This window comes from uncultured Alteromonas sp., from assembly GCF_963976965.1.
GTDB lineage: Bacteria > Pseudomonadota > Gammaproteobacteria > Enterobacterales > Alteromonadaceae > Alteromonas > Alteromonas naphthalenivorans.
Genome location: NZ_CAXBMP010000008.1, coordinates 1 through 162,073 on the forward strand (window position 1 = coordinate 1; position 162,073 = coordinate 162,073).

Consider the following 162,073-nt stretch of genomic DNA (forward strand, 5'->3'; position numbering starts at 1 on the left):
GGCTACCCATGTACTGCTGAGTGAAATATATGCAGCAAAGATCAACAGGCCCTAGCTACAGTAAAATTGTTTTTAGGAGACTTAGTTTTAATTCGTGTACTTTTTCCACGCAACATATGACGTAGTTCACTACGGGTGTTACTGGAATTTGCGGTTGTCAGCGCTTTGTTTGGAGACGTAAAAACCATGCCGCCGTTTTCGTCCACATAAAAAAAGTCAGGATGGGAAAAATCTTGGATGTCTTTTACTGACACACTATCTGGCTTCCCATCATTATTCTCATCAGTCGGTAGCGTAATATTCCACTCACTTAAATCAAATTTATCAGCGGGAACGTCATCTGCGATAGCACCAACACTAAATATTGAAAGTATGAGCAACATAGCCGCATTACTGCACTTTCCTCGTTGAATGATAACTTTCATAAAAAACCTTTTAAATTATATGTTAAGCGTACTTCTTATGCGGTACTTGCTTGATACGAATCTCTTCCATAACAACAAACGGCTTTACCAATAAACCATCAAGGATGCATTTAAAAGCAGAGATAAAATACCAAAAAACATTACCAACGAAGAATTAATGTAATACCAATTTAACATTCAAACAATTTAATTACAAAATACTTTCATTTCATTCATTAGGTTGTGGAGAACAATTGCCTAGTATGGGCTAGTGAAACGTAAAGGAAGGTTTAAAAGCTAAAAAAGTGTGGGTGTCCATTAGTGGTGAGAATATTGATGAGACTCATGGGTGAAACTCTTTTTGAACCTTGCATTTGTGACTGTCTGCTAAATAGAGGGTCTGCTAGATAGACGCTTGTTCATATTTAATAGGCTAAAGAAGTAGGTTCGTCTAGCCTTCAAATACGTGGGTGTCTATAAATTGCTATACAGAACTATGGGTGTCCAAATTCAAAGAACAGGTACAATTATTAAAGAATTATTGAAACCAGCGAGTTTCCTGAGGCTCGCAAGCCAGCCTACAAACTACTTATTGATTTTTGTGAGGATATTGGAACGCTTAAATCCAGTGCTCAAATAACTGAACACTATCTAGCTGAAGAATTATTGGGAAAGCAAATTGTGGTTATAGTTAACTTTCCGCCCAAACAAATAGGCCCATTTATGTCAGAATGCTTGGTGACAGGTTTCTATCGTGAAGATGGTGTGGTGTTAGTCAGCCCCGACAAACCTGTGCCTAATGGCGCAAAACTGGGCTGACTATTTAACCCGTGGCTACATCGCTCTGCGTCCTTTCTCAAAACGAGCAATCAAGACGAGCTATCAACACTAGCCTCATAAAGCAGGCTTAAGCATCCGCCTTAGCCAAATGCGCAACTTCATTGCGCCATGCTTTTTCATAGGCCGAGCGAGACAACACCCGTTCAGCATATGACTTTACATTGCCGAACTTTAGGTCTAGCTCACTGCCTTTTGCCCATGACAACACTTGGGCTGTCACGATGTCGGCCATTGTGAACAAACTGCCGCACACATACTCTTTGTCATTAAGAAGTAGCGAGAACGCTGTTAACGCTCGATCAAATTCCCACGCTGCTGTGTTTTGCATCTGGGGAATACGATGCTGCTCAGGTAAAGCAAAGGTATGCTTTGCTTTACTCCATAAGGGCTGCTCTAGTTCGCTAACGGCAAATATCATCATTTGCTCATACAACCCACGTTCAAATGTACCTGATGCAGGAATAAACTCTTCCATTGCATGCTTTTCTGCTAAGAAGGTCACTATGGCACCTGACTCAGAAAGGGCACCTTGTTCAGTGACTAATACAGGAATTTTAGTGGCCGGATTAAGTGTTTTAAATGCTGAGTTTAAGTGTTCACCGGCTTTTAAATTCACCACCTTGTACTCGTAAGGTAAGCCAATTTCTTCTAAAGCCCATGCCACCCTTACCGACCGCGTTTTCGGGTATCCATAAAGTGTATACATTGCGTGCTCCGCGTTTAAAATACTTCAATTTAACAGCATAAAGCCATATTGAAGCCAAAACGCGGTGCAAACAGCTTATGCGTCTTGGCGTCGTAAAAAGACTAATTCAGTGGCTGTACTTTGTGACTCGCTATAAACATAACCTTCACTGTCGAAAGCTTGTAACCCTTCAACATCACTTACTTCGTTTTCAATAATATATCTTGCCATTAATCCACGAGCTTTTTTGGCAAAAAAGCTGATAATTTTATATTGATCGTTTTTATAGTCTTTAAAGACAGGTGTAATCACCATACCTTCAAGTTCTTTTTTCTTAACGGCCTTAAAGTATTCATTAGAAGCAAGGTTCACCAAAACGTTATCACCCTGCGCATGCATGGCGTCGTTTAAAACCTGAGTAATACGACTCCCCCAAAACGCATACAAGTCTTTACCTTCCGGGTTAGCAAGCTTGGTACCCATTTCTAAACGGTATGCTTGCATTAAATCTAATGGGCGTAACAAACCGTAAAGGCCTGACAAAATTCGCAAGTGGTCTTGGGCATAGCTAACGGCTTTATTGCTTAGTGTATTAGCGTCTAGCCCTGTGTATACATCACCATTGAATGCGTACATGGCTTGTCGCGCATTATCAGCAGTGAAAGGGGTAGAGAATTCAGCAAATCGATTAGCATTAAGTGTGGCTAACTTGTCACTAATTTTCATTAACGAAGAAAGGTCGGCTGGCGAAAGGGTACGGCACACTTCCATCAAACGCTCTGTGTCTTGAAGCATGGTAGGCTGCGTGAAATCATCCACCTCAATGGGGGTTTCAAAATCTAGGTTTTTCGCTGGGGATACTACAACTAACATCTTCGACTCCTTATCTTTTTCAGGCTTTATTATACCACTGTGAAAAAGTTGAGGTTGAATTTAGCATTAAAAACCCATAAATCAACGTAACAGAGAAATCCGATTAGCCAGTATTTCCCGTGTCTGCGCTATAAATTGTCACACGGGTTTGGTATAACTATACCCAAATACGCAAACGTTTGAACCTATCAAACAATTACGCCCTACATACGCAAAAGCGAACCGCTTTACACGACTTGCCTTTCCGGCAATTCGTCCGAGTTTTTTAATTTAAGATTAGAGAGAATTATGAGCAACCAGCTAGCTTCGTTACGTGAGATCACCACGGTCGTTGCCGACACCGGCGATATCGACGCAATTAAAAAATACCAGCCAGTAGACGCAACAACAAACCCATCTTTGTTGTTAAAAGCCGCCAGCTTGCCTCAGTATGCCAGCCTAATCGACGACTCAGTAGCGTGGGCTAAACTACAATCATCTGATAGCGATCAACAGCTTATCGATGCATCCGACAAACTTGCTGTGGCTATTGGTAAAGAGATTTCAGACTCTATCCCAGGTCGTATTTCTACGGAAGTAGATGCCCGTTTGTCTTTCGACAAAAATGCCACCGTAGAAAAAGCCGAGCGTCTTGTTCAACTTTATCAAGATGCTGGTATCGATAAATCACGTATTCTAATTAAAATGGCATCAACGTGGGAAGGCATTCAGGCTGCCGAAATACTTGAGAAAAAAGGTATTCAGTGCAACCTAACCTTATTATTTAGCTTTGCCCAAGCGCGCGCTTGTGCTGAAGCTGGCGCATATCTTATTTCACCGTTTGTAGGCCGTATTCTAGATTGGTACAAAAAATCGACTGGTAAAACTGAATATGCTGCTGATGAAGATCCAGGTGTGGTGTCGGTTACCAGTATTTACAACTACTACAAAGAACACGGTTACAACACGGTAGTCATGGGCGCAAGCTTCCGCAACATTGGTGAAATCCAATCATTAGCGGGCTGCGATCGCCTAACTATAAGCCCTGCTTTATTAGAAGAGCTTGCCAATGAACCGGGCGAACTTACTGTTAAGCTTAAAGATAATGGCGCGACTAAAACCCCTGGCGATCGTTTGACCGAGTCTGAATTCCGCTGGGAAATGAACCAAGATGCCATGGCAACTGAAAAGCTTTCTGAAGGTATCCGCAACTTCGCAGCAGACCAAGACAAGCTCGAAGTGATGCTTCGTGAAAAGTTAAGTGCATAAACCACAGGGAATTAGTAAATGAGTACACTAACATCATTGCCACAATGGCAAGCACTTAATCAAATTGCAGCTTCAATGAAAGATGCACACATGCGTGATTGGTTTAAGGCTGATCCTAAGCGTGCTGAAAAAATGCAGTTAGAAGCGTGCGGCATTTTTCTTGATTACTCTAAGAACCGCGTAAACGAACACGCGTTAGGTGCACTTTTCGATTTAGCCCGTGCATGTAAGTTAGATGACGCCCGCGACGCCATGTTTAACGGTGAGCAAATCAACAGCACTGAAGGTCGTGCGGTTCTTCATACCGCGTTACGTAACTTCTCTGATTCACCTGTAATGGTTGATGGCGAAGACGTCATGCCCGAAGTACGTGCCACCCTTGATAAAATTCGCGACTTCACTGCATTAGTTCACAGTGGCGAACATAAAGGCTACACAGGCAAATCTGTGAAGCATATTGTTGCGATTGGTATTGGCGGTTCTTTCCTTGGCCCTAAAATTATGACCGAAGCCCTAAAACCTCATACGGTTGAGACGGTTAAGGTTCATTTTGTGGCTAACGTTGACGGCTGCCATATTCATGATGTGTTAACTAAACTCGATCATGAAGAAACCCTTGTCGTGATGTCTTCTAAGTCATTCACTACGCAAGAAACATTGCAAAACACACTTTCTGCCAAGGCTTGGTTTTTAAAATCTGGCGGCACGCAAGAAGATATCGCGAAGCACTTTGTTGCCGTGTCTTCAAATGTAAAAGCGGCCACTGAGTTCGGAATAGCAGAAGATAATATTTTCCCTATGTGGGATTGGGTTGGTGGCCGTTATTCTTTGTGGTCAGCAATTGGGTTACCTATTTCTTTAGCGTTAGGTTTTGAAAACTTTAAAGGTTTACTTGAAGGCGCGTTCGACATGGACACGCACTTTAAAACAGCCCCGTTAGAACAAAACCTACCTGTATTACTTGGACTATTAGGCGTGTGGTATCGTAATTTCTTCGATGCACAGTCTCAAGTACTTCTTCCTTATTACCACTACCTTCGCGGCTTACCTGCTTATGTACAGCAGCTTGATATGGAAAGTAATGGTAAACAAGTCACTCAAGGCGGCGAAGCCGTAGATTACGCCACAGGGCCTATTATTTGGGGTAGTGAAGGTACTAACGGCCAGCACAGCTTCCATCAGCTTATTCACCAAGGCTCTGGGGTTATTCCAGCTGACTTTATGTTGCCGTTGAATGTACCTAACCAAGATGACACACATCATTCGATGTTAGCATCTAACTGCTTTGGCCAAGCGCAAGCGCTTATGCAAGGCAAAACCTTTGATGAGTGTTATGCCGACCTAGAAGGCAAAGGCTTAGACGAAGCGGAACGTACTCGTTTGGCGGCCCACAAGACGATGCCGGGTAACAAGCCTAGTAACACCTTAATGTTTGATAGCCTTACGCCTAAGACACTTGGCGCACTAGTTGCAATGTATGAGCATAAGGTATTCGTTCAGGGTGTTATCTGGAACCTTAACTCATTCGACCAATGGGGCGTAGAGTTAGGAAAAGTACTGGGCAACCAAGTACTAGCAGGCATTCAGGGAAATGCAGAAGAAGAAAGTTTTGACGCATCTACCCAACAATTGATTGCCCGTTTCAGAGCAGCGAATGCACCAAAATAAGGAAGTCCGAGTGATGTAATCACTCAAATTTGGTGCAAATAATAACTGAACGGCCGGCTTACCCCCGGCCGTTTTTATTGGCAGAAAATAAGAACGTACAAGCTAACTTGCTGCTAAGTATGTAACCTGCTAACTGTTTTGCTAAACACACTGACGATATCTACCTGTGTCATCATACTGTCACAATTTGTTAATAAAAAGTAAATTTACTTGTTTTATTTTAATTGTGGCTGTGATACAAAATTATACAGAGGGAATAAATACCAAACTCTGTATTGTTGTAGTGGTAATAAAAAGGAGAATCCCAGTGGACAAATCAGACTTATTTGCCATGTTAGATATTGAAGCAAGCCCAGCGAAAACAAAAAGTAAAAAACGCAAGTGGAGAGAGATTGAAGCGCTTCAAGATCGCTTCAAACTGGAAAAGGAGCTCTCTGAACTCGATTGTGGTTTCGAATACGAGTTAGAAACACTGGAAAGATAATATAAAGGCCGCCTGTTAATAACAGGCGGCCTTTTTACTTTCTGGCTTCTTACTTTCAAAGCGGCATTCAAAGTTGCGAAAGAACGACGCCTAACGTTTGCCTTTTGTTAACCGCGATCCTTTCAATAGGCTACAACTGCCAGAAACTATACCTGCCAAAGAATGGGTGAAAGTCCTTTGCTTGCTAGGTAGGCATTGGTGTCGCTAAAGTGGTGACAGCCAAAGAAGCCTCGGTAGGCTGATAACGGTGACGGATGTGGCGCATGTAGCACACAGTGCTTAGTGCGTTTGATATGCTTGCCTTTCTTTTGTGCATGACTGCCCCACAATAAAAACACCACGTTTTCTGCGTGCGTGTTAATTGCCTCTATTAGCGCATCAGTATAAGTTTCCCATCCCCACTTGGCATGACTATTCGCCTTGCCCTGCTCTACCGTTAACACGGTATTAAGCAGCAGTACACCTTGTTCGGCCCAAGAGGTAAGCGTGCCGTGGTTCGGAATGGAAAAGTCGGTAATATCATTGGCTAATTCTTTATAAATATTAACCAGCGAGGGAGGTGTTTTAATGTTTGGCAATACCGAGAAGCATAAGCCATGAGCTTGATGTGGGCCGTGATAAGGATCTTGCCCCAATATCACCACCTTTACTTTTTCTAGCGGTGTCATCGTCAGGGCGTTAAATACATCTTCTGAAGGCGGGTAAATGACTTTACCCGCTTCACGTTCAGATTCTACTTTTTGCATTAGGGCTTTGAAGTAAGGCTTATCTTCTTCACTGCCCAATGCTTGTGCCCATGTGGTCACGCTTTTAGTAAATCCAACATGTGCTGTTTAAGCGCATCGTAAGATGCAGGCAAATCAACAGCAAGGCTGTCTTCACCGGCTACATCAGCTAACGGCTTAGGCAAGCTAATAGGCGTGCCCAGCACGTTTTCTACCGTTTCGCGGAATTTCGCAGGATGCGCAGTACCTAAGAATAGGCCAATTTCGCCGTCTTCTAAATCGTGGCTAACTGCACGGTAAGCAATAGCGGCGTGAGGCTCACTGGTATAGCCTAATTGCGCTAATTGGCGCATAGCTAGCTGAGTGTACTCTTCATCTACCATTTCGCCTTTTAAGCAGCCTTTATCAACATAGCCCTGCTCGATTAAGGCTTCAATGCGCGGCCAGTTGTTAGGTTGGCTAACATCCATCGCGTTCGACATAGTAGCGACAGTCTTCTTCGGCGCCCACTCGCCAGTTTTTAAATAGCGTGGCACAGTATCATTAGCGTTAGTGGCAGCGATAAAGCGTTTAATTGGCAAGCCCATTGATTTTGCAATCATACCGGCGGTTAAGTTACCAAAGTTTCCACTTGGTACAGAGATAACTAGTTGATCACGCTTATCTTTAGGTAATTGGCTTACCGCTTCAAAGTAATAACATACTTGGGCTAGCAAGCGACTGATATTAATCGAGTTAGCCGAGTTAAGGTGTAAACCTTCACGGATGTCTGGGTCGTCGAATGATGCTTTTACTAAGGACTGACATTCATCAAAATCAGATTCAACAGCTACTGTATGGATATTGCCACCAAGAGTGGTGAACAGCTTTTCTTGCAGGGCGCTAATTTTGCCTTTAGGGAAAAGAATGACCACATTGATATTTTCAATACCGTGAAACGCATGCGCTACCGCAGCACCTGTATCACCAGAAGTGGCGGTAAGAATAGTGACTGGTTTACCTTCACTAATTCTTGATAAGGTTTGCGCCATGAAGCGACCACCAAAATCTTTAAACGCCAATGTCGGTCCGTGGAAAAGCTCCAAGGTATAAATATTGTCGCTTACCTGCTCTACCGGCGCGCCAAAAGCAAATGCGGTATTCACAATATCTTCTAGTTCGCCATTGTTAAGCTCATCACCAATAATGGCACGCAGTACTGCTATGCTGCGCTCCGCGAACGGCATTTCAAGCAGTTCGTCAATGTTGTCTAGTTTCGGGATATGAGTAGGGAAATACAAACCTTGTTGTTTACCCAACCCTCTTTTAACTGCTTCAGAGAATGAGGCAGTGTCCTGTGCGTCTTTTAAATTAACCAATTCCACGTTTTAATACCTTTTATCGTTGTGCCGTAACATCTAGCTGCTGTATCACTTCATTAAGCGATAGGGCCAACCGTGGTTCCCTGCTCAGGGATTTGGCACACATGGCTAAAGCCATCTTCATTTTGAATATAGTGTTCGTCTAAATAGGCAACGATACGCTGCGCTTTTTCTTTACTGTCACATACGGCGAATACGGTTGGGCCGGAACCCGAAATACCAAAGGCTAACGCGCCTTCTTGTTCGCTGAAGGCTCTTGCTTCATCGAAACCCGGCAGTAACTGTTTACGATACGGTTCTGCAATTACATCTTTCATTACCGAGGCAGCAAGATCATTTTCACCTGCATGCAAGGCGTGTACAAACACCCCTAACTGGCGACCAAAAGTGAGCGCCGTGGCCATATCAACCTGCTTGGGTAATATGTCACGGGCGGCCGCCGTAGATACGCTAATGCCAGAATAACAAATAGCATAATACCAGTCTTTCACTAAAGGCAGCGATAAGGTTACAGGAGATGTTGCCCCAGTCATCAATGTCATGCCGCCAACATAACATGGCGCCACGTTGTCGTAGTGAATGCTACCGCTGATTTGCCCTTCTAGTTCACCCATCATGGTCAATAAAGTGTCTTCATCGAAGGGATAATCATAAAAAGCGTTTAATGCGACAAAAGCGGCAACAATAGAACTTGCGCTCGACCCCAAACCGCTGCCTATTGGCAAGTTTTTCGATAAAATCATCGCCACTGGTGAAGTCGCTTTCCCGACTTTCTCCATTTGCGCACAAAAGTAGTGATAGCATTGAGTCACAATATTGCTGTCTGCGTCGCTAGGCAATTTGTGTGCGAAAGGGCCAACCGTGGTTAACGAAAAGGTATCTGCACTTTCAATATCGACTTCGTCGCCCAAGCGCGAACCATCGACAGGGGCAAGTGCGGCGCCTAATACATCAAACCCTAAACTTACATTGCCAATAGATGCTGGCGCATATGCTCGTAATGCTTTCATAATACTTTTCTTTAATTACTCTTTAAACTTCAGTGGCTCTTTAACGTTAAAAAAGCCAATTAGTGTGCCATTTGCTTCCAAGGCATAGTACGTAATATATCAGCAAATACCCCCGCAGCCGTTACTGTACCACCTGCCCCATAGCCTCGAATAACATAAGGAATAGGCTGGTAATAATCACTGTTAATGGCCAACGCGTTCTCGCCGTCTTTCACTTGCGATAATGGGTTAGACGCAGGCACTGCTTGAATCGTTACCTTACACTTGTCGCCTTCAATGCTACCTATATAACGAAGTACTTTTCCTTCGGCTTTTGCAGCATCTACACGCTTAGCAAATTCAGCATCAAGTTCAGGCAACTGTGTCATGAATTCTTCAATGGAACAGTCTTCAGCAAAACCAGCAGGTAATACCGATTCTATTTCAATATCAGAAAGCTCAAGCTTTAAGTCTGCTTCACGGGCCATAATAAGAAGCTTACGGGCAACGTCCATTCCGCTTAAGTCATCACGAGGATCTGGCTCGGTATAGCCATTATCTTTCGCTGTACTTGTCGCTTGAGATAGCGACATTCCTTCTTCCAACTTGCCAAATACGTAAGACAAACTGCCTGATAATATGCCTTCAAAACGGTGTAATACATCACCTGCACTGAATAGTTTTTGAAGGTTGTCGATTACCGGTAATCCTGCGCCTACCGTAGTTTCGTATAGATACTGACGATTCGTAGATAATGCTGTTTTCTTCAACTTACGGTAGTAGTCTAGTGAACTGGTATTGGCTTTCTTATTCGGTGTCACTACGTGAAAGCCATTTTCCATCATGTCTACATATTGCTGAGCAATAGCATCGTGGCTAGTGCAATCCACAATGACCGGGTTTACCAAGCTGTTCTCGTCCACAAACTGTTGTAAACGTTCAACGGAAAGCCCTTCACTGGCCGCATCTAATGCTGGCTTCCAGTCTTGGCTTAAATCTATGCCTTGACTGTTAAGTAACAACTTACGGCTATTCGCAATACCGTATACCCGCAGCTGTACATTACGATTAAGTAAAGCTGGCTGTTGTTTTGCTATTTGGCTTAAAAGCTCAGTACCCACGTTACCGCACCCTACCAAAAACACATCAATGGTATGGCGGTCTGAGAAAAAATTCTGGTGAATAACCTTAACCGCTTTTTTCGCCCGCTTGTTTTCGATAACTGTTGAAATAGAACGCTCTGATGAGCCTTGTGCTATCGCCACGTTATTAACGCGGGCTTGCGCCAACGAGTTAAAGAAGCGTGCCGCCAAGCCTTTCGCATGACGCATACCGTCACCCACTAAGGTAACAATCGCTAAGTCATGGCGCACTTCGATAGGGTCTAACAATTGGTTTTGCAACTCTAGCGCAAAGGCATCTTCTAACAAGCTTAACGCGCGATCAGCATCTTTACTTTGAATACAGAAGCTTATTGAGTATTCAGAAGAAGACTGAGTGATTAGGCTTATTGAAATATTCGCATTCGACATCACCTCAAAAACACGGCTTGCCATGCCAACCATGCCTTTAAGACCAGGGCCTGCCACGTTGAACATAGTGACATTATCAAGTTGAGAGATACCTTTAACCGAGGTCCACTTTTCGCTGGCTTCATTACTAATTAACGTACCAGGCGCCGCTGGGTTCAGCGTATTACGAATCAAACATGGAATATGATGCTGGGCAATGGGGCCGATAGTTTTCGGGTGAAGTACTTTTGCACCAAAGTACGAAAGCTCCATGGCTTCTTGATAAGTAAGCTTATCAAGCAATACCGCCCCTTCAACTTGATTCGGATCGGCATTGTAAACACCGTCTACGTCAGTCCAAATTTCACAACAACTCGCATCAATACAAGCTGCTAAGATAGCCGCTGAGTAGTCAGAACCATTGCGACCAAGCGTAACTTTTTCACCGGCTTCGTTAGCCGCAACAAACCCAGGCATGACCAGTAACTCACTACCATCGATAGGCACATCGGTAAAGCGCGCTTTACTTAACGAAACATCAGCAATGCTGTCTAGGTACTCACCTTCTGCAAGAATGTAAGTCACCGGGTCGATAATACGATTTTTCACGCCTTTAGCGCTTAAGATACCGCTAAATAACGTTACCGAGATGTACTCGCCAATACTTAAAATACCTGCGGCAATATTGTCAGGTGCAACACCTAATAGTTTAATACCATCGAGGTGTTGATTAAGTACACGCAGTTGCGCAAGAATGAAGTCGGTAACATCCGCGTGTGCGAAGCCGCTGAGCTCTTCGTTTAGTGCATCAGCAATACCGGTCACGGTAGACGTTAATTTTTCAAATAGAGGGTGGAAATCTTCGCCAGCGGCTGCCTGCTCACATAAAAGTGACAATGCATTCGTTACCCCTTTAGGGGCAGAAAGTACCACTGCAGCGCCATCGGTTTGGTGGGTGGCCGTGCTAATGTCGTTCACGCGCAAGTAGCGCGGTGCGTCGGCAAGTGATGAGCCCCCAAACTTTAAGACTTTCATGTGCTGCTCCTATATCGGTTACGCCAGGTTACTGCTTTAAATCGGTTACGATGACGTGAGTAAAAAAAAGCCCGCTCTCTGTGAGGGCGGGCTTTCGTTGTCTTATGCTTACTTGCACTAGCCAGCGACCGCCCGTTTTAAGGTGGTAATCATAATGCTGGTGGTGCCAATAAGAAGAATCGTTTTCATAGGGTCAATTTGCCGTATAGACGTCTATCTGTCAACCGCAGTTTTCACCATACTGTATTGCAAAAAGTGAAACACAAAGTATTTCACGTTTCGATTTAAGCGATAATCAATCAAGCAATGCTAGATTCGGGTAGTAAGAACTATTCATCATCAACTAATTTCGCAGATAAAAAATCAACTAACAAGCGTATTTTTGGCACTAAATGCCTGTTCGATGGAAACAATGCCCATACCGCTTCTCGCTTGTCTCGATATGATGATAGTACTTCTATTAACTTGCCTGCCGCTAACGACTCACGTACATAAAATCCTGGCAGCTGTACTAAACCCAGTCCGGCCAATGCAGCATGATGTAAGGCATTACCACTATTATACTTCACTCTTCCCTTCACACGCACGGTTTGCACTTGCCCTTCATGATTAAACCGCCAAAGGGGCTGAGATCCTACTAAGCACTGGTGTTCGCTGAGCATGTCGGTACGCTTCGGTGCAGGGAAGGCATTTAAATATTCAGGGCTGGCGCATACATATAGCTGTCGAGTAGCCAGCTTTTTGGCCACCAACGTAGAATCTTCTAAATTACCTATGCGTATGGCAAGGTCATAACCTTCATCAATAATATCCATGGTGTCGTTAGTAAAACGACACTCTACTTCTATACCTTCGTATTTTTTTAAAAACTGATTAATAAGCGGGGCGATAAAAGCTTCGCCAAAAGCGACCGGAACCGTGAGTTTAATCAGCCCTTGGGGTACTTTTTGAAGTTGGCTAATATTGAGCTCAGCCTCTTCTAACGCTTTTAGTGCTGGTTGGCATTGTTCAAAATAAATATGTCCTGCTTGAGTGAGTGACACACTTCGGGTGGTACGGTTGAATAACTTCACTCCCAAACGCTTTTCCACATTGGCGACTTTTCTACTTATTTGCGCGCCCGACGTATTTAATTTAGCAGCAGCCGCAGTAAAGCTGCCTGTACTCGCTACTGCACAAAATTCTACAATACCTTCCCATGTCATCGTTTATACCTTTACAGATTCTCGTTTTTTAGCATGGCGCTATGGGGATAAACACTCACTAGAAGACGCCAGTTAACTTACAATTAAACACCAACACATTATTACACTCAAGTAATAATGAATTACCAAATCTGTATTTATAAAGTCACGCCTCAGGTCTATAATCTATTTCATAACGTAAGAAATTAAAGGTAACGACATCGTGTTGTTTACTTACACTTATTTAGGAGCATGCCATGACATTAGCATTGAAAGATGGTCAGACACATATTAAGTCCAAAGCAGCCGTTGCATGGGCCGCTGGTGAACCGTTAAAGATGGAAGAGATTGATGTTGAATTTCCAAAAAAAGGCGAAGTACTAGTACGTATTGTTGCCAGCGGCGTGTGTCATACCGATGCATTTACGCTTTCAGGTGATGATCCAGAAGGTGTGTTTCCTTCAGTACTTGGCCACGAAGGTGGCGGTATTGTAGAAATGGTAGGTGAAGGGGTGACGTCTGTTGAAGTAGGCGACCATGTTATTCCTTTATACACAGCGGAATGCGGTGAATGTAAATTCTGTACGTCTGGCAAAACAAACTTATGCCAAGCGGTTCGTGAAACTCAAGGAAAAGGCTTAATGCCTGATGGCACCAGCCGCTTTTCGAAAGATGGTGAGCCAATTTACCATTACATGGGTTGCTCTACTTTTTCTGAATACACCGTATTGCCAGAAATTTCACTGGCTAAAGTGAACAAATCAGCGCCGCTTGAAGAAGTCTGCTTGTTAGGCTGTGGCGTTACCACGGGTATGGGCGCTGTGCTTAATACTGCTAAGGTAAAAGAAGGCGATACCGTTGCTATATTTGGCTTAGGCGGCATTGGGCTTTCAGCTATTATTGGTGCACGTATGGCGGGCGCTAGTCGTATTATTGGTATTGATATTAACGAAAGTAAATTCGACCTTGCTACGCAACTTGGTGCTACAGACCTTGTTAACCCTAAAAATTTCGACAAACCTATTCAGGAAGTGATAGTTGAAATGACCGACGGCGGCGTAGATTACTCTTTTGAGTGTATCGGTAACGTGAATGTAATGCGTTCAGCACTCGAGTGCTGCCACAAAGGTTGGGGCGAATCAGTTATTATTGGTGTAGCGGGTGCTGGCCAGGAAATATCTACTCGTCCATTCCAGTTAGTAACTGGCAGAGTATGGCGTGGTTCTGCTTTTGGCGGTGTGAAAGGTCGCTCTGAACTACCGGGTATTGTTGAACGCTACCTAGAGGGTGAATTTGGCTTACAAGAATTCATTACACACACAATGGGGCTTGATGGCATCAATGATGCGTTCGATTTAATGCATAAAGGCGAAAGTATTCGTTCTGTTGTGCACATGGATAAATAGCGCTTAGCTTCTAACAAACTGTGTTTAAGTGTTAAAAGGCCCGCATTAGCTAATGCAGGCCTTTTTATGTTTATAACCACCCTAACTCTAGCGCTTTTAGCACGGCTCGTGTTCTATCTCTCACGCCCATTTTCGCCATAATGGCAGACACTTGATTCTTAACCGTACCGGTTGATTTAAACATAGCTTCAGATATTTCTTTATTACTGTAGCCAGCGGCCACTAAACGTAAGATCTCAATTTCCTTTGGGCTCAAGGTTTCTGGTTGTTCAAATGACTCGAAACTAACCTCTAACCCGTGCAACCCTTTTAGTACTTTTTCGGTAACACTGGGCTGAATAAGGGTTTCCCCATTAACGACGGATTTAATTGCGTCAATTAAGGTTTCAAGTGAGACATCTTTAAGCAAATACCCTTTCGCCCCCGACTGCATCGCTTGAGTAACCAGTTCATGATCGTCAAATGTGGTTAACATAATAACGGGGGTATCAATGTTATGTTTTCGCATTGCACGCAAAGCATCAATACCCGTCATCTCGGGCATTCGGATATCCATCAATACAATATCTGCACTATTAGCATTAAGTGCATCAATAACATAAGCACCGTCATCACACTCGGCCACGACTTCTACACTATCATCCAATGCCAACAAGGAGCGTATCCCTTGTCGCACTAACATTTGATCTTCAACTAATACAACACGAATACTCATACTGGCTCCGGCAACAACACATGCGTAAAAAACCCATGTTTATTAAAACTAAATTTCACCGAACCACCTGACTCTTCAATTCGCTCCGACATCCCCGTCAACCCATTACCTAACTGAATTGTTTTTGCCGTAGGCACTTGCTCATCTTGCAGCGTTAATGAATACCCTTTTTCGCTTTTATCTAAGGTGACTTGTAATTGCGCAGACTGCGTATGCTTAATGGTATTGGTTAAGCTTTCTTGTACGCAGCGAAGTAAGATATCTGCTGTCGTGACATCTTCAATGCTGACATTATCGGCAATAGATAATTGAAGGCTTGGACGCGGTAAGTCTTTAAATAATGCCCTTACCGCTTGCTGCCAATCTAATGGGGCGTTTTCGCGAATATCAGAAACCGCTTCTCGCACATCTGATAGAAGCAACTTTGCTAAGCTGTGACACTGGTCTACGTGGGTCTTTACTTCATCTTCCCCAGCACCTTTGGCTTTATGTGAAGCCACCTGCAAGTGGATGGTAAGCGCGGTTAAGTGGTGCCCTAATACATCGTGTATATTTCTGGCAATGCGCAGCCTTTCGTCTTGTCGACCGGCTTGGTGAATGAGTTGCTGGGCACTGGTTAACTGTCGATTTAGTGCTTCAGATTTCTCTCTGGCGGACTTTTCTTTAATAGCTACATTCGACATCATCATGGCAAATAAATTAAATGTCCAAAACAGTGCGGCCGTTAGCCATGCGTAGGGATCTTGCCAATAGAAGGTGTGAATCACCCCTAAAGGTAAAGCCGCTAATACTGAAACAGCCAAACATTTTCTCCACCCTAAGTAATAAGGTAGCAATGCCGACCATACCACTAAGTATATAGCGAGATAACTGTAAGGCAGTAAAAGCAAACTCCCTACTGCCAATAAGTACATTACAATTAATAGCGGAATACGCCAAGAAGGAAGCGACGTGTCCCGCCTAGTTACCACACTAAAGCACAGCGCTAGCCCAACTGCTGCGGCAACAATCAACCACGGTCTGTGGGATGAGACACCATATTGACTAAATGCGTAGTAAAGCGCAGAGCTACTCACAAACAGCCATGTTACTAAGGCGCTTGCTCGCTCTATATTCATAAAACTGAGTATTTTCATAAACCTATTATTAACTTAAGCTACGAAAAATACATAGGCCAAAAGTCACTTTTTATCTTGTGACCTTCGGCACTAATACTAAACAGAAGATATCGGCAAACTGGCTACATCAAATATTTAAGGTGTAAGTCATGCAAAACATTCACAGCGCTATCGTTCTATTTCACATTATTTGTGGTGCAATTTCACTGCTACTTTTTTGGGGGCCATGTTTTACCAAAAAAGGCGGAAAACAACATAAAAAGGTAGGTAATGTTTACCTAGCCACAATGACGCTGACATCAGTCAGTGGTGTAGTTAGCTCATCATTAGTACTGCTTGCTCCCCTTCTCATCTTTCCGACGATGCCGGCGCATTTTGAATCTGTGGAGTACTTTCTTGCTTACCTTCAAGGCCAGTATATTTTCTTGCTCATGCTAAGCCTGCTGGTTTGGAATAATGTCAGGCACGCTAAAAGAGTCTTAGAGGTAAAAGTTAACCGAGGCGAGCTTCGGAAGGTTAAATATTTATGGTTACCTACTGCACTATTTGTTGTAGCCAGTATCGCGTTGTATCAGGGCATAAAATACAACATTACGCTGACTCAAATTTTTGCGCCTATCGCACTATTTAACAGCGTTGGCATTGTGCGATATGCATTCAAAAAAGACATTGCTAAAGGAGCATGGGTGATTCAACACATCGGGCATATTATTGGCTCAGGCATTGGAGCCTACACAGCATTTTTCGCTTTCGGTGGCCGCAACCTATTTCAAAGCCTACCCTTGCTTCAGATAGGAAGTTGGGTATTGCCAAGTTTGATCGGTGTCCCTTTTACTATATGGCTAAGCAGAAAGTATTTGAATATGTTTAACCCAAATCTAAAAGCCGCAAAGTAACCACGCAATTGTATTTATTTGTTATTTAGCGCAGTCTACACTTTATAAATAAGTGCTACTTGGTAATCATAATTGCTATGAAATATAAAATTGTAACTCTCTTTTCTTTGTCTATTGTTCTATCTACAACAGTGGTCGCTATGGGCCAAACAGTGGCAGTTGATACAACCACTGTCTCTACTACCAATTCAGCGCAAAGTGCAGCGCAAAATACAGCAACAGTAGCTGCGCCCCAGGCAGAGGTAACCCTAGAATCACTCACCAATTACCAAGTTAATAACGAACACATGGTGAGCTCAGGTTTGCCTTCTGCTGCGCATTTTCAATTATTGAAAGACGAGGGGATAAGTAGGGTTATAGATCTCATTCCCGGCGAGCGAGGGCAAGAACAGCTAATGGTTGAAGCACTATCGCTTAACTATCACAACATTCAAGTTGAATGGGAACACCCCACCCTTGCCAATTTCAAAGAGTATACGGGCTATATGGCTCAAGCAAATTCAGCCGATGATAAGGTGCTTACTCATTGTAAATTGAATTGGCGAGGTGCCGTATTTACCTATTTGTACCGCATTACCGCATTAGGTGAATCAGAGCTATCGGCTAAACAAGACTTACTGGCAATTTGGCAACCGAATCAAACCTGGTTTCAATTTATTAATACCGTGATAGATGACTTTAACCAAACCCACAATGCTCAACTCGTTACCTCTGTAACGCCTCAGATAGAGCCTCTTGAACAATAATTTCTAATTACATCTTGGTAGCGACATCACCACGAGCATAGTAAGAATTCATTTGAGTTTGACATATACGAAAATTCATATATGATTCCAACATATATGATTTAGCGTATTTGAGATAAATGATGACTGCAGCAACTTCTACTTCATGCGTTTCGCTTTCACCTCTTTCATTGTTTAAATGTTTAGCGGAAGAAACTCGGCTAAAAACACTGCTTATGCTTTGTGTTAAAGACGAACTTTGTGTGTGTGATTTAACTGACGCGCTCAATCTTAGCCAACCCAAAATATCCCGTCATCTGGCCGATTTACGTAAATGCGGGCTAGTGGTTGACGACCGACGTGGTAAATGGGTTTATTACCGCCTCAACCCAGCGCTTCCTGCCTGGGCCAAAGAAGTGATTCATTTATCTGCCACAAACAACGCTGACTATATTAGCGATGCCCTAAACAACCTTAAATGTGACGCGGGCTGTTAAACGCCCTTCTTACTTTTTTCAAATATGTGACGTAAACCATCAGGATTTTTGTAATGAAAATATTGTATATCTGCACGCACAACCGTTGCCGTAGCATCCTTTGCGAAGCCATTACTAATGCTTCAAGCAATTCATCTTTAGAATCGCGCAGTGCGGGAAGCCAGCCTGTGGGTGAAGTACATCCGTTGTCAGTAAAGTACCTTGCCGAGCGTGGCTATAGTACCGATGGGCTTAAAAGCCAGTCTTGGGACGACTTTGAAGACTACCAGCCTGACATTGTCATTACCGTGTGCGACTCAGCAGCGGGTGAAGCTTGCCCTGTGTATTTTGGTAATTCTCTTAAGTTGCACTGGGGTCTTGAAGATCCTTCGAAATTAGAAGGTAGTGAAGAAGACAAAGCCCAAGCGTTCTACAACACCATCGATATTATTGAAAGCCGCGTTGCCGTATTAAGTGATATTGCATCTCGTAACCTTGCTATCGAAGACGTTAAAAAGGCGCTTCAGGAAAAAGGGGCTCAGTAATGTCAGAAAAAACATCACCTTCTGATAACTTAGTGACAAGCGTTGCGCCTGCACCTACAGCAGACGACTTCGCAAAAACGTATTCTGAACACAAACCGCGCATATTGTTACTTTACGGCTCGTTAAGAGAGCGCTCTTACAGCCGTTTAGTCATTGAAGAAAGCGCACGCCTGCTTGAGTACTATGGTTGTGAAGCTAAGATTTTTGATCCTAGAGGGTTGCCACAACCAGACACGGAAGATGACACCCATCCAAAAGTAAAAGAGCTTCGCGAGCTAATGATGTGGTCTGAAGGGCAAATTTGGTGCTCGCCTGAACGTCACGGCAGTATGACAGGCATTATTAAAAGTATTATCGACTGGGTACCATTAAGCATTGGCGCGGTGCGCCCAACTCAAGGGAAAACCTTAGCCGTAATGCAAGTCAGTGGTGGCTCTCAATCATTCAACGCAGTGAATCAAATGCGTGTGCTTGGTCGCTGGATGCGCATGCTGACCATTCCTAACCAGTCTTCGGTGGCAAAAGCCTTTTTAGAATTTGAAGACGATGGCCGCATGAAGCCTTCTTCTTACTACAACCGCATCGTGGATGTGGTTGAAGAACTGGTGAAATTTACACTGCTGACCCGCGACAACAAAGATCATCTTGTTAATCGCTATTCTGAGCGCGTTGAAAGCGCAGAGGAATTAAGTAAACGGGTCAACCAAAAAACGATTTAAGCAATATTGTGTAGAACAGATTGTAAGTTTTAAAGACATCAACGTCATTAAGGACACTGTCTCATGGGATTTTTCGAACGATACTTATCCGTATGGGTAGGACTTTGTATTATTGCAGGTGTAACCGTCGGCAGTCTTTTTCCAGACTTCTTTGCGCTAGTAGCTAGCCTTGAATATGCTCACGTAAATTTGGTAATTGCTGTACTAATTTGGCTCATGATTTACCCAATGATGATTCAAATTGATTTTTCATCCATAAAAGATGTGGGTAAAAAGCCCAAAGGGCTGGTACTTACCTTAGTCGTGAACTGGTTGATAAAGCCTTTCACAATGGCGCTACTTGGCTGGTTATTCTTCAAAGGCATTTTTGCCGATTGGGTAGACCCACAAACGGCCACTGAATATATCGCGGGTATGATTTTACTAGGTGTAGCACCGTGTACTGCCATGGTATTTGTATGGAGCCACTTAACAAAAGGCGATGCAAACTACACCTTAGTTCAAGTCTCTATTAACGACTTGATAATGATTATCTTATTTGCCCCTATCACGGCTATGTTATTGGGTGTTACCGATATCACAGTACCCTGGAATACCTTGATCCTATCTGTAGTGCTATATGTGGTATTGCCGCTCATCGCTGGTGTTATCACACGTAAGAAGATGGAGAAAAAAGGCGAGCAAGCGGTTACGGCAATTATTGAACGCTTTAAGCCATTTTCGGTACTTGGGCTGTTAATTACCATTGTATTGCTGTTTGGCTTTCAAGCAGAAACAATATTAGCCCAGCCTCAAGACATCGTGCTTATCGCGATACCGCTTCTTATTCAAACCTACGGTATTTTTGCGATAGCGTATTTTGCAGCGAAAAAAATGAAGCTACCTCACAATGTTGCGGCGCCTGCTTGCATGATTGGTACGTCTAACTTTTTCGAATTAGCCGTTGCGGTAGCCATATCCTTATTTGGCTTACATAGCGGTGCTGCCCTAGCAACCGTTGTTGGTGTGCTGGTTGAAGTACCAGTTATGTTATCGCTGGTATGGTTCGCGAATAGAACCCGTCATTGGTTTGACTAGCATGAGCATTCATTAGCGCTACAAGATTTAACACAAAACTAAATGCAAAAAGGAGCTCATATGAGCTCCTTTTTTGGTATTTATAAGTGCATGAACACCCAATATCATTACCCGTGAAGATGTTTATTTAACACGCCATGGTTTCTGGCAGAATAAATCCGTAGCGCTTCAAGGTAGTTTCTAATGGCAGTCGTTTTAGCGGCTTTTCAATAAATGCCAGCGCGCCGAGTTCCATCACGCGGTTTTGCATCACCGGCTGAATATCACCTGAAATGACCACTACAAACACTTCTATTTTTCGGCGCTTTATTTCTTCAAGCACGCCTACCCCGTCGAGTATCGGCATGGTTAAATCTAGCAGCACTAAATCAATGCGATGATGCCCCATTATCTCAAGCGCATCCACACCATTAGATGCTTCATAAATTTCACTTGCTAATCCATCGGGCAAGTTACGGCGCGCCATCTTTCTTGCTAGCGCCGAATCATCACAAATCAGAATGTTAAAGCTCATGGTCAACTCTTAGTCATCTACAAGTACGTATATCGCCACAAGGAACTCAAAGCAATGCGTCTATTGTCGAAAACATGGATGAAGAAAGTAGGGATAAGACTATATTAAACGAAAGTATAAAAAAACACTTTTAGGTCAATTTTCCAGTAGCTTATCGTAAATATTTGTTACTTTAGAAGGTATATGCAGCCAAATATAAATACAAAGCACATTGCACTGCATTGAATATCACTTATTGTTTAAGGTTAAATTATGCTGGATGTAACCCTTTCTAAAAAAGTTGCTTATCAAATTCTTTCTCATTTTGATAAGAGCTATCGCTGGTTTACGCGAATTACTAGAGGTGCCCAATCGCGGTTTGAGCAAGGCCAATGGAAAGAAATTCAGCTCGCTTCAAAAGAGCGTATTACCATCTATGAACAAAGCCTTTCAGATGCCGTTGCCGATGTTTACCATTTAACCGAAGTTCATAAAAAAAATGACGAGTTTTGGCAAGACCTCAAGAAGGTTTTCGCACGACAACTTGAAGGCCACCCGCAATTTGAGCTAGCCGAAACCTTTTATAATTCTGTGATTGGACGTTTATTCAAACACCGCAAAATCGACAACAGCATGATGTTTGTATTGCCAAGTCGCTGCTTTTTACCCGGCCAAGACCGAGATAAAGTCATTCACAGCTTCGATACCACCACCACGGTACGCGAGATGTACGTGTCTATTTTCAAAATCTATCGCTACGGCATCCCTTTTGAAGATTACGAACGTGACATGCAAAACCTTGAAGAAGCACTTAGAAAGCGATTAACCACACAGCAATTGGCCAGTGTTCATACTGTGGAACTGCTAAAACCCACGTTTTTTAGAGGAAAATCGGCGTATCTTATTGGCAGAATATGCATGCCAGAAGAAACCCTCCCTTTTGTAATCTCTTTACAACGCAGTGATGAACACACCCTGTTTGTAGACGCATTACTCACGGACAGAAGTGATTTAAGCGTTATTTTCGGTTTTGCCAGAAGCTACTTCATGGCAGACACCCAAAACCCAGCAGAAGTGGCGGCGTTCCTTCAAGAACTATTACCCAACAAAAAACACTTTGAGCTTTACATGGCGCTAGGTCATTACAAGCACGGGAAAACAGTGTTTTATCGTAATTTTCTCGATCATATGGATACCACCGACGATCACTTTGAGGCCGCGCCAGGCATTAGAGGATTGGTGATGATGGTGTTTCACCTGCCCTCTTACGGGGTAGTGTTTAAAATTATCAAAGATGAGTTTGCCGAAAGTAAGAAGATCACCCGAGAGCATGTTAAAGACTGTTATCGGTTAGTAAAAATGTCAGATCGTGTGGGACGAATGGCAGACACCCATGAATACGTTAACTTTCGCTTTCCCTTGTCTCGTATCGACCCTCTTTTAATCGAAGAACTTAAAGAAACCTGCGCTTCTAGTCTCGAATTTACCGATGACGAACTGGTCATTAAGCATTTATACATAGAACGTAAGATGACTCCGCTTAATTTGTATCTTCAACAAGAAGAAGATGAGGACAAAGTACGCAGCGCATTAAACGAGTTAGGGCTTTGTATTAAACAAATAGCCATGGCGAATATTTTCCCTGGCGACATGCTGCATAAAAATTTCGGTATAACCCGACATGGCAGAGTTATCTTTTACGACTATGATGAAATATGTTTAATGAACGAACGTCATTTTAGGGCGCTACCCAAATCAGATGACCCTTATGCGATGGACATGTTGTCGGTTGGTCCCAGCGATGTCTTCCCTGAGCAGTTTGAACATTTTATTGTTGGAAAACGGAAACTTAAGGATATTTTGAAGTCGTTGCATGGCGACCTAATGACCCCAGAATACTGGCACGAAGTTCAGGTGAAATGTGCTCGTGGGGACATTCAACATTTTACGCCATATAACGCTAATGTCCGTTTTAATAGGGGTGCTGATAGCAACCCAAAGTGATCGCAACACGATAGATTGTATGTATAAACACTGATATTTAACTCCATTAATTAGAAGTACCAAAATCATGAATGTGCTACTTGTTGAAGATGATCCCAAGGTTGCCGCTCACATTGAAAAAGGATTTATTGGTGAAGGGCACAGCTGCGTTGCGGCGCGTGATGGCGAAAAAGGCTTAGCTGAAGCTTTGTCCGATGATGTAGATGTTATTGTACTAGATGTAATGCTTCCCTTGTTAGACGGCTTTACCATCTTAGAACGTTTACGAAAAGATAACGTGCTTACCCCTGTGCTACTGCTTAGTGCGAAAAGCCAAGTAGAAGATAAAGTCCGGGGTTTACGTTCAGGCGCCAACGATTATTTAACCAAACCTTTTGCGTTTGAAGAACTACTCGCCCGTGTTGAAGGGTTAGCAGGAAGAGAACGTGAAAGCGGTGATAAAACACTTATCAAAGTGGGCGACCTCACGCTTGATCTTGTTAACAGGAAAGTACAACGCGGTGATACCGAAATAGACTTACAATCAAAAGAGTTCCAGTTACTAGAGTGCTTATTACGCCATCAAGGAAAGGTCGTTACTCGTAGCATGCTATTGGAGCAAGTTTGGAATTATCACTTCGACCCGCAAACCAATGTTATCGACGTGCATATCAGCCGTTTGCGTCAAAAAGTAGACAAAGCATTTAACGTCCCTCTTATTGAAACGGTAAGAGGCACGGGTTATAGAATTGCGGATCCGGTTGTGTGTTAGCAATAGGCAATTTCACCCGAAGCTCTAGTTTTCGAGTTGGGGTATTACTTACCTCGTTAGCGCTTGTTGCTATTTTATTTATCGTTTACTTCTGGCGTCTTGCCAGTAGTGACGTATTTATTCGTGAGGCAAGCGCTGCGGTTGATGCTGAAACTTATGCGTTTACGCTATTGCATGAGCAAGTGGGTATTGATGCGGTTATTAGTAACATTCAAGCGAGAACCACACCAAGCCTTTCGTCAGATTCGAACCTAACCGACACCTCCCACGCCTTAACGCCATCTCGTTTAATTGTGGTTCTTCGCGACAGCGAAAACCAGATAGTAGCAGGCAATTATCCAATGTGGCCTATTGCCATGGGTGAAAGTGTTGACGCTGGTACTCCCTTCACAAGCATTATTAAATTGCCCGTACTGAGCGGCGAAAAAGAGAGTATCGCGCAAGACAGCACCCGCTATTCCTTTTCTGAATCAACCAACAGCATTCTTTTCGAGGAAGTAAACCTAGAAGGTTATTCTTTGTTTGTTGGCCGGAATATCGATGATTTATACAGTGCACAGTGGTTAGGAAAAACGTTTGGTTGGATAATTATTGCCTTGCTATGCGTATTGGGTGCCATAAGCTTTGCGGTCGCACTTTACGTAGTTAAGCGTATTAACCGCATGGCACAAACTGCTGATTACATTATTCGTACTGGTAATTTAGAAGAACGCTTGGAAATAGACAGCAACTGGGATGATTTAAGTCGACTGGCTGTTGTGTTCAATCATATGCTCGATACCATTGAAAGTGCGGTGAACAATATAAAGTCGGTAAGCGACAGTATTGCCCATGACTTGCGTACACCGTTGGCACGCTTACGCAATAATTTAGAACATATTGGTGATGAGAAACTACGCCACGAAACTACCTACGAAGCTGACAAACTCTTAAATATGTTCAACAGTCTTTTGCGAATTAGCAAACTAGAAACGGTTCACAAAAAAGAAGGGTTTTGTGAAACCGAGCTAAGTGAAATGATTATTGATGTAGAGGATTTATATCAGCCATTGGCCGAAGACCGTGATATTAACCTAATTAGTCAGCTGTCAAAAGTTCAGTTCTACGGCGATCCAAACTTACTGTTTCAAGCAGTAGCGAATGTGCTAGATAACGCCATAAAATACACGCCTGATGGCGGAACCGTTACGCTACAACTTACCGCCACGTCTTCCCATGTGATTATCAGCGTGAATGATAATGGGAAGGGAGTTGATGAACATGAACTTGATAGTTTAGAACGTCGTTTCTTCCAAGCTGATAAAAGCAGAACCTGTGAAGGGAACGGGTTGGGGTTATCGCTTGTTTCGGCAATTATTAAACTGCACAAAGGTAAACTCTGGTTCGTGCACGACCCGCTTATGCAAGGTCACGGGTTGGGCGTAGTATTCACCTTCCCCCGTTAATGCTTTGATGTTAATGCTTTGATAAACTGTTAAATCGACACTAGCTTTGTTTCTGCATAAAAATAGTCACCTCAGCCATTACCACGCCAAATTTTCTAATGTATGAGCGGTTCATCATGGCGCTATCGTCAAATGCCCAAAACCAATCATCGAAGGTAACTGCATAGGTTGTATCATCAACCGGTAAGTCCATATTGTAATGAAAGTTAAATGCGTTGCCGTATGAAGTGCCTGTTGCAGGGCCATCAATATCGCCCGCGTTGCCCACGTAGGTGCCATCGGCCTGTTTAACAATTTTCCACGTACGAGTTTTTGGCCCTTCACCTACCCCGTAGGTGAATGTTTCATCTAGCGTTAATGTACCGCCCTCGTTTTTACCTTCAATATCTACCACAAAGCGCTGAACCACTTCGCCAGAACGATTTTGTACTATGCCCCAAGCCCGAACGTTGCCAGCAAAAAATTCCTCAATATTAAACGTGGGTGAAACTTGTTTGTAAGTATTGCCATCTACCGATGTAGAACATCCGGCTACAAGAGTAAGGCAAGATAAAAGCCCGACTAATACCGTGCGCTGTATAAATTTCATAATGACCTCGATTTTGGTTTATATGGCTGCCTGCTTAGCGACTTATTTTTTTAATAAATATTTCGCCAAATGAATGCCGTTCACTGCGCTTGCTGTGCGCTTTTTGTTTATATAGGTTGATGCTTTAAGCTGATATTTTTAGCTAATATTTTTGTTTATAGTCTTTATTCTTGAGCTTATTTGATAAGCTTTTTAACGCGCTTAGAATCGCTGCCCATAATTAATAAAGAATGGGCTTATTACTTTTGTAACAAGGCCTTGCGTAATTTGGGTTCAGAGGTTTTTTCTGACAGCCAAATGTCGAAAAAAGACTGCGTGAAGTTTGTATCTTCAATAGTGCCAGCTAGCTCACCATTGATATAAAACTCACTGGCTTGGTCTGAGGTAGCCACACCGGTAATCACGTCACCGTCTTCAACATCGGGGAAAAGCGCCGCCATTTTGTCTCGCCATTCACTTAACATTGCTTCGTCGCTAATACCTTGCTTACGCATTTCATCTACTGAACGCTGTGCTATCTTTTTACCGTCTAGACTTCTTTGATAATCAAGCTTTAATGCAAAAGGAGCGTCAGACTGCCACTGTCCCTTCGGCGCATAGAGCGTAGCGTCGTACACGTCCCAAAACATATACGTAAACATTGCATTACCCACAACTTGCGCCTCGGGCACTTGTTTGGTGACATAATCAGGCACACTTTGCGCCAGCACATTTTTCGACAAAACCACAAGTGATATTCCCAATACGATGACGAGCTTTAAAGTGGAATAACGACGTTGAAACATATACATGTACCTTCTTTATCTATCTTCTAGTTATACTGTTGGAATTGCCACATTGATCATTTGAATAGCTTGTTTTGAATTTTGAAAGTTTTGCTGATGCCCTATGTTTACCCTCGCCGCTAGAGCCCTTTGCGCCAGACTGGGAGGGGGCTGAACATGTATCAATGTTTGTTAAGCGGGACGATAAAATACATCCCATCATTTCAGGCAACAAATGGCGTAAATTAAAGTACGCGTTTGCTCTTTTGCCGCACCAAGAAATGGCTTTAAATTCGCAGGCGGGTTTACGCTCGGATTTGAAAACCCAGCTACCTTCCTCAGTAGTCAGTTTTGGCGGTGGGTTTTCCAATCATCTGCATGCTTTAGGTTATTTATGTCATCAGCTAAATGTGCCTTTTCACGCTATTATTCGCGGCGACTACACAAAACACCCCAGCCCAATGATTCAGGATTTAGTGAAATGGGGCGCTCAAGTTCACTACGTAAATAAAAAAACCTATCAGCAAAGGGATGAGCCTACTTATTTAGCAAGCCTACGAACTCAGTTTCCCGATGCGTTGATTATTCCTGAAGGTGGCAGCCAAATGGCGGCGCTAAAAGGCGTGCAAGAAGTCGTAAACGAAATAGATATCCCTTTCGACCGTATTATTGCTCCTGTTGCCAGTGGCGCGACCTTGGCAGGGTTAACCTCTGCATTATCACCCCACCAACACGCTATTGGCATTGGCGTATTAAAAGGAGAAGGATACCTAGAAGGACTCGTAGAAAAGTTTATTGAGCCGGGGCGGGCACTTAATCTTGCTCATACTTCTACACCCACTCATGCATCAGCCCTTAGCGCTCGCTCAAAAAGCCACTTCAGCATCAATCATGATTTTCATTGTGGTGGATATGGGAAAATACCCCCGTACTTGAAGACATTCTGTGAAAACTTCAATCGAACAATGCCGTTTGAAATTGAAGGGGTTTACTCTGGAAAGGTGTTTTGGGCACTTAAGCACTTGCTAGCCACTTTGGCTTCAACCAATGCCTCGACCAATGTAGGTGAAAAAAGGACAATTGAAAAAGGACAGACACTTATCATCGTTCACACTGGCGGAATTCAGGGTGCCAGAAAAAATAAAACCCCTTGATCTTATAGACCCACACATTCGTTTAACCTAATATCAAGGCTGTGGAAGGTGTATATCTAAAAGCACAGCCTGGTTGTATCTAGCTTCGCGTTACTCATAGCTACCGCTCAAACGCAATAACTGTTAGGAGATGCACCATGATAAAAGGAACAAGTAGCTTACCACCCCCTTTAAACATACTGGTTTCTAGGGCGCTCAAGTTATGCGAACTGGTACTTTCTACCAGTTCCGTTTTCTATCCCTTCGCGGCTATTTATGAAAATGGCAAAGTCGGTTGTTTGTTTAGCGAAGAAACCCATTATCGTATCGACGAAAGTCAGCTTATAGAGTGTTTGCAGTGGCGAATCATCGACACTACCACAGACTCTGAAAGTTACAGTATTCTCGTTTACGCCGCGACGGTTGAAACGCAAAAACACACTCGTTTAGATGCTATCGCCATCAGCGCTGCGTGCCCCAATGACGAGGAAAAACTTTTACTCTATCCTTATTATCGTGTGGGCGACAAAATTGTGGTTTCCCCTCCCATCAATACAATGCCAGAATAGGCGTTATCGCGTATAAATTGCGCTTATTCGTTTTCCTTGTGATTACGATGACTATTTTTTGTCGAACCTATGCTGTCTTTGCTTGCCAATTTGGTATCGTCTGCTAGCATTCAGCCCAAAATTCATTAGCTTATTTAGGGATTAATTATTATGTCTCGCGTTTTAATTATTGGTGCTGGCGGCGTTGCCTCAGTAACCGTAAAAAAGTGTGCACGTTTACCTCAACACTTTGACGAAATTTTTCTTGCCAGCCGCACTGTGTCTAAGTGTGAAGCCTTGCAACATGAAGTGGGTGCAGACCGCGTTAAAGGCGTATTCGCTCTTGATGCTGATAACGCCAAAGAAGTAGAAGCGCTTATTAACGATGTTAAACCTGACCTAGTAATTAACCTTGCGCTACCGTATCAAGACTTGCCTATTATGGATGCTTGTTTAGCAACCAATACTGATTACCTTGATACCGCAAACTACGAACCAAAAGACGAAGCAAAATTCGAATACTCTTGGCAGTGGGCTTACCAGCAGAAATTTAAAGACGCTGGCATTATGGCGTTGTTAGGCAGTGGTTTCGATCCAGGTGTAACCAACGTGTACACCGCTTACGCTGCTAAGCACTATTTCGACGAAATTCACTATTTGGATATTGTTGATTGTAATGGTGGTGATCACGGTCAAGCATTTGCTACCAACTTCAACCCTGAAATCAATATTCGCGAAATTACTCAACGTGGTCGTTTCTGGGAAAATGGCGAGTGGAAAGAAACCGATCCACTCAGCGTGCGTGAAGATTTGGATTACCAAAATATTGGTGTGCGCGCGTCATACTTGATGTTCCATGAAGAATTGGAATCTTTGGTTAAGCACTTCCCTACTCTAAAACGTGCGCGTTTTTGGATGACATTTGGTGATGAATACCTAACACACCTTCGCGTATTAGAAGGCGTTGGCATGACCAGCATTGAACCGATTGAATTCCAAGGCCAAAAAGTGGTGCCTTTAGAGTTCTTAAAGGCAGTTCTGCCCAACCCAGGTTCGCTGGCTGAAGGTTATACCGGCATGACCTGCATTGGTACTTACATTACCGGTATAAAAGATGGCAAAGAAAAAACCATTTTCATCTACAACAACTGTGAACATGCCAAGTGTAACGATGAAGTTGGTGCACAAGCGGTGTCTTACACCACAGGTGTTCCGGCCATGATTGGTGCAGCGCTAATGCTAAATGGCACTTGGAAAGAAAACGGTGTTTGGAACATGGAACAATTCGATCCAGATCCATTCATGGATATGCTTAACGAGCATGGCCTTCCATGGCATGTACTTGAGTGTGATAGCAGCCCATTCACTAAGTAATAGAACACTGTAACTGGAGCAAATAAAGGTTGGCAGACTTAACGCAACGAACAGATATCCCTTCTCCTTGCTATGTGCTGGAAGAGGAAAAACTCATCCGAAACCTTGAGTTGATGAAGCGTGTACAAGACGAGTCAGGCGTTAGAATTATTCTGGCTTTAAAAGGGTTTTCAATGTGGTCGAGCTTCGACATCATTAAACCTTATTTACATGGCGCAACCGCAAGTTCGGTATGGGAAGCCAAATTAGCCGCTGAAATGGGTAAAGAAGTCCATGCCTATTCTCCTGCGTATAAAAAGGCGGATATAGAAGAGCTGGCTACGCTGGTGAATCACTTGTCGTTTAATAGTCTGTCACAATGGCAAACTCACAAAGATGCGCTTGCGGGCGTGTCTCTGGGTTTGCGTATTAATCCAGAGCATCAAGAAGCAGATACCCCGCTTTACGACCCCGCAGCGCCGGGGTCGCGATTGGGGCTTCGAGTAAGTGAGCTCGAAGGGGTAGGTTTATCGGGCATTGACGGTTTCCATTGTCATAACTTGTGTGAGTGTGACTCATTTGCTACCGAACGTACGCTTAAAGCAATAGAGGCACGCTTTGGCGATTACCTAGGTCAGTTAAAGTGGTTAAACTTAGGTGGCGGTCACTTGATGACTAGCGAAGGTTACGATGTTGACCACCTGATTAAAACCCTTAGCGATTTTAAACAGCGCTACCCGCATTTAGACGTTATCTTAGAGCCGGGCTCTGCCGTCGCGTGGCAAACAGGGCCGCTAATTGCTGAGGTCGTGGATGTAGTAAACAATGATGGTGATATTGCCATTTTAGATATTTCAGCCACGGCGCACATGCCTGATGTACTTGAAATGCCTTATCGGCCGACGATTTTAAATGCAGCGTTACCTGGCGAGAAAGCCTACGACTATCGCTTAGGTGGAAATTCCTGTTTAGCCGGTGATGTTATTGATACTTACTCGTTTGATGCGCCATTAAAAGCCGGCGATCGGGTTCAGTTTGAAGACATGATGCATTACACCATGGTGAAAACATCATTCTTCAACGGCGTTGAACACCCCGCCATTGGTATTTTGCGTAAAAACGGTGAGTTCGAAATTGTTCGCCAATTTTCTTACGAAGACTTTAAAGGCCGCTTGTCGTAAGCAGTAGATAGCGCCTTTTAACTAAAAAATAAATGCCCGCTGCGTTAACGCCAGCGGGCATTTCTATTTATGACGTTTGAATACAGCGTAGTGGATAAAAACCTATTTTATAAAATGCCTGTACCGTTAAGATTCTGGCTTTTATCAACCGTGCCTTCCGCGATAACCGTATCATCAAGATAAATAGCAAATGGCGTACCTTCAGGGCCAGTAAGATTATACCGAAACCCATGCATTTCATCGGCTAAGGCTAACTTCACCTGCGTATTAGGGTGAATTAAATCGTACTCGCCGGAATCGCCGGATTTACCAAAAATATCGACAACCCATTTACCCTCTGGCATCTCAATTTTCAAAACTTGCTGACTCATAACTATCCTCCAACCTTACACTTAACGTGATAAGCGATAGTGCAAAATGCGCTAAGCCTATTGTGTGTTAACTATATTGTTTAGATAGGTACCCTTAACCCATAGGTCTGAGATCAATCAGCGTCTTTCGCACCTTTTGCGTCTAGCCCAGCTTGGTACAAGGCATTCTTTTTCAAGTCATAATGCTCAGCCACCACTGCTGCGGCTTTCTTTAATGGCATGTGGTCACATAACGTGGTTAAAAGCGACATGGCTTCAGCCGATATTTCAGATAAATTCACTTGAGCTGGCGACACCATCACCACGAACTCACCTTTTTGGTGGGCTGCGTCTGCTTCTAAATAATCAATAACATCACCCGGCGTACCACTCACATAGGTTTCAAAGGTTTTGCTAAGCTCTTTGGCGACCACTATGTGTCTGTCTCCTAGCACACGGGCAATGTCTTTCACTGTGGCTAAAATACGGCGCGGTGCTTCATAAAATACGCTCGTGCAAGTACGCGCTTTTAGTTCGGCAAGTTGGTTGTCTTTAGCTTGTGTTTTTACCGGTAAAAAGCCTTCAAAAATAAATCGGTCTGTTGGCAGCCCAGAAGCACTTAACGCGGTAATAGCGGCACATGGGCCTGGCAATGCGATAACAGGAATACCTTCTTCTCGGCAGCGCCTAACAAATACAAAACCAGGATCGCTAATTAATGGCGTGCCCGCATCGCTGATTAACGCCACAGATTCGCCGTCTTTTAAGCGCTGTACCAGCATCGCGGTACGTTTATCTTCATTGTGATCATGCAGCGATAAGGTACGTGTAGAAATACTGAAGTGCTGTAACAACCGAGAGCTGTGTCGTGTATCTTCCGCAGCAATCCAGTTAACCTGTTTTAATACCTCGATAGCGCGGGCGCTAATATCATCAAGGTTGCCGATAGGTGTAGGAACGATATACAAGGTGGCGAAATTGGTCATATAAACAATAAAAATAACGAATAATAAAGAAAGTGTACCACGCCATTGGGCTAGTTTACGTCGGCAAACGTAGATTTTCATCGTGGTTAGGATAAACTTGCCGCTACTTGCCGTTAAACGAAGTGAAAGGAAACAGACTGTGGGTCACATTGGACATTTTACAAAGCGCATTACCTTTGCAATGGCGACAGCCACCAGCGTGCTATATTTAGCAGGCTGCGGGAGCACACCTGAACCCACCTCGGCACCTAAGATTATCAATACTGAGCCGGTAGAAGCGCCAGTAAAGCAACATATCACGCCAGAACACAAGCTGGTAGAAGCCAAAAAAGTATGGCTTCAAACCCGAGATAAAGTAAAACGAGATACCTTACTACTAGATGCAGTGGGTCTTTATCTCGCGCAAGACGATACTATTTTAGCGCAGCAAATCTTGTTTGAAATGAAACAAGACGGTGTAGCTACCTCGTTGCAAGATAGCTACGCCATACATGTTGCAATGGCATATCAGAACGACCCTTCTTCATCGCCAGCACAACTTACTGCCATGCTGGAAGATGTGAATACTAGCCCTGCCCTTGTTGCCAAACTGGCGGCGCTGGAAGCAGACCTTTATGCCAAGCAAGGTTTGTGGGCTAAGGCGGCCAATAGCGTTTTGTCTACTGAACTAGAAGACGAACAAAAAGTCGCTAAAGTTTGGGCATTATTAAACCAAATACCTGCTGATGAACTCACCCAAAGTGAAAATCAGTACCCTAAATTGCAACCCTTCTTTGCTCTTCGTCAGTTAACCGTTGAAAGTGCACGAAACCCGCAGCAGTTGAATCAGTCCATTGCCCAATATCAACAGGTTTATGCAGGCCATATGTTGGCACAGCATTTACCCAAAGAGGTTGCCTTAGCGCAGGCACTAACTGCCCCTCAAATTCGTGAACTTGTTGTTCTATTGCCGTTAAGCGGAAGGCTTGCGGCTACTGGTGAGGCGGTGAAAGATGGCATTATGGCGGGTTATTACCAACAGCTCCAACAAAGCAGCAACCCAAATAGTATGCCTGACATTCGGTTTGTTGATACCACCAACGCCGATACACAAACCCTGGTCGCCGCCATTGGCGATGCTAAATTTATAGTCGGCCCGCTACTAAAAGAAACCGTTGAGCAATTAATACCCGCGTTACCGCCTGGCGTGAACATGTTGGCGTTGAACCGCCCGGATGAAATGCCGACAATTTCAGATAGCTCAGCCTCAGTAATCTCAGCGTCAGTAAACTCAGAGCCTTTAAACCCAGAAGGCGTTAACGCTGAATCTGAGATGCCTACCACCACAGCACCAGCGGTTAATTATTTCGCCCTTGCGCCGGAAGATGAAGCCAATCAGCTTGCAGAGTTTATTTATAGCAAAGGCTTTAGAGCCCCAATTGTTATTGCAGCGCAAAGTAACTTGTACCAGCGTATGAACGATGCGTTTAAAAATCGTTGGAACACGCTGCACGAACAAGAAGCCCAAGCCCGCAAGGCTAACATCACTTCAGTAACGTTCAATGATAGTGAGTCACTAAGAGAAGGCATCACGCAGGCTTTAGATGTAGCCCAAAGTAATCAGCGTATTAACCAAATTGAATATATGACGAACGAAGAAGTTTACAACATGCCCCGCAGCAGGCGAGACATTGATGCCATTGTTGCATTCGCGTCGCCGCAAGATACCGAACTTCTTAACCCCATAATAGAAGCGAGCTTAAACCCGTACGATGGAAAACAAGTGCCTGTTTATGCGACCTCTCGTTCAATGGACTACAACAGTGGCAAGAACCAGTGGCGTGATTTACAAAACGTTCGCTTTATCGACATGCCATGGATGATGCCAGACCATAAATGGCAGCAACTTGCTCAGCAAACCAACCAAACTTGGCCCGATCGCAGTACGTTGCAAAATAGACTGTTCGCGTTCGGTGTAGACGCTTACGAATTACTCCCCCAATTAGGGATGCTAACGACCTTGTCGTACATAACATTCGACGGGTTAACCGGCACACTTACGCTGAATGAAAACAGTGAAGTAGAACGAAACTTACCTCAAGCCGTTATTCGTAACGAGCGCGTGCAAATGCTAATGGAGTAAACTACATTGTCCGTATTGCAAGGGAATGCAGCAGAAAACAAGGCCGTTACTTATTTAGAGGAACAAGGGCTTACATTACGTTGTCGTAATTACCGAACCAAACGTGGTGAACTTGATATTGTTATGCAAGATGGTGACACCATTGTTTGTGTAGAAGTGAAGTTTCGCAAAAAGTCACAGTACGGTCAGGCCGCTGAATTTGTCACAATGAAGAAACTTCAACGAATTCAGGCTGCGTTTGCGTTCTATTTGTTAGATAATAACTTTAATCCCGCGTCTACCCCATTACGCATAGACGTTATCGCCATTGACGGAAGCGACCTTCAGTGGCTTAAAAATATTGGATAAAAAGCGCGTAGCGGTTAGGTGTGCTGGTGATTAGGTGTAGGTAGTACTTAGGCTGTAGTAAACCCTCCGCCGCATGGATGCGGCAGCGGAGCTCCCATGGATGGGTTCACAGCGTGTTTACGGAAGCCTAAATACTGCCTGCGCCGAATTCTCAAGCCAACCTCCTACAGCCTGATGTGCACTCATTGTTGAGATTGCTTGATATCCTGAAATGCAGAGAAAAGAAGTATGATTGAACAAATTAAAGCGAACTTTACTGAAAGTATTCAAACCAAAATTGCTGCATCTGAAATTTTGCCTGAATCAATTGAAAAAGCAGCCATGATGATGGTTGAAGCGCTAATTCGCGGTAATAAGATTTTAAGCTGCGGTAACGGTGGTTCGGCAGGTGATGCTCAGCACTTTTCTTCTGAAATGCTTAACCGCTATGAACGCGATCGCCCTAGCCTTCCAGCTATTGCGTTAAGCACTGATACTTCTACTATTACTTCCATTGCTAACGACTATAGCTACGATGAAATTTTTGCCAAACAAGTTCGTGCGTTAGGTCAGTCTGGCGATATTTTGCTTGCTATATCAACCAGTGGTAACTCACGAAATGTCATTGCCGCCATGGAAGCAGCCTTGTCTCGTGATATGACCATTGTAGCCTTAACCGGTAAAGACGGTGGTGAAATGGCAGGCTTCTTAAGCGAGCACGATGTTGAAGTGCGTGTGCCTTCTAACCGCACTGCCCGCATTCAGGAAGTTCACTTGTTGGTGATTCACAATTTATGTGAATGCATTGATGACAGCTTATTCCCGGCCGACCTTGGAGACGAATAACGTTTACCCATTTATGAAACGAGTTAAGACGTTAACTATTACTCTTGTATCACTTCTTTTTGTAATGCAATTACAGGGCTGCGTGGTGGCGGTTGGCGCCGCGGGTGCGATGGCTGCGAAAGTGGCGAACGACAGACGCACCGTTGGTACTCAACTTGATGACCAAAACGCAGGTCGCGCTGTGGCTTATCAATGGTCAAAGAGTGAAGCGCTAAAAGAGCAAACCAATCTACAAGTCGATATGTATAACGGCATTGCTTTACTTACTGGCCAAGCTCCCACGCAAGCGTTAATTGATGAAGCGGTTAGACGGGCTCAGGAAGTCGATTACCTCAAGAAAATTCACAATCAAATTCGCATTGGTGAACCTATTGGGGCGGGTACTCAAGCTAATGACATATGGCTTGCATCAAAAGTACGCACCAAGATAGTGGCCGATGAACGCGTGCCAGCCTTACAGGTTAGTGTGGTAGTGCAAGATTCTGAAGTGTTCTTAATGGGCCGATTAACCAATGCAGAAGCTAATGCAGCTGTAGATATTGCAAGGAACATAACGGGCGTAGCCCGCGTAGTGCGCGCATTTGAGATCATTTAGTCGCGATACCGCAACGGCCCTACTTGTTGCTGGGGCCTTGTTTATGGAAATTCTGGATGCCACGGTGATCACCACCGCGCTTCCCGTTATTGCCGCTGATTTCGGCGTGCCAGCAACTCAGCTTTCTATTGGCGTTTCTGCCTACCTTGTTGCCGTTACCTTTTTTATTCCGCTAAGTGGTTATGTGGCCGACAAATTTGGTGCCCGTAATGTCTTCATGGCCGCCATTATCATTTTTGTGGTGGCATCAATATTATGTGGAATTAGCACTAACCTAACTAGCTTTACCTTGTCTCGTATTATGCAGGGCATTGGCGGCGCGCTTATGGTGCCCGTAGGACGTTTAGTGGTGCTGCGAGACTTACCAAAAGAAAAGCTAGTTAAAACCGTGGCTATTATCACGTGGCCGGCGTTAAGTGCCCCTATTCTTGGCCCTGTATTAGGGGGTTGGATTGCCACCCACTTGAGCTGGCAATGGATATTCTTTATGAACGTGCCATTAGGCATATTCGCGCTTATTGCTTCCGCCTATTTGCTTGAGAACTTCACCGCGAATGTGGGTAAGTTTGATGTAGTAGGTTTTCTGCTAACCGGTATTGGCTTTGCCTCTTTTATGGCCGGTATAGAACTATTTGCTGGTCACAACACCTCTACCCTATTGGGCAGCGTGGTGACCGTGTTTGGACTGTTATTATTGATAGCTGCGGTGTTTCATATTCGCCGTGCTAAAAAACCTCTGTTTTCTTTTGAAGCCATGCAGTATCGCACCTTTCGATTGTCAATGTACGGCGGCTCGGTAGTACGTATAGCGTTAGGCAGTGCGCCATTTTTGGTGCCGCTTATGCTGCAATTGGGAATGGGTTACTCGCCGGTGGAAGCAGGTACATTATTGCTATGGCTGTTTGTGGGTAATATTGCCATTAAACCCGCGACTACCTGGATAATGAACACCTTTGGCTTTAAGCGTGTGCTTATTGCAAATGGCATTATGATCTCACTGGGTTTTGTGGCGCTATCGCTAATTACTCAACAAAGTTCATCGGTTGTGATTGCGGTTATTTTGTTTGTTAGCGGTGTGAATAGGTCGATGCATTTAACCTTATTAAACACCATCGCCTTTGCGGATGTGCCAAAAGACAAAATGCGCGATGCCAATACACTGGGTGCAATACTCATGCAAATGAACCGTGGCATGGGGATCACCATTTCTGCGCTTATGCTGGCCGTAGCTTCACTGATGGTGGGTAATCCAAATAGCGATCCGTCGCTTATCAACTTCAAAATTGCTATGGCGATGATGGCAGTAGTTGCGCTGCTTAGTATTACCGACAGCCTAATGTTATCAAAAACTGATGGCGACTCAGTTTTGAAAAAGCGACTTAAAAAGCAGGTGAGTTGAGGTAGCACGGGCAAGTGCTACTGCTCAGAGGAAGCGAATGACTGTGCTTATTTAGGGTTTATCGCGGATTTAAACTGACACTTCAACAACCTAACTTAACTATATCTGACAGTCCGTTGTGTACGTAGGGCGGCCGTTGGCTTATTGAAACTTTCACAGTACCGTTGTTGCGTTCTGCACGCATTAAAGTTTTTCAACGCAAATTAATACACAGACTAGCCATGGCCTCTGAGAGCATTCGTGAGTGCAGATTCTGAAGGAGCTATAAATAAGGCGGTCTTACCGTGCGTTGAAGAGAGAAAGAGCCCTTCGTTTGAAAGCATTTTTAGATACTTCCGAGCAGTATTTTCAGCAATGTTATAACTGTTGGCGGTTTCTTTCACTGTAAACGCTCTTCCAGGTTCCTTAACAGCTTTCTTGATCAAGTCAATTTGGACAAAGTTAAGCCTCTTACCCCACTTTGTTTGCTCCAGCAGAGCTGTAATTTTCTGAAAATCACTTACTTTATTTTCAAGGTAACTTTTCAAATCATTAAACGCTTGAATGATTATGTCTAGTTGATAATAAATAAAGTACGTAAGATCGTTGTGTCCTCTTTCTGTATATAAAAAAGACTCTCCGTAATCTCTTGGGTTTTCTCTCAATAGTTTTGATATTGAAACATACTTGAAAAGTTTATAATCACTCTTTAGCATAAACCAATAAAACAGTGCTCTCGCAGTTCTACCATTTCCATCTCTGAAAGCGTGTTCATATCCTATAAAAAAATGCAGTATGATTGCTTTTAATATTGGATGCATAAAACTTGAACCGCTTTCAGACGTGTGATCAATATTTGCAAATGCGCACAAAGATCTTAGTCTATCTTCAATTAACTTAAAATCGGGAGGGCGATGGGCAATATTTCCGTCGCCATCTTCAATGTAAATATCGTTGGCTTCCCTAAAACTACCTGGTACTACGTTGTTTTCCGATGTCTTAAACGTGGCGAAATAATGAAACTCTAGAATCAAGTCGATAGTTAATGGTTCTCCAGCTTTTCGTTCTGCATGTTTGAGAAGTAAAAAGTTATTAAGAATCATTCTTTCATCTTCATCTATTGGTTCCCGTTCTTCCTCAAGCATTTTTTTAGCCACCTCCCGAGTGGTAGAGGCCCCCTCCAGTTGCGCACTTGTAATCGCTTCTTCCATAATTAGTGAGGAAACAAGAAACCTATTCTGGAGGCTATCACTAGCAGCTGATTCTTCAATACTTCCAACGTTACCACCAGCTAATTTATCAAGATGATACAATTTCGATTCCATACTTGCTGGAATATTATATGTAAATGAAATTCCTCCTGGATCTTGAAGGCCTGTATGTTTCAAATTGAGACCACGTTTGAATAAAACAGTTTTCCATGCCAACTCAACGTCATCACCTTTATCCACGCGCCACTTAAATTGTGACCAATGTAGATAACGGCCTTGTTCATCAGTATCAGAATACTTAGTTATGTATGGGTGAATTGCACTAAACTCTGAATCAAAATTAAAGCTGGGTGCCTTTTCTATTCTCAATTTAGCCATTGTGGAGTTCTGGTTGTTGACGAAATATAAACATAACACAGTAGAAGTGAAACGCAAATTTAAAATTTTGCGTTTCATGTCTATAATGCAATTTGTAAAGTAATATAAGCATAAGAAATATATAAGAAATACGTGGAATCAGGTGCTTGACTAAGAGTTCTAACTAGTACGTGTTTTTCCTACATCACAGCACTGCTAACGTAAGCCGTGAATAAGTTACCCATCAGATTATGTTGTAACTAGCTAACAAGTTACTTTGATTCTTTAAGCCTCGAAAAGTGTGGCCTCCACTGGATTCGCTAATGCTGACCAGTTTTCGATGCATTGAATGTCCGTCCCTTGTCTATTTGAGCCTGACAGGAAGGATGATGGGCGGCAAAGTACGTTTAACTGCCGCTGAGTCGTGCAACAACAAACGACAGAAATGAGCGATCTGCGGAGTCTCGGCAAACCAGAACATGGTAATAATTTTGTTCGAAAAGTGACTTAGTGGGGCTTGCTGGGTATATTTAAAAACATGAATTTTAGAAGAATTAATGCAATCAAAAAATGGAACTTGGATTGAAGACATTTAATATATGCCTACTGTTACTCATACCGCTAATGGCCAGTGGTGTAGAAACGAACGTCGAGACGACTATTGAAAAAACAGTTCAGAATGAATGGATTTTGACATATAGAACAGATGCTCAAATAGATATGTTGGCGTTCAAAAGCTCCCCAGATAAATCTCGAACTTTTAGATGGCGTCCACTGGATGATAATTTTGTTGTTACCGTTTTAGATAATAAGGAAATAATCAGGAAAAGCGATTCAACCAAATTTACAAAAGTTAGTCTGTACTTGACTCCAACCTATATTGCGTTACCAAAAGACTATGCGCCTTTTTCGCCATTTTCTGATGGAAGTATGCTTATTCATTCAGGGCGATTTTTTGCTTGTCCGAATACTTGTACTGGTTATCAGAACAGTTGGGAAATAACTCTTATATCTAACAATACCGATTTAATAATTGTTGATGGTAAGAGCTTTAAAGGAAAGTCTTCTTGGGTAGACAAGGATGAAGGACAAAAGGTTTATGTTGGCTCAGCAGTGCCAATTGAAAACGAAGATATTTTCGCTTTAATTGACAATGAACTGCCTTCGATCCTTTTCAAAGCTCTTCAACGACAAATACCTGAAATGATGGTCTATTTTTCTGAAAAATTGGGCAAGCTGAAGTTCAAACCAACACTATTCGCCTCTTACAGTGACGATAATAGTGGTTCTTATGGAAATCAAGGAGGAACACTTCCCAATCAAGTATTCATGCACTGGTATGGAAAGAAAGCTATTGCAGATTTAAACGAGTTTCAAGTTAGTTGGTTTTTTGCACACGAAATCGCACATGTTTTTCAAGGAGAGGCAAAAAATATTTCGGCCATCGAACAGCAATGGATTCATGAAGGTGGCGCAGAATATATGGCTTACGAATTGCTAAATAGTTTGGGCAGCAAATATCGTAATTACGCAAAAGAAAAATTTAGTACGGATACAAAAAATTGCCTTAAAAACACAAGCGAACAATCTTTTGGAGCGCTAATTCAGCAAAAAAAATATGATGCTTTGTATGAATGCGGTTTGGTCTTCTGGAAAATTATTGCAACTGACGAATTAGCCCTAGAAAATAAAGTTAGTATTTTTGATATATGGACTAATTTCAACCATCAAGTAGATGATGGAAATCCAGCAAATTTTAATACTTTCATTAACACTTTAAAGCCATTTGTCACAGAAAACACATACAACACTATTCAGGGGTTCTTAGAATACAGAACTACTGAAAATAAACATCCAAACAAAGAATAATTGTTCATTGCAGAGCATCGTCGAACGACCGTTAATGGCACATAACGGAATTAAAAGCAGAGAGTGATGAATGTCCGCTCCTTGTCTGAAGCGGATTTGCGCAAAAATTATGTCTAATCTCCGAAGTTCGCTCATAACCGTCCATCAGCTGCCGTTATGAGCTATCCATTAAAGCACTAAGCTCAAACCTCAGCCTCTACACATCACGCGTTAACTTTTTTTAAATACAGCTCAACGCCTATGTTTGCTGCATCAACCGCACCAGCTACATAGCCTGGAAATTGCACCGACCATTCGCTGCCAATACCGACTAAATTTTGATACCACGGGCCATTTTGCGCGGTTATGTAAGGTGCTGGTGCATGTGTATTCGCAGCATGTGTATCTAAATGTGTTGCTGTGAGTGGGTCTTGTGCCCAGTCTTTAATAATATCGGCTTTGGGAGTGGCGGCTTGTGCGCCAAAAAGCCTGACTAATTGCGCTCTGCAGTGTGTGATAAAATCTTCATTACTAATGCGTTTTCGATCATCAGCGGGTATGCCAATAAAGCCAAATAATGCGGCTTGGCCTAGTGGATTTGATGCATCGTGTATTTCTGCCATTGGCCCAACACTGCTGCGGGCGCTGCCCGAGAGCGTTTGCTTACGCCAAAATGGCGTATCGTACACTGCAATATACTTAGCGTGGGGTGCCATCCAGGTTGCGGTATTTTGCCACTGCGGTACTAAATCGCTTGGCAATGCGGGGGTAAATGTTATTTGGCTTGCGGCTAAGCGTGGTGGTAGCGCAAGCATTACGTGCTCAACGTTTACTTTATTATCGGTTGTGTTTGAGGTGCTAAAGTTAACTTCAATATTACCGTGTTGGTGGGTAATTGTTTTAACCAAAGCGCCGGTCACTATGTGTTTGTTGCTAAGCTTTGCATGTAAGGCATTAATAAGTGTGCCCATGCCACCTTTTAACCGCATAGACGTAGGCGCATGCGTATAACCGGGCATTGCTGTGGGCGGTTGTGTATGTGAGCGCTCTACTAGCGTATTGCCTTGCTCGTACTGGGCAAATGTTTCTAGGTTTAGGGTTTTAATAATGGCATTTAATTGCGGCTGAAACTCTGGCCAAAACCACGTTGGGCCAAGATCAAAGCTATTTGTTGTCGCTTGCGACAGGCTTGTAAAGTCCATAATACGGCCACCTAATTGGTCTCTGGCTTCAAGCAATATGTAATCGGTAATGCCGCATTGCTCTAACTGGTAAGCTGCATACACGCCGCTTAGCCCACCGCCTATAATCGCAATTTTTGTACGCATTATTTAGCCTCCACAGCCTATGTTTTTAAAATTACCTACTTTTAGGTAAATTGTAGCGCTGTTATTTCCCGCAGATATTAACGCTTTACTCGTGCTTGGCAGCCTTAGCCAGCTTCCTTTTGAATATTCTACCTCGTTGTGTATTACGCTGCCGCCCAGTACAAATAGCTCTAAGGCATTATGTGCTTTTAGGTTATCAAATAGGGGCTGTTGCGGGGTTAACTTTACCAGTTTAGTTACTTCGTTATCATCTTGATAAAGCGGGCATATTAGGCGGTTATTTTGGGTTATCCACGTAGCCGGATCGTGTGTATTTATGCGCACAGAGGTGGCTTCTGTTACGCACATTTGCCACAGTTTTACAAAAATGGTTGCGCCACTTTTACTTTTAGGTGCATGTGAAGACCCTGGCGGGTTTCGTAAATAAAAGCCTTGTGGGTAGTCGCCCGACTCATCTGAAAAAGTGCCCGAAAGTACCAATATTTCTTCACCACCTGGGTGAGCATGGCTTGGAAAAGTAGACTCAGGCGCGTAGCGTACTACGCTAGTTGCTCTGGCTTTTTCAGCGCCTATTCTGTCGAGCATTACCCGCTCAACACCCGCCTGAGGCGATGTTTGCCAACTATATTGACTTGGCAGCATTAAAGCGTTTTTTGAAAAATCTGAATTGACTCGCATATATCTAACCTAAATCAAATAAGAGCAATAATGTATGTTATTGCTCTATGATACCAATCCGCACTAATACTTAATCATTTTGCGGGGCTTAGCGTTTCGCTACCTGCGTTAAAAAATTCTCATTTAGAACAACTTAATAGCGAATTTTTTGCCTAACTATCAACACGTTTTTCCAACCTCAAAATAGATCACTTAATTAAGCGAATTGGTATAAATTTACGCTTATTAAGCGTTTTGTAATTGTGCGTGAGCGTCAAGTACTCGTGCACTGTAAGTTAGCGCAGCACCTGCATTTAAGGCTACAGCAACGCCTAACGCTTCAGATATTTCACCAATTGTTGCGCCGTGCTCAACCGCTTTTTTAGTGTGCATCGCAATACACCCATCACAACGTGTTGTTACTGCAACAGCGAGCGCTAATTAGCTCATGTAATTTAGGCGTTAAGTGGCCTGTCTTTTCGCCAGCGCCATCCATTGTCATTAATCCGCGTAGGGTATCTGGGCTTTGCTTAGCAAACGCACCTACAGTGTTCATTACTTCGGTGCGGTACGCGTTCCAATCTTGTGACATTTTTTTACTTTCCTATCTTAAATTTTTACTAAGCTACGCAGTAAATGCGTACTTCTGGTTCATTAGTAAGTAGTGGCGCGAGCGCGGTAACCACATCTGCATTAAATAAATCGCTTTCTAAGTACTCATGAGCGTGCTCAATAGTTTCAAAGCCGTGAAGTACCTGTACATCTTCATCACGCGCTAATAACTCTTTTGAAACTGCGCCTCTTACAGTGTCTAAAAATGGGGCTTTGTAGGTATTAAAAACCTCTGCTGCTGCTTTTCTATTACCGTGGTCAACATTTAGTGTAATTTGTAAATAAACCATATTTGTTCTCCAGTGATTAAATTTAGCTACGGGCAGCTTTAGCCCATTAGCGCTTACGATATTTAGTTACGACCTGCCATTACGCCGCCGTCAACATCCCATACGGCACCTGTGACCCAAGCAGCTTTGTCGCTGAGTAAAAACGCAATGGTATTGGCGACATCTTCGCTGGTACCTACACGGCCAATTGGGTGGAAACTGTTAAAGCCTTGTAGGGCATCGTTTACTTGTGCTTTAGGAATAAAACCTTCGTAAATTGGCGTTTGTACAACCGCTGGCGATACTGCATTGACGCGAATGTTGTGCACGGCTAATTCCATTGCTAAATGTTGAGTTAGCGCATGTAAGCCTGCTTTAGCCATTGAATACGCTGACGATGGTGTAGCGGCAATAGCTTGCTTACCCCACATAGAACCCACATTAACAATGGCGCCTGCGCGTTTTGCTGTAACTAAATTAGCGGCTACTTTTTGAGTAATAAAAAATAGCGCGCGGTTAATTTGCATGTACTGATCGTAATCAGCTGCTTCGTGCTCTAAAAATGGTTTAGGGAAAAACACACCGGCCGCATTTACCAGTAAATCGACGTCTGCGTGGTCTTGTGAAAGTGTGTTAATTAAGTTTTGCACGCCTTCGTCGCTGGTTAAATCAGCGGTTAACACCTCAACAGTGCCTAAAGCTGATAACTGCTCTTTTGCTGCTTGGGCTTTTTCTTTTCGGTGGCCAACAATAACAGCGTGGCCGCCTTGCTCTAAAATTAATCGAGCCGTGTCAAAACCCATTCCGCTAGTACCACCAATAACGAGTAACTTTTTACCTGAAAATTGCTTAGTCATGTTTATTGCTCCAAGCGCCACTAAGCGCTGTATTTGTTATATAAATAAAAAGTATTGGGTTGCCTAATAGCAAGTAACTTGCTGGTTGGCTTGGGCGGTATTTTTTACTTATTTACTTGCTTTAACAAACGAGATAATCTGAATCATCAGTAAAGAAAAAGTTTATCGTATGAAATCACCTATACACCTCAATGCATTAAAAGCGTTTGAAGCAAGCGCAAGGCACCAAAGTTTTTCAGCGGCAGCTGAAGAGCTAAATGTAACGCCTGCAGCCGTTGGGCAGCTGGTAAAAACATTAGAAGAGTGGCTCGACACGCCGCTATTTCATAGAATGAGCTCAGGTAAAACACGGCTAGTAACCACCGAAACCGCGCAAAGTGCCCTGCCATTAATACGCGAAGGCTTTGATAAACTAGCCCAAGGGCTAGAGATTTTAAAAGACAACACCATAAGTGGCGCGTTAACAGTGGCAGTAAGCCCCGCATTTGCCGCCAAGTGGTTATTGCCTAGGTTGCATTTTTTTCAAGAAATATGTTCGCAAACCAGTGTGAATTTAAATACTAATTTAAAGCCTGTTGATTTTACTGAGCAGCGCATAGATATAGGCATACGCTTTGGTACAGGCACTTGGCAAGGCTTGAGCGCAGAAAAACTAATGGATGAAGAGGTATACCCGGTATGCTCACCTAAGTTTTTAGAAGACTCAAACCGCTTAAACACCATAGATAAATTATTGAACGAAACCCTAATACACGATCAATCAATGGACGACCATATGGGGTTTCCGTCTTGGTCGGCGTGGTTAAAAAAAGCCGGAGTAACAGGCCCTTTAACCACTAAAAGCATTCAAATAAATAACTCAGCGGCTGTATTGCAATCAGCTATTGATGGTCACGGCGTGGCGTTAGCACGCAGTGTTATGGCTAAAGATGATCTAGCCGCAGGGCGATTGGTCAGGTTATTCCCTGATATTTATTTTGAATCGCCTTTGGCGTATTACGTTATTTACCGCCTCGAATGTGCTGAACTGCCAAGAATACACGCATTTAAAGAATGGCTGTTTAAAGAGGTAGAAAACCCGCGGGCTAAAAGAGATTAAAGCTCAGGAGTACTTTGATAAAATACAGCAGTAAAGAAAATATTCACCATGGTAAAAGATAATCTCTGTGGTTAAGTACGTTCATTCCCCGTAAGCTTTCGCTCCAAGTTAGCCACTTTAATGACTAAAGTGGCGTTTAATTAGGAGTAAACATTATGTCACAAGTAAGAGTAACGCCACGGCAAGATGGCGAGCAAGCCCCAGCCGAACTTCTAGCCGAAATGCAAGGTCGTCGTCCAAACGGTGAACGAATAGGCCGTGATCTCCATGATGTAGCTGGTCATGCATTAAGCAGCATTTCGTTGAAGGCTCAAGTGGCCGATAAATTACTGTCTAAAGGCCGCACCGCTGAAGCTCAAGCAGAAGTAAAAGCATTGGCGCAGCTGTCTCAGCAACTACTCAGTGAGATTAGGCAAACGGTAAGTGGCATTAAACACCTTTCCTTTAGCCAGGAAATCGCTAAAAATATGGCTAAGTTGTCGGAGCAGGGTTTTCATGAAGTGAGCGATGTAGACGAAAGCAGCTTCACTCACCTTACTCCCCTTCAAGAAACTCAATTGTCGTTAATAGTAAAAGAAGCGACTACGAATATTCTTCGTCATAGTAAGGGCAACCAAGCAACGCTTACCCTTCAATGTACCAACGATATGTTGACTCTCGTTATAACTGATAATGGTAACAGCCACTGCCAAACTGAGGGCAACGGCGTTCAAGGCATTCGCGAGCGAGCTGAACTCATTAATGCAACGGTTGAGTTTCAGTGGGGCTCCCCAACCGTGCTAACACTTCAATTACCGCTACTTTCTAAACCCGATAATAACGCACAGAGCACACATTGAAATATGACTAATTCTATATCGAGCAACCGGCAATGAATCGAATTTTAGTGGTAGAAGACCAATCTTTGGTGCGTGATGCTATCGCCACCTTATTGTCTTTAGAAGACGACTTTGAAATAAGTGGGAAGTGCGCTAATGGACAAGAAGCGCTAGATTGGCTTGGCGCAAACGAAGCCCCCGATATTATTCTTACCGACATTGAGATGCCCTTAGTCTCGGGGCTAGATTTAGCAGAAAAGCTTGCAGCTTTATCTATAGACAGCAAAGTGGTGGTAATGACCACATTCTCCAAACCTGGCTACATAAAGCGAGCGCTGGCACTGGGCGCTAAAGGGTTTGTTTTAAAAGAGGCTGACAGTGAGTACCTTGTTAACTCATTACATAAAATTGTAAAAGGCGAAAGAGTTATTAGCCCCGAACTTGCTTTAATGGCACTGAATGATAACAACCCGCTTTCGGCAAAAGAAAGCAAAGCACTGAAACTCGCCGCTGACGGATTAAAAACCCATGATATTGCGCAGAAGCTGTTTTTGTCAGAAGGTACCGTGCGTAATTATTTGTCTGAAGCCATCGCAAAACTTGATGCAACAAACCGTGTAGATGCCGCCAGAATCGCAAAACAAAAAGGCTGGTTATAAACCAGCCTTTGTTATATCCGCTACCCCTATTTCAGATGTAGCGTTTGTCTTTTTAACTTACTCAATTCGTTAATTAAAACTCAGTTGAGAAACGTACGCCAAACTCACTCGCGTCATTACTTAATACTTGGATAATATAATCCCCAGTATTTAAGCGAGCGTTGTCATAACGCTCATCAAAGATATTACGGCCATATAAAGCAACCGTATAACCTTCATCTGCTGGCGTATAGGCAACATCGAAATTAACCAATTCACGGCTATCAATGTTCGTCATACGAGTAGGCTCTGAACTAGGCTCGCCGTACATTTCTGCGCGGTATGAATAGTCGATACGTGCGCGAATTTTATCACCGCCTTCAAGGTCGAAGGTGTATGACGGGCCAATTGCGAAAGTTAAATCAGGCGTTAATGGCGCAACAGGGTTAAATCCGTCTTGCTCATCAACTTCAACATCCATGTAACCAATGCTGGTTAGCATACTGAAGTTGCCTACGTTCAAGGTCGTATCTAGCTCGATACCACGTGACGTTTGCTCAACCACTAAGTTAGCCGTATCAAAACCACCTTCACTAACTTGGCTTACTTGGTACGGTAAGTCTTCAAACTCAGTGTTAAATACTGCAATGCTCACGTCAAAGTATTCATTTACACGACCTTTAAGGCCCACTTCGTAGTTCACCGCTGTAATGTTGTCAGAGGCTTCAAAACAGTTGCTTGCATTAACTGCTGCTACTGCGCCGTCTAAATCATCGAAGCCACCCGCGCCAAAGAACTCGCCAATTAGGCAGTATGGACGAGCAGGATATTGACCTGACTGATAACCGTTTTGAATGGTGGCATAACCTGTCATGCCATTTTCAAAGGTATAGTTGGTCGCCAATTCCCACGTTACTTCGTCCCACTCATTTGAGTCATAAATGGTGCCAAGCGCATCGAATACATTTGCAGACGCGTCTTTTTCATCTTCAGTGTAACGAATACCACCAGATACACTAAGCTCGTCAGTTAAGTCATGACGAAGGTTTAGGTATACCGCTTTACTTGTGGTTTCTTGGTCAAGTTGAAGGGTGTTGCCACCGCCATCAAAACTTGAATCACTACCTTGACGGTTGCTACCTTCTTCATTGAAGTAATAAAGGCCAGCAACAAAGTCAGTGTACTCATTGATGTAACCATTCAATTGAACTTCAATTGACGTTTGGTCTGCTTCACCACGCTCTGGGTATTGGTCTAACGAGTAGATAGTACCATCATCATCCAGACCCGCTTTGTACTTAGATGTACGGCGGCTAGCAACGACTTTAGCGGTGTAATCGTCACTAATATCCCATTCGGTAGTCAGTGACACACCACGGGCTTCATTAGATACGCCAGTGACTTCTGGTGTGCCTGTAGCGTTATCGTAAATATCATAACCTTCTGGGGTTACATCGCTATTTCTAAGCTCAAGACCTAGGCTGTTTGTACCAGCATAAAAACGCCCATCTGGCATTTCATCAATAAGCACTGTGTAAGGGCGTAAACCACCGTCACCATTATTGGCATCAGCGGTTAGTACCATACGGAAATCATCAGACGGCTCATATTTTACCGAGATACGACCAGAAATATCTTCTGTTTCGCCCACATCATATTCTGCATTAGGTACGTTAATGAACTCGCCCAAACCATCACGGGTGTTGTAAGCAAGGTTCATGTTGAATGCTAGGGTGTCAGATAATGCATGGTTCACGAACAAGTCAGTCTTAACACGACCGCGAGTACCGAACTCTGCATTTACTTTAGTCACATCGCCTTGATCTGGCTCTTTGGTAATGATGTTAATGGCACCACCAATAGAGTTACGACCGTATAGCGTACCTTGAGGACCACGAAGTACCTCGATACGCTCGATGTTATTCAAGCTCCAGTTTTGACCCACTTGGCGGCCTAAATAAACGCCATCAACATAGACGCTTACACCAGGATCAGTAGTGATAAGATGGTCTTGAAGACCAATACCACGAATAAAAGGGTTTACAGAAGAAGTGTGACCCGCTGAAAAGCCCGTTACGTTTAAGTTTGGAACAAACTTACCAACATCCGTTAAGTCAGTAATGCCTTGTTCAGCTAACATATCACCGTCAAATGCACTAATTGCAATTGGTACTTCATAGATAACTTGAGGACGCTTGGTTGCTGTAACGGTAATCGCTTCATACATTTGTTCTTCAGTGGCTTCAGCCTCTTGAGCAAATGCAGAATGAGAAATAGCAGGTACAGTTAACGCTACTGCCAAAGCGACAGGCGAAAGCCTACTAACTAGTGTCTTAGACACGTCAGTATTGGTGATCATGTGTAACCCCTTTGCGAGAGTGTTTAGTGTCAAAAAATTTATTGTTTTTAGGCTGCTTCAAGTTCTCTATGGAACTTTAAAACCAATAGACTCACAAAATAGAGGGCGTTACGACGAGTAACATTTAGCTGATTTATGGATATCCTGATGAAAGTGGCGTGTATCCCTACTGGTTTTAGTGTCACTTTCTCTACCCTACCAGCCCCCATCTACCCACGACTGGAGTATTGGCTTGAAGACTGGAGAAATATCATACTGACTTCCTTTTAACTTGCATAGCGAAATATTGCACTTTTATTAAAATGAGACTTTAAAATTAGACTAATTGGTTAGGCCGAAAACAGTGCTAACCCCCTCATTCCAATTGACATATTATTATTTATAATCATTACGTTAGCATAGGTTACTTATTAAGCATAAAACCGATTCCCTTTAACTATTCACTAGACCATTTAGACAATATTTTCCCACACCTTTACAACCTTCAGACAAAAAGCACCGCAGGTTGTAGCCGCCCCACTACCCCAATTCGCCTTCTTTATACTTTGCCTCTTGTCGCTAGCCTTTAAGATTAACCTCTTGCATTAGCAGCAAATTGTTACCTTTTTAGATTTTGCTCAACCTTTCAATTTATAAAAACCAACGCCACTTTGTCGACAATAACTACTAAGAAAGTTTGACCAAGCAGCCTAAACCCCCTATATTGTCGACATAACATTTATTTTGTGGTGCATAGCTTGTCGGTACAGATAACCCTAGAAAAGCCTGTAACTAATGCAGATAGAACCTTCTTTCAATTGCGTAAAGACATTGTAGAAGGCGTTATTCCTGCAGGCTCTAAACTCAGTGAAACTGATTTGTCGACAAAATACGAAGTCAGCCGTGCGGTTATTCGCGAAGGTATTAATCGACTTGCCGCCTGCCACCTAGTTGAGCGGAAAGCGAATATTGGGGCCAAAGTAGTATCGCTAACCCCTGAAGGGCTAATTCAGCTTTACCAAGTAAGAGAAGCCTTAGAAGGCATGGCCGCACGCCTTGCTGCAAGACACATGAGCGACGAAGAAGTCGCCTCACTGCAAGGCTTATTAGATTCTCACTTCAATAAAGTGAAAGACGCCCAGTTGTATTACCAAGAAGCCGGCGACGTGGACTTCCACTACCGCATCGTGACTGGCAGTAAAAACAGCCACCTCATTAGCGTGTTAATAGACGGGCTCTATCATCTTGTACGCATGTATCGCGTTCAACTAGGCATGGCTGGCCCAAGGGTTACTACAGCCTTTGACGAACACAGACACATTGTGAACGCGATTGCGAATCGCGATGAAGAGCTAGCCGAGATGCTAATGCGCCGCCATATTCTTTATTCAAAGAACAATATTGAAAACAAACTTAGCGCCACACCAACCTAATTTAAAACCAGAGAGTGTTACTTATGAGTGCAGGAAAGAAATTCAGACAAGCACTGGCCGACAATAAGCCACTGCAAATATTAGGCACCATTAATGCCTATACCGCCATGATGGCAAAATCTATCGGTCACAAAGCGATATACCTCTCAGGCGGTGGCGTTGCGAATGCTTCATACGGGCTCCCCGATTTGGGCATGACATCACTAAACGACGTTATTGTGGATGTACAACGCATCACGTCAGCCTGTGACTTACCCTTATTGGTAGACATAGACACAGGCTGGGGCGGCGCATTTAATATTGCAAAAACCATTCGCGATATGGAAAAAGCGGGCGCAGCGGCTGTACACATGGAAGATCAAGTTGCGCAAAAGCGCTGCGGTCATCGCCCTAACAAAGAAATTGTGAGCACAGAAGAAATGGTCGATCGCATTAAAGCCGCGGTAGATGCCAGAACCGACCCAGACTTTTTCATTATGGCGCGAACCGATTCTTTCGCTCAAGAAGGGTTAGAAAAAGCCATTCAACGCGCTAAGGCTTATGTTGCGGCCGGTGCCGATGGCATATTTGCAGAAGCAGTAAAAACTGAAGAACACTACCGCGCATTTTCAGAAGCGTTAGACGTCCCTATTCTTGCCAACATTACCGAATTCGGACAAACCGAACTTTGGAACAAAGAACAACTTGGCGAATGGGGCGCTGCGATGGTGCTTTACCCACTAAGTGCATTCCGCGCCATGAACAAAGCTGCCGAGAACGTTTACCAATCAATACTTGATAATGGCGATCAAAAAGCCGTTGTCGACACCATGCAAACCCGCATGGAGTTATACGATTACCTTGGCTATCACGACTACGAGCAAAAACTCGACGAACTGTTCGCCAAAGGCAAAGGCTAACGGCTGAGGTGAATCGAGGCCGTTTTACCTGCGAGGTCGCTTTGGCTGAGGAGGCAGGGATACGGCGCTGCCACGCCGGTTGCCTTTGCAGTAAATATGCGCGGTCCTGCTGAGGTCGGTGATGTAGAGGTAGAGAGTGCGAGCGCTGCCCCTCTGAGGCATGGATGCCGAAGCGGAACCCCCATGGATGGGTTTACGGCGTGGCAGAGCCGCACTTTGTACCTCTGCAGCAAAGCGACTTCACTTAGGCCGCTGATGTAGAGGTAGAGAGTGTGAGCGCTGCCCCTCTGAGGCATGGATGCCGAGGCGGAGCCCCCATGGATGGGTTTACGGCGTGGCAGCGCCGCACTCTGTACCTCTGCAGCAAAGCGGCCTCAAGCAAATTGCGGCGATTAATTATACTAAACAAACTTTTGTACCTTACATACACACGACCGGAGACAACAAGATGGCTAAACAATTAAGTGGCGCGGGATTACGCGGCCAAGTTGCAGGAAAAACAGCACTGTCTACTGTAGGCGTATCAGGTTCTGGCCTGACATACCGTGGTTACGATGTAAAAGATTTAGCAGCCAGTTGCCAGTTTGAAGAAGTGGCTTATCTTATTTTAAAAGGTAAATTGCCTACCCAGTCCGAGTTAGATGAATACAAAGCCTTACTTCGTAGTATGCGCGGATTACCTCAGGCCCTTAAAGATGTATTAGAGCGTATTCCAAAAGACGCACATCCTATGGACGTACTTCGTACAGGTTGTTCTATGTTGGGTAACCTTGAAATGGAGAACGACTTCAGCGAACAGCAGCACGCAACCGATCGCATGCTAGCTTGTTTCCCAAGCATTATTTGCTATTGGTATCGCTTTACTCACGATGGCGTTCGTATTGATGTAGAAACCGATGACGATTCAATCGGTGGTCATTTCTTGCATATGCTGCACGGCGAAAAACCTCGCAAGTTGCATGAACAAGTCATGCACGTTTCACTTATTTTGTATGCAGAGCACGAATTCAATGCCTCTACCTTTACCGCTCGCGTATGTGCTTCAACCTTGTCAGATATGCATTCATGTGTGACCGGCGCTATTGGCTCACTTCGCGGTCCATTGCATGGCGGTGCGAATGAAGCAGCCATGGAAATGATTGAAGGCTTTACCTCGGCAGACGACGCTGAAGAAAAAATGATGGCCATGCTTGCCCGTAAAGACAAAATCATGGGCTTTGGCCATGCCATTTATTCTGAATCTGACCCACGTAACGAAATCATCAAAGGCTGGTCTGAAAAGCTCGCGGCCGATGTGGGTGACGAGGTGCTTTACCCCGTATCTGTGCGCTGTGAAGAAGTGATGTGGCGCGAGAAAAAGCTATTCTGTAACGCTGATTTCTTCCACGCTTCCGCTTATAACTTTATGGGAATTCCCACCAAGTTGTTTACCCCTATCTTCGTGATGTCTCGCCTAACGGGCTGGGCAGCACACGTGATGGAACAACGCGCTGACAACCGTATTATTCGCCCATCAGCTGAATATACTGGTGAAGATATTCGTGACGTACCTCCTATGTCTGCACGTAGTTAACGACTAAGGCTTAAAATCATGAGTAATATGAATTACGAATACCGTAAACCTTTGCCTGGCGCAGGTATCGATTTCTTTGATACCCGCGAGGCAGTGGAAGCCATTGAACCTGGTGCCTACGATAAACTTCCCTACACTTCACGAGTGTTTGCCGAAAACTTAGTGCGCCGTTGTAACCCTGACGCGTTAACCGATTCACTTAAGCAGTTTATTTATCGCAAGAACGACTTAGATTTTCCGTGGTTTCCAGCCCGCGTGGTATGCCACGATATTTTGGGGCAAACCGCGTTGGTTGACTTGGCTGGCTTACGGGATGCCATTGCGGCGAAAGGCGGCGATCCGGCGAAAGTAAACCCCGTTGTGCCTACCCAGTTAATTGTCGATCATTCATTAGCCGTTGAACATGCGGGTTTTGAACCCGACGCGTTTGAAAAAAACCGCGCTATTGAAGATAGACGTAACGACGACCGATTCCATTTTATCGACTGGACTAAGTTAGCGTTTAAAAACGTGGATGTGATACCGCCGGGTAATGGCATTATGCACCAAATCAACTTAGAGCGTATGTCGCCAGTTATTCAGTCTCGCGACGGCGTTGCCTTTCCTGATACCTTGGTTGGCACCGACAGCCATACCCCTCATGTTGATGCACTAGGCGTTATTGCTATTGGTGTAGGCGGCCTTGAAGCAGAAAGCGTTATGCTGGGGCGCGCCTCTTACATGCGCCTACCTGATATTGTAGGTGTTGAGCTTACGGGTAAGCCACAGCCCAATATTACTGCTACCGATATTGTATTGGCACTTACTGAGTTTTTGCGTAAAGCGCGTGTGGTGTCTTCTTATTTGGAATTTTATGGCGAAGGTACTACGCACCTCACCCTTGGCGATCGCGCTACTATTTCAAACATGACGCCCGAATACGGCGCCACCGCGGCGATGTTCTACATCGACCAGCAAACCATCGATTATTTGCGCTTAACTGGCCGTGAAGAAAAGCAAATTGCCTTAGTTGAACAATACGCGAAACACACAGGTTTATGGGCAGATTCATTAGCGAGTGCCGAATACGAGCGTGTTCTCACTTTTGATTTATCCTCTGTTGGCCGCAACATGGCTGGCCCATCTAATCCACATGCTCGTTTAGCCACCAGCGATTTGGCTCAGCGCGGCGTTGCTAGCGCATGGGAACAAGAAGAAGGCAAAATGCCTGATGGTGCGGTAATTATCGCTGCCATTACTAGTTGTACTAATACGTCTAATCCGCGCAATGTAATTGCAGCAGGCTTAATTGCCCGCAATGCAAACCAGCGTGGCTTAACCCGTAAACCTTGGGTGAAAAGTTCGTTAGCGCCAGGTTCTAAAGCGGTAAAACTGTATTTAGAAGAAGCCGATTTGATGGGCGAACTGGAACAGTTGGGCTTTGGTGTAGTGGCCTTTGCCTGCACCACCTGTAACGGAATGAGCGGCGCGCTAGACCCTAAAATTCAGCAAGAAATTATAGATCGTGACTTATACGCCACGGCAGTGCTTTCTGGTAATCGTAATTTCGATGGCCGTATTCACCCGTATGCGAAACAAGCCTTTTTGGCCTCACCGCCATTAGTGGTGGCCTACGCCATTGCCGGTACGGTACGTTTCGATATTGAAAAAGACGTACTAGGGATTGATAACGACGGTAACCCCGTCACGCTTAAAGATATTTGGCCAAGCGACGAAGAGATTGATGCCATTGTCGCGAAAAGCGTGAAACCAGAGCATTTTCGTAAAGTGTACGAGCCCATGTTCGATTTAAAAGTGAATACTGGCAGCGACATTAGCCCGCTGTATGATTGGCGTGAAATGAGTACCTATATTCGCCGCCCTCCTTATTGGGAAGGTGCGATGGATGCTGAGCGCACCATGACAGGTATGCGACCGCTGGCTATATTGGGCGATAACATTACCACTGATCATTTATCGCCATCGAACGCGATTATGGCTACCAGTGCAGCTGGTGAGTATTTGGCGAAAATGGGGTTACCGGAAGAAGACTTTAACTCTTATGCCACCCATAGGGGCGACCATTTAACGGCGCTTCGCGCTACTTTGGCGAACCCGAAAGTGTTCAACGAAATGGTGCTTGAAAACGGCGAAGTGAAACAAGGCTCGCTTGCTCGCATTGAGCCAGAAGGCAAAGTGGTGCGCATGTGGGAAGCCATTGAAGCCTACATGCAGCGCAGACAGCCACTGATTATTGTAGCAGGTGCCGACTATGGTCAGGGCTCTTCACGAGACTGGGCTGCCAAAGGTGTTCGTTTAGCTGGGGTAGAAGTCATTGTCGCAGAGGGCTTCGAGCGTATTCACCGTACCAACTTACTTGGCATGGGTGTATTACCCCTGGAGTTTAAACCGGGTACAACACGCAAAACCCTTGAACTTGATGGCACTGAAACCTACGACGTTAAAGGTGAACCTGCACCGAGTGCTACGCTAACCTTAGTGGTTAATCGAGCCAACGGTGAAACCCTAGATGTGCCCGTAACCTGTCGCTTAGATACCGCAGAAGAGGTGTCGATTTACAGCGCAGGCGGTGTGCTTCAACGCTTTGCCAAAGACTTCTTAGAAGCTGAAGAGGTTGAAAGCTAGCGCCTTCATCTTAGCGCATTGACGTTTGGCACTGAGCCACTTCACTTCATAAACACGCCGTGAACCCATCCATGGGGGCTCTGCCGCAGCATCCTTGCTGCGGAAGGTTTATGAAGCGAAGTAGCTCAATACCTTAGTGTGTAACTACGTTAAGCCAAAACTTGTAATACAACTGTGGAAAGTGATTTTTAAGCGCTGCTTTCGCTGAGTGACTGGTTGCCTTGCTGTTGTAAGCTCCCAACTTGCATCCATGCGTATTGAGGGCCCTGAGCCCAAATTACGTTCCCCTAACATCCTCCAACAATGTTTAACTAGGTGTTAGACGCTGGAGGTTGTTCGGAATTTAAAAAAGGAATAAACATGACGAAGTATGCCCCTCAAATTCGTGTACCAGCTACCTACATGCGCGGTGGTACCAGTAAAGGTGTGTTCTTTAACGTATCTGATTTACCCGAAGCGGCGCAGCAGCCTGGGCCGGCGCGAGATGCGCTTTTATTGCGTGTGATTGGCAGCCCAGACCCTTACGGTAAACAAACCGATGGCATGGGTGGCGCTACGTCGAGCACTAGCAAAACCGTGCTTATTAGTAAGAGCGAGCGCGATGATTACGATGTTGACTACTTATTTGGTCAAGTTTCTATCGACAAGCCTTTTGTAGATTGGAGCGGCAACTGCGGTAACTTAACGGCCGCAGTGGGCGCATTTGCAATAAATAATGGGTTGGTCGATGCCAGTAAAATTCCAGATAACGGCATTGCTGTTGTCAATATTTGGCAAGCTAACATCAATAAAGCCATTATTGCCAAGGTGCCTATTACTAATGGTGAAGTGCAAGAAACCGGTGATTTTGAATTAGACGGGGTGACGTTTCCTGCCGCTGAAGTTGAGGTTGCGTTTGTTGACCCTGCCGATGGCGAAGGCGCTATATTTCCTACCGGTCGTTTAGTCGATACGCTTGAAGTACCTGATGTAGGCTCTTTCAGTGCCACCATGATTAACGCAGGCATTCCAACTATTTTCATCAACGCTGAAGATATTGGCTACACGGGTACAGAACTGCAAGATGACATTAATAACGATGATGCCGCCCTTGCCAAATTTGAAGCTATTCGTGCTTATGGCGCGGTGAAAATGGGGCTAATTAGTGATATTGGCGAAGCGGCCTCTCGCCAGCACACGCCCAAAGTCGCTATGGTAGCGCCACCTGCAGGCTATAAGGCCTCTAGTGGTAAAGATATTTTGGGAAATGATATTGATGTACTGGTTCGCGCTATGTCTATGGGTAAGCTGCATCACGCTATGATGGGCACAGCCGCTGTGGCCATAGCTGCAGCTGCGGCTATTCCGGGTACATTAGTGAACCTTGCTGCTGGTGGCAGTGAACGTGAAGCAGTTGTTTTTGGACACCCCTCAGGCACCTTGCGTGTAGGCGCAAAAGCAAGCTTTGAAAACGACAAATGGAATATTGAACAAGCCGTCATGAGTAGAAGCGCCCGCATATTGATGGAAGGCTGGGTTCGCGTTCCGCAAGAACAAAGCTAACCAACAGTATAAAATTTAACCCTTTGAGAAATGCCAGCTTTTCTTCCCTTATCGCTAAGGTAGACTTCCGTATAATATTGCGCTCTTAGGGGCGCTTTTTTTATGTTTATTCGTTATTCTTTTCGTCTGATTACTTAGAGTCCACGTTGTCATGAATAAAGTATTGGTGGTAGAAGACAGCCTAACCGTTCGTAAAATTTTAAGTAAACTATTAGAAGACAACCCGTACTTAACGCCAATCCTTTGTAAGGATTTCGCTGAAGCAACGCAAGAACTTAAAAAAGGACACGACTTTCTTGCCGCTATTGTAGATTTAAATTTACCTGATGCTCCCAACGGTGAGAGCGTAGATTTAAGTTTATCGTATTCAATTCCCACTTTGGTGTTAACAGGCAATTTTGATGAGTTTACCCGAGCACAACTTCTCGATTTAGGTGTACTTGATTATATAACCAAAGAATCTCGCTATTCCTACAATCAGGTCATCAAGCTCATTGACCGCTTGAGAAAAAACCTCACCACTAAAGTACTCGTTGTTGAAGACTCTGTTACTAGTCGAAACTATATTTGCAGCCTGCTTAAAAAATTCCAATTCCAAATATATGAGGCAAGTGATGGCCTAGAGGCGCTCAATTTGCTTGCTGAGCATCAAGATATCCGTATGGTAATTTCCGATCACCGCATGCCTAATATGGATGGATACGAACTCATTAAAGCAATTAGACACGAACGTCGAATGCAAGATTTAATCTTTATAGGGCTTTCAGGTACCAATGATGGCGTACTTTCCTCTAAGTTCATCAAAAGTGGCGCTAACGACTTCCTTTCTAAACCTTTCTATCATGAAGAGTTCTTCTGCCGAGTGATGCAAAATTTAGAAGCTCAGGAAATGATTCAGACCATCAGGCAATCAGCCAATATCGATCCCCTGACTCAAGTTTACAATCGCCGCTACCTTATAGAACAAGGAGAAGAAATATTAGCCGAGGACACGTCTACCTCTGCGGTAACCGTATGTATGATTGATATCGATAACTTTAAATCGGTGAATGACAATCAAGGTCACAAGGCAGGTGATATGTTGCTTCAGGAGTTTGCCACTTTGTTAAAAGAACATTTTAGTGAAGACTTGGTGGTTCGCTACGGCGGTGAAGAGTTTACAGTAATATCTACCCGAGCTTTAAAGGAGCATCTTGGGAACGTTTCGCAATTTATTAACCTTGTCCGAAGCTCACGTTTCACGCAACACGAATTAAACATAACGTGCAGCATTGGTATTTGCGCAGAAAAACACACTGACCTTGAAACGCAAATTGACATTGCTGACAAACGGCTTTATCAAGCTAAGCGTACTGGAAAAGATAGAATAATTGCTAGTGACAGCTAACGCTAAACAATTGCATCATACGTGCCCAAATTAGTCGCTTCGATTGCTTTAACGTAATCACAAAAATAAAACAAGCTGTGGTCATATTCTGGAGGTACCACGCTTGTTATCGATAAATTGTTACATCCAAGATTTTCTTTTCGATTCAACTTCAAATAGCACGTTATTAGCTAACTCATTCGCAAAACCTTCAGGTAAAAACGGCACTGAAATAGCCCCAGATGCTAATACAAACTGCACCGTGGCAAGCTTTCGCCTTTTCATGAACACACTTTGCTTTACCACTACCTGCTGAACTTTGTAGGGTTCGAAGCATAAGTAATCCACACCTATGCGCCCTCGCCTTACATAAATGTATTTACCGTCGCTAACCACACCCCAACGCCACCATCTAAGCACAATAACACTTAGCAGTATTGCGCTAACAAAAGTGACCCCTGCAGTAATATCTAAATGTTCTATATAGATGCCGAATCCAGCACCCACCATAAAAGGAATAGAAAGCCCTGCTATCACCCAGTGTAAAATGTAACGCTTGCTTATAGACTGGTAGTCGCTACGGCGAATTTTACTCTGCGGCATGACTTCTTGGCTTAACTCATCCGCTTCGTCTTCAGTCACAGAAGGTACAATAAGTCGGTTTGGCGACATAAGCTCATTGGTCGAGTGCCCAATTGATGCGTTTTGCTCGAAGTACAGGTTCACGCGCTTAAGAATTCTGTCTAACCAATCTTGCTTCGCAGAGATAACTTGAATGCGGGATGCCCGCATACTCACTTCTTGTTTATTCAATAAACCACTTCTGCGGATATATCTGTCGTTGTGGCGCGACAATGTATAATCGTAAAAGGTAAACAGAGCCCCGCCAATACTAATCACTGCGACCAAGGCCATAGCCATCATTAGCATCACAAACGCGTACAAGCCAAACTGCCACCACGCTATGGTCTGCTCGCCAACAAGCTGATTTAGCTGCAAGCCCTTTTCAGCCAGCCATTCTGATAGGTAGCCAAACGCATTGTCATAAAAGGGTGCTGCTGCACCTAATAAAATCCATACTCGGTTGTTGGTAATTCCGTGGATCACGATATCGGTTATAGAGCGCCTATTCAGTATGGTTTCGCCATCCTCGTTGGTTTCTAAATAGCGCTTGCTTTGGTCACTGTTGACCGCAGTATTAGCAACAGCATTGCTATCATTTACATAAGAGCTTGCGTGGCGCCCAGTCTCTTGATGCCCAGTTTGTTGATGCCCAGTCTCTTGATGTTCTTCCTCGCTATGTCGAGCGTCTAGGGGGCGAGAGTCTTGATGCTCGGCTAGTACTTGCTTTCTTAAGGCATGAGCATAGGCCAAAGGAACGGCGACAATTTTAGCCTCTTCTCCTGCACTTCCAGCGGTATCAAGTATCACAAGTGCGAAGCCGAACGGTCGATAGTAGAAAGGTAATTCAATTTTTACATTCTGAATACGCCAAAATGGCAAGTTGGTGTAACTTCGAGAAAACACACCACTGTGAATTTCAACATGCTGGTTGTTTACTCTAAAGCGGTACATGAAGAAACTGACGACACCGCTTGAAAAGAAAATAATGAAGATCGCAGCAATGCCTAAAAAGGTATTGGGCGATTGAATGTTATCGGTAATATTGGCCGTTACTGCAATGGCCGGTACGGCGTAAATGGCGCCTTGTGCCATGTTTTTAATGCTGCGAAGGGTAAAATAAGCAATGGCAATGGGGGAAAGCCTACGCCAGCCTTCGCCGGTATCAACCTTAACGGCTTTCCCTTGTGCGCTGCTTTCGGAGGGCTTCGCCGATTCTACTTCGGGGGAAGCCATTATTTTGCACTCACATCTTTATGATCAAGTATGAACTGCCTTAACCGCTCGGCCACCTCCACCTCTATACCTGGAATTTCAAACGTGTGGGTAGCACCACCAGCCGAAAAAACCTGCAAAGAAGCTAAACCAGCTAGGCGCGCAATCGGCCCACGTTTTAATTCAACATGTTGAACGCGAAGTATGGGCTGGCAAGATAACGACCTAAATACCAAGCCTGATTGCAAGCTTAAGTCTTGTTCACGCAGGGCATATTTAATAAGCGGATCGGCAAAAAAATGATAGGTCGTCCATAAACATCCCAGCACACAAATGCCCACAACAATATAAGGAAAGGCGGCGACCAAGGGCTCTGGTAGCGCGAAAAATGACTGATACCGTAGCGCACTAGCCACCATGATAAGCACAAACGCTATGCCAAAAGCCAATGAAATATTAATCACGCGGTAACGCGGAGAAATCGCTTCTAAATTAAGTTGGTGAAGTTGAGGCTTGTCTGATGCAGACGTGTTTTCATTAGCTGTTATAGCGTCTAGCTGAGCGTTGCTAAACGTCTCGTTATCAGTACTCATTGTCATTACGTCTACCCCTTGTAAACTCGCGAAATCAACTTTCAAATAAAAACGGGGCCTAATCAGCCCCGTAATTTGATAAACGAATTAATCGTCTACTCGCTGCTGATTAAGCCAATCCTGCAAGGCTTTCATGTCGTACTGTACCGCCATCTGCAATTCTTCAACCCAATCATGAACGTTTTGCCACCACGTTGGGTGATCGCCTTGTTGAATTTGATTTGCAATACGCTGAACACGAGCAAGCCCTACAGAACCCGCCGCACCTTTAATTTTATGCGCTTGCGAGCAGACTTCAGATTTCTCATCAGCGCTTAGGCTCAACTGCAAAATTTCCATGTATTCAGGCATTTTCTCCTGGAACACTTTCACACTTGCTCGCACCATATCATCGCCTATTGTATCCACTAACATCTGGAGCAAGTCCATATCTAAAATGTTACTTAATATTTTGCTTGGCTCTGGTGGGCGTTCTACCTGACCTTCAACTTCTAATGGTGCAGGCGGCGCATGGAATAATTCGTTGAACACCTCAATCACGCGAGATTTCTTAATGGGCTTGGCAATAATATCGTCCATGCCATTTTGCAAATATTCTTCCCGCTTTTTAATCACGTTCGCAGTAAGTGCCACAATAGGCGTTTGCATTACTAAGTCTTCTTCATGCAGCGTACTGGCCACGTCGAAGCCCGTCATATCTGGCAACTGAATATCTAACAGTATTAAGTCGTATTGGTTCGCGCGGGCTTTATCAATCGCTTCTTGCCCCGTCATGGCCACATCCACCTTTTGCCCCATTTTTTCAAGCAAGGCTTTGGCAACCATCACATTAAGTTCAATATCTTCTACCAGTAGAATGTTCAAGTCAGTAACCTGAAGCTGCGCCACTTGCATAGGCTTTTTCGATATTTCTACCGGAAGCTCTATTTCAAAGCGCGTGCCTTTACCTACCACACTGGTAACCTTGATATTACCCTTCATTAAATCGACCATTTGCTTACAAATAGCCAAACCAATACCGGTGCCTGTTGCAGACTGGTGATCGGGGTGATCAACCTGATAGTACATAGCGAAGATTTTTTCTATCTCTTCTTCAGGTATGCCTACCCCAGTATCTTCAATAACAAAAGTCACGAACGCGACGTCATTTTCTGGTTTAGTGGCTTCAATGGATAAGCTCACATGGCCTTTTTGGGTAAACTTCACTGCGTTAAACAGGATATTCCACAAAATTTGGCGCAGGCGCGTGCCATCGACTTCAACTAATCTCGGAAGAGGCTCTTTAATCGTAGTCTTAAGCTCTAGCTGTTTATCACCCGCTAATAGTCGAATAATACTGCTTAGCTCTTCGGTGAAGTCGCGAAGCGATACAGTCTTTAAACTAAGCTCAACTTTATCTCTATCCAGCTTATCCAAATCGATAATATCGTTAAAGATATTGCCAAGCGTGATAGCACTGGCATAAATAGTACTTACCCAGCTAAATTGCTCTTCGTTTAATTCGGTATCGCGCAGCATTCTACTTAAGCCAACAATACCGTTTAACGGCGTACGTAGTTCGTGGCTAATCGTAGCGATAAAGCGCGTTTTGTCGGTACTGGCTTTCGCTGCTGCATTTTCTGCTTGTTTACGTTCAGTCATGTCTCGACCAAATGATAGCAAGCCTAAACGGTTACCTTCTTTATCGAAGAATGGAACTCGCTTCATTTCGAAGTAGCGACGGCGGCCATCGGCAAAGCGTAGCCATAACTCTTCGGTAATACTGGCGTTAGTTTCTAGTACTTCGTGATCACTGGCGACGATTTGTCGCGCCAAGTCTTCTTCATAAACATCGGTAGGGGTTAAACCAAGCAGTTCCTGCTCTGTTTTACCCGTCATGAGTTCTGCTATACGGTTACAGCCCGCAAAGCGCCCTTCTTCATTACGGTAGTAAATAAGATCTGGCGAGGCATCGATAATCGAGCGCAGCAAGGTAGATAAGCGGCGGGCTTGCGCTTCTTGTTCAGATTTATCCTGAATTTCACGCTCTAAGTCTTTAAATAAGGCTTCACGCTCTTCTTGCGCTAATTTACGCTGCTCAATTTCGTGATTTAATTGGCGGATATTTGTTTGCAGCTCACGGTTAAGAAAAACATCTTCTTCTCGCAAGCGCTCTAGTTGGCTTACCACTTCTTTAAGATTGGTACGTGAATTTTCTAACTGCTTTATAAGTTCGCTAAAAAAGTACAGTACCCAAGGTGCCGAAAGCATGGTGAGTATAACCGCGCTGATAAAGTCATCAGGCTGTACTGCACTGCCCATGCTTACGCGAATTACGTAAGAGCCGCCAAGCGTAAATACCAGCGAAAATACAACGAACAGAATACTTAACTTAAGCGTACCGAAGCGCTGTACAAACTGCGCAAAACGAATAGCCCAAGAATCGTTTGGTGAATCTGAATGCATGAACGACTTATTTTTAGGATTATATTCAGCATATCCTATCAGGCTTTATGCATTACGGAAATGCTGACAGACACCGTATCTACTGAACAATAGAATGTTGTTTATAGGAATTGATTCACCATGGTGTAATTTTTGTACAACTGCAAATGATTCTGGTAGGCTGGATATAAAGAATGAACAACTACATAAAAATACAGAAAACATGCCTTTGACTAGATATTAAATCCTTCAATGTGAATTTTTATTCACTTTTAGCGATTCCAAGTCACTTACTTGAATTTCATTGCCTACCAATAGAACGATATATCGGGTTATAACATTTTTGTTACAAAGATGAATTTAAAAGTTTAACATCATGAAAGTATTGATAATTTTAAACTATATGCTAAATCTTTGCTATACCCTTAATTTTAGCGTTTGATTTTACATATCAATATAGGTATTTTGTACGCCCCGCAAAGCAATAATGCATAAAAATGCGGAACACGACTGGAATCCTCTAATAATAAATAACGACAAGAAAAGGCGCATAGAGCGGTAATAGTGCCAGCTCGACAAAAGACGTCTGAACAATGTTGTGATACGCAATACCTAGGCGCATCTACACGCAACGCACACCTTGCCCCAGTCAAAGGTTGAAGGAGTTAAGAGATGAGTTTATACAACCCCAACGATTCCCGGGATAACTGTGGATTTGGCTTAATCGCCCATACCCACGGAGAAGCTAGCCATACGCTAGTAGAAACTGCTATTCACGGTTTAGACCGTATGCAGCATCGAGGCGGTATTGCCGCTGACGGGAAAACCGGAGACGGCTGTGGTTTATTACTACAGAAACCGGATGCGTTCTTCCATACTATCGCCGCAGAAAATGGCTGGAAACTCAGCAAAAAATACGGCGTTGGCATGATCTTTCTAAGCCAGGACCAGGCCCTTGCGCAAACTGCGCGTGAGGTGTTGAATGAAGAACTTGAAAAAGAAACCCTTAGTGTTGTTGGCTGGCGCGAAGTGCCTGTCGATCGCTCTGTATTGGGTGAACTTGCTCTTACCGGCGTGCCACAAATAGAACAAGTATTTGTGAATGCACCAGCAGGTTGGCGCAAGCGCGATCTTGAACGCCGCCTTTATATGGTGCGTCGACGCGCTGAAAAGCGTCTTGAAAGCGATCCAGATTTTTATGTTGCCTGCCTATCAGGTTTGGTCACTATTTATAAAGGCTTGGTAATGCCGAAAGACTTACCCGCCTTCTATTTAGATTTAGCCGACGAACGTCTGCAAAGTGCTATTTGTGTATTCCACCAGCGCTTTTCAACCAATACGCTTCCACGTTGGCCATTGGCTCAACCGTTCCGCTTCTTGGCCCATAATGGTGAAATTAATACCATTAAAGGTAACCGAGATTGGGCAATGGCACGTGCCTCTAAATTTGCTACGCCGCTTATCCCTGATTTGAAAGAAGCAGCCCCTTTTGTTAATACCGAAGGTTCTGATTCATCGTCACTTGATAACATGCTTGAGCTATTCTTAGCCGGTGGGATGGATTTGTTCCGTGCCATGCGTTTATTAGTGCCACCTGCTTATCAAAATAACAAAACCATGGATGACGACCTACGTGCATTTTACGAGTTTAACTCGATGCATATGGAACCATGGGATGGCCCTGCCGGTATCGTATTAACGAACGGCCGCCACGTGGCATGTAACCTAGACCGAAATGGTCTTCGCCCTGCCCGCTACGTTATCACCAAAAATGGCTTCATTACCCTTGCCTCAGAAGTGGGCATTTGGGATTACGAAGAAGCTGACGTTATTGAAAAAGGCCGCGTAGGCCCAGGTGAAATGCTAGCGGTTGATACCTACACAGGTAAAATCTGGCGTTCCACTGAAATTGATGAAGAATTAAAAGCGCGCCATCCTTATAAAGAGTGGCTCGATAAGCATATTCGTCATTTAACGCCTATTGAAGAGCTAGATGCTTCACTGATTGGAAAGCGCGTTTTTGATGACGACACCATTTCGGTATTCCATAAGCAGTTCAGCTATAGCTATGAAGAAATTCAGCAAGTTATTAAAGTACTTGCGAAAGACGGTCAAGAAGCCGTTGGCTCTATGGGTGATGATACGCCAATGGCGGTTATGTCTTCACGCCAGCGTACCGTTTACGATTACTTCCGTCAGCAGTTTGCACAGGTAACTAACCCGCCTATCGATCCATTACGTGAAAACCACGTAATGTCGCTAGCCACCTGTATTGGCCGCGAGCAAAACGTATTCAGCGAAACCTCAGGTTATGCAGACCGCGTATTGTTTAACTCGCCAATACTGATGTATACCGATTTAAAACAGCTACGTGAATTTAATCCTGATAACTACTATTCAGAAGTGGTTGAACTTCAGTATCAACCGCAAGAGGGCTTGAAGAAAGCCATCGAGCGTATTTGTAACGAAGTAGAACACTTAGTTAAACAAAAGCGTGCGGCGTTCGTGATTTTATCCGATCGCAATATCAGACAAAACCGCTTACCTATTCCAGCTGCTATGGCCGTTGGTGCAGTACAGCGCCGTTTAGTTGATAAATCACTACGATGCGACGCGAACGTAGTAATAGAAACCGCCAGTGCCCGTGACCCACATCACTTTGCCGTACTCATTGGTTTAGGTGCTACAGCGGTTTATCCGTTCTTAGCCTACGAAACCATTGAACAGCTTTGTGAGAAAGGCGAATTAGACATTTCACCTATGCAAGCCACGTTGAACTACCGTAAAGGTATCAACAAGGGCTTGTACAAGATAATGTCGAAAATGGGTATCAGTACCGTGGCGAGCTACCGTAGCTCGAAGCTATTCGAAGCTATCGGTATTAACGATGCGGTAATGGAATTGTGCTTCAGAGGCGTTACCTCGCGCTTACAGGGAGCCGATTTTGACGACTTCCAACAAGATACGGTTAATCTAAACCGCGTTGCTTGGTTAAAACGTAAGCCTGTTGATCACGGTGGTTTGCTTAAGTATGTACACGGCGGCGAATACCATGCGTATAACCCAGATGTAGTCAGCACTCTGCAAAAAGCAGTAATGTCCGGCGAATACAGCGATTACCAGCAGTATGCGAAACTGGTTAACGAGCGCTCTCCTGCGCACATTCGTGACCTGCTAGCGCTCGACCCACAAAGCGAGCCAGTGGATATAAGCGAAGTTGAAGACGCACAGAACTTATTCCCGCGTTTTGATACGGCAGCAATGTCTATAGGCGCGTTAAGTCCTGAAGCGCATGAAGCGTTAGCGATTGCCATGAACCGTTTAGGCGGGCAGTCGAATTCAGGTGAAGGTGGTGAACATCCATCACGCTTTGGTACTGAAAAGAACTCGAAAATTAAGCAGGTTGCTTCTGGTCGCTTTGGGGTAACACCGCATTACTTAGTAAATGCGAATGTTATTCAAATTAAAGTGGCACAGGGCGCGAAGCCTGGTGAAGGTGGTCAGTTACCTGGCGACAAAGTGAATAAGTACATTGCACAGTTACGTTTCTCAGTGCCTGGTGTAACCCTTATTTCGCCTCCACCGCACCACGATATATATTCAATTGAAGATTTAGCCCAGCTTATTTTCGATTTGAAACAGGTGAACCCAACTGCACTTATTTCAGTGAAGTTAGTGTCTGAACCTGGTGTAGGAACTATTGCTACCGGTGTAGCAAAAGCCTATGCAGATCTTATTACGGTATCAGGCTACGATGGCGGTACAGGCGCAAGCCCACTTACGTCGGTTAAATATGCTGGAAGCCCGTTCGAATTAGGTTTATCTGAAACACAGCAAGCGCTCATTGAAAACGGCCTTCGCCATAAAGTACGCGTTCAAACTGACGGCGGCCTTAAAACAGGTTTAGACGTAGTGAAAGCGGGTATTTTAGGTGCTGAAAGCTTCGGTTTTGGTACTGGTCCCATGGTGGCGTTAGGGTGTAAATACTTACGTATTTGTCACTTGAACAACTGTGCAACCGGTGTAGCAACACAAGATCAAAAGCTTCGTGACGACCACTTCATTGGTTTGCCAGACATGGTTATGAACTACTTTAAGTTTATTGCCCAAGAAGTACGTGAAATTATGGCAGCCCTTGGCGTGACCAAGTTTGACGACCTTGTTGGCCGTACTGAGCTATTAAAAGTGATAGACGGTGTGACTGCGAAGCAAAACCGCCTTGATTTAACGCCATTGTTGGTAAGACCGAAAGCAGGTGAACATACCCGTTTATTCTGTTCACAAACCACCAATGAACCCGTTGATAAAGGTGTGCTAAACGCACAAATGCTTAAAGACGCGCAACAAGCGGTTGTTGACGGCGAGTCTCTTGAATTGAAATACCCTGTTCGCAACACCGACCGTTCGGTAGGTGCTTTGTTATCGGGTGAAATTGCTAAGCACCATGGTAACCACGACTTTGAAGATACACCGATTAAAGTGAATCTTACCGGTACTGCCGGCCAAAGTTTTGGCGTATGGAATGCTGGCGGTTTACACATGCACCTTGAAGGTGACGCAAACGATTACGTAGGTAAAGGAATGACTGGCGGTAAGCTTGTTATTCATCCACCAAGAAACATGACTTACAATGCGCATGAAAGTGCCATTATGGGTAATACCTGCTTATACGGTGCAACTGGCGGTAAATTATTTGCTGCAGGCCGTGCCGGTGAGCGTTTTGGTGTACGTAACTCAGGTGCTATTGCGGTAGTTGAAGGTATTGGTGACAACGGTTGTGAATACATGACTGGTGGTATCGTTGCTGTACTTGGCCCTGTAGGCGTGAACTTCGGTGCCGGTATGACAGGTGGTTTTGCGTACCTTATGGACGACAACGACGACCTAGATAACCGTGTAAACCAAGACCTTATTGAGATTATGCCTGTTGACGGTAAAGCGATTTTAGTAGAGCACTTACGTGGTCTTATTAATCAGCATTACGAAGAAACCGGCAGCGACCATTCGTTAGGCTTGCTAACCGATTTCGCGGCAACGCTGAAACGCTTTAAGCTTATTAAGCCGAAGACCAGTGATGTGAAAAACCTATTAGGTCACATCAGTCGTTCAAGCGCAGAATTGCGCATCCAGGCTCAGTAGGAGGAGAAAAGTTTATGGCAAAGAACGTATACCAGTTTGTCGATGTTGAACGTATCGATCCGCCGAAAAAACCGATCATGGTGCGTAAACACGAGTTCGCTGAAATTTATCAGCCGTTAAGTCAGTCACAAACCGAAGGCCAAGCAGATCGCTGCTTGGACTGCGGTAACCCGTATTGTGAATGGAAGTGCCCGGTACACAACTACATTCCTCAATGGTTAGACCTTGCCAATGAAGGTCGTATTATTGAGGCGGCTGAGTTGTCGCACAAAACCAATAGTTTGCCAGAAGTATGTGGCCGCGTTTGTCCTCAAGACAGACTGTGCGAAGGTGCATGTACCCTAAATGACGACTTCGGCGCGGTAACCATTGGTAGTATTGAAAAATACATTACCGATACCGCGTTTAAAATGGGCTGGCGCCCAGATATGTCTGACGTAGTTTGGACAGATAAGAAAGTCGCTATTGTAGGTGCAGGCCCAGCAGGCCTAGCGTGTGCCGATATTCTTGTGCGTAACGGTGTTAAGCCCGTAGTATTCGACAAGTACGAAGAAATTGGTGGCTTGCTAACCTTCGGTATTCCATCGTTTAAGCTTGAAAAAGATGTAATTAAGCTTCGACGCGAAATCTTTACCGACATGGGTGTTGAGTTTGTACTTAACACTGAAATTGGTAAAGACATTGAAATGCAAAAACTGTTAGATGATTACGACGCCGTGTTCTTAGGCATGGGTACGTATAAATCGATGCAAGGCGGCTTTGAAAATGAACATGTACACGGTGTTCACGATGCTCTGCCCTTCCTTATCTCAAATACAAACCGCGTGATGGGTCTTGAAAAAGACGAAACCGACTTTGTTGATATGAAAGGCAAACGCGTAGTGGTTCTTGGTGGTGGTGATACCACCATGGACTGTGTACGTACGTCTATTCGTCAAGAAGCCGACCGCGTTATTTGTGCTTATCGTCGTGACGAAGAAAGCATGCCTGGTTCTCGCCGAGAAGTAGTTAACGCAAAAGAAGAAGGGGTTGAATTTATGTTCAACATTCAACCTTTAGACATTGCTGTTGATAGCGAAGGAAATGCTTGCGGTGTTAAATTCGTAAAAACCGAGATGGGTCCACCAGATATTAACGGGCGTCGTCGCCCAGTTGAAATTGAAGGTTCTGAGCACGTAGTTGAAGCTGATGCAATTATTATCGCGTTTGGTTTCCAACCTAGTCCTGCCCCTTGGTTTGCTGAGTTCGGCATTATGCTAGATGAAAAAGGCCGCGTACGCGCTCCTGCTGCTGGTAAGTTTGCTTTCCAAACATCGCACCCTAAAATCTTTGCGGGCGGTGATATGGTACGTGGTAGTGACCTTGTGGTTACCGCTATCGACGAAGGCAGAAAAGCCGCTGACGGTATCATGGATTACATTGGCGTTTAATAACCACGTGTAAAACAGCACGTTAACCGTACCTCGTTGTATGTAATCTATTTAAAAGCTCGCTTAGGCGAGCTTTTTTGTGGCCAGTATATCTAAAGCTGTAAAGAAATCCGCTCAGGGAACCTTCTTCTACAACATACTTTGTAACAACCTTCCGCTAGCTTTCTACAAGCACCCATGTACAATATATTTAACATTGAGTTAAATTTAACGTACACAAAGTAAAATTTAACCACCATTACTAGGGCATGGAGAAAGATAATGATTTCGTTCAGAGAGAAAAGTTTGTGGGTGTCTTTTTTAGTATCTGCGGTGATCGCCTCTATTTATGGAGATAGCGTATATACACTTATGTTTTTGCAACCAAATACTAGCCTAGATGTCACCACCGCCCTCATCATGCGAATTACTATTGCCTTCATTATCTTAGAGGTAGCGTTACATGTTGCGTTAGCCATGAGCCAGCAAGAAGATGCCAATACCCCTGAAGATGAACGAGAGCGTTATCATCGACTTACCGCGAATAATGCGGGTTATTGGGTACTGTCAGTAGGTATTGTGAGCTGCGTGATACAACAAATGATCAACAGTAACATCGATTTTGACGCGCAAAATAGCTACACCAATTATGCTCTTGCGCCTATTGAGCTAAAGTTAGTCCTTATTTTTTGGTTATCGGAGGTAACCCGCTTTGGTACTGAGATTTACTATTGCCGGAAAGAAAGTTAATGGCTGAACATTATTCAATAACTAACAATATAAGAACCTTGCGCTTTCTTGTCGATGAAATGACGCAGCAGGAACTCGCGTCAAAAGTGGGTGTTACACGCCAAACCATTATGGCGATTGAGAAAGGAAAATACTCACCATCTCTTGAAGTGGCGTTCAAAATTGCCTTGGTATTTGATAAGCCATTTAATGAGGTGTTTCAGTATTCGAAAGTGAAGGAGTGATGGGATTGAGAACCCGGTTCTCAAATTATTTTCACCTTATACCCATCACGTTATGAACATACCTTGTGCAACTATTTACCTATTGCTCTTATATAGTTAGCCCATTATTATCGATACAAAGAGTGATTAATGGTTAACAAGAATAATGACAAGTGGTTTACGTAAAAGCATTAATATAGTTTTACTTAGCGGGCTAGCAATGGCGAGCCACGCGTTTGCCGATACGGTGTCCACCGACAGTTCATTAGATGAACCTGTTGTTCGGTCTTGCCCTGCCTCCTTTTTTGACGTCTCGCTAATGGCTAATGCTCGCCAGTGTCAGCAATTCGACGATAGCTTGCCTGCGAGTTTGGTCTATTTTACTAAGCACGCGCCTAAAGAGGTTATCGCCTTCTATCAAAATGCCTATCCGCAATTTGTCAGAAAACCTGCGGTCAACCAACGCACCATGCTTGCAGCAACAGATGATTCGGTTCGTATTGTGGTCTCCCCGGATAATGTGGGCACGCAAGTTGATGTACTCATCATTAGTAAGCCATAACCTTCCATAAATTTTATTTCCGACTAGTTACTCTCCTCGTTCAATGTGGCACTGCCTTTGCAATTTCAGTAAAGAACCACAGTGGTGTCAAAAAAAGCGTCATTTAAATGACGCGCATTACACGTTGATATGCGAGGAATATGATGGAACTGGCAATTATTTTAATGATGTTACTTATCGTGGTGGCATTAGGCGCCATAAAATTATCAGATGGTGGCGTAGCGTTTCCTTTTCGCCGAAAGCCACAGCTTTTCACTCCTGTAGAACACTCTTTTTTAAACCTTATTGAACAAGCAATGGGGCGAGAGTTTCGTATCATTTGCCGTGTACGCTTAAGCGACATAGTGTCAGTAAGGCAATCGGCCAACAAGAAAACGGCCAGCCAAGCTATTTCTAGAGCCTCTTCGCGCCAACTTGATTTTATCTTGGTCGACAAACAGGACATGAGCCCCATATTAGCTATCGACCTTGTGCATAACCAAGGGAAAGAGGGTTACAAAACTCAGCGTGATTGGTTTGTTTCTGGCGCATTAGATGCTGCCGGTGTTCCTCATGCGCGAATTAAGGTTAAGTCGGGTTATACTGTAGACGATATTCGTGAATGCCTTGAAAATAAGCTTATTCCTTATAGAAGAATTCAACAAAAAATGTCGCAGCTTCCTACGCACAACCCTGAACCGACCAAGCGCCCTACTCGCCCAGTAAGGTCTAGCCGCGCGGCAGCTGCGTAAAATATTACTGTTTCCCCCTAGCCTTTGTTGCGCTCCATTATTGCTGTAATAGCAGGTGACAAAGGCTTTTTCCTGTCAGTTTTCCTCATTTCCTTATACAATTCATTACCATATCTATAGCAATTTTTGCTTTCCCCCATATTTGACTAAGTCGTTAATGACGTGAAAGAGACTGACATGAAAGAGACTGGCATGAAAAAAATTGGCATTCTAGGCGCAATGGACGAAGAAGTTGCGTTACTTAAAGCTTCACTTTCAAACCTAAAAGAAACCACATGGAAACACTTAACCTTTTATGAAGGCACCCTTAATAATGTTGAGGTTGTGTTGGTAAAATGCGGCATAGGAAAAGTTGCAGCGGCACTTGCCACTACGGTACTTATTGAACAATACGCGCCAGATGCTGTAGTAAACACAGGTTCAGCTGGCGGCTTTGATAAAAGCTTAAACATTGGTGACTTGGTGATTGCCACCCACGTTATCCATCACGACGTGGATTTAACCCATTTCGGTTACAAACTTGGCCAATGTGCTGGCATGCCTGAAGACTACCGTTGTGACAATACGCTAATTGAAGCTGCCAAAACGGCGAGGGGCGAGTTAGAAAACATCCAATCTACCAGTGGCCTTATTTGTACTGGCGATTCGTTTATCGGTACCGATGAAGCTGTGGAAGCGTTACGTGAAAGTTTCCCTGATATGAAAGCGGTTGAAATGGAAGGTGCTGCGATAGCCCAAACCTGTCACATGCTTGATGTTCCGTTTCTTGTCATACGTTCGCTGTCGGATATCGCAGGCAAGACATCAACGGTCAGTTTTAAAGAATATTTAGATACTGCTGCAAAACATTCAGCGCAGCTTGTTATGGCTATGACCAAAGCGTTGGCGTAACGGTAAATGGAAGCATTGCTGACCCAATCAGCATATCAGTCGGTGCTGGTATTATGGTTGGCAGTTGTTTTAGATGCCGTTTGGCGGTGGCCGCTTAGCAGCCACCCGCTTACCCTTATGCGTTATCTGGTTAGGCAGATGGGGTTTAAAGTTCTCCCCTCTCTAAGCTACTCCCGTTCTCAACATTATATCTCCGGTTCATTGGCGGCCATTGTTTTATTGGCGCCCTTAATCGTTTGCCTTGCCATACTCATATACATGGCCCAATACCCTGCTTTTTTCGAAGCCGTGATCATGGTCGCCTTGCTTGACTTTGCCTATCAGCGTCATCAATTCAGTCAGATTTTAAAAACGGTAGGTAAAAATAAAAAAGTACTTACCAGAGAAACGGTAGACACCATAGTCGCCCGTGAATGCACCCAATTAACCGATGTAGGTATTGCGAAAGCGGCTATTGAATCGCTATGGCTTAAGTTTTTATATCTATATTGCGGCGTTATTTTTTACTTTATGTTGGCTGGCCCGATTGGAGCGCTCACCTACCGTCTGTTATTGCTCACCTCATGGCAATGGCACTATCGAAATCCTAAAATGGTGCATTTTGCAAAACCGGTGAGAAAGCTTGTTTCTTTGTTAGTAGTTCCCCCTGCACTACTCGGGTGTGTCGCAGTGCTACTTTTCACTCATCCTGTAAAAGGCATTCGAGCGGTAAAACGAAGTAAAGCACGAGATAAAACCTCCCTGTTGCTCGCGCTATTTGGTGGAATACAAAACTTTCAATTAGGCGGCCCTGCATTTTATCATGGTCGGAAGTACCGCTACCCTCGCGTGGGTGGTGCCGAGCAAGTAAAGTATTCAGATATGATACGCAGCAAACGCACTATAGTCGGTGCCATGGCTGTAGTTACCGCCATCGCGAGTGTCTTTTTGTTATTAGTCGCAGTACAAACACAAACCCTAAGCGAGGTCTTCTAACGTGAAAAGCGTATTTCACAAGCTGCGCACGCAAATTGCGTTAATAACTACTACATTACTACTCGTACTAGCCCCTCATTGTGCTTCAGCTAATGAGTCAGCTCCGCGTATTATTACGCTTGCACCTCATTTAACCGAGTGGGTTTATAGCCTTGGTTTAGAAGCGCACTTAATTGGCGTTAGCGACTACAGTAACTTTCCTAAAGAAGCACAGCTATTACCTAAAGTAGCCGACTATCAAGGTGCAGATTTAACACAAATAATGGCGCTACAACCTACCCTTATATTAGCGTGGGAAGGGGGTAATAAGCCGCAAGATTTACACCGTTTAGAAAGCTTAGGTTATAAGGTGTTTCGAGCCAAAATCACCGAAGTTGAAGACATTGCCAGTGAGTTGAAGCGTTTAGGTAAAGCAACTAACACAGAAGAAAAAGCCAATCCGCTCACCAGTGAGTTTTTACACCATTTAGCAGCATTAAGAGCCGAGTATGCCACGCCTTCAAATAACAAGGTGTTTTATTATTCTTGGACATCGCCGCTAATGACCATAGGTGACAATGCGTGGCCGAACAAACTGCTTAACGTATGTGGTGCGCAAACCCTATTTGCCGACAGCCCAGTCGATTACCCCCAAGTATCAGTACAAGAAGTACTATCTAGACAGCCTTTTGCTTTGGTGGCCGCAAGCAATCAGCCTACGTCCGATCTTGAACAGTTTTGGCGTGCCCACCGCCGCTTTTTGTCAGCCCCCTTAATTGTGGTCAATCCAGACATTACCAGCAGGTTCTCACTGCGGTTAATTAATGAACTAAAAATACTGTGTAAGGGTATTAACTAGCAATTCCACAAGGTATAATATCCTCGTTTTTTTCTGAAGGTTATTCATGCGAATCGTTTTAGTCTTGTTTCTCGTCGTTGTTGCCGTCACGCTATTTGTGTCAATGCAATGCACAGCGAAAGCAACCTCTCAAGTATCGGTTGCGGCTTCCCCGTACCTTATTGAGCGGGTGAAAAACAATGACTGGATGCTTATCGACGTGCGTGCTCCAAGCGACTTTGCTGATGGACACATTCCAGGCGCCATCAATATGCCTCATGAAAATATTAACGATTATCTTACCGAGCTAGAAGGCCATAAAGACAAGCCTATTATTATTTATTGTCAATCTGGTACTCAGGCTAAACTTGCTATGAAGTTTCTAAAAGACTTAGACTTTTCTGAAGTCATGCATTTAGAAGGCGATATGCTGGGCTGGAATGCCTCCCAAATGCCAATCGACAGAATGTAGCTTTCCGTAGTTATAGCCTTTGCAGATATAGCTTTTGCAAACATGGCTCCTGTAAATCTAGCTATCAGCAACTACGTTTCGCTTTTAACTGCACGCTACGCCCCAAACTTTGCCCTACACCACTGTTCACTACCACACGACAATAACCCTACGTTTTTGATACACTGACACGCATTCACTAAGGTGACAGACAATTCATGAAAATAGACCTCGCAACACCCGCTATGCTTTTTCCAGCAATCTCATTGCTGTTACTGGCCTATACAAACCGGTTTTTAACCCTTGCTACGCTTATTCGTAACTTTTCAAAAGAAGAGCGTGATGACAATACCCTAGCCCAAATCAAGAATTTGAGGCTTCGTATTCAGCTTATTAAGCGGATGCAAATTGCGGGAGTTGGCAGCTTCTTTTTGTGTGTCGTATCTATGCTGGCTATTTACCTAACCTACCAACAAGTGGGGAATTGGATATTCGCATTAAGCTTAGTGTCTCTTCTGTATTCACTTTGGATGTCGGTAAAAGAAATACTTATTTCTGTAGAAGCATTAGATTTTCACCTTGATGGTATGAAAGAGCAACATGACAGTACCAAATCTAAATAGCGTTACGTACCTAGCCCTAGCACCCGAACATTTTGATGATGTTATACGCTTAGGCAACCAGGTTCAGGGTGAAAATTACCTGATGCCTGACACGTTAAAAACCATGTACGACAAAAGCTGGCACAACAATATTAATGCTAGCTTAGTAAGTTATTGCGGTGATGACATTGTTGGCTTTCGTATTACCTACGCTCATTCACAGTGGCAGTGTGATAAATGGTGCAGCCCTGAATTATGGCCGGTAGCACCTGACAAGGTATGCTATTTCAAATGCAATACAGTATCGCCCGCCATGCAAGGAGCTGGCATTGGAAGTACCTTATTAGCCAAGTCGGTGAGCGCGGCCAAAGCGCAAGGCGCTGAAGCAGGCCTTGCTCATATTTGGCTTTCAAGCCCAGGTAATAGTGCGTTTAAATACTTTAGCAAAAACGGGGGTGAACTTATTAAAAAGCACCCAAACAAATGGCGCTATGAGTCAATCCACGAAGGTTACGACTGCCCTGTGTGCCCTGAAACCTGCGAATGTGAAGGCGCAGAAATGTTACTCCGGTTTTCCTAAAACCTACTGACATTAAAAAGCCCCGATAAATCGGGGCTTTTTGGTATTTGCGTTAACACCTAAATGCTAAGGCCTAAGCGCTAATATCAAACTAAGCTAACGTAATTCTCGCGAATTTACGTTTACCCACTTGATAGACATTTTCGCCAGCTTCGGTAAGTACAAGACGAGTATCTTCTACTTTATCGCCATTAATTTTCACAGCGCCTTGCTTAATCATACGCATAGCGTCAGACGTTGAACCCACTAACTTGGTTTCTTTTAATAAGTTACCAATAGCAATGCCATCATCGCCAAGTGCAATTTCAAACTCTGGCATTTCATCAGGAATCGCATTTTTCTGGAAGCGCTGAATGAAGTCTTGATGTGCACCTTCTGCTGCGGCATCGTCGTGGAAACGAGCGATGATTTCTTTTGCTAGCAATATTTTAATATCACGCGGGTTTTCACCGTTTTCAACGCGTTGCTTAAGTTCAGCAATTTCTTCAAGCGGGCGGAAGCTTAGTAGGTCGTAATAACGCCACATCAAGTCATCTGAAATCGACATCACTTTACCAAACATCTCGTTTGGTGCATCAGTAATACCGATATAGTTGTTTAATGACTTAGACATTTTTTGAACGCCATCTAGGCCTTCAAGTAACGGCACCATCACAATAGATTGCGGCTTAATACTCTGCTCTTTTTGAAGCTCACGGCCCATTAGCAAGTTAAAGCGTTGGTCGGTACCACCTAACTCAACATCAGATTTAAGCGCAACTGAGTCCCAACCTTGCACAAGTGGATACAAAAATTCGTGTATCGCAATAGGCTGACCATTGTTGTAACGCTTTTTAAAATCATCACGCTCAAGCATACGTGCAACGGTTTGGCTGGCGGCTAGTTTAATCATGCCTGCAGCGCCTAACTGATCCATCCACTCTGAGTTAAAGCGAATTTGAGTCAGTTCAGGATCAAGAATTTTGAACACTTGTTCTTGATACGTTTGCGCATTTTCTAATACCTGTTCTTTACTTAAGGGCTTGCGTGTCACATTTTTCCCTGTAGGATCGCCAATCAGGCCAGTAAAATCCCCAATAAGAAAAACAACGGTATGGCCTAACTGCTGAAAGGTTCGCAGTTTATTGATCAAAACAGTGTGACCAAGATGAAGATCAGGCGCAGTAGGATCAAAACCCGCTTTTATGGTTAGGGTTTTGCCGGATTTTAATTTCTCAATTAAATCCTCTTCGGGGAGTATTTCATCCGTTCCCCGTTTAATTTCAGCTAGCGCTGTTTGCCAGTCTTTCATCGGTTATTTCACACTCTTGATGTTGTAGAATCTATTTTGAGCGGCATTTTACGCGGACATTGGAACCATTAAAAGGTTTCTGCGTCAAAAAGCGGATGACTTGTCGTCACGTTCGTTATTGAACGCAATGGTTGAGGTGTGTTTATTGCCTTGCTATTACTTTAGTGAAGAGCGATAACTCGCATGTGTCTGTGGGGAAGAAGCTGTAACAAACCCTCCATCGCATGGATGCGATGGCGGAGCGCCCATGGATGGGTTTACAGCGTGTTTGTGGAAGCTTCTTCCCCGCGGGCGCAAAAGCGAGTTATCGCTCTCGACCTGCTCAGTCCAACTCAATAAGCAGGAGTTGGACTGCCATTGCGTTCAATAATTAACTTTTGCGCTAAAAAACAATGAGAAAAGTTGCATTTTTGAGCAACTTATGTGACAAGTACATTGCACATAAAATTCTCAAGTAGGTAGTATTATGAGAATCAAACTAGACGCCCTAAAGGCGCTAAACATATTTAAACAATTGCCAAAGCAACACCGAACAGGATTAGCTATTGCTAGTATGTTCTTAGGTGGGCTTATTCTTTTGCCGTCAGACACGGTAGAAGCGAGTCGTCATCAAGATGCTTTGGTACTTGATACCGGTATTCGTTACCCTCTCGATTTGAACATTATGCCGTCAACCGACGTCTTTTCAATCGAAGAAGAGTCGAACTGGCAAACCTATAAAGTTCGCAGCGGCGATACCCTAGCAAAGCTATTTAAGCGTGCGGGTTTTACCTCTCGTGACGTTTACAATGTTACTCAAGCTGGTGACCTTGCTAAAACACTGGTTACCTTGTTACCTGGTGATGAGCTTTCGTTCAAAATTAATAACGACGGTACGTTTGGTGAGCTTAAATATAAGCTTTCTTCTACCGAAACTTTATTTATTCGCCCCGACCCCACCAGTGAAGATAATAGCTTAACAGCCGATCTTGAAAAGCGTGACGTTGATATTCGCTATAATTTTGCACAAGGTGAAATTCATTCAAGCTTTTGGAATGCTGGGGCAACGGCCGGATTAACCAGCAATCAAATTATGAACCTTGCGGGTATTTTTGGCTGGGATATCGATTTTGCGACAGAAATTCGTTCAGGCGATACCTTTAACGTGGTGTTTGAAGAACAATACATCGATGGTGAGTTTGTGGGCTATGGCGACATAGTCGCCGCAGAGTTTACCAACCAAGGTGAAGACTTTAGCGCTATCTTGCATGAAGACGGCACTTACTACACGCCTGAGGGCAGAAGCATGCGTAAGAGCTTCTTACGTGCACCTATTAACTTTAGGTACGTGAGCTCTAACTTCTCCAAAGCACGTTTTCACCCTGTGCAAAAACGCTGGAAAGCACACCGTGGTACCGATTATGTTGCTGCCGTTGGTACGCCAGTTATGGCGGCGGGCGATGGTAAAGTCATTAAGTCAGCGTACGACAAGTACAATGGTCACCATGTATTTGTGCAACACGGTGAAAAATATACCACTAAGTATCTGCACTTTAAAAAACGTGCAGTGAAAGTAGGCGACACGGTAAAACAGGGTCAAACTATTGGTTATTTAGGTAGCACAGGCTTGGCGTCTGGCCCGCATGTTCACTATGAATTCTTGGTAGACGGTGTACACCGAAACCCTCGTACCGTATCACTGCCAAAAGCATTACCTATTGCCGCTGAAGAGCGTGAAGCATTCATGGACATTGCTCATGTACGTCAGCAGCAGCTTAATAACAACAAACGCATTATGCTTGCAATGAAATAGCCGACTTATGGCAAAGTATATTGGCCTTATGTCAGGGACTAGCATGGACGGCGTTGACGCCGTCCTTTGCGATATCACTGCAGATAAGTGCCAAACCTTACACGCCGTATCTATTTCCTACCCTGCTAATCTACTTTCTTTACTTCATTCACTTTGCACCCCCTCTACTAACGAGCTCAATGCGATGGCAACCGCCGATAGGTTGGTAGCAGAAAGCTTTGCACAAGCCGTAAGCGTGTTGCTATCAGAGACTCAGCTTTCATCAAGCGATATCACCGCAATTGGCTCTCATGGACAAACCATTAGGCACTTCCCGCAGGGAGTTGAGCTTCACAACGACGTTGAGCAAAAAGGTTTTACGTGTCAGATTGGCGACACAAATACACTTGCCGTACTCACAAATATTGATGTTGTTGCTGACTTTAGGCGCAAAGATATTGCCCTAGGCGGCCAAGGTGCGCCCTTAGTTCCAGCCTACCATAATGCTATCTTCGCGCACGATACCCAGCCAAGAGTGTTGGTTAACATTGGCGGTATTGCGAACATTTCAGTATTAGCAGCAAAACAAAATACTATTGCTCCTCTTGGCTATGATACTGGCCCAGGCAATACCCTAATGGATGCGTGGGTTAAGCTGCATTTGAATAAGCCCTATGATGACAAGGGGCAATGGGCTAATACCGGTGTAGTAAGTGATGACTTATTAACAAAGTTACTTTCCGATAGCTATTTTCATCAAACCGCACCGAAGAGCACTGGTAGAGAATATTTCAATATAGCATGGTTAACGTCTTATCTTGATACGCTCGCCAGTTCACAAGCCAGCACACTTCCCCCTCAAGATGTGCAAGCGACGCTACTAGCGCTAACAGCAACGAGTATTGCTGATGAAATTAACAAGCAAAAAATGCCCAAAGGCGCACAAGTCATCGTTTGTGGGGGTGGAGCCTTTAACCCTATGCTGATGCAACGCATAGCCAACTTACTGCCAAGTTATCAAGTGAGTGACAGCCACAGTATCAATATTCACCCCCAACACGTTGAAGGGGCTGCATTCGCGTGGCTAGCTTTTGCACACAACAATAATATTCCAGGCAACGTACCTGCTGTTACCGGCGCTTCGCGAGAGGCTGTATTGGGTATTTTTTGCCCTGCAAACTAAATGTAAGTGGGAATTTCAGTTGTGATAATAACCAGCGCGCCTCATTACAGCTTCAGATTGGTGTTGCGCTGTTTTTAATGCCTCTTGAATAGTAACTTGCTGCTTCACTGCTAAATTTATCTGAACTCCCACAAGGTAACCGAGCGCCGTAAATTCTGGGATTGGAACAAACTGGCTTCCAGTCGTGGGGACATTAATATTATCAAGCTCAGTTGCTAGCAGTGCGTTGTATTCATAGCTAGCATAAGGAATAGCGTTTATATAGCTGTCACTGTAGGTTGAATGACGAGTGCCAGCTGGCGCTGCGTAATAACCATACTTACCTTTAACCGAAGTAATAAACGCTTTAGAAGTTAACCAATAAGCTAATTGCTGTGCTATTTCTTTATTGTGAGCTAAATGAGGTATCGCGAAATTCCACGACCAAAACCATTGTGCCCCTTTTGGTGTTGTTCCTATTGGCGCATAAGTCACACCGACATTCTCCGAAACCTTCGAAGAAGAAGGATCTAAGATGTAGCCACCTAAAGATGATGCATCAACAAAGAATGCTAATTTTCCGTCAGCAAAGAGTTGCTGGTTATCTTTCCACCCTAAATCGTATTCACCTGGCGGACCGTTGTTTACCGCGATTGAAACATAGTCCTTGATTGCTCGCTCCCACGACCTAGAAGTAAGCAGCGGCTTCATATCTTCATCAAACCAGCTTCCACCGTACGTATTTACCATGGTGCCAATTAATGCCATATTTTGCCCCCAACCTACTTTTGTGCGCAGTCCTACACCATACAGCTGCGATTTGGGATCTTGAATTTCCATAGCAATGGCGCTTAGGTTTCTATAAGTCATCTGCTTGGGCAAACTAATATCAGCGTTCTGCAACAGATCTTTTCGGTAGAAGGTTAGCGTTGTTTCTCCTACAAACGGTAAACCATAGACCTCACCTTCGTATGTATTTGAATGCTTTGCGATGGGTATAATATCTTTCATATCGTAGTTCGAGGGCGGCTCGGGAAAAGGTAACAACCAACCATTTCTGGCCCAAATAGGCACCTCGAAATTACCTAGCATTACTAAGTCAAACTGTGTTTCGTTAACTGCAAAATCTCCCTGTATGTGCTTTCTGAGTATACTCTCCTCCATGACACGCCACTGAATATCTTGCTCTGAAAAAGGCGTGCCGCTGTCATTCAAGTATTTAATAGCGGTTTCAATACCATTAATATTAGGCGCACCAACTATTAATTTTCTCTCTGTAACGACATTTTCCGGCTCGATGAAAATACCGTATCGCTTTAATATTGTATCGATGGTTCCATCAGTTTCTAGAGATGCCAATGCTTGATTGAAATGCGCCATAATTTGGGGGGCATCGGGCAAGTTTTTCGATATCCCTAAGAAATGAGGATTGCTTTTTCTAAGCGATTTAATGAATTTAAATTTCTGTGATAAGTGGGGACGATGATTAGTTATTGTTTGTTTTGCGCCGTACTCATCTATATAAATAAAGTCAACTCGCCCCCTATCTAACATATCTAACAATGTCGGTAATGATTTGGCTAAGAGTACATCGATATTTTCAGCCTCACGAAGACTCAACGGCAACTGTGCACCGCGTAAAACCCCAAGACGGGAAAGGCCTAAGTTGTTGAATTGTGATATCGAATCGCCTAATTCGGTGTTTAATAAGCTATGAATGTTTCGACTATTATGGACAAGATAGTTGATGCTCCCACCACGGATAGCATCGGAATATATCATCCCCTCAACACGTACTGTGCTATCGCGAAGTGGAAAAACACCTTCAACTTTTCCGCCGTCGGCGAGATATATCGCTCTAGCATGTGGAAAGAATTCAATTTTGGGGATGTAGCCCATTTTTTCAAATGCAAGGTGAATGACCTCGTTTACGTACCCTTGTTTAGGGTCGTGCGCGCTACTGAATGGACTCGCTTCTGAGGTGGCTAAAGTAATTGTGTTTCGTTGCTCGGCGTAAACACCAAGTGAAAACGTATAGCTTCCAAATAGAATCAAAAATACCGAAAAATGGCTGATGATATTTGAGTTAATAGAGCCAGACCAATTATTCATAATCCCAATAGTAGTTGAAAACCATTAAGTTAGTATTGGCATGAACGACAGAAATTACCAGTTAATCTAGTTTTCTGCGCAACTCGAATTTTATGTAATTGGCTTTTTGATATTGAGGCAGCAATCTTATCTACTAGTGTTTTCAGTCCACCCAACGTTACCTGCAACTATTAGATCCTTGCTTCTTGTGCCAATCTACTTGGCCGTTCATCTCACATAAAAAAATGCCAGCAAAGGCTGGCATTTTTTTAAATCATGATGAGCATCACTACAGTAAAGTAAGTATTACTTCGCCATGTTTGTCTTCAAAGTGTTGGTCTTCAAATCGTCAATGGATACTTTCTGAGGACTTTTAACTGCTTTAATGTCAAACAGTCCATAGCCAGCCACAAATATAAAGCATACTGCAGGAACAATATAAGAAATAACGATACCTGCTGAGTCGATAATTGCAGCTTGGAAGAGTGGCATAATTGCACCACCTAAAATAGCCATTACCAAACCCGCCGCGCCAAGTTTAGTATCTTTCCCTAGCCCTTGTAACGCAATGCCGTAGATAGTAGGAAACATTAGCGATAAACATGCAGATATTGAAATTAGTGCCACCACACCGACTATATTTGGCGATTGTGTCATAACAAAACACAAACCTGCTGCCACCAGTGACATCACCATAAGCAGTCGTGCTGGGTAGAGATACTGCATTACCCACGTCATCACAAAACGTGAAATAAGAAACACTATCATGCTGTATTGAAGTACATCGCCGCCTTGTACCTCATCCCCCCCAATCGCTTTCATGACGTATTGGATAGTAAAAGTCCACACACAAGTTTGCGCGCCCACGTTGAAGAACTGAGCCATTACACCAAAACGATAATGTTTGTTCGCCACTAGGCGCTTCAATGATGCTGCGATATCGATATCGTCAGCTTTAGACGCAGTGGCTTCATCCACAGGGGTTTTAATCAAAGCTACGGCAACCCAAACCAAAAGAAGTACACACGCCATAGCAACGTAGGGGATCATCACTGCATCCAGTTCAGCACCTATAACAGATTTTAGCTCAGTCATAGACATAGCACTTCGCTCTTCAGCTGACGCCTGATTCAGATTAGGTAGTATGAGCGTAGCGGCTAAGAATACGCCAAAGTTTGTCCCTACAGGGTTGAATGCCTGTGCTAGGTTCAATCTTCTGGTGGCGCTTTGCTCGTTGCCCATCGCCATGACATAAGGATTAGCGGACGTTTCCAAAATAGACAACCCACCGGCCATCACAAACAAGGCCATCAGAAAAAAGCCATAAGTCATTGTCTGACTTGCTGGGTAAAATAGAAAGGCACCGGCTGCAGCACATCCTAGCCCTACTAGCACACCCGTTTTATAAGAGTATCGCTTATTAATAAAGGCTGCGGGTATCGCTAAACAGAAATAAGCACCATAGTAAGCGAACTGAACTAAGGCCGATTGTAGTGACGACATAGTAAATATTTTACTAAAGACTTTCACTAGTGGATCTGTCATGTTGGCGGCAACACCCCATGCAGCAAAACACACCGTCAATAGAATAAACGGCAATAGCATATCTCTGGAAACTATAGGCGTTTTAGTTTGCATCACCCCAACCTCATCTTGTAAACAATTTGTTGAGTAATTTAAACAACAAAAAATGTTCATGTCAATAAATCAACAAGACTTATTTAATATCTAGCCAGACTAAAAAAATCACAACAAATTCACATCAATGCGATCACTTCAATTATCCATACCATTCCAAATCTTATCAATTCTTCATAATAAACAAGGTTTAAACTGCATTCAGACCTGTAAAGTGTGCTACAAAAGTCTATACAAATTGTATGTTCGCACTAACAAAACATCATACTGCCTCACTTCAACCATTAACACTCTTGTAAAATAAAAATAAATAAACATGGTTGATTTATTACCTTAACTGCATTAAATTGCGTTTGCCATACGAAAACTGTTAAGCGGATGTAACTTAAGATCACTTGGTTCTAGGCGTTGGAAACAAATAGAAACATCGTGATGAGCACAAAGATAAGTGCAAGTTATAAGCACGTTCAATCAACTCTAAGGGTAGGATATGAAGCATACCTTTCATTGGTTAAAGCAAAAAACTTCGGCTTTAAAGCCACTTACACTTACTTCCTGCTATTTTTTAGTCAGTTTTTCTTATCCTGCATTTTCTGCTCAAGATACATCGGAATATATAGAATGGCTCGCTAGCTACACGGGAGAAGCCGCTGCTAATGTTGATGGGGGTAAGCGTGAAGGGAGTGCTTATGCTGGTCAATTATTTTTGGGCGCAGAAATAGACTTAGAAAAATTTGCAGGTTGGGAAGATACTAAAGTCCATGTGGCATTTACTAATCGTCACGGACAAAACCTAGCGGCTACACATATTGGAGGCAGTACGTCTGTTCAAGAAATCTATGGCGGCCAAAACTCCCGTTTAGCCAGGCTTACCGTAGAGAAAAGTTTTTTTGACGACCAGCTACAAGTAGAAGTTGGCAGAACCGTGGCAAACATCAGCTTTCTTGGTTCAGAGCTATGCCAGTACTTTCAAACGAATTCTGCCTGCGGTAACCCCACCTTTGTATTTAAAACCAGTAACTTTACATGGTGGCCTGTTTCAAGCTGGGGAGGTCACGCAAAGTACTGGCTATCACCTGAAATCTATTTTCATACTGGTGTGTATGAAGAGAACACTCCTCACCAAGATTTGAGTGATCATGGCTTTGATTGGTCAACAGATGAATCTACTGGCGTAGTCGTACCTGTGACATTGGGCTATCAAACTACATGGGAAAATGACGACTACCCAAAACGCTATGAAATTGGCGGTTGGTATGATGGCGCGGACTATACCGATCCTGCTAAAGATGAGAATGGTAATTTTGCTGCTGTCACCGGTAATGACTATGCAACACAAAATGGGCGCTCTGGTATTTTCGCCCGATTCGAGCAAACCATTTTACGTCCAAATTTAAATTCTAAACGCAGCGTTACGATTTTTGGTGCCTTGTTGACGGGTACATCTGGTGAGCTAATAGAAGATGAGTACGTTAAAGCTGGCTTTGTTAAACGTGGTACCTTCGAAGGAAGAGACAAAGACACAATTGGTTTTGTCTTCACGCAACAATTTTATAGTGAGGATGCTATTGAAGACCAACGCGTATTGCGCGAAATAAATGGCGGTTCAGGTCGCCCTGCAAGCAGCCAAATCATGATGGAGTTAAGCTACGGTGTCCATATTAACGACAATATTCGGATTCAGCCCAACGTACATTATATTATCAATCCAGACCAGTTTAGCGAGCGTGACCGACTTCAAGCGTTAGATGACGTGTGGGTGGTGGGCGTACGATTTGACGTGAACCTTGCAGGGTTACTACTGCGCTAGTTAAAGCAAACTCCCCTCTCATTTCCACCGCACAGGTCGTCATTTTGATGGCCTTTTTTCTTTTTAGTTTAAGCACATTTTCATCAGTTAACGCCTCTTTCGGATTACGCTATTAACATCTGCATTACCAACTTCGCAGCGTTCCCCCTCGCCTCTCTTGCACTCGTTTTGCTATTTATTAGTACCAATCGGCATATCCTTTCATCTTGAATCAATCCAAGTCGCATCCATTTCTGTAATCACTTACACACAGTTTTAAAAGGAACGACAAATGTCAGAGTTATCTCTGTTTAAACCACTAGAATGGGCAGGAAATACGCTACAAAACCGCATGGTATTAGCACCTATGACACGCGGCCGTGCAGGTAGCGACCGCATACCAAACAAAATCATGGGCGATCAATACGTACAGCGCGCCGATGCTGGCCTTATTATCACCGAAGCAACGGCCATATCAGAAGAAGGTATTGGCTGGGTAGACACGCCCGGAATCTACACCGAAGAAATGGTGGAAGGATGGCGCTCTATTAATGAAAGAGTGCATGAAGCTGGCGGCAAAATTATCCTTCAGTTATGGCATACCGGTCGTGCGTCTCATAGTGACTTTCATAACGGCGACCTGCCTTTTTCTGCATCTGCTATTGCCATCGAAGGCGATGAAATTCACACGCCAAAAGGTAAAAAGCCTTACGAAGTGCCAAGAGCAATGACACAAGATGACATTCGTAGAACGGTTGCTGATTTCAAACATGCGGCTGTAAATGCGAAAGCTGCAGGTTTTGATGGTATAGAAGTGCATGCCGCTAACGGTTACCTGCTAAATCAGTTTTTAGACAGTCGCAGCAATCAACGTAGTGATGAATATGGCGGCAGCGTAGATAATCGGTACCGCTTCCTTAGTGAAGTGATGGACGCTGTGCTAGAGATTTGGCCTTCAGAGCAAGTTGGAGTGCGTTTATCGCCTAACGGCGTATTTAATGACATGGGTGCAGATGATTTTCGCGATACGTTTACTTATGTCGCCCAAGCACTTAATAAGCTAGACCTTGGCTATTTACATGTGATGGATGGCCTAGCGTTTGGTTTTCATGAACGCGGTGAGCCTATGACACTTGCTGAATTTCGTGCATTGTTTGACGGCATGTTAATGGGCAACTGTGGTTATACCCAAGAGGAGGCAGAGAAACGTATTAGCGACGGTGATGCCGACATGATTGCTTTTGGGCGCCCTTGGATCACCAACCCAGATTTACCTACGCGGTTTAAAAACAATTACCCGCTGGCAGCGTTTGATGACCCTTCAACATGGTATGGTGGTGGTGAAGAAGGTTATACCGATTACAATACCTACCGTGAAGAAAGCGGAAAAGCGGCCATGGAGTCCTTAACCTAACAAATAAGGTTAACCTAACAAATAAGGTTAACCTAGTAAGTAAGGTTAATTTAACTGCAGGCGCAAAAATGTTGCAGTTAGTAAATAGAAAAGCAGTCATTTTATGACTGCTTTTTTTATATCTTTAGCAACACTGCGCTATTAATATTTCGCTAGCATTGCAGCTTTAGTTAAACGCCACTTGTTTATCGGCTAATACCGCAAGCTTTTCTAGGCAAGACATCCATGCATATTGATGTTGATCGCATTCTTGTTGGTTACTGAAACCACTATGAATTAGCGTTAACGCCACTTCCCCTTCGCTTGTTTCTTCAAACGAGATATCTACTGAGCTCATTACCGTTTCTTCTACGCCATCTTCCCACGCCCAAGAGAACACAAGCTTCTCGTTTGCTAAGATAGTCACATATTCGCCCGTTAGCGCTATTTCAACGCCGTTGGGTTCAATCATTTTTATGCGGTATCTTCCGCCTTCCTTAAAGCTACTCATAATCTGCGATACCGTGCAATTACCCGGTGCAAACCATTCAGATAAATATTCAGGTTCATGAAACGCAGCAAACAAAAAGGAGATGGGCGCATGAAGGGATACATTCAGGGTAAATTGAAACATGTTAAGTCGCCTGTAAAAAAACTAGAGCCTTGGTAAGTTTAGGCGCTAGCAGAAAAGGATTCTAGGCTGTTATCGGCTATGTTCGACATTTTCTTTAGTTTGACCGATAGCGTTGCCTTATGTGAATGATTATCTTAGGGTATCCTCACTAGCAGTATCTATTCTGCGTAAACTATTTACGCTATGTATTCGTGTGCTAATTGTAAAGGCCACCAATAAAGATTACTAAGGCTCACTTATGTCAATTCAATCGCCTACACTCAACGTCTCTATTCTCAGCAAAGATGCCAGCGCATTAGCCGAGGAAATAGCAAATGCATGGCCCCAGTCTCATGCTTTGAATATCTGCCAAGCCGTTACCACTTCTGAACAAATTAACCCTGACGAGGTTGAGGTATTACTTGCCGATCCTAATTTGGCGGCTGAGGTTATCGACCAGTGCACTGGCTTGAAGTGGTGCCAATCAACGTGGGCTGGTAATGCTCCCCTGCTTAATTTGGACAAAAGCGATTATATACTCACTGGCGTGAAAGGCGTGTTTGGAAAGCTAATGCGCGAATATGTGTTTGCCTATCTCTTGCAATACGCACGCAATATTCCCGCGTTCGCGCATAACCAGAATCATCAGCCCCCAATCTGGGAAGAAAGCCCTCGAGCGCCCCTTACGGGTAAAACCCTTGGTATTTTAGGCGCTGGCTCAATAGCTCAAGCACTTATTCCTGTGGCAAAAAGTTTTGAAATGAAGGTCATAGGCTTATCGAGAAGTGGTCAAGCGGTAGATGGTTTCGATGATGTCTATGCAGCAACTGATCTACTCAAGTTTGCCCAAGAGGCCGACCATGTGGTGAACCTGATGCCAGATACGCCCGCCACTACAGGTGTATTAAACCAGGCTTTCTTTGGCGCACTAAAACTTCATAGCATGTTTATCAATGCAGGACGTGGAAGTGCCATTATAGAAGACGCGCTTTTAAACGCGCTGGATAACGGCACACTACAAGCAGCAGTCCTTGACGTATTTACACAAGAACCACTGCCAGAGGAGCACCCATTTTGGACACACCCCAAAGTGGTGGTTACTGCTCATACTGCCGCAGTATCATCACCTGAAGATGTTGCTAGCGTATTTGTGGCTAATGCAAAACGTTACATAGCGAATGAGGCGCTCCATTATCAATTTGATTTCAACAAAGGCTACTGACGTGGGTCGGTAGCGGTTAGCTCTATACGGTCGCGATGTTTTTCGTGGAATTCCAGCAACAAAGGATAGTCTTTAAAGCTGTGCAATTCTCTGAATAGCACCCAATCTACCATTGAGTACAGACATATTTCAGGGTACGTCCAGCCGCTAAATCCACCCGCTTCCAACTGCTTAGACAGTGTCGAAAAAACTGATTCTATACGTTCTTTTTGCAAACGAATGATGAGCTTGTCTTGATTGATATCAATATCAGAACGCTTTAGTAGCATCAGCTGCACGAATGAATCATTAGCAGCATCTATCAGAGTGAGTAGGTTTTCTTCCTCCCAAGACAGGGAGTCATGGTCGAATTTACTCGCCAAATAGCTATAAATTACTCTGGAATCGAAAATTAGCTGCCCGTCGTCTTCTAGGCAAGGCACTTTTAAAGTGGGGTTTCGCGATGCAAGTAGCTCTCTGTCTTCCCCAGAGAATATTTGTAAATCGAGGAATTCATGGGGCGTGTTAGAAAGTACTACGCGAATTCTACGTACAAATGGAGATGTTACCGAACCATACAGTTTCATAGCTTCAACCTGAGTGAGTTTACTTACACACTCAGTTTAGCCATAAAATCAACGAGGAGAAAAGTACAAGATCATAAACGCGAGACAAGCATACACCATGATGCGATGTATGCCCGATAATCATTTACACGCTGAAGCTAGCGCCGCATCCACAGGTAGTGGTTGCATTTGGGTTTTGCACTAAAAAGCGTGAACCTTCTAAACCTTCAACATAGTCAACAACGCCGCCCACTAAGTATTGCAAACTCATAGGGTCTACCACTAAGGTAACGTCGTCTTTATCAATTGTCATATCGCCGTCGTTCACCTTCTCATCAAAAGTGAAACCATACTGAAAGCCAGAACAACCGCCTCCAGTAACATAAACCCGCAGTTTTAATTCAGGATTTTCTTCTTCCGTGATGAGCGCTTTTACTTTTGTCGCCGCTGCATCAGAAAACTCAATTGGCAACGCCATTTCTACAGACATACTCACCTCTTCATTAACCATGTGCACCTGCACGCCTTCACGTACACGTATCGATAACCCAATTATCTAATACTTGAGTAATGCTATCAACTATTGGGGTGAAACTAACTGAAACAATAGCTAGCGACATTTCATTTAGCATAAATATGAATGGCAAAATGGACACTCAAGCCCGTAAGGCATACTCTAAAAAGAAACCGACGGGATTAACATGGCGCATTCAGTATCTTCTATTTCCCTTCAAAATCGTAAGCTTAGACTGCCAGAAGGCGCACAAGCTCCTGCTATTGATGAACGAGAACATTACAAACAAGCACTGAAAAGCTGGCAAAAAAAATTACTGCATGTTCAACAGGCCTACTATCACCAAGGCAGGCGTGCAATCATTGTGTTTGAAGGATGGGACGCCGCAGGAAAAGGCGGCGCTATTAGAAGGATAACCGAAAAACTCGACCCTCGCGGGTTTCGCGTTCACTCCTTTGCCAAACCCACACCTGAGGAACAAGGTCGCCACTACCTCTATCGGTTTCAAACCCGGCTACCTGTACCGGGAAGAATAGCCATTTTCGACCGCTCTTACTATGGCCGTGTGATGGTAGAACGCATTGAAGGTTTTACACCTAAACCCGCATGGGAAAGAGCGTATCAAGAAATTAATGAGTTTGAACGACTCTTAATTGATGACGGCGTAACAATTATAAAACTCTTTATGCATATTTCAGCAGCCGAGCAATTAGCGCGCTTTGAAGAACGCTTAAATAACCCTTACAAACGCTGGAAGCTAACCGAAGAAGATATACGAAATCGTGGCCGACGGGACGATTACATTAATGCCATAGAAGAGATGTTTGATAAAACCGATACTGAAATGGCACCTTGGCATGTGATACAGGCCGAGCATAAATGGTTTGCACGTATTAGCGTGCTAAAAACGATTGTAGAGGCACTGAGTGAAGGCGTGATTGTAGAACCACCACCAATCGACCCTACCGTGGTGTATTTAGCAAAGCAGCAACTTGGTATTACCTTAGAGAAAAGCGAATAAACAATAGCAATTTACCCATGCCTTGTTGCTAAGACATGGGCAATACTATTTTAGAGTAAGTCGTGGCATGGGCGGCTTTGATACGATGTAAATCGTCTATTCTTGGCCTTCGCCCTAGCTTTAGCTTTAGCTTTAGCTTTCAGGCAAAGTCACGTTTAGCTCTAGTACGCTGCAATCGTCACTGCTTTCCAACTGTACCGACACTTGGTCGTCTGCAATACTCACATATTTACGTATTACCTGAATAATTTCTTGCTGCATCATGGGCAGATAATCAGGCTCAGTACGTTTACGTCTTTCGTGGGCTACAATAATTTGTAACCGCTCTTTGGCCATGGCCGCAGTGCGCGGCTTTTCCTTTTTCTTGAGTAGGTAATCGAAAATACTCATTACTTGCCTCCTAGCAGGCGCTTAAAGAACCCTTTCTTCTCTGCTTCTAGAAATCTATGTTCAATGGTTTCGCCTAATAAGCGGCGAACGGCGTCTGAATATGCCTGACCAGCATTGGCTTCTAAGTCTAGAATAACCGGCTGACCTTGGTTAGAAGCCTTAAGTACCGCTTCCGATTCAGGAATAACACCCAATAATGGTATCGCTAATATTTCTTCAACATCAGCAACACTAAGCATTTCTGCACTTTCCACTCGCTGAGGATTGTAGCGGGTAAGCAATAAATGCTCTTTTACCGGCTTGCCTTGTTCAGCGCGCAAAGACTTACTTTGCAAAATACCTAAAATACGATCTGAATCACGTACCGAAGAGACTTCAGGGTTAGTCACAACGATAGCTTCATCGGCAAAATACAATGCCATTTGAGCGCCTTGTTCTATACCTGCTGGTGAATCACAGATAATAAAATCGAAATCTTCTTTCAACTCGTTAAGAACGGCTTGAACCCCATCGATGGTAAGCGCGTCTTTATCACGTGTTTGTGATGCTGGCAGAATAAACAAGTTGTCGGTACGCTTATCTTTAATTAGCGCTTGTTTCAGCGTGGCTTCTTTATTTATCACGTTAACGAAGTCGTAAACCACACGGCGTTCACAGCCCATGATTAAATCGAGGTTACGTAAGCCCACATCAAAATCGATGACTACTGTTTTATGACCCGCTAAGGCTAAACCTGTACTGATAGCCGCACTTGAAGTCGTTTTACCAACCCCACCTTTACCCGATGTTACTACGATAATCTTTGCCATTTTTAATTCCTTGTAGAATACGTTAACACTTAGGCGATAGGCTCAATGTGTAACGTGTCCTCTTCTAAATAGATTTGTGCGGGCTGTTTCCAGCATGATGCTTTTACGGTTTCATGCATAATGAATTGCCCAGCAATTGAGATAAGTTCTGCATCTAACGACTGACAAAAAACGCGGGCATGCACGTTACCTTTTACGCCCGCCAGAGCTCGGCCTCTAAGTGTGCCGTAAACATGAATATTTCCATCTGCTAGTACTTCTGCCCCTTCGCTCACCGCTGCGGTAATCACCAAATCACCACCTTCGGCATAGACTTGCTGCCCAGAGCGTACTGGGCGGCTAATGACTTTTACTGGTTTAGTGGCTGCTGGTGTGGGTACTGGCGAAGATACTGGTGTGGATGCTGCTGGCTCATTCGCGGCCTGCTCTTTAGACGTGGTACTTTCTGATTTTGTTGTTTTCAACGAGCTTTCGGTGAATTTACTTTGGCTAACATCCGCTAACCCCAAATCGTTGATGATACTTCTAAGTGGCCCAACTTCACCGCGAACCGCCATAGGCTGAAGCTTAAAGCGTCGACATAACGCAACAAGCAACTCGAATTCGGTGGCAGTGAGTGATTTGACTAAATGCAATATTAGCGATGAACGAGTGAAAAACTGGGGTGCACTATTTACCTTTTCAGCAAGCTGAGATTCAAAGGCATCTGGCTCAAAATCGATCACTTCTAACACGATACTGGTTAGTGTAGTGCCCTTCATGCGAAAGCATGTATCTGTCATTAATTATTCCTGAGTAATTTTTATTGCTCAACTGCCCAACCATGAGGGCTTAAAGCGAGTATGCACTCTATCAAATTCCGCTTCATCGGCAATAGGCAAGCGCTTAACAAGCGCACAACTGCTCACAAAACAACCACAATCTAACATTCCTTTGCACTAGGCATCTAGTATCGACCTAAAATTGCTTTGAAAATCCGTAAAAAAAGCGTGGGGCTCCACGCTTTGCATACCAATATTTTGTCCATAGAGCCTTTCAACCAGGGAATTAAAGCTCGGTTAACCGCCCTACTAAATGCTTTAGCGCTGAATTTCAGTCAGTTTTTTAGGGTCTAATAACGATTCCAGCTCAGACCTTGGCAAGTCGGTCATCGCTTCTGCAACATCGATAACGGGCATTTTATCTTTGTAAGCTTTTTTCGCTATTTCTGCGGCTTTCGCATAACCAATGATAGGGTTAAGCGCAGTCACTAAAATAGGGTTTTTCGCCAATGCTTTCTCAAGGTTCTCTTGGTTAACCGTAAACCCTTTAATGGCCTGCTCGCCCAAAAGCACACAGCTATTCGACATTAACTTGATGCTCGACAGCAAATTATCGGCAATCATAGGCAACATAACGTTAAGCTCGAAATTGCCCGACTGCCCGCCCACCGTTATGGCTGCATCGTTTCCTATCACCTGTGCAGATGCCATCGCTACCGCTTCGGGTATTACGGGGTTCACTTTGCCGGGCATAATAGATGACCCTGGTTGCAATGCCGGCAGCGATACTTCACCTAAACCAGCAAGGGGCCCTGAGTTCATCCAACGTAAGTCATTTGAAATTTTCATTAAGGTAACGGCGAGGGATTTTATCGCGCCTGATAAAGTTACCGCCGTATCTTGCGAGCTAATTAATGCAAAGCAGTTATCAGCGGGGGTAAATGTTATACCTGTAAGGTCAGATAGAGTGCTCGCAAAAGTGGCGGCAAAATCAGGGTGTGCGTTTACTCCTGTGCCAACTGCCGTTCCACCCTGCGCTAACGTTTGAATGGCGGGTTGAAGCGATTTTATTGTCTTACGTTGCTGACTAAGCTGCGCAGACCAAGCACGCAAACTTTGATCCATCCTAACCGGCATAGCATCCATTAAGTGTGTGCGGCCGGTTTTGCAATAATCAGACACTGAGCTCGCTTTGGTATCAATGATATCGATTAGCTTCGTAATGGCCGGGATAAGCGATTCTGTCAGCTCAATGGCGGCACTTGCATGAATGGTAGTGGGGATAACATCGTTTGAGCTTTGTCCGTTGTTAACATGATCGTTAGGGTGAACCGCTTCCCCTTCACGTTTACCCTGTTGCTGATTCGCCAAGTTAGCGATGACCTCATTGGCATTCATATTGGTGCTAGTGCCTGAGCCTGTTTGAAATACATCTACTGGGAAGTGCTGCTGTAACTCGGGCTCATCAAGCAAGGTGTCACAGGCCTGCTGTATAGCGTCGGCAGTTCCAGCATCAAGGGTTTCGAGTTTTTTGTTCGCAAGTGCAGCGGCTTTTTTAATTGTCACTAGGGTGCGAAGAAAAGTAAGCGGCATTCGTTCACCACTTAATGGAAAGTTATTAATTGCGCGTTGTGTCTGTGCGCCATATAACGCGTCGCTAGGAACTTCGAGCTCGCCCATGCTGTCACTTTCTGTTCGGGTATTTGTCATTACTGTCCCCTTAATCTGATGAAATAAACGTTACTCTACTCTTGCCTACTTCACCCTGCACGGTTTGGATCCTTATTTATCTCTTTCAACAACAGTGCTTCTGTCAACGCGTTTATCAACGCTTCCGTCAAAGCTCCTATTAACGTAGGACCCAACAAACCTGAGTCACAAATGCTATCGGTAGGTATTGACAGTACGTATTAACAGGACATCTTGACAGAATGCCAGTTAATGATAATAATTACCATTATCATTTAATGCGATTGTAGCATGATCTGATCACGTAACAGTTCGTAGGAATTAGTACTGTTTGTTTAAAAAGCACACGACATGTGCTTTTGCTAAAACCTGTTATTTTCACTGTAACGTGTGGGGCTGGAGCTTTAGTACTGGGCCTTTTATCACTAAGCCTTGTAAGACGACCACCTGTTGCTATCACCTGGAATCGAGAGTGTCTTCTTTAACTTCAACTGAAAAAGTCAGTAGATACAGCATTAGGCAGAAAACACTAATGTTAAACAAGCGCCTGTTCTTACCGGCGTTTATCGTCGTGCTGCTTGTTTACTCATTCACGCGTGAAGCGACCATCGCGGTTCTATCCGATGCCTATTTTCAAGTAGCGGCATTTGTTTATGCATCACTGTCAGTTTATTACCTTGCCACTTTGAAAGTATCCGCTGAAGCCATTGGCGACTTTATGCGCAAGCATCCGCTCTATGAAGTAGGCTTAGCATCTTTTCTTGGTGCGCTTCCCGGCTGTGGAGGCGCGATTATTGTAGTCACTCAATATACCCGAGGTGTTACTAGTTTTGGTGCTGTGGTTGCTGTATTGACAAGTACCATGGGTGACGCCGCGTTCTTGCTATTGGCTCAGGCGCCGTTTGACGGCTTAACCGTAATGGGTGTTGGCATGGTAGTGGGTACCCTTACCGGCGTTATTGTAAACCGTTTCCACAATTACCAACCGCCTTCCTCGACTACTACACTTGGCAGTGCTGACGACAATACCGATGATAGAGTTGATGATAGTGAGCCATCCGCTACCACTGTCTCCTCTTCCATTGATAAGCTTTCTACTTACTTTTGGCTGGTTGTCGCATTACCATCACTTGCTATCGCCCTAGGCTTGTCGTTCCAATCGCCCGTTCATGAATATCTGGGGGTAACAGAACCTACATTGCAACTTATTGGTGCCGTATTATGCCTGTCGGCAATTACACTGTGGTCGTTAAACGGCGGCAGTGCAGGTTATGCTTCGCTAACTAAAGAAGATGCTATTACGCCTCCGCCACGCTGGCAGAGTAAAGCCGCGCTAGATACCCAATTTGTATTAGCTTGGGTTGTCGTTGCTTTCTTATTATTTGAATTAGCGATACTGTGGTTTGGACTCGATATAGGTGCCACCTTAACCTCTATGGGCGCAAGCGTTGTAGGCTTGGCAATTTTGGTGGGGTTTATACCTGGGTGTGGTCCACAAATATTAGTGACCAGTCTGTATTTGAATGGTGCAGTGCCTTTTTCTGCTCAACTTGGTAATGCTATTAGTAACGATGGTGATGCCTTGTTTCCCGCCATAGCCCTATCACCTAAAGCGGCCATTCTAGCCACTGTCTACTCTGCTATTCCTGCCATAACGGTGGGCTATGGGTATTATTTTCTATTCGAAAGATAGCGATATCAGTGAGGCTAGTAGCTTTGAAACACTAACGGTTCCCACTTGAGAATGAGCTTCTTCGCTCGGCACTATGGGTTTGCATTGTACTTATCGTCGAAGCGCTACTGCGTATCTTCTAATGTATTGCCACTGTTTAATGCGTCTTCCCACGTTACCGTTTTAGCTAAGTCTCCACGCCGAGAATTATACTGATATACGGTGGTAGTAAGGGTAATTGATGTCGGTTGAAAACCATCGGGTAGCGTAAAGCTTGTATTAATGGCTTGAAAATACTTAAACCTGTATTCAATGTCTTGCGGAATAAAACCAGGTTCACCAATCGTTACCGTATATTCCTTCCCATCCCGCTCACCTGATAAGGTGACAGCGAGTTTGCCCTTAACTACTGCTTTGTTTTGTCGCTGCTGTAGTACTACAAAACGCATTTGAAACTGATTAGGTTCTGGCAGTAAGGCAACCTCTACCCCTTCAATGATAAAACCATCTTGGGTGGTTTCAGGTGCCATAATTCGTTGGTAAAAAGCGAGTTGCTGCTGAAGCTCAGCCTGTTCGGCTTGAACGTTATTAAGTTGCTCGGCAATCGATTTTTTTTCCAATTCTGTTAACTGTAATGCGACTTCCAATTGGTTAACCTGAGTCACATATTGGTTATTTTCACTGACTAATAACGCAATGGTTTTGTCTTGAGCAGCTACCTTCAGGCTATCACCCTCATCCGCTATTCGCGCTAGCTTGTAGCCAAACGCTATCATAATGAGTAGCAAAGCAGCGACAAGCAATGACCACTTATAATCACCGAGGAGTTGTTTCAATTTATCAGTTGTCATGAATAGTTATGGTTCTTAATTTTCTCGAGCCAGATACATTAAAATTCTTAACATTATGAATTTCAAGTGTTTGTGGTAAGCTGCTTATATCTACGATTTCTCTACTGTATCACAACATGCGTTTGCAGGCTTTACGACAAGAAGTGGCTCACCCGAGGACGTCTATACAACTTTGCCTCTTGGGTATTGTGGGCGGCGTAAGTGCTGCATCGCTGATCATCATGTTCCGCCTTTGTGTAGAGTGGCTTCAAGCATCAGGTTTCGGTGCACTTCGAGAGTGGTTCAATGATGAGTGGCCCGTTTGGTTTCTCATGCCCTTACTTAGCGTGCTGTGTATTTTGCTTATTGCCTATATTACTGGTTTTAAGCACTATCGAATGGGTATTCCCTTTGTTATCCACCGCGTAAAATATTACTACGGCCATATTCCCTTTCGCACCACTATTAATCAGTTTTTCGGCGGTATGTTGGCGTTAGCCGGCGGCTTCGTGGTAGGCCGCGAAGGCCCCTGTGTTCACCTAGGTGCATCGGCCAGTAGCTTCTTAGGCCAATGGCTACGACTTCCCTACAACAGCATTCGTATTTTGGCGGGTTGTGGTATTGCTGCGGGCATATCCGCGTCATTTAATACCCCGTTTGCCGCGGTTATCTTCGTTATGGAAGTGGTACTGCGGGAATATAAAATTCATATATTTGTACCCGTTATGCTTGCCGCTGCGTGTGGCTCGGTGTTAACCCGTATCGTATTTGGGCAAGTAAACGAACTGTCGTTTTTGTCTTTTACCGCATTTAGTCAGTGGATGTACCTATACCTTGTTTTACTTGGCGTTTTACTCGGTATGCTGGCTACATTATTTAACAACCAACTTATGCGGGTAATGACCTGGTTTAGACCTGTCCCTATGGTATGGCGACTTATGCTGGCGGCGTTAATAACAGGTACAGTGGGTATGTTGTTGCCCGAGGCATTAGGGGCCAACTTTATTGATGTCGAAACGCTGTTTGCCAGCAACCCAGAAACCCTTTTACTGTGTGCTATTTTAGTGAGTAAAGTCGTTCTGGCTGTATTTGCTATTGGGCTAGGTATTCCCGGCGGAATTATTGGGCCTGTAATGGTTATCGGCATGCTTGCTGGTGCGGTACTGTTGGTGCCCTTGTCGTACTTTATCGACGTGCCTGAATTTACTAACAGCTTTGCCCTATTAGGTATTGCTGGCATGCTAACTGCCGTGCTTCACGCCCCCTTAGCTGCCTTGTCGGCGGTAATGGAGTTATCGTACAGCCCTGAAATTATTTTGCCCGCCATGTTGGTCATCGTGCCTGCTTATGTGACATCAACACAATTTTTCGGCAATCGGTCGATTTTTATTCGCCAATTAGATTATCAAAACCTACCCTATGCCATTTCTTCCATACGCGAAGCGCTCGAAAAAACGGGTGTACTGGCAGCATTAAGCAAAGATTATAAACTTTTTCATGACGCGCCAGATAAGGCATTGGAAGACTATTTATCGAAAAACCCAACAAAGATCGTAATTCAACAATCAAAATTTGAAATAGATGTGCAGTATCGTCTGGTCCAATATAATGTGAGCTTAGAACACGATGCGAATGCGCTCAGTTATCACGAGATGGAAGGCTTGAATGCTCAAAGCACGCTTCATGAAGTATACGAGCATCTTAAAAATACGCGTTCTGGCGCGGTCTATATTTACGATCAGGAACTCAACGACATCATTGGCGTTATTACCTGGAATATTTTGCAAAGCTTTTTACAAAAGGCACAGTATTAACAATGTACATTTTATGGTTTAAAGCACTTCATATTTTTTTCATGCTTGCGTGGATGGCCGGAATTTTTTATCTTCCTCGGTTGTTTGTTTACCATGCTGAAGCTACATCGCAAGAAGTGAAAGATCAGTTTAAAGTGATGGAGAGAAGGCTGTGGTTTTTTGTCACCCCTTTCGCTTTTTTAACCTTAGCGTTTGGTGTTGCACTTATTGTGAGCTATGGAAGTACGTGGTTTAAAATGTCAGGTTGGCTGCACATTAAATTCATGCTTTTGCTTGCGCTTTACAGCTATCACTTCTATTTGTTTAAGCTAGTAAAACAATTCTCCCGTGATGAAAATCGTCACAGTGCCAAATTTTACCGCATTATTAATGAAGCTCCGGTACTGCTTATATTGGCTATTGTTTGTTTAGCAGTAGTAAAACCGCTATAAATTCAACAGGCCGTGTTACCACGTACTGATGTTATGGAATAACCGTTAAATAACCTAAAGGAAACTACATGGATGATAGTAACCAGCACTTAAAAGATTTGTTGTCGCAAACTGATTTAGCGTTTAAAGCGCTGATGCGCCAACCTAACTCTAGTGAGTTAACTAATGCTTACGACAACGCTAAAGCAGAGTTAGACGCTTACATGAAGTCATTGCGTAATACGCTTTCTCAGCGCAAACACCTGCAGCGCCAGAAAGCTCGTTAAGAAGTTTTCGTAAAGGTTTCAAATTGGTTAGGTAATGCTGCGCTCAGTTCGCCAGCCAGATCAATATAATCTTGAATCATTGCTGGGAGTTGTTTCCACAATAAGGGTAAGTTGTCTTTAAGCTGTTGCGCCTGGCTACGGTTACGATACTGTAAAGCCAGCTCAACATTCGCTAGGGTAGTAAATAACTTTAAGCAACGAGACAGCCGTTTCTCTGGGGTATCTGAGTTATTGATATCTTCACGCATTGCATCTTTTGCACTTAACTTTTCCCAGGCTTGTTGCCAGACATCCTCAAGTTGCTGGTGCACATAAAGTAATCCTTCAAGCCATTGAGCTAATTCTGCGGGTATTGCAGAAGCGGGTTCAACACTAGCATCCCCCTCTGAATACACGCAGCGTGATGGCATTAAGGGCTTCTCGTCGGTCATACACTGCAGGTGAGCCCTTAAGTTATTCATCAGCACATCCGCTAGTGCATCTACATCTTTGTCTACCAGTGCACTTGAAGAGCTCTGTATCAACCATGGCATCCACTGCTCTGGCATGGGTATTTCTGGTGATGCTGCAACAGCGAATATCATACCGTCGGCTTTGTAGGCGCTAGGTAATACATGCGTTAACTTGCCCTTTTCAAACACAGGCAAAAGAATATCGATGGGACGCGCCGTTTCTGACATTAAAAATTCCTACTAGCGGTTGAAATGACCTATTTATAACCTGTACCCTTCGCGCCCATTTTTATGTTGGGTTAAAACCTGTTTTAACCATTATATTCAAAGCACAACAACATAGTGAGCGAGTAGCAATAGAATTAGTTTGCGTGGTTGCGCAATACCTAACCTGTTGTCATGATAGCAAAACTAAACTAAGAGTGACTGCAATGGCAAAAGATAAATCAGGATATATTATCGCGGCTGCCTTTATTGGCCCAGGTACAGTAACAACAGCAAGTCTAGCAGGCGCTAACTTCGGTTTTCATTTGGTATGGGCATTACTGTTTTCAATTTTTGCCACCATCGTATTACAAGATATGGCTGCTCGCTTAGGGGTCGCAACGGGCAAAGGCTTGGCATCAGCCATGAAAGACATGGTGTCTACACCCTGGCTGAAAATGCTTTTCATTGCGTTAATTGTTAGCGCAATTGGCATTGGAAACGCTGCTTATGAATCAGGCAATCTTACCGGCGCCGCTATAGGTCTGGATGCTTTTTGGGAAATTGGCACAGGCACCTGGGCGCTTATTCTTGGGGTACTTGCCATTGCGCTACTTTGGACTGGCAGCTATTCATGGATAGAAAACGTACTGGTGTATCTCGTGTTTATTATGGCTGGCGTGTTTTTCATTACCCTTATTGTCGCTAAACCCGATATATCATTAATGTTTAGCCAGCTACTGCAGCCGCATTTAGCCGCCGATTCTATTACCACCATACTTGCGTTGATAGGCACCACTATTGTGCCTTACAACTTATTCCTTCATGCGAGTCTTGTGGCGAAGTCATCGCCAAGCACGGACAATATAAATTCTGATAAAAGCGATGCGATTAAAGCGTGCAGAAAACAATCGGCAACGGCCATTAGTATGGGTGGCTTAATTACTCTTGTGGTGATGGCCACGGCCATGATGGCCTTTTTCAACCAAGCTGCCACCATGGACGCCGGAAACATGGGTGAGCAGTTAAAGCCTGTCTTAGGTGACAAAGCTCAATGGTTTTTTGCATTAGGCTTGTTTGCGGCAGGGCTAACCAGTGCCATCACCGCACCGCTTGCTGCTGCATATGCGGTTTGTGGAGCGCTTGGACTGTCTGACGACATGAAAAGCAAAGGATTTCGGGCGGTGTGGCTGACAATAATTGTATGCGGCGTTGCCGTTGCTGCACTCGGTTTTAAACCCCTACCCGCTATCTTATTTGCTCAAGCTACCAACGGCTTATTACTGCCTATTATCGCTATCTTTTTATTAGTAGTGATGAATAAAAGCAAGGCACTTGGTAAATTCAAAAACACCCTATGGAGCAATCTTGCAGGCGTTATAGTGGTATCTGTTGTGGTAGGGTTGGGTCTTTATAAATTGACTAGCCTATTCGTCTAATTCGCTAATTTCAGCCACAAAAAAGCCCGTGAACGTGAAGCAAACGGGCTTTTTATAGGCTAGCGCTTAATTAATGGTTAGCGCGTAGTGCGTGGCTAACTTGACCGCTACTTGGCTAAACGTTGTAGCACATCATTGAGCATCGACTGACTACAACCGAAATTAATTCTGAAATGATCAGCTTTATGAAAATCTGCGCCAGGTGAAGGGCCTACGCCTTTTTCTTCTGCCCATGTTTGTACGTTTTCTACGCCTAAACCGCTCGCGTCTACCCATGCTAAAAAGGTAGCATCAGGTTTCAACATTGATAACCCATCGATACCGTTTATCGTTTCATACACGGCATCACGGTTAGCGCGCAAGTAATCAATTTGAGCGCTGTGCCATTCGTCACACAAAGTAAACGCGGCTTCGGTAGCGGCTAATCCCAACACGGTAACCCAAGGCATGATGCCCGCGGCCGCGCTGGTAAATTGCTGCCGGAGTTTGGGGTCTGGAATAATCGCAAAAGAGGTACCTAAACCCGCAACGTTAAAGGTTTTGCTAGCAGCCATTAGGGTAACGCTGTTGTTGGCTAAGTTAGCCTCACGACCAGCAGGAATATGCTTCACTCCAGGCTCTAAAATTAAATCACAATGGATTTCATCAGAACATAAACGCACATTATTGGCGTTACAAATATCAGCAACCCTATCTAGCTCTGCTTTGGTTAATACTGAGCCAACTGGGTTCATCGGATTACAAAGAATGAATAACTTACATTTGGGGTCGGCGGCATTGGCTTCTAGTGCTTCGAAATCCAACGTATAACGCTTCCCTTCCGATTCAGGGTCAATCACAGTGCCAATATCGACGCGCTCTAATTCATTTAATTTAGGCGCCGCGAGCAATGGTGGGTAATTAGGCGTTTGAATAAGCACCTTATCGCCTGGCTCACAATAAGCTTTACAGGCTACGTTGAACGCAGGCACTACGCCGGGCGTCCATACAATCCATTCTGACTTTACATCCCAGTCATGCTTGTCTTTCAACCAGCGCTGAATTGCATTAATAGCGCCTTGATGCTGACTAGGTAGTACATAACCTAAATTGCCGTGCTCAACTTGTGCTGAAATTGCATCTAAAATAGGCTGTGCGCAACGAAATTCAGTATCGGCAACCCAAGCAGGAATAATGTCCTTACCTTTGTATTTTTGCCATTTAAACGAATAGGTATCTTTACGAGGTGGGGTTTGGTCAAAATTAATCGTCACACGTACATCCTGTTGCCATTACATTATAGGCACCAGTGTAATAATTCGTGAGCATATAAACTAGCGCTGCTTAGACCATTTAGGACTTTTTTATTTGTTTGCTAATACATTTGCTGGCGAGTAGTTCGCTATTAGCTAACGCGAGTTTTCGTTTTTGCTTGCACAACAGATTTCGCCTTTGCGGCCAAGGCGTCCATTTCCAAAGGTTTTGCCAAAAACCCTGACACGCCTAACTTGCGCGCTTCCATAACGAGTTCTTTATTAGGATCGCCAGTAATAAGTAAAAAGGGAACGGATAAATTCGCAGAGCGGCATGCTTTCAACAGACTTAACCCATCGAATTCTTTCATGACTTGGTCGCTGATAATAAGCTGCAGTGTATCTGGCGTTTGTTGGAGTAAGAATTCACGGGCAATTTTACTTCGGCTAAACGGGTAAACCGTCGCCGATAAACGGGTTTCTAATGCATCGGTAATAAGATCGAGCGTAATAACATCGTCTTCAATAACTGCTACAGAGAACACGGGCTTTGCCTTTTTAATTTCATTAACTTGATAATAGAGGCCAAATTGGATGTTGCCAACTCATCTTTCGTCGACATTTTGGCAAAAAGTTTTCGCAAAAAGTTTTCACAAAAAGTTTTCACAAAATACTTCAGCAAAAAAAACGCCAGCTTGAAAGCTGGCGTTTTTGAATCATCTTAAAGCATTTGAAAACTAATTAAGTTGTCAAAGCAGAGTTGATTACTTTTTCTCGCGTGAAGAACGCTTACGTTCGTTTTCAGTAAGTAACTTCTTACGAATACGAATAGATACTGGCGTAACTTCAACTAGTTCGTCTTCATCGATGAACTCAAGCGCTTGCTCAAGAGACATCTTGATAGGCGGAACCAAAGTTTGCGCTTCATCAGTACCAGATGCACGAACGTTGGTTAACTGCTTACCTTTAAGGGCATTAACAGTTAGGTCGTTATCGCGGCTGTGAATACCGATAACCATACCTTCGTAAACTTCTACACCGTGACCGATAAACAAACGACCACGCTCTTGAAGGTTAAACAAGGCGTTAGTTAGGGCTTTACCGTTAGCGTTAGCAATAAGAACACCGTTCTTACGCTTACCAATGATACCGCCTTTGTACGGGCCGTAGTGATCAAACGTATGATAAAGCAAACCAGAACCAGACGTCATCGTCATGAATTCAGTTTGGAAACCAATCAATCCACGGCTAGGAATAACAAAGTCGATACGTACACGGCCTTTACCATCTGGAGACATGTTGGTCATTTCAGCTTTACGCAGACCAAGTTGTTCCATGATAGAGCCCTGATGCGCTTCTTCACAGTCTACCGTTAGTGTTTCAAACGGTTCTTGTGTTTGGCCATCTTCTTCTTTAAGAATAACTTCTGGACGTGATACCGCTAGCTCATAGCCTTCACGACGCATGTTTTCAATAAGGATACCCAAGTGAAGTTCACCACGACCTGATACGCGGAATTTATCCGGATCTGGTGTTTCTTCAACACGAAGTGCAACGTTATGTACTAGTTCGTCGTTCAAACGCTCTAGGATGTTACGTGAAGTAACATACTTACCTTCTTTACCAGAAAACGGTGACGTGTTTACTTGGAAAGTCATGGTCACTGTTGGTTCATCAACAGATAACGGCGTCATCGCTTCTACTTGGTTAACATCACAAATAGTGTCAGAGATTTTAAGCGAACCTAAACCTGTGATTGCAATGATATCGCCAGCACTTGCACCTTCAACTTCATGACGTGCTAGACCAAGGTAACCATATACTAAGCCAACTTTACCGTTACGCTTCTCACCTTCAGCGGTAACAACAGTTACTTGTTGGTTTGGTTTAACAGTACCGCGCTTAATACGACCAACACCGATTACACCAACATATGAGTTGTAATCAAGTTGAGAAATCTGCATTTGGAATGCACCAGAAGCATCTGCGTCTGGAGGAGATACTTGGTCAACAATCGTTTGGAACAACGCGTTCATGTCTTCAGCTGGTTCGTCGGCATCTAGTGAAGCCCAACCATTCAGTGCAGAAGCATATACAACTTGGAAGTCTAGTTGATCGTCAGTTGCACCAAGGTTGTCGAACAAATCAAATACTTGATCCATAACCCAATCAGGACGTGCGCCTGGCTTATCAATTTTGTTGATAACAACAATTGGCTTTAAGCCTTGAGCAAATGCTTTTTGTGTTACGAAACGCGTTTGAGGCATTGGACCTTCTTGCGCGTCTACTAGAAGCAACACTGAATCGGCCATTGACATTACACGCTCTACTTCACCACCGAAATCGGCGTGTCCTGGAGTATCTACGATGTTGATACGGTAGTCGTTCCAGTTTATAGCAGTGTTTTTCGCTAAGATTGTGATGCCGCGTTCTTTCTCGATGTCATTCGAGTCCATCACGCGCTCTTCTTGCTCACCGCGAGTTTCAAGAGTGCCTGACTGTTGTAACAGTTTATCAACCAAAGTTGTTTTACCGTGGTCAACGTGAGCAATAATAGCAATGTTACGTAATTTATTAATATCAGTGGTATTCATCTAGGGAGCCTGTGTAAATCATTACATGATGTTAAGCATGCATTAGATTTGTTGCAAAAAATGCAGATAGTAAATTTTGCGCGGATTGTACAGAAAAACCACGGCGTTTGCGCACCTTTTTTTAAAAGGGGGGCATGTTTTTCACTATTATAGTCTTTGATTAACGAATTTATTACTTTTGAACCCTGTTTTCGGTGGTAAGTGACGACGAGTTACTCTAGGCTAGCTAACGGCTACTTAAGTTTAATTTGCACCAAAATATAGCGATTAAGCACCATTTATGTGCAACGCCATTAATCATTCAGTTATCCTCTTGCTGCTAAGCCAGCAAAATTGGAACCACGATAGATGGCATGAAAATCGCTTTTAGTTTTTCCACTGTTGGGATGAAGCTGATCATTCCGCATTTTTACATTAAACCTGGAGGACACGATGTCAGTAGAAAAGGCATTAGAGCTGATTAAAGAAAGTGAAGCGAAATTTGTTGATTTGCGTTTTACTGATACTAAGGGCAAGGAACAACACGTATCGATTCCTGCTGCTACGGTAGACGAAGAGACATTTGAAGAAGGTAAAATGTTCGATGGTTCTTCAATTGCAGGCTGGAAAGGCATTAATGAATCAGACATGGTACTTATGCCTGATCCTACGAGTGCGGTAGTTGACCCATTCGCAGAAGAGACTCAAGTTAATATTCGTTGTGACATCCTAGAGCCTTCTACAATGGAAGGTTACGAGCGTGATCCACGTTCAGTTGCGCGCCGTGCAGAAGAATACCTAAAATCTACCGGCATCGGCGACACAGTATTCTTCGGTCCAGAGCCAGAATTCTTCCTTTTTGACGATGTTAAATTCCACACAGACATGGCTGGCTCTTTCTACAAGATTGATGCTGCTGAAGCAAAATGGAACTCAGGCGCTGATTTTGAAGGCGGAAACATGGGTCACCGTCCTGGTGTTAAAGGCGGTTACTTCCCAGTTCCTCCAGTAGATTCAGCGCACGACATTCGTGCAGCAATGTGCTTAGTAATGGAAGAAATGGGCTTAGTTATTGAAGCGCATCACCATGAAGTGGCTACTGCTGGTCAAAACGAAATCGCTTGCGAATTCAACACACTAGTAACGAAAGCAGATGAAATCCAAGTTTATAAGTATGTAGTACATAATGTAGCTCACGCTTATGGCCAAACTGCTACGTTCATGCCTAAGCCTCTTGTAGGTGATAACGGTTCTGGTATGCACTGTCACCAATCAATCGCTAAAGATGGCGTAAACATCTTTGCGGGTGATAAGTATGCTGGTCTGTCTGAAGAAGCGCTTTTCTACATTGGCGGTATTATTAAACACGCTCGTGCAATCAACGCTTTTGCAAACGCATCAACCAACTCTTACAAGCGTTTGGTTCCAGGATTTGAAGCACCGGTAATGCTTGCATACTCTGCACGTAACCGTTCTGCATCTATCCGTATTCCATACGTAACTAGCGATAAAGCGCGTCGTATCGAAGTACGTTTCCCTGACCCAACAGCTAACCCATACCTTGCTTTCTCAGCAATGCTTATGGCTGGCCTTGACGGTATTAAGAACAAGATCCATCCTGGCGATTCTATGGATAAAGACTTGTACGACTTACCACCAGAAGAAGCGGCAGAAATTCCAACCGTTGCTAGCTCGCTAGAAATGGCACTAGAAGCATTGGATAACGACCGTGAGTTCCTTAAAGCGGGTGGCGTTATGACTGACGACATGATTGATGCATACATCGATCTTAAGTCTGAAGAAGTAACTACGCTTGCCATGACAACTCACCCAGTTGAGTTCGACATGTACTACAGCGTTTAATTAACGCTTAAGTGCTTATTTATACAAAAGCCCGCTTATGCGGGCTTTTTTTTATGCCAAAGCTTTTCTACTATATAAGTAAGAAACTATGAGTGGGTCTTCCTATTGACTATTTATCCCTACATTGCGTTGCTTACGGTGATGGTGTTACTCCCCAGTGAAAGCCATGGGCAAAGCACATCAAACGACCCTGATGAGTCTACTACCTCAAGCTCTCCTGTTTATAAAGTGAAGCAAGCCGATGGCACTATCCTTTATACCGATAACCCTTCACCAAAAAGCGACCCTGTTGAGTTTGAAGCGAAAACACAGAATGTAGTGTCTAGCCCCTCAACACCGAAACCCGTTTTCGCTCAAACAACTAAATCCAAGGAGGTTGCCTATAAGGTGGTTATAGCCTCTCCTGCCCCTGAGGCTACTCTTCGAAACAACGCCGGAAACTTCACCATACGAGCGAACCAGCCGACTTCAGTGAAGGCGCCCCGCTATCAGTTAATTTTTGATGGCGCCCTATTGCAGAGCAATACAACAGGCGTATTTACCTTAAATGGTATAAATCGGGGCGAACATCAGTATAAGGTTGAGCTAACAGATAATAAGGGCAAGACTCTTGCATCCTCTGCACTACAAACGCTGTTTCTACATCAAGCATCAGCGTTAATAAATAGCAACTAACGTTCGAAAGTAGCGCAAAGCCCGCACCATAGCGGGGAACAGAAAAAAAGTAACACCAATTCTGTGCCTACAATTTTTACCGATACGTTACAATGCACCCATATAGTGCAGAGGAGATAAGCTCGGATGCAATCTACCGAGTTAGACACGCAACAATTTTTGAACAGCCTGAATACTGCGCTTGTGATGGTAGACAATAGATTAAATATTGTTTACGCCAACCACGCAGGAGAAGCCCTGTTTGAAACTGGCAGAAAGCAACTATGCGGTCATCGACTTGATGACTTTTTCCTGCCTGGAAATATCGACACCACTCGTTTACGCGCAGCACTAAGGCACGGAGAAGACTTTACCGAAAACGAAATTCGCCTTTGTTTTAGAGATAATCGCAATGTCATGGTTGATTTAACCGTAACGAACTTGCAGTTAGAAGAAGGGGCTAGGCTACTATTTGAAGTAAAAAAAATAGATCAGCAAAAGCGAATATCCCGTGAAAATTTACAAAACGCACAACATTATGCAGCTCGCGAACTTGTCCGTGGGTTAGCTCATGAAATTAAAAACCCATTAGGGGGCATTCGCGGGGCGGCGCAATTACTTGAAAAAGAATTGAGCGAAGAGCATAAAGAATTTACTCAGATGATCATTGAGCAATCTGATCGACTTAGAAATCTAGTCGACCGTTTGCTTGGACCAAATTCACTGCCTCGGTTTAATTGGAGCAATGTGCATCAAGCATTGGAGCAAGTGCGAAGCCTGATGCGAGTTGACTCAGAAACCCCTATCACCATCATTCGGGATTACGACCCTAGTATTCCACCTCTGATGATTGACGCTGATATGATTCAGCAAGCTGTTTTAAATATTGTCAGAAATAGTATTCAGGCGTTAACCGAAAGTGAAACGCCTGACCCTCAAATTCGCTTGGTAACGCGTATTGAGCGACAGATGACTATTCAGGGAAACCGCCATGCCCTAATCGCTAAAATAAAAGTGATAGACAATGGCCCAGGCATTCCCTCAGAAATAAAAGACACGCTTTTTTACCCCATGGTGAGCAGTAAGCAAAATGGTTCCGGCTTAGGGTTATCGATATCGCAAACATTGATAAACCATCACGGCGGAAAAATAGATGTAGAAAGCCACCCTGGGCACACTGAATTCGTAATTTATATTCCGATAGACCGCAAGGAGACAGGCAATGAAGAATGAGTCAGTATGGATTGTCGATGACGATAGTTCTATTCGTTGGGTGCTTCAAAAGGCCTTACAAACAGCAAGCATTGGATGCTTGTGTTTTGAAAACCCGCAAGATTTACTCCTTCAATTACAAAGCGGTCAAGCGCCAGAAGTGATTATCTCTGATATTAAAATGCCGCAGATGGACGGCATGACATTGCTTAATGAAGTTCATGCTACGCACCCCATGATGCCGGTAATCATCATGACAGCACATTCCGATTTAGACAGCGCGGTAAACGCCTATCAAAAAGGGGCATTTGAATATCTACCTAAACCCTTTGATATCGATGAAGCGGTCACGCTGACTCAACGTGCGTTAGCCCATGCAAGAGAGCAGTCGAAAACGCAGCAAGCCCCTCAAGACGATCCGGAAACCGAAATTATCGGAGAAGCACCCGCGATGCAGGAAGTTTTCCGTGCAATCGGCCGATTATCTCGTTCTTCAATTAGTGTATTAATTAATGGCCAGTCAGGTACTGGTAAAGAGCTGGTTGCCCACGCCTTACATCGCCATAGCCCGCGCTCTAGTAAACCTTTTATCGCACTTAATATGGCCGCTATTCCAGCCGACTTGGTAGAGTCTGAGTTATTTGGCCATGAAAAAGGCGCGTTTACAGGTGCCCAAAATGCGCGCCAAGGGCGCTTTGAACAAGCTGACGGCGGCACCCTTTTTCTTGATGAAATAGGTGACATGCCTTTAGATGTGCAAACTCGACTTCTTCGGGTTTTAGCCGATGGACAATTTTACCGTGTGGGCGGCCATCAATCTGTGGCAGTAGACGTACGAATTATTGCTGCCACCCACCAAAACTTAGAAAAGCGTGTGGCTGACGGAAAGTTTCGTGAGGATTTATTTCACCGGTTAAATGTTATTCGTGTGCATCTACCGTCTTTATCTGAACGCCGTGAAGATATTCATTTATTAGCCCGTCACTTCTTACGCCGAGCAGCGAAAGAGTTAGATGTAGAAGCAAAAAGTTTAAGCAAAGATGCTGAAAAGTTAATGGCTCAGCTTCCTTGGCCAGGTAACGTAAGACAACTCGAAAACGTATGCCGTTGGTTAACCGTGATGGCTAGCGGACAAGAAGTGTTACCGAGTGACTTACCGCCTGAAATCCACTCAGACAACAGCATCGAAAAGCCCGCCGCCGAAGCGGGAGATTGGCCAGACTTACTCGCCCGTTGGACCGACAAACAACTTCGCGATGGCAGATACAATATTCTTAATGACGCCATGCTTACGTTTGAAAAAATTATGTTGGAACGTGCCCTTCAGCATACTCATGGCCATAAGCAAGATGCCGCTAAGCGTTTAGGTTGGGGCCGTAATACCCTTACTCGTAAACTAAAAGAGCTAGGTATTACGTAGTTTGCGCTAGCTTGTAAGGCCTGCTAATACACAAAAGCCCGCTTTATTCATTGTGAAATAGCGGGCTTTTCTATGCTTGTTGAAAACAAGAAATAGGTTCGTTACTAATCGGAGGCTAGCCGCCTTTTTTCAACAAACTTGTCATCGCCTGGTTGAACAACCTTACCCACTGCATGCTAAATTGCCCTTTAGCACTGCGGTTAATTTCAATAACTGCCTCTTTCTTAGATAGTTGTTTTTCATCATTGTGGGCACGAGAATGTGTCATCGCATCATAAGTATCAACAATGGCAAGTAACTTGGCCCCATCACAAATATCATCTTCTTTAAGGCCTAATGGGTAACCGGTGCCATCAGTACGCTCATGGTGCTGCATCACTATTTTACGGGCCAAATCCCATTGGTCTAAGTGTTCAAGCAAGCGGGAGCTTTTATACACATGGGAACGCATTAAGTTGAATTCTATATCGGTTAACGCCTCGCTTTTATGCAAAAGCTTTAGTGGCATAAATGCCATACCGAAATCATGTACATAACTGGCTACGGCTAGCTGAGATTCATCAATAGGTTTGCCTGCGGTACTATTAATATACAACGCTAACTTAGCAACCCTATCCCCTCTGCCTACCCAAAATTTCGAGCGCTTCTCGATGGTTTGCATAAGATCACGAAAGAAAAGAACATCCAATTTCTTTTCATTACTCATGTCTTTGGGTATACCCGACGTTGCCAGCGTAGGCGGTTTTATTTGAATATTTTCAGGGTTACTGTCGTCGGTTATTACGTCTAAGGCGGGGTTGAGTAATAATACAGCCTCGGTAAGACGTTTCTCATGTTCATCGCCATTATCCGGTGTAATTCGGCTTATCGCCATGACCAACTGTTGGTGCAAGGTATCGTCATATTCGGCTTTTCCTTCAGCCATAACAGCTTCTACAAATGCCTTAACCCTATCCATGGTAAGTAACACCAAGTCACTCATGTTGCTGGTATACGACACCTGTCCTTTACGTAAGTAATCGAGTAAGTCTTCTACATGCTGAAGCAAGGGGATCATGGGTGAGAAATTCACTAACCCAAGGTCGCCTTTAATAGTATGAATTGATCGGAACAACGCACGTTGCAGTTCATTGTCTTCTGGACGAAGCTCTAATTCTATTAATGTCTGCTCACTCGATTCGTAAAGCTCATTAATTTCTTCCATTAAGTCACAAAGAATATCTTCTTCGAGGTCGTCAGGTACAAATGTCTGCATTATGGATACCGGGTTGGTGAGGATAAGGTTTCACTTTCTCTTATTGTAAGATGCTATCGACCAAGTTACCTCATACTAAAGTTAAGTATTTTAGATTAACTTGCCTAATTTGAACGTATTTCTTGCGATACCATGGCAACAGAACCGCTAAAGCATCTATAATAACTCATCGGACAAGTGTACGCTGAAACTTACTTTATACTTCGCGCGTCATTTATATTCAGGAGTCACTTTGATAGCTCTACTACGCGTTCCCGCGCTGTTACTCACCTTTTTACTCGTCAATATAGCCCTTTTGGCGGTATGCATTTTTCGTCCTTTTCACAAAGATAACGTACATACGGCGGGTAAACTTTATTCGTTAATGTCTTACGTAATGGGTTTAAAGGTGATTGTGCGAAAAGATTCAGCGGTAGACATAAAAGAGCCCTACGTATTTATTGCGAATCATCAAAATAGCTACGACGTAATGACTATTTGTAAAGCCGCATTACCCGGCGTTGTTACTATTGGAAAGAAAAGCCTTAAATGGATCCCCATTTTCGGTCAAATTTATTGGCTATCAGGCAATATTCTCATCGATCGTAAAAATTCAGGCAAAGCTAGAAATACCTTAGATATAGCAGCCAACCGCATCGCCAAAAAGCGTACCTCAGTATGGTTCTTCCCTGAAGGAACAAGAAGCTATGGACGGGGCTTATTGCCTTTCAAACAAGGCGCATTTAGGCTGGCGAAAACCACTAATGAACCCATTGTTATGGTGACTGCCAGTAATCTACACAATAAAGTAAAGTGGAACCGATGGGACAATGGTGTAGTACTTATCGATATTAGTGCACCTGAAGCCCTTACCGACGACAAGCCACTTAAAGCCTGGATGCAGTATTTCAACGACCAGATGAAAAACAAGATAACTGAGTTGAATGCTGAAGTCGCTGAAATGGAAAAAAGCAGGTAAACTTGCGAAAAATGATTGAGGTTATGCTTTATGAGTCAGTTTGATGAAAGAGAAGAATGGTATTCCTTCAACGAGGAAACCATAGAAGCGCTATTAGAAGACGGTAGTCAGGCCGATGCGGAATACACCATTGAGCATCACTTTGCGAGTAACGACTTCGACAAGCTAGAAAAAGCGGCGGTTGATACATTCAAAGCCGGTTTTGAAGTGACGGACGCAGAAGAGTTAATGCTTGATGATGGCGGCACAATTTTTTGTTTCGATGCTATCGTTGAGCGAGAGTTAAACCTTGAAAAACTCAATGCTGATTCCGATGCTTTACTTAAAATTGCTGACAAACAAGACGTTCAATACGACGGCTGGGGAACGTATTTCATGCCCCGCGGCGATGACGAAGATGAGTACGAAGACGATTACCTAGAAGACTAAACCTCGCAGTCTACTCCCTTTACTAAACACTACATTAAGGGTGGCTTCAGTTTTTGTTCATCTTATTTAATCAACAATGGCACCTGTCATTTTGATTAGAAAGGATGTTAACAATGAAATCACCCATTCAACCCCTAGCAAAGCTCTGCCTACTAGCCCTATTACCTTGTTCGTTGATTAACACTTCATACGCGGAACAAACGCTATCAAGTGACCCGGTGTCTGTTGAATCAACAGAATATCGCTACGGCGCTATTTACTCCCCTACTGAAGCATCTACTCAGGCCGCAATTGATGCAACAGCCAAGACTGCCACTACCAGCGCTATTAATGATACTAAAAACAATAACGTTACAAAAGCTGACACGTTGGGGGTTGCTTCGCTGGCTGAGAAAAAAGCGAAACGTGAAAGTCTTTTTAGCGGCACCAGTAAATCCTATGCCGAAGCACAATCAACCGTACTATTGTCCGATTACTGGATTTATGACAGTTGGGTGTCTTTAGATACTGATATTGATTATGACGGGTATTATTCTGAATTTACTGTCGAGTTCGATGCAGATACCGCTTACGACAGTGCTCTTGTATATGGGGTTATTTACTTAGGTAGAAACGACCGGTATGAAGCCATTCATGTCACCTCTGAATTTGTGCTGTATGGTGAAGATTCTTCAGACGCATTTGTGGTAGAAAGCCGGCTGCTTTCAGGTTTCCCCGCGGCAGATTATGATGTGCTCATCGAACTATATGATGCCTACTCCGAGCAACTAGTCGCTTTTTCTGACGGCTATGATGATGCCGACCTTACTTACTTAAGTTTAGAAAGCGACAACCATGAGTATATCTACGAAGATACTGTCATAGTGGTAGAAGAGCACGGCGGTAGCACGACTATCTTCAGTTTGCTATTCATCGCCTTTACCCTAGTGGTGCGTAGAGTAATTCGACACTAACACCTTACGTTTCACTAAAAAGACTTCCATTGAAACGCTGCGGTTTATCCGTTTTTTACTATACTAAAGTCGTAGAACAAAAAATAAGCGTTATGAAACTTATTCAGTTGCCATAATGACTTACTGAAGTGGTTACGGGATAGTAGCCACATCGTTATATAATTTTTTAGTTGGTATGTGGCGATGAGTATAGAAAATGTAAACCTGATAAATTTATTAGAACACGCCAGTATTTGCGTGGTAATACATTCTTGGGACTCACAAATTGTTTATGTGAACCCTGCTGCCGCAAAAAGTTTTTAAAACGTCTCTCGATGAATTGCAGCGCCGACACCAGTCTATAGATGGATGGGAATTTATAGATAGGCAAAATCGCCGGCTAAACCCAGATGAATACCCAGTTAGTAAAGTGATCTCGTTAAATGTATCCATTACAGATGAAGTTATAGGCTTAGTTGATGATACAACTGGCGAAGTGTGTTGGTTAAGCGTAAGTGCCTATCCTGAGAAAAGTAATGGTACTGGTTTTGTGGTGGTTTACTTTACTGAAATCACAAAAAAAATTGCAGACTTTTCGTTTCTTGATATTGTGCAAAGTGCACAAGATATGATTATCGTGACCGAGGCAGAATCTGTTAATGGCCCCCTATCACCGCAGATTATTTATGTGAATGATGCTATTTGTAAATTGACGGGTTATTCCCGAGAAGAGCTCATCGGAGAAACGCCTAGGATTTTTCAAGGCTCTTTGACAGACAAGGAGGCGACAACCCGTATTCACAGCGCTCTTACAGAGAAAAAGCCCGTAACCGAAACACTGCTCAACTATACAAAAAAAGGTACCCCTTACTGGGTTGAAATGAGCATATTCCCCCTTAAAAATCAATTTGGTGAAGTCACACACTTTGCTTCGGTCGAGCGAGACGTTAGCGCCGTTAAATTTCATGCAGAGCAACTTAATACACGCAATTCTGAACTGAGAGATATTCGAGAAAATTTAGAGAAATTAGTAAGCCAACGCACTAGAGATCTTCGCAACGTTAACGTGAAGCTTGAAAAACTGGCCTATTTCGACCCGCTCACAGACATTCCAAATAGGCGCGCCTTCGAAGAAGCATTAGATAAATCTACGCATTTTGCTCACCGTCACGGCTATTCTCTATTAATCGGCATTGCCGATGTTGACCATTTCAAAAAGCTCAATGATACCTTCGGGCATGCGTTTGGTGACGATGTACTAGTGGCTGTTGCAAAGTCGATGAAACAATTTTTTCGTCAAGAAGATGGCATAGGCCGTGTTGGTGGAGAAGAGTTTGCTTTTTGTATGGTATTGCCCGGCTCCCACGAAGCCATAGACATTCTTGAGCGACTCAGAAAGCGGGTTGAGCTAATTTCAAGCTCGCTTCCTGCCTTAAAGGGTTATGACGTAACTATTAGCATTGGCGCTTATTATGTAAGCGAGGTAAACCCCAGCGAAACAAAAGAAATGGTAAGCATAGCTGATGAAGCGCTGTACCGCGCTAAACGAGAAGGGAGAAATCGGGTTAGCTTGGTACGACAAGATAAAACAGAATTCAATTCAGTCAGTTAGTGGCATAACCTAAACGCTCAGAATCCGTTAATTTTTATCGTTCTTTTGTCTAAAGCTTCGCTCGTATTGGCAAATAACTTGGTAAATATCTAAAATCGATGCCAGAATAAAAATACTATAAAGAACAACTGGAATCGTTCTAATGCCACCCAGCCAACGTTTATCTTCTCGCCCTCGGCGTAGTTTTATTAAAGGAGCCGCTGCGCTGGGAGTAACCGCTGGCGTCACTGCCGGAGTAGCGCCTTTTGCAATAGGTAAGCCAACACCAACGTTAAGGGTCATGGGTACCCATGTCACGCTACAAGAAGAAATTCGTCAACACGCAATGGCTGATTTAGGCATTAATATCCAATTTCAGCCTGGTGGAAGTGCAACCGTACTGCAAAGAGCGTCAATGAATCCTGGTGCTTTTGATTTGTATGAACAGTGGTCAAACAGTATTAATGTTTTGTGGCGCTCGAAAGCTATTCAGCCTATCGAAAAGAAAAAGCTTACCTATTGGGATGAAATAAACGATTTAACCAAAACAGGGAAAGTAACTGAAGCCGCTCGCTTAGGCGCTGGTGATGCCCCCCATAAGATTATTAATGTCCAAGCTGATGGCAGTTTAGGGATAGAACATACAGACACCATTAGCTTTCTTCCCTATGTGCACAACGTAGACTCATTTGGCTACAATACGTCTCAATTTCCTGAACAACTCAAAAACCAAGAAGAAAGCTGGGGATGGCTACTCGATAGTCGGTTGTCTGGCAAAGTGGGGATTGTAAATGATCCCACCATTGGACTTTTCGATTTAGCCCTAGCGGCACAAGCAAAGGGCTACATTACATTTGAAGATATAGGGGCAATGACCACACAAGAGCTGGATAACTTATTCAGTATTCTTATTGAGTTATCCCAGTTAAATCACTTCAGTGGCTTTTGGACATCAGTGCCTGAATCTGTGCAATTTATGAAAAGCCAACGCGTCTCTATAGAGAGCATGTTCTCTCCTGCGGTATCGGCGTTAAACAGCCAAAACATTCCCGTTAAATTTGCTGCGCCGAAGGAAGGTTACCGAGGTTGGCATGGTGTAATGTGTTTATCGTCAGCTTCACAAGGAAGAAGTAAAGATGTGGCTTATGAATATATGAATTGGTGGCTGTCAGGCTGGCCCGGGGCATTTATTGCTCGTCAGGGCTATTACATCTCTAACCCAGAGCGCTCTGCAAAGTATTTGTCTCAAGCCGAGTGGGATTATTGGTACAAAGGGTTACCTGCAAGCGAAAATCTAAAAGGCCCGGCAGGTAAGGTTAGTGTTCAAAAAGGTGAACAGCGCTCAGGTGGAAGCTATGAAGATAGGTTTAGTAACATCGCAGTATGGAATACTGTCATGCCAACCTACGAATATAGCCTCCAAAAATGGTATGAATTTATTACGTCTTAACCCAATTGGTTAAGTCAAAGGCACAATAATAGCTATGCTGTCATCGATTCGAACGCAACTTATTCTCGTATTAATTGCTTTAGTCGCCCTGCTCTTAGTACAAGGGTATATTGCTAGAGAAAACCAATCTGTATTAAGCAGCGGCATGGCGGCATCGAGTCGTGCTGTGGTTGATGTGGGAATAGTAAAAGAACTCGAAAGAGATGTTATCGACCTACAGCGGAATGTGCTCATCTACAAAGAAAATGCGAGCCAATCTGCGGTAACACGTTTTGAAAGGTTGATGCTCTCTATCAATAAAAGGCTAGATGAGCTTGCCGATCCTGTTACCCAAAGTGGTGAGATTGACGATACCTATGTGCTGTCTCGTATGCATAAGCACCTTAGTGCCTACCAAGAAAATTTTCGCCAAGTTATTGATGCACGCTCTAGAAAAGACGACTTAATCATTGATGGATCATTGTCAGATTTACTGGCGATTAAGCGGCTATTTGACACTGCCAATGAAGACTTCGCGCTTCCTCAAAGTACCATTGATAAACTTAACTTCCACATTGCTAAAGCGGAAAATGCAATCCTTCGCTATTTGATGAAGCCTGATATGGCGTTAATCACGCAATTCAATGAAGCAATTACTGCCATTAAAGCGGTTACCATGAACAATCATACACTTCATAGCCAAGTGAATGAGTTACTTGAAAAGGCCGAAGCTGACTTATTTAAGCTAACACAAATTACCCAAGGGAATTTGTTTTTGGTTAATGTGGTTATGGCCGGTTCAGCGAATGAGTTTTTATATTTAAGCGGCGAACTTGCTAATCAAGTAACTTCGAAAACCGAATCTATTACTCACAACACCTATTTGGTAGCGCAAGAAACACAACGTAATGGTGAGATATTTTCACTGGTCGCCATTCTACTTGCGGTCATCGCCGCCATATTTACCGCCTATCGTATTTTAGGCCCTATTCGCACCATAACCCACGTATTCAATCGATTATCTGAAGGCCAAAACATTTCGAGTATTCCAGGCAACAGCCGCAACGATGAAATTGGAAACCTTGCTCGAGCCGCCCATGTATTTAGTGATAAAAACAAGCAAACAGAAATCTTATTATCAGAAGCCCGTGGTCTGAATGGCAGATTGGAATCTTTAAACTCAGAACTGACTGAAAGTAAAATAAAAGCCGAGCGAGCGACAGCCTCGAAGAGTATTTTCTTAGCCAATATGAGCCATGAAATTCGTACGCCCATGAATGGTATTATTGGCTTGATAGAACTCGCTCAGCAACACCCAGTGCCTGATATTGTCAGCGGTTATCTTGATAAAGCGGCCTATTCAAGCCAGATTTTAATGAGTGTTATCAATGATATTTTAGACTTCTCAAAAATTGAAGCCGGCAAACTTAAAATTGAAGAAGTCAGTTTTTCCCTTCATTCTTTATTCGACAATCTCATTGCTGTTATTGCGCTTAAAGCCAAAGAGAAAAACTTAGTTGTTCGCTTTATCGTGTCACCATCCATACCGCCTCAAGTTATTGGCGATCCGCTACGTATTGCGCAAATCATCATGAATATTGGAAGCAATGCGGTGAAGTTTACCGAGCAAGGGCAAATTTGCATTCGGTTTGATGGCAGCATTAACGATAAAGGTAATTTGCTCTCCCTAACAATGAATATTGAAGATTCGGGTATTGGAATGAGTGAGCGGCAACTTGCTCGTATTTTTAACCCCTTTACTCAAGCGGATGACGCGACCAACCGCAAGTACGGTGGAACCGGCTTGGGTTTAACCATTGTAAAACAACTCACCGACTTGATGGGTGGCTCACTATCAGCTACTTCAGTAGAAGGAAAAGGCAGTACCTTTACAATATCCTTGCCCCTTCGTGTATTTAAGAATCAGCCTGGTATTTTTGACCTTACGCCTCAGTTGCCCACGTCCAGTGTGTACTTAACCTCTTCGCCTCTTCTGCCCGATGCCTATCAGTCGGTAATACAGATTAGCCAAGCCAGTATTATGGACATTAACGCCGCCCAATCCCTCAATTCTCTGCCTAAACACCTTATTGTTGATATTCCCAGCTTTGGTGTATTTAAAGACAATATCCGCTGGTTACACGAACTGGCAGAGCAAGGAACCCATGTTGGTTTGATCATGGATACCGTAGGGAGTGCGCTGCAAGATAAGTACAACAGCCTGTGGAAAGGCCCTCTTATTATGCACCCCTTTACGCCTGCACAATTTGAACATTTCATGTCTATGGTAGTCAGTAATGAAACACGAAAAACCATGACTAAAAAGGCGGATATCATTGAAGATATTAGCTTAGAAGGGCATGTATTATTGGTTGAAGATAACAACATAAATCAGATTGTTACCGGTGAAATGCTCAAAACCTTAGGGATTACGTTTGATATCGCGGAAGATGGTAATCAGGCAGTGCGCAAAATAGAAAACGCCCCTCATTATGATTTAGTATTAATGGATGTACAAATGCCCGTAATGGATGGTTATGAGGCAACAAAAGCCTTAAGAAAAGCGGGCTTTACTACCCTTCCCATTATCGGGCTCTCGGCTAATGCTATGAAAGAAGACAAACAGAGCGCTATCGATGTAGGCATGAACGACTATCTCACTAAGCCAATTAAACGCAAAGCCTTGGTGGATATGTTAAAGCGTTACATGAACTATTAACAAGCGCAGCGCTTTATTCCTGTGCCACCAATGCACGATTTTTAGCAAAAAAAAGAGTTGTCTTTCGACAACCCTTTTTCAAATCGCTTGTTAGATTTGACTTATAAAGTAGCTCTTTTAAGGCGGCTACAAACCAGTCAAAACCCTGCTACAACAAACTTATAACGCCGCAATAGTCTCGTATTGCGCTTTTAGCTTCTCAAGCTGTTTCTCACCTTCTTCCAACTTACCGCGCTCTTTCTCAATCACGGCATCTGGGGCGTTACTTACAAACTTCTCATTACTCAACTTTCCGCGGGTACGTGAAACGTCTTTGTCCACTTTATCCATGGCTTTCGTGATTCGAGCAAGCTCGGCATCTTTGTCGATAAGACCCGCCATAGGAATAAGAATTTCCATTTCACCTACCAGTGCCGTAGCGCTCGCTGGTGCTTCTTCACCGTCTTTAAGGATGGTCACTGTTTCAAGCTTAGATAACTTATCTAAGAAGGCTTTAGCAGCCTCTAAACGGCGGCTATCTTCAGCGCTTACGTTTTTAAGTAAGGCATTAAGCGGTTTGTTTGGAGAAATATCCATTTCGCCGCGAATATTACGAATACCTACGATAAACTTCTTCACCCACTCAATATCGGCAAGTACTTGCTCATCTTGTTTAGCGGCATCTTGTACTGGGAATGCTTGCACCATAATGCTGGCATTCTCTTCAACCTGTAGCGCACTTAATGGCACAACACGCTGCCAAATCGTATCGGTAATAAATGGCATTAACGGGTGCAACAAACGTAGCAAGTTTTCTAGTACGTTAATTAACGTATGACGTGTACCACGCTTCTCAGCTTCACTGCTGGCTTCATTGCTAAGCACAGGTTTAGTCAGTTCTAAGTACCAATCGCAGAACTGGTTCCAGGTAAACTCGTAAACAATATGCGCAGCAATGTCGAAACGGTAGTCTTCTAACGCTTTTTCAAACTCAACAAGGGTTTGTTGGAACTTAGCCCAAATCCAGCGATCGGCAATACTTAATACCATTTCGCCACCATCACGGCCTGTATCGTGCTCTTCAGTATTCATCAGCACGAAGCGTGATGCATTCCAAATCTTGTTACAGAAGTTACGGTAGCCTTCTACCCGCGCCATATCAAAGTTGATATCACGGCTGGTTGACGCCATGGCAGCAAAAGTAAAACGAAGTGCGTCGGTACCATAGGCGTGAATACCATCTGGGAACTGCTTACGCGTTCGCTTCTCAATCTTTTCAGCTAGCTTTGGCTGCATCATGCCTGAAGTACGCTTTTTCACTAGCGTTTCTAGGTCGATACCGTCAATAAGGTCGATAGGGTCAAGTACGTTTCCTTTTGACTTAGACATTTTATCGCCGTTCTCATCGCGGATGAGACCGGTAATATAAATATCTTTAAACGGAATTTGGCCTGTGAACTTCTTCGTCATCATGATCATTCTGGCTACCCAGAAGAAAATGATATCGAAGCCAGTTACCAATACCGATGAAGGCAAGAAGGTTTCTAGTTCAGGCGTTTTTTCAGGCCAGCCCATGGTCGCGAACGGCCATAGTGCAGATGAGAACCAGGTATCAAGTACGTCGTCATCTTGGCGAAGGGCAATATCGTCGCTCAAACTGTTTTTAGCGCGAACTTCTGCTTCAGTACGACCCACGTAAATGTTGCCGTTGTCGTCATACCATGCAGGAATGCGGTGTCCCCACCACAACTGACGCGAAATACACCAATCTTGGATGTTGTGCATCCACTGGTAATAGGTTTTGTTCCAGTTTTCTGGTACAAAACGAATCTCGCCGCTTTCAACCGCTTCAATAGCAGGCTTAGCCAGTGACTCAACCGCAACATACCATTGGTCAGTAAGGTAAGGTTCAATGACCGCGCCGGTTCTGTCGCCGCGAGGTACTTTAAGCTTATGTGGTTCAATTTTAACTAATGCGCCTTGGGCGTCTAAGTCGGCCACAATTTGCTTACGAGCGTCGAAACGGTCTAAGCCGCGATAAGCTTCTGGCGACTCATCGTTAATTTTCGCGTCGTCAGTTAAGATATTGATCATCGGTAGGCTGTGGCGCTTACCCATATCGTAATCGTTAAAGTCGTGAGCTGGCGTAATTTTAACACAGCCGGTACCAAATTCTTGGTCCACATAATCATCGGCAATAACCGGAATTAAACGGCCAGTAATAGGCAGTTTAATGTCTTTACCAATGTAAGCTTGATAACGCTCATCATCAGGGTGTACCGCAACGGCGGTATCACCTAGCATAGTTTCTGGACGTGTAGTAGCTACTACTAACTCACCGCTGCCATCAGCAAGTGGGTAGCGCATGTGCCACATGTGGCCATCTTCTTCTTCGTTTAGGACTTCTAAATCTGACACTGCGGTGTGCAGTACAGGATCCCAGTTAACCAAACGCTTACCGCGATAGATTAAGCCTTCTTCATGAAGCTTCACAAAGGTTTCAGTTACCGCATCAGACAACTTGTCGTCCATGGTGAACACTTCACGAGACCAATCAGGTGATGTGCCTAACCGGCGCATTTGCCCTGTAATAGTGCCGCCACTGTGCTCTTTCCATTCCCAGACTTTTTTAATAAAGTCTTCACGACCTAAATCGTGGCGGGTTTTACCCTCGGTATTTAGTTGACGCTCTACTACCATTTGAGTCGCGATACCCGCGTGGTCGGTACCCACTTGCCATAGGGTGTTGTCACCCTTCATACGGCGATAGCGGGTTAAGGCATCCATAATGGTTTGTTGAAAACCGTGCCCCATGTGAAGGCTACCGGTAACATTTGGCGGTGGAAGCAAAATACAATACGGATCGCCGCTGCCCGATGCCTTAAAAAGGCCCGAATTTTCCCATTTTTCATAGCATTGCTGCTCAATGGACTGTGGTTCGAAGGTTTTATCCATTACTTACTCTCGTTGTGAAGCCCGATTCTGATGTGATCACTACGCAGTTTTCTTAAACTGCATGTTACATCCGGCTTGCTGGTAGTTCTTATATCGCACCCGTGCAGCCTGTTTGGCTTCGTCATCTACGGGAACAAAATCGATAATTTGGCGATGTTGATTTGGCGAAGGCACCATGCCCGAACCAACGTTAACCACCATTTGACGGCGGGCAACCTGCTCGGGTTGCCAACAAATTTCCACCGGTGTGCCGCTTTGTGGCCCTTCACCATATAGGTTGTGGGGTACAAAGCGATTGGCTGGCAATTGCCATAAAAATTCATCAACTTCTTCGGCTTGCTTTTGCGTATCGCATAACACGCTTATCTTTTGCTTGTTGGCAAAAGCATCTGCAATAAGTTCGCTCGCGCGAGACGCCACACTGGTGTCGCCTGCGCTCAGTTGATAAAACACGACTTGAGGCATCGTGCGTTAGTCCTCTAACTTGGTGCCAGCGCGGTTCATTAAGAACTGCGATAACATAGGAACAGGTCGCCCTGTTGCACCTTTGTTCTTGCCACTGCGCCATGCAGTACCGGCAATATCTAAGTGCGCCCAATTATATTTCTTTGTGAAACGAGACAAGAAACACGCTGCCGTTATACTGCCTGCCGGACGACCACCTAAGTTAGTCATATCAGCAAACGGGCTTTCAAGCTGTTCTTGGTAATCATCCCACACTGGCAAACGCCATGCGCGATCTGAACTTTGTTCAGATGCATTTAGCAGTTCATGGGCAAGCGGGTTATGTGTGCTCATTACACCGGTTGCATGGTGGCCAAGCGCGATAATGACGGCACCGGTTAAGGTAGCCACGTCAATCACCAGCTCAGGCTCGTAGCGCTCAACGTAGGTTAACGCATCACACAGTACCAAGCGTCCTTCTGCATCCGTATTTAATACTTCAACCGTTTGCCCCGACATGGTGGTTAAGATATCACCTGGGCGATAAGCCGTACCATCTGGCATGTTTTCACAGCCGGCTAGCACACCAATAATGTTTATAGGCAGGTTTAGCGCTGCAATAGTGTGCATAGTACCTAGCACACCAGCTGCACCGCCCATGTCGTATTTCATCTCATCCATGGCTTCGCCAGGCTTAATTGAAATACCACCTGAGTCGAAGGTAAGCCCTTTACCCACCAGCACAATAGGTGCTTGATCGGCTGGACCACCACGGTGGTGCATAATACTCATCATACTTTCGTTTGCAGAACCACGGCCCACAGCTAAATAAGCTTGCATGCCCAATTCAGCCATTTGGGTTTCATCCACAACTTCAGCGCTCACGCTGTCGTATTGGCTGGCTAAAGACTGGGCTTGCTCCCACAGGTAAGCAGGGTTACAAATGTTTGGCGGCATGTTAGCCACATCTTTGGTAACTTTGGCGCCGCGAGAAATGGCTAGCCCATGCTCTACTGCACGCTCTCCCACGGTGAGTTCGCGACGTGTAGGTACGTTAAATACGATTTTACGCAACGGACGACGTGGTTCACCTTTCTTGGTTTTAAGTTGCAAGAAGGTATACAAAGAATCTTCGGTAGCTTCTACGGCTTGACGCACTTTCCAATAAGTGTCGCGACCTTTAACGTGTAATTCCGTTAAGAAACACACCGCTTCCATCGAGCCCGTTTCGTTCAGGGTAGTAATGGTTTTGGCAATAATTTGCTTGTATTGGCGTTCATCAAGTTCGCGCTCTTTTCCGCAACCAACTAGTAATACGCGCTCACTCAGTACATTCGGTACATGGTGCAGCAATAGCATTTGCCCGGCTTTACCTTCTAGGTCGCCGCGGCGTAATAAGTTGCTAATATAGCCTTCACTGATTTCGTCTAGTTGTTCAGCCACCGCGGTAAGGCGGCGCGGCTCGAAGACCCCGACAACAATACAGGCACTGCGTTGTTTTTCCGGACTGCCACTTTTTACACTAAACTCCACGATATCACCTCGTTTTTCGTCGTTTAAGATTTGCATGCTGACTAAATTCACATAACGTTTCGCGCTGCTTTATGTTTTAATACGCAGCCATACTTGCATGCTAGCTGCGAATGACGCAATGTTGACGTAAATTATGTCAATTTTGCTTCGCCACACCATGCAATTAATTTTATGATTGCAGGCAAAACTTGTAAAAACGGTAAGTTTACTCAAAATTGTGGTTTCTTTCACTAAAATTCCAAAGTTTCCGGTAGGACTGAGATGTTGATATTCCGCTATTTGCTTAAGGAAACCCTTAAGTCTCAGTTAGCCATATTTTTCATTCTAATGGCGATATTTGTCACCCTTAGATTTGTACGTGTACTTGGTGATGCCTCAGACGGCGATATACCAGCAGGACTAGTACTTGGCTTTCTTGGGCTATACGCCCCTATTCTCGCATCACTCGTGCTGCCTATAAGCGCTTATTTAGGCATTATGCTGGCCCATGGGCGACTGTATGTAGACAGCGAAATGACTGTCATGCGCGCATGCGGTATCAGTGAGTGGTACATCACCCGAGTGATGTTGTTTCTCTCAGTACTCATTATGATAGTTACGGGGGCGATTACCCTCTATTTTGCCCCTATGGCGGCTGAAAACGAGTACCAACTTAGGGAAAAAGCCCGAAACGAAGCTGGCCTTTCTGCCATTATTCCTGGTCGATTCCAACAAACCGGTAATGCCAAAGCGGTTATTTTTGTTCACGACATTGATACGGACGACCAATTGCGCCGCGTGTTTTTATCGCAAAATAAAACTGAAAATGGTGAAAATCAGGTTCAAGTGGTTTACGCGCAAACAGGGCAAGTAGCCAGTAACCCTGATGGCACCCGAAACTTGGTGTTAAAACAAGGGGTGCAGTACGAAGGTCAGCAGTCGCAAAAAAGCTACCGCAAGGTAGAATTCGATGAATACCAAATTCAAATAGCAGATAAGCCTGCAGAGGAAGCAAGACGCAAGGTTAGCGTTTTACCTACTACTGAATTATGGGGTGACGAATCGATAGAAGCCCGTGCAGAGTTACAATGGCGTATCGCTATTCCTCTTTCACTGCCCTTCTTGATTCTTATTGCGGTGCCATTGAGCGCGGTAGATCCCCGCCAAGGCCGATTTGGAAAAATGTTTCCGGCTATACTGCTCTATCTTGGCTACTTCTTATTGTTATTAGCCAGCAGACGGGTATTAGAAGACGGCAAAATCCCCCCTCAACTTGGGTTGTGGTGGGTGCATACCATCATGCTGATAATTGGTGTTGCCTTGATTGTGCGAGACAGAAAAACAGGTACCCAATTTAGGGCCTGGATATTGGGGAAAAAATAGATGTTTAAAATCCTCGATTTATATATTGCTCGCACGCTGTTAGGTACGGTAACTGTTACTCTATCGGTCCTTATTGGCTTAAGCGCACTGATTAAATTCGTAGAGCAACTGCGTAAAGTGGGTGAAGGCGACTACGACATGATGGTGGCGTTCCTTTATGTCGTGCTTAGCTTACCAAGAGATTTAGAACAGTTTTTCCCCATGGCAACCCTTCTGGGCGGGTTAATCGGTATGGGTGTACTTGCCAGCAACAGTGAGCTTGTTGTTATGCAAGCAGCAGGCATGAGTAGATGGAACATAATTGTCTCTACCATGAAGTCTGCCACTATCATGATTCTATTGGTCATGGCTGTGGGTGAATGGGTCACCCCCTTCAGTGAATCTAAAGCCAAAGAAATTCGCACAGAGGCCATTTCAGGCGGAAGCTTATTCTCTTCAGAGCAATTGGTTTGGGCTAAAGATGGCGAACACTTCGTGAGTATTGGCGAAGTGTTAAGTCGTGATTCACTAAAAGATATTAATATTTTTGATTTTAACGACGACCTTTCACTTGAAAGTATTACCTATGCTAAATCGGGTAATTTCGATGGCAGTGAGTGGCGTTTAAGTGATGTGGACGTTACGCGTTTTAGTGAAACCGCGGTAACGTTAGATAACGAAAAAAGTATGCAATGGAACTCGACATTAACGCCAGATAAGTTGGGTATTGTTGCCGTAAAACCTGAAGCTCTATCTATTTCTGGTTTGCTAGACTATGTGGGCTACTTAGCCAATAACGGACAAGATCCATCACGCTACGAATTGGCACTGTGGCGCAAAATATTACAACCTGTGTCGGTAGGGGTAATGCTATTAATGGCCTTGTCGTTCATCTTTGGCCCGCTGCGCAGTGTTACTATGGGTGCCCGGGTGATCATGGGCGTACTGACCGGCTTTGGCTTCTTCATTTTAAATGAAGTGTTTGGCCCACTTAGCTTGGTATATCAAATTCCACCGTTTTTAGGCGCTTTACTTCCCAGCTTATTGTTCGCGGCCATCGCCGCCATCATGCTGAGAAAGTAGCGTATTTTGAGTCATCTATTGAGTCGCTTGAATTAAGCGTTTGGTTGAATCTTCAGACGCACTAGGCTCTGCCGCTTCAACACTGGATACAAAAAAGGGAAGCTTAGCTTCCCTTTCTTATTGGTATTAGCGCTTTTGCTTACCAGCTTTTATGATCGTTACTTTCTTTAGTCAATTTGAGCACTTGGGTTTGCGCCAATCTATCTTGCAATGACTGCTTGTGCTTAAAATCAAACAGCACCAATAGCGTACCTAAGCCACCTAGTGAGGCCACCAAACGAATAAGCAATCGCGGCCATGTCATAGGTGCATCTACGGTGCTGAAAATACGAAGTCTCCATGCACGCATTCCCAAGGTTTGCCCACCTCGCTTCCAAAACCATAAAAAGAAACCAACCACCCACAAACCAACCCATACTTGAATCAGTAACTTATACCCAGTAGATGCTTGAATTAATTCAGCGGGCTGCTCGTAGCCTTGCAAATCCAATATACCATTTGAAAGCAACACAATAAGCGTCACTATTACCACCATAGCAGCACACATCCCCACCGCAACGGCAACTAATGTATCGTAAATCATGGCAGCTAAACGACGAATAAACCCTGCACGTTCAGAAGAAGAGGTTAACTCGACAGCTTCATTTTCGGTGAGTTTTTCACGCTTATTCGCTTTTTTTGCATTGCGTGCAGCACGTGACGCTTTGTTGTGACTTTTGTTCAAAATACTTCCGATACAGTTCAATACCGCGCTAGTGTGCCACAACCCTGACAAGGCATAAATAACCGATACGGAAACAGGGCTAGTTTTAATACTTAGTATTGTGAATTGCTAAGCTATAACCGGTTAGAAATAGCGTGTAAGGTGTAGAGCACAAAGAATATTTATACTTTTTGCATCTAATTACAGACGGCAAACGTTTAATAACATGTAAACACAAACAATCGATCGAAAAATTCTTGTGTCTATGCCCTGATCAGAGTTCCGAAGCTTAAGGCCATTTAATTTCTAAATGCCATGTATGGCTCGGTAAAGAAGGATACTTTATGGAACATGAAACCTTGTTTCCCCTACTGTGTGAAACAGCGAATGGCAATAAAGCCGCTTTTGCTGAGCTATATAAATTAACTAGCCCTCAACTGTATGCTGTGGTGTTAAAGCTTTTGAAGCGGCCGGAACTGGCCGACGAAGCTACCCAAGATGCTTTTATCAAAATATGGCATAACGCAGGCAGTTACCAAAGAGGTAAAGGTACTGTGCTGACTTGGATGGTCAGTATTGCTCGCTACCGTGCATTAGATTTAATGCGCTATCACAATGTGAGAAATGAAGTATCACTAGATAACGAAGCGCCTCAATTAGATGAGTCTTCTACCCCCGTTCGGATGAATACCGAGCAAGATAAATTAGCGGAATGCTTGGATGAATTGGACCACTCCCAACGCCAAGCAATACAGTTAGCGTATGTAAACGGACTTTCCCATCAAGAAGTTGTGAACCATTTGTCGTCGCCTCTGGGCACTATCAAAAGCTGGATTAGACGTGGCCTTCAAAGCTTACAAAGGTGTTTGTCATTATGAATTATTTGAAAGAAGAACGGTTAAACGCACTCGCGGCCGAATATGTGGTGGGCACCTTACGTGGCAAAGCGCGTCTACGGTATCAAAAACTATTGATGCAGTACCAAATCGTAGGTGAAACCACCGCCAAATGGGAAGAATACTTGGTAGGCTTCTCAGACGGCATAACCCCTGTAAAGCCTCCCCATGCTGTGTGGGAACAAATTCAGCATCGTCTTGATCATGGCAATTCAACAAAACCAGTGTCGAACGTACTTGAGTTTGAACAAGCAAAGCAGGCTAGATGGCGTTATCTCTCCTTTCTGTCTACCGCTGCTGCAATGATATTTGCGGTACTTCTCGTCGTGATGATGCCAGTAGCCGACGAAGAAATTTCACATGTTGCGGTGTTTAATAACGCCGACAATGCGCCGTTATGGGTAATAGAAATATCTGAATCTACCATGGATGTAAAAGTGACCAGTGCATTTGCTGCTACGACCGATAAAGACTACGAGCTATGGATGGTACCTGAAAATGGAGAAGCGCCTATTTCATTGGGTTTGTTGCCTGAATCGGGCTTTGAGCACTTTGCTACTAATGCCATATTACTTAACGGTAGCATCGCGGCACTAGCCGTAAGCTTAGAAGCGCCAGGCGGCTCAAAAACCGGTGCACCTACTGAAGTGTTATACATTGCGCCGCTGGTTTCTGTGTAATAGAGAAGACATTTCTAAAAAAGTACTTTTGAAAGCCGGCATTCAAGCCGGCTTTTTTGTGTATGAAAAAGGTAATTTAAATAAAAGTAAAATAGTTGCATCCAACTGTGCATCCGAATCGTTTGGCTTTATGAACTCACTCACTAAGAGACATAATATGATTTCGATTAAACGTTCAGTAGTTGCAGTTTCTTGCGCACTTATTGCCGCAGGCGCAGTGGCTTCAAGTCACCGAGAAGCGCCTAACATTACACGTCATCCAGCTTTAGACAGTACCGACTTTTACGCATTTAATAGCTACGAAGAAGGGCGTGAGGGCTACGTTACTTTCATCGCAAATTACATTCCACTGCAAGATGCCTATGGCGGCCCTAATTATTTCGCCATGGATCCAAACGCGCAATATACTATACATATCGACAGCGATGGCGATGCAGTTGAAGACATTAGTTTCGTTTTTGAGTTTCAATCTATGCTTGCCGCCGAAAACGAAGGCATTGCATTACCTATTGGCGCAGCTGGCGAAGAAAAAATGGTGAAAGTGCCATTAAAGAACATTGGCCCTGTTAGTGCAGACGATCAAAGCGCCGCTAACTTCTCAGAAATGTATAGCTTAACTATGGTTTCTGGCGACATACAAAGCGGTGAGCGTACTACGCTAACGCCAAGTGCAGGTGATAGGTTTACCAAACCGCTTGATTACATTGGTAATAAAACCTTCACCAGCGAAGCAGAATACGCCCGCTATGCAGAAAGCTTTATCTATTCATTCTCGATACCAGGCTGTAATGACATGGCTAAGGTATTTGTGGGTCAACGTAAAGACCCATTTGTGGTAAATCTGGGTAAAACTTTTGATTTGGTTAACTACGTTCCGGTTGAAGGCGACAGCGCCCCTGGCGCAGGTGATGGCGCTGGCTTTCCAGGCGGTATTACCCAAAGCGATGATAACGATGACTTAGCCGATAAAAATGTGACCTCAATTTCTGTTGAAGTACCTTCAGCATGTGTTACTGGCGACGGTAATGGCGTAGTGGGCAGTTGGACAACAGCCAGCCTTCCACAAGCACGTATCCTAAACCCTGATGCATCCTTTGAATCGCCAGAAGTTAATGGCGGCGCGATGACCCAAGTATCTCGTTTAGGTAGCCCATTGGTTAACGAACTTGTTATTGGTATTGGCGATAAAGATACGTTCTCTAGCGCACATCCTAGTGATGATGGTCAGTTCGCTGATTATGTCACCCACCCTGCCCTACCAGAGTTGCTGAATATCTTATTCAAAGATGCGGTTAATACTACGTTAGGAACATCAATAGAAACGTTAGCGCCAACTAATTTCCCAAGAAATGATTTAGTTGCTGCATTCTTAACAGGTTTCCCTGGTGTTAACCAACAGGCCTCAGTTACCGCGTCGGAAATGCTTCGGTTAAATACAGGCATTCCAGCAACGCCTGCAGCCGACCAATCTGCATTCGGTGTGGCAGGTGACGATTTAGCTGGCTTCCCGAACGGAAGAAGACCTGGCGATGATGTGGTAGATATTGCCCTACGCGTTGTGATGGGTCGCTTATGTTATCCCATTCCAGTGAATGGTGAAGATACTGATTTAGGCTTGTGTACTGAAGAAGATGCAAGCGTAGGTAATGTTCCATTCACTGATGGCGCGCCAGTTGATGCCAGCATGACCGATGCGTCGTTCCCTTACCTTAAAACCCCTATTGCGGGTTCTGAATAAGGAGTGATGATTATGAACAACGCTCTTTTAAGAGGCTTAGTTTTGGTAGGCGCAGTAAGTGCGCTTACTGGATGCTTTGACAGTGACGATGATAAGCCAGAAGTAAACGTGGCACCGGTAGCTGAAGATGCCATGTTTACTACCCAGGCTGATATTGCGTTCACCGAAATGCTCAGTGCAAGTGATGCTAATGGCGATGCTTTAACTTATACGCTAGCCACAGACAGCGAAAACGGAACCACAACGGTAACAGCAAACGGTGATTTTACTTATACGCCGAATGCGCAGTTTACCGGAACTGATTCTTTTGTTTTCAGCGTATCTGACGGCGTAGCCGATGCTGACACGGGCGAAGTGACTATCACCATTGAAGCGCAGCAAGTCTCGTTTTCAAGCTATACACGAGATGCATTTAATCAAGAAGCGACTGATGACCCACTTCCTATTAACGGAAGAGCGTTCACTCAGGATGCTGAGCAAAGCAGTTTTGATGACTTACTACCTCAGCAATAAATAGCACTAGCGCCAGGGATGGCGCTGCTTTTTCTTAAGTTTGTTTACTTTACGTTTATCTACCCTAGGAGTTCATACTATGAAATTAATGGCTCGGCTTATCGCACTTAGCGCTTTGTCTACATTATACTCATCGGCGCTGGCATTTGATGATACAGCGTCTCTTAGCGTTACATCAGATGACATTCCTAGCAATAAAGTTATCGCCACATGGAGTGCACAACCTCAAGTAAAAATGACCGTAGCACAAGCACAAACAGTGCTTAGTCAAAGCCGTTATCCCGATGCCACAGGTAATGAAAGACAACAGGTGATTCGCTTCATCCATTATCAAAAACAGCAAAAAAGCTCCCTTTCAGCTAGTGCGCAAACGCAACTTATGGTGTTAGAGGCCAAGGTGCTGCAAGGCACCCATCAATTTCGCGAAGCTGAAGCTATTTTAAACGAAATAAAAACGCCCCTTTATGCACCTGCTTTACTGCTACTAGCAGACATTAACATTCAGCAAGGCAACCCCGCAGCGGCCAAAAAATACTGCCAACAATTAGTTGGCAAAACCAGTTATCTATTGGCTTTCACATGTATTTTAAACGCCGAATTCACACTTAATACTAATAGTGCTAGCTACGAGAAACTACTAAACCTTGAGGCATTTGCTGAAAAATCTCGTGTAGAAAAAATGAATGCTAATAACACTAGCATCAAGCAAGGGGGCGCGAGCGAACGCCTGTGGTATTACGAAACCTTGGCGGCAATGGCCTACACCCTAGATAAACCCGAGACTGCGCTTTCACACCTGAACAAAATAGACACACAAAAACTGCCCGTAAGCGCACTATTGCTATGGTCTGACGCTAAGCTCAAACTTTCAAAATCTCAAGATGTGATTAAAAGGCTTACAGCAATTCAAGCTGCAGCTAATCGCAACTCCAACAGTACAGAAAAGAACATAGACGATGGCTTATTGCTTCGCTTGGCAAAAGCAGAACGGCAAATACGTCTTCATGATACTGAAATTCAAAAGCAATTAGCTGATAGAATGGCCTTACGTACTTGGCGGGAAGATGTGTCTCATGCAGCGCAAGTAGCTAGTTACTTTTTAGATATTGACTATAAACCCGCTATAGCCCTGAAATTCGCTAGGATAAACTGGCAAGCTGCACAAACACGAAGTGACGCTAGGTTACTGGCACGGGCCGAAAGCGCTGTTGCCACATCATCGACATTGAATTAAAGAAAATATATGAAAGCACTTGTAGTTACTCTTTTTTTGTCACTTTTAGTTATGAACGCAAGCGTAGTAAACGCCCACGAACTGAGTAGCGGGTATTTAACCCTTAACGCGGGTGAAGAAAATACCTATAGCGGCGAATTGTTATTAAAGCCTGATGATATTGGGCAAGTAGCCGGACTAGACACTAACGGCAATGGCGCACTGACGTGGGGTGAGATTCATCAAAATCAGCCCTTGTTAGAGCGCTATATAACGAAAGTGCTAAGTATTAGAGTAGATGACTCGCCCTGTGAAATTAACCTTAGCATGCCAAATATTAGAAGTGTTTCCGGCGATTCTTACTTGGTCTCACCAATTCAAGTTATGTGTGAATCAGATGGTACATTGGGCATTCACTACGACGGCATTTTTGAACATAGCCCTACCCATAAGCTTCTTGTAAACGTAAACCTTGCTGATCAATCAGGAAGTCGTTTACAAAGCAGTTCAAAAAGCAGTTCAGATAACACATCTGTTACCAGCGTACTTGATACAGATAGCCGCAGCGTTACATTCGATGCTAGCACTACGTCACTAACCGCATTGTTCATTTCGCTAGTGTACGAAGGTGTATGGCATATCTTCATTGGTATCGATCATATCCTGTTTTTAGTGGCTACCTTGCTTACCGTTAACCTGGTAAGAGAGCACAAACAGTGGCAAAAAGAGCCTTCAACTTCTCGAATACTAAAGCACACTGTAATATTAGTCAGTGCATTCACCCTAGCGCACTCTATTACCCTGACCGCTACCGCTCTGAATTTTATTGCGTTGGATAGCCGTTTAGTCGAGCTTGGAATCGCTATTTCAGTGCTGCTGACTGCTCTTAATAATATCTATCCGCTCATTGTGCGATTAGGCATTATTACCTTTGCCTTCGGCTTATTACACGGAATGGGGTTCGCCAGCGTGTTTGCCGATTTAAATGCGCAGTCAAATAACCTTGTGTTAAGTGTGGTTGCATTTAATATTGGTGTGGAAGTGGGTCAGTTGGCTATTGTGGCAGTATTACTACCCTTGTTGCTGTGGCTGCGTCATTTTGCATTTTATGCAAAAACCTTGATGCCACTCCTATCATCAATCATTGCGATTATCGCTATTAACTGGACGATTCAGCGCTGGTAGGAGCCATCCCGAAGCACTAATTGGATAATCTTTCAGCACTTAGACATTTAAGCTAAAAAAAGTGTTGTATGCGAGCGCTGCATCGCTATAATGCACCACTTAGCGATAGCACACCTATCCAAGCCAGTGTGATGGAATTGGTAGACATGACGGATTCAAAATCCGTTGCCAGCAATGGCGTGGCGGTTCAAGTCCGCCCACTGGTACCAAACTTTTAAACCAACTTTTTAGTTGGTTTTTTTGTGCCTGGTGATTGATAAAGCCTCCACGCAAGCGTGACGTCCGAGTGTCGGCTCATCGCGTGGCGACCAACCGAAGTCCGCCCACTGGTACCATATTCTTCTTTTAGAAAAAGATACTGAAACCGACTTTTGAGTCGGTTTTTTTGTGTCTGAAATCAGCGTCGTTCTGGGCTCTACCCCATTAACGGGGGATCAGTATTTATCCTGTTCTATTATTTTGGGGTAAATCAGACGAGTAAATTAACTTCAAACAAAAGCTTTTTCAGGTCTTGTCTAGAATCAAAAACTAGAAGAAGAATGACTGTCTTTGTAGACTCTTCAACTCGGTAAAGCACCACATTATGACTATCGACAAGAAGCTGCCTGTATTCGGTTAACCCTAACTCCAGGAGCCTGTCACTATGAGGCGCAGAATACGGATTTCCAGAGAGTTGAGACTTAACTTTCGATTTAATAGCTCGCTTGGCCTCGTTTGCAACATTGTGATTAAATTTTCTGATTAAAAATGCATCCAGTTTTTTCAAACAAAGTTTAAAAACCGGTGTCACTTTTATGCTGTATTCAATCGTCGTCAAATGCTTCATCCAGATCAAATAGCCCGTTCTGTCGCGCTCTGCGTTCTGACAAATTTATGAGTTTTAATAATGCTATAGTTTGTTGCTGTTCTTCGTAGTCATTCGCATCCTGAATAACATACTTTGGCTTGCCATTTTGCGTGACCAAAATGGGGTTATCCAATTCCAGATGATTCGCATGTTCCTTCATGTAAGATACAGTTTGAGTTTTCATGACAATCTCTTTGGTCTAAATATAGACTTATTATAGTCCGATAGACGAAAAATGAAACGGATAGATTTCCGAGTGGACCGCAATATTTTCATGATATACCTATACCGGAGCATTTATTTAATCAATTCGGCTTCAAAATTGAAAACTCTGCATGTTATGCTTTTACATTAATTCAGCGATTCAAGACTACTTACTTGACAAAGTTTGATAAAGATTTCCCGAAACTAGAAATGCGGCTTGACGCATTTTTTGATGCCATTGATGACGAAGATTACAAACTTGCCCGACTCATTGTAAAAAAGGCGGTCAGGAAATTCCCCCGACATCCTGTTTGCTTCGCGCTTCAAGGGCTAGCAGCTGTATTTATCGATGACGATCATACCGATGGTTATTTGTTTTTTAAGCAAGCAATAAACAGTGGCTACGCACCTGCTTTTGTATATTTTAATTTTGGACTCTGTGCCGAAAAATCTGGCTCAGTTGCTGAATCTTTAGCGGCTTTTCAAAATGCGCTTGACAGTGCGTCACCGGAAGAACTTCATCAATATGAACCTGCCAGACTCCATCTCCAGGCGATAAGAGAGCAACTTCCCGAACACCTCACTTTGGAACAGTACCTTATAGACGCCGAAATTTTTGAAGAAGGTGTTGTATTGTTAGAAAGTCATAAGTTCAGTGAAGCGGCAAACTGCTTTACTCTACTGTTAAAAAGCCAGCCTGAGCATGTACAAAGTTGCGGCAATTTGGGAATTTGTCAGATGTATTTAGGCGATCACTTGTCTGCAAAACGTGCGTTTCATCGAGCATTGGCAATTGATCCAGATTACTTGTTAGCTGAAAATAACCTGGCAATGTTAAAAGCGCTTGAAGACGGAGAGATAGAAGAGCTTCCAAGATTTGGTATTACCGATTTCTATGCAGAAAAAGAGAAAACCTCAAATCCTGCCACTGAACTCAATCAGGCAATATCACAAGCCATGGCCAACGAGCAGTTTGACTCAATTGAGGATGCCCAAGCATTTGTTGAGAACTATATGAATGAGCATAACAGTTCACCGAATACTGATATGCTTAACCTCACACCAAGCCAAACTCACAAGCTACTTACTGAGCCTTTCGAATCCAGTGATTTACTTAGCTGGCAATTTTCGAATGTTACCAAATTTACATCAGCCCCTGTTTATTGGTTAGCTGTAAATTTAATAGGAGCTTTAGGGGCTGATGGAGTTAAGTGCACCGCCAATGGAAATTTGCCCCGCAATTTATGTCGGTCGCTATTCGATAGTTATATGAAAGAGTTTGCTCCCAGCTTTATCGTTTCCAAAATAAATAAAGAAGACGATTTCGTTAACCTACATGTAGTTCGCAGCATCTTGTTGATTGCCAAATTAATTCGTAAACACGGTGGGCGCTGGAAGCCATTGAAATCAACATGGCAACTTTATGAGCGCATACAGCAAGGTGATAACACAGCTGCGACTGAACTTTATCAAATACTGTTTAAAACGTATGCTACTGAGTACAACTGGGCGTACATTAGTGGTAATGAGAGCGATTGTGCATTCTATCAGTTCAGTATAGGTTACTCATTGTATATGCTTCGTCATCTTGGCACTGAATGGCGACATTACCGAAAATACCAGGTACTTTATGAGCAGGCTTTCCCAGATCAAGCAGATTCGTTGTCAGAGCTTGCAAAGATAGAATTTCCCTCCCAGTATATTTTTCATTTCTGGTTCGACTTTGCATGGCAAGTCGGACTAATAGAAAAACGTGAAAGCACCGATGAAAATACAAATGGATTTTCCAAAGAAATCATAGCTACGCCTCTGTTTACCGAACTGATTTCTTGGCACATATGAATCCGGTAATAAAAAACGTCATTTACTCTAATCGAATGCGTGCGGCGTCAGTAATCACAGCGTCTTCAATAAACCTCAACTTATTTGTTATGGCATGGAATTTCAGATCAAAACACGCCGTTTATCTGAATCTGATAGAAAGGGATTCCACCTAAACCTCATCACCTTTGTTTGGGGCTTCGTGGACTGGGGGAAGGAGAATCGGGTAAAGTGGCTTTAAGCATTTTTTTTGCGAAAAGCTGTTAGTCATGCAAAGAATTTGCAAAGCGTCATTATTACAATTTAACTTGCTGATTTAAAATAATTATTTCAAACACTAACTTTTCAAAATCCGTTGCCAGCAATGGCGTGGCAGTTCAAGTCCGCCCACTGGTACCAAACTTTTAAACCAACTTTTTAGTTGGTTTTTTTGTGCCTGACTATTAATCAAACCGCCACCGTTTTTCCTGTTTGTGCGGCCCGAAATATTGCATCAACAATATGAATATCGGCTAACCCTTCACTCCCGGTTACTAGCGGTTGTCGGTCGGTGAGTATGGCTAAAGCATCATTGTCCATTTGAAGCGTTTGCTGCATGCCTTGAATAGGTTCAAACTTTTTCCCATCAGAGGTTATACCCGTTACGCCATTGTAGCTTTGCATTGGTCTCAGTTGATACCAACCTTGTTCGCACTCTGCTTTAAAGTGGTTGAACTCTGTTACTACGCTTGTACCACAATCAGCCATTAGTCCATTCCCGAAATCCATGGTAAACATGGTGGTTTCATCAACCTCGGTAAACTTATTAGGGAAACGCTGGGGTGGATGACTACCTGTAACGGATAATGGCTCTTTACCTGTTAAAAACCGAGCGCTATTAATAGCGTATACACCCATATCATAAAGCGCCCCACCTCCCATGTGTTGCTGCATTCGCCAATTGCTAGCGTCTCTTCCTTGCCCAGCGTAACCAGCAAAGCTAGATACCTTCTTAAACTTCCCATAAGGCATGCTTTCTAAATAGTGATGAAAAGTGCGTGTGTTGGGCTCATGTTGCATGCGATAACCAATAGATAGCGTCACACCATTCTTGTTACATGCGTCTATAATGGCTTGGCATTCGTCACTATTCATGGCCATAGGCTTTTCACACCAAACGTGCTTTCCTGTGTTCGCGGCTTTTACTGCAAAATCTTTATGTGTACCGGTTGGCGTAACTACATAAATAACATCAATATCTTTGTTATTCGCAACCTCATCAATCGTATCGTAGGTATACACATTACTATCCTGAATACCGTATTTACGCTGCCACTTTGAAATTTTGCTTTCTGTACCGGTAATTATTCCGCGCAGTTCACAATGTTCGGTATGCTGAAGTGCTGGCGCAAGTAAATTAGCGCTGTAATTGCCTAAACCTAGCAAGGCAACACCTAACTTTTTCCGCGACTGAGTGCCTCCTAAAGCCAAAGAGAACGGACTATGAGCGACTAATAGACCAGCACCTGTCATACGAATAAAGTGGCGACGTGTTACGTTTGACGTAAAAACTCCCTAATGAAGACCTGTATTTCCCTTCTAATTAATAGTGTTAATTATATATAGTTAGATCACTTTGCCGCGGCGCATTATTCGGTTCTATTCATAAACGATTTTGTCTGGAACCAATGGTGTATCAGCATTCCAGAGAGCATCGAATAATGCGGTTTTGTAGCCTGGTTATGATGATTTACTTCTTTTTCTTTTGTTCGCCCTGCTTATTCCGCCCTCTACGTGACTTCTTTTATTCGCCCTCATTATTCTGTGCGTAATATCACTGAAACAAAAACACTATAGCTTTAGAACTCGAGTCATTGTTTGTGAATTAAATCCGTTCACAAAACTGAGTAAAGCGAGTTGATATAGTTGTCTATGAAAAAGCTCAAGCGCTATCAATACGAGCGATATGCCATTCTCTGCCAACTCTCCTATCCCGATGCCGAAGCGCATTACCGTCAAGTATTAAAGCCCTTTCACGAACGTCACTTGGTCGATAAATATGGCCGGATGAGCGTCAGGATCCTTTGGGTAGATAATAAAAAAGAAGCCATTGTGGTATTTAGGGGCTCGCTGGGACTAAAAGACTGGCTCGCAAATTTGGTATTCCTACCCACTAGAATCAAACAAGTCGATAAAAAGTTCTATGTACATTGGGGCTTTAGTCGACTACTTCATCAACCCATGTATTCAAGCACGAAGACGATTGACGAAGCGCTGCCATTGCAAGAACTTTTGGTTAAAGTACTAGAGCCTTTGCAAAATCAAGGTAAGCGTTTTACATTTATAGGGCATTCTTCTGGAGGCGCAGTAGCCGTGCTGATGGCCGACTATTTCGAAAGAAAAAATGCTAAAGCGGTAAAACGGGTAGTGACCTTTGGCCAACCCGCAGTAGGCAGTCGCTCATGGTACAAAAACTACCTATTACACCACAAAACATACCGTATTTGCTGTGATTTAGACGTAGTAACGTTTATGCCTCCTTTCCCTTTTTACTTTTGGCACGTGGGTAAAATGCTATGGCTGCACGACGACCAAATCTATGAAAACACGCCCACGCATAAGCGGTTTTTTAAATCGTTAAGTAGCTGGCTATTAAGACCTATTACCTACCATTACATGAGAAAATACATTAGAAATAAGTCTTTATTTGATGAGCATTAGTGTGTACTCACGCTATAGCGTTTTTAGATGTGAAGGCCTAATTTAAAAAACAAAAAACCGACTTAACGTCGGTTTTTTGTTTAAAGTGTGCCGATAATGCTATCGAACACCTTCATCGTACCTTCATTTTACAAAGTACAATTCAGTACGCACAAACAGCCTACAAACTGTCTAGATCGTACACGCCTTTTTCAGCAAGCGCTTCATTGACTGGCTTAACATTTTCACGAAATAGAATTTCTAACTGTAGTTTGTACTTTTGCCATCTGACCTCTAAATCGTCTAAACGTTGTACTGCCCCAGCTTGTGCTGGCGCGCCGGTTCTATCGAAGTTATCCATTAAAAAGCGAACTTGTCGGTCGAGCATATTTGGCCAATTTATGTCATCTTCAAAGGTTTGGTGTTTAGGTTGAATCACCAATGCTTCCCAATCATCTATAGCACTAACAATACGGTCAATAGATGCCGACACTTCGCTGGCTAGTACCACGTTAGACTCAGTTACCCCATTTAGCGTTTCACGCACGTTACGGGCTTTTTGCAAGTGCTCAAATAGCTCGTTTAGTAAGTTTTCACTCGCCTGAATGCTTTGCTCAACAATTTGTAATTGGGCGGCATCAGATTCTTCTCTTGGGTCTGGCAGTACCTTAAACGGTCGGGTCTGAGACTGCTCGCCTACAGTGATAGTCGCTTTATAGTCGCCAGGCATTACTCTGGCGCCTTTCCAGCCACCAAATAACTTCACATTATCAATACAGTTTAAAGGTGAGCGTCGCAGGTCCCATATAAACTCGTTATAACCTTCATTTGTTGAAGGATGTGTAAACTTCAACGGGCTACGTGCGTCTTCGTTACCCTTGGCGCACTTTTCAAACGCATCTGCGGTTGACGATAACGTACGCACGAGTTGATTTTTCGAATCAAAAATATCAATGCGAAGACTTTCACTCTCTTCTAACTCATCTTTTAGGTAGTAACGGAACCTTGCTCCGCGAGGAGGGTTTTTCGCTTCTGGTTGGCCGCTCATATTGCCGCCAGACAACAAGCGCACACCGTCGACAGGGCTAAATTGAAACAGCGCTTCATTGTGTAATGAACCACTGACTTCACGCAGCGGGTTTATGTCGTCCAAAATCCAAAAGCCACGACCTTGCGTTGCCACAACTAAGTCATCACCTTTTACCTGCATATCGGTTATTGCGACAGGGGGTAAATTAAGCGCCATCTCCTGCCAGTTTTTACCATCGTCAAAACTAACAAACATACCGCTTTCAGTTCCCGCGAACAGCATACCTTCATGCTGCTTATCCTCACGTACTACGCGAACAAACGCATCTTCAGGCAAGCCTTTATCTATGCGAGTCCAGCGTTTTCCGTAGTTTTCTGTTTTATAAATATAAGGCTGATAGTCGTTCAGTTTATAGCCGGTTACCGCTACATAGGCTTTACCCTCAGCGTGAACGCTTAGCTCAATAGCATTAACCTGTGCTTCTTTTTTATGAGGCGTAATGTCTTTCCAATTTTTACCTTCATCTGTGGTTAAATGTAACTTGCCATCATCTGCACCTACCCATAGTTCACCTGCATTTGCTGGCGATTCAGCAATATAGAAAACCGTATTGTAGTATTCAGCACCGGCTTGTTCGTTGGTGATAGGTCCGCCGTTTAAGCCCTGCTTTTCTACCTCGTTGCGGGTTAAATCTGGGCTTATCTCTTGCCAGTTAACACCTCTATCGGTGGTTTTTAATATCATCTGCGTACCGTAGTACACTGTTTTAGGGTCGTGCTGCGACACCAATACCGGCGCATTCCAGTTGGTACGGTATTTCTGATCTCTCGCATTGCGCCCAAATACGTATTCAGGATAAGGCATGATAGGGCGAGTAAGCCCCGTGTCCTTGTTGAACTCGGTTAATGTGCCATTAATAGTGGTGGCGTAAATCAGCGTAGGATTGTCGGCATCAAAGGCGATATGTGCGCTTTCACCACCGCCAACTGCGAATTGCTCGGCGATACCAATGCCGCTATCATAAGTAGAAGAAGGGGTAGCCATAGTCGTGTTATCTTGCTGGCCGCCATAGACATGGTAGGGTTCCAGGTTATCGGTAACTACACGATAAAACTGCGCAGTGGGTTGGTTATAAATACTCGACCACGACTTTCCACCATCAAAGGTTACGGTTGCGCCACCGTCGTTGGCATTTATCATATTCAGGCTGTTTTCAGGATTTATCCACATATCGTGGGTATCGCCGTGTGGCAGTGATTTAATTTCAAAGGTTTTGCCGCCATCGATAGACTTGTGCAGCTGTACGTTCATTACATAAAGTGTGTTTTCGTCGTTAGGGTCAACCTTAATATGATTGTAATACCAGGCTCTGGCTTTAAGAATATTATCGCCATTCATTAGCTGCCAAGAAGCGCCAGCGTCGTCGCTGCGGTACAAGCCACCGTTGTCTGCTTCAATAATGGCGTAAACGCGCTTAGGGTTAGAGGCAGAAATATCAATTCCCACCTTTCCGATAAGCTTGGGTAAATCTTTTTCTAGTTTATCCCAACTTTCGCCACCGTCAGTGGACTTATAAATACCGCCACCGTCGCCGCCTGATTTTACGAACCAAGGCGTTCTTCCATGGTGCCACATGCTGGCGTAAAGCACTCTCGGGTTAGATGGGTCTAGCGCTAAATCTGCAGCCCCAGTGTCGGCATTAACGTTAAGTACGTGCTTCCAGTTTTTACCACCGTCGGTAGTTTTAAATACACCGCGCGCTTCATTTGGCGCCCAAATATTACCTTGAACAGCCGCCCACGCGATATCTGGATTGGTGGGGTGAATGCGAATTTTAGGAATTTGACCACGATTTTCTAAACCAACTAGCTCCCAGGTTTCACCCGCGTCGGTAGACTTATATACACCTTTACCGTGGCTGGTGGTTACACCGCGAATAGGCCCTTCTCCTGTGCCGACATAAATAACATTGTGATCTGAGGGTGCTACAGCAATTGCTCCAATGCTACCTACTTTAAAATGCTTGTCAGACAACGGCTTCCAAGACAAACCGGCGTTATCTGTTTTCCACACGCCACCACCTGCGGCCCCCATGTAATAAAGGTTGGGGTTACCATCAACGCCTGAAACGGCAACAGAGCGACCGCCACGAAAAGGCCCAATATTACGATATTCCATTTTTTCGAAAAGCTTGGGATTAACGGTATCTTCTAGTGCAAATGCCGGAAAAGAGAGACTAACTAGCGTGCTAATAGATACAGCTAAAGCGGCTAGTGTTCGCCGTAATTTCATCATTGGAAGCCTTTTTATATTTTATTGTTTATGAAGGATAGGTGCTTATGATTTATATAGTGCAACGTATTTAGCCATACAGTAAAGGCTAAATAGCTAATTCATTAGGAATTTGTATTGCCTTAATGCGTTCATCCACTTGTGTTTTTTTAAGCATTACCATTAAAGCACAGTGAAGGGATTTTAATAGGTACGACAAATACACCATCTTGTCGCATCGAATAACGGAAGTGGAAATGGAAAGGCAGTGCAATATGGATTTGTTTAGCGATACCCTGTTCGCACTTAGCGTATTCGTTGGTTTCGCTTTTATTGTCGGCTTCTTTGCTCTTATGTATCTATGTGCCAGAAAACAAAAAGGCGCTATTAATCACTGAAGGTGGCAATGCAGACCGCGTTTTTGCCTTGGTTCTTGGCGCGATATAATGCTTCATCTGCACCCGATAGCATTTGGTTTGCCAAGTCCTGTACTTCGACCACATTGGTTATAGTCAATTGTTCTGGCGTAACACTGACTATACCGAACGAACAAGAAGTATTAAACGTGCACTCGCCTTTACCGAAATCTGTTTTTGCAATGCGCTCACGAATTCGCTCGACCGTAGTAGCCGCATAATTTTCATCTTGTTTGCTGGCAAATAAAATAACGAACTCGTCCCCTCCCAACCGTGCTATACAGTCAGACTGGCGAATATTGTCTTTTATAATAGTAGTGATTTGGGTAAGCAACGCATCACCATTAGCATGCCCATATTGATCGTTGATATTTTTGAAGTCATCTACATCAAATACGCATACCGATAACCAGTTCAACTCTCCACGTCGCATTAGGTTCACAGCTTCCGTTAAACGTATCTCAAGATAACTACGTGAGAATGCTTGGGTTAAATGGTCATACATAAGCCGGTTACTCAGCAACCGCCTTTCTTCATAAAGATCATCTATATGTAAAACCAACGCCCACGCAATACATGAAGTAACCGAAAATGAGCCTATCCAACTCAACGGAGGTAAATCAACCACCTGAATACCGGTGAACGTATCGCAAAGACCTGTAATCACCCACACGATATTTGCTACCAACAACAATAACACCGTATTCGTATTCCCATTCTCTTGCCTGATGCGTTGTCTATTAAACACTCTCACGAGTATAAAAATACAATAAGCGGCGAGGACTAAAATCCATGCCCCCCACAACTGGAATAATGCCCCAAACTCTAAGCCTGTGTAGTACTTAGACGTTGAGTAGAAAGCATTATTAAGAAAGTACGGATTGGGCACCATGGTCAACAAGGAAAAAGCACCACAAATTACGTAGCACCACTTCAAAAAAATAGGCACTTTGTATTGAAAAAAAGCAATGTAAAAATGCAGACTCAACACTATGGTAAACATCGCCGCAATAACGGTTATACGGTTAGAAATACTGAGATAGGTAAGGTTATCGCTTGAATTAACGAGTACTGCAAATGCACCAAAAAAAACGCCACTGGTTAACGCTGAAAGCGCGAAAATCAAGTAATAATTTACGAACTCTTCATGGCGGGAGGTCAAGCGATAATATAGAAGCAAAAAGAAAAAACTTAAAAGAAAGCAGATACTGGCAGTGATAAACAAAGGGATAGAAGATACTTGAACCATACTACTTGCTCATCCCCCCAACTCCCTTTTGTTATATGTGTTCTGTAAGCGTCTTAGCGTAAAAAACCTTAAGCAGAAGGCAACACTAGTTCAGTGTATTACGCTTATATGTTAACTGTATGTTAGCGCAAAAACACTCTGCTCGCTTGCTCTTTCTATAACGAACTTTGTCAATCTGGTAACGATAGAGGGCTTATCTTACGCAGCCCCGAAGGTAGAACCCCTTATATCTTCGATAAACCTATCATCAGCATAATAAGGGGTAGCGCCCTAAAGCGCCGCCTTCCATGCCTTTTCAGGTAGTAAATATAAGCCATTTTTGTGGGTACTACCTTCCCCTACAATATGCCCAACACCAGCTGCCATTACCGCCAAGGTAACGTCGAAAGCATTTAAGCTATCACCATAGCCTGCGGTAAGGTTAAACATAGAGCCATCTGCCAGTAAGAATAGGGTTTTGCCATTCAACGTATAAGCATTCACATAAGGCATTGGTTCGCTGTGATTGGCATTTTCTTTAAGATATGGCACGTCGATTTCTTGCGCCACATGCCCAACATTTAATATAAAGGTGCCTTCTTTCATCGCATCCAAGTGCTTTGCACTTACCACGCCGTAACCACCTGTGGCAGTGGCAATAACATCGGCATCTTTTACCGCATTGCCCAAATCAACCACTGGCCAGCCATCATATTTAGCTTGTAGCGCGCGAGCAGGGTCGAGTTCAGCAACTTGTACTTGTGCACCAAAAGCCTTTGCGGATGCCGCCACGCCCTGCCCCACTAAACCATAGCCTATGACGACTACTACTTTTTCATGCAGGGTAAGATGTGTGGTTTGGAAAAACGTTTGCCATGCACTTAAGCCCACCATATGGCGATTATGTAAGCCTTCTTTTACGGGCAAATCATCCCAGTTAAAAATAGGATATTCAGGCTGCATACCGTTTAACCGCGTAATGCCTGAACCTGTAGCCTCCAAACCCGCATCAATACTCGGAACCGTTTCATTCGATTGCACTTTTTCATGCAAACGTGTGGTTAAATCCGCACCCATTTCACACAAATGTGTGGGTTTCCAAGCCAAGGCTTTATCAAAAGAATCTGACCAATCGGCGTTACTCATGTCTCGCCATGCATGCGCCGTTGCCCCTTTATCTACTAGGTACTTTACTACATCATCTTGAACTGTAGTGGGATTGCAAGTTGTTAGAAAAACCTCACACCCACGCGATAATAATCCTTCAACTAATGGCGCCATCTTTAAATCTAGGTGCATATTACAGGCTAGTCTAATGCCGTCTAAGCTGGGAAGAGAGGAAATAGCGTCACGCGTGCGCGGCATATGTAAACTGGCCCATGAAAGCTCAGCTTGAAAATCTTGATACATAGAAAAGTCTTAATGTCGAAAAAGAGAAAGCACTATAGTACGCCACAATATCTTTGCTCTACAACTATCAATTTTGAACTGACCTATTGAAATAAAACATTGATATGTATGAAGATAGTTTTATATTGTTATGCTGAACTTCAAGTTAACGATGCCTATACTGCGCGACAAACCCAGCGCGACAAACCCAGCGCGACAAGCTCAGCGCTTTAACTCACTGCCATTATCAAAACTTCCAGTAGTTGAGTTTCTTTCTAATTTTGAAGTTTCTTAATAGGTTTCTAGGTTTTTTATCAACCCAATTACTGCCCACCATTTCTTCAACCGCTTTCACCACCCGATGTGACGACTTTCCGTCTAGGTAGGGGGTAATTGATGGCCCGTATTTTTTAATGCTATCGATAAGTTCGGGCGAAGGTGACAACGCTTGTTTTATTGCACCTTCTAGCGCATCGCTTTCTGTAATGTTAATAAAACAATCGAGCGGGTCGCGGTTATTTACCGTAACGACCGGTTTATTTAAAAGTAAGAATTCTTGAAAAATAGAGGAGTTGTCACAAATCATCACATCCGCTCTGTACAACGCTTCGATGACTTGATTATTTTCAAAAAACATTAGGTTTTCACTTTCTAACGCTTTGTATTTTTCAACCGTAGAGGCGGCCATTTTCGGGTGCAGTGTCACTAACCACTGCCAGTTCCCGCTTTGACTCAACCGTTTAACCTCATCATAGACGAACTCGGCGCAGGACAAGGATGCAGAGAAAGTAGAACCAAATAGCACCTGCGGTTTATCGTAGTGTTCTGTCGATTGATATTGAAATAATGAGTCTAATTTTACCCACCCGGTTTCAACCACATTGTAATGGCCTTTATTACTGCGTGTTAATGTACCCGTGCGTTCAGGCCCTTCTGTGCAATATAAATCGAACAGCCCACGTTCAGGATAAACATTACCTCGCTTACTTTCATTAAGACCATGAAAAACCTGCACTTTAATGCCGGGAATGAAATTTGGCACTCTATCGCCGGGGACGAACACCGCATCAGGTTTAAAGCTTATCGCTTGCTCAATGGAAGCTAATGCCTGCTCATTTTCATGCAAAAAGTGTTCGGATGCATCATTTCCCACCACCAACCATTTAACCTGATGACCTTGCTTTATCGCTTCATTTTGTATGGGACGAAGTATGTCGAAGGAGTAATTTTGTTCTACATATAAAAGAAAATTTAAGGGTTTCCCCACAGTACTTGATGGCGATGCATGCATATTCTTACCCTTCAATTTCAAACTCAAACCAAAACCAAAACCAAAACCAAAACCAAAACAACGAATAGTAATGAGGCTGCCACTTTTTAGCAAATGGCTTTTGCAATCGTTACGCTGCGATCAATATTCACGCAGAATACGTACAAAACCCTTAGATCATTCAATGTTTTTTGCTCATCGATTTTATATTGAAACCGATGGGTATATTAGCTATTAAGGGGAAAACTAAGTGTCATCTGAATTATATAAATCACGGGTAATCGCGGCGCTAAAAAATGCATTTATTGCTGACGCTTTGGCAATGCCAGTACATTGGTATTATAACCCTGCGGACATTTTAAAAGATTTCCCCGGCGGTATTCAGCAGTTCGAAGACGCGCCATCATTTCATCCATCTTCCATCATGTCTTTGCATTCCACCAGCGAAGGTGGGCGGTCCAAAGTATCTAAGCAAGAAAAGAAAGACATTGTGGGCGATGTTATCTTAAAGGGTAAACGACAATATTGGACTGGTGCTAACCAGCATTATCATCAGGGTATGAAGGCGGGTGAAAACACCCTGAATGCCCATTGTGCAAGGGTGGTGCTTAGCGTTGCAGCGCTGCAATATCAACAAGCTGCTTTTTTAGATGGGTACATTAAGCTGTTGTGCGCAGACAAGCCCGCCCACCCAGATACCTACGCGGAATCGTATCATAGAGGCTTTTTTGCAAATCTAGTAGCTGGTAAACCTGCCGATAAGTGCGCCGCAGTTACCCACGATACGGCTTCTATAGGTGGCCTTGTTACCATTGGGCCTTTAGCGCTTACCTGCGCTTTAAAAGGTGATGACCTGAATGATATTAAAAACCTATGCAGAAGCCATTTGTATTTAACTCACCCCAGTAACGCGCTTGGTGTAGTGTGTGACTATTATGTCGAGCTGCTTTATCGATTGCTCTACCGCACGAATGAATCTCCTCAAGACATAATTGAAGATATTGCCTTACGGGGGAATCATCTGTCTTTGGCAAAGCTAGTTGCCAAGAATAAAAGTGATATCGAAATAGTGGGCCGTCAATTCTCTCCCGCATGCTACATTTCTGATGCATGGCCTAGTGTGCTGTATTTTGCCTACCGCTACATTGCCGATGGGAAAAAAGCACTCACAGCCAACGCCAATGTAGGAGGGGATAACGTGCACCGTGGTTTTGTATTAGGTACACTCATGGGTTTGATTGAAGGCGCGCCAATTCGCGACATGTTTGAACAACTTGCTGATGCAGAAGAGTTAGAGCATGAAATTCAGCAAGCTTGTAAAGATGAAGAATAAACCATTGAGATTTTAAGATTAAAAGCACGGACACTCAAACAATGACCATAGAGCGAATAGAAACAAAACAGCGTATGAGCCGCATAGTAAAACATAACGGTACTATCTATCTATGCGGCCAAGTATGCGCCGATGCAACCCAAGGTATTACCGAACAAACCCAAACCATGTTAGATAAAGTGGATACCTTGCTAGCACAAGCGGGTAGCGATAAAGAACATATTTTATCAGCCACTATTTACATCAAAAGCATGGAATACTTCGCCGAGATGAACGCAGTATGGGACAACTGGGTACCAGAAGGCCATGCCCCTGCTCGCGCTTGCGTTACAGCAGATATGGCCCGCGAAGCTTTGTTGGTTGAAATAACGGTAGTCGCGGCTGAGAAGTGCGCATAAAGCCCGCTTTATACTCTTCCAGCATCTCCCCCAGAGAGCCTTTTAAAAAGGCTCGCCTATGGATTTACTTGGTTCGGTGAACCATACTGCACCAGTGTCAGATACATAGAAGTGATCTTCTAAACGAATACCAAACTCATTAGGAACCACTATCATAGGCTCATTGCTAAAGCACATTCCTGGTGCTAATGGGTGGGGATTATCTTTCACCAAGTATGGCCACTCGTGAATATCCATACCAATGCCATGCCCTGTTCTATGGGGTAAACCTGGTAGATTATAATCTGGGCCTAAGCCATCGGACGCTAAGCTGTCTCGCGCGGCCTTATCAACATCTCCACAGGGTAGGCCTGGCTTTACTGCATTAAAGGCTGCGTACTGCGCGCGTTTTTCACTTTCCCACATCGCCTTTTGTTTCGCTGTTGGCTTACCAAAGCAGTAGGTTCGCGTAATATCAGATAGATACCCATGAACTTTGCAGCCGGTATCAATAAGTACTAAATCGTTTTCTTTCAATACTTGCGGGTCTTTTACCCCATGTGGAAATGACGTTGCTGTACCAAAAAGTACAATGCAAAAGTAGTTGCCACTGGCACCCACTTTTTTGTGAGCATCATTGATAAAGGCTTCTACTTCTGTGGTAGTAATCCCTGTATAGAGCATACTGGCTGTAGCCTTATGCACTGCGAGAGTCATATCCATAGCACGCTGTATAAGCGCAAGCTCATTAACCGATTTGTGCATTCGGCAGTGGGCAGTAATCTCTGCGCCATTAATAATGCTGGCGCCTTCAGGAAGGGCCTTATTAAACCCGTCAACAACGAAAAATTGAGTCGATTCATCTACCGCGATTTTCTTGCCACCAGCAGTATCAATTTCACCCACTAAACGAGCAACCAGTGCATAAGGGCTTTCATGCTCTTGCCACCCAATAATGTCACCCTCGATGAGTTTACGCTCTTCAAGGGAGTCAATTTCAAAATAAGGTGCCACGTAGATAATATCGCCAGAGGCAGGAAGAATAGCGCCCACTAAACGCTCACTGGCATACCACTGCATACCCGTAAAATAAGTTAAGTTAGTGCCGGCATTAAGGTACAGCGCAGCAATACCATTTTGCTGCATATATTGCTGAGCTTTATCTATGCGAGATAAGTATTCACTTTTTTGAATAGGCGCTACATCGCTAGTCATATTTGAAAGACTACCCAGTGCTTCTTCCTTTGTTTTCCCGCCAATCAGTGTTGTCATAACCTGCCCTTATAATGTTATTAGTCGATAAAGCAGGTGCACTGTACAACACTGAAGTGAAAAGTCGAGAAGCCAGTTAAAGGATCATTAATCCCCTGCCTGCTTGGGTAATTTAAGCGTAAATGTGGTGTCTAGGTCGCTCGATTCTTAAAAAACGCCCTGCCTAAACACTTATTTTTAAGCTGGGGTAAAGATTGAAAAACTCACACCAATGAGAAATCGACGGTATCTCTTTTTTCTTATCTGCGCTAATTGGCAATACACCTTTAAAATGACTCGCGCCGGTATATTTCACCACCTGCATATCGGCAGCTAGTGCACCTTGAATACCCGCTTCTGAGTCTTCAATAACTAAACAATGCTTAGGCTTAACACCTACTTTTGATGCAGCAAGTAAAAATATATCAGGGGCTGGCTTCCCATTTACAACTTCTGTACTTGTGGTAATGCGCCCTTCAAAAAAAGAAAGAAGACCTGTTGTTTCTAGCGCAAACGCCACACGCTCTGGACTGCTGCTGGTCGCAATACAATTTTTCACGTTCAAATGCGCTAATACATCATTTAACTGGGGAGTCGTTTGTAACTCTTCAGCAAACACTTTTAACAGCGCAGTTAGGTAGTTATCTCGAAACTCAGCCGGAAGCATGACATTGAAATCAGCTAAAATCTGCTTTTGTGCAGACTCGTAACTTTGGCCTAGAAAATACGTATCGAAGTAGTTGCTTGTAACCTCTACACCTAAGTCGCCTAGCATGGCGATAATGACCCGTTTACACAGCACTTCACTATCGACTAATACGCCATCACAGTCGAAGATCACAAGTTCAATGTCTGTAGTGTCGAGGGAGGTTTTACTGCTACCCATTTAATAATCCTTGTATCTTTCGTCCTTTAAAAACGTGCAGGCTATTGTTGAATGCAATAACCCGCACATTAACTAAAAACGAATTATGCTACACGCTCTTCGCCCCAAGAAAGTGAGGGAATGGTTACGCCATCCTTGTCAAAATGCATAATTTTACTTTCTGCGGCAGTTAGGTTGACCACATCGCCATAGCTCACCGGACAATCACCGTCAGCTTTAACCGTGAGCGTACCAGCATCTTCTACATGCACATGTAAAAAGGTTTCTGAGCCAAGATGCTCCACTACACCTACCTTGCCTGACCACAACCCTCGCTCTTGGGTAATTTTTAAGTGTTCTGGTCGCACGCCTATGGCATGTGTATCGTCGCCGGCTTTAGGCATCACATCAATGAAATTCATTTTAGGCGAGCCAATAAACCCAGCTACAAAGCGGTTAACTGGCTTTTGATATAGCTCTAATGGCGTGCCGACTTGTTCGATAATACCGCCATTGAATACCGCTATACGATCGGCCATGGTCATGGCCTCCACCTGATCGTGCGTTACATAAATCATGGTGGTATCTAAACTTTTATGAAGTTCTGATATTTCTAGGCGCATGTTCACTCGAAGTGAAGCATCCAGGTTAGACAATGGCTCATCGAACAAAAATGCCGAAGGTTGGCGCACAATAGCACGGCCAATCGCCACACGCTGACGCTGACCACCTGATAATTGACCCGGCTTGCGATCAAGATAATCGGTTAGGTTCAGCATTTTAGCCGCTTTTTCAATTTTTTCGTCAATCACAGCAGGCGCTACTTTTGCGCGCTTAAGCGGAAACGCAATATTACTGCGAACAGACATATGCGGGTATAACGCGTAAGACTGAAATACCATGGCTAAACCACGTTTGGCAGGCGGCATATTTGTGGCGTCTTCACCGTCAATATCAATGTTGCCGCTAGTCGTATCTTCAAGTCCTGCAATCATGCGAAGTAAGGTAGATTTACCGCAGCCCGATGGCCCAACGAACACAATGAATTCACCGTCACGGATATGTAAATCTAGCGGTTTAATAACATTTACGTCGCCAAATCTTTTTGTCACTTGCTTTAAAGTAATGCTTCCCATTGGAATACTCCTACTTAACCGCGCCGAAACTTAATCCGCGCACTAATTGTTTTTGACTGAACCAACCAAGAATAAGGATTGGCACCACAGCCATCACAGAGGCTGCTGATAATTTCGCGTAAAATAAGCCTTCTGGGCTTGAATAACTGGCAATAAAGGCAGTTAACGGTGCTGCATTCGCGGCGGTAAGAATGAGTGTCCAAAAGGCTTCATTCCACGCCAATATAACGTTTAGCAGCAAGGTTGACGCAATCCCGGGTAAGGCGATTGGTAGTAACACGTGAAAAATTTCTTCTTTGATGCCAGCGCCGTCCATTCGTGTCGCTTCAAGAATTTCATGAGGGATTTCTCTGAAATAGGTGTAAAGCATCCACACCATGATAGGTAAGTTAATGAGTGTCATTACAATCACCAAACCTAAGCGTGTATCTAGCAGACCGAAATCACGGAACAACAGATAGATAGGAATTAGCACCCCAACCGGTGGAAGCATTTTGGTTGATAGCATCCACATCAATAGGTTTTTAGTTCGCTTAGTTTGCACAAAGGCCATCGACCATGCAGCCGGAATAGCAATAAGCAGTCCAAGTAAACTTGCCCCTAATGAGATGATCACAGAGTTCATAAAGTGTTCGAAATAAGGTGAGCGAGCTAACACATCTTTGTAGTTCTCTAGCGTCCACTCAAACATAAATAAGCTTGGTGTGGCTGAAATCGCTTCAGATTCCGTTTTAAAGCTGGTGATCATGGTCCAAAGAATAGGAAAGAAAATCATCCCACTGATGGTCCACGCTAAAATGGTGTAAATGACTTTTGATTTATTCGTGCTGTTCATTACCTAGCCCTCCAAATTCTTGCCGATAAGGCGCATTAAGAAGATGGCAACAATGTTGGCAATAATGACTGCTACAATTCCACCTGCTGAACCGCCGCCCACATCAAACTGAAGTAGCGATTGGGTGTAAATTAAGTACGTAATGTTGGTAGAGGAATAACCTGGGCCACCACTCGTAGTTACCAATATTTCTGCAAAAATAGACAGCAAGAAAATGGTCTCAATAAGAATAACTGCGGTGACTGCTCGGGATAAATGCGGCAACACAATGTAAATAAATTTACTGAACGGGCCTGCACCATCTAAATCCGCCGCTTCTAGTTGCTCTCTATCTAACGATTGAATAGCGGTAAGTAAAATTAGCGCCGCAAACGGCAGCCACTGCCACGACACAATAATGATAATGGATAGCAACGGAATTTCTGCAAAGAAATCGATAGGGGTTGCACCAAAGAATTCGGCAAGATGAGCAAACAGCCCGTTTACCGGGTTCATGAACATGTTTTTCCACACCAATGCGGAAACCGTTGGCATAACAAAAAACGGTGCCAATACCATGATGCGGACATAGTTTCTGCCCCATATGGCTTGGTCGAGCAATATGGCTAAACCAATACCGCCGCAGATGGTAATAAACAGCACACCGCCAACTAGCAATAAGGTATTAAAAAATGACTCTATAAAAGCAGGATCGGTGAGAAAAAACTCGTAGTTCAAAAAGCCTATGTATTCATTATCGCCAGGCATGAGCAAGTTATAATCTAAAAACGAGAAATATAACGTCATGCAAAGCGGAACAATCATCCAAGCTAACAGCAAGGTGACCGAAGGAAACAGCATCATTTTGGCTAAGGTACGAGATTGGGTAGTCGCCATTGCTAAGCCCCTTACAAGTGAAAAAAGTGGGTAAGTGCACCTTGCACCTACCCGTGGTTAACGTTTTATTATTTTGGGTAACGCGCTTTGCGCATGGCTCTTTCAACTAGTCGCTGAGAGCTTTGAAGTGCTTGGTCTACCGTCATGCGGCCCGTTAGTGCTGCACTAAACTGCTGACCAACTGCTGTTCCTATGCCTTGAAACTCAGGAATAGCAACAAACTGGACACCCACATAAGGCACTGGTTCTACCGTTGGATTTTTAGGGTCTGCAGAGTTGATAGAATCAAGAGTAATTTGCGCAAAAGGTGCCGCATTCATGTACTCAGGGTTTTCGTAAAGCGAAGCTCGCGTACCAGGAGGTACATTTGCCCAGCCTTTCTTTTCAGCCACTAATACAGAGTATTCTTTTGAGGTAGCCCAGCTGATGAACTTCATCGCTGCATCGCTTTTCTTACTGCTGGAAGGAATAGCTAATGTCCATGCCCACAACCAGTTTCCGCGTTTACCTAGGCCGTTATCTGGCGCTAGAGCGAAACCTACTTTGTCTGCAACTTCAGAATCTTTCTCGTTTGTCACAAAACCGCCTGCAACCGTTGCATCAATCCAAATACCGCATTTACCGGTTTGAAACAGCGCTAAGTTTTCATTAAAGCCGTTCGCTGATGAACCTGGAGGGCCATACTTGTCCATTACATCAACATAGTATTCTAAGGTGTCTTTCCATGCTTTGGAGTCAAACTGAGGCTTCCAGTTTTCATCGAACCAGCGTGCGCCAAACGAGTTAGACATAGACGTTAGCAATGCAATATTTTCGCCCCAGCCCGCTTTACCACGAAGACAAATACCGTAAACACCTGCTTCTTTGTCTGTCATTGCTTCGGCTGCTTCACGGATAAATTTCCATGTAGGTGCTTTTGGCATTTCAAGACCGGCTTTGACCATTAAGTCAGTGCGGTACATCACCATTGAACTTTCGCCGTAAAACGGTGCAGCATAGAGTTTGTTATCTACTGACAGGCCGCTACGAATAGCAGGCAGTAAATCTTCTACGTCATAATCAGCGCCAAGGCCATCAAGCTCTTCCAACCAGCCTTGGTTACCCCAAATTGGCACTTCATAAGTACCAATTGTCATCACATCGTACTGGCCGCCGCCAGTGGCTACGTCGGTAGTGACACGTTGGCGTAGAATGTTTTCTTCAAGCGTTACCCACTTTAAATCAATACCTGGGTTTTTCTCTTCAAAGTCGCTACTCAGTTCTTTCTTGGCAATCATGTCGCCATTGTTTACTGTTGCGATGGTAATGGTTTCAGCTTGCGCCGCCGTGGTTATCGCCAATGCACTGGCAATCACTAAAGATAATTTTTTCAACATCGGGTAGTTCCCCTTTAGGTTTTGAAGGGTATGACTTCCCCCTCCCCTTCATTTTCGATGGGGATAAAAGTCATACTCGTTTCATTACTTAATGTTTTGGTTGGTTTGAAAGCGTCAGCGTTTTAGATAAAACCGCTGACGCTGCTGAACGTTTATTGAATTAGAACTTCACTGAAATTTCAGACGTGATGCCATCGAAACCTGTACCAATCTGGCCACCAGAGTTCACGCCTTCGTCTTGGTTAACGTATTCCACTTTCCACAAGGCTCTGTCGTTTATCCAGTAACCTGCAGATACTTGTAAACGCGTGACTTCGTTGTCAGTTTGTTCAATTAGGTCAGAGGTATTTTCTGACTCTGCGTAACGTGCCGCTACGTAAAGCTTCTCAGGAAGAATATATTGTTGGGCTTCTAGCGCCCAGTACTGCACCGATGAATCGCCTTCAATCACTTGGTTTGAATCAAAGGTTGTACCCGCTGGGTCTAACACGCCATCTGTACCAAAGTAAGTAATACCCGCCACCGCGTTTCCATCGGAATCGGCAAAGGTGTAGTCGTCAGACGCTTTACCCAACATCACGATAACGCTCGTTTGATCAGACGGTTGGTAAGCCAAATTCAATTGCATAATTGACTGGTTCAAGCCTGGCAGTGCACCAACATGGGTGTCACGCTCACTAGATGCAGAGGCTGAAAAGTTATAGTTTTCGCCATCGCCGAAACGATAGTTAGTGGTCGTAACGCCATCAAGGCTTGCTACACCATCAGCGAATACAAGCTGGTCGCCTTGATTAGCTTGAAAAACGTTTAAGCCTGCTTTGAAACCACCTTTAAACTCAAGGGTACCTTGCAATCTGTAGTTGTAGCCTCGGTCTTCTTGGAACGCTTCGCCGAAGCTTGACGTAGTCATGTGGCCCGCCACGTTATATGAACGAAGAATGCCGCTATCGAAGGTTTCGGTGTAGCTTAGTTGGATACCGTTCTCAGCTGTGGCGTAGTCGTTAATTCCATTACCAATTAACGCGTTACCTTGGTTGTCAGCGCCATCTTGGAATCCTTTGAACTGAAAAGGAGATGCACCAATGTTACCTACACGCAAGATAAGGCTTGAATTCTCTTTTTCATAACCAGTAAGGCCAAACATATCAAACTCGATGCCAGCGAAATCTTGGTGGAATGAGAAGTCTCTGTCGCCATTATTACCAAAGTCATTAGGTTCTTCAGCAATATCGATATCGGCTGTGATGTTGTCGGTAATTTTAAACTTGAACATCAAGTTAACGCGCAAACGGCCAAAACCATCTGATTGTGTTTCATCTTCAGGGCGAAACGCGCCGTCTTTTGCTTGAATAGCCTGATAGTTCTGCATAGCTAAAAAATTAACTTGAACACGACCATCTAGAAACTCATTAGGTTCACTCGGCGGCACATACATTGGCTTGGTTTCGCTTAGTTCCTGAGCCACTACGAGTGACGGCGCCATAGCAGCCATAATCGCTGATGCCAGTACGCTTAACCCTGCAGTTTTAAAATTAGATCGAGAAGTCGCTTGTTGAAGCTGGTTATCTTCTAACATGGTGAACCCTCAAGTTTCTATGTTCGGTTTTATAAAGTGATTGGAATTTTCGTCAGACTCGTGTCTGCGCATATTCTCTGTTCGCTATGAGCAAAACCTTTGGGATAAACCAAATCGGTCACATGCTCAACATTGGGGCATATGACCATTTTTATATTTTAACGTCAACAACTTTTTTAACAAATAGTTTTCATTTATATTTCAAATTAAAATTAACCAAATAAATTCAATTGCATAACAAAATAACATCAAGATTACATTTACATTTAATGTAAACGCTAACAATTAATCCAGAATGAAAAACGATTAAACTTTGTTATTGGAAGTGCAACTCGAGAAAGGAAAGCAAAGAGCAAAAGATAACAACCATGGCAATAAACCACACCAGTTCTTAAACTTTTGACCGAAATAGAGTGTATTTTCGAAAGGTTTTTTTAGGCGCATAATATTATGGTAGGACTAGGGTGAAGAACGACATCATGATTTAGACCATGAACGACACCATGCTATTTTGAAATTGAACTAGGTTTTGTAACGGGCTTTCCGGCAGGCGTTCTGTTTGGCTCCTGCCTATGTGACAACTACTCGAATCAACGTGGAACTGCCGCAATAATTCTATTGCGCCCCGCATCTTTTGCTTTGTATAAGGCTTTATCTGCACGTCTAAATGCATAAACGATATCAGCAGCGTCTGTACATATTGTCCAACCTATACACGCGCCAATTTTTAAACCGCTAAGCTGCTGAAGGCTCAGTGTATTAATTTGCTTGTGAATATCGGCTAGCGTATCGCTAAAATGCTGTTCACTTACGTTTTGTTGAATAATAGCAAACTCTTCACCACCAAATCTTCCCGCCATACATTCCTTGCTATTTAAGGGCTGCAGTATTTTGGCAATTTCAATCAACACCGTATCGCCTGCTTCATGCCCGAAAGTGTCGTTAATATTCTTAAAATGATCTAGGTCTATCAACGCCACTGCAATGTGATGATGATTATCCGCCTCTGATGAAAAGCTAGCGTCTACGAATAAATCGATACTTCTTCGATTCGGTAAGTTCGTTAACCCATCGTTAGCAGCTAGCTTTTTGAGCATTTCATTTGATGCGCGTAATGCTTTTGTACGCTCTTGAATTAGCGCCTCAAGCTTCGACGCTTGCTCGCTTTTTAATACGGCATTGGCCTTCTCGGTATCACGCTCTTTTTGGACTATTTTGACGAAAAGCCGAGACGCTAATATCACCATGAACATACATGTAATCAATACGCCAACCATGAACATGGTGATAGGATCTAATTGAAGGTCAATACCAAAAAGAGCAATAAGCACGAGCGAAAGGGTACTTAACACTACAGGGAAAATCGTCACCGCCAGCCACTTTGCCCTGTCAGAGCCATTTTTGTGTTCTTTGTAAATCACAATGCTTGCGAAAATAACAAAGGGAAACAGTAGAATAACGGGCAAACGTAACGCTTCATCTAACCCTACGTAACGCCATACCAGCAAGCCGAGAAAAGGCAAGATTGATCCGCAAAATATAGCAAATTTCAATCCATAAATAGTCCTATTGGGGCGCTTCAAACTAGAAAACACGGTCCATCCTGCCGTGAGCAATACGGCGTAAATACTAGCGGCGTAAGTGATGTCATTTAACTGGGGGATGGTTGGCCATAAAATTTCAAAGGCGTAACCAAATACCCTGAAAAACCAAAATGATGTGGCAAAGATAAAAGCGGCGAAACTCAAAAACGCCATCTTTCTTGTGATAGTAAAAACAACCAAACTAAGAATGGTTAGTATCGACATAGCCCCGAAAAATGTCATATCACGCTGCAGCGAATCGACATACATTTTGTTCACCTTTTCAGGGGTGGCAACAAAAAAGTTGTAGCGCAGTATTTTTCCTTCCATGTGACCATAGATTTGCATTTTATCTTGAGCGGGAAGAATGAACGGGAAATGGTAGTTAGGTACTAGCACTTCTCGGCTTGAAAATGGCAGCGCATCGCCGGTTATCCACGTGTGGGTGCCATCTGACACGTACAGATGCTCAATCGAAGGAAAAGCAATAGAAAACCAAAGGGGAACAGGCTCATTACGTGCATTTTCAATGGTCACCCGAAAATGCAAATATTGGTGGGGTGCGCGGCTTATTTTACTCTGATCATCTACCCATAATTCGTCTCCTACTAGAGTATCACCATCAGCAACTGCAAATTCCATGTGACCAGTTAAATCGTACTCTAATGCCTTATCTTCAAATAAAGCCGTGCTATAGCAAGCTGTACTTTGCACAATAAAAAACAGTGCGAAAAGCATAGGCAGAAGCCTAACCATGTAAGATCCTTATACAAACAACACACACTTTAAAATAATAATATAGGTGTGTTTAATACCTCAGGTACATCAATAATCATCACATTCGTCATGAAATGCATCTATTTCTGAGTCATTAAAAGTATATCACTAACGGTTTGTTTTCAAACGTTGATTTCACACATTGAAATGTATGATCGTAATAGAAGGTACAAAAAACAGCATCATCTAATCCTAAAGTTACCGCCAAACTTACGACCCTGGTTCTCGCCTTATCGTCACCCTTTTTTGTTGAATGAGCGTCTCTAACGAAGTCTTATTGAAATCTCCAACAAATGCTTCTTCATCATGAACTGACTCTAAGCCTACCCAGGTATTTTTACCCGATGCTTTGGCGAGATATAAACACGCGTCTGACATCTCAATCAATTTTTCCAAATGACATGAAATAACCTTGGTTGGAATAAGTGGATAACATACGTAACCTACCGAGCAAGTTATCGGTAGGGCCGTGTTGTCGTGCATTTCAAATTTTGTGTCATTAATCGCTTTTACTAGGCGCTGCGCTAACACCATGGCACTTTTACGATCAACAAACCTTGCTACCGCAACAAACTCTTCCCCGCCCCACCGAACAATATAATCAGATTGCCTGAATACATGTTCTAATCGCTTAGAAAACTCTATTAAGACTTCATCACCTATTTGGTGACCAAATCTGTCATTCACTTGTTTGAAGTCATCAATATCTAGAATGAAAACCAGCAAATCTGAGCCAATGGGTTTACGGCCTTTGCCTTGATGCCAGTCGGAAAACTCTCGGTTGCACAGTGCGATATCTGTTTTAATAAATTTTTGTAAATAACGGCGATTCTTCAAACCTGTTAGTGTATCGGTGATACTTTCAGACTCTATTAGCTTAAGTGACTGAATGAGCTGTTCATTCTTTTCGCTTAGCTCTCGGGTTTGAATTCTAACTTTCCACTCTAGGCGTTCGTTTGCTTTGCGCAATGTGTAACGCCGGTATAATACAAACAGAAGAGAAAATAGGATGACAATGAGCCCAATAAACACGTTTTTCAAAAGCAACTTTTCGTTTAGCGAGGCTTGCTCAAGAGCCTGCTCTTTTACTTTCAAATTTAGCTCTAGCTCTTTACGTACAGACTCAGTTTGCGCTTGCACATTTGCTATCGCTTCCACTTTATTTTCATCGTTAAGTTGTTCTTTGACTCGCATCAGTGTTTTAAGAGCAAGAAAAGCAGCATCGTAGCGACTCATTGCTTCTAGTGAATTTACTTTGGCCTCATGGAACTGGACTTCAATGGGTAGCCGCTCTGCCTGCTTCGCTTTTTCTATTCCCTGATTAGCATAGTCGATAGAAATTTCATATTTATTGGTAATAAATGCATGCTGCGCAGCAACTACCAGAGCATTCAATGTAAGTGCTGGGAATCGACCATTGGCGGTACGTAATACGTTTTGGATAACCTCGTTGGCTTTGTCGTAACCACCTCTAGCGATATATATTTTAGCCAGCGTTAACTTATACATATCAGCATATTCAGTCGACTTAACTTCATTAAAAAGACGAATGGCTTCACTAGCATGTGATTCGGCAGCTTCAAAATCTGACAGCGCTAATAATGACTCAGCAAT

At 43.8% G+C, this 162,073-nt stretch carries 139 protein-coding genes, 1 tRNA gene and 1 pseudogene; 79 read left to right on the forward strand and 62 right to left on the reverse strand.

Going from position 1 to position 162,073, the window contains the following annotated elements; translation table 11 throughout:
• Positions 1–56: 56 nt before the first annotated feature.
• Positions 57–383 (reverse strand): annotated as a pseudogene (locus tag AAC006_RS08280) (polysaccharide lyase family 7 protein); the annotation flags it as partial.
• A 558-nt stretch (positions 384–941) separates the two neighbouring features.
• Between AAC006_RS08280 and AAC006_RS08285 the strand changes: the two are divergent.
• Complete coding sequence (locus AAC006_RS08285) at positions 942–1,223, forward strand: tRNA-binding protein (protein ID WP_126873800.1); 282 nt, start codon at positions 942–944, stop codon at positions 1,221–1,223.
• 88 nt (positions 1,224–1,311) lie between these two features.
• Here the strand turns inward: AAC006_RS08285 and AAC006_RS08290 are convergent, their stop codons facing one another.
• Entirely contained in the window at positions 1,312–1,950 is a 639-nt protein-coding gene (locus AAC006_RS08290) for a glutathione S-transferase family protein (RefSeq protein WP_126873801.1), read from the reverse strand.
• Between the two features lie 75 nt (positions 1,951–2,025).
• A complete protein-coding gene (gene yaaA, locus AAC006_RS08295) occupies positions 2,026–2,802 on the reverse strand; it encodes a peroxide stress protein YaaA (RefSeq protein ID WP_126873802.1) in 777 nt (258 codons plus the stop codon).
• Positions 2,803–3,090: 288 nt separating this feature from the next.
• Here yaaA and tal point away from each other — a divergent pair, with 288 nt between their 5' ends.
• The 3 genes from tal to AAC006_RS08310 all read left to right on the forward strand — a co-directional run bounded on the left by tal (position 3,091) and on the right by AAC006_RS08310 (position 6,202).
• Positions 3,091–4,050: a transaldolase gene (gene tal, locus AAC006_RS08300; RefSeq protein ID WP_013782892.1), complete on the forward strand. Its 960-nt coding sequence runs from the start codon at positions 3,091–3,093 to the stop codon at positions 4,048–4,050.
• A gap of 18 nt (positions 4,051–4,068) precedes the next feature.
• Positions 4,069–5,718 carry a glucose-6-phosphate isomerase gene (gene pgi, locus AAC006_RS08305; RefSeq protein ID WP_126873803.1) on the forward strand — a complete coding sequence of 550 codons (1,650 nt, stop codon included), beginning with the start codon at positions 4,069–4,071 and terminating at the stop codon, positions 5,716–5,718.
• A 307-nt stretch (positions 5,719–6,025) separates the two neighbouring features.
• Entirely contained in the window at positions 6,026–6,202 is a 177-nt protein-coding gene (locus AAC006_RS08310; protein ID WP_013782890.1) for a DUF3545 family protein, read from the forward strand.
• A 146-nt stretch (positions 6,203–6,348) separates the two neighbouring features.
• Here the strand turns inward: AAC006_RS08310 and ung are convergent, their stop codons facing one another.
• The 5 genes from ung to AAC006_RS08335 all read right to left on the reverse strand — a co-directional run bounded on the left by ung (position 6,349) and on the right by AAC006_RS08335 (position 13,028).
• The gene (gene ung, locus AAC006_RS08315; RefSeq protein WP_013782889.1) at positions 6,349–7,008 is read right to left on the reverse strand and encodes a uracil-DNA glycosylase; all 660 of its coding nucleotides are present in this window, start codon (positions 7,006–7,008) and stop codon (positions 6,349–6,351) included.
• A complete protein-coding gene (thrC, locus tag AAC006_RS08320; RefSeq protein WP_126873804.1) occupies positions 7,005–8,291 on the reverse strand; it encodes a threonine synthase in 1,287 nt (428 codons plus the stop codon). Before thrC ends, ung begins: the two co-directional genes overlap by 4 nt.
• Positions 8,292–8,344: 53 nt before the next feature.
• Entirely contained in the window at positions 8,345–9,298 is a 954-nt protein-coding gene (thrB, locus tag AAC006_RS08325; protein WP_126873805.1) for a homoserine kinase, read from the reverse strand.
• Between the two features lie 59 nt (positions 9,299–9,357).
• Positions 9,358–11,823, reverse strand: a complete 2,466-nt coding sequence (gene thrA, locus AAC006_RS08330; RefSeq protein WP_126873806.1) for a bifunctional aspartate kinase/homoserine dehydrogenase I — start codon at positions 11,821–11,823, stop codon at positions 9,358–9,360.
• 329 nt (positions 11,824–12,152) lie between these two features.
• Positions 12,153–13,028, reverse strand: a complete 876-nt coding sequence (locus AAC006_RS08335) for a LysR substrate-binding domain-containing protein (RefSeq protein WP_126873807.1) — start codon at positions 13,026–13,028, stop codon at positions 12,153–12,155.
• Positions 13,029–13,264: 236 nt separating this feature from the next.
• Here AAC006_RS08335 and AAC006_RS08340 point away from each other — a divergent pair, with 236 nt between their 5' ends.
• Positions 13,265–14,413: an S-(hydroxymethyl)glutathione dehydrogenase/class III alcohol dehydrogenase gene (locus AAC006_RS08340; RefSeq protein WP_126873808.1), complete on the forward strand. Its 1,149-nt coding sequence runs from the start codon at positions 13,265–13,267 to the stop codon at positions 14,411–14,413.
• Positions 14,414–14,483: 70 nt separating this feature from the next.
• Here the strand turns inward: AAC006_RS08340 and AAC006_RS08345 are convergent, their stop codons facing one another.
• Together AAC006_RS08345 and AAC006_RS08350 are read right to left on the reverse strand one after the other, a co-directional pair.
• On the reverse strand, positions 14,484–15,128 hold the full coding sequence (locus AAC006_RS08345) for a response regulator transcription factor (protein ID WP_126873809.1): 645 nt from the start codon (positions 15,126–15,128) through the stop codon (positions 14,484–14,486).
• On the reverse strand, positions 15,125–16,264 hold the full coding sequence (locus AAC006_RS08350) for a histidine kinase (RefSeq protein ID WP_126873810.1): 1,140 nt from the start codon (positions 16,262–16,264) through the stop codon (positions 15,125–15,127). The genes AAC006_RS08345 and AAC006_RS08350 overlap by 4 nt, the downstream gene beginning before the upstream one ends.
• Before the next feature lie 131 nt (positions 16,265–16,395).
• Here AAC006_RS08350 and AAC006_RS08355 point away from each other — a divergent pair, with 131 nt between their 5' ends.
• From AAC006_RS08355 to arsB, 6 genes are all read left to right on the forward strand, one after another.
• Positions 16,396–17,142, forward strand: a complete 747-nt coding sequence (locus tag AAC006_RS08355) for a hypothetical protein (protein ID WP_126873811.1) — start codon at positions 16,396–16,398, stop codon at positions 17,140–17,142.
• 77 nt (positions 17,143–17,219) lie between these two features.
• Complete coding sequence (locus AAC006_RS08360) at positions 17,220–17,888, forward strand: protein tyrosine phosphatase family protein (RefSeq protein WP_244360738.1); 669 nt, start codon at positions 17,220–17,222, stop codon at positions 17,886–17,888.
• Positions 17,889–18,010: 122 nt separating this feature from the next.
• A complete protein-coding gene (locus AAC006_RS08365) occupies positions 18,011–18,364 on the forward strand; it encodes a metalloregulator ArsR/SmtB family transcription factor (RefSeq protein ID WP_208805923.1) in 354 nt (117 codons plus the stop codon).
• 53 nt (positions 18,365–18,417) lie between these two features.
• The gene (locus AAC006_RS08370; protein WP_208805888.1) at positions 18,418–18,888 is read left to right on the forward strand and encodes an arsenate reductase ArsC; all 471 of its coding nucleotides are present in this window, start codon (positions 18,418–18,420) and stop codon (positions 18,886–18,888) included.
• A complete protein-coding gene (gene arsH, locus AAC006_RS08375; protein ID WP_208805889.1) occupies positions 18,888–19,607 on the forward strand; it encodes an arsenical resistance protein ArsH in 720 nt (239 codons plus the stop codon). Before AAC006_RS08370 ends, arsH begins: the two co-directional genes overlap by 1 nt.
• Before the next feature lie 63 nt (positions 19,608–19,670).
• The gene (gene arsB / locus AAC006_RS08380; protein WP_208805890.1) at positions 19,671–20,684 is read left to right on the forward strand and encodes an ACR3 family arsenite efflux transporter; all 1,014 of its coding nucleotides are present in this window, start codon (positions 19,671–19,673) and stop codon (positions 20,682–20,684) included.
• Positions 20,685–20,811: 127 nt separating this feature from the next.
• Here arsB and AAC006_RS08385 read toward each other — a convergent pair whose 3' ends face one another.
• A complete protein-coding gene (locus tag AAC006_RS08385) occupies positions 20,812–21,198 on the reverse strand; it encodes a response regulator (RefSeq protein WP_013782875.1) in 387 nt (128 codons plus the stop codon).
• A gap of 252 nt (positions 21,199–21,450) precedes the next feature.
• Between AAC006_RS08385 and aceK the strand changes: the two genes are divergently transcribed.
• The 3 genes from aceK (at position 21,451) to AAC006_RS08400 (ending at position 25,377) form a co-directional block, all read left to right on the forward strand.
• Complete coding sequence (gene aceK, locus AAC006_RS08390; RefSeq protein WP_208805891.1) at positions 21,451–23,181, forward strand: bifunctional isocitrate dehydrogenase kinase/phosphatase; 1,731 nt, start codon at positions 21,451–21,453, stop codon at positions 23,179–23,181.
• Positions 23,182–23,248: 67 nt separating this feature from the next.
• Entirely contained in the window at positions 23,249–23,932 is a 684-nt protein-coding gene (locus AAC006_RS08395) for a response regulator transcription factor (protein WP_013782873.1), read from the forward strand.
• Positions 23,926–25,377, forward strand: coding sequence for a HAMP domain-containing sensor histidine kinase (locus tag AAC006_RS08400; protein ID WP_013782872.1), 1,452 nt, complete (start codon positions 23,926–23,928; stop codon positions 25,375–25,377). The genes AAC006_RS08395 and AAC006_RS08400 overlap by 7 nt, the downstream gene beginning before the upstream one ends.
• A 40-nt stretch (positions 25,378–25,417) precedes the next feature.
• Here the strand turns inward: AAC006_RS08400 and AAC006_RS08405 are convergent, their stop codons facing one another.
• Both AAC006_RS08405 and AAC006_RS08410 read right to left on the reverse strand, forming a co-directional pair.
• Positions 25,418–25,966 (reverse strand): DUF3833 domain-containing protein, encoded by a 549-nt coding sequence (locus tag AAC006_RS08405; protein WP_208805892.1) that lies wholly within the window; start codon positions 25,964–25,966, stop codon positions 25,418–25,420.
• Positions 25,967–26,205: 239 nt separating this feature from the next.
• Positions 26,206–26,751, reverse strand: coding sequence for a chalcone isomerase family protein (locus AAC006_RS08410; protein WP_013782870.1), 546 nt, complete (start codon positions 26,749–26,751; stop codon positions 26,206–26,208).
• Between the two features lie 74 nt (positions 26,752–26,825).
• On the opposite strand from AAC006_RS08410, the gene AAC006_RS08415 reads away from it, so the two are divergent.
• The 4 genes from AAC006_RS08415 (at position 26,826) to nspC (ending at position 30,945) form a co-directional block, all read left to right on the forward strand.
• Positions 26,826–27,884: a pyridoxal-phosphate dependent enzyme gene (locus AAC006_RS08415; RefSeq protein ID WP_041452468.1), complete on the forward strand. Its 1,059-nt coding sequence runs from the start codon at positions 26,826–26,828 to the stop codon at positions 27,882–27,884.
• 137 nt (positions 27,885–28,021) lie between these two features.
• Positions 28,022–28,432 carry a hypothetical protein gene (locus AAC006_RS08420; protein WP_013782868.1) on the forward strand — a complete coding sequence of 137 codons (411 nt, stop codon included), beginning with the start codon at positions 28,022–28,024 and terminating at the stop codon, positions 28,430–28,432.
• 150 nt (positions 28,433–28,582) lie between these two features.
• A complete protein-coding gene (locus AAC006_RS08425) occupies positions 28,583–29,785 on the forward strand; it encodes a saccharopine dehydrogenase family protein (protein WP_013782867.1) in 1,203 nt (400 codons plus the stop codon).
• A 29-nt stretch (positions 29,786–29,814) separates the two neighbouring features.
• Positions 29,815–30,945, forward strand: a complete 1,131-nt coding sequence (gene nspC / locus AAC006_RS08430; RefSeq protein ID WP_013782866.1) for a carboxynorspermidine decarboxylase — start codon at positions 29,815–29,817, stop codon at positions 30,943–30,945.
• Between the two features lie 107 nt (positions 30,946–31,052).
• Here nspC and AAC006_RS08435 read toward each other — a convergent pair whose 3' ends face one another.
• Positions 31,053–31,316, reverse strand: coding sequence for a hypothetical protein (locus tag AAC006_RS08435; protein ID WP_013782865.1), 264 nt, complete (start codon positions 31,314–31,316; stop codon positions 31,053–31,055).
• Between the two features lie 113 nt (positions 31,317–31,429).
• On the reverse strand, positions 31,430–32,281 hold the full coding sequence (rsmI, locus tag AAC006_RS08440) for a 16S rRNA (cytidine(1402)-2'-O)-methyltransferase (RefSeq protein WP_041452691.1): 852 nt from the start codon (positions 32,279–32,281) through the stop codon (positions 31,430–31,432).
• Between the two features lie 139 nt (positions 32,282–32,420).
• On the opposite strand from rsmI, the gene AAC006_RS08445 reads away from it, so the two are divergent.
• The 5 genes from AAC006_RS08445 (at position 32,421) to AAC006_RS08465 (ending at position 37,570) form a co-directional block, all read left to right on the forward strand.
• Positions 32,421–34,403: a penicillin-binding protein activator gene (locus AAC006_RS08445; RefSeq protein WP_339891096.1), complete on the forward strand. Its 1,983-nt coding sequence runs from the start codon at positions 32,421–32,423 to the stop codon at positions 34,401–34,403.
• A gap of 6 nt (positions 34,404–34,409) precedes the next feature.
• Positions 34,410–34,751 (forward strand): YraN family protein, encoded by a 342-nt coding sequence (locus tag AAC006_RS08450; protein WP_126873819.1) that lies wholly within the window; start codon positions 34,410–34,412, stop codon positions 34,749–34,751.
• A gap of 228 nt (positions 34,752–34,979) precedes the next feature.
• A complete protein-coding gene (locus AAC006_RS08455; RefSeq protein ID WP_208805893.1) occupies positions 34,980–35,576 on the forward strand; it encodes a phosphoheptose isomerase in 597 nt (198 codons plus the stop codon).
• 13 nt (positions 35,577–35,589) lie between these two features.
• On the forward strand, positions 35,590–36,171 hold the full coding sequence (locus tag AAC006_RS08460; RefSeq protein WP_126873820.1) for a BON domain-containing protein: 582 nt from the start codon (positions 35,590–35,592) through the stop codon (positions 36,169–36,171).
• Positions 36,158–37,570, forward strand: a complete 1,413-nt coding sequence (locus AAC006_RS08465; RefSeq protein WP_244360741.1) for an MFS transporter — start codon at positions 36,158–36,160, stop codon at positions 37,568–37,570. The genes AAC006_RS08460 and AAC006_RS08465 overlap by 14 nt, the downstream gene beginning before the upstream one ends.
• A 215-nt stretch (positions 37,571–37,785) precedes the next feature.
• Here the strand turns inward: AAC006_RS08465 and AAC006_RS08470 are convergent, their stop codons facing one another.
• Positions 37,786–39,138: a Fic family protein gene (locus tag AAC006_RS08470; protein ID WP_126873821.1), complete on the reverse strand. Its 1,353-nt coding sequence runs from the start codon at positions 39,136–39,138 to the stop codon at positions 37,786–37,788.
• Between the two features lie 561 nt (positions 39,139–39,699).
• Here AAC006_RS08470 and AAC006_RS08475 point away from each other — a divergent pair.
• Positions 39,700–40,986: a hypothetical protein gene (locus AAC006_RS08475; RefSeq protein WP_126873822.1), complete on the forward strand. Its 1,287-nt coding sequence runs from the start codon at positions 39,700–39,702 to the stop codon at positions 40,984–40,986.
• A gap of 203 nt (positions 40,987–41,189) precedes the next feature.
• Here the strand turns inward: AAC006_RS08475 and AAC006_RS08480 are convergent, their stop codons facing one another.
• From AAC006_RS08480 to AAC006_RS08505, 6 genes are all read right to left on the reverse strand, one after another.
• On the reverse strand, positions 41,190–42,293 hold the full coding sequence (locus tag AAC006_RS08480; RefSeq protein ID WP_126873823.1) for an FAD-dependent oxidoreductase: 1,104 nt from the start codon (positions 42,291–42,293) through the stop codon (positions 41,190–41,192).
• A gap of 3 nt (positions 42,294–42,296) precedes the next feature.
• Positions 42,297–42,971, reverse strand: a complete 675-nt coding sequence (locus tag AAC006_RS08485; protein ID WP_096042626.1) for a cupin domain-containing protein — start codon at positions 42,969–42,971, stop codon at positions 42,297–42,299.
• A gap of 225 nt (positions 42,972–43,196) precedes the next feature.
• Positions 43,197–43,343, reverse strand: coding sequence for a carboxymuconolactone decarboxylase family protein (locus tag AAC006_RS08490; protein ID WP_221885336.1), 147 nt, complete (start codon positions 43,341–43,343; stop codon positions 43,197–43,199).
• Positions 43,344–43,356: 13 nt separating this feature from the next.
• Positions 43,357–43,542: a hypothetical protein gene (locus AAC006_RS08495; RefSeq protein WP_221885335.1), complete on the reverse strand. Its 186-nt coding sequence runs from the start codon at positions 43,540–43,542 to the stop codon at positions 43,357–43,359.
• Positions 43,543–43,570: 28 nt separating this feature from the next.
• Complete coding sequence (locus AAC006_RS08500; protein ID WP_096042628.1) at positions 43,571–43,852, reverse strand: hypothetical protein; 282 nt, start codon at positions 43,850–43,852, stop codon at positions 43,571–43,573.
• 62 nt (positions 43,853–43,914) lie between these two features.
• On the reverse strand, positions 43,915–44,688 hold the full coding sequence (locus AAC006_RS08505; RefSeq protein ID WP_126873824.1) for an SDR family oxidoreductase: 774 nt from the start codon (positions 44,686–44,688) through the stop codon (positions 43,915–43,917).
• Between the two features lie 169 nt (positions 44,689–44,857).
• Here AAC006_RS08505 and gcvA point away from each other — a divergent pair, with 169 nt between their 5' ends.
• The 3 genes from gcvA to AAC006_RS08520 all read left to right on the forward strand — a co-directional run bounded on the left by gcvA (position 44,858) and on the right by AAC006_RS08520 (position 47,264).
• Positions 44,858–45,787: a transcriptional regulator GcvA gene (gene gcvA / locus AAC006_RS08510; RefSeq protein ID WP_126873825.1), complete on the forward strand. Its 930-nt coding sequence runs from the start codon at positions 44,858–44,860 to the stop codon at positions 45,785–45,787.
• A gap of 155 nt (positions 45,788–45,942) precedes the next feature.
• Complete coding sequence (locus AAC006_RS08515; protein WP_126873826.1) at positions 45,943–46,626, forward strand: histidine kinase; 684 nt, start codon at positions 45,943–45,945, stop codon at positions 46,624–46,626.
• Between the two features lie 32 nt (positions 46,627–46,658).
• Complete coding sequence (locus tag AAC006_RS08520; RefSeq protein ID WP_126873827.1) at positions 46,659–47,264, forward strand: response regulator transcription factor; 606 nt, start codon at positions 46,659–46,661, stop codon at positions 47,262–47,264.
• Between the two features lie 73 nt (positions 47,265–47,337).
• Here the strand turns inward: AAC006_RS08520 and AAC006_RS08525 are convergent, their stop codons facing one another.
• The gene (locus tag AAC006_RS08525; RefSeq protein WP_126873828.1) at positions 47,338–49,602 is read right to left on the reverse strand and encodes a TonB-dependent receptor; all 2,265 of its coding nucleotides are present in this window, start codon (positions 49,600–49,602) and stop codon (positions 47,338–47,340) included.
• Between the two features lie 737 nt (positions 49,603–50,339).
• On the opposite strand from AAC006_RS08525, the gene AAC006_RS08530 reads away from it, so the two are divergent.
• The 6 genes from AAC006_RS08530 to AAC006_RS08555 all read left to right on the forward strand — a co-directional run bounded on the left by AAC006_RS08530 (position 50,340) and on the right by AAC006_RS08555 (position 59,040).
• Positions 50,340–51,014, forward strand: coding sequence for a GntR family transcriptional regulator (locus AAC006_RS08530; RefSeq protein ID WP_126873829.1), 675 nt, complete (start codon positions 50,340–50,342; stop codon positions 51,012–51,014).
• 23 nt (positions 51,015–51,037) lie between these two features.
• Entirely contained in the window at positions 51,038–51,913 is an 876-nt protein-coding gene (prpB, locus tag AAC006_RS08535; RefSeq protein WP_126873830.1) for a methylisocitrate lyase, read from the forward strand.
• A gap of 448 nt (positions 51,914–52,361) precedes the next feature.
• Positions 52,362–53,486: a 2-methylcitrate synthase gene (gene prpC, locus AAC006_RS08540; protein WP_339349016.1), complete on the forward strand. Its 1,125-nt coding sequence runs from the start codon at positions 52,362–52,364 to the stop codon at positions 53,484–53,486.
• A gap of 27 nt (positions 53,487–53,513) precedes the next feature.
• The gene (gene acnD, locus AAC006_RS08545) at positions 53,514–56,111 is read left to right on the forward strand and encodes a Fe/S-dependent 2-methylisocitrate dehydratase AcnD (protein ID WP_339349044.1); all 2,598 of its coding nucleotides are present in this window, start codon (positions 53,514–53,516) and stop codon (positions 56,109–56,111) included.
• 360 nt (positions 56,112–56,471) lie between these two features.
• Entirely contained in the window at positions 56,472–57,653 is a 1,182-nt protein-coding gene (gene prpF / locus AAC006_RS08550) for a 2-methylaconitate cis-trans isomerase PrpF (protein ID WP_339349017.1), read from the forward strand.
• 151 nt (positions 57,654–57,804) lie between these two features.
• Positions 57,805–59,040: a response regulator gene (locus tag AAC006_RS08555; RefSeq protein WP_013782838.1), complete on the forward strand. Its 1,236-nt coding sequence runs from the start codon at positions 57,805–57,807 to the stop codon at positions 59,038–59,040.
• Between the two features lie 120 nt (positions 59,041–59,160).
• On the opposite strand, the gene AAC006_RS08560 is transcribed toward AAC006_RS08555, so the two are convergent.
• The 3 genes from AAC006_RS08560 to arcB all read right to left on the reverse strand — a co-directional run bounded on the left by AAC006_RS08560 (position 59,161) and on the right by arcB (position 63,893).
• On the reverse strand, positions 59,161–60,876 hold the full coding sequence (locus AAC006_RS08560; RefSeq protein ID WP_339349019.1) for a PH domain-containing protein: 1,716 nt from the start codon (positions 60,874–60,876) through the stop codon (positions 59,161–59,163).
• Positions 60,876–61,454, reverse strand: a complete 579-nt coding sequence (locus AAC006_RS08565) for a PH domain-containing protein (RefSeq protein ID WP_013782836.1) — start codon at positions 61,452–61,454, stop codon at positions 60,876–60,878. Before AAC006_RS08565 ends, AAC006_RS08560 begins: the two co-directional genes overlap by 1 nt.
• An 81-nt stretch (positions 61,455–61,535) precedes the next feature.
• Positions 61,536–63,893 carry an aerobic respiration two-component sensor histidine kinase ArcB gene (gene arcB / locus AAC006_RS08570; protein WP_013782835.1) on the reverse strand — a complete coding sequence of 786 codons (2,358 nt, stop codon included), beginning with the start codon at positions 63,891–63,893 and terminating at the stop codon, positions 61,536–61,538.
• Positions 63,894–64,544: 651 nt separating this feature from the next.
• On the opposite strand from arcB, the gene gltB reads away from it, so the two are divergent.
• From gltB to AAC006_RS08630, 12 genes are all read left to right on the forward strand, one after another.
• The gene (gltB, locus tag AAC006_RS08575; RefSeq protein WP_013782834.1) at positions 64,545–69,011 is read left to right on the forward strand and encodes a glutamate synthase large subunit; all 4,467 of its coding nucleotides are present in this window, start codon (positions 64,545–64,547) and stop codon (positions 69,009–69,011) included.
• Between the two features lie 14 nt (positions 69,012–69,025).
• Positions 69,026–70,441, forward strand: coding sequence for an FAD-dependent oxidoreductase (locus tag AAC006_RS08580; RefSeq protein WP_013782833.1), 1,416 nt, complete (start codon positions 69,026–69,028; stop codon positions 70,439–70,441).
• 261 nt (positions 70,442–70,702) lie between these two features.
• Positions 70,703–71,170 (forward strand): hypothetical protein, encoded by a 468-nt coding sequence (locus AAC006_RS08585; RefSeq protein ID WP_013782832.1) that lies wholly within the window; start codon positions 70,703–70,705, stop codon positions 71,168–71,170.
• On the forward strand, positions 71,170–71,394 hold the full coding sequence (locus AAC006_RS08590; protein WP_013782831.1) for a helix-turn-helix transcriptional regulator: 225 nt from the start codon (positions 71,170–71,172) through the stop codon (positions 71,392–71,394). Before AAC006_RS08585 ends, AAC006_RS08590 begins: the two co-directional genes overlap by 1 nt.
• Before the next feature lie 145 nt (positions 71,395–71,539).
• On the forward strand, positions 71,540–71,935 hold the full coding sequence (locus AAC006_RS08595; RefSeq protein WP_013782830.1) for a hypothetical protein: 396 nt from the start codon (positions 71,540–71,542) through the stop codon (positions 71,933–71,935).
• Positions 71,936–72,078: 143 nt separating this feature from the next.
• Complete coding sequence (locus AAC006_RS08600; protein WP_013782829.1) at positions 72,079–72,666, forward strand: DUF2726 domain-containing protein; 588 nt, start codon at positions 72,079–72,081, stop codon at positions 72,664–72,666.
• 192 nt (positions 72,667–72,858) lie between these two features.
• Positions 72,859–73,557 (forward strand): 5'-methylthioadenosine/adenosylhomocysteine nucleosidase, encoded by a 699-nt coding sequence (locus AAC006_RS08605; protein WP_339891140.1) that lies wholly within the window; start codon positions 72,859–72,861, stop codon positions 73,555–73,557.
• 6 nt (positions 73,558–73,563) lie between these two features.
• Entirely contained in the window at positions 73,564–74,532 is a 969-nt protein-coding gene (locus tag AAC006_RS08610; RefSeq protein ID WP_339891101.1) for a cobalamin biosynthesis protein, read from the forward strand.
• A 1-nt stretch (position 74,533) separates the two neighbouring features.
• Positions 74,534–75,370, forward strand: coding sequence for a cobalamin-binding protein (locus tag AAC006_RS08615; RefSeq protein WP_339891103.1), 837 nt, complete (start codon positions 74,534–74,536; stop codon positions 75,368–75,370).
• A gap of 46 nt (positions 75,371–75,416) precedes the next feature.
• On the forward strand, positions 75,417–75,821 hold the full coding sequence (locus tag AAC006_RS08620) for a rhodanese-like domain-containing protein (protein WP_339891104.1): 405 nt from the start codon (positions 75,417–75,419) through the stop codon (positions 75,819–75,821).
• Positions 75,822–76,018: 197 nt separating this feature from the next.
• Positions 76,019–76,423, forward strand: coding sequence for a DUF2721 domain-containing protein (locus tag AAC006_RS08625; RefSeq protein ID WP_126873123.1), 405 nt, complete (start codon positions 76,019–76,021; stop codon positions 76,421–76,423).
• Entirely contained in the window at positions 76,401–76,982 is a 582-nt protein-coding gene (locus tag AAC006_RS08630; RefSeq protein WP_339891106.1) for a GNAT family N-acetyltransferase, read from the forward strand. The genes AAC006_RS08625 and AAC006_RS08630 overlap by 23 nt, the downstream gene beginning before the upstream one ends.
• A gap of 91 nt (positions 76,983–77,073) precedes the next feature.
• Here AAC006_RS08630 and tyrS read toward each other — a convergent pair whose 3' ends face one another.
• Positions 77,074–78,273: a tyrosine--tRNA ligase gene (gene tyrS / locus AAC006_RS08635; protein WP_339891108.1), complete on the reverse strand. Its 1,200-nt coding sequence runs from the start codon at positions 78,271–78,273 to the stop codon at positions 77,074–77,076.
• 466 nt (positions 78,274–78,739) lie between these two features.
• Between tyrS and AAC006_RS08640 the strand changes: the two genes are divergently transcribed.
• Positions 78,740–80,065 (forward strand): peptidoglycan DD-metalloendopeptidase family protein, encoded by a 1,326-nt coding sequence (locus AAC006_RS08640; protein ID WP_057789743.1) that lies wholly within the window; start codon positions 78,740–78,742, stop codon positions 80,063–80,065.
• Positions 80,066–80,072: 7 nt separating this feature from the next.
• A complete protein-coding gene (locus AAC006_RS08645) occupies positions 80,073–81,227 on the forward strand; it encodes an anhydro-N-acetylmuramic acid kinase (protein ID WP_339891110.1) in 1,155 nt (384 codons plus the stop codon).
• Between the two features lie 15 nt (positions 81,228–81,242).
• On the opposite strand, the gene AAC006_RS08650 is transcribed toward AAC006_RS08645, so the two are convergent.
• Positions 81,243–83,318: an extracellular solute-binding protein gene (locus tag AAC006_RS08650; RefSeq protein ID WP_013782818.1), complete on the reverse strand. Its 2,076-nt coding sequence runs from the start codon at positions 83,316–83,318 to the stop codon at positions 81,243–81,245.
• Between the two features lie 285 nt (positions 83,319–83,603).
• Positions 83,604–84,935 (reverse strand): L-fucose:H+ symporter permease, encoded by a 1,332-nt coding sequence (gene fucP / locus AAC006_RS08655; RefSeq protein WP_013782817.1) that lies wholly within the window; start codon positions 84,933–84,935, stop codon positions 83,604–83,606.
• A 490-nt stretch (positions 84,936–85,425) separates the two neighbouring features.
• Between fucP and AAC006_RS08660 the strand changes: the two genes are divergently transcribed.
• Entirely contained in the window at positions 85,426–86,745 is a 1,320-nt protein-coding gene (locus AAC006_RS08660) for a carbohydrate porin (protein ID WP_339891111.1), read from the forward strand.
• Between the two features lie 271 nt (positions 86,746–87,016).
• Complete coding sequence (locus tag AAC006_RS08665; RefSeq protein WP_013782815.1) at positions 87,017–88,138, forward strand: alkene reductase; 1,122 nt, start codon at positions 87,017–87,019, stop codon at positions 88,136–88,138.
• 166 nt (positions 88,139–88,304) lie between these two features.
• Here AAC006_RS08665 and AAC006_RS08670 read toward each other — a convergent pair whose 3' ends face one another.
• A complete protein-coding gene (locus AAC006_RS08670) occupies positions 88,305–88,751 on the reverse strand; it encodes an SRPBCC domain-containing protein (RefSeq protein WP_129739950.1) in 447 nt (148 codons plus the stop codon).
• A gap of 238 nt (positions 88,752–88,989) precedes the next feature.
• Here AAC006_RS08670 and AAC006_RS08675 point away from each other — a divergent pair, with 238 nt between their 5' ends.
• Entirely contained in the window at positions 88,990–89,952 is a 963-nt protein-coding gene (locus AAC006_RS08675; protein ID WP_339891113.1) for a D-2-hydroxyacid dehydrogenase, read from the forward strand.
• Here AAC006_RS08675 and AAC006_RS08680 read toward each other — a convergent pair.
• Both AAC006_RS08680 and erpA read right to left on the reverse strand, forming a co-directional pair.
• Positions 89,946–90,518 carry a glutathione S-transferase family protein gene (locus AAC006_RS08680; RefSeq protein WP_126873112.1) on the reverse strand — a complete coding sequence of 191 codons (573 nt, stop codon included), beginning with the start codon at positions 90,516–90,518 and terminating at the stop codon, positions 89,946–89,948. The two genes, AAC006_RS08675 and AAC006_RS08680, sit on opposite strands and share 7 nt — an antisense overlap.
• Positions 90,519–90,642: 124 nt before the next feature.
• Positions 90,643–90,987, reverse strand: coding sequence for an iron-sulfur cluster insertion protein ErpA (gene erpA, locus AAC006_RS08685; RefSeq protein WP_126873133.1), 345 nt, complete (start codon positions 90,985–90,987; stop codon positions 90,643–90,645).
• Between the two features lie 211 nt (positions 90,988–91,198).
• Here erpA and AAC006_RS08690 point away from each other — a divergent pair, with 211 nt between their 5' ends.
• Positions 91,199–92,032 carry a PPK2 family polyphosphate kinase gene (locus AAC006_RS08690; protein WP_126873111.1) on the forward strand — a complete coding sequence of 278 codons (834 nt, stop codon included), beginning with the start codon at positions 91,199–91,201 and terminating at the stop codon, positions 92,030–92,032.
• Positions 92,033–92,164: 132 nt separating this feature from the next.
• Here AAC006_RS08690 and minE read toward each other — a convergent pair whose 3' ends face one another.
• The 4 genes from minE to AAC006_RS08710 form a co-directional block, all read right to left on the reverse strand.
• Complete coding sequence (gene minE, locus AAC006_RS08695) at positions 92,165–92,422, reverse strand: cell division topological specificity factor MinE (protein ID WP_126873110.1); 258 nt, start codon at positions 92,420–92,422, stop codon at positions 92,165–92,167.
• Positions 92,422–93,231: a septum site-determining protein MinD gene (minD, locus tag AAC006_RS08700; RefSeq protein ID WP_013782808.1), complete on the reverse strand. Its 810-nt coding sequence runs from the start codon at positions 93,229–93,231 to the stop codon at positions 92,422–92,424. The genes minE and minD overlap by 1 nt, the downstream gene beginning before the upstream one ends.
• A gap of 29 nt (positions 93,232–93,260) precedes the next feature.
• Positions 93,261–94,013: a septum site-determining protein MinC gene (minC, locus tag AAC006_RS08705; protein WP_339891115.1), complete on the reverse strand. Its 753-nt coding sequence runs from the start codon at positions 94,011–94,013 to the stop codon at positions 93,261–93,263.
• A gap of 297 nt (positions 94,014–94,310) precedes the next feature.
• Positions 94,311–95,702 carry a class II fumarate hydratase gene (locus tag AAC006_RS08710; RefSeq protein WP_339891117.1) on the reverse strand — a complete coding sequence of 464 codons (1,392 nt, stop codon included), beginning with the start codon at positions 95,700–95,702 and terminating at the stop codon, positions 94,311–94,313.
• Between the two features lie 451 nt (positions 95,703–96,153).
• Between AAC006_RS08710 and AAC006_RS08715 the strand changes: the two genes are divergently transcribed.
• Positions 96,154–97,374: a putative manganese transporter gene (locus tag AAC006_RS08715; protein ID WP_339891119.1), complete on the forward strand. Its 1,221-nt coding sequence runs from the start codon at positions 96,154–96,156 to the stop codon at positions 97,372–97,374.
• A 104-nt stretch (positions 97,375–97,478) separates the two neighbouring features.
• On the opposite strand, the gene AAC006_RS08720 is transcribed toward AAC006_RS08715, so the two are convergent.
• Positions 97,479–98,204 carry a DUF6776 family protein gene (locus AAC006_RS08720; protein WP_339891120.1) on the reverse strand — a complete coding sequence of 242 codons (726 nt, stop codon included), beginning with the start codon at positions 98,202–98,204 and terminating at the stop codon, positions 97,479–97,481.
• A 116-nt stretch (positions 98,205–98,320) separates the two neighbouring features.
• Between AAC006_RS08720 and AAC006_RS08725 the strand changes: the two genes are divergently transcribed.
• From AAC006_RS08725 to AAC006_RS08735, 3 genes are all read left to right on the forward strand, one after another.
• Positions 98,321–99,997 (forward strand): chloride channel protein, encoded by a 1,677-nt coding sequence (locus tag AAC006_RS08725; protein ID WP_129739957.1) that lies wholly within the window; start codon positions 98,321–98,323, stop codon positions 99,995–99,997.
• 2 nt (positions 99,998–99,999) lie between these two features.
• Positions 100,000–100,428 carry a protoporphyrinogen oxidase HemJ gene (gene hemJ / locus AAC006_RS08730; protein ID WP_129739958.1) on the forward strand — a complete coding sequence of 143 codons (429 nt, stop codon included), beginning with the start codon at positions 100,000–100,002 and terminating at the stop codon, positions 100,426–100,428.
• A 68-nt stretch (positions 100,429–100,496) separates the two neighbouring features.
• Positions 100,497–100,694, forward strand: a complete 198-nt coding sequence (locus AAC006_RS08735) for a hypothetical protein (RefSeq protein WP_129739959.1) — start codon at positions 100,497–100,499, stop codon at positions 100,692–100,694.
• Here AAC006_RS08735 and AAC006_RS08740 read toward each other — a convergent pair.
• Entirely contained in the window at positions 100,691–101,374 is a 684-nt protein-coding gene (locus AAC006_RS08740; protein WP_339891122.1) for a UPF0149 family protein, read from the reverse strand. The genes AAC006_RS08735 and AAC006_RS08740 overlap by 4 nt on opposite strands.
• Before the next feature lie 203 nt (positions 101,375–101,577).
• Here AAC006_RS08740 and AAC006_RS08745 point away from each other — a divergent pair, with 203 nt between their 5' ends.
• The gene (locus AAC006_RS08745) at positions 101,578–102,789 is read left to right on the forward strand and encodes an Nramp family divalent metal transporter (RefSeq protein WP_339891124.1); all 1,212 of its coding nucleotides are present in this window, start codon (positions 101,578–101,580) and stop codon (positions 102,787–102,789) included.
• Positions 102,790–102,896: 107 nt separating this feature from the next.
• Here AAC006_RS08745 and AAC006_RS08750 read toward each other — a convergent pair whose 3' ends face one another.
• The 3 genes from AAC006_RS08750 to typA form a co-directional block, all read right to left on the reverse strand.
• On the reverse strand, positions 102,897–104,042 hold the full coding sequence (locus tag AAC006_RS08750) for a PatB family C-S lyase (RefSeq protein WP_129739962.1): 1,146 nt from the start codon (positions 104,040–104,042) through the stop codon (positions 102,897–102,899).
• A gap of 131 nt (positions 104,043–104,173) precedes the next feature.
• Positions 104,174–104,566 carry a response regulator gene (locus AAC006_RS08755; protein ID WP_129739963.1) on the reverse strand — a complete coding sequence of 131 codons (393 nt, stop codon included), beginning with the start codon at positions 104,564–104,566 and terminating at the stop codon, positions 104,174–104,176.
• 219 nt (positions 104,567–104,785) lie between these two features.
• Positions 104,786–106,615 carry a translational GTPase TypA gene (gene typA, locus AAC006_RS08760; protein ID WP_339891126.1) on the reverse strand — a complete coding sequence of 610 codons (1,830 nt, stop codon included), beginning with the start codon at positions 106,613–106,615 and terminating at the stop codon, positions 104,786–104,788.
• A gap of 432 nt (positions 106,616–107,047) precedes the next feature.
• Here typA and glnA point away from each other — a divergent pair, with 432 nt between their 5' ends.
• The 4 genes from glnA (at position 107,048) to glnG (ending at position 111,743) form a co-directional block, all read left to right on the forward strand.
• Positions 107,048–108,457: a glutamate--ammonia ligase gene (gene glnA, locus AAC006_RS08765; RefSeq protein WP_013782793.1), complete on the forward strand. Its 1,410-nt coding sequence runs from the start codon at positions 107,048–107,050 to the stop codon at positions 108,455–108,457.
• Positions 108,458–108,562: 105 nt separating this feature from the next.
• Complete coding sequence (locus tag AAC006_RS08770) at positions 108,563–109,132, forward strand: hypothetical protein (RefSeq protein ID WP_013782792.1); 570 nt, start codon at positions 108,563–108,565, stop codon at positions 109,130–109,132.
• 126 nt (positions 109,133–109,258) lie between these two features.
• A complete protein-coding gene (gene glnL, locus AAC006_RS08775; protein WP_338454959.1) occupies positions 109,259–110,344 on the forward strand; it encodes a nitrogen regulation protein NR(II) in 1,086 nt (361 codons plus the stop codon).
• Positions 110,334–111,743, forward strand: coding sequence for a nitrogen regulation protein NR(I) (gene glnG / locus AAC006_RS08780; RefSeq protein ID WP_338454960.1), 1,410 nt, complete (start codon positions 110,334–110,336; stop codon positions 111,741–111,743). Before glnL ends, glnG begins: the two co-directional genes overlap by 11 nt.
• Before the next feature lie 115 nt (positions 111,744–111,858).
• Here the strand turns inward: glnG and AAC006_RS08785 are convergent, their stop codons facing one another.
• Complete coding sequence (locus tag AAC006_RS08785; protein ID WP_339349029.1) at positions 111,859–112,998, reverse strand: HD domain-containing phosphohydrolase; 1,140 nt, start codon at positions 112,996–112,998, stop codon at positions 111,859–111,861.
• Positions 112,999–113,230: 232 nt separating this feature from the next.
• On the opposite strand from AAC006_RS08785, the gene AAC006_RS08790 reads away from it, so the two are divergent.
• The 6 genes from AAC006_RS08790 to AAC006_RS08815 all read left to right on the forward strand — a co-directional run bounded on the left by AAC006_RS08790 (position 113,231) and on the right by AAC006_RS08815 (position 121,056).
• Positions 113,231–113,956, forward strand: coding sequence for a 1-acylglycerol-3-phosphate O-acyltransferase (locus AAC006_RS08790; protein ID WP_126873104.1), 726 nt, complete (start codon positions 113,231–113,233; stop codon positions 113,954–113,956).
• A gap of 30 nt (positions 113,957–113,986) precedes the next feature.
• Positions 113,987–114,385 carry a ribonuclease E inhibitor RraB gene (rraB, locus tag AAC006_RS08795; protein ID WP_057789688.1) on the forward strand — a complete coding sequence of 133 codons (399 nt, stop codon included), beginning with the start codon at positions 113,987–113,989 and terminating at the stop codon, positions 114,383–114,385.
• 113 nt (positions 114,386–114,498) lie between these two features.
• Entirely contained in the window at positions 114,499–115,338 is an 840-nt protein-coding gene (locus AAC006_RS08800) for a choice-of-anchor H family protein (protein WP_338454962.1), read from the forward strand.
• 319 nt (positions 115,339–115,657) lie between these two features.
• The gene (locus tag AAC006_RS08805) at positions 115,658–116,929 is read left to right on the forward strand and encodes a diguanylate cyclase (RefSeq protein WP_260563515.1); all 1,272 of its coding nucleotides are present in this window, start codon (positions 115,658–115,660) and stop codon (positions 116,927–116,929) included.
• A 142-nt stretch (positions 116,930–117,071) separates the two neighbouring features.
• On the forward strand, positions 117,072–118,358 hold the full coding sequence (locus AAC006_RS08810) for a substrate-binding domain-containing protein (RefSeq protein ID WP_041452463.1): 1,287 nt from the start codon (positions 117,072–117,074) through the stop codon (positions 118,356–118,358).
• 34 nt (positions 118,359–118,392) lie between these two features.
• The gene (locus AAC006_RS08815) at positions 118,393–121,056 is read left to right on the forward strand and encodes an ATP-binding protein (protein WP_339891127.1); all 2,664 of its coding nucleotides are present in this window, start codon (positions 118,393–118,395) and stop codon (positions 121,054–121,056) included.
• Between the two features lie 159 nt (positions 121,057–121,215).
• Here AAC006_RS08815 and AAC006_RS08820 read toward each other — a convergent pair whose 3' ends face one another.
• The 3 genes from AAC006_RS08820 to pepA are packed head-to-tail and all read right to left on the reverse strand — an operon-like array spanning position 121,216 to position 125,967.
• The gene (locus tag AAC006_RS08820) at positions 121,216–123,990 is read right to left on the reverse strand and encodes a valine--tRNA ligase (protein ID WP_339349032.1); all 2,775 of its coding nucleotides are present in this window, start codon (positions 123,988–123,990) and stop codon (positions 121,216–121,218) included.
• A 39-nt stretch (positions 123,991–124,029) separates the two neighbouring features.
• The gene (locus AAC006_RS08825) at positions 124,030–124,455 is read right to left on the reverse strand and encodes a DNA polymerase III subunit chi (RefSeq protein WP_013782780.1); all 426 of its coding nucleotides are present in this window, start codon (positions 124,453–124,455) and stop codon (positions 124,030–124,032) included.
• Between the two features lie 6 nt (positions 124,456–124,461).
• Positions 124,462–125,967 carry a leucyl aminopeptidase gene (gene pepA / locus AAC006_RS08830; RefSeq protein WP_013782779.1) on the reverse strand — a complete coding sequence of 502 codons (1,506 nt, stop codon included), beginning with the start codon at positions 125,965–125,967 and terminating at the stop codon, positions 124,462–124,464.
• Between the two features lie 261 nt (positions 125,968–126,228).
• On the opposite strand from pepA, the gene lptF reads away from it, so the two are divergent.
• A complete protein-coding gene (lptF, locus tag AAC006_RS08835; protein ID WP_013782777.1) occupies positions 126,229–127,329 on the forward strand; it encodes an LPS export ABC transporter permease LptF in 1,101 nt (366 codons plus the stop codon).
• Positions 127,330–128,391, forward strand: a complete 1,062-nt coding sequence (lptG, locus tag AAC006_RS08840) for an LPS export ABC transporter permease LptG (RefSeq protein ID WP_013782776.1) — start codon at positions 127,330–127,332, stop codon at positions 128,389–128,391.
• 139 nt (positions 128,392–128,530) lie between these two features.
• On the opposite strand, the gene AAC006_RS08845 is transcribed toward lptG, so the two are convergent.
• Positions 128,531–128,992: an RDD family protein gene (locus AAC006_RS08845; protein WP_260563518.1), complete on the reverse strand. Its 462-nt coding sequence runs from the start codon at positions 128,990–128,992 to the stop codon at positions 128,531–128,533.
• 446 nt (positions 128,993–129,438) lie between these two features.
• On the opposite strand from AAC006_RS08845, the gene AAC006_RS08850 reads away from it, so the two are divergent.
• The 7 genes from AAC006_RS08850 (at position 129,439) to AAC006_RS08880 (ending at position 135,528) form a co-directional block, all read left to right on the forward strand.
• Positions 129,439–129,972, forward strand: a complete 534-nt coding sequence (locus AAC006_RS08850) for a sigma-70 family RNA polymerase sigma factor (RefSeq protein WP_013782774.1) — start codon at positions 129,439–129,441, stop codon at positions 129,970–129,972.
• Positions 129,969–130,670, forward strand: a complete 702-nt coding sequence (locus AAC006_RS08855) for an anti-sigma factor (RefSeq protein WP_338454969.1) — start codon at positions 129,969–129,971, stop codon at positions 130,668–130,670. The genes AAC006_RS08850 and AAC006_RS08855 overlap by 4 nt, the downstream gene beginning before the upstream one ends.
• Before the next feature lie 157 nt (positions 130,671–130,827).
• Complete coding sequence (locus AAC006_RS08860) at positions 130,828–132,408, forward strand: DUF4331 domain-containing protein (protein ID WP_208805908.1); 1,581 nt, start codon at positions 130,828–130,830, stop codon at positions 132,406–132,408.
• A gap of 12 nt (positions 132,409–132,420) precedes the next feature.
• Entirely contained in the window at positions 132,421–132,921 is a 501-nt protein-coding gene (locus AAC006_RS08865; protein ID WP_208805909.1) for an Ig-like domain-containing protein, read from the forward strand.
• A gap of 79 nt (positions 132,922–133,000) precedes the next feature.
• Complete coding sequence (locus tag AAC006_RS08870) at positions 133,001–134,155, forward strand: hypothetical protein (protein ID WP_339349033.1); 1,155 nt, start codon at positions 133,001–133,003, stop codon at positions 134,153–134,155.
• A 9-nt stretch (positions 134,156–134,164) separates the two neighbouring features.
• The gene (locus tag AAC006_RS08875; protein ID WP_126873094.1) at positions 134,165–135,319 is read left to right on the forward strand and encodes a HupE/UreJ family protein; all 1,155 of its coding nucleotides are present in this window, start codon (positions 134,165–134,167) and stop codon (positions 135,317–135,319) included.
• A gap of 122 nt (positions 135,320–135,441) precedes the next feature.
• Positions 135,442–135,528, forward strand: a tRNA-Leu gene (locus tag AAC006_RS08880).
• A 260-nt stretch (positions 135,529–135,788) separates the two neighbouring features.
• Here the strand turns inward: AAC006_RS08880 and AAC006_RS08885 are convergent.
• Complete coding sequence (locus AAC006_RS08885) at positions 135,789–136,136, reverse strand: type II toxin-antitoxin system RelE/ParE family toxin (RefSeq protein ID WP_013782768.1); 348 nt, start codon at positions 136,134–136,136, stop codon at positions 135,789–135,791.
• Positions 136,123–136,350 (reverse strand): type II toxin-antitoxin system Phd/YefM family antitoxin, encoded by a 228-nt coding sequence (locus AAC006_RS08890; RefSeq protein ID WP_013782767.1) that lies wholly within the window; start codon positions 136,348–136,350, stop codon positions 136,123–136,125. The genes AAC006_RS08885 and AAC006_RS08890 overlap by 14 nt, the downstream gene beginning before the upstream one ends.
• Before the next feature lie 194 nt (positions 136,351–136,544).
• Here AAC006_RS08890 and AAC006_RS08895 point away from each other — a divergent pair, with 194 nt between their 5' ends.
• On the forward strand, positions 136,545–138,212 hold the full coding sequence (locus AAC006_RS08895; protein ID WP_208805910.1) for a tetratricopeptide repeat protein: 1,668 nt from the start codon (positions 136,545–136,547) through the stop codon (positions 138,210–138,212).
• Positions 138,213–138,638: 426 nt separating this feature from the next.
• Here the strand turns inward: AAC006_RS08895 and AAC006_RS08900 are convergent, their stop codons facing one another.
• A complete protein-coding gene (locus tag AAC006_RS08900; RefSeq protein ID WP_013782765.1) occupies positions 138,639–139,703 on the reverse strand; it encodes a Gfo/Idh/MocA family oxidoreductase in 1,065 nt (354 codons plus the stop codon).
• 399 nt (positions 139,704–140,102) lie between these two features.
• On the opposite strand from AAC006_RS08900, the gene AAC006_RS08905 reads away from it, so the two are divergent.
• The gene (locus tag AAC006_RS08905) at positions 140,103–140,891 is read left to right on the forward strand and encodes a thioesterase domain-containing protein (RefSeq protein WP_013782764.1); all 789 of its coding nucleotides are present in this window, start codon (positions 140,103–140,105) and stop codon (positions 140,889–140,891) included.
• A gap of 160 nt (positions 140,892–141,051) precedes the next feature.
• On the opposite strand, the gene AAC006_RS08910 is transcribed toward AAC006_RS08905, so the two are convergent.
• The 4 genes from AAC006_RS08910 to AAC006_RS08925 all read right to left on the reverse strand — a co-directional run bounded on the left by AAC006_RS08910 (position 141,052) and on the right by AAC006_RS08925 (position 148,495).
• The gene (locus AAC006_RS08910; RefSeq protein ID WP_339349034.1) at positions 141,052–144,195 is read right to left on the reverse strand and encodes a glycosyl hydrolase; all 3,144 of its coding nucleotides are present in this window, start codon (positions 144,193–144,195) and stop codon (positions 141,052–141,054) included.
• A gap of 363 nt (positions 144,196–144,558) precedes the next feature.
• The gene (locus AAC006_RS08915; RefSeq protein ID WP_339349035.1) at positions 144,559–145,836 is read right to left on the reverse strand and encodes a diguanylate cyclase; all 1,278 of its coding nucleotides are present in this window, start codon (positions 145,834–145,836) and stop codon (positions 144,559–144,561) included.
• A 270-nt stretch (positions 145,837–146,106) separates the two neighbouring features.
• The gene (locus AAC006_RS08920) at positions 146,107–147,225 is read right to left on the reverse strand and encodes an adenosylhomocysteinase (RefSeq protein WP_339349036.1); all 1,119 of its coding nucleotides are present in this window, start codon (positions 147,223–147,225) and stop codon (positions 146,107–146,109) included.
• Positions 147,226–147,451: 226 nt separating this feature from the next.
• A complete protein-coding gene (locus AAC006_RS08925) occupies positions 147,452–148,495 on the reverse strand; it encodes a CDP-glycerol glycerophosphotransferase family protein (protein WP_339891130.1) in 1,044 nt (347 codons plus the stop codon).
• Positions 148,496–148,724: 229 nt separating this feature from the next.
• Between AAC006_RS08925 and AAC006_RS08930 the strand changes: the two genes are divergently transcribed.
• Both AAC006_RS08930 and AAC006_RS08935 read left to right on the forward strand, forming a co-directional pair.
• The gene (locus tag AAC006_RS08930; RefSeq protein WP_339891132.1) at positions 148,725–149,807 is read left to right on the forward strand and encodes an ADP-ribosylglycohydrolase family protein; all 1,083 of its coding nucleotides are present in this window, start codon (positions 148,725–148,727) and stop codon (positions 149,805–149,807) included.
• A 41-nt stretch (positions 149,808–149,848) separates the two neighbouring features.
• The gene (locus tag AAC006_RS08935) at positions 149,849–150,205 is read left to right on the forward strand and encodes a RidA family protein (RefSeq protein WP_339891133.1); all 357 of its coding nucleotides are present in this window, start codon (positions 149,849–149,851) and stop codon (positions 150,203–150,205) included.
• Between the two features lie 42 nt (positions 150,206–150,247).
• On the opposite strand, the gene AAC006_RS08940 is transcribed toward AAC006_RS08935, so the two are convergent.
• The 9 genes from AAC006_RS08940 to AAC006_RS08980 form a co-directional block, all read right to left on the reverse strand.
• A complete protein-coding gene (locus tag AAC006_RS08940; RefSeq protein WP_339891135.1) occupies positions 150,248–151,456 on the reverse strand; it encodes a Xaa-Pro peptidase family protein in 1,209 nt (402 codons plus the stop codon).
• Positions 151,457–151,619: 163 nt separating this feature from the next.
• Positions 151,620–152,321: an HAD family hydrolase gene (locus AAC006_RS08945; protein WP_338454342.1), complete on the reverse strand. Its 702-nt coding sequence runs from the start codon at positions 152,319–152,321 to the stop codon at positions 151,620–151,622.
• An 83-nt stretch (positions 152,322–152,404) separates the two neighbouring features.
• Positions 152,405–153,436: an ABC transporter ATP-binding protein gene (locus AAC006_RS08950; RefSeq protein WP_338454343.1), complete on the reverse strand. Its 1,032-nt coding sequence runs from the start codon at positions 153,434–153,436 to the stop codon at positions 152,405–152,407.
• A 10-nt stretch (positions 153,437–153,446) separates the two neighbouring features.
• On the reverse strand, positions 153,447–154,271 hold the full coding sequence (locus tag AAC006_RS08955) for a carbohydrate ABC transporter permease (RefSeq protein WP_013782746.1): 825 nt from the start codon (positions 154,269–154,271) through the stop codon (positions 153,447–153,449).
• 3 nt (positions 154,272–154,274) lie between these two features.
• Positions 154,275–155,147 (reverse strand): sugar ABC transporter permease, encoded by an 873-nt coding sequence (locus AAC006_RS08960; RefSeq protein WP_013782745.1) that lies wholly within the window; start codon positions 155,145–155,147, stop codon positions 154,275–154,277.
• Positions 155,148–155,215: 68 nt separating this feature from the next.
• Complete coding sequence (locus AAC006_RS08965; RefSeq protein ID WP_338454346.1) at positions 155,216–156,523, reverse strand: sugar ABC transporter substrate-binding protein; 1,308 nt, start codon at positions 156,521–156,523, stop codon at positions 155,216–155,218.
• A gap of 160 nt (positions 156,524–156,683) precedes the next feature.
• Positions 156,684–157,958 (reverse strand): hypothetical protein, encoded by a 1,275-nt coding sequence (locus tag AAC006_RS08970; RefSeq protein WP_339891142.1) that lies wholly within the window; start codon positions 157,956–157,958, stop codon positions 156,684–156,686.
• Positions 157,959–158,689: 731 nt separating this feature from the next.
• Complete coding sequence (locus tag AAC006_RS08975) at positions 158,690–160,438, reverse strand: diguanylate cyclase (RefSeq protein ID WP_126872579.1); 1,749 nt, start codon at positions 160,436–160,438, stop codon at positions 158,690–158,692.
• A gap of 231 nt (positions 160,439–160,669) precedes the next feature.
• Positions 160,670–162,073, reverse strand: a 1,404-nt coding sequence (locus AAC006_RS08980) for a diguanylate cyclase (RefSeq protein WP_339891138.1), incomplete at its 5' end; no start/stop codon positions are given.

Bases quoted from the DNA above. Each gene is read 5' to 3' on its own strand.
- AAC006_RS08500 (WP_096042628.1), bottom strand. From the start codon at position 43,852: ATGGTTTATTTACAAATTACACTAAATGTTGACCACGGTAATAGAAAA.
- AAC006_RS08525 (WP_126873828.1), bottom strand. From the start codon at position 49,602: ATGATCACCAATACTGACGTGTCTAAGACACTAGTTAGTAGGCTTTCG.
- tyrS (WP_339891108.1), bottom strand. From the start codon at position 78,273: ATGAAAGACTGGCAAACAGCGCTAGCTGAAATTAAACGGGGAACGGAT.
- AAC006_RS08405 (WP_208805892.1), bottom strand. From the start codon at position 25,966: ATGAAATTTATACAGCGCACGGTATTAGTCGGGCTTTTATCTTGCCTT.
- minC (WP_339891115.1), bottom strand. From the start codon at position 94,013: ATGACAGATACATGCTTTCGCATGAAGGGCACTACACTAACCAGTATC.
- AAC006_RS08970 (WP_339891142.1), bottom strand. From the start codon at position 157,958: ATGTATGTGCCGCCGAGTGAACCTAATGAGTTTCTAGATGGTCGTGTT.
- thrB (WP_126873805.1), bottom strand. From the start codon at position 9,298: ATGAAAGCATTACGAGCATATGCGCCAGCATCTATTGGCAATGTAAGT.
- AAC006_RS08690 (WP_126873111.1), top strand. From the start codon at position 91,199: ATGGCGCATTCAGTATCTTCTATTTCCCTTCAAAATCGTAAGCTTAGA.
- AAC006_RS08360 (WP_244360738.1), top strand. From the start codon at position 17,220: ATGAAATATAAAATTGTAACTCTCTTTTCTTTGTCTATTGTTCTATCT.
- prpC (WP_339349016.1), top strand. From the start codon at position 52,362: ATGGCTAAACAATTAAGTGGCGCGGGATTACGCGGCCAAGTTGCAGGA.
- AAC006_RS08640 (WP_057789743.1), top strand. From the start codon at position 78,740: ATGAGAATCAAACTAGACGCCCTAAAGGCGCTAAACATATTTAAACAA.
- AAC006_RS08435 (WP_013782865.1), bottom strand. From the start codon at position 31,316: ATGAGTCAGCAAGTTTTGAAAATTGAGATGCCAGAGGGTAAATGGGTT.
- AAC006_RS08740 (WP_339891122.1), bottom strand. From the start codon at position 101,374: ATGTCAGAAACGGCGCGTCCCATCGATATTCTTTTGCCTGTGTTTGAA.
- AAC006_RS08355 (WP_126873811.1), top strand. From the start codon at position 16,396: ATGCAAAACATTCACAGCGCTATCGTTCTATTTCACATTATTTGTGGT.
- AAC006_RS08595 (WP_013782830.1), top strand. From the start codon at position 71,540: ATGACAAGTGGTTTACGTAAAAGCATTAATATAGTTTTACTTAGCGGG.
- AAC006_RS08410 (WP_013782870.1), bottom strand. From the start codon at position 26,751: ATGTTTCAACGTCGTTATTCCACTTTAAAGCTCGTCATCGTATTGGGA.
- AAC006_RS08395 (WP_013782873.1), top strand. From the start codon at position 23,249: ATGAATGTGCTACTTGTTGAAGATGATCCCAAGGTTGCCGCTCACATT.
- minD (WP_013782808.1), bottom strand. From the start codon at position 93,231: ATGGCAAAGATTATCGTAGTAACATCGGGTAAAGGTGGGGTTGGTAAA.
- arcB (WP_013782835.1), bottom strand. From the start codon at position 63,893: ATGCATTCAGATTCACCAAACGATTCTTGGGCTATTCGTTTTGCGCAG.
- AAC006_RS08815 (WP_339891127.1), top strand. From the start codon at position 118,393: ATGCTGTCATCGATTCGAACGCAACTTATTCTCGTATTAATTGCTTTA.
- AAC006_RS08555 (WP_013782838.1), top strand. From the start codon at position 57,805: ATGAATAAAGTATTGGTGGTAGAAGACAGCCTAACCGTTCGTAAAATT.
- AAC006_RS08370 (WP_208805888.1), top strand. From the start codon at position 18,418: ATGAAAATATTGTATATCTGCACGCACAACCGTTGCCGTAGCATCCTT.
- AAC006_RS08610 (WP_339891101.1), top strand. From the start codon at position 73,564: ATGGAAGCATTGCTGACCCAATCAGCATATCAGTCGGTGCTGGTATTA.
- prpB (WP_126873830.1), top strand. From the start codon at position 51,038: ATGAGTGCAGGAAAGAAATTCAGACAAGCACTGGCCGACAATAAGCCA.
- AAC006_RS08630 (WP_339891106.1), top strand. From the start codon at position 76,401: ATGACAGTACCAAATCTAAATAGCGTTACGTACCTAGCCCTAGCACCC.
- arsH (WP_208805889.1), top strand. From the start codon at position 18,888: ATGTCAGAAAAAACATCACCTTCTGATAACTTAGTGACAAGCGTTGCG.
- AAC006_RS08560 (WP_339349019.1), bottom strand. From the start codon at position 60,876: ATGGCTTCCCCCGAAGTAGAATCGGCGAAGCCCTCCGAAAGCAGCGCA.
- AAC006_RS08725 (WP_129739957.1), top strand. From the start codon at position 98,321: ATGCGTTTGCAGGCTTTACGACAAGAAGTGGCTCACCCGAGGACGTCT.
- AAC006_RS08645 (WP_339891110.1), top strand. From the start codon at position 80,073: ATGGCAAAGTATATTGGCCTTATGTCAGGGACTAGCATGGACGGCGTT.
- AAC006_RS08870 (WP_339349033.1), top strand. From the start codon at position 133,001: ATGAAATTAATGGCTCGGCTTATCGCACTTAGCGCTTTGTCTACATTA.
- AAC006_RS08920 (WP_339349036.1), bottom strand. From the start codon at position 147,225: ATGTATCAAGATTTTCAAGCTGAGCTTTCATGGGCCAGTTTACATATG.
- rraB (WP_057789688.1), top strand. From the start codon at position 113,987: ATGAGTCAGTTTGATGAAAGAGAAGAATGGTATTCCTTCAACGAGGAA.
- AAC006_RS08710 (WP_339891117.1), bottom strand. From the start codon at position 95,702: ATGACAAATACCCGAACAGAAAGTGACAGCATGGGCGAGCTCGAAGTT.
- thrA (WP_126873806.1), bottom strand. From the start codon at position 11,823: ATGAAAGTCTTAAAGTTTGGGGGCTCATCACTTGCCGACGCACCGCGC.
- lptF (WP_013782777.1), top strand. From the start codon at position 126,229: ATGTTGATATTCCGCTATTTGCTTAAGGAAACCCTTAAGTCTCAGTTA.
- AAC006_RS08350 (WP_126873810.1), bottom strand. From the start codon at position 16,264: ATGAAAATACTCAGTTTTATGAATATAGAGCGAGCAAGCGCCTTAGTA.
- AAC006_RS08505 (WP_126873824.1), bottom strand. From the start codon at position 44,688: ATGACTAAGCAATTTTCAGGTAAAAAGTTACTCGTTATTGGTGGTACT.
- AAC006_RS08960 (WP_013782745.1), bottom strand. From the start codon at position 155,147: ATGGCGACTACCCAATCTCGTACCTTAGCCAAAATGATGCTGTTTCCT.
- fucP (WP_013782817.1), bottom strand. From the start codon at position 84,935: ATGCAAACTAAAACGCCTATAGTTTCCAGAGATATGCTATTGCCGTTT.
- AAC006_RS08915 (WP_339349035.1), bottom strand. From the start codon at position 145,836: ATGGTTCAAGTATCTTCTATCCCTTTGTTTATCACTGCCAGTATCTGC.
- AAC006_RS08625 (WP_126873123.1), top strand. From the start codon at position 76,019: ATGAAAATAGACCTCGCAACACCCGCTATGCTTTTTCCAGCAATCTCA.
- AAC006_RS08975 (WP_126872579.1), bottom strand. From the start codon at position 160,438: ATGGTTAGGCTTCTGCCTATGCTTTTCGCACTGTTTTTTATTGTGCAA.
- prpF (WP_339349017.1), top strand. From the start codon at position 56,472: ATGACGAAGTATGCCCCTCAAATTCGTGTACCAGCTACCTACATGCGC.
- erpA (WP_126873133.1), bottom strand. From the start codon at position 90,987: ATGTCTGTAGAAATGGCGTTGCCAATTGAGTTTTCTGATGCAGCGGCG.
- AAC006_RS08680 (WP_126873112.1), bottom strand. From the start codon at position 90,518: ATGAAACTGTATGGTTCGGTAACATCTCCATTTGTACGTAGAATTCGC.
- yaaA (WP_126873802.1), bottom strand. From the start codon at position 2,802: ATGTTAGTTGTAGTATCCCCAGCGAAAAACCTAGATTTTGAAACCCCC.
- AAC006_RS08490 (WP_221885336.1), bottom strand. From the start codon at position 43,343: ATGCACACTAAAAAAGCGGTTGAGCACGGCGCAACAATTGGTGAAATA.
- AAC006_RS08340 (WP_126873808.1), top strand. From the start codon at position 13,265: ATGACATTAGCATTGAAAGATGGTCAGACACATATTAAGTCCAAAGCA.
- AAC006_RS08515 (WP_126873826.1), top strand. From the start codon at position 45,943: ATGTCACAAGTAAGAGTAACGCCACGGCAAGATGGCGAGCAAGCCCCA.
- AAC006_RS08590 (WP_013782831.1), top strand. From the start codon at position 71,170: ATGGCTGAACATTATTCAATAACTAACAATATAAGAACCTTGCGCTTT.
- AAC006_RS08460 (WP_126873820.1), top strand. From the start codon at position 35,590: ATGAAACGAGTTAAGACGTTAACTATTACTCTTGTATCACTTCTTTTT.
- minE (WP_126873110.1), bottom strand. From the start codon at position 92,422: ATGAGTATTTTCGATTACCTACTCAAGAAAAAGGAAAAGCCGCGCACT.
- AAC006_RS08910 (WP_339349034.1), bottom strand. From the start codon at position 144,195: ATGATGAAATTACGGCGAACACTAGCCGCTTTAGCTGTATCTATTAGC.
- AAC006_RS08605 (WP_339891140.1), top strand. From the start codon at position 72,859: ATGAAAAAAATTGGCATTCTAGGCGCAATGGACGAAGAAGTTGCGTTA.
- gcvA (WP_126873825.1), top strand. From the start codon at position 44,858: ATGAAATCACCTATACACCTCAATGCATTAAAAGCGTTTGAAGCAAGC.
- AAC006_RS08495 (WP_221885335.1), bottom strand. From the start codon at position 43,542: ATGTCACAAGATTGGAACGCGTACCGCACCGAAGTAATGAACACTGTA.
- tal (WP_013782892.1), top strand. From the start codon at position 3,091: ATGAGCAACCAGCTAGCTTCGTTACGTGAGATCACCACGGTCGTTGCC.
- AAC006_RS08785 (WP_339349029.1), bottom strand. From the start codon at position 112,998: ATGCAGACATTTGTACCTGACGACCTCGAAGAAGATATTCTTTGTGAC.
- AAC006_RS08900 (WP_013782765.1), bottom strand. From the start codon at position 139,703: ATGACAGGTGCTGGTCTATTAGTCGCTCATAGTCCGTTCTCTTTGGCT.
- rsmI (WP_041452691.1), bottom strand. From the start codon at position 32,281: ATGACCAATTTCGCCACCTTGTATATCGTTCCTACACCTATCGGCAAC.
- AAC006_RS08420 (WP_013782868.1), top strand. From the start codon at position 28,022: ATGATAAAAGGAACAAGTAGCTTACCACCCCCTTTAAACATACTGGTT.
- AAC006_RS08335 (WP_126873807.1), bottom strand. From the start codon at position 13,028: ATGACATGGGAAGGTATTGTAGAATTTTGTGCAGTAGCGAGTACAGGC.
- AAC006_RS08935 (WP_339891133.1), top strand. From the start codon at position 149,849: ATGACCATAGAGCGAATAGAAACAAAACAGCGTATGAGCCGCATAGTA.
- AAC006_RS08890 (WP_013782767.1), bottom strand. From the start codon at position 136,350: ATGAAAACTCAAACTGTATCTTACATGAAGGAACATGCGAATCATCTG.
- acnD (WP_339349044.1), top strand. From the start codon at position 53,514: ATGAATTACGAATACCGTAAACCTTTGCCTGGCGCAGGTATCGATTTC.
- AAC006_RS08940 (WP_339891135.1), bottom strand. From the start codon at position 151,456: ATGACAACACTGATTGGCGGGAAAACAAAGGAAGAAGCACTGGGTAGT.
- AAC006_RS08820 (WP_339349032.1), bottom strand. From the start codon at position 123,990: ATGGATAAAACCTTCGAACCACAGTCCATTGAGCAGCAATGCTATGAA.
- AAC006_RS08875 (WP_126873094.1), top strand. From the start codon at position 134,165: ATGAAAGCACTTGTAGTTACTCTTTTTTTGTCACTTTTAGTTATGAAC.
- AAC006_RS08735 (WP_129739959.1), top strand. From the start codon at position 100,497: ATGGATGATAGTAACCAGCACTTAAAAGATTTGTTGTCGCAAACTGAT.
- AAC006_RS08675 (WP_339891113.1), top strand. From the start codon at position 88,990: ATGTCAATTCAATCGCCTACACTCAACGTCTCTATTCTCAGCAAAGAT.
- AAC006_RS08520 (WP_126873827.1), top strand. From the start codon at position 46,659: ATGAATCGAATTTTAGTGGTAGAAGACCAATCTTTGGTGCGTGATGCT.
- AAC006_RS08945 (WP_338454342.1), bottom strand. From the start codon at position 152,321: ATGGGTAGCAGTAAAACCTCCCTCGACACTACAGACATTGAACTTGTG.
- AAC006_RS08365 (WP_208805923.1), top strand. From the start codon at position 18,011: ATGACTGCAGCAACTTCTACTTCATGCGTTTCGCTTTCACCTCTTTCA.
- AAC006_RS08620 (WP_339891104.1), top strand. From the start codon at position 75,417: ATGCGAATCGTTTTAGTCTTGTTTCTCGTCGTTGTTGCCGTCACGCTA.
- arsB (WP_208805890.1), top strand. From the start codon at position 19,671: ATGGGATTTTTCGAACGATACTTATCCGTATGGGTAGGACTTTGTATT.
- AAC006_RS08955 (WP_013782746.1), bottom strand. From the start codon at position 154,271: ATGAACAGCACGAATAAATCAAAAGTCATTTACACCATTTTAGCGTGG.
- AAC006_RS08385 (WP_013782875.1), bottom strand. From the start codon at position 21,198: ATGAGCTTTAACATTCTGATTTGTGATGATTCGGCGCTAGCAAGAAAG.
- AAC006_RS08825 (WP_013782780.1), bottom strand. From the start codon at position 124,455: ATGCCTCAAGTCGTGTTTTATCAACTGAGCGCAGGCGACACCAGTGTG.
- AAC006_RS08670 (WP_129739950.1), bottom strand. From the start codon at position 88,751: ATGTTTCAATTTACCCTGAATGTATCCCTTCATGCGCCCATCTCCTTT.
- AAC006_RS08905 (WP_013782764.1), top strand. From the start codon at position 140,103: ATGAAAAAGCTCAAGCGCTATCAATACGAGCGATATGCCATTCTCTGC.
- AAC006_RS08565 (WP_013782836.1), bottom strand. From the start codon at position 61,454: ATGACAATGAGTACTGATAACGAGACGTTTAGCAACGCTCAGCTAGAC.
- lptG (WP_013782776.1), top strand. From the start codon at position 127,330: ATGTTTAAAATCCTCGATTTATATATTGCTCGCACGCTGTTAGGTACG.
- typA (WP_339891126.1), bottom strand. From the start codon at position 106,615: ATGAATACCACTGATATTAATAAATTACGTAACATTGCTATTATTGCT.
- hemJ (WP_129739958.1), top strand. From the start codon at position 100,000: ATGTACATTTTATGGTTTAAAGCACTTCATATTTTTTTCATGCTTGCG.
- AAC006_RS08925 (WP_339891130.1), bottom strand. From the start codon at position 148,495: ATGCATGCATCGCCATCAAGTACTGTGGGGAAACCCTTAAATTTTCTT.
- AAC006_RS08745 (WP_339891124.1), top strand. From the start codon at position 101,578: ATGGCAAAAGATAAATCAGGATATATTATCGCGGCTGCCTTTATTGGC.
- AAC006_RS08600 (WP_013782829.1), top strand. From the start codon at position 72,079: ATGGAACTGGCAATTATTTTAATGATGTTACTTATCGTGGTGGCATTA.
- AAC006_RS08585 (WP_013782832.1), top strand. From the start codon at position 70,703: ATGATTTCGTTCAGAGAGAAAAGTTTGTGGGTGTCTTTTTTAGTATCT.
- AAC006_RS08860 (WP_208805908.1), top strand. From the start codon at position 130,828: ATGATTTCGATTAAACGTTCAGTAGTTGCAGTTTCTTGCGCACTTATT.
- AAC006_RS08345 (WP_126873809.1), bottom strand. From the start codon at position 15,128: ATGAGTATTCGTGTTGTATTAGTTGAAGATCAAATGTTAGTGCGACAA.
- AAC006_RS08665 (WP_013782815.1), top strand. From the start codon at position 87,017: ATGTCAGAGTTATCTCTGTTTAAACCACTAGAATGGGCAGGAAATACG.
- AAC006_RS08660 (WP_339891111.1), top strand. From the start codon at position 85,426: ATGAAGCATACCTTTCATTGGTTAAAGCAAAAAACTTCGGCTTTAAAG.
- aceK (WP_208805891.1), top strand. From the start codon at position 21,451: ATGCTGGATGTAACCCTTTCTAAAAAAGTTGCTTATCAAATTCTTTCT.
- AAC006_RS08865 (WP_208805909.1), top strand. From the start codon at position 132,421: ATGAACAACGCTCTTTTAAGAGGCTTAGTTTTGGTAGGCGCAGTAAGT.
- AAC006_RS08950 (WP_338454343.1), bottom strand. From the start codon at position 153,436: ATGGGAAGCATTACTTTAAAGCAAGTGACAAAAAGATTTGGCGACGTA.
- AAC006_RS08425 (WP_013782867.1), top strand. From the start codon at position 28,583: ATGTCTCGCGTTTTAATTATTGGTGCTGGCGGCGTTGCCTCAGTAACC.
- AAC006_RS08455 (WP_208805893.1), top strand. From the start codon at position 34,980: ATGATTGAACAAATTAAAGCGAACTTTACTGAAAGTATTCAAACCAAA.
- AAC006_RS08290 (WP_126873801.1), bottom strand. From the start codon at position 1,950: ATGTATACACTTTATGGATACCCGAAAACGCGGTCGGTAAGGGTGGCA.
- AAC006_RS08580 (WP_013782833.1), top strand. From the start codon at position 69,026: ATGGCAAAGAACGTATACCAGTTTGTCGATGTTGAACGTATCGATCCG.
- AAC006_RS08855 (WP_338454969.1), top strand. From the start codon at position 129,969: ATGAATTATTTGAAAGAAGAACGGTTAAACGCACTCGCGGCCGAATAT.
- glnG (WP_338454960.1), top strand. From the start codon at position 110,334: ATGAAGAATGAGTCAGTATGGATTGTCGATGACGATAGTTCTATTCGT.
- pgi (WP_126873803.1), top strand. From the start codon at position 4,069: ATGAGTACACTAACATCATTGCCACAATGGCAAGCACTTAATCAAATT.
- AAC006_RS08720 (WP_339891120.1), bottom strand. From the start codon at position 98,204: ATGACAACTGATAAATTGAAACAACTCCTCGGTGATTATAAGTGGTCA.
- AAC006_RS08810 (WP_041452463.1), top strand. From the start codon at position 117,072: ATGCCACCCAGCCAACGTTTATCTTCTCGCCCTCGGCGTAGTTTTATT.
- AAC006_RS08650 (WP_013782818.1), bottom strand. From the start codon at position 83,318: ATGAATAATTGGTCTGGCTCTATTAACTCAAATATCATCAGCCATTTT.
- AAC006_RS08485 (WP_096042626.1), bottom strand. From the start codon at position 42,971: ATGCGAGTCAATTCAGATTTTTCAAAAAACGCTTTAATGCTGCCAAGT.
- AAC006_RS08850 (WP_013782774.1), top strand. From the start codon at position 129,439: ATGGAACATGAAACCTTGTTTCCCCTACTGTGTGAAACAGCGAATGGC.
- AAC006_RS08480 (WP_126873823.1), bottom strand. From the start codon at position 42,293: ATGCGTACAAAAATTGCGATTATAGGCGGTGGGCTAAGCGGCGTGTAT.
- AAC006_RS08800 (WP_338454962.1), top strand. From the start codon at position 114,499: ATGAAATCACCCATTCAACCCCTAGCAAAGCTCTGCCTACTAGCCCTA.
- glnL (WP_338454959.1), top strand. From the start codon at position 109,259: ATGCAATCTACCGAGTTAGACACGCAACAATTTTTGAACAGCCTGAAT.
- AAC006_RS08470 (WP_126873821.1), bottom strand. From the start codon at position 39,138: ATGGCTAAATTGAGAATAGAAAAGGCACCCAGCTTTAATTTTGATTCA.
- AAC006_RS08965 (WP_338454346.1), bottom strand. From the start codon at position 156,523: ATGTTGAAAAAATTATCTTTAGTGATTGCCAGTGCATTGGCGATAACC.
- gltB (WP_013782834.1), top strand. From the start codon at position 64,545: ATGAGTTTATACAACCCCAACGATTCCCGGGATAACTGTGGATTTGGC.
- glnA (WP_013782793.1), top strand. From the start codon at position 107,048: ATGTCAGTAGAAAAGGCATTAGAGCTGATTAAAGAAAGTGAAGCGAAA.